This is a genomic window from Enterobacter sp. 120016 (genome assembly GCF_018383635.1).
Lineage (GTDB): Bacteria > Pseudomonadota > Gammaproteobacteria > Enterobacterales > Enterobacteriaceae > Enterobacter > Enterobacter asburiae_D.
Genome location: NZ_JAHAWC010000003.1, coordinates 114124 through 340897 on the forward strand (window position 1 = coordinate 114124; position 226774 = coordinate 340897).

Annotated in this window: 214 protein-coding genes, 2 tRNA genes and 2 riboswitches (2 of these 218 running past the window's edge); of the genes, 88 read left to right on the forward strand and 128 right to left on the reverse strand. The window is 57.3% G+C overall.

Annotation, left to right across the window (positions count from 1 at the left end):
* Positions 1-302 carry the 3' portion of a pyrimidine utilization transport protein G gene (rutG, locus tag KIF87_RS06875; RefSeq protein WP_213328293.1) on the forward strand. 1021 nt of this gene lie to the left of the window's left edge, so 302 of the gene's 1323 nt are visible here — the last part of the coding sequence; its start codon lies beyond the left edge, outside the window; the stop codon is at positions 300-302.
* On the opposite strand, the gene KIF87_RS06880 is transcribed toward rutG, so the two are convergent.
* Entirely contained in the window at positions 290-1213 is a 924-nt protein-coding gene (locus KIF87_RS06880) for a DMT family transporter (protein ID WP_213328294.1), read from the reverse strand. The two genes, rutG and KIF87_RS06880, sit on opposite strands and share 13 nt — an antisense overlap.
* Positions 1214-1329: 116 nt before the next feature.
* Positions 1330-1503, reverse strand: coding sequence for a con-10 family general stress protein (locus KIF87_RS06885; protein WP_024909630.1), 174 nt, complete (start codon positions 1501-1503; stop codon positions 1330-1332).
* A 390-nt stretch (positions 1504-1893) separates the two neighbouring features.
* Here KIF87_RS06885 and wrbA point away from each other — a divergent pair, with 390 nt between their 5' ends.
* The gene (wrbA, locus tag KIF87_RS06890) at positions 1894-2490 is read left to right on the forward strand and encodes an NAD(P)H:quinone oxidoreductase (RefSeq protein ID WP_198885131.1); all 597 of its coding nucleotides are present in this window, start codon (positions 1894-1896) and stop codon (positions 2488-2490) included.
* Positions 2491-2510: 20 nt separating this feature from the next.
* Positions 2511-2738 carry a YccJ family protein gene (locus KIF87_RS06895; protein WP_008499832.1) on the forward strand — a complete coding sequence of 76 codons (228 nt, stop codon included), beginning with the start codon at positions 2511-2513 and terminating at the stop codon, positions 2736-2738.
* Between the two features lie 33 nt (positions 2739-2771).
* Here KIF87_RS06895 and agp read toward each other — a convergent pair whose 3' ends face one another.
* Positions 2772-4013, reverse strand: a complete 1242-nt coding sequence (agp, locus tag KIF87_RS06900) for a bifunctional glucose-1-phosphatase/inositol phosphatase (protein WP_213328295.1) — start codon at positions 4011-4013, stop codon at positions 2772-2774.
* 152 nt (positions 4014-4165) lie between these two features.
* Between agp and KIF87_RS06905 the strand changes: the two genes are divergently transcribed.
* Positions 4166-4609 (forward strand): winged helix-turn-helix transcriptional regulator, encoded by a 444-nt coding sequence (locus KIF87_RS06905; RefSeq protein ID WP_213328296.1) that lies wholly within the window; start codon positions 4166-4168, stop codon positions 4607-4609.
* A gap of 125 nt (positions 4610-4734) precedes the next feature.
* The gene (locus tag KIF87_RS06910) at positions 4735-5529 is read left to right on the forward strand and encodes an SDR family NAD(P)-dependent oxidoreductase (protein WP_213328297.1); all 795 of its coding nucleotides are present in this window, start codon (positions 4735-4737) and stop codon (positions 5527-5529) included.
* Position 5530: 1 nt separating this feature from the next.
* Here KIF87_RS06910 and KIF87_RS06915 read toward each other — a convergent pair whose 3' ends face one another.
* Complete coding sequence (locus KIF87_RS06915) at positions 5531-5890, reverse strand: winged helix-turn-helix transcriptional regulator (protein WP_202774956.1); 360 nt, start codon at positions 5888-5890, stop codon at positions 5531-5533.
* 100 nt (positions 5891-5990) lie between these two features.
* Between KIF87_RS06915 and KIF87_RS06920 the strand changes: the two genes are divergently transcribed.
* Entirely contained in the window at positions 5991-6740 is a 750-nt protein-coding gene (locus tag KIF87_RS06920; RefSeq protein WP_213328298.1) for an SDR family oxidoreductase, read from the forward strand.
* 1 nt (position 6741) lies between these two features.
* Here the strand turns inward: KIF87_RS06920 and KIF87_RS06925 are convergent, their stop codons facing one another.
* On the reverse strand, positions 6742-7245 hold the full coding sequence (locus tag KIF87_RS06925) for a DedA family protein (RefSeq protein ID WP_213328299.1): 504 nt from the start codon (positions 7243-7245) through the stop codon (positions 6742-6744).
* Positions 7246-7404: 159 nt separating this feature from the next.
* Positions 7405-7574: riboswitch (M-box (ykoK) riboswitch) on the forward strand.
* 60 nt (positions 7575-7634) lie between these two features.
* Between KIF87_RS06925 and KIF87_RS06930 the strand changes: the two genes are divergently transcribed.
* A complete protein-coding gene (locus KIF87_RS06930; protein ID WP_213328300.1) occupies positions 7635-8636 on the forward strand; it encodes a magnesium transporter in 1002 nt (333 codons plus the stop codon).
* A 43-nt stretch (positions 8637-8679) separates the two neighbouring features.
* On the opposite strand, the gene hpxK is transcribed toward KIF87_RS06930, so the two are convergent.
* The 7 genes from hpxK to hpxU form a co-directional block, all read right to left on the reverse strand.
* Entirely contained in the window at positions 8680-9918 is a 1239-nt protein-coding gene (gene hpxK / locus KIF87_RS06935) for an allantoate amidohydrolase (RefSeq protein WP_213328301.1), read from the reverse strand.
* Complete coding sequence (locus tag KIF87_RS06940) at positions 9915-11156, reverse strand: pyridoxal-phosphate-dependent aminotransferase family protein (protein WP_213328302.1); 1242 nt, start codon at positions 11154-11156, stop codon at positions 9915-9917. Before KIF87_RS06940 ends, hpxK begins: the two co-directional genes overlap by 4 nt.
* Positions 11157-11169: 13 nt before the next feature.
* Positions 11170-11907 carry an amino acid ABC transporter ATP-binding protein gene (locus KIF87_RS06945; RefSeq protein WP_023327069.1) on the reverse strand — a complete coding sequence of 246 codons (738 nt, stop codon included), beginning with the start codon at positions 11905-11907 and terminating at the stop codon, positions 11170-11172.
* On the reverse strand, positions 11888-12544 hold the full coding sequence (locus tag KIF87_RS06950; RefSeq protein ID WP_213328423.1) for an amino acid ABC transporter permease: 657 nt from the start codon (positions 12542-12544) through the stop codon (positions 11888-11890). The genes KIF87_RS06945 and KIF87_RS06950 overlap by 20 nt, the downstream gene beginning before the upstream one ends.
* Positions 12544-13209, reverse strand: a complete 666-nt coding sequence (locus KIF87_RS06955; RefSeq protein WP_029741842.1) for an amino acid ABC transporter permease — start codon at positions 13207-13209, stop codon at positions 12544-12546. Before KIF87_RS06955 ends, KIF87_RS06950 begins: the two co-directional genes overlap by 1 nt.
* A 4-nt stretch (positions 13210-13213) precedes the next feature.
* A complete protein-coding gene (locus tag KIF87_RS06960; RefSeq protein ID WP_023311064.1) occupies positions 13214-13996 on the reverse strand; it encodes a transporter substrate-binding domain-containing protein in 783 nt (260 codons plus the stop codon).
* Between the two features lie 191 nt (positions 13997-14187).
* On the reverse strand, positions 14188-15027 hold the full coding sequence (hpxU, locus tag KIF87_RS06965) for a MurR/RpiR family transcriptional regulator HpxU (RefSeq protein WP_213328303.1): 840 nt from the start codon (positions 15025-15027) through the stop codon (positions 14188-14190).
* A 142-nt stretch (positions 15028-15169) separates the two neighbouring features.
* Between hpxU and hpxW the strand changes: the two genes are divergently transcribed.
* From hpxW to KIF87_RS23580, 5 genes are read left to right on the forward strand one after another with little or no spacing between them, the layout of a single operon-like run.
* The gene (gene hpxW / locus KIF87_RS06970; RefSeq protein ID WP_213328304.1) at positions 15170-16753 is read left to right on the forward strand and encodes an oxamate amidohydrolase; all 1584 of its coding nucleotides are present in this window, start codon (positions 15170-15172) and stop codon (positions 16751-16753) included.
* Between the two features lie 9 nt (positions 16754-16762).
* On the forward strand, positions 16763-16951 hold the full coding sequence (hpxX, locus tag KIF87_RS06975) for an oxalurate catabolism protein HpxX (protein ID WP_126794766.1): 189 nt from the start codon (positions 16763-16765) through the stop codon (positions 16949-16951).
* Positions 16948-18345: an AtzE family amidohydrolase gene (locus KIF87_RS06980; RefSeq protein ID WP_213328305.1), complete on the forward strand. Its 1398-nt coding sequence runs from the start codon at positions 16948-16950 to the stop codon at positions 18343-18345. Before hpxX ends, KIF87_RS06980 begins: the two co-directional genes overlap by 4 nt.
* Positions 18342-18728 (forward strand): oxalurate catabolism protein HpxZ, encoded by a 387-nt coding sequence (gene hpxZ / locus KIF87_RS06985; protein ID WP_063143946.1) that lies wholly within the window; start codon positions 18342-18344, stop codon positions 18726-18728. Before KIF87_RS06980 ends, hpxZ begins: the two co-directional genes overlap by 4 nt.
* A gap of 60 nt (positions 18729-18788) precedes the next feature.
* Positions 18789-19022 carry a hypothetical protein gene (locus KIF87_RS23580; protein ID WP_502757625.1) on the forward strand — a complete coding sequence of 78 codons (234 nt, stop codon included), beginning with the start codon at positions 18789-18791 and terminating at the stop codon, positions 19020-19022.
* Positions 19023-19064: 42 nt separating this feature from the next.
* On the opposite strand, the gene puuE is transcribed toward KIF87_RS23580, so the two are convergent.
* The 3 genes from puuE to KIF87_RS07005 are packed head-to-tail and all read right to left on the reverse strand — an operon-like array spanning position 19065 to position 21470.
* Positions 19065-19997, reverse strand: a complete 933-nt coding sequence (gene puuE, locus KIF87_RS06995; RefSeq protein WP_213328306.1) for an allantoinase PuuE — start codon at positions 19995-19997, stop codon at positions 19065-19067.
* A 16-nt stretch (positions 19998-20013) separates the two neighbouring features.
* Positions 20014-20754 carry an allantoin racemase gene (gene hpxA, locus KIF87_RS07000; RefSeq protein ID WP_213328307.1) on the reverse strand — a complete coding sequence of 247 codons (741 nt, stop codon included), beginning with the start codon at positions 20752-20754 and terminating at the stop codon, positions 20014-20016.
* Complete coding sequence (locus tag KIF87_RS07005) at positions 20754-21470, reverse strand: GntR family transcriptional regulator (protein ID WP_010429412.1); 717 nt, start codon at positions 21468-21470, stop codon at positions 20754-20756. Before KIF87_RS07005 ends, hpxA begins: the two co-directional genes overlap by 1 nt.
* A 144-nt stretch (positions 21471-21614) precedes the next feature.
* On the opposite strand from KIF87_RS07005, the gene KIF87_RS07010 reads away from it, so the two are divergent.
* Together KIF87_RS07010 and guaD are read left to right on the forward strand one after the other, a co-directional pair.
* On the forward strand, positions 21615-23111 hold the full coding sequence (locus KIF87_RS07010; protein ID WP_213328308.1) for an NCS1 family nucleobase:cation symporter-1: 1497 nt from the start codon (positions 21615-21617) through the stop codon (positions 23109-23111).
* A gap of 99 nt (positions 23112-23210) precedes the next feature.
* On the forward strand, positions 23211-24530 hold the full coding sequence (gene guaD / locus KIF87_RS07015; protein ID WP_213328309.1) for a guanine deaminase: 1320 nt from the start codon (positions 23211-23213) through the stop codon (positions 24528-24530).
* Here the strand turns inward: guaD and uraH are convergent.
* Together uraH and uraD are read right to left on the reverse strand one after the other, a co-directional pair.
* Positions 24510-24833, reverse strand: coding sequence for a hydroxyisourate hydrolase (gene uraH / locus KIF87_RS07020; protein WP_198885116.1), 324 nt, complete (start codon positions 24831-24833; stop codon positions 24510-24512). The two genes, guaD and uraH, sit on opposite strands and share 21 nt — an antisense overlap.
* The gene (gene uraD / locus KIF87_RS07025) at positions 24830-25330 is read right to left on the reverse strand and encodes a 2-oxo-4-hydroxy-4-carboxy-5-ureidoimidazoline decarboxylase (protein WP_213328310.1); all 501 of its coding nucleotides are present in this window, start codon (positions 25328-25330) and stop codon (positions 24830-24832) included. The genes uraH and uraD overlap by 4 nt, the downstream gene beginning before the upstream one ends.
* 239 nt (positions 25331-25569) lie before the next feature.
* Here uraD and hpxO point away from each other — a divergent pair, with 239 nt between their 5' ends.
* The 3 genes from hpxO to KIF87_RS07040 are packed head-to-tail and all read left to right on the forward strand — an operon-like array spanning position 25570 to position 28723.
* Positions 25570-26724 carry an FAD-dependent urate hydroxylase HpxO gene (hpxO, locus tag KIF87_RS07030; RefSeq protein ID WP_213328311.1) on the forward strand — a complete coding sequence of 385 codons (1155 nt, stop codon included), beginning with the start codon at positions 25570-25572 and terminating at the stop codon, positions 26722-26724.
* 17 nt (positions 26725-26741) lie between these two features.
* Positions 26742-27776 carry a molybdenum cofactor-independent xanthine hydroxylase subunit HpxD gene (gene hpxD, locus KIF87_RS07035; protein WP_213328312.1) on the forward strand — a complete coding sequence of 345 codons (1035 nt, stop codon included), beginning with the start codon at positions 26742-26744 and terminating at the stop codon, positions 27774-27776.
* 11 nt (positions 27777-27787) lie between these two features.
* Positions 27788-28723, forward strand: coding sequence for a PDR/VanB family oxidoreductase (locus tag KIF87_RS07040; protein WP_249665836.1), 936 nt, complete (start codon positions 27788-27790; stop codon positions 28721-28723).
* Between the two features lie 100 nt (positions 28724-28823).
* Here KIF87_RS07040 and KIF87_RS07045 read toward each other — a convergent pair whose 3' ends face one another.
* Genes KIF87_RS07045 through KIF87_RS07060 form a run of 4 tightly spaced genes read right to left on the reverse strand, consistent with a single transcriptional unit; the run spans position 28824 to position 33765 of the window.
* Positions 28824-29423, reverse strand: a complete 600-nt coding sequence (locus KIF87_RS07045) for a DJ-1/PfpI family protein (protein ID WP_213328314.1) — start codon at positions 29421-29423, stop codon at positions 28824-28826.
* A 22-nt stretch (positions 29424-29445) separates the two neighbouring features.
* A complete protein-coding gene (locus tag KIF87_RS07050; RefSeq protein ID WP_213328315.1) occupies positions 29446-30636 on the reverse strand; it encodes a glycoside hydrolase family 88 protein in 1191 nt (396 codons plus the stop codon).
* A 13-nt stretch (positions 30637-30649) separates the two neighbouring features.
* A complete protein-coding gene (locus tag KIF87_RS07055; RefSeq protein ID WP_213328316.1) occupies positions 30650-31930 on the reverse strand; it encodes an oligosaccharide MFS transporter in 1281 nt (426 codons plus the stop codon).
* Positions 31927-33765 carry a DUF2264 domain-containing protein gene (locus KIF87_RS07060; RefSeq protein ID WP_213328317.1) on the reverse strand — a complete coding sequence of 613 codons (1839 nt, stop codon included), beginning with the start codon at positions 33763-33765 and terminating at the stop codon, positions 31927-31929. The genes KIF87_RS07055 and KIF87_RS07060 overlap by 4 nt, the downstream gene beginning before the upstream one ends.
* Positions 33766-33993: 228 nt before the next feature.
* On the opposite strand from KIF87_RS07060, the gene KIF87_RS07065 reads away from it, so the two are divergent.
* Positions 33994-34851: an AraC family transcriptional regulator gene (locus KIF87_RS07065; protein WP_213328318.1), complete on the forward strand. Its 858-nt coding sequence runs from the start codon at positions 33994-33996 to the stop codon at positions 34849-34851.
* 39 nt (positions 34852-34890) lie between these two features.
* Here the strand turns inward: KIF87_RS07065 and cobT are convergent, their stop codons facing one another.
* From cobT to KIF87_RS07170, 21 genes are read right to left on the reverse strand one after another with little or no spacing between them, the layout of a single operon-like run.
* Positions 34891-35946 carry a nicotinate-nucleotide--dimethylbenzimidazole phosphoribosyltransferase gene (gene cobT / locus KIF87_RS07070; RefSeq protein ID WP_213328424.1) on the reverse strand — a complete coding sequence of 352 codons (1056 nt, stop codon included), beginning with the start codon at positions 35944-35946 and terminating at the stop codon, positions 34891-34893.
* 17 nt (positions 35947-35963) lie between these two features.
* Positions 35964-36572, reverse strand: coding sequence for an adenosylcobalamin/alpha-ribazole phosphatase (locus KIF87_RS07075; RefSeq protein ID WP_213328319.1), 609 nt, complete (start codon positions 36570-36572; stop codon positions 35964-35966).
* Positions 36573-36575: 3 nt separating this feature from the next.
* Positions 36576-37334, reverse strand: a complete 759-nt coding sequence (cobS, locus tag KIF87_RS07080; protein WP_121425812.1) for an adenosylcobinamide-GDP ribazoletransferase — start codon at positions 37332-37334, stop codon at positions 36576-36578.
* On the reverse strand, positions 37325-37876 hold the full coding sequence (gene cobU / locus KIF87_RS07085; protein ID WP_213328320.1) for a bifunctional adenosylcobinamide kinase/adenosylcobinamide-phosphate guanylyltransferase: 552 nt from the start codon (positions 37874-37876) through the stop codon (positions 37325-37327). The genes cobS and cobU overlap by 10 nt, the downstream gene beginning before the upstream one ends.
* On the reverse strand, positions 37873-39396 hold the full coding sequence (locus KIF87_RS07090; RefSeq protein ID WP_213328321.1) for a cobyric acid synthase: 1524 nt from the start codon (positions 39394-39396) through the stop codon (positions 37873-37875). The genes cobU and KIF87_RS07090 overlap by 4 nt, the downstream gene beginning before the upstream one ends.
* Complete coding sequence (locus KIF87_RS07095) at positions 39393-40211, reverse strand: energy-coupling factor ABC transporter ATP-binding protein (protein WP_121425809.1); 819 nt, start codon at positions 40209-40211, stop codon at positions 39393-39395. The genes KIF87_RS07090 and KIF87_RS07095 overlap by 4 nt, the downstream gene beginning before the upstream one ends.
* A gap of 11 nt (positions 40212-40222) precedes the next feature.
* Positions 40223-40900 (reverse strand): energy-coupling factor ABC transporter transmembrane protein, encoded by a 678-nt coding sequence (locus tag KIF87_RS07100; protein WP_159515610.1) that lies wholly within the window; start codon positions 40898-40900, stop codon positions 40223-40225.
* On the reverse strand, positions 40887-41168 hold the full coding sequence (locus tag KIF87_RS07105) for an energy-coupling factor ABC transporter substrate-binding protein (protein ID WP_148242572.1): 282 nt from the start codon (positions 41166-41168) through the stop codon (positions 40887-40889). The genes KIF87_RS07100 and KIF87_RS07105 overlap by 14 nt, the downstream gene beginning before the upstream one ends.
* Position 41169: 1 nt before the next feature.
* Positions 41170-41907 (reverse strand): cobalt ECF transporter S component CbiM, encoded by a 738-nt coding sequence (cbiM, locus tag KIF87_RS07110; RefSeq protein WP_159513820.1) that lies wholly within the window; start codon positions 41905-41907, stop codon positions 41170-41172.
* Entirely contained in the window at positions 41904-42617 is a 714-nt protein-coding gene (locus KIF87_RS07115; protein WP_213328322.1) for a cobalt-factor II C(20)-methyltransferase, read from the reverse strand. The genes cbiM and KIF87_RS07115 overlap by 4 nt, the downstream gene beginning before the upstream one ends.
* Positions 42614-43408: a sirohydrochlorin cobaltochelatase gene (gene cbiK, locus KIF87_RS07120; RefSeq protein WP_213328323.1), complete on the reverse strand. Its 795-nt coding sequence runs from the start codon at positions 43406-43408 to the stop codon at positions 42614-42616. Before cbiK ends, KIF87_RS07115 begins: the two co-directional genes overlap by 4 nt.
* A 10-nt stretch (positions 43409-43418) precedes the next feature.
* Entirely contained in the window at positions 43419-44204 is a 786-nt protein-coding gene (locus KIF87_RS07125) for a cobalt-precorrin-6A reductase (RefSeq protein WP_213328324.1), read from the reverse strand.
* Positions 44201-44926: a precorrin-3B C(17)-methyltransferase gene (locus KIF87_RS07130; protein WP_213328325.1), complete on the reverse strand. Its 726-nt coding sequence runs from the start codon at positions 44924-44926 to the stop codon at positions 44201-44203. Before KIF87_RS07130 ends, KIF87_RS07125 begins: the two co-directional genes overlap by 4 nt.
* A complete protein-coding gene (cbiG, locus tag KIF87_RS07135; RefSeq protein WP_213328326.1) occupies positions 44926-45981 on the reverse strand; it encodes a cobalt-precorrin 5A hydrolase in 1056 nt (351 codons plus the stop codon). Before cbiG ends, KIF87_RS07130 begins: the two co-directional genes overlap by 1 nt.
* Positions 45962-46735 carry a cobalt-precorrin-4 methyltransferase gene (locus KIF87_RS07140; RefSeq protein WP_213328327.1) on the reverse strand — a complete coding sequence of 258 codons (774 nt, stop codon included), beginning with the start codon at positions 46733-46735 and terminating at the stop codon, positions 45962-45964. Before KIF87_RS07140 ends, cbiG begins: the two co-directional genes overlap by 20 nt.
* Positions 46728-47297 (reverse strand): decarboxylating cobalt-precorrin-6B (C(15))-methyltransferase, encoded by a 570-nt coding sequence (locus tag KIF87_RS07145; protein WP_213328328.1) that lies wholly within the window; start codon positions 47295-47297, stop codon positions 46728-46730. Before KIF87_RS07145 ends, KIF87_RS07140 begins: the two co-directional genes overlap by 8 nt.
* Positions 47287-47892 carry a cobalt-precorrin-7 (C(5))-methyltransferase gene (locus KIF87_RS07150; RefSeq protein WP_213328329.1) on the reverse strand — a complete coding sequence of 202 codons (606 nt, stop codon included), beginning with the start codon at positions 47890-47892 and terminating at the stop codon, positions 47287-47289. Before KIF87_RS07150 ends, KIF87_RS07145 begins: the two co-directional genes overlap by 11 nt.
* Positions 47886-49025 (reverse strand): cobalt-precorrin-5B (C(1))-methyltransferase CbiD, encoded by a 1140-nt coding sequence (gene cbiD, locus KIF87_RS07155; protein ID WP_213328330.1) that lies wholly within the window; start codon positions 49023-49025, stop codon positions 47886-47888. Before cbiD ends, KIF87_RS07150 begins: the two co-directional genes overlap by 7 nt.
* Complete coding sequence (locus tag KIF87_RS07160; protein ID WP_213328331.1) at positions 49022-49654, reverse strand: cobalt-precorrin-8 methylmutase; 633 nt, start codon at positions 49652-49654, stop codon at positions 49022-49024. Before KIF87_RS07160 ends, cbiD begins: the two co-directional genes overlap by 4 nt.
* Before the next feature lie 12 nt (positions 49655-49666).
* The gene (gene cbiB, locus KIF87_RS07165) at positions 49667-50626 is read right to left on the reverse strand and encodes an adenosylcobinamide-phosphate synthase CbiB (RefSeq protein WP_213328332.1); all 960 of its coding nucleotides are present in this window, start codon (positions 50624-50626) and stop codon (positions 49667-49669) included.
* Positions 50623-52002, reverse strand: a complete 1380-nt coding sequence (locus tag KIF87_RS07170; protein WP_213328333.1) for a cobyrinic acid a,c-diamide synthase CobB — start codon at positions 52000-52002, stop codon at positions 50623-50625. Before KIF87_RS07170 ends, cbiB begins: the two co-directional genes overlap by 4 nt.
* Before the next feature lie 100 nt (positions 52003-52102).
* A riboswitch (cobalamin riboswitch) is annotated at positions 52103-52277 on the reverse strand.
* A 453-nt stretch (positions 52278-52730) separates the two neighbouring features.
* Here KIF87_RS07170 and KIF87_RS07175 point away from each other — a divergent pair.
* Positions 52731-53597, forward strand: coding sequence for a GHMP family kinase ATP-binding protein (locus tag KIF87_RS07175; protein ID WP_213328334.1), 867 nt, complete (start codon positions 52731-52733; stop codon positions 53595-53597).
* Here KIF87_RS07175 and KIF87_RS07180 read toward each other — a convergent pair.
* Genes KIF87_RS07180 through cobA form a run of 3 tightly spaced genes read right to left on the reverse strand, consistent with a single transcriptional unit; the run spans position 53589 to position 56119 of the window.
* Positions 53589-54236: a precorrin-2 dehydrogenase/sirohydrochlorin ferrochelatase family protein gene (locus KIF87_RS07180; protein ID WP_213328335.1), complete on the reverse strand. Its 648-nt coding sequence runs from the start codon at positions 54234-54236 to the stop codon at positions 53589-53591. The genes KIF87_RS07175 and KIF87_RS07180 overlap by 9 nt on opposite strands.
* 4 nt (positions 54237-54240) lie before the next feature.
* Complete coding sequence (gene cobD, locus KIF87_RS07185; RefSeq protein WP_213328336.1) at positions 54241-55311, reverse strand: threonine-phosphate decarboxylase CobD; 1071 nt, start codon at positions 55309-55311, stop codon at positions 54241-54243.
* A 37-nt stretch (positions 55312-55348) separates the two neighbouring features.
* Positions 55349-56119: a uroporphyrinogen-III C-methyltransferase gene (gene cobA, locus KIF87_RS07190; protein WP_213328337.1), complete on the reverse strand. Its 771-nt coding sequence runs from the start codon at positions 56117-56119 to the stop codon at positions 55349-55351.
* A gap of 518 nt (positions 56120-56637) precedes the next feature.
* Here cobA and glmS point away from each other — a divergent pair.
* The 10 genes from glmS to cobO all read left to right on the forward strand — a co-directional run bounded on the left by glmS (position 56638) and on the right by cobO (position 67728).
* Positions 56638-57087 carry a methylaspartate mutase subunit S gene (gene glmS, locus KIF87_RS07195; RefSeq protein WP_121425791.1) on the forward strand — a complete coding sequence of 150 codons (450 nt, stop codon included), beginning with the start codon at positions 56638-56640 and terminating at the stop codon, positions 57085-57087.
* Positions 57087-58475, forward strand: coding sequence for a methylaspartate mutase accessory protein GlmL (gene glmL / locus KIF87_RS07200; protein WP_213328338.1), 1389 nt, complete (start codon positions 57087-57089; stop codon positions 58473-58475). The genes glmS and glmL overlap by 1 nt, the downstream gene beginning before the upstream one ends.
* A gap of 18 nt (positions 58476-58493) precedes the next feature.
* A complete protein-coding gene (locus KIF87_RS07205) occupies positions 58494-59939 on the forward strand; it encodes a methylaspartate mutase subunit E (protein WP_028019186.1) in 1446 nt (481 codons plus the stop codon).
* Positions 59939-61180 (forward strand): methylaspartate ammonia-lyase, encoded by a 1242-nt coding sequence (locus KIF87_RS07210; protein WP_213328339.1) that lies wholly within the window; start codon positions 59939-59941, stop codon positions 61178-61180. Before KIF87_RS07205 ends, KIF87_RS07210 begins: the two co-directional genes overlap by 1 nt.
* A gap of 3 nt (positions 61181-61183) precedes the next feature.
* Positions 61184-62554 (forward strand): acyclic terpene utilization AtuA family protein, encoded by a 1371-nt coding sequence (locus KIF87_RS07215; protein WP_213328340.1) that lies wholly within the window; start codon positions 61184-61186, stop codon positions 62552-62554.
* Positions 62551-62868: a DUF4387 domain-containing protein gene (locus tag KIF87_RS07220; RefSeq protein ID WP_121425786.1), complete on the forward strand. Its 318-nt coding sequence runs from the start codon at positions 62551-62553 to the stop codon at positions 62866-62868. Before KIF87_RS07215 ends, KIF87_RS07220 begins: the two co-directional genes overlap by 4 nt.
* A gap of 165 nt (positions 62869-63033) precedes the next feature.
* Positions 63034-64326, forward strand: coding sequence for a dicarboxylate/amino acid:cation symporter (locus tag KIF87_RS07225; protein WP_213328341.1), 1293 nt, complete (start codon positions 63034-63036; stop codon positions 64324-64326).
* Between the two features lie 53 nt (positions 64327-64379).
* Entirely contained in the window at positions 64380-65381 is a 1002-nt protein-coding gene (gene glsA, locus KIF87_RS07230; protein ID WP_213328342.1) for a glutaminase A, read from the forward strand.
* An 82-nt stretch (positions 65382-65463) separates the two neighbouring features.
* The gene (locus KIF87_RS07235; protein ID WP_213328343.1) at positions 65464-67116 is read left to right on the forward strand and encodes a class I fumarate hydratase; all 1653 of its coding nucleotides are present in this window, start codon (positions 65464-65466) and stop codon (positions 67114-67116) included.
* Between the two features lie 9 nt (positions 67117-67125).
* Positions 67126-67728, forward strand: a complete 603-nt coding sequence (gene cobO / locus KIF87_RS07240) for a cob(I)yrinic acid a,c-diamide adenosyltransferase (protein WP_213328344.1) — start codon at positions 67126-67128, stop codon at positions 67726-67728.
* A gap of 47 nt (positions 67729-67775) precedes the next feature.
* On the opposite strand, the gene KIF87_RS07245 is transcribed toward cobO, so the two are convergent.
* Positions 67776-68681, reverse strand: a complete 906-nt coding sequence (locus KIF87_RS07245) for a LysR substrate-binding domain-containing protein (protein ID WP_213328425.1) — start codon at positions 68679-68681, stop codon at positions 67776-67778.
* A 162-nt stretch (positions 68682-68843) separates the two neighbouring features.
* On the opposite strand from KIF87_RS07245, the gene KIF87_RS07250 reads away from it, so the two are divergent.
* Positions 68844-69086 carry a hypothetical protein gene (locus KIF87_RS07250; RefSeq protein WP_213328345.1) on the forward strand — a complete coding sequence of 81 codons (243 nt, stop codon included), beginning with the start codon at positions 68844-68846 and terminating at the stop codon, positions 69084-69086.
* Between the two features lie 18 nt (positions 69087-69104).
* Here the strand turns inward: KIF87_RS07250 and KIF87_RS07255 are convergent.
* Positions 69105-69192: transfer RNA gene (locus KIF87_RS07255), tRNA-Ser, on the reverse strand.
* Positions 69193-69469: 277 nt separating this feature from the next.
* On the opposite strand from KIF87_RS07255, the gene KIF87_RS07260 reads away from it, so the two are divergent.
* The 7 genes from KIF87_RS07260 (at position 69470) to KIF87_RS07285 (ending at position 75718) form a co-directional block, all read left to right on the forward strand.
* A complete protein-coding gene (locus KIF87_RS07260; RefSeq protein ID WP_213328426.1) occupies positions 69470-70606 on the forward strand; it encodes a D-alanyl-lipoteichoic acid biosynthesis protein DltD in 1137 nt (378 codons plus the stop codon).
* On the forward strand, positions 70603-70725 hold the full coding sequence (locus KIF87_RS23395; RefSeq protein ID WP_023335174.1) for a hypothetical protein: 123 nt from the start codon (positions 70603-70605) through the stop codon (positions 70723-70725). The genes KIF87_RS07260 and KIF87_RS23395 overlap by 4 nt, the downstream gene beginning before the upstream one ends.
* A 9-nt stretch (positions 70726-70734) precedes the next feature.
* Positions 70735-71853 carry an MBOAT family O-acyltransferase gene (locus tag KIF87_RS07265; RefSeq protein ID WP_121425779.1) on the forward strand — a complete coding sequence of 373 codons (1119 nt, stop codon included), beginning with the start codon at positions 70735-70737 and terminating at the stop codon, positions 71851-71853.
* A complete protein-coding gene (locus KIF87_RS07270; RefSeq protein ID WP_213328346.1) occupies positions 71850-73283 on the forward strand; it encodes an AMP-binding protein in 1434 nt (477 codons plus the stop codon). Before KIF87_RS07265 ends, KIF87_RS07270 begins: the two co-directional genes overlap by 4 nt.
* Before the next feature lie 17 nt (positions 73284-73300).
* A complete protein-coding gene (locus KIF87_RS07275) occupies positions 73301-73519 on the forward strand; it encodes an acyl carrier protein (RefSeq protein ID WP_008499867.1) in 219 nt (72 codons plus the stop codon).
* A gap of 155 nt (positions 73520-73674) precedes the next feature.
* Positions 73675-74703 (forward strand): diguanylate cyclase domain-containing protein, encoded by a 1029-nt coding sequence (locus KIF87_RS07280; protein ID WP_213328347.1) that lies wholly within the window; start codon positions 73675-73677, stop codon positions 74701-74703.
* A 178-nt stretch (positions 74704-74881) separates the two neighbouring features.
* Positions 74882-75718 carry an alpha/beta fold hydrolase gene (locus tag KIF87_RS07285; protein ID WP_063439613.1) on the forward strand — a complete coding sequence of 279 codons (837 nt, stop codon included), beginning with the start codon at positions 74882-74884 and terminating at the stop codon, positions 75716-75718.
* Between the two features lie 99 nt (positions 75719-75817).
* On the opposite strand, the gene KIF87_RS07290 is transcribed toward KIF87_RS07285, so the two are convergent.
* The 4 genes from KIF87_RS07290 to KIF87_RS07305 all read right to left on the reverse strand — a co-directional run bounded on the left by KIF87_RS07290 (position 75818) and on the right by KIF87_RS07305 (position 78929).
* Entirely contained in the window at positions 75818-76525 is a 708-nt protein-coding gene (locus KIF87_RS07290) for an SAM-dependent methyltransferase (protein WP_213328348.1), read from the reverse strand.
* Between the two features lie 9 nt (positions 76526-76534).
* Positions 76535-76792 (reverse strand): YjhX family toxin, encoded by a 258-nt coding sequence (locus KIF87_RS07295; protein ID WP_213328349.1) that lies wholly within the window; start codon positions 76790-76792, stop codon positions 76535-76537.
* Between the two features lie 290 nt (positions 76793-77082).
* Positions 77083-77170 (reverse strand) — tRNA-Ser (locus tag KIF87_RS07300).
* Positions 77171-77300: 130 nt separating this feature from the next.
* Positions 77301-78929 (reverse strand): ABC transporter substrate-binding protein, encoded by a 1629-nt coding sequence (locus tag KIF87_RS07305; protein ID WP_213328350.1) that lies wholly within the window; start codon positions 78927-78929, stop codon positions 77301-77303.
* A 269-nt stretch (positions 78930-79198) separates the two neighbouring features.
* Here KIF87_RS07305 and yccA point away from each other — a divergent pair, with 269 nt between their 5' ends.
* Both yccA and tusE read left to right on the forward strand, forming a co-directional pair.
* Positions 79199-79858, forward strand: a complete 660-nt coding sequence (yccA, locus tag KIF87_RS07310; protein ID WP_023335168.1) for an FtsH protease modulator YccA — start codon at positions 79199-79201, stop codon at positions 79856-79858.
* An 87-nt stretch (positions 79859-79945) separates the two neighbouring features.
* Positions 79946-80275 (forward strand): sulfurtransferase TusE, encoded by a 330-nt coding sequence (tusE, locus tag KIF87_RS07315; RefSeq protein WP_213328351.1) that lies wholly within the window; start codon positions 79946-79948, stop codon positions 80273-80275.
* Here tusE and yccX read toward each other — a convergent pair.
* Positions 80272-80553, reverse strand: coding sequence for an acylphosphatase (gene yccX / locus KIF87_RS07320; RefSeq protein WP_213328352.1), 282 nt, complete (start codon positions 80551-80553; stop codon positions 80272-80274). The two genes, tusE and yccX, sit on opposite strands and share 4 nt — an antisense overlap.
* Before the next feature lie 91 nt (positions 80554-80644).
* Between yccX and rlmI the strand changes: the two genes are divergently transcribed.
* Both rlmI and hspQ read left to right on the forward strand, forming a co-directional pair.
* On the forward strand, positions 80645-81835 hold the full coding sequence (gene rlmI / locus KIF87_RS07325) for a 23S rRNA (cytosine(1962)-C(5))-methyltransferase RlmI (protein WP_061715623.1): 1191 nt from the start codon (positions 80645-80647) through the stop codon (positions 81833-81835).
* 60 nt (positions 81836-81895) lie between these two features.
* Entirely contained in the window at positions 81896-82213 is a 318-nt protein-coding gene (gene hspQ / locus KIF87_RS07330; RefSeq protein WP_008499919.1) for a heat shock protein HspQ, read from the forward strand.
* A gap of 37 nt (positions 82214-82250) precedes the next feature.
* On the opposite strand, the gene KIF87_RS07335 is transcribed toward hspQ, so the two are convergent.
* Entirely contained in the window at positions 82251-82664 is a 414-nt protein-coding gene (locus KIF87_RS07335) for a CoA-binding protein (RefSeq protein WP_028012609.1), read from the reverse strand.
* A gap of 173 nt (positions 82665-82837) precedes the next feature.
* Between KIF87_RS07335 and csgI the strand changes: the two genes are divergently transcribed.
* Positions 82838-83500: a curli synthesis inhibitor gene (gene csgI, locus KIF87_RS07340; protein WP_121425765.1), complete on the forward strand. Its 663-nt coding sequence runs from the start codon at positions 82838-82840 to the stop codon at positions 83498-83500.
* Positions 83501-83580: 80 nt separating this feature from the next.
* Entirely contained in the window at positions 83581-84039 is a 459-nt protein-coding gene (gene mgsA, locus KIF87_RS07345) for a methylglyoxal synthase (RefSeq protein ID WP_023311034.1), read from the forward strand.
* Between the two features lie 58 nt (positions 84040-84097).
* Here the strand turns inward: mgsA and helD are convergent, their stop codons facing one another.
* A complete protein-coding gene (gene helD, locus KIF87_RS07350; protein ID WP_213328353.1) occupies positions 84098-86152 on the reverse strand; it encodes a DNA helicase IV in 2055 nt (684 codons plus the stop codon).
* Positions 86153-86275: 123 nt separating this feature from the next.
* Here helD and KIF87_RS07355 point away from each other — a divergent pair, with 123 nt between their 5' ends.
* Positions 86276-86722 carry a YccF domain-containing protein gene (locus KIF87_RS07355; protein ID WP_023311032.1) on the forward strand — a complete coding sequence of 149 codons (447 nt, stop codon included), beginning with the start codon at positions 86276-86278 and terminating at the stop codon, positions 86720-86722.
* Positions 86723-86741: 19 nt separating this feature from the next.
* Complete coding sequence (gene yccS, locus KIF87_RS07360; protein WP_213328354.1) at positions 86742-88904, forward strand: YccS family putative transporter; 2163 nt, start codon at positions 86742-86744, stop codon at positions 88902-88904.
* Here the strand turns inward: yccS and KIF87_RS07365 are convergent.
* Positions 88861-89487 (reverse strand): TfoX/Sxy family DNA transformation protein, encoded by a 627-nt coding sequence (locus KIF87_RS07365; protein WP_213328355.1) that lies wholly within the window; start codon positions 89485-89487, stop codon positions 88861-88863. The genes yccS and KIF87_RS07365 overlap by 44 nt on opposite strands.
* Before the next feature lie 217 nt (positions 89488-89704).
* On the opposite strand from KIF87_RS07365, the gene sulA reads away from it, so the two are divergent.
* Positions 89705-90214, forward strand: a complete 510-nt coding sequence (sulA, locus tag KIF87_RS07370; RefSeq protein WP_213328356.1) for an SOS-induced cell division inhibitor SulA — start codon at positions 89705-89707, stop codon at positions 90212-90214.
* A gap of 354 nt (positions 90215-90568) precedes the next feature.
* On the forward strand, positions 90569-91624 hold the full coding sequence (gene ompA, locus KIF87_RS07375; protein WP_148242612.1) for a porin OmpA: 1056 nt from the start codon (positions 90569-90571) through the stop codon (positions 91622-91624).
* Between the two features lie 63 nt (positions 91625-91687).
* Here the strand turns inward: ompA and matP are convergent, their stop codons facing one another.
* A complete protein-coding gene (gene matP / locus KIF87_RS07380) occupies positions 91688-92140 on the reverse strand; it encodes a macrodomain Ter protein MatP (RefSeq protein ID WP_063143983.1) in 453 nt (150 codons plus the stop codon).
* A 186-nt stretch (positions 92141-92326) separates the two neighbouring features.
* Here matP and KIF87_RS07385 point away from each other — a divergent pair, with 186 nt between their 5' ends.
* Positions 92327-94087 (forward strand): AAA family ATPase, encoded by a 1761-nt coding sequence (locus KIF87_RS07385; RefSeq protein ID WP_213328357.1) that lies wholly within the window; start codon positions 92327-92329, stop codon positions 94085-94087.
* 68 nt (positions 94088-94155) lie between these two features.
* Positions 94156-94674, forward strand: a complete 519-nt coding sequence (fabA, locus tag KIF87_RS07390; protein WP_008499931.1) for a 3-hydroxyacyl-[acyl-carrier-protein] dehydratase FabA — start codon at positions 94156-94158, stop codon at positions 94672-94674.
* A gap of 71 nt (positions 94675-94745) precedes the next feature.
* Here fabA and rmf read toward each other — a convergent pair whose 3' ends face one another.
* From rmf to rlmKL, 6 genes are all read right to left on the reverse strand, one after another.
* Positions 94746-94913, reverse strand: a complete 168-nt coding sequence (rmf, locus tag KIF87_RS07395; protein ID WP_013097261.1) for a ribosome modulation factor — start codon at positions 94911-94913, stop codon at positions 94746-94748.
* Positions 94914-95169: 256 nt separating this feature from the next.
* Positions 95170-95736 (reverse strand): membrane integrity-associated transporter subunit PqiC, encoded by a 567-nt coding sequence (gene pqiC, locus KIF87_RS07400; protein ID WP_213328358.1) that lies wholly within the window; start codon positions 95734-95736, stop codon positions 95170-95172.
* Complete coding sequence (pqiB, locus tag KIF87_RS07405) at positions 95733-97373, reverse strand: intermembrane transport protein PqiB (protein WP_213328359.1); 1641 nt, start codon at positions 97371-97373, stop codon at positions 95733-95735. The genes pqiC and pqiB overlap by 4 nt, the downstream gene beginning before the upstream one ends.
* Positions 97374-97377: 4 nt before the next feature.
* Positions 97378-98631 (reverse strand): membrane integrity-associated transporter subunit PqiA, encoded by a 1254-nt coding sequence (gene pqiA, locus KIF87_RS07410; protein ID WP_213328360.1) that lies wholly within the window; start codon positions 98629-98631, stop codon positions 97378-97380.
* A gap of 13 nt (positions 98632-98644) precedes the next feature.
* Complete coding sequence (locus tag KIF87_RS07415) at positions 98645-100552, reverse strand: ABC transporter ATP-binding protein (RefSeq protein ID WP_213328361.1); 1908 nt, start codon at positions 100550-100552, stop codon at positions 98645-98647.
* 12 nt (positions 100553-100564) lie between these two features.
* Positions 100565-102673, reverse strand: a complete 2109-nt coding sequence (gene rlmKL, locus KIF87_RS07420; protein ID WP_059346432.1) for a bifunctional 23S rRNA (guanine(2069)-N(7))-methyltransferase RlmK/23S rRNA (guanine(2445)-N(2))-methyltransferase RlmL — start codon at positions 102671-102673, stop codon at positions 100565-100567.
* A gap of 98 nt (positions 102674-102771) precedes the next feature.
* Here rlmKL and KIF87_RS07425 point away from each other — a divergent pair, with 98 nt between their 5' ends.
* On the forward strand, positions 102772-103881 hold the full coding sequence (locus KIF87_RS07425) for a YcbX family protein (protein ID WP_213328362.1): 1110 nt from the start codon (positions 102772-102774) through the stop codon (positions 103879-103881).
* Here the strand turns inward: KIF87_RS07425 and zapC are convergent.
* On the reverse strand, positions 103878-104420 hold the full coding sequence (gene zapC / locus KIF87_RS07430; RefSeq protein ID WP_023311020.1) for a cell division protein ZapC: 543 nt from the start codon (positions 104418-104420) through the stop codon (positions 103878-103880). The genes KIF87_RS07425 and zapC overlap by 4 nt on opposite strands.
* Positions 104421-104585: 165 nt before the next feature.
* Positions 104586-105596: a quinone-dependent dihydroorotate dehydrogenase gene (gene pyrD / locus KIF87_RS07435; protein WP_213328363.1), complete on the reverse strand. Its 1011-nt coding sequence runs from the start codon at positions 105594-105596 to the stop codon at positions 104586-104588.
* Positions 105597-105844: 248 nt separating this feature from the next.
* On the opposite strand from pyrD, the gene ssuE reads away from it, so the two are divergent.
* From ssuE to ssuB, 5 genes are read left to right on the forward strand one after another with little or no spacing between them, the layout of a single operon-like run.
* The gene (ssuE, locus tag KIF87_RS07440) at positions 105845-106420 is read left to right on the forward strand and encodes an NADPH-dependent FMN reductase (RefSeq protein ID WP_023335146.1); all 576 of its coding nucleotides are present in this window, start codon (positions 105845-105847) and stop codon (positions 106418-106420) included.
* Positions 106413-107375 (forward strand): sulfonate ABC transporter substrate-binding protein, encoded by a 963-nt coding sequence (locus tag KIF87_RS07445; protein ID WP_032638812.1) that lies wholly within the window; start codon positions 106413-106415, stop codon positions 107373-107375. Before ssuE ends, KIF87_RS07445 begins: the two co-directional genes overlap by 8 nt.
* Positions 107372-108517: an FMNH2-dependent alkanesulfonate monooxygenase gene (gene ssuD, locus KIF87_RS07450; protein ID WP_032658175.1), complete on the forward strand. Its 1146-nt coding sequence runs from the start codon at positions 107372-107374 to the stop codon at positions 108515-108517. The genes KIF87_RS07445 and ssuD overlap by 4 nt, the downstream gene beginning before the upstream one ends.
* Before the next feature lie 9 nt (positions 108518-108526).
* On the forward strand, positions 108527-109318 hold the full coding sequence (gene ssuC, locus KIF87_RS07455; protein ID WP_023311016.1) for an aliphatic sulfonate ABC transporter permease SsuC: 792 nt from the start codon (positions 108527-108529) through the stop codon (positions 109316-109318).
* Complete coding sequence (gene ssuB, locus KIF87_RS07460; RefSeq protein WP_213328364.1) at positions 109315-110085, forward strand: aliphatic sulfonates ABC transporter ATP-binding protein; 771 nt, start codon at positions 109315-109317, stop codon at positions 110083-110085. The genes ssuC and ssuB overlap by 4 nt, the downstream gene beginning before the upstream one ends.
* A gap of 51 nt (positions 110086-110136) precedes the next feature.
* Here ssuB and pepN read toward each other — a convergent pair whose 3' ends face one another.
* Positions 110137-112749 (reverse strand): aminopeptidase N, encoded by a 2613-nt coding sequence (gene pepN / locus KIF87_RS07465; RefSeq protein WP_213328365.1) that lies wholly within the window; start codon positions 112747-112749, stop codon positions 110137-110139.
* A gap of 254 nt (positions 112750-113003) precedes the next feature.
* Between pepN and pncB the strand changes: the two genes are divergently transcribed.
* The 4 genes from pncB to KIF87_RS07485 all read left to right on the forward strand — a co-directional run bounded on the left by pncB (position 113004) and on the right by KIF87_RS07485 (position 118834).
* Entirely contained in the window at positions 113004-114206 is a 1203-nt protein-coding gene (gene pncB / locus KIF87_RS07470; protein WP_213328366.1) for a nicotinate phosphoribosyltransferase, read from the forward strand.
* Positions 114207-114372: 166 nt separating this feature from the next.
* Positions 114373-115773, forward strand: coding sequence for an asparagine--tRNA ligase (gene asnS, locus KIF87_RS07475; protein WP_029739509.1), 1401 nt, complete (start codon positions 114373-114375; stop codon positions 115771-115773).
* 606 nt (positions 115774-116379) lie between these two features.
* The gene (locus tag KIF87_RS07480) at positions 116380-117459 is read left to right on the forward strand and encodes a porin (protein ID WP_159513782.1); all 1080 of its coding nucleotides are present in this window, start codon (positions 116380-116382) and stop codon (positions 117457-117459) included.
* 184 nt (positions 117460-117643) lie between these two features.
* Positions 117644-118834, forward strand: a complete 1191-nt coding sequence (locus KIF87_RS07485) for an amino acid aminotransferase (protein ID WP_213328367.1) — start codon at positions 117644-117646, stop codon at positions 118832-118834.
* A gap of 48 nt (positions 118835-118882) precedes the next feature.
* Here the strand turns inward: KIF87_RS07485 and KIF87_RS07490 are convergent, their stop codons facing one another.
* From KIF87_RS07490 to cmoM, 7 genes are all read right to left on the reverse strand, one after another.
* Entirely contained in the window at positions 118883-119530 is a 648-nt protein-coding gene (locus tag KIF87_RS07490) for an MBL fold metallo-hydrolase (RefSeq protein ID WP_023311009.1), read from the reverse strand.
* A gap of 20 nt (positions 119531-119550) precedes the next feature.
* On the reverse strand, positions 119551-120102 hold the full coding sequence (gene mepK, locus KIF87_RS07495; protein ID WP_023335137.1) for a peptidoglycan L,D-endopeptidase MepK: 552 nt from the start codon (positions 120100-120102) through the stop codon (positions 119551-119553).
* A 174-nt stretch (positions 120103-120276) separates the two neighbouring features.
* Positions 120277-122100, reverse strand: coding sequence for a L,D-transpeptidase (gene ldtD, locus KIF87_RS07500; RefSeq protein WP_213328368.1), 1824 nt, complete (start codon positions 122098-122100; stop codon positions 120277-120279).
* A 178-nt stretch (positions 122101-122278) separates the two neighbouring features.
* A complete protein-coding gene (gene mukB, locus KIF87_RS07505) occupies positions 122279-126730 on the reverse strand; it encodes a chromosome partition protein MukB (protein ID WP_213328369.1) in 4452 nt (1483 codons plus the stop codon).
* Positions 126730-127434, reverse strand: coding sequence for a chromosome partition protein MukE (gene mukE, locus KIF87_RS07510; RefSeq protein ID WP_008499954.1), 705 nt, complete (start codon positions 127432-127434; stop codon positions 126730-126732). Before mukE ends, mukB begins: the two co-directional genes overlap by 1 nt.
* Entirely contained in the window at positions 127415-128737 is a 1323-nt protein-coding gene (gene mukF / locus KIF87_RS07515) for a chromosome partition protein MukF (protein ID WP_023335133.1), read from the reverse strand. The genes mukE and mukF overlap by 20 nt, the downstream gene beginning before the upstream one ends.
* Before the next feature lie 3 nt (positions 128738-128740).
* Positions 128741-129520, reverse strand: coding sequence for a tRNA uridine 5-oxyacetic acid(34) methyltransferase CmoM (gene cmoM / locus KIF87_RS07520; RefSeq protein WP_023311004.1), 780 nt, complete (start codon positions 129518-129520; stop codon positions 128741-128743).
* Positions 129521-129644: 124 nt separating this feature from the next.
* Here cmoM and elyC point away from each other — a divergent pair, with 124 nt between their 5' ends.
* Positions 129645-130424, forward strand: coding sequence for an envelope biogenesis factor ElyC (gene elyC, locus KIF87_RS07525; RefSeq protein WP_213328370.1), 780 nt, complete (start codon positions 129645-129647; stop codon positions 130422-130424).
* Here elyC and KIF87_RS07530 read toward each other — a convergent pair.
* From KIF87_RS07530 to KIF87_RS07590, 13 genes are all read right to left on the reverse strand, one after another.
* Positions 130401-131294, reverse strand: a complete 894-nt coding sequence (locus KIF87_RS07530) for a YcbJ family phosphotransferase (protein WP_023311002.1) — start codon at positions 131292-131294, stop codon at positions 130401-130403. The genes elyC and KIF87_RS07530 overlap by 24 nt on opposite strands.
* 141 nt (positions 131295-131435) lie before the next feature.
* Positions 131436-132182, reverse strand: a complete 747-nt coding sequence (gene kdsB, locus KIF87_RS07535; protein ID WP_023311001.1) for a 3-deoxy-manno-octulosonate cytidylyltransferase — start codon at positions 132180-132182, stop codon at positions 131436-131438.
* Positions 132179-132361 (reverse strand): protein YcaR, encoded by a 183-nt coding sequence (ycaR, locus tag KIF87_RS07540; RefSeq protein WP_006174474.1) that lies wholly within the window; start codon positions 132359-132361, stop codon positions 132179-132181. The genes kdsB and ycaR overlap by 4 nt, the downstream gene beginning before the upstream one ends.
* A 45-nt stretch (positions 132362-132406) precedes the next feature.
* Entirely contained in the window at positions 132407-133636 is a 1230-nt protein-coding gene (locus tag KIF87_RS07545; RefSeq protein WP_213328371.1) for a winged helix-turn-helix domain-containing protein, read from the reverse strand.
* Positions 133637-133680: 44 nt separating this feature from the next.
* Positions 133681-134658, reverse strand: coding sequence for a tetraacyldisaccharide 4'-kinase (gene lpxK / locus KIF87_RS07550; RefSeq protein WP_213328372.1), 978 nt, complete (start codon positions 134656-134658; stop codon positions 133681-133683).
* Positions 134655-136406: a lipid A ABC transporter ATP-binding protein/permease MsbA gene (gene msbA, locus KIF87_RS07555; protein WP_213328373.1), complete on the reverse strand. Its 1752-nt coding sequence runs from the start codon at positions 136404-136406 to the stop codon at positions 134655-134657. Before msbA ends, lpxK begins: the two co-directional genes overlap by 4 nt.
* A gap of 36 nt (positions 136407-136442) precedes the next feature.
* Complete coding sequence (locus KIF87_RS07560; protein WP_213328374.1) at positions 136443-138707, reverse strand: ComEC family protein; 2265 nt, start codon at positions 138705-138707, stop codon at positions 136443-136445.
* Between the two features lie 214 nt (positions 138708-138921).
* The gene (gene ihfB / locus KIF87_RS07565) at positions 138922-139209 is read right to left on the reverse strand and encodes an integration host factor subunit beta (RefSeq protein WP_003858233.1); all 288 of its coding nucleotides are present in this window, start codon (positions 139207-139209) and stop codon (positions 138922-138924) included.
* 170 nt (positions 139210-139379) lie between these two features.
* The gene (rpsA, locus tag KIF87_RS07570) at positions 139380-141053 is read right to left on the reverse strand and encodes a 30S ribosomal protein S1 (RefSeq protein ID WP_014169387.1); all 1674 of its coding nucleotides are present in this window, start codon (positions 141051-141053) and stop codon (positions 139380-139382) included.
* 111 nt (positions 141054-141164) lie between these two features.
* Positions 141165-141848 (reverse strand): (d)CMP kinase, encoded by a 684-nt coding sequence (cmk, locus tag KIF87_RS07575; protein ID WP_013097305.1) that lies wholly within the window; start codon positions 141846-141848, stop codon positions 141165-141167.
* A 185-nt stretch (positions 141849-142033) separates the two neighbouring features.
* Complete coding sequence (gene aroA, locus KIF87_RS07580) at positions 142034-143317, reverse strand: 3-phosphoshikimate 1-carboxyvinyltransferase (protein WP_213328375.1); 1284 nt, start codon at positions 143315-143317, stop codon at positions 142034-142036.
* A 69-nt stretch (positions 143318-143386) separates the two neighbouring features.
* Positions 143387-144475, reverse strand: a complete 1089-nt coding sequence (serC, locus tag KIF87_RS07585) for a 3-phosphoserine/phosphohydroxythreonine transaminase (RefSeq protein WP_213328376.1) — start codon at positions 144473-144475, stop codon at positions 143387-143389.
* A gap of 162 nt (positions 144476-144637) precedes the next feature.
* A complete protein-coding gene (locus tag KIF87_RS07590) occupies positions 144638-145330 on the reverse strand; it encodes a DUF421 domain-containing protein (protein ID WP_023310994.1) in 693 nt (230 codons plus the stop codon).
* A 127-nt stretch (positions 145331-145457) separates the two neighbouring features.
* On the opposite strand from KIF87_RS07590, the gene ycaO reads away from it, so the two are divergent.
* From ycaO to pflA, 4 genes are all read left to right on the forward strand, one after another.
* Positions 145458-147218 (forward strand): 30S ribosomal protein S12 methylthiotransferase accessory factor YcaO, encoded by a 1761-nt coding sequence (ycaO, locus tag KIF87_RS07595; RefSeq protein ID WP_213328377.1) that lies wholly within the window; start codon positions 145458-145460, stop codon positions 147216-147218.
* A gap of 406 nt (positions 147219-147624) precedes the next feature.
* On the forward strand, positions 147625-148482 hold the full coding sequence (gene focA / locus KIF87_RS07600; protein WP_008499974.1) for a formate transporter FocA: 858 nt from the start codon (positions 147625-147627) through the stop codon (positions 148480-148482).
* Between the two features lie 51 nt (positions 148483-148533).
* Complete coding sequence (gene pflB, locus KIF87_RS07605) at positions 148534-150816, forward strand: formate C-acetyltransferase (RefSeq protein ID WP_211446639.1); 2283 nt, start codon at positions 148534-148536, stop codon at positions 150814-150816.
* A gap of 203 nt (positions 150817-151019) precedes the next feature.
* Entirely contained in the window at positions 151020-151760 is a 741-nt protein-coding gene (gene pflA / locus KIF87_RS07610; RefSeq protein WP_213328378.1) for a pyruvate formate lyase 1-activating protein, read from the forward strand.
* A gap of 36 nt (positions 151761-151796) precedes the next feature.
* On the opposite strand, the gene KIF87_RS07615 is transcribed toward pflA, so the two are convergent.
* From KIF87_RS07615 to lrp, 10 genes are all read right to left on the reverse strand, one after another.
* Positions 151797-152318 (reverse strand): anti-virulence regulator CigR family protein, encoded by a 522-nt coding sequence (locus KIF87_RS07615; RefSeq protein WP_213328379.1) that lies wholly within the window; start codon positions 152316-152318, stop codon positions 151797-151799.
* A gap of 123 nt (positions 152319-152441) precedes the next feature.
* Positions 152442-153590 carry an MFS transporter gene (locus KIF87_RS07620; protein WP_023335120.1) on the reverse strand — a complete coding sequence of 383 codons (1149 nt, stop codon included), beginning with the start codon at positions 153588-153590 and terminating at the stop codon, positions 152442-152444.
* 275 nt (positions 153591-153865) lie between these two features.
* The gene (locus KIF87_RS07625; protein WP_213328380.1) at positions 153866-154729 is read right to left on the reverse strand and encodes a dimethyl sulfoxide reductase anchor subunit family protein; all 864 of its coding nucleotides are present in this window, start codon (positions 154727-154729) and stop codon (positions 153866-153868) included.
* A gap of 1 nt (position 154730) precedes the next feature.
* A complete protein-coding gene (locus KIF87_RS07630; protein ID WP_032658209.1) occupies positions 154731-155348 on the reverse strand; it encodes a DMSO/selenate family reductase complex B subunit in 618 nt (205 codons plus the stop codon).
* A gap of 10 nt (positions 155349-155358) precedes the next feature.
* Positions 155359-157803, reverse strand: coding sequence for a dimethylsulfoxide reductase subunit A (gene dmsA / locus KIF87_RS07635; protein ID WP_213328381.1), 2445 nt, complete (start codon positions 157801-157803; stop codon positions 155359-155361).
* 211 nt (positions 157804-158014) lie between these two features.
* Positions 158015-159307: a serine--tRNA ligase gene (gene serS / locus KIF87_RS07640; RefSeq protein ID WP_008499983.1), complete on the reverse strand. Its 1293-nt coding sequence runs from the start codon at positions 159305-159307 to the stop codon at positions 158015-158017.
* A 217-nt stretch (positions 159308-159524) separates the two neighbouring features.
* The gene (gene rarA / locus KIF87_RS07645; RefSeq protein ID WP_024907805.1) at positions 159525-160868 is read right to left on the reverse strand and encodes a replication-associated recombination protein RarA; all 1344 of its coding nucleotides are present in this window, start codon (positions 160866-160868) and stop codon (positions 159525-159527) included.
* A gap of 9 nt (positions 160869-160877) precedes the next feature.
* Positions 160878-161492: an outer membrane lipoprotein periplasmic chaperone LolA gene (lolA, locus tag KIF87_RS07650; protein WP_023310983.1), complete on the reverse strand. Its 615-nt coding sequence runs from the start codon at positions 161490-161492 to the stop codon at positions 160878-160880.
* Between the two features lie 128 nt (positions 161493-161620).
* On the reverse strand, positions 161621-165331 hold the full coding sequence (locus KIF87_RS07655) for a DNA translocase FtsK 4TM domain-containing protein (protein ID WP_213328382.1): 3711 nt from the start codon (positions 165329-165331) through the stop codon (positions 161621-161623).
* A gap of 135 nt (positions 165332-165466) precedes the next feature.
* Positions 165467-165961, reverse strand: a complete 495-nt coding sequence (gene lrp, locus KIF87_RS07660; RefSeq protein ID WP_002439523.1) for a leucine-responsive transcriptional regulator Lrp — start codon at positions 165959-165961, stop codon at positions 165467-165469.
* Between the two features lie 544 nt (positions 165962-166505).
* Here lrp and trxB point away from each other — a divergent pair.
* The 5 genes from trxB (at position 166506) to infA (ending at position 172329) form a co-directional block, all read left to right on the forward strand.
* Positions 166506-167474 carry a thioredoxin-disulfide reductase gene (gene trxB, locus KIF87_RS07665; protein WP_023616696.1) on the forward strand — a complete coding sequence of 323 codons (969 nt, stop codon included), beginning with the start codon at positions 166506-166508 and terminating at the stop codon, positions 167472-167474.
* Between the two features lie 114 nt (positions 167475-167588).
* The gene (gene cydD, locus KIF87_RS07670; RefSeq protein ID WP_213328383.1) at positions 167589-169355 is read left to right on the forward strand and encodes a heme ABC transporter permease/ATP-binding protein CydD; all 1767 of its coding nucleotides are present in this window, start codon (positions 167589-167591) and stop codon (positions 169353-169355) included.
* Positions 169355-171076: a heme ABC transporter ATP-binding protein/permease CydC gene (gene cydC, locus KIF87_RS07675; protein WP_213328384.1), complete on the forward strand. Its 1722-nt coding sequence runs from the start codon at positions 169355-169357 to the stop codon at positions 171074-171076. Before cydD ends, cydC begins: the two co-directional genes overlap by 1 nt.
* A gap of 45 nt (positions 171077-171121) precedes the next feature.
* Entirely contained in the window at positions 171122-171826 is a 705-nt protein-coding gene (aat, locus tag KIF87_RS07680) for a leucyl/phenylalanyl-tRNA--protein transferase (protein ID WP_213328385.1), read from the forward strand.
* A 284-nt stretch (positions 171827-172110) separates the two neighbouring features.
* Positions 172111-172329, forward strand: a complete 219-nt coding sequence (gene infA, locus KIF87_RS07685; protein ID WP_002211347.1) for a translation initiation factor IF-1 — start codon at positions 172111-172113, stop codon at positions 172327-172329.
* Between the two features lie 71 nt (positions 172330-172400).
* Here infA and KIF87_RS07690 read toward each other — a convergent pair whose 3' ends face one another.
* The 3 genes from KIF87_RS07690 to clpS form a co-directional block, all read right to left on the reverse strand.
* Positions 172401-172850, reverse strand: a complete 450-nt coding sequence (locus KIF87_RS07690; RefSeq protein WP_213328386.1) for a hypothetical protein — start codon at positions 172848-172850, stop codon at positions 172401-172403.
* A 251-nt stretch (positions 172851-173101) separates the two neighbouring features.
* A complete protein-coding gene (gene clpA, locus KIF87_RS07695; RefSeq protein WP_023335109.1) occupies positions 173102-175381 on the reverse strand; it encodes an ATP-dependent Clp protease ATP-binding subunit ClpA in 2280 nt (759 codons plus the stop codon).
* 27 nt (positions 175382-175408) lie between these two features.
* Positions 175409-175729: an ATP-dependent Clp protease adapter ClpS gene (clpS, locus tag KIF87_RS07700; protein ID WP_006174393.1), complete on the reverse strand. Its 321-nt coding sequence runs from the start codon at positions 175727-175729 to the stop codon at positions 175409-175411.
* 267 nt (positions 175730-175996) lie between these two features.
* On the opposite strand from clpS, the gene cspD reads away from it, so the two are divergent.
* The gene (cspD, locus tag KIF87_RS07705; RefSeq protein WP_063144440.1) at positions 175997-176218 is read left to right on the forward strand and encodes a cold shock-like protein CspD; all 222 of its coding nucleotides are present in this window, start codon (positions 175997-175999) and stop codon (positions 176216-176218) included.
* Positions 176219-176288: 70 nt separating this feature from the next.
* Here cspD and macB read toward each other — a convergent pair whose 3' ends face one another.
* Complete coding sequence (gene macB / locus KIF87_RS07710; RefSeq protein ID WP_063144441.1) at positions 176289-178229, reverse strand: macrolide ABC transporter ATP-binding protein/permease MacB; 1941 nt, start codon at positions 178227-178229, stop codon at positions 176289-176291.
* Complete coding sequence (macA, locus tag KIF87_RS07715; RefSeq protein ID WP_213328387.1) at positions 178226-179341, reverse strand: macrolide transporter subunit MacA; 1116 nt, start codon at positions 179339-179341, stop codon at positions 178226-178228. Before macA ends, macB begins: the two co-directional genes overlap by 4 nt.
* A 159-nt stretch (positions 179342-179500) precedes the next feature.
* On the opposite strand from macA, the gene KIF87_RS07720 reads away from it, so the two are divergent.
* On the forward strand, positions 179501-180457 hold the full coding sequence (locus KIF87_RS07720; RefSeq protein ID WP_213328388.1) for a VirK/YbjX family protein: 957 nt from the start codon (positions 179501-179503) through the stop codon (positions 180455-180457).
* On the opposite strand, the gene KIF87_RS07725 is transcribed toward KIF87_RS07720, so the two are convergent.
* The gene (locus KIF87_RS07725) at positions 180454-182112 is read right to left on the reverse strand and encodes an ATP-dependent endonuclease (RefSeq protein ID WP_121425730.1); all 1659 of its coding nucleotides are present in this window, start codon (positions 182110-182112) and stop codon (positions 180454-180456) included. The genes KIF87_RS07720 and KIF87_RS07725 overlap by 4 nt on opposite strands.
* A 290-nt stretch (positions 182113-182402) precedes the next feature.
* Here KIF87_RS07725 and aqpZ point away from each other — a divergent pair, with 290 nt between their 5' ends.
* The 4 genes from aqpZ to hcr all read left to right on the forward strand — a co-directional run bounded on the left by aqpZ (position 182403) and on the right by hcr (position 186954).
* On the forward strand, positions 182403-183098 hold the full coding sequence (gene aqpZ, locus KIF87_RS07730) for an aquaporin Z (protein WP_014883193.1): 696 nt from the start codon (positions 182403-182405) through the stop codon (positions 183096-183098).
* 180 nt (positions 183099-183278) lie between these two features.
* Positions 183279-184178, forward strand: a complete 900-nt coding sequence (locus KIF87_RS07735) for a LysO family transporter (RefSeq protein WP_213328389.1) — start codon at positions 183279-183281, stop codon at positions 184176-184178.
* Between the two features lie 144 nt (positions 184179-184322).
* Positions 184323-185975 carry a hydroxylamine reductase gene (gene hcp, locus KIF87_RS07740; RefSeq protein WP_213328390.1) on the forward strand — a complete coding sequence of 551 codons (1653 nt, stop codon included), beginning with the start codon at positions 184323-184325 and terminating at the stop codon, positions 185973-185975.
* 10 nt (positions 185976-185985) lie between these two features.
* On the forward strand, positions 185986-186954 hold the full coding sequence (hcr, locus tag KIF87_RS07745) for an NADH oxidoreductase (protein WP_213328391.1): 969 nt from the start codon (positions 185986-185988) through the stop codon (positions 186952-186954).
* Between the two features lie 90 nt (positions 186955-187044).
* Here the strand turns inward: hcr and KIF87_RS07750 are convergent, their stop codons facing one another.
* Positions 187045-187479 (reverse strand): DoxX family protein, encoded by a 435-nt coding sequence (locus KIF87_RS07750; protein ID WP_063144446.1) that lies wholly within the window; start codon positions 187477-187479, stop codon positions 187045-187047.
* A 151-nt stretch (positions 187480-187630) separates the two neighbouring features.
* Between KIF87_RS07750 and poxB the strand changes: the two genes are divergently transcribed.
* From poxB to KIF87_RS07770, 4 genes are all read left to right on the forward strand, one after another.
* Positions 187631-189349, forward strand: coding sequence for a ubiquinone-dependent pyruvate dehydrogenase (gene poxB, locus KIF87_RS07755; RefSeq protein ID WP_047346936.1), 1719 nt, complete (start codon positions 187631-187633; stop codon positions 189347-189349).
* Between the two features lie 38 nt (positions 189350-189387).
* The gene (ltaE, locus tag KIF87_RS07760) at positions 189388-190389 is read left to right on the forward strand and encodes a low-specificity L-threonine aldolase (RefSeq protein ID WP_213328392.1); all 1002 of its coding nucleotides are present in this window, start codon (positions 189388-189390) and stop codon (positions 190387-190389) included.
* Positions 190390-190399: 10 nt separating this feature from the next.
* Positions 190400-191836, forward strand: coding sequence for an SDR family oxidoreductase (locus tag KIF87_RS07765; RefSeq protein ID WP_213328393.1), 1437 nt, complete (start codon positions 190400-190402; stop codon positions 191834-191836).
* 91 nt (positions 191837-191927) lie between these two features.
* Positions 191928-192941: a 3-beta-hydroxysteroid dehydrogenase gene (locus KIF87_RS07770; protein ID WP_213328394.1), complete on the forward strand. Its 1014-nt coding sequence runs from the start codon at positions 191928-191930 to the stop codon at positions 192939-192941.
* 144 nt (positions 192942-193085) lie between these two features.
* Here KIF87_RS07770 and KIF87_RS07775 read toward each other — a convergent pair whose 3' ends face one another.
* The 15 genes from KIF87_RS07775 to gspC form a co-directional block, all read right to left on the reverse strand.
* Positions 193086-194906, reverse strand: a complete 1821-nt coding sequence (locus KIF87_RS07775) for a chitinase (RefSeq protein WP_213328395.1) — start codon at positions 194904-194906, stop codon at positions 193086-193088.
* 133 nt (positions 194907-195039) lie between these two features.
* Entirely contained in the window at positions 195040-195480 is a 441-nt protein-coding gene (gene iagB, locus KIF87_RS07780) for a type III secretion system invasion protein IagB (RefSeq protein ID WP_193940135.1), read from the reverse strand.
* 110 nt (positions 195481-195590) lie between these two features.
* The gene (locus tag KIF87_RS07785) at positions 195591-198239 is read right to left on the reverse strand and encodes a glycosyl hydrolase family 18 protein (protein ID WP_213328396.1); all 2649 of its coding nucleotides are present in this window, start codon (positions 198237-198239) and stop codon (positions 195591-195593) included.
* Positions 198240-198481: 242 nt separating this feature from the next.
* Positions 198482-199279, reverse strand: a complete 798-nt coding sequence (locus tag KIF87_RS07790; protein ID WP_213328397.1) for a prepilin peptidase — start codon at positions 199277-199279, stop codon at positions 198482-198484.
* Positions 199276-199761, reverse strand: a complete 486-nt coding sequence (locus tag KIF87_RS07795; protein WP_213328398.1) for a type II secretion system protein M — start codon at positions 199759-199761, stop codon at positions 199276-199278. The genes KIF87_RS07790 and KIF87_RS07795 overlap by 4 nt, the downstream gene beginning before the upstream one ends.
* Complete coding sequence (gene gspL / locus KIF87_RS07800) at positions 199758-200891, reverse strand: type II secretion system protein GspL (protein ID WP_213328399.1); 1134 nt, start codon at positions 200889-200891, stop codon at positions 199758-199760. Before gspL ends, KIF87_RS07795 begins: the two co-directional genes overlap by 4 nt.
* A 15-nt stretch (positions 200892-200906) precedes the next feature.
* Positions 200907-201917 carry a type II secretion system minor pseudopilin GspK gene (gspK, locus tag KIF87_RS07805; protein ID WP_213328400.1) on the reverse strand — a complete coding sequence of 337 codons (1011 nt, stop codon included), beginning with the start codon at positions 201915-201917 and terminating at the stop codon, positions 200907-200909.
* Positions 201914-202519: a type II secretion system minor pseudopilin GspJ gene (gene gspJ / locus KIF87_RS07810; RefSeq protein WP_213328401.1), complete on the reverse strand. Its 606-nt coding sequence runs from the start codon at positions 202517-202519 to the stop codon at positions 201914-201916. Before gspJ ends, gspK begins: the two co-directional genes overlap by 4 nt.
* Positions 202516-202896: a type II secretion system minor pseudopilin GspI gene (gspI, locus tag KIF87_RS07815; protein WP_213328402.1), complete on the reverse strand. Its 381-nt coding sequence runs from the start codon at positions 202894-202896 to the stop codon at positions 202516-202518. Before gspI ends, gspJ begins: the two co-directional genes overlap by 4 nt.
* Positions 202889-203374 (reverse strand): type II secretion system minor pseudopilin GspH, encoded by a 486-nt coding sequence (gene gspH, locus KIF87_RS07820; protein ID WP_213328403.1) that lies wholly within the window; start codon positions 203372-203374, stop codon positions 202889-202891. The genes gspI and gspH overlap by 8 nt, the downstream gene beginning before the upstream one ends.
* A complete protein-coding gene (gene gspG / locus KIF87_RS07825; RefSeq protein ID WP_213328404.1) occupies positions 203374-203823 on the reverse strand; it encodes a type II secretion system major pseudopilin GspG in 450 nt (149 codons plus the stop codon). Before gspG ends, gspH begins: the two co-directional genes overlap by 1 nt.
* Positions 203824-203826: 3 nt before the next feature.
* Positions 203827-205035, reverse strand: coding sequence for a type II secretion system inner membrane protein GspF (gene gspF, locus KIF87_RS07830; protein ID WP_213328405.1), 1209 nt, complete (start codon positions 205033-205035; stop codon positions 203827-203829).
* The gene (gspE, locus tag KIF87_RS07835; RefSeq protein WP_213328406.1) at positions 205035-206513 is read right to left on the reverse strand and encodes a type II secretion system ATPase GspE; all 1479 of its coding nucleotides are present in this window, start codon (positions 206511-206513) and stop codon (positions 205035-205037) included. The genes gspF and gspE overlap by 1 nt, the downstream gene beginning before the upstream one ends.
* A 15-nt stretch (positions 206514-206528) precedes the next feature.
* Positions 206529-208454 carry a type II secretion system secretin GspD gene (gene gspD / locus KIF87_RS07840; protein ID WP_213328407.1) on the reverse strand — a complete coding sequence of 642 codons (1926 nt, stop codon included), beginning with the start codon at positions 208452-208454 and terminating at the stop codon, positions 206529-206531.
* A gap of 13 nt (positions 208455-208467) precedes the next feature.
* Complete coding sequence (gene gspC / locus KIF87_RS07845; protein WP_213328408.1) at positions 208468-209199, reverse strand: type II secretion system protein GspC; 732 nt, start codon at positions 209197-209199, stop codon at positions 208468-208470.
* Positions 209200-209499: 300 nt separating this feature from the next.
* On the opposite strand from gspC, the gene KIF87_RS07850 reads away from it, so the two are divergent.
* Both KIF87_RS07850 and KIF87_RS07855 read left to right on the forward strand, forming a co-directional pair.
* Positions 209500-211065 (forward strand): ExeA family protein, encoded by a 1566-nt coding sequence (locus KIF87_RS07850; protein ID WP_213328409.1) that lies wholly within the window; start codon positions 209500-209502, stop codon positions 211063-211065.
* Complete coding sequence (locus KIF87_RS07855) at positions 211065-211694, forward strand: type II secretion system protein GspB, cryptic system variant (protein ID WP_213328410.1); 630 nt, start codon at positions 211065-211067, stop codon at positions 211692-211694. Before KIF87_RS07850 ends, KIF87_RS07855 begins: the two co-directional genes overlap by 1 nt.
* Here KIF87_RS07855 and KIF87_RS07860 read toward each other — a convergent pair whose 3' ends face one another.
* The 3 genes from KIF87_RS07860 to KIF87_RS07870 form a co-directional block, all read right to left on the reverse strand.
* Complete coding sequence (locus tag KIF87_RS07860) at positions 211695-212318, reverse strand: helix-turn-helix domain-containing protein (RefSeq protein WP_213328411.1); 624 nt, start codon at positions 212316-212318, stop codon at positions 211695-211697.
* A 272-nt stretch (positions 212319-212590) separates the two neighbouring features.
* Positions 212591-213421 (reverse strand): N-acetylmuramoyl-L-alanine amidase, encoded by an 831-nt coding sequence (locus KIF87_RS07865; protein ID WP_213328412.1) that lies wholly within the window; start codon positions 213419-213421, stop codon positions 212591-212593.
* Positions 213418-213741, reverse strand: coding sequence for a heavy metal-binding domain-containing protein (locus tag KIF87_RS07870; RefSeq protein ID WP_023310944.1), 324 nt, complete (start codon positions 213739-213741; stop codon positions 213418-213420). Before KIF87_RS07870 ends, KIF87_RS07865 begins: the two co-directional genes overlap by 4 nt.
* A 97-nt stretch (positions 213742-213838) precedes the next feature.
* Here KIF87_RS07870 and KIF87_RS07875 point away from each other — a divergent pair, with 97 nt between their 5' ends.
* The 6 genes from KIF87_RS07875 (at position 213839) to artJ (ending at position 218359) form a co-directional block, all read left to right on the forward strand.
* The gene (locus KIF87_RS07875) at positions 213839-214357 is read left to right on the forward strand and encodes a lipoprotein (protein WP_213328413.1); all 519 of its coding nucleotides are present in this window, start codon (positions 213839-213841) and stop codon (positions 214355-214357) included.
* A 226-nt stretch (positions 214358-214583) separates the two neighbouring features.
* On the forward strand, positions 214584-215312 hold the full coding sequence (gene artP, locus KIF87_RS07880; protein ID WP_023335075.1) for an arginine ABC transporter ATP-binding protein ArtP: 729 nt from the start codon (positions 214584-214586) through the stop codon (positions 215310-215312).
* 19 nt (positions 215313-215331) lie between these two features.
* The gene (gene artI, locus KIF87_RS07885; protein ID WP_008500032.1) at positions 215332-216063 is read left to right on the forward strand and encodes an arginine ABC transporter substrate-binding protein ArtI; all 732 of its coding nucleotides are present in this window, start codon (positions 215332-215334) and stop codon (positions 216061-216063) included.
* 6 nt (positions 216064-216069) lie between these two features.
* Positions 216070-216786 carry an arginine ABC transporter permease ArtQ gene (artQ, locus tag KIF87_RS07890; RefSeq protein ID WP_025756069.1) on the forward strand — a complete coding sequence of 239 codons (717 nt, stop codon included), beginning with the start codon at positions 216070-216072 and terminating at the stop codon, positions 216784-216786.
* On the forward strand, positions 216786-217454 hold the full coding sequence (artM, locus tag KIF87_RS07895; RefSeq protein ID WP_029739452.1) for an arginine ABC transporter permease ArtM: 669 nt from the start codon (positions 216786-216788) through the stop codon (positions 217452-217454). The genes artQ and artM overlap by 1 nt, the downstream gene beginning before the upstream one ends.
* Before the next feature lie 173 nt (positions 217455-217627).
* Entirely contained in the window at positions 217628-218359 is a 732-nt protein-coding gene (gene artJ, locus KIF87_RS07900; RefSeq protein ID WP_213328414.1) for an arginine ABC transporter substrate-binding protein ArtJ, read from the forward strand.
* Between the two features lie 78 nt (positions 218360-218437).
* Here the strand turns inward: artJ and KIF87_RS07905 are convergent, their stop codons facing one another.
* Together KIF87_RS07905 and KIF87_RS07910 are read right to left on the reverse strand one after the other, a co-directional pair.
* Positions 218438-219907: a sensor histidine kinase gene (locus KIF87_RS07905; protein WP_213328415.1), complete on the reverse strand. Its 1470-nt coding sequence runs from the start codon at positions 219905-219907 to the stop codon at positions 218438-218440.
* Complete coding sequence (locus tag KIF87_RS07910) at positions 219891-220598, reverse strand: response regulator transcription factor (protein WP_063144471.1); 708 nt, start codon at positions 220596-220598, stop codon at positions 219891-219893. Before KIF87_RS07910 ends, KIF87_RS07905 begins: the two co-directional genes overlap by 17 nt.
* 430 nt (positions 220599-221028) lie before the next feature.
* On the opposite strand from KIF87_RS07910, the gene KIF87_RS07915 reads away from it, so the two are divergent.
* Positions 221029-221478, forward strand: a complete 450-nt coding sequence (locus tag KIF87_RS07915; protein ID WP_213328427.1) for a hypothetical protein — start codon at positions 221029-221031, stop codon at positions 221476-221478.
* 90 nt (positions 221479-221568) lie between these two features.
* Here the strand turns inward: KIF87_RS07915 and rlmC are convergent, their stop codons facing one another.
* The 6 genes from rlmC to potF all read right to left on the reverse strand — a co-directional run.
* The gene (rlmC, locus tag KIF87_RS07920) at positions 221569-222699 is read right to left on the reverse strand and encodes a 23S rRNA (uracil(747)-C(5))-methyltransferase RlmC (RefSeq protein WP_213328416.1); all 1131 of its coding nucleotides are present in this window, start codon (positions 222697-222699) and stop codon (positions 221569-221571) included.
* A 40-nt stretch (positions 222700-222739) separates the two neighbouring features.
* A complete protein-coding gene (locus tag KIF87_RS07925; protein WP_029739448.1) occupies positions 222740-223213 on the reverse strand; it encodes a YbjO family protein in 474 nt (157 codons plus the stop codon).
* A 65-nt stretch (positions 223214-223278) separates the two neighbouring features.
* Positions 223279-224124, reverse strand: a complete 846-nt coding sequence (gene potI, locus KIF87_RS07930) for a putrescine ABC transporter permease PotI (RefSeq protein ID WP_047648224.1) — start codon at positions 224122-224124, stop codon at positions 223279-223281.
* Positions 224121-225074 (reverse strand): putrescine ABC transporter permease PotH, encoded by a 954-nt coding sequence (potH, locus tag KIF87_RS07935; RefSeq protein WP_213328417.1) that lies wholly within the window; start codon positions 225072-225074, stop codon positions 224121-224123. Before potH ends, potI begins: the two co-directional genes overlap by 4 nt.
* 9 nt (positions 225075-225083) lie before the next feature.
* Positions 225084-226217 (reverse strand): putrescine ABC transporter ATP-binding subunit PotG, encoded by a 1134-nt coding sequence (potG, locus tag KIF87_RS07940; RefSeq protein ID WP_024907855.1) that lies wholly within the window; start codon positions 226215-226217, stop codon positions 225084-225086.
* 143 nt (positions 226218-226360) lie between these two features.
* Positions 226361-226774, reverse strand: the 3' end of a protein-coding gene (potF, locus tag KIF87_RS07945; RefSeq protein ID WP_213328418.1) for a spermidine/putrescine ABC transporter substrate-binding protein PotF. 699 nt of this gene lie beyond the right edge of the window; the window shows 414 of its 1113 coding nt (coding positions 700-1113); the start codon falls outside the window, past its right edge — the gene reads right to left on this strand; it ends in the stop codon at positions 226361-226363.

Here is a 226774-nt window from a genome sequence, read left to right on the forward strand (position 1 = left end):
CGCTGATCCACACCATTCCGTCACCGGTCATCGGTGGGGCATCGATTGTGGTGTTTGGGCTGATCGCCGTGGCCGGGGCGCGCATCTGGGTGCAGCATCGGGTCGATCTCAGCCAGAACGGCAACCTGATTATGGTGGCGGTCACGCTGGTGCTGGGCGCGGGCGATTTTGCCCTGACGCTGGGCGGGTTTACGATTGGCGGGATTGGCACGGCGACCTTCGGCGCGATCCTGCTTAACGCCCTGCTGAGCAGCCGAATGGCCGCCGCGCCGCAGGGCGCCGTCGTGCATCAGGATTCCTGATTTAACGCCGCGCTGTCATTTTCTGGCAGCGTGTTTTTCTTCCGTTTGAGCTTTAACTCGCTCACCAGCACCCCGGCAACAATAAATGCCGCGCCCACCAGGGCCAGCAGCGGCAGACGCTCCCCGGCCAGTCGCCCGAAAATGCCCGCCCAGACCGGTTCACCGGTATAAATCACCGTCGCGCGGGTTGGCGATACGCTGCGCTGCGCCCAGTTCATGGTGACCTGAATAATGGCGCTGAAGATACCCAGCCCCAGTGCGACCACCACCAGACCGGTGGACATCGGCGGTACGGACTCGCCTGCCGGCACCATCGTCGCAAACGCCACCAGCGACGCGGTGGCAAGCTGCACCACCGTCACCCGCTTGACGTCGACCTTGCCCGCCCAGGCGCTAATCAGAATAATTTCCGCCGCAATGGCAATCGCCCCAATCAGGGTGATGATTTCGCCCGGCCCCAGCGCCAGCAGGTTATTTTCCGGCCCGGCCAGCAGGATCAGGCCGATAAACGCCAGCACGATGCCAATGCAGGACATCAGGCCCGGAATTCTGCCGAGACAGAGCCACTGCAATAGCGGCACCAGCGGTACGTACATCGCAGTGATAAACGCGGATTTGCTGCTGGAAATGGTCTGCAATCCCCACGTCTGCAGGCTGTAGCCCATCGCAATAGCTACGCCAATCGCTACCCCAGCCTTCAGCTCTTTGAGCGTTAACCCGCGCAGGGTTTTCAGGGAGATGAGCGCTACGGCAAGCGCCGCCGTCGCGAAGCGCAGGCCAACAAAAAAGAATGGATCGCTGAGGGTCACCGCGTACTGAACGGCCAGGAACGTCCCGCCCCAGAACATGGTGATGAGAATGAGGATGGCTTCCTGCGGTTTTATGGAGAATTTGAAGCGTGAGACAGACATGCGGCACTCGCGGTTAAGATCAATTCCCTAGTGTGCGTTGCCTTTGGTTACAGTTCAATGTTGCAGAAATAAAAAAACCGCCGGGAGATCCCGGCGGCAGGGTTCAACCCGGCGTGTTACTTACTGCTGCTGCCGTGGCTGTTTTTGCCCCCTTTCTTGCCAGCTTCAGATGCGCGTTGCGGGTCATTCTTGAAGTTGCCCCCGCTATGCTGGCCACCTTTACGGCCTGCTTCTGATGCTCTTTCACGGTCTTCTGCGAAATTACCTGAACCACCACGATGGTTTGCCATCTCTAACCTCCAGAATGTGAAACATTAGACATCATATTGCATTCAGTAAAAGAGGAATCTTTCACCTCGCAACACAAGGACAGTGCCTTTATCTGTGCCGCGTGAAACTAAGCTTAGTGGAATGCCGCTATCCGGCAAGCCGCAGGTAATATTCTGCAACATGAACTCAGCCTTTCGGGTGAGATGACGCGACGGGGATGCATAAGCCTTTCTTATCATTTCAAAAATCCATCGCCTAAAAGTTGTTTCATTTTGCTACAAAGCCCTCTTGTCATCATATTGTTATAAATCAAAGAAATGCCGTTCATTTTTGCAGTCTGGCTGTGATGGCATATCTTTAAAAGAACGCAGCGATCCGCTGTCAGAAAAACCAACGAGGAGTGATGCAAAATGGCAAAAGTTCTGGTGCTCTATTATTCCATGTATGGACACATTGAAACCATGGCTCACGCGGTAGCAGAAGGTGCAAACAGGGTTGATGGCGTTGAGGTTGTGGTGAAACGCGTACCGGAAACCATGCAGGCGGAAGCCTTCCTGAAAGCCGGGGGGAAAACACAAAACGCCCCGGTCGCCACCCCGCAGGAGCTGGCGGATTATGATGCCATTATCTTCGGCACCCCGACCCGCTTCGGCAATATGTCGGGCCAGATGCGCACCTTCCTCGATCAAACCGGCGGGCTTTGGGCATCCGGGGCGCTCTACGGCAAACTCGCCAGCGTATTCAGCTCTACCGGGACCGGCGGCGGTCAGGAGCAGACGATTACCTCAACCTGGACTACCCTTGCTCATCACGGGATGGTGATTGTGCCGATTGGCTACGGCGCGCAGGAGCTGTTTGACGTTTCCCAGGTGCGCGGCGGTACGCCGTACGGCGCAACCACCATTGCCGGTGGGGATGGCTCACGTCAGCCAAGCAATGAAGAACTGGCTATCGCCCGCTATCAGGGTGAATACGTCGCGGGTCTGGCCAAAAAACTGAACGGCTAACACCCAACAGGAGGACAAGCATGCCAACTCAAGAATCCAAAGCTCACCACGTGGGCGAATGGGCAAGTTTACGCAACACCTCTCCGGAGATTGCCGAAGCTATCTTTGAAGTCGCAAAATACGACGAGAAGCTGGCCGAGCAGATTTGGGAGGAAGGTAACGATGAGGTGCTGGTGCGCGCCTTCGAAAAAACGGATAAAGACTCGCTCTTCTGGGGCGAGCAAACCATCGAACGTAAAAACGTCTAAGCGTTTCCCCCCGCCGCAGCGGGGGGTTCTCCTTTACTTCGCCGCGTTATTCATGACCGCATTGAATTTATCGACAGGACAGAAGCCGTTCGCATCCACCGGGCAGCCTTTCAGCTCCAGCGTCACGCGCTGCGCAGGGGACTGCAGCGACAGCACGCTGGCGTTACGCAGCTGCTCTGCGCTCTGGTAGACATACTCAATTTTCATCAGCTCCTGGTTGGCGTTTTTGTCATGCCAGCGCTGGAAGACAATTTTGCCGCCAATCGGGGTGCGCTCCTGCTGGTCGTGCAGCTGATACGGTTTGAAATCCAGGGCAGTCAGCAGGGAAGCAATGTTCGAGTCATGCCCCACCAACAGGGTGATTTTCGGCGCTTTCGCCTGTTCGGTGACCAGGGTTTTATCGATATATTTCACCAGCGGCTTCGCCACGTTTTGCGCCACCTCGGTAGAGGTAAACAGCGAGTCCTGATAGCCGTTCTTCAGCTTCGACAGCACGCGCCACTGCTGGTCGGTTTTGATTTCGCCCCAGGCCACCTGGTCGGCCGGGAAGCCTTCGTAATACTGCAGCGTAAACGCGTCCACCAGCGAGTTGCCCACCTTCAGCGGCCCGGATACGCCAGGCTCTTTTTCATAGTCGGCGCTGAAGGAATCTTTCGCGTCTGCCAGCGAGCAGACCTTTTTCTCCTTGCAGGACGGGGAATCCGCGTAGTTCGTCAGCTGCTCCAGCAGCTTATAGCTTTCACCAAGCTGCATTTTCTGCCGCTCGGACTCCATCGCCTTGAGCGCTTTTTCGCGGAATTCCGGCGAGTTATCGGTAATCACCGGATTGAAGGTCGGATCCATGGTGCCCATTTTTTCCTGATGGTGCACGGGAACGTCGCAGCCCGGGAACGCGCCGATGATAAAGAACTGCGCGGTGGCAACGGTACGCTGCAGGCTGTTAGCGTAAGCGTAAACGCTATCCGCCGCTGGACACTCTCCCGTCTTCACCATCCCCTGCTGCGCCAGCCACTCTCGCATGTAATGGCCCATATAGACTTCCAGCACGCCACCCTTGGTAGTGAGCTGACCGCCCGGCACCTCCCACTCCGGCCACTGCTTCGGCGTGGACTGCTCCAGCACGCTGCCGTTATTGGCCAGCGGCGCGCGCAGGTTATGGCGACTCATGATTAAAACTTGCTCCAGCTGATACCCTTCCGGCGTCTCTTGCGCCTGCACGCCAAACGTTGCTGAAATGGAACCGGCGACTGCCAGCGCGAGTAGTGCTTTTCTCATCCCTAATTCCTCACTCGTTTTAAAATGTCGCGCTCAGTGTGACAGATTGGTGACAATTTTCCGGGAAGCATTTCTCAAACTGATGATTAACGTGCTTACGGTGCGTGCCAATTAGTTTTATAATAAAACCACACCCTACCGGAGAATTGACCGTGAAACGTACCCGCCTCGAAGAGAGCACCTGCCCCGTCGCCCGTTCGCTGGATATCATCGGCGACTGGTGGTCGCTGCTGATCGTACGCGACGCGCTGCGCGGGGTTAAACGCTTCGGCGAGTTCCAGAAAAGCCTCGGCATCGCGAAAAACATGCTGACCACGCGGCTCAAGCTGCTGGTCGACGAAGGCATTCTCCGGCTTCAGCCCGCGTCCGACGGCAGCGCCTGGCAGGAGTATGTCCTGACCGAGAAAGGGCGCGCCCTGCAAACGGTGCTGGTTGCATTGTCCCAGTGGGGCAATGAATTTTTGTTTGCTGAAAACGAATGCGGCACCGTGCTGGTCGATGCTGAACAGCGCAAACCCCTGCGCAAGCTGGCGCTTATCGCCGACGATGGGCGCGAACTGACGCCTGAAGAGATCGTGGCTAAACTCCCCTCCTGATCGTTCCCGACGGCAAAAGCACAAAACGATCGCCAAAATGGTTGCATTATAAAACCAAATAGCCGAGAGTTAATTCAGTTTCATCTTGAAACCAAACAACCCACTTTGCCTTGAGGTAACACACGATGACTACGCAAATCACCACCGCCCTGATTACGGGCGCCTCTTCCGGGATCGGTGCCGTCTATGCCGATCGTCTTGCCGCGCGCGGTGCCAACCTGGTGCTGGTTGCCCGCCGCGAGGATCGCCTGAAAACCCTCGCTGCAGACCTGCGCGCGCGCTATGGCGTAGCCGTCGATATTCTGGTCGCCGATCTTACCGATGAAGCCGGGATCCGCGCCGTGGAAGAGGAGCTGCGCAGCAATACCGCCATTGATACGCTCGTTAACAACGCGGGCACCGCGCAGATGGCACCGTTCCTTGCGGGCGAGGTGGCGCAGCATCAGGCCATTAACACCCTGAACACCACGGCGCTGATGCGTCTGACCTACGCCATCCTGCCCCGCCTGGCGCAGAACAATCGCGGCACGCTGATCAATATCGCGTCCGTGCTGGCCCTGCACGTACGGGCGGGCAGCGCGCTCTACAGCGCCACCAAGGCGTGGGTACTGAGCTTTACCCGTGGGTTACAGGAAGATTTTGCCGACAGCAGCGTGCGCATTCAGGCCGTACTGCCCGCCGCCACGGCGACAGAAATCTGGAGCCATTCAGGCGTCACGGTGAACGATCTGCCGGAAGGATCGGTAATGACCACCGACGATATGGTGGATGCCTCGCTGGCGGGTCTGGATCAGGGTGAACCGATCACCATCCCGCCGATGCATGACGCAGGCCTGTGGGACCGCTACGAAGCGGCGCGCCTTGAGCTGTTCAACAGCGCGCGCACCGGCATTCCGGCACCGCGCTACGTAAAACAGTAGCCTAACGCTCAAGCTGGTCGCCGTACTCGCTCATCCAGGCGGCCAGCGGCGAGAGCGCGTCCTGCAGGGTTAACCCCAGCCCGGTGATCTGATACTCCACGCGCGGCGGGATCTCCGGGTAGACCGTCCGCGTCACCAGCCCGCGCTGCTCGAACAGCCTAAGCTGCTTCGTCAGCTCTTTCTGCGTGATGGGGGCAGCGGCACGCAGCAGATCGCCAAAGCGTACGGGCGTGTTGAACACAATCAGGCGGTAGAGAATGGGGATTGCCCACTTACCGGATATCAGGTTGACAAACTGCGTCATCGGGCAGGTATACGCCTCAGATTTTTTTTCGCAGCACACCTCCAGCCTTTCTGCCATAGCACACCTCTTGCCTCGTTAGTATCCATTTGGTACCTGGTTTCCTTTCGATACTAACGTTTCTATAGTGCTTTCTCCAGTGACATTTCAGGAGAAGAACATGGGTCGTTTAACAGATAAATATACGCTGATCACCGGCGGCACCAGCGGCATCGGTCTTGCCACCGCGCAGGCGTTTATCGCCGAAGGCGCGCACGTCGCCGTGACCGGACGTAACCCGGAAACGCTCGCCGAAGCAAAACGTATTCTGGGCGATAAGGCCTGGGTGATCCCGACCGATGCGGGAGATATCTCGTCGCAAAAAGCGCTGGCGGACACCCTCGCCGCCCGCTGGCCGCGCCTGGACGCGGTGTTTCTCAACGCGGGCGACGTGACGCACGCGCCGCTGGAAGCCTGGCAGGAGGATGCCTGGGACCGCCTGATGGGCATCAACCTGAAGGGACCGTTCTTTTTAATTCAGGCGCTGCTGCCGCTGCTGAATAACCCATCGTCGGTGATCCTCTGCGGCTCCGTAAGCGCACGCATCGGCCTGCCCACCAGCAGCGCGTATGCCGCAAGCAAGGCCGCCCTGCTGTCGCTGGCGCGCACGCTGTCGGCGGAGCTGCTGCCGCGCGGGATCCGCGTCAACGGTCTGAGCCCCGGCCCGGTAGAAACCCCGGCGTTTACGAAGACGGGCCTAAGCGATGAGGCGCTTAACGCAATGATGGCAGAGGTCATTAAGCTGGTGCCGCTCGGCAGAATGGGCTCGACGACGGAGCTGGCAAAAGCCGCGCTCTATCTGGCGTCCGACGAGTCGAGCTACACAGTGGGAACGGAGCTGCTGGTCGACGGCGGAATGGGGAGTTTGTAACTCAAAAGGCGCTGATGCCGGTGACGATGCCGACATACAGCGCCGCCCATACGCAGGCGGAAATCAGGCTGACGGCGTAGACCTTTGCTGCATTCAGCCTGAGCATCCCCGCCGCCAGCGGGACGATGTAGCGCAACACCGCCAGAAAGCGCGACGTAAACAGCACGACGACACCGTTCTTTTGCAGCTGATGCTGTACCCGCAAAAACTTATCGGCATGCTTTGAGGTAAAACGCGTGACCAGCCGGGTGTGCCCCATCAGCTGGCCAATATGGTAGTTCAGCACCGAACCCGCCGCTGCTCCCATTACCACGGCGAGCCACGCCAGCGAAGGAGGCATGCTCGCCTGGCTGACGGTTATGCCCGCCAGCAGCATCACCGAGGCGGGCGGCAGCACGGAGGAGATCAGCACCGTCGATTTACTCAGCGCCATCATAAATAACAGCGCGAAAAGATGTGCCGGATACAGCGCAAAATGATTCAGCAGATTATCAAACCACGCCATTTTCCTCTCCTCCGTTGATTATATAATCCTCCATTAGAAATGAATTACCTTAAATAAACCCTCAACGCTTTATTAATAAGATTCTCCTAAACCGTTCTTAAACATTATTTAATTTCCCGAGCGGCAATATCAAATAAGCGTATTATTTCTCACGTTTTACAACGATCTCGTTATGGCGAGGCTCCTGTACAAATACACGTTATCGCTCTGGTAGGTTCGAGAGAACCGGCACAGGGTAAAACAGGCACTGTCGAATCAAGGCTTTGTCAGTATAACTTCCCTCACGGGATACGGTGTACAGTGCTGAACCCAGGACGTGGGGATCTCCTCTTCGACATGCCCTGTCTTGCTCGCCCCTGAGAGATGTTATTATTCAAAGGGAATTCACTATGTCTTACGCTATTCACAACCAAAACCTGGCATTCAATGACAGCGCGATCGCGCAATATATGAATACCGACTTTATTGTCCTCGATATTTCATTATGCGTGGCGCTGGCGCGCGAGCAATTCTTCGAAAAATTAAAAGACGACGATATTCCGTCTCATATTTTTATTGAAGACAATGGCCGCCTGGCGGGTATGATTGCCGTGCGTAAATTGCTGCAGACCCCCGACACGGTACAGCCGGTGAAATCGCTGATGATTTCGCAGTTTTTGCAGGTAAAACCGGAGGATGAACGTGCTGACGTTGCCGGGCTGCTGGCGCACGGCGGCGCGGACGTGGTGCCCGTGGTCACCCACGGCAAGCTGGTCGGCTGCCTGACCGAGCGCGAAATCGCCCATCTGCTGGAAGATGACGTCACCGAAGATGCTCAGCTTCAGGGGGCGACGCTGCCGCTGGAGAAGCCCTATCTGGACACTAGCCCGTACAGCCTGTGGAAGAAACGCTCCGTCTGGCTGCTGCTGCTGTTTGTCGCGGAGGCCTATACCAGCTCGGTGATCCAGCATTTTGAAGAGGCGCTGGAGTCCGCCATCGCGCTGGCGTTCTTTATTCCGCTGCTGATCGGCACGGGCGGCAACAGCGGGACGCAGATCACTTCCACGCTGGTGCGCGCCATGGCGCTGGGGGAAGTCCGTCTGCGCGACGTTGGCCGCGTGCTGCGTAAAGAGATGACCACCTCGCTGATGATTGCCGCCACGCTCGGTATCGCCGGGTGTATCCGCGCCTGGATGATGGGGATTGGGCTGGAAATCACGCTTATCGTCAGCCTGACGCTGGTGTGCATTACGCTGTGGAGTGCGATTGTGTCATCCGTCATCCCGATGGTGCTCAAGCGCTGCGGCATTGACCCGGCGGTCGTCTCCGCGCCGTTTATCGCGACGCTTATCGACGGCACCGGGCTGATTATCTACTTTAAGATCGCGCAATATACGCTGGGGCTGGAGTAACGCTGACCTTGCCGGGTGGCGCTACGCTTACCCGGCCTACCATTTAACACGGGCCACCGTCGGCCAGCGCTCTCACCGCCCGCCCAAACGCCTCAATCGCCAGGGCAACATCCTCAGCCATCACCGATTCCGCCGGATGGTGGCTGACGCCCCCCTTGCAGCGCACAAACAGCATGCCGACCGGCCAGCGTTCTGCCAGCGCGATGGTGTCATGCCCGGCACCGCTCGGCAGCGATAATGAGCGCCCCTGCACCGATTCAACGGCCTGTCCCAGCAGATCCTGCAAGCGCGCATCGCACGGCGTGGCGGCGATACGGTAAAACTCCTCGGCGCTGAAGCTCAGCCCGCGACGAGCGGCAATGGCCTGCGCCTGCGCCAGCAGTTCCGCGAGCAGCGCGTCAAGCGGGCCGTCCTGCGGGCCGCGAATATCCAGAGAGAGCGCAACCTCGCCCGGAATAACGTTGACCGCGCCGGGCAGGCAGCGCAGCTCCCCGACCGTCGCCACCCGATTACCGCCCTGCTGTCGGGTGGTGTTTTCGATCAGCACCATCCATTCGGCGGCGGCGGCCAGGGCATCCTTACGGTGATTCATCGGCACAGTTCCCGCGTGTCCGGCCTCCCCGGTGAAGCGGCAGTTGAGGCGGCGCGCGCCGTTAATGGCTTCCACCACGCCCAGCGCCAGACCTTCCTGCTCCAGACACGGCCCCTGTTCGATGTGCAGCTCCAGACAGGCGCTGAAATCGTCCTGATGGCGCGCCGCAAGCGCCACGCGGGCGGGGTCGAGCCCCGCCTGCACCATCGCCTGCGCTACGCTGATGCCGCTGGCATCGCAGGTCTCCAGCCAGCCCTGCGGCCAGGTGCCCGTGATGCCCCGGCTGCCTAGCAGGGTGATGCCAAAACGGGTCCCCTCTTCGTCGCCAAACCCGACAATCTCGATGGCCTGCGCCAGATGCACACCCTGCTGGTGCAGGCTGTCCACCACCTCAATGGCGGTGAGCACCCCGAGCATGCCGTCGTAGCGCCCGGCGTTGCGTACGGTGTCCAGATGCGAGCCGAGCAGCACCGCCTGCGCCCCTTCCTGCGCGCCCTCATAGCGTCCACAGATATTGCCCACGCTGTCCTGCCAGACGGTCATTCCCGCCTGGCGCATCCACTCTCCGACCAGCTGGTTGGCCTGCAGATGCTGGGTGGAAAGATAGACCCTGGTCAGCGCATCCGGGGTTTCGCTGATGACGGCCAGCGCGTCGGCGCGCGCCATCACCCGTTCTGCCGCCGGGCTCATTGCGGCGTCTCGCGGCGATAGTGGTCCCACGCGGCCTGCATGGCGGCACCCTGCGTGGTGGTGAATTTCAGGTAGTTCAGCACCGACTCCAGCGCGCTCAGGGTGGTCATCACGCAGTCTTTGCGCGCGTTGTAGCCCATGGTGCCAATGCGCCACACTTTGCCGTGCAGCGGGCCAAACGAGGTGCCGATTTCAATCCCGAAATCCTCCAGCATCAGCTTACGCACCTGGTCGCCGTTGACGCCCTGCGGAATGACCACGCCCAGCACGTTGTTCATCTTGTGCTTCAGATCGCCGAAGGTCTCCAGCCCCATCGCCTGAATGCCCTTCAGCAGCGCATCGCCGTGCAGCTTATGGCGGGCGATGCCGTTATCCAGCCCTTCCTGCAGGATCAGCCGCGCGCATTCGCGAGCGCCAAACAGCGCGGTGGTCGCTTCGGTGTGGTGGTTCAGCCGCTCCGGTCCCCAGTAGTCCATCACCATGCCGAGATCGAAGTAGTTGGAGTAGATCATCTCCTCGTCGCCGTCGCGGTGGGCGTCGGTGCGAATGCCCTCCTCAACGCATTTGCGGCGGCGGATCTCCTCCTCCATGCGCGCGCTCAGGGTGATCGGCGACGTGCCCGACGGGCCGCCGAGGCATTTCTGCATCCCGGCCGAGACGGCATCCAGCCCCCAGGCGTCGGTCTCCAGCGCGTTGCCGCCGAGCGACGCGGTGGCATCGGTGTAAAACAGCACGTTGTAGCGGCGGCAGATGGCACCCAGCTCGGCGAGCGGCTGCAGCATGGTGGTGGAGGTGTCGCCCTGCACGGTCAGCAGCAGGCGCGGGCGAATACGCTTAATCGCATCCTCGACCTGGTCCGGGGTAAACACCTCGCCCCACGGCACCTCAATGGTATGCACCTCCGCGCGGCAGCGGCGGGCAATTTCGCACAGCAAATGACCAAAGCGGCCAAAGACCGGCACCAGCACCTTATCTCCCGGGCGAATGGCGGAGACCAGAATGGCTTCAATTCCCGCGCGGGAGGTGCCGTCCACCAGCATCGTCCAGCGGTTCTCGGTGCGGAACACGCCGCGATAGAGCGCCATCACCTCGTTCATGTAGTGGGTCATGGCCGGATCGTACTGGCCGATCAGCTGGCTCGACATGGCGCGCAGCACGCGCGGGTCGGCGTTGATCGGGCCCGGCCCCATCAGCAGGCGCTGGGGCGGGTTGATTTGCGGAAAGCGTGCGATATCCATTTTTCAGTCCTTATCAGTTGAGGCCGCGCACGGAGGAGATGAACTGCTTCAGTTCCGTGGTCTGCGGGTTGGCGAACAGCGTTTTGCTGTCGCCCTGCTCCCAGACTTTCCCCTGGTGCATAAACACCACGCGGTCGCCCACTTCGCGGGCAAAATTCATTTCATGGGTAACCAGTATGAGCGTCATCCCCTCGGCCGCCAACTGCTCCAGCACCTTGAGCACTTCGCCCACCAGCTCCGGGTCGAGCGCGGAGGTGATCTCGTCACAGAGTAAAACTTTAGGCGACATGGCCAGCGCCCGGGCAATGGCCACGCGCTGCTGCTGGCCGCCGGAGAGGCTCGACGGGTAGTAATCCAGACGATCGCCTAAGCCCACTTTCTCCAGCATCTGCTGCGCCAGCGCCCGGCATTCGGCGGCGCTTTTCTTCAGCACCCGACGCGGGGCGAGCATTACGTTTTCCAGCGCCGTCATGTGCGGGAACAGGTTGAAGCTCTGGAACACCATCCCGACCGAGCGGCTGATTTCACGCGCCTGAGAATCCCGGTCGGTAATGGTCATGCCGCCCAGCTTGATGCTGCCGTCCTGATAGCCTTCCAGTCCGTTGATGCAGCGCAGCAGCGTGCTTTTGCCCGATCCGCTGCGCCCGATGATGGAGATCACCTGGCCCATGTCGATATCCAGATCGACGCCCTTGAGCACGTGGTTATCGCCGTAGTACTTCTGCACCTGATTAATGGTGATGAGAGGCATTGAATTTCGTCTCCAGATAGCGGCTGTAGCGCGACAGCGGATAACACAGAATAAAGTAGCCGAGCGCCACCAGCGCAAAGACCTTAAACGGCTGATACGTCACGTTGGTCAGCATGGTCCCGGCCTTGGTCAGCTCGATAAAGCCGATAATCGACGCCAGCGCGGTGCCCTTGATCACCTGCACGGCAAAGCCGACCGTCGGGGCGATGCCGATGCGCAGCGCCTGCGGGGCGACGACGCGAAACAGGGTCTGGCCAAAGGTCAGCCCCAGGCAGCGCGAGGCTTCCCACTGCCCTTTCGGCAGCGCGCGAATGCTACCGAACCAGATGTCGAGCAGAAACGCGCTGGTGTAGAAGGTGAGCGCCAGCGACGCGGCGGTCCACGGCGAGACGTCGATGCCGAATAGCGCCACGCCGAAGAAGGCCAGGAACAGCTGCATAAGCAGCGGCGTGCCCTGAAACAGCTCAATATAGCCGCGGATGATGCGCTTCACCGTGCGCCCGCCGGTGAGGCGCAGCAGCAGGAGCGGCAGCGTCACCGCCGCCCCGCCAACAAACGCCACCAGCGACAGCAGCACCGTCCAGCGTCCGGCCAGCAGCAGGTTGCGAATAATGTCCCAGTCGGTAAAGGTGGTCATCATGCCTGCACCCCCAGCCATTTCCGTCCTGCCGCCATCATCAGCTGGCGCAGGGTAATCGACAGCGCTAAGTAAATGCCAGTTGTCACCAGATAGACCTCAAAGCTCAGAAACGTCCTGGACTGGATCAGGTTGGCGGCGAAGGTCAGCTCTTCATACGAGACCTGCGACACCACCGACGAGCCGAGCATCACAATAATGCACTGGCTAACCAGCGCCGGGTAAATGCGCTGCAGCGCGGGCGGCAGCACCACGCGAATAAAGGTCTGCAGGCGGGTCAGCCCCAGCACGCGTCCGGCTTCCCACTGCCCTTTTGGCGTGACCTGAATGCCCGCGCGGATAATCTCGGTGCTGTAGGCACCGAGGTTCACCACCATGGCCAGCAGCGCCGCTTCCCCCGCCGTCATCTTCAGTCCCAGATTCGGCAGGCCGAATACGATGAAAAACAGCTGCACGACAAACGGCGTGTTGCGGATGATTTCCACGTACGCGCCCCAGATCCGGCTGAACCAGGTGGTGCGTCCGCTGCGGATCGCCGCCCCGAAAATCCCTATCGCCAGCCCGCCGACGGTCGCCATCACCGTCAGCTGAACGGTGACCCACAGCCCCGCCAGCAGCTCCGGCCAGTGCGGCCAGAGCGCGGAGAAATCAAGTTGCTCCGTCATCGGCTCAGGCGCCAAGGTTTGCCGGCAGCGGGGCCTTCAGCCATTGCTCAGACAGGCCGTTCAGCGTGCCGTCCTTGATGCCCTGCTCAATCAGCGCATCCACTTTTGCCTTCAGGGCCGGTTCGTTTTTCTTCAGCCCAATAAAGCACGGCGAATCTTTCAGCATAAAGCTCGGCACGGGGGCTTTATCCGCGTTCTGGCGCGAAATAGCCGCCACCACGAGGTTGCCGGTTGCCACGTACTGCACCTGTCCGGAGAGGTAGGCGGAGAGCGTGGTGTTGTTATCTTCGTAGCGCTTCACGTCCGCGTCTTTCGGCGCCAGGCCGGTCAGCACCATGTCCTCCACCGCTCCGCGCGTCACGCCGATGGTTTTTCCGCTCAGCGCGGCGGCGTCCTTCAGCTCGGCCCCTTTCGGCCCAAACACGCCGAGGAAGAACGGCGCGTAGGCGCGGCTGAAGTCGATCACCTTCTCGCGCTCCGGGTTTTTACCGAGGCTTGAAATGACCAGATCCACCTTATCGGTTTGCAGGTAAGGCACGCGGTTGGCGCTGGTCACCGGCACCAGCTGCAGCTTGAGCTTCATCTGTTTGGCCAGATAGCGCGCCATGTCGATGTCATAGCCCTGCGGCTGCAGATCGGTCCCCACCGAGCCAAACGGCGGGAAGTCCTGCGGAACGGCAATGCGAATGGTGCCGCGCTTCTCGATATCCTGAAGCTGGTCAGCCTTTGCCGGCAGCTGTGTGAAGAGGCATGCGGCCCCGGCCAGTGCAATCAACAATTTTTTCATGGTGCTTCCCCGTAACGTTAACATGAAACAAAAGATTCTTTGAATGTGATTTTGCAACTAATGTGCCAGATAAGGCGAAGCGGGAAATATTCTTGTAACGCCTGATAAAACGCGGACGGGTCGAAAAAACCTGCGTTTTTTCGACCCGCCATATGCACCATTTTAATGCAAAGCACCAGCCTGATGCCCCATTATCGCTGTTCGAGTTCGTCCAGCTGCTGGTAGAGGGAGGCAATGTCGTGAATGCGCGGACGGCCTTTATCGAGAATTTCATGCAGGAAGGCATTCGCCAGCAGGTTGATCAGGCTGTTGACCGAGGAATAGCTGTCATAGGCCGAGACGCTGTCCAGCGGGGCGCAGAGCTGCCAGCTCGCCAGCGGAAACAGGCTGTGCGCCTGCGGCTCGCACATCAGCAGCACCGGAATACCGCTGCTCTGAAGCTGCTGCATCAGCGGGCGGATAATGCGCGGGCGGCGGCGAAAGGCCATCATGACCACCAGATCGTCCGGCGTTAAGTCCACCAGCTCTTCGCCCAAGCTCTGCCCCGGCTGCGGCAGGACCAGCACCTGACCGCGCGCCTGCAGCAGCTGCTGGCGCAGGTGCAGCGCCGCCGGATAGGCGTTACGCATGCCGATAATGACGATGCGCCGCGCCTTCACCATGCAGGCCATGGCGTCGGCAAACTGCTGCGCGTTGAGGGCATTGACCCACTGGGTCAGGTTCGCCATCTCCTGCTTATAGTGGCGCGCCAGCAGCGTGTTCCCCTGCACCGCGTCGCGGTTATCGGTGAGCGGCATCCCGCTCTGGCGCAGGGTGCGCAACTCGTCGCGCATGTCCTTATATTTCTCATAGCCCAGACGCTTAAACAGACGGCTGACCGTGGCTTTCGACACCCCGCTCAGCTGCGCCAACTCGGCGCTGTTGTAGCTAATCAGATCGTCAAAATGATCGAAAATAAAATCCGCCACCCGCTGCTCCTGCGGCGACAGCGACGGGTACTGTGCTTTCAGACGTTCATCCAGTTGTTCCATAGCGCCTCTGTAACTTTTGTTTCATCACATTTTGCCTTTCATTCTACCTTTCATTATACGTGCCAGTTTACTGAAACTTTTCTTTCAGAACTGGAACAGCTTTTGCAGCACCTTGTGACTTTCAGGGTTACGAGGACGCTTCATGCAAAGTAATGTCTCCACGCACGGCATGGCCGTTGCGCCCCACCATCTTGCCAGCCAGAGCGCGCTGGCGGTGCTGCGCGAAGGCGGCAGCGCGATAGAGGCGATGGTCGCCGCGGCGGCCACCATTGCCGTGGTTTATCCGCACATGAACGGGCTGGGCGGCGACGGCTTCTGGCTTATCGTGCCGCCGGACGGCGAACCTGTCGCCATTGACGCCAGCGGCGCGGCGGGATCGCGCGCGACGCTCGCCGCCTACGACGGGCTGGCGCATATCCCCCATCGAGGCCCCCGCGCGGCGCTGACCGTCGCCGGCACGGTGAGCGGCTGGGACGAGGCGCTGAAGGTCTCGCGCGAGATGACCGGCAAGGCGCTGCCGCTGGCCCGCCTGCTGGCCGACGCCATTGACTATGCGCAGAACGGCACCCCGGTCACGGCCTCACAGGCCCATGCCACCGCCAGCAAATTCGACGAGCTGAAATCCATCCCCGGCTTCGCGGAAACCTGGCTGGTGGACGGTAAGCCGCCGCAGGTCGGGAGCCGCTTTTACCAGCCCGCCATGGCCACGACCCTGACGCGCCTGGCGGAAGACGGTCTGGACAGCTTTTACCGCGGCCCGCTGGCGGACGTGCTGGCGCACGGCATGGAGACGCTGGGCCTGCCCGTAACGCTGGCCGATTTACACGCCCACGCTGCCCGGCGCACCGCGCCGCTGAGGCTGCAGCATCAGCAGGGGGAGATCTTTAACCACGCCCCGCCGACGCAGGGGCTGGTCTCGCTGGCGATACTCGGCATCACCGACCGCCTGAACATGGCGGAGGCCGACGACGCCGACACCGTTCACCGCATCGTTGAAGCCACCAAGCTGGCCTTTGGCCTGCGCGACGCCCACATCACCGACCCGCGCGAGCTGAAAACCGATATTCAGGGTCTGCTGGATCACGCCGCTCTGCAGGCGCTTGCCGACAGGGTTGACGACGGCCGCGCCGCGCCGTGGGGCACCGGAAAAGGCCCCGGCGATACGGTGTGGATGGGGGTAATGGACAACAGCGGGCTTGCCGTGTCGTTTATCCAGAGTATCTATCACGAGTTCGGCAGCGGCGTGGTCCTGCCCGACACCGGCATCGTCTGGCAGAACCGGGGCGCATCGTTCAGCCTCGATCCGGCTCATCTTCTGGCCCTCGCGCCGGGCAAGCAGCCTTTCCATACCCTGAACCCGGCGGCGGCGCGCCTCAGGGACGGGCGCGTAATGGTCTACGGCTCCATGGGCGGCGACGGCCAGCCGCAAACCCAGGCCGCGATCTTTACCCGCTACGCGATTCAGGGCGTGCCATTACAGGAAAGCATTTCCCGCCCGCGCTGGCTGCTGGGACGTACCTGGGGACAAACCTCGGACACGTTAAAGCTGGAAGGACGCTTTAGCGCTGAGACGGTCTCGCAGCTCCGCGCGCGGGGACACGAGGTGGAAATATTCCCTGACTTCAGCGAAGCGATGGGCCACGCGGGCGCGATTGTTCGCCACCCCAACGGGCTGTTCGAAGGGGCATTTGACCCGCGCAGCAACGGCGCGGCCGCCGGATTCTGAGGAGAAAAAATGACGACACCACAACCCGACTGGCAGGCGTATCTTGCGCAAATGGAGTCCGTGCTCGGCGTAGAGCTGGACGATGCCCGCCGCGCCGAGCTGCAATTGCAGTTCAGCCGCATTGCCACCCTGGCCGCCCCGCTGATGGCGCTGCCGCTCGACGACCGTCTGGAGATCGCAGGAGTATACAAAGCATGAGGCTACACGAGATGAGTATCAGCGCGATCCAGCATGCGCTGAGCGCAGGCGAGCTGAGCGCTCGCGAGGTTGCCCGCCAGACGCTGGAGGCGATTGCGCGCGTGAACCCGCAGATTAACGCCTGGACCGCCGTGACGGAAGAACGCATGCTCGCCGAAGCCAAGAGCATCGACACCCTTCGCCGCGAGAAGCGCCCCCTGCCGCCGCTGGCGGGCGTGCCCTACGCGGTAAAAAACCTGTTCGACGTTGCCGGCCACACCACCCTTGCCGGGGCCGAGCTGTTCAGCCAGCGCCCCGCCGCCGCCGCTGACAGCTTCGCGGTGCGCCAGCTGCGCAGCGCGGGCGGGCTGCTGACCGGAATGGTGAATATGGACGCCTACGCCTACGGCTTCACAACCGAAAACAGCCACTACGGCACCACGCGTAACCCGCACGATCTAGCGCGCATTGCGGGCGGGTCCTCCGGCGGTTCAGCCGCCGCCGTGGCCGCCGGGCTGGTGCATTTTTCGCTCGGCACCGACACCAACGGCTCGATTCGCGTTCCGGCCTCCCTGTGCGGCATCTACGGCCTGAAGCCCACCTTTGGCCGCCTGTCGCGATCCGGCAGCCATCCGTTCGTCGCGAGCCTGGATCATATCGGCCCCTTTGCCCGCCGCGTGTGCGACCTGGCGTCCGTATACGACGCGCTGCAGGGGCGGGACACCAGCGACGGTTTTCAGGCAGAGAGCTCGCGCGAGCAGACGCGTCCCCTGCTCGACCGGGGGCTTGACGGCCTGCGCTGCGCGGTGCTCGGCGGCTACTTCACCACCTGGTGCGACGCGGATGCCAGAGACGCCGTGGCGCGGGTGGCGAAGGCGCTCGACGTGCAGGATGAGCTGCAGTTCCCGGACGCCGAGCTGGCGCGCTCCGCGGCGTTTATCATCAGCGCCTCCGAAGGGGGAAACCAGTACCTGCCCGCGCTTCGCCGCGAGCCCGAGCGTTTTGAGCCGCATTCCCGCGAACGCCTGCTGGCCGGGGCGATGATACCCTCCGCCTGGTACATTCAGGCCCAGCGGTTTCGCGCGCACGCCCGGCAGGCGTTTAAAACCCTGTTCGCGCAGGCCGACGTGCTGATCGCCCCGGCGACGCCGCGCAGCGCGACGCTCGCGGGTGAGCAGACCATGGAGATTAACGGCCAGCCGCTCCCCGTCCGCGCCAGCATGGGGATGCTGACCCAGCCGATTTCGTTTTTGGGCCTGCCCGTGACCACCGTTCCGCTGCGCACCGCCCAGGGTGCGCCGATTGGCCTGCAGCTGATTGCCGCGCCGTTTAACGAGCAGGCCTGCCTTCGCGTCGCGCGCGTGCTGGAGGAGAGTGGCATCACCGATGCCCGCCCGGCGGAGGTGGCCGCATGATGAATCACGATGACATTAACCTGCCGTGGGTGGTTGCCGAGGTAACCGCCGCGTTTTACCGCTATGAAGACGCGCTGGTCAGCAACAACGTTGCGGTGCTGGACGAGCTGTTCTGGCACGACAAAAACACGGTGCGTCTGGGGGCAGGTGAAAACCTGTACGGGATTGATGAAATCCGCGCCTTTCGCGCGGCGCGCCCGTCCGCCGGTTTACAGCGGACGTTGCGCCACACCGTTATCACCACCTTCGGTGAGGATTATGCCGTATGCAGCACCGAGTTTACCCGGGAGGGCACGGAACGCATTGGCCGCCAGCAGCAGACGTGGGTGCGGTTTGCCTACGGGTGGCGGATCGTGGCGGCGCAGGTGAGTTTGATGGTGTAACGCTGAAAAACCTGCCCGGTGGCGCTGCGCTTACCGGGCCTACAATGTCCCGTATGCCCTGTGGGTTCTGTAGGCCGGGTAAGGCGCAGCCGCCACCCGGCTAAATACGGCACGCTTACTTCTGAAACGGATGCACCTGCCGCCCCGGTCGCCCCAGCAGCAGACGTGGGTGCGGTTTGCCTGCGGGTGGCGGATCGTGGCGGCGCAGGTGAGTTTGATGGTGTAACGCTGAAAAACCTGCCCGGTGGCGCTTACCGGGCCTACAATGTCCCGTATGCCCTGTGGGTTCTGTAGGCCGGGTAAGGCGCAGCCGCCACCCGGCTAAACACGGCACACTTACTTCTGAAACGGATGCTCCTCCCGCCAGTGGTCGGCAATCTGCTGACGGGTACAGACCCACACCCGCTCGTGCTGCTGAATATAATCCAGGAACCGCTGCAGCGCGCGAAAACGCCCCGGCCGCCCCAGCAGGCGGCAGTGCATGCCGATGGACATCATCTTCGGCGCGCATTCCCCCTCTTCGTACAGCACGTCAAAACTGTCCTTCAGGTACGTATAAAACTGCTCGGCGGTGTTAAACCCCTGCGCGGTCGCGAAGCGCATGTCGTTCGCATCCAGCGTATAGGGCACAATCAGGTGTGGTTTTTGGGTGCCGTCGCCGCAGGCCACTTCCGTCCAGAAGGGCAGGTCGTCGCCATAGTAGTCGCTGTCATAGTCGAAGCCGCCGTGCTCCACCACCAGCTGGCGGGTGTTGGGGCTGTCGCGCCCGGTGTACCAGCCCGTCGGCGGCTTGCCGAACAGGTCGGTCAGTACCTGCACCGCCCTGTGCAGATGTTCGCGCTCCTGTTGGATATCCATGTGCTGATAGTGGATCCAGCGCCAGCCGTGGCTCACCACGTCGTAATCCGCCGCCCTGATTGCCTCGACGATCTCCGGGTGACGCGCCAGCGCCATCGCCACGCCAAAGACCGTCAGCGGCAGGCCGCGCTTTTGAAATTCATTGTGGATCCGCCAGAACCCGGCGCGGCTGCCGTATTCGTAGAGGGAGTCCATCGACATGTGTTTATCCGGGTAGCTGGCCGCGCCGATGATGTCCGACAGAAATTGCTCGGATCCGGCATCGCCGTGCAGAACGTGGTTTTCCGCCCCTTCCTCATAATTAAGCACAAACTGCACGGCGACGCGCGCCTGATTCGGCCACCGCGCGTGCGGCGGGTTGCCCGCGTAGCCGCGCAGATCCCGCGGGTAATTCTGTTCAAAAAGCGCCATTACGTCTCCCCTCAACTTAAAATGGATTCAATGCCTGAAACTGTCCGCTTAACGCTTTTTTCTCCGGGAAGGCCAGATCCCCGTGCTTACTGGTCGACAGCCCCAGCGCCACCAGCGATTCCACCATCTTCACCGCCGCGCTGACGCCGTCGATGACCGGCACGCGCAGCTCGCGGGTCAGCTCCTGCGCCAGCGTCGCCATGCCGCCGCAGCCGAGCACGATTGCGCCGCACCCATCCTCTTTCAGCGCCTGTATACAGCGCGCGCGCACCTTCTCCTGCGCCAGGCCGCTGCCGTCTTCCAGCGCCAGCACCGGAAGGTCGATAGCGTGCAGCGCCGCGCACCTGTCCTGAAAGCCATACTGGTGCAGCAGATGACGGGCAATGATCAGCGTGCGCGGCAGCGTGGTCACCACCGAAAAACGCGTCGCCACCAGCGTCGCCATATGCATGGCGGCTTCCGCAATACCCACCACCGGCCCCTGCGCCAGCTCGCGCGCCGCCAGCAGGCCGGGATCGCCAAAGCAGGCGATGACGTGACCGTCCACGCCCTGCTCTCTGCCGAGCTTGACCTGTTCGAGAACCCCCACGGCGGCGATGGCCTCATCAAAGTGGCCCTCGATAGACGGCACGCCCGCGCTCGGGCAGACCGCGAGGATCTCCGTCCCCGGAGCCGCCACCGCCCGGGCCGCCGCGCCGATGGTTTCCGTCATCGCGAGGCTGGTGTTGGGGTTGATCACTTGTATACAGACAGACATTACGACTCCTTGTGGCCGGCAAACAGCCGGGCAAAATCAGGCAGGCACTCGCCCGCCCGCTCGAAGCAGAGGCTGGCGACGATATGTTCAAAATGGTGCATTAAGGCATCGCTGAGCGGCTGGAGCGCCTTCTGGCGCAGCAGATCCACAAGCTGTTCGTGATCGTTGCAGCGGCAGCCCTGACGCCACGGCGCGCCCCAGGTGGCAATCACCAGCGACGAGCGCTGGCTCAGGCCGGTCACCATTTCCGTCAGCACCTGGTTGCCGGAGATGGCCTGCAGTTGTATGTGGAAATTGGCGGAGTGGCGGATCGCCGCAGGGCCGTCGTACGCCTCGTGCGCCTGCTGCTCCTGGCGAATGATCGCCTCCAGCGCGGCAAGGTGCGGCGGCTGGCAGCGGGCCAGCACGTCCGGCAGGTTGGCGACCTCCAGCAGGGCGCGGGTGCGAAAGATGTGCTGCGCCTCTTCCACCGTCGGGCTGGCGACGTGTGCACCACGCTTGGGCGTTAAGGTGACCATTTGCACAGCCGCGAGTCGCTGCAGCACCTTACGGATGCCCGTGCGGCTTACGCCAAACACCTCGGCCAGCGCCTCTTCCGGCAGTTTGCTGCCCGGCAGCAGCTGATGTTCGACAATCGCGGTCATCAGCGCCTGAAAGATCGATTCATCTTTGTCATGCAGGTCTGGCGCGGTCTGCAGGGCGTTTATGTTGTTCATTCACCACTCCGTCTTTTACTCTTCGTTATCGAATCGTATACATAAAAATAAAATATTGCATACAGGATTTATTATTTTGGCCTGGATCCTGCAACACCGTCTGCACTCCCACTCAACGGGTTTTCATTCACAGGAGCAGGTTTCATGCCAAACAGTCAAAACGCGCAGCAGGGTACGGCCGCTGATTCCGGTGCGGTTTACAGCCCACGTCTTTGCAATGAGGATCTGGCACCGACGCGTGACCAGAACTGGAGCTGGTACAACATCTTTTCGTTCTGGATGTCGGACGTTCACAGCATGGGGGGTTATGTTGTCGCCGCGAGCTTCTTTACGCTCGGGCTGGCAAGCTGGCAGGTGCTGCTTTGCCTGCTGGTGGGGATTTGCATCGTGCAGCTGTGCGCCAACCTGGTGGCCAAACCGAGCCAGATGGCGGGCGTGCCCTACGCGGTGATCAGCCGTCAGGCGTTTGGCGTCTTCGGGGCCAATATTCCGGCGGTGATCCGCGGGCTGATTGCCTTCGCGTGGTACGGCATTCAGACCTATCTGGCCGCCAACGCCCTGATGCTGGTGGCGCTGAAGTTCTGGCCGTCGCTCTCTTCGCTCACCACCGGCGCGTTCCTGGGCCTGTCGCATCTGGGCTGGATCTGCTTTGCCATCATGTGGGTACTGCAGGCGATGGTCTTCTGGCACGGCATGAGCGCCATCAAGCGCTTTATTGATATCGCCGGTCCGGCGGTCTACGTGGTGATGCTGGCCCTCGCAGGCTGGATTGTATACAAGACCGGTTTTGACGGCATTTCCTTCACCCTCGCCAGCAAATCCCTGAGCGCGGGCGAGCAGACCTGGCAGATGATCACCGCGACCGCGCTGGTGGTGTCTTACTTCTCCGGCCCGCTGCTCAACTTTGGCGACTTCTCCCGCTACGGCAAAAGCATGGGCGAGATCCGCCGCGGCAACCGCTGGGGCCTGCCGTTTAACTTCCTGCTGTTCTCCATCGTCACCGTGGTGATTGTCTCCGGCACCCAGTCGCTGTTTGGCCGCATGATTACCGACCCGATTGAAACCGTCAGCCGCGTGGGCAACGATCTGGCCGTGGCGATTGGCCTGCTGACGATGATCACCGCCACCATCGGGATCAACATCGTCGCGAACTTCGTCTCCCCGGCGTTTGATTTCTCTAACTGCTCGCCGCAGAAAATCAGCTTCCGCACCGGGGGCATGATTGCCGCCGTCGGCTCGATCCTGCTCACCCCGTGGAACCTGTTCAACTCGCCGGAGCTTATCCACTACACCCTGGACGTGCTCGGGGCGTTTATCGGCCCGCTGTTCGGCATTCTGATTGCCGACTTCTACCTGATTAAGCGCGGCAAGGTGTCGGTCGACGATCTGTTCGACGACACGCCAAAGGGCAAATACTGGTACCGCAACGGCTTTAACCCGAAAGCCATTGGCGCGCTGATCCCGTCCGTTGCCGTGGGCCTGGTGATTAGCTTTATCCCGTCCCTGCATGAGGTGGCGAACTTCAGCTGGTTCATCGGCGTCTTCCTCGGCGGCGTGACCTACCGCTGGCTGGCGCGGGAAGATCGCGAGACGGCGGGCGCGACGTCGTTCAGCTCCCGCGTGGCGACGCAAAAAGAGTAACCCCCGCCCTCCGGCCGCAGCGTGTCTGCGGCCCGTTCATTCTGGCACCGTTCTTGCTGCGCCTTGTCACCCCGCTACGCAAACACTAAGGCAGGAACCATGATGGATTACCAGACAGCGATCCGCGGTGCATTTTTTGATATTGCCCAGGTCTGCGACAGCGCAGACGCGATTGCCCAACACGCACGCTACCTTGAGGACGGGCTGCTGTTTATACAGAGCGGGAAAATTCTGGCGCAGATTCCGTGGCAGGAGGGCGAGCAGTATCTTGACCCTCATAAAGGCTACACCGACCTGCGCGGCAGGCTGCTGCTGCCCGGTTTTGTCGACACCCACGTCCATTATCCGCAAACGGAGATGATCGGCGCCTTTGGCGAACAGCTGCTGGAGTGGCTGACCACCTACACCTTCCCGGTGGAGAGCCAGTTTGCCGATGAAGCCTACGCGAAAGAGATCGCCGAATTTTTCATGCAGCAGCTGGTGAGCAACGGCACCACCACCGCGCTGGTGTTTTGCACGCTGCATCCGGAATCGGTCGAGGCGCTGTTTACCGAAGCCCTGCGCCTCAACATGCGCCTTATCGCCGGAAAGGTGATGATGGACAGACACGCGCCGGACTACCTGAGCGAAGACGCGAAGCAGAGCTACCGGCAGACGCGGGCGCTGATCCAGCGCTGGCATCATCGGGGACGCCTGGGCTACGCCATTACGCCGCGCTTTGCCCCGACCTCATCCCCCGAGCTGCTTGCCGCGGTCAGCCTGCTCAGAGAGGAGTTCCCGGATACCTGGATGCAGACCCACCTGAGCGAAAACCCCAACGAAGTGGCCTGGGTGAGCGATCTCTGGCCGGAGCACGAGCGCTATCTGGACGTGTATCACCACTACGGCCTGACCGGCGAGCGCAGCGTGTTTGCCCACGCGATTCATCTTCACCACAGCGAGTGGCAGTGCCTGCACGACACCGGTTCGGCGGTGGCGTTTTGCCCCACCTCAAACCTGTTTCTCGGCAGCGGGCTGTTTCGCCTGCCCGCCTGCTGGCAGCACGGGGTGCGGATGGGCATCGGCACCGACGTCGGTGCGGGCACCACCTTCAGCATGCTGCGCACCCTGGGGGAAGCCTACAAGGTCGGCCAGCTTCAGAGCTACCGCCTGCGCGCCAGCGAGGCCTTTTACCACGCCACGCTGGGCGGCGCGCACGCCCTCCGGCTGGACGATAAGATTGGCAACTTCGCGCCCGGCAAAGAGGCGGATTTCGTGGTTATCGACCCTGACGTAACGCCGCTGCAGCGCCTGCGCAATCGCCGCTGTCAGGATATCTACGAGCAGCTTTTCGTGCTGATGACGCTCGGCGACGAGCGCAACATCAGCGAGACATGGGTCAACGGCGAGCGGGTATGGTCAACTGCCCCGGTAGGTTGACCACCCGCCGGGCGCAATCACAAACGGCAGGTGGAAGTGCTCGCCTGCCGCTTCTCCCGTCACAAAATCAATTTGCGCGCAGGGGTAGAGCGTGTCGCGACCGGTTTCGCTAAACCACGCGCCGATCTCCGCCACCAGCCGATAGCGGCCTTTTGGCAGGAAAGGGACAAATTCGGTGATGCGACCGTTTACGTTGGTCACGCCCGTCGCCATGATTTCGCCCTCCCGTTCGAGATGAACCGTCACGCCCGCTGCGGGTTTGCCCGTCGAGATATCCAGAATATGGGTGCTGAGTGTGCTCATTCGCTAATGACTCCTTCCAGCCGTAGCAGCGTAATTTCCCGCAGCTGTTCCAGCGCGGCACGGGCTTCCTGCGCGTCGCTGTTCTCAAGCCGCGCGTGCAGCGCCTGTAAAATATCCTCGCCGCTGCGGCCCTTCGCGCGGATCAGAAAGACGCGTCCGAAGCGGGCCTCGTAGCGGGCGTTGCCCTCGCGCAGCGCCCGGGCAAGGTCAGCATCACCTTCATTCACCGCGGCCTGCTCCTGGCGCGACAGCGCCGCCTCCCCCTGTGAACCCGCAGGCTTTTCCCCGATGCGCGGATGGGCGCTCAATGCCTGCGTTAATGCCGCTTCGCCCCAGGCTTGCGTCAGCGCTTTTGCCGTACTGAACAATTCCTCCCGGCTGGCGTAGGGCCTCCCCTGAGCCAGCGCGTCGGCCCAGCCGGGGAGCGCCACGCAGGGGTGAATCAGCGCTATCGCCTTTTCGTGGGGAAGATGGTTGAACTCGTGCAGTGCGATCATAGCGTCTCCTTTGTTGTCTTCCTCCAGGTTATTGCACAAACCACGCCACTCTGAGCGCGGGCGTGAAACAGTCGATTCCGCATAGCTCAACTGGAAATTTTTGATTCAAAAAAAGGCACGCTCACCGCGTTTGCGCACCTTAGCAGTGCACACTCACCTCTCACAACGCCGTTTTCGCCACTCTGCAGCCTGGTACGCAAATTGCTGAATGCCTTTACACCCTGCAAAAGGAGAGAAGCATGAGAGCAATCGTCATTGGCGCGGGTATTGGCGGCCTGAGCGCCGCCGTCGCGCTGAAGAAAGCGGGCATCGACTGTACCGTATTTGAAGCCGTAAAGGAGATCAGGCCCGTCGGGGCGGCCATCTCCATCTGGCCTAACGGCGTGAAATGCATGCAGCACCTCGGCATGGGCGACATCATCGAGACCTACGGCGGGCCGATGCGTTTTATGGCCTACAAGGATTACCGGCGCGGCGAGACCCTGACCCGCTTTAGCCTGGCCCCGCTGGTTGAGCGTACCGGAGGGCGTCCCTGCCCCGTCTCGCGCGCCGAACTCCAGCGCGAAATGCTGGACTTCTGGGGGCGCGACAGGGTGCAGTTCGGCAAGCGCGTCGAACGCGTAAGTGAAGACGACGCGGGCGTGAGCGTGACCTTCACCGACGGCACCACGGCATCCGGTGATTTTCTGATTGCCGCCGACGGCAGCCATTCGGCGGTTCGCCCGTACGTGCTGGGCTATACGCCGGAGCGCCGCTACGCCGGGTACGTGAACTGTAACGGGCTGGTAAAGATTGATGAAGAGATCGCCCCGGCGCACCAGTGGACCACCTTCGTTGGCGAAGGCAAACGCGTGTCGCTGATGCCCGTCTCCGGCGGTCGTTTCTACTTCTTTTTTGACGTGCCGCTGCCCGCGGGCCTGGCGGAGGATCGCACCACCCTGCGCGCCGATCTCACGGGCTACTTCCGCGGCTGGGCGCCGCCGGTGCAGAAGCTTATCGCGGCGCTGGATCCTGAAACCACCAACCGCATTGAAATCCACGACATTGAGCCGTTCGACAGCCTGGTGCGCGGCAACGTCGCGCTGCTCGGCGACGCCGCGCACAGCACCACGCCGGATATCGGCCAGGGCGGCTGCGCGGCGATGGAAGACGCCGTCGTGCTGGGGGAGTGCCTGCGAGAAAACCACAGCATTACGCTGGCGCTGCGGCAGTACGAAGCGCTGCGCTGCGACCGGGTGCGCGACCTGGTGCTGAAGGCGCGTAAACGCTGCGACGTCACCCACGGGAAAGACATGGCGTTGACGCAGGCCTGGTATCAGGAGCTCAAAGAGGAGACCGGCGAGCGCATCATCAACGGTCTGTGCGAGACCATTCAGGGCGGCCCGTTAGGCTGAACGCAAGAGGGACAACGATGAAAAGAGAACCGACTCCACCCGCCCGCTGCACGTTTGAGCCAGAGGACTGGCTGCGCCTGGCGAAATGCTGGCATCCGGTCGCGCGCGCCTGCGACGTCGGCCCGGCGCCGGTCAAGGCGACCCTGCTGGATGAACAGCTGGTGATTTACCGGATTAACGACCAGGTCGTGGTCGCCCGTGACGTCTGCCCGCACCGCGGCGTGCCGCTGACGCTGGGCTTTCACGACGAGCACGGGATTATCTGCCCCTATCACGGCCTCCGCTTTGGGGAGGACGGGCGCTGCAACCGTATTCCGTCCAGCCCCGACCAGCCCGTTCCGGCGAAGCTGAACCTGATTAACTACGCCGTGGAGGAGCGCTTCGGCCTGATCTGGACCTGCCTGGCGTTTGAGCCGGACAATCCCGCGCCGCTGCCCACCATGCCGCACTGGGATGACGACGGATTTCAGCAGATCAACTGCCCGGCGTTTGAGGTGAACGGCTTCGCCGGGCGTCAGGTGGAGGGGTTTCTGGACGTGGCGCACTTTGCGTGGATCCACACCGATACCTTTGCCGATCCCAATAATCAGCTTGTGCCCGCCTATCAGCCGCAGGAGACCGAATTTGGCTTTGTTGCCGATTACTGGAGCTCCGTGAGCAACTATCCCGCCGGTTCACCCGTGCAGGCGCCAGAAGGGTTCCAGTGGCTGCGCCATTTTGAAATGCATCTGCCGTTTACCGCCACCCTGACGATCCATTTTCCGGGAGAGTCGAGGCTGGTCATCATGAACGCCGCGTCGCCGGTGTCATCGCGCGTGACCCGCATGTTCGCCCCTATTGCGCGTAACCTTGACCTGCATATTGCGGTGGAAGACGTGCATGCCTTTAACCTGCGCATCTTCGAAGAAGATCGCCTGATGGTGGAAACCCAGCGCCCGGAAAGCCTGCCGCTGGATCTGACGCTGGAAGCCCATATTCCCGCCGATAAAAGCTCAATTGCCTACCGTCGGGGACTGAAAAAAATGGGCTTTGGCGAATTTTTCCTGGTATGACGGAGGCCGATATGCTGAGCGTAATTGTTGACGGGCTGTGGCGCGAGGGTGACAAAAGCCTCGCCGTCAGGCTGGTGGCTGAAGACGGTGAAGCGCTGCCGCCGTGGCAGCCCGGCGCGCATATTGATGTGCACCTGCCCTGCGGCGTGGTGCGCCCGTATTCCCTGACCGGGGCATGTCAGGACGAGAGCTATCTTATCTGCGTGGGATGGGAAACCGCCTCGCGCGGCGGGTCGCGCTACGTTCACGAGACGCTGCGGCCCGGGCAGAAATTAGCGATCTCCACCCCGCGCAACCTGTTTCCGCTTGGTCAGGCAGAGCGGGTTTTGCTGCTGGCGGCGGGTATTGGCATTACGCCGCTGTATGCGATGGCCCTGCAGCTGAAGGCGGCCGGGACGCCGTTTACGCTGCACTATTACGTCAGAAACCGCGAAAGCGCGGCGTTTGCGCGCGAACTCTCGCAGTGCGATGGGTGCATCATTCATACAATAAGCCCGCGCACGGCGCTGGCAGAGCATCTTCCGGCGGCCGAGGCGGGGCTTCACGCCTGGATCTGCGGTCCGGCAGGGTTTATGGAAAAAGTGCGTGAGGTCGCCACGGCGAAGGGCTGGGAGGACGCCCATCTTCACAGCGAGGCGTTTCAGCCCGCAGCCCCTGCCGCAGGCGGTGAATCCGGCGAGATCTTTACGGTCAAGCTGGCCTCCACCGGCGAGCACTGGCCGGTGCCTGCGGATAAGACCATCGCCCAGGTGCTGCAGGCAAACGGCGTGGACGTGCCGCTGTCCTGCGAAATGGGGATCTGCGGCGCCTGCCTGACGCCGGTGATTGACGGCGTGGTGGATCACCGGGATAGCGTGCAGTCGGAGGCGGAAAAAGGCGCGCCGGAGCAGCAGGTGGCGCTGTGCTGCTCGCGGAGCCATTCGGGGGAGCTGGTGATCGGGCTGTAAACCACCTGCACAGTCTTTCTTGCCGGGTGGCGCTGCGCTTACCCGGCCTACATTGCTATTCATTGTTGGCCCGTGCAAGCGTAGCGCCGCCGGGCGAAACTCACAAATCGCACTTTGCCAGCCCGTAAACGGGCTCGCTATCCTGCCATGCGTACTCAATATGGCTGGCCTGCTCTTGCGCCAGTGCCCCATCGCCCTGCAATCGCGCCGCCAGGGTAAAGGCGAAATCAAACACGTTGCCCAGCCCGCGGCCGCTTAGCAGATTGCCGTCCTCCACCACGTCGGCATTGACGTAAATGCCATCGCTGACCGTTTTCCACAACTCGCCGGAACAGACATAGCGGCGCCCTTTGAGCAGTCCGTTGCCGCCCAGCACGCGGGCGGCGGCGGAGCAGATCGGGCAGATATATTTGCCCGCTTCATCATGGCGGCGAACGAAGGCAATCACCTCCGCGCTTTTCGCCAGGTTGACGCTGCCTTCCGGGCCGCCGGGCAGCACCACGGCGTCAAAGGTCCGATCGAGGCTGGCCTTCAGGGTACTATCCGCCACCATTGGGATGGCGTGATAGCTCACCACTTCGCGACTCTCGCCGCAGGCAATTGTCTGCACCCTAATATTCAGGCGGCGCAGGATATCGATAGTGACAATCGCTTCCCCCTCTTCAAAACCGGGGGCTAATAGCACGGCTACGCTTTTCATCTTGCTCTCCATTGCTTAAGGGTTACCAGTACGGATGCCAAATCTGTCGCAGCCGCGCCAGCAGCTCAAGATAGAAATAGTCACCCCAGCTACAGCACTGATCGACGCCTTTCCCGCTGCCCATATGATAAACCGAGTGCTGCAGCAGCCCTTCGGTCGGATCGTCGTCATGAGCCAGGTAGTTATCGGTCAGCGACTGCGCAATACGCAGCGCCATCTCTTCATAATACGCGCGGTGTGCGTCGAGCGTCGGCAGCGCCTTGACCAGCTCCAGCAGGCCACAGGCGGCAATCGCCGCCGCTGAGCTGTCGCGCACGGCGTCGGTACCGAGCAGGGCCAGATCCCAGTGGCAAACGTCATCTTCCGGCAGACGGTTGAGGAAGTAATGCGCCAGGCTGCGCGACAGCTCAACCATCTGCTTATCGCCGGTGTGCTGATAGCTGAGCAGAAAGCCGTAAATGCCCCACGCCTGGCCGCGCGACCAGCACGAGGTATCGCTGTAGCCCTGATGGGTATTGCCAAAGCGCGGCTCACCCGTCTGCACATCCATATAGTAAGTGTGATAGGTCGAGGCATCCTCACGCACGATATAGTTCGCTGCCTGTCCTGCGTGAGCCGTCGCCGCCTGCGCATAGCGCGGATCCCCGGTCTGTTCGCTGGCCCAGTACAGCAGCGGCAGGTTCATATTGCAGTCGATGATCATTCGCCCCTGCTGCTCCGGGTCGTTTAAATCACCCCACGCCTGAATAATGTTGGCCGTCGGATTAAAACGCTCCATCAGGCGCTCGGCTGCCAGCAGCGCCGACCGGCGAGCGACTTCGTTGCCGGTGAGCCGCCAGGCGCTGATGCAGGAGAGCGAATAGAGGAACCCGAGATCGTGCGTTGCGGTGTCGATACGCTGCTCAATACGCCGGGCGAACGACGGTAAATAGCGCTCGGCGGCTTCGCGATAATGCGCTTTGCCGGTCATCTCCCACGCCAGCCACAGCTGGCCAGGCCAAAAGCTGGTGGTCCACTCCACGTTATCGGTGCGCGGCCAGACGCCCTTCTCACAGGCTTCGCCGGGGAACTTATCGCCGAAGGCGACAATATTTTTGTCGAGCTTGCGCGTTACGCGGGTTAAGGCCGCTTCCAGCTTCTGGCTCAGCGCCAGGCGATCGACCTGATGCAGTTCGATCGGCCGCAGCGCTTCGGTGATAACAGATTTGGTCATAACAACTCCTGAATTAATGTTTGGCCGGTTCAACCGGGGCGGTATCTAAAGCCGGAGCAAAGGGTCGTGAGGCATCGCGCGTCGACTGGCAGCGCGACAGCGTAAAGGCGGAAATCAGCGTAAATATCAGGGCGCAGCAGCCCATCAGCAGATAGGTATGTTCAAAACCTATCCTGTCGTACAGGTAGCCGGCAGGCGGGGCGACCACAATCGAGCCAACGTAAATCATCGCCTGGTAGCCCAGCAGGTACATCGTGGCGTTAACCCGACGATGGAAATGTTCGGCGATGTATTTGAAGACCGAAATCAGCAGCAGCGCGATCTCGACGCCATAAAACGGTTTGATGATGGAGATAACAATCGGGTCGCTGGTCAGTCCGGAGGCGATCAGCCGTGCGCCGACCACGCAGCCGCAGAACAGCAGGCCGCGCTTAGCGCCGTAGTGGTTCACCAGCCACGGGATAAACATCATCATCACGAACTCCATCCCCGACTGGACGGTGCTCAGGTAGCCGTACCAGGCATTTCCCTGCTCTTTGGTAGCGAAGAACGACACGAAGTAGCGCGGGAACTGCTGCTCGGCGATAAACATCATCCACGCCACCCCGGCAACGTAGAGGCTGAACATCCAGAATTTGCGGTTTTTCAGCAGCATCAGCACGTCGGCAAAAACGATCTTATTGGCGGAGATGACGCTGTTGTTGCGCAGCTGCTCGTCGCCGATCTTGAGGCTGATCAGCACCAGCAGCATCAGTACCGAGGTACCGCTGCTGAGCAGAAAGTTGGCCAGCGGCGTGAAGTTAAACAACAGCCCGGAGACCGAAGCCGCCATCGCCCAGCCCAGCGAACCCCACATTCTGATGCGGCCAAACTCCAGCCCGTACAGGCGGCTAAAGCGGTCGGCGTAAGATTCTGACGCCGCCACGCCGGCGTACCAGCCCAGGCTCAGATACAGCGCGCCGATGATAATCCCCACCATCGCATGGCTTTGCAGCAGCGGCTGATACACCAGCGCGAAGAACGGCGCCATCAGCGCAGAAATGGCGCAGACAAAATAGAGCAGCCACTTGCTCATGCCGATTTTGTCCATGATGTAGCCGTACACCGGCTTCAGGACCACCGCGAAGACGCCGTTGATGGCGAACACGCTGCCGATGGTGATGCTATCGAGGCCCACTTTCTGGCTCAGCCATAGGGCGTACAGGCCAAAGCTGGATGACCAGGTGAAGAAGTAAAGAAAAATAAAGGTACTCATTTTGTACTGTGCGGCGCGTACGGACGATGATGTGCTCATAGCGATGCCTCCGGGGCCAGGACGAGCGTCGTTTCCTGTCGTGCCGTCACGAAGCGTACCGCGTCATCGCTAATGATGGCCTGTGGGCAGCGTTGCGGATCGAAGTCGGCGGCATTTCCCGCCCACACCGCGCATATCAACAGATGCTTGCCGGGGTCGAGTTCACCGCGCAGCAGCGGCACCGCCGCGCGCTCGGCGAACAACAGATTGCTGTTTGGCGGCGTCAACACCGTCTCGCCGCGTCGGGCGTTCGGGTGTAGACAGAAAATGGCTGATACATCCCGGGCATTGCGTAACCAGCAGGCGCGGTCGCTCTCGTGTGCCTGCGGCTGCGGGCGGTTTGCCAGGCTAAAGCCACCCTCCGCGCAGTCCAGAGAGCGCCGGGTATTGATACGATGGACGCGCAGCTGCCAGTCGCCCAGCGCCAGCAGCCAGCTCTCAATCACCACATCGCGCCACGGCAGCCAGAGGCTGTAAATGGTGCCCTCTGCGGTGACCACGCGCTGGCATTCGCGGCGGCCACGCCAGTAGTTATCCTTTTCGGCCAGCAGCAGCATCGAATCGGGCGCGGCATGGTTCAGGCCGTAGCGCCCGCGTTCGATGGTGAAGCCAAAGCGGGTGGAATAGGCAAATTTGCAGTATTTCGCTTCGGTATTGACGAAGTTGTTCAGCTCCAGCTGGCCGGACGTCAGCATCCACAGGTGATCGGCCTGATGCACCACCACCTGATCCGCGTGGGCTATCGTGTGCCGGGCGGGCAACGACGGCAGCGGCAGCTCGGCCGCCTGCCAGAAGGCATCGGCCTCATCTAATGCCAGCACCAGCAGGGTCTTCAGGCCCCAGTACGGCGAACCCGGCGCGTTGTAGTCTTCCGCCATCGCCAGATTCGGGTAGCTGTAGCCGACGCTAAGTACGCCGTCGCGGTCGAACATCGGCTGCTTCAGCCACCAGCGCAGATGGCGCAGAACGATGCCCTTAATCACGCCGGGCGAAAAGACTTCCAGCCCGGCGAAGGCCGCCGCACTCCAGAACGCCGCCTCGGCAAAGCGGTAGGTCAGGCTACGGCCAAACGGGATCGCCGCGCCGTCTTCGGCAAAGAAATGGATGAAGTCAGAGGAGAAACGCGCGGCGCGGTGACGCAGCGTTGCACAACGCTCTGGATCGACCTCGACCATGAGCTTCGCGTAAATCAGGCCATAGAAATGAAAGCCCATCGAGATGTAATAGTCGCGCGGCCGCCCCGGACCATCGGAGTACCAGCCATCGCCGAGATAGTAGTGCTCCATGGCAGCAAAATGATTTTCCAGCACCTGCGGGTTGGTCGGCATGCCGCAATAATGGAAGCCGACCTGCACCAGGATCGGAAAGAAGTGCCAGTTGTTATCGGGGATCTCCTGGGTCTCGCACTGCTTTAGCCAGCGCCATAAATTCGCTTTCTCCGTCTCGGTGAAGTGCGCCAGCACGGTATCGCCCGCCAGCGCCAGCAGCAGCCCGTAGGCCGCCATCTCGACGATTCGCTGATCGTACGGTTCGACGTCGCCCCAGTAGTCGGCATGCTGCGGATTGGTGCCGTTTTTTATCGCCTGTAAATAGAAGGAGAAGCGCTGCGGCTCGCTGCCGCCGGCCAGCAGCGGCGTCACGCCCCACAGCAGGCGGGAAAACGTTTCCATGCTTGCGACCTGCTGGCCGTAGTGAGCGGTAAAGTTCGCTAAATCAATGCGGCTGGCGTCGTTTTTAAACCAGGGCGCCACCGCGTTCAGCATGTCGTTGACCAGCCGTTGCACCTCTTCCCGGCTTGTCAGTGGATTATCCAGATGAATATTATCAGGTTGCACAGGGTCCTCCCGCATTACACGAGGGTAGAGATAAGTTATTGTTATTTGGCTTTTTAAAGCCACGAGTGCGACGTCTGGATGAAGAGTAACTGCTTTTATTCCCGGCGCTGAGTGAGCAGACTCACAAATTTGAACCGCTATTTCATTTTTTCTGGATTTTGTCGGTCGCGAAGGGGATAAATTACAAATGATGGCCTAAAAATTTAAATCTGTTGTCCTGGAGGTAAAATGGGTGAAACGCAGCTGCTGGAACGCATCACGCTCGATCGGCAGGCCATTTCTTTTAACCGCATGTACACCACCAGCGCGATTTACTACCACTGGCATCAGTGCGTTGAATTGCTCTATATTTCCAGCGGCTACGGCATCGTGGTGGTGGATAACCAGCACTACACCGCCCGTCCGGGGCGATTATTTATCTTCCCGCCCTTCCGTTTGCACAAAGTGCAGGTCGATCATAGCGATAAGAACCCCTATCACCGCACCACGATGCACATTGAGCAAGCGGTCGTCGAAAGCGCGCTCAGCGCCTTCCCGCGTCATCAGGCCCGGTTCGCCGCGCTGGCCGCCAGCAATCTGCCCGCGCAAATCTACGATCTCAGCGAGCACGCGGCGTTTATCGAGAGGATCCTTGAGCAGTTTAAGCGCCTGGAGGGCAACGAGCAGACCGAGGCCTGCGAGGTGGCATTTCTGGTGATGCAGCTCATGACATTTCTCCCCGAACAGCCGCAGCCCTACCCGCCGCGCCAGCAGACCGTCGCCTCGCGGATTATGAGCTGGATCGAAGCCCACTATGCCAGCAAGTTTTCGCTCGACCAGCTAGCGCACGACCTGGGGCTTTCGCGCAGCTATACCTCACGCATTTTCCGCCAGCAGACCGGGGGCAGCATCCACGAATATTTGCTAACCCGGCGGATAAAAAGCAGCTGCGATCGGTTACGGTACAGCGATGAGACGATTGACGCGATTGCCCTGGCCGTCGGGTTTAGCGAGGTGACCTACTTCATCACCTGCTTTAAAAAGATGATGCGTCAGACGCCGCTGCAGTATCGACGTCGTATCCTCAGCACCAGAATGCCCCGTTAACGGGGTTTTGATGACTGGCCCAAAGCTGAACGCTTTCCGTCATGCAGGAACCGGCAACTCAATGCCGCTTTGCGCCAGCTGCCCCATCTCGCAGTACATTGCGCAGGCCGCACTGACGATAGACATAGCCAGCGCGGCGCCGCTCCCTTCGCCAAGACGCATATCAAGATGGATAAACGGCGCCAGCCCAAGGTGCTCCAGCGCGCGCCGGGCCCCCTTTTCGGCGGAAAAATGAGAGGGAATACAGTAGTTTTTAACCTCTGGCGCGATCTGACAGGCGGCGATGGCGGCGGCATACGAGAGAAAACCGTCTAACACAACGGGTAGCCCGCATGCGCCAGCGCCCAATATCACCCCGGTCATGCCCACCAGATCATAGCCGCCGACCTTGGCCAGAACATCAACCGCATCGCGCGCATCCGGCTGGTTAATGCGTATCGCCTGCCGAACAATGTTTTCCTTATGCTGTACCCGGTCCTGCGGCAAATTGGCCCCAATCCCCACCACATCATGCGGATCGCTGTCGGTCAGCACGCTGATGATTGCCGAGGCCGGCGTCGTATTGGCAATACCCAGCTCACCAACGCCAAAGACGGAGATCCCCTCCTGAGCGCGTTTTTTAACGAGGCTGGCACTCGCCAGCAGCAGGTGCTCGGCATCCTGACGGCTCATCGCCGGACCCTGAGCAATATTACCGCTGCCGCGCGAGAGTTTAAGGCTGAGCATATTGTCGATAGGCTCGCCGTCAATACCGATGTCAACGGGCAGTACCGACGTCTGGCTATTGCGGGCCAGCACGCACACCCCGGTCAACCCCTTTTGCATATTGACGGCCTGAAGCCAGGTCACCACTTTCGGCGTCACGGCCACGCCTTCATCAAACACGCCGTGGTCGGCGCACATGACGATAATCTCTTTTTGCAGATTATCGAGCCTGTCGATGCCCCGCATTCCCGAAAGCTGTATTGCCAGACTCTCCAGCCGACCGAGGCTGTTTGTCGGCTTTATTAAACCATCGACATGCCGCGAGGCCGCCTGAATCTTCTGTCTATCAAGCGGTCTGATGGCCGCCGCCAGCGCCTTCACTGTCCCCATCCTCATCCTCATCACCCTCACTCTTCTGTTTGCCAAACGCTTTTGCCATTAAATACCCGTAACACCCAATACCCGGCCCGATTTTCAACGACCGTGTAGGCATCGTGACTGAACGGGAAATGCCACATCGCCGCCACGGGCATCCCTAACCAGGTTGCCAGCAGCAGGCTCAGCACGCCCTGATGCGCCACAATCAGCGTATCTTCGCGCTGCTGAAGCTGACTCATCTCATCCGCCGCCGCCCTGACGCGCGCGGCGAAATGCGGGAAGGCCTCGCCGCCGTCGGGCGTGGCGTTTTGCCAGTCATCCATCCAGCGCTGCCACGACGCGGGACTTTCTTTTTCGATATCGCTGAAGTGCCGCATCTCCCACTCGCCAAAATCCAGCTCGTTAAGTCGCGCATCAACATGGACATCATCGGCTGTCGGCACGATAAGCCGCGCCGTTTGCTGCGAACGCTGGAGCGCGCTGGCGCGCGCGTGCCCGAACGCGACGCCGGACAGGTACCCGGCAACACGCTGGCTTTGCGCAATACCCTGCGGCGAGAGCGACAGATCGGTACTCCCGTAAAATACGCCGCTGACGTTAGCGGCTGTTTGTCCGTGCCGGACCAGAAATAGGCGCATACATCAGACCCACAGAAGCGACAGCAGGAAGACCATTTCGCCGATCTCTTCCATCGCGCCCAGGGTATCCCCCGTCAGCCCGTTCAGTCGGCGGCTTAAAAAGGTCTTTACGGCGTTGACGACAATCCAGGTGATGACGCTGGCGACCAGCCCCTGCATCCCAGCCAGCAGCCCCACGAGCGCCACGCCGATGCAGAGGGTGATGACCGTCTCTTTGCCGCTGATATGGCCGAGATAGGCGTTTGCCATTCCTGCACCTTCGCGCGCATAGTGCTGCCGGTACATGACCAACACCATTCCCGTTCGCCCGACGATCGGCGCACACACCAGCAGCGCAAACAGGGTATTAACCGGAAGGTGAGCCAGGGAAATCACCGCTGCGACCTTGATAAGGATGCAGAATACGATAGCCAGGCCGCCGTAGGTCCCCAGCCGGCTATCGCGCATAATCTCCAGCATCCGTTCGCGGGTGCGGGCAGAAAAAACGCCATCGCAGGTGTCCGCCAGGCCGTCCAGATGAAACCCTCCGGTCAGCAGCACCAGCGCCAGTACCCAGGCGACCGCGCCGATATAGATGCCCCCGCCGGTCTGGCTCACCGCCAGATAGCCTAAGGCGGCCAGGACGCCAACGATCAGGCCCACCACGGGAAACCAGGGAACGCCACGGCCATACTGCGAAAATTCAACGCCGTCGCTCCATTTTTGCGGCACCGGAATGCGGGTAATAAATCCCAGCGTCGCCCACAGCATTTTTAACGGCATTTAATCTTTACTCCAATTCCCGAGACCACCAGCCACACTTCCTGCGCCGCCCGCGCCAGCCTTTGGTTCGCGCGCCCGGCAATATCAACAAAATGACGCGCCAGACGATTCTCCGGCGTGATGCTCATGCCCAGCTCGTTGGTCACAATATAAATCGGTGTCGCCGACTGCTGGCAGGCCGCAATCAGGTCGTCCACCTGCTGTTGCAGCACCGCCTCAAGCGCGGAAAAATCGAGGGTTTCCGGCGAAGCGCCGCCGCTGGCGTCATAGAGCAGGTTCGACAGCAGGGTGGTGACGCATTCCAGAACCACGCCTTCGCCCGGCTGCACCTGATGGCGAATCACGTCGCCCAGATCGCGATACCCTTCCCAGGTTCGCCAGTGCGCAGGACGCTGGGCGCGGTGCCTGTCAACGCGCAGCGCCATCTCTTCATCGGTAATCACCGACGTCGCGATATACAGCACGCGCTCGCACTGCTGCGCCGCCAGCTGTTCGACGTGCGCACTTTTCCCGCTGCGCGCGCCTCCGGTGACCAAAATCATGCGCCTTCCTCCTGATGCTCCCGCATTATTTGATAGATCTTTTTAATATCAATATGTTCTCTCATCGCGCTCGCCAGGATATCAAACTGTTGCGCTTTGTAGCCCGCGTAATCTACCGCAACGTCTAAGGGTGCCAGCCCTTTGCGCTGGCGTAGGCCGTCCACCATCGCGCGCGTGAAGGCATCGTTATCGAATAGCCCGTGGAGATACGTCCCTATCACCTGCCCGTCAGCGCTGATGGCGCCGTCCGCTATGCGCTCGCCCTCTTTTTCGAGAAACAGCGCCGGACTATCGTCGGATGTCAGTTGGGTCTGTCCCATATGAATTTCATAGCCCTGCACCTTAATGCCCGCCGCCGACTTAAGCCACGCCGGGAGCGCCGACGCCATCTGCGCCGAGACCTGCGTCGTGGTTTTTCGCTGCGCGAAGCGGGTCACGGTATGGAGCAGCCCCAGCCCCGGCTGGGTTCCCAGCCCCGACTCCACCTCATCAATGATGGTGTCGCCAAGCATCTGGTAGCCGCCGCAAATGCCCATGACGGGCACGTTCTGCTGGTGGGACTGCAGCACCGCGTGCGCCATGCCGCTTTCCCGCAGCCAGGCCAGATCGCCCAGCGTATTTTTACTGCCGGGTAGAATCACGAGGTCAGCCCCCGCCAGCTCCTGGGGATAGCGGACATAGCGCACGCGAACATCGGGCTGCGCCGCCAGCGCGTTAAAATCGGTGAAGTTGGAGATATGCGGTACCTGCACCACGGCAATGTCGATATCGCGCCGGGCGGTTCGCAGGTATTTTCCCTTTTGCAGCGCCACGCCGTCTTCGTCTTCCAGATCCACCTCCAGCCACGGCATAACGCCCAGCACCGGCACGCCGGTCAGGTTTTCTATCTGCTCAATACCCGAGTAAAGCAGCGCAACATCGCCTCGAAATTTATTGATGATGACCCCTTTCACCCGAGCCCGCTCGCGATCGTGCAAAAGCGCCAGCGTGCCGTAGATGGCGGCAAAGACGCCGCCTCTGTCAATGTCCGCCACGAGGATCACCGGGCACTGCGCCATTTCGGCCATTCCCATGTTGACGATATCGCGATCGCGCAGGTTAATCTCCGCCGGGCTGCCCGCGCCTTCCAGCACCAGCACGTCATACTCCCCGGCCAGGCTGTTATAGACGTCGCGGACCTGCTCCCGCAGGCGCGGTTTATACTCGTGGTAGCTGACCGCGTCCATATCGGTTGCCACCTGCCCCATCAGCACCACCTGCGCTTTACGGTCGCTGGTCGGTTTTAACAGCACCGGATTCATTCGTACGTCCGGCTTAATCCCCGCCGCCTCAGCCTGAAATATCTGCGCGCGGCCCATCTCTTTTCCCTCCGGCGTGATACCGGAGTTGAGCGCCATATTCTGCGACTTAAACGGCGCGGTACGCAGGCCATCCTGATAGAAAATCCGGCACAGCCCCGCCACCAGAACGCTCTTGCCCACGTCAGAAGCGGTACCCTGCAACATAATTGCCTGCGTCATGAGGCCTCCTTCATTACGTTTTTTTGTCGCATACGGCTGAAAAATTCATCTTCGGTTTTACATAACGGCAGGCCAAGCTGCGCGTGCAGCTTGACGAGCCAGGGCTGCGTTAATCCGGCCCGTTCAATCAGTTCGCCGCGGGCAAAGACCTCACCCGGCGCGCCGTGCGCCAGCACTTCTCCCTGGCGCAGCACGTAGACGGCATCGCTGACTTCGTAAATCAGGTCAATATCATGACTGGAGATCACCACGTGGTTCCCCTGCGCCACAATGCGCCTGATAATCTCGATCATCTGCGTGCGCCCTGACGGATCGAGCCCGGCCGTGGGCTCGTCCAGCAGAAGATAGCGCGCCCCCAGCACCAGCGCCCCGGCAATGGCGACCCGCTTCTTTTGCCCGTGGCTCAGGCACTGGATCGGCTGCTGGCGAAAACGCTGCGCGTCGACCAGCGTCAGCGCATCGTCGACGCGCCGCGCAATCTCCGGTTCCGCCACGCCCAGGTTGCGCAGGCTGAAGGCGATGTCGCTATCAATATCGGTATAAAAGATCTGCTGATCGGGATCCTGAAACACCGTTGCAACCTGCTGACGGAGCGCCAGCAGTCCGCGCTTGCTGTAGTCCAGCGGCTTCCCCTGCCACAGCACCGCACCCTGCTGCGGCCTCAGCAGGCCGCTCAGGTTCATAAATAACGTCGACTTTCCGCAGCCGTTAGCCCCGACCAGCCCGGTGACAGGATGGGTCGAAAAATCCAGCGTCAGCCCTTTGAGTACCTGCGCCTCCTGATAGCGAAACCAGAGATCGGCGGTGGTCAGCATGGTGCGATTCCTTACAGGGGAAAATCACCCTGGTAGAGTTTAATATCCAGCGTGGTCGCCATCTGCTGATAGCGGATCAGCACCCGGGTGAACAGCAAACCGACCAGCATCGCCAGAGAGCGATAGCCTTTTGGCAGGCTACGATAGCCAAAACGCAGCGTCTGCGCGCGGTGAATCGCCAGCGCTTCGTCTAACAGAATAAAAATAAAGCGCCAGGTCAGCAGGATCTGCTCGGTGAGCAGGCGCGGCACGCGCGCCCGCTTAAGCAGCACTATCAGCTGCGGAAACGGCAGGTTCAGCACCAGCCAGAAGGTCGCCGCTAGCGCGGCAAGGCTGCGCCAGAAGGTTTCATTGGCGACGGTCAGCCCGGACGCGGTTATCCCCAGCCAGTAGTGCCCCACCGGGACGCCTGCCGCCAGCGTGTGCGGGTCACGGGTGACGCTAAAGAGGATCGTCAGCACGCCGACCAGCAGAAAACCAAACGGCAGCGCCATCCAGCGGCACCAGCGCCAGAAGGTCATCCGCAGCAGCCAGCAGGTCAGTCCCGCCGTCAACGCCAGGACGATCCCCTGCCCCAGCGGCGGTAGCGCAAACGCCAGCATCATCAGCGCCAGCCAGAGCAGAAACTTGCGTTCCGGCGCAACGTGAGCCCAGCGGCTCTGGTAGCTAAGCCTGTCAAGCCCGGTCATCACGGCGCTGTCTGCCTTTGGTGTAGCCCAAAATATAGAAAATCACCGCTGCGCCAATGGACCCCTGAAGCGTAAACAGCAGGCTTTCAATTTCGCCGCTGGCGGGCTCATAGAGCGGCGTGAACCACGGCGTGTAATCAGGCGCCACAACCTGAATCTGGTTTTCGGCTTCGCCATCCGAGCCGCCGAATTCCCCCCCGTGATCGATAAAAAATGGCAGTACGATCAGAGCAAGCACCATCGCCAACAGCATCAGCGTCTTTTTCATCTCAGTGTCCTTGTGCGGTAATCAGCTGACGTTTGGTCAACTGGTCATAAATCATGACGGTTAACAGCCCCTCCGCGATGGCGATGGGGATCTGCGTCAGGCAGAAAATGCCCATGAATTTCACCATCGAGCCCGCGGCACCCGTCGCCGGGTCCGGGAACGCCGCGCCAAGCTGGACCGAGGTGACAAAATAGGTCACCAGATCCGCCAGCATCGCGCACAAAAATACCCCGACATCACGACGGAGCCCGGCGCGGCAGGCCATTTTCCACACCATGTACCCGACAACCGGCCCAATCACCGCCATCGACATGCCGTTCGCGCCAAGGGTGGTTAACCCGCCGTGCGCCAGCAGCAGCGCCTGAAAAAGCAGCACGATGGCGCCGAGAATGGCGACGACGCCCGGCCCGAACAGAATCACGGCGAGCCCCACGCCGGTCGGGTGCGAGCAACTGCCGGTCACAGAGGGGATCTTCAGCGCCGACAGCACGAAAATAAACGCCCCGCACAGCGCCAGCAGAACTTTCTGGTGGCTATCCTCCTGCACGATACGGCGCAGGCGTACCAGCCCGTACCACAGGCACGGTAAGAAGATCAGCCACCACGCCAGCGCCCACATCGGCGGTAAAAATCCTTCCATGATGTGCATCGCGAACGCCTGCTCCGGCACCACCATCAGCAATAGCGCCGCCGCCAGGCCGCTGAGTGACAGCTGTTTAAGCTGTTGTTCGAGTTTCATTGGGCATACTCCCACTGTTTGTTGACCAGAATGGTCGAGAAATAGGGTAACGGCTGGTCATCAGCTACCTCATCCAGATGCCGCCAGCACTGCTCGCCGGGGAGCGTGGCCTCTGACATCATCAGCGCGCAGTTCAGCAGCCCGGCCTGCCTCAGCAGCGCTTTGATACGCGCAAACCGGCCATAGACCTTCATCAGCACCAGGCTGTCGTGCTGCTGCAGCGCCTGCGCAATTTCCGCTTCCGGCGCGGTACAGGCGATCACCGCCAGCGACTGCTGTTCCATCGCCAGCGGCGTTTTGGACCGCGCGGCAATCGCGGCAAACGACGTCACGCCGGGCACAATTTCCAGCCAGTCCGGGCTGCCGATGCGCTGAAGTAAGAACACCCAGGTGCTGAACAGCATGGCGTCGCCCAGGGTGATAAAGCCAACCTGTTTTCCGTCGTTCACCTCCCTCACTAACGCGTCGGCCACCGCATCCCACACCGCCTCCTTTTCGGCGCTGTCGGCGCTCATGGGAAAGTGGCAGCAGCGGATTTCGGTCTGCTCGCCGACATATTCACGAACGATAGAAAGCGCCAGACTGTCGCCCCCTTTTCGTCCCGCCGGGGCGTAGAGAATATCCAGCGAACCGAGGATCCGTGAGGCGCGCACGGTGATGAGGTCCGGCGCGCCCGGCCCGGTACTCAGGGCGTACAGTTTGCCGCTCATGCTGCCTCCTCCATCGCCACGCTCAGCGCCTGCTGGAGATGGGCAACGAACATCGCGCGCACCGCCGGGTTTTCTCCCAGCCCGCTCAGCCACGGCGTTGCCGGGATCCCGGCGGCGTTAAACAACGTCTTCCAGGAGTCCTCGTCGTCAGAGGCCATATCGTTAATGGCGTGATCGCCCGCCACCAGCATCAGCGGCATCAGATGCACGGCGGTAACGCCTTCTCTACCGAGGCTCTCAATCAGGATGTCGACTTCCGGATAGCTCTCCACCGCGCCGACGCGGGCCGGGAAGCCCTGGGCCATCATCATGTGGTCGAGACAGGCATAGGCCGCAAAGGCGTGATGGCTGGCGCCGTGGCCCATAAACACCACTTTTTCCGTGGCCCCAAGCGTCGGCATCTGCTGTTGCAACGCGCGCATCAGCCGCGCGTAATCGTCGTGGCTGCTCAGCAGCGGTACCCCCAGCGTCAGGCGGGTAAACAGCGGGCGCAGGCTCTGCACTTCACGGACGATTTTCTCGTACTCATCGCCGTTGATGATGTGCAGGGACTGGATCGCCACGTCCTGATATCCCTGAGCCGCAAGCTTTTTCAGCGCCTGCAGCGGCGTATCGATCTCAATGCCGTCACGCTGTTTGAGCTTGCGAATAATCATCCCGGAGGTGAATGCCCGAAACGGCTCGCGGTCAGGGCAGCTTTCCGCCAGCGCACGTTCGCAGGCCACAATGTTTTTCTCGCAGGTATCGTGGTAGCTGGTACCAAAGCTGACCACCAGAAGCGCCTTTTTCATCTCTAACTCCTTAAGCAGCGGCCAGCCAGCGGGCTAAACGCCCGGCGAATGCGGCCTGACTTTCCAGTAACTCGTCTCCCGTCACCAGCGGCGCCGGGCGTGTAATCACGATGCAGGGGATGCCCGCATCCAGACAGGGTTGAACCTTTTCCCGATAGCCGCCTTCCGCACCGGACGCTTTGGTGATCATCACGTCAGCCCGGCACTGGCGATAAAAAGCCGCGTTAAACTCAGCGCTGAAGGGCCCGCACATAGCGAAGATCTCGGTAACGCCAAAGCCAAGCCCGGCGCATTGCTCAACGACCTCCGGCACCGGCAGCACCCGAGCCAGCAGCGTTTTCTCCGGCAGCCCTGCGCGCCAGCGCGCCAGATCTTTACTGCCGGTGGTCAACAGCACGCGTTCGCCCAGCCGCCGCGCGATGTCGCAGGCCTCGTCAATTCCCGGCACGCTGTAGAGCAGCGGATGCGTCAGCTCGCTGAGCTGTTCGGGGCGCTGATAGCGGCTAAGCAGCACGCCCACCGCTTCACAGGCCGTCACGATGTTGCGGCTGACCACCTCGGCGTAGGGATGCGAGGCGTCAATCACCCAGCGGGTCCCGTTTTCCGCAAGCCAGTCAACCATCTGCTGCGGCTCCAGGCGGCCACAGCGCACCCGGCCGTTAATGTCGCCCGCCAGCCGCTGCCCGGTGGGCGTCGCCACCGACAGGGTGTAGGCCACGCCCGCCGCATCCAGCTGCTGACAGATCGCGCGGGCGTCGCTGGTGCCGCCCATGACCAGCACGTCGCCATAGTTCACAGCACATAGCCCCGGGGCGTGATCATCAGCCCCTCCTGCACATAGGTGGCCTTATTTCCGACGATCACCAGGCTTGTCATATCGACCGGCTCAAAGTCCATGTCGCCCAGCGTGGTCAGCCACTTCTCCTGCTTTTTACGCCCGGCAGACTTCACTACCCCTACCGGCGTTTGCGGGCTTTTGCTGGCGGACAGCAGCTCAAACGCCCGCGCCAGATGGCCCTCGCGACCCCGGCTGCGCGGGTTATAGAAGCAGATGACAAAGTCCGCCTCTCCTGCGGCGACAATGCGTTTTTCGATGACCGGCCACGGCGTCAGCAGATCGCTCAGGCTGATGTGGCAAAAATCGTGCATCAGCGGCGCGCCAAGCAGAGACGCAGCGGCGATACTGGCCGTCATCCCGGGGATCAGGCGAACCTCAACGTCCAGCTTCTGCCTGCTGACCAGCTCCAGCACCAGCCCCGCCATCCCATAAATACCGGCGTCGCCGCTGCTGATAAGCGCGACGTTATGCCCGGCCTGCGCCAGCTCGATCGCCACCTGACAGCGTTCAATCTCTTTGCACATGCCGGTTTTGATCACCTGTTTGTCGCCGGTGAAGGCCTTCACCAGATGGGTGTAGGTTTTGTAGCCAACGATGATTTCTGCCGCCTGCAGCGCGTCTACGGCTTCCATGGTCATCATGGCCTGCGAGCCAGGGCCGATTCCAATTACGGTTAACATCAGTGTGAAACTCCCAAAGTGATAGTGACGCCCTGTTCGCGCAGGGTTTCTCCTCGTAGCTGCCCATGGCTCAGCAGCCACGCTGCCGGTCCCGAGACGCTCCCCACCCCAACCGTCTGGCGTACAAACGGTGAAGCCGGAAAGCGATGTTCGTGCTCACGCAGCGCGTCAGCGGTAAAGGTTTCAAACGGCACGCCCCAGCAGGCGGCAAGCTGAAGCAGGCCCGCCTCGTCTTTTTTAAGGGAGACGCTGCCAATCGCTTTCAGCGCCAGCGGATCGAACTGCTGCGCTTCAAGCTGACGCGCCAGGAGGGTCGCCAGCAGCGGAAACGGCGTGTCGCGTCGACAGCCGATGCCCGCCACGACCCGCTGAGGGACCAGCTTCCAGTGCGGCAGCGGCAGTTCCGGCAGCGCGTTGCGCAGCGTGATACACACCAGCACATCCAGTTCCGGGCGGTGCTGCAGGTCGCTCACGGTAATAAACCCGCGCCGATCGCACCGGCTGACGTCGTCGTCGAGTTCCGCATCCCACCACAGCCCTACCCGCTGGTGGCTCACCAGCATCTGGTTGACGATTTTTACCGACGTTCGGAAATCGCTCATTCGGGCACCCAGCTGGAAGGCAAGGGTATCCAGCGCGGCCATCTCGTTGACGTCCGTGGCGGTGGTAATCACCGGGTCCGCCCCCAGCATCCCCGCCAGATAGCGGGTCAGCGCATTCGCTCCGCCAGCATGGCCGGAAAGCAGGCTAATCACGTGCTGCCCGCGCTCGTCGATCACCACCACCGCCGGGTCGCTCAGCTTGTCGTGGATGAGCGGTGCCAGGACGCGCACCGCAATGCCGGTGGCGCCGATAAAAACCAGCGCCGAATAGTGCGTGAACGCCTCGCGAACCGCCGCGGCAAAGCCGCCGTCGAAGGAGACAAAACCCTCTTCCTGCAGGCGCTCGCTGGTAAAGCAGGTGACCGGCAGCATCGCCGCCAGGCGCTTCGCCAGCCGCACGCCGCCCGGCGTCAGGCAAAACAGCGCGATGGACTCAGGCTTTACGGTATTCATGGCTAAAATCCGCGGCATAGAGTTTCGAGTAGTGATACTCCTCGCCCAGGAACTTCCCGACCAGAATGAGCGCCGTTTTGCGGATCCCCGCCTCGCGTACTTTGTCGGCGATATCCGCCAGCGTGCCGCGTACGGTGTGGCTTTCCGGCCAGGTCGCTTTATAAATGACGGCAACGGGCGTGGTGGCCGGATAACCGCCCTCAATCAGGCGTTCCGCCACCCGGTGAATACGCTGGACCGAGAGATAAATCGCCATTGAGGTCTGATGGCTGGCAAATGACTCCAGCTGTTCACGCTCCGGCACCGGCGTGCGGCCTTCGAGGCGGGTAATAATCAGGCTCTGTGAGACTTCAGGCACGGTGTATTCCACCCCAAGCTCCGCCGCGGCGCCGAGGAAGGCGCTGACGCCGGGCACCACCTGCCAGGCGATGCCGCGTTTGTTCAACTCTTCGCCCTGCTCGCGGACGGAGCCGTAGAGCGAGACATCCCCGGTCTGCAAACGTACCACCGTTTTTCCGGCCTTCACGCCCGCCGCCATCAGGTCAATTATCTGTTCTAAATGGAGTTCCGCGCTGTCGTGGCATTCGGCCCCCTGCGGGCAATACGCCAGCAGTTCGGTATTGATCAGCGAACCGGCATAGATAACCACCTGCGCCTGCTGCAGCAGCCGGTAGCCCTTAAGCGTGATGAGCTCACGGTCGCCGGGACCTGCTCCGACAAACCACACGCAACGGGAATCAAACGTCTCAGACATGGTGTTCTTCCTTCTGACAGGCGATAACAAAAACGGGATTATTCGGTTTGAAATAGTGGCCGCTGCCGAGCGGGGTCAGCGCGGAGACCTGCATTTGCAGGCAATCAATGCCCTGGACGCCGACCTGCTGCAGATGGGCCAGCGCGGTATGGAGGTTTTCCTGCAGGATAAACGTCATCACCAGACGTCCGCCCGGATGTAGCTGGCGCAGGGACCAGTCAATAAGCGAGGTCAGATGGCCGCCGCTGCCGCCCATGAATACCGCATCGGCCTTATCCGCCACCGGCAACGGCGCGACGCCGGGCAAAATAGCGATATTGCGACAGGCAAAATGCTGGCGATTTTCCGCAAGCAGCTGCAGAGCCGCAGGGTTACGCTCAATGGCCGTCACCCGCAGCGAGGGAAACAGCAGCGCCGCCTCTATCGACACGCTCCCGGTCCCCGCGCCGACGTCAATCAGGTGGCTGGCGCGGTGCAGCTCGAGCTTCGTGAGGGCCAGCGCGCGTACCGCCTCTTTGGTCATCGGCACCGTTTCGCCGCGCAGAAACAGTTCATCTTTCATCGAGGATCACCACCGCATTCATCTCATAGTCGGCACTGACCTCGCTGACGGGCAGCCAGTGGATCCGTTCGTTTTCCATCGCCAGGTTTTCACCAATCACCATCCAGCGATGGCCCTTACCGCGTGCCGCCAGCTGCGCGGCAATCTCTTTCGGCCCGCACCGGCTGTCGGTGACCATCGCCACTTTGCGATGCCGCGCCAGCTCGTCCACATTAACGCTGCGGCCATGGCTGCTGGTGAGCCACATCTCATTCATATCAATACCCGCCTGCGCGCACAGGTACTGCACCGCGCTGATGCCGGGAATAATGCGCACGCGCGCAATACCGAAATGCGCCACCATCCGCGATCCGATGCCGTAAAAGAGCGGATCGCCGGAGGCCACAATCACCACCTTGTTCTCCTGACGCGCCTCAACCCAGGCCAGCAGCGCCGGAATGTTGGCGCCCAGGACAAACGTCTCGCCGCAAAACCCCGGGAACTGCAGCAGATGGCGTTTTCCGCCGACCAGCGCATCGGCGCGATCGATGGCTTCACGCGCAGCGGGCGTCATCAGGCGCAATCCCGCAGGCCCCATTCCCACGACCGTTAACATTGCAGCTCCCGGGCAATCGCTTCGACCGGGCGGTTGCTGCCCAGCACCTGGTTATCAAAGGAAAACAGAATGGCGTCGCAGGTCGGCGGATTTTTGGTAAAGCGCAGCCTCTGCATTACGCGCATGCAGATCCGTTCGGCAAGGTGGCAGTAAAGCGCCTGAAAACCGTAGATTTCGATGTGCTCCATCGCCGCTTCGGTGGTATCGCACTCGCTGACGACGGTGAGTAATTCCAACGGCGCGCCGAGCAGCGCCAGATGCGCCACCAGCGTTTCCATGCGCGCATCGGCGATATGGCTGTGGGTGTGGAAAATCCCGGCGGCAATTTTGATGAGCTTGCCGGGATGGCCGACCAGCACTATCTGGCGAAACCCCAGCCGCACCGCCTCTTCGATCATGTAGCCGACAAAGTTGCTCATGGTGACCACGACATCTTCATCGATGCCCATCTGCTCGCGCACAAAGCGTTCGCCATGATTGCCCGGCACCAGCACGACCCGCTCCAGCCCGGCCGCGCGTTTAATCTCCAGCTCCAGAGAAAGCGAGCGTTTCCAGCTCTCCTCTGACATCGGCGTGACAATCCCGGTGGTGCCGATGATTGAAATACCGCCCAGGATGCCGAGGCGTGAGTTGTAGGTTTTCTGCGCCCGCTCTTCACCTTCAGGCGCGAAGATTTCAACGTCGGCCCCGCGCGTCGGGCCAATCGCCTCGCGCACGGCGGACTCAATGGTGTGACGCGGCGTGCGGTTGATCGCCGCGCTGCCGATGGGCAGGCCAATGCCTTTGCGCGTCACGGTCCCCACGCCCTCGCCGCCCGCCAGCGTAATCTCGCCGCTGTCGTTGAGCGTCACGCGGGCGAAAATCAGCATGCCGTGGGTGGCGTCGACGTCATCACCGCCGTCTTTGCGGATGGCTGCAATCGCCTGCTGCCCTTCGATGTGCGGCGATTCCACGTTCAGACACAGCGTGACGCCGGAGGGGGTCACAATGGAGACCTGATGAATGAGGTGCTGGCGCAGCACCATCAGCGCGGCGACTTTCGCCGCCGCGGTCGCGCAGGAACCGGTGGTGTAGCCTTTACGTAATGCCTTCCCGTTATGCCATACCGGGGCATCGAAGGTGGACTCGCTCATCGCGCCCCCTGCAGGTAGTAGAGCATGGCGTTCACAATCGCCGCCGCCACATTGCTGCCGCCTTTGCGCCCGAGTGCCGCAATCGCGGGCAGATGGCTGTGCGTCAGCGCCTCTTTCGATTCCGCCGCCCCCACAAACCCCACCGGAACGCCCACCACGCCGCTGACGGCAACGTCATGCTCAAGCAGGCGAAACAGCGCCGTGGGCGCGTTGCCAAAGACAAAGATCTTCTCGCTCTCTTCCGTCACCGCGATATCAACGGCCGCCATCGAGCGGGTGATTCCCTGGGCTTTTGCCTGCGCCACTACCCGCGGGTCGCTGATATAGCAGCGACACTCGCCCCCGAACGTGGCCAGCAGCGTTTTGTTGATCCCGGAGAGCGCCATCGTGGTATCGGTGTAGATAACGGACGGGCGACGGAGCGCCGCGCAAAGCTGCTCCAGCGCGTCATCTGAAAACCAGAGAATATCCAGCCAGTCGAAATCTGCGGTGGTATGGATCACCCGTTTGACGATCGCCTCGTGCAGCGGGCTGGCGAACCGGTATGCTGGCCGCGTTTCGCGAATGATTTCGCCAATGATGTCGAAACTTTTGGCTTCAATCGCCTGGGGTTGCTGGATGTATTGCATTGTCTTTTGTCCTCAGGCCGCGCCAGCCATCAGCCAGCGTGCTGCGATAAACAGCGCCAGCGCCAGGGTGGAGGAAACCCACATCAGTCGAATGGTTCGGGAAATGTCGTCTACCGCAATCGGGCGCAGCGCGTCGCCGATCCACGGCTTTTCCACGCGCTGGCCAAAATAGGTGTTAGGTCCGCCAAGCCGGATGCCCAGCGCACCGGCAACCGTCGCTTCTGCCCACGCGCAGTTGGGGCTGCTGTGGTTGTAGCGGTCGCGCCAGCCGACGCGCAGCGCGCGGGAGGGTTCCTCGCGGCATAGCCACGCCGCAGCGCTCAGCAAGAGCCAGCTCAGGCGCGCGGGGATAGAGTTCGCCACGTCATCCATACGGGCGCTGACCATGCCGATTGCGCGGTATTTTTCGTGCCTGTAGCCCACCATTGAATCGAGGGTATTTACCGCCTTATAGGCCATCGCCAGCGGCGCGCCGCCCAGCAGGAGGAAGAACAGCGGAGCGATAACGCCGTCGACCGTGTTCTCCGCGACGGTCTCCACCACCGCCCGGTTGATCTGTTCCGGCTGAAGCTGAGAGGTATCGCGCCCCACTATCCATGAGAGCTTTTCGCGGCTTTCATCAAGGTCGCCCGCCCGCAGAGGGCGTTCAACGTCCCGCGCGGCGTTGGCCAGGCTGCGCCCGGCCAGCACGGTAAACATCATCCACACCTCAATCGCCCAGCCCAGCCAGGGATGAACCCACCGTCCGAGCGCCAGCACGCCCCAGGCCATGCCCCAGGTCAGCCCCACTACCGCCAGCCACATGACGCCGCCGCCAACGCGTAACGCCGCGTCGCTATGGCAGCAGCGGCGAATACCCCGCTGCACCGTATCGATCAGGCTGCCAATCCAGCGCACCGGATGCGGCCAGCGCTGCGGGTCGCCGATAATGACATCGAGCAGCCACGCGACGCACCATGCCAGCAGGGTCATAACGCCCCCCTCGCCGCCGTCAGCCAGCGGCTGAGCATCAGGGGCCGTTGGGCAAAGTGGAGGTGCAGGTAACTCGCGAACGTGTTGCCAACCTGCCAGCCGCCCGCCCATTCCTGCATCGTCACGCCATCGCGCACTTTGCGGCACGCCAGCACCGCGGGGGTTTGCGGGGTGAAGTCGGAATAGTGAAATTCATGCCCGCGCAGCACCTCCCCGCTATCGGCCAGCAGCGTGGGCTGGCGCGCCTGCGCCTCACAGTAGCCAAAACGGGTCAGCCGTTTACCCATTCTGCTGTGGCCGGGGATAATATTGGCCATCCGGTGGGTAACCCCTTCGCTATCCTCCAGCGTGCTGCCGAGGTACATCAGCCCACCACATTCGGCGTAGATCGCCACGCCGCGCCGGTGCGCCTCCCGCAGGCTGGCGAGCATCGATGTATTTTCCGCAAGCCGTGCCGCATGCAGCTCCGGGTAACCGCCCCCGAGCCAGACCATCTGGCAGTCAGGTAAACGACTATCGCGCAGCGGGCTAAAGCGGACAATGTCGACCCCGGTACGTTCGAGCAGCGTGATGTTATCCGGGTAATAGAAGCTGAAGGCGTCGTCATCGGCCATCGCGAGCGTTAACCCGCGCCCGGCGTCCCCGTCAGGAAGCGCGGGCCAGCCGCCCTGCGGCAGCGACGCCATCTGGCTGAGCGCGAGAAGTTGCCCGATATCCAGCGTACGTTCGAGAATGGCGGCAAAATTTTGCCAGGTCTGCGGGTCCGAGACCGACTCCCGGGCGGTGACCAACCCAAGATGGCGCTCGGGCAAACCGACGCCCTCAACGTGCGGCACATAGCCCAGCACGGGTACCGCGCAGTAGTGTTCAATGGCCGTTTTGAGCAGCTGATAATGCGATTCGCTGTTGACGCGATTAACAATCACCCCGGCAATATTGAGGGTGGGATCGAATCGCTGAAAGCCCATTACGGTAGCGGCAATCGACGTAGAAACCGCCTTGCCGTCCACCAGCAGAATCACCGGACAGCCCAGCTGTTTCGCCATCGCGGCGGTGCTGCAATAGTTCGGATCGGTGCCGTAGCCGTCGTACAGCCCCATCACGCCTTCAATAACCGCGATATCCGCCTGCTGCATATGCTCGCAAAACAGCGCGTTGAGTATCGGTTCAGGAAGCATGAAGCTGTCGAGGTTGCGGGAGGAGGTACCGCTGACGTTGGTATGCCAGCCGGTATCAAGATAGTCAGGGCCCACTTTGTACGGCTGGACGCGAAGCCCATGCTGTTTTAACAGGCTCAACAGGCCCAGCGTCACCGTGGTTTTACCACAACCGCTTCCGGTACCTGCCAGAACAAACGCGTGCTGCATTGCCGCCATGACCCCGATCCTGTCCAGGGTGGTAGGGAGGTATAGATACACGTCGTCCCAGTCTTTCGACTGTATGATGCATCAGTACAACCCACTTCCCACCGAAGTTGTTGAACGTTCCCGACAGGCAGGTCTTCTGGCTTAGCGTCCTCCTCGCCCGTCCTTCCCAATCTTGCGATCAGTGGTCATTACGGGGTCGTCAGCATCACAGCAGCGGGGGCTGCGGGGGATTGTCACCCCCTTCCCTACCACAAATGTGGCAAACCTGTCGGCTTACATTATGAGAAAGAGTATGTTCTCAAAACAGCAATGCTATTTACGGCGTTTCAATTCACCTTAGGCAAATACTTAACCGCAAATGAAAACCATGCTGAGTAAAACGTGGCGTCAGAATAATTGGCGCCCTTCTCAATAACTCAACGTTTTATCACAAAAAATAAAAAGCAAAGATAATTACGCTTAAAATCTCAATATTTATTGCGCTACGACAAGTTATTGCACCACTTGATATTTTTTCATTTTATCGTGATAAAAATTCATCAGGATATTAAAGTCTGGCAATAACATAATATTGCCATTCATCGCAGGGCCGTGTGGTTTAATTGATGCATTACGCGTTCAGCAGGATCGCAGAATAATATGTAGGGTATCCAGGGAGGAATTTGCGGTATATCAAGGTAAGAGGAATATCCTCATGACACTATGCTCCAGAAATTGCTGACCAGAAAGGTGGAAAGGTGGCTGTTGCGCAATGCCCCGCGTCGTGCGGTGAGCTTATCCAGGGCTGGATTTTGGGCAGTGAGAAGCTGGTCTCCTGCCCTGTCGAATGGTACAGCACCGTTGAGGTGAGCCACGGCTCACCCGTGGCGGATGAACGCCCGCTGTCGCGCGCGATGGTCGAGCGGTTACTGCAGCACTGGCACTATCCGGCGCAGCTAGGCCAGGATATCCGCATTGACGTGCATTCAACCATCCCGGTTGCCAAAGGGATGGCCAGCAGCACCGCAGATATTGCCGCCACCGCCGTCGCTACCGCCCGTCATCTGGGGCGTCAGCTCGACGAAAGCACGCTGGCAGCGCTCTGCGTTTCGCTCGAACCCACCGACAGTACCGTGTTTCGCCAGTTGACCCTTTTCGATCATAACGACGCCTCCACGCAGATTGCCTGCGACGCCCAGCCCGATCTCGACCTGCTTGTTCTCGAAAGTCCGCAAACGCTGCGCACGGCAGACTACCACCGCATTCCGCGTCAGGCGGGGCTACAGGCCGGTGCGCCAGCGCTGAAACGCGCGTGGGAAAAAGTCCAGGAGTCCTGTATCACGCAAAACCCTTACCGGCTGGGCGAAGCGGCAACCCTCAGCGCCATCGCCAGCCAAAGGCTGTTGCCTAAACCGGATTTTGACGCACTGCTCGCACTGGTGGAGGAGTGCGGTATTTACGGGGTGAACGTAGCGCACAGCGGCAGCGTCGTGGGGCTGATGCTCGACAGAAATAAAGACGATGTCGATTATGTGAAATGGCTGCTGGCGAAAAAACAGCTCACCCGCCACTGGCCTCAACAACACCTGCTGCGGATGGTAAAAGGTGGCGTGACGCTACTCTGACAGCAGCCTGTGCTGAATGAGCCACTCGACCTGCTGCTTAACCTCCTGCTCGTGCTCCTGCGCTAGAGCCTGCTGCAGCGGAACATGCCGGAAGAACGCGTCCCAAAATGCACGCTTGCGCTCCCGGTCACCGCATGCGCCATTAATCCTTTCACGAAGCGCCCCCGCCAGCCGCACGCTTTCCCGCATGCCCGCAGGAAGATGGTCTGCGACATGCGCTTTGAGGATCTTGCTGTAGACCGGCGCGTTGCCCCCGCAGCTCAGCGCAATAATGACCGGCGAACGGTCAATGACGGCCGGTGAGATAAAGGTGGCAGCCGAAGGGTCGTCGGTGACATTGCAAAAGATACGCTCCGCGCTGGCGGCCCCTGCGACCTGACGGTTCACCTGCCGATCGCTGGTTGCAGCAATGACCAGCCAGCATGACTGCAGATACTGCGGCGAAAACGTTGCCGGGAACCACTCGATGTCACCGCTCGCGTGCAGGCTGGCGAGTTCCGGCGTCAGGCTGGGCGCAACCAGGCGCAGCACCGCCCCGGCGGCCAGCAGCCCCTTTGCCTTATGCGTCGCCACCTGCCCGCCACCGACGATCAGGCAGCGTTTCCCCTTCAGGTTGCAAAATATCGGGAAATAGTCCATCGCCCTAGCCTTGTAAAACGTGAGTCAGCGCGTCAATAAACCGGCGGTTCTCCGCTTCGGTACGCACGGCAATCCGGTAGTAGTCGCCATCGAGCCCCGGATAGTTTTCGCAGTGGCGAATAAGGATGTGATGGCCGAGCAGCGCCGCCTTCAGGTCGAAACCCTGACGCAGGCAGCGGAAGAAAATAAAGTTGGCCTGCGGCTCCCAGACCGCCAGCGAGGAAAAGCGCGTCATCGCCTGCCACAGGAAATCCCGCTCCCGGGCGATAAAGGCGTGGCTGCGCGCAATATAGTCCTCATCCAGCAGCAAATGTTGCCCCACAAGCGCCGAGAAGGCATTCACGGACCAGGGCTCGCGGGTGCGTTTCAGCTGGCGAATAGTTTGCGTATTTCCGCTCAGCAGATACCCGAGGCGCAGCCCGGGAATAGCAAAAAACTTGGTCAGGGAACGCAGCAGATAAAGATAGCGTGACTCCGCCAGCCGCGGTGCCAGCGTGGAGCCCTGCGGCAGAAAATCGATGAACGCTTCATCCACAATCAGCGCAATCTGCAGCGCTTCGCACAGCGAGGCCAGCCGGTCGAGAAGATCGGCATCAGGCATGAGTCCGGTAGGGTTGTTTGGCGTCGCGATGAACAGGCAATCGGGCCTGTGCGCGCCAACGGCGTCCAGTAAAGAAGCATCCACCTGGAACCCGTTCTGCTCGCTCAGCGCATAGTCGATTATCTCGCAACCCTGCTGCTGTAATGCCCGGCGATATTCGGCAAACCCCGGCACCAGCAGCATCGCCCGGCGAGGGGCAAGCGTTCGCACCAGGCCGTAGATCAGCTCCGTTTCGCCATTCCCGGCAATCGTCTGGTCATAGTCACACCGGCTGGCGCTGGCCAGCGCCTGATGAAGATGGCGGTATTCAACGTCCGGGTACTGCATGATGATATCCAGATGGGACACAATGAGCGACCTGACGCGCTCGGGCAGCCCTAGCGGATTGATGTTCGCGCTAAAGTCCAACAGCAGCTCGGGATCGATCCCCAACTGCAGCCCCGTTTCCAGAACGTTACCACCATGCTCACTCATTCGTTTCACTCGTCCATTTCAAAATGTCAGGATAACATCAGACCACAACCTGATTCAGCGCGAGATGTGATGCGGTAAACGCCAGTATCTCCTGCAGGTTGACGACCTCACCGATGACGATAAGCGCCGGAGCATGCAGTTTTTGACGTTCAACCTCGAGGTGGATATCGGTCAGCGTGCCTTTGGCGATCTGCTGACGAGGCTGGCTGGCATACATCACCACCGCCACCGGCGTCCCGGCGGACATGCCTCCCTCGATAAGCTGCTGGCAGATTTCCGCCAGCCGGGTCATACCCATCAGAACGATCAGCGTTCCGTTGATTTGCGCCAGAGCATGCCAGTTTTGCGGGTCGTTTCCCTGGCACATATGGCCGGTCACAATATGAAAGCTGGAGGCGTAATGACGGTGCGTGACCGGGATCCCGGCATAGGCCAGTCCGCCAATCGCGGAACTGATCCCCGGCACAATTTCGAACGTCAGGCCGTCTTTCGCCAGCTGCTCGGCCTCTTCGCCCCCGCGGCCAAAAACGTAGGGGTCTCCGCCTTTCAGACGCACCACCTGTCGCCCTTCCCCGACATGCTTGACCAGCAGGGCATTGATTTGTTCCTGAGGGACCGGATGATGGCTTGGGGTTTTACCGACATCAATAATCAGACAGCCTGCCGGAGCCTGGGCCAGTAGTTCAGGGTTAACCAGGCGATCGTGAACAATCACCTCCGCATGGCGGATACAGTGCAGACCTTTTACCGTAATTAAAGACGCATCGCCAGGCCCTGCCCCTACAAGCCAAACCTTCCCTTTACTCATCGTTATATCCTCAGATTAAATATTTTAAGACGCAAGAAAGCGGATAATTAAAATTAGCGCTGAATTATACATCCCCTCCACGCGTCAAAAATTTGATGTATTTATCACTCTTTCTTAATTTTACGAATGGCGTTTATGACCAATATCAATAAAACAGTGAATACCGCCTTTCCTCTGCCATTACGCCATTATTGCTTTGGTCATTATGCTTAAAAAAACATATTAACCACTATCAACAATAAAACAGGCGCGCGATCACAAATATTACAATGGTTTTGTCAGCGACGTTTACAGATAAATATCAAGCCTAAAATGAATAGCTCACAACCAATTGATATAAAACACTTTTAAATGTTACGCCATTACCATCGTCATTTTTGGAAGGATTTTTTGAAAATAGATCAATTGCTTCCCTTTCGTCTTCAAAACACACTCCAACACCATTGACCGACCCAATGTACATTAACCGTTTTTAATACCCTTTTTATTTTCACTATCAGCCCTACAGAGGATTACCCATGAAGAAATCAACACTTGTTATTGGCGTCATTGGTGCTGACTGCCATGCGGTAGGCAATAAAGTTCTGGACCGCGTTTTTACTTCCCATGATTTTCACGTCATCAATCTTGGCGTGATGGTGAGCCAGGATGAATATATTGATGCGGCCATCGAAACGGGTGCTGATGCTATTGTCGTTTCATCCATCTACGGCCATGGCGACATCGACTGCCTGGGGCTGCGCGAGCGCTGCATCGAACGCGGTATCGGCGACATTCTGCTTTATGTTGGCGGTAATCTGGTCGTAGGCAAGCACGACTTCGCCGATGTCGAAGCCAAATTCAAAGAGATGGGTTTCAACCGCGTGTTCGCCCCGAGCCACGACCTGGAAGACGTCTGTCAGCTGATGGCGAACGATATACAGCAGCGTCAGCGCGTTGAAGAGCTCTGTCTTGAAGAGGGCTTCTGATGCAAATCGTCTCAGTCGACATTGGCTCGACGTGGACCAAAGCCGCGCTCTTCACGCCGGAGGGTGATGCGCTAACGCTGGTCAACCACGTTCTGACCCCGACGACGACCCACCATCTGGCGGAGGGCTTCTTTACCAGCCTGAACCAGGTGCTAAACGTTGCCGATGCGCGACCGCTGCTTAACAGCGGGGACGTTACGCTGAAATACTCGTCGTCGGCAAAAGGCGGGCTCGCCGTTGCCGCAATGGGTCTGGTGCCGTCGATAACCCTGGAATCAGCCAAAGTCACCGCCCATTCAGCGGGCGCCAAAATCGCCCAGTACTACTCCTACAAGCTGAACCGTCACGATATCCAGGCTCTGGAGGACTCCCCGCCGGACATTCTGCTGTTCACGGGCGGTACGGACGGCGGCGAAGAGAGCCACGGACTGGCCAATGCCCGCGCGCTGGCAGCGTCAAACCTGGATTGCGCCATTATCTACGCGGGAAATCGCGATATTCAGGACGACGTGCAGGCCATTCTTGGTCACAAGGATCTGATCGTGGTCGACAACGTTTTGCCTGACCTCGATCACCCGAATCCCTATGCCGCCCGCAAAGCCATCTGCGATGTTTTTCTCTCCCGCATCGTGAAGGGGAAAGGACTGGACGTTATCGTCGGGGAAACCGGCGAAGAGCCGATGCCCACGCCGTGGACCGTCTACGAGCTGGTGAAGGCGATCAGCGATGTCGACAGCGCGTGGAAAGAATTCATGCTGATCGACATGGGCGGTGCCACCACCGACGTCTACTCCGCCAGCGCCAATATGCTCTCCCCGGATACCGTTCTGCACGGCGTGCCCGAGCCGTTTGTGAAACGCACCGTAGAGGGCGACCTCGGCATGCGCGTCTCGGCGGTGGTGGTCGGCGAAAGTACGCAGGAACTGGTGAACGCGGTGTTTGCCCATCAGCCCCAGCGCAGGGACGCGTTTTATGGCTATCTGCGCCATCTGGTCGCGCATCCGGACTATCTCCCTGTTACCGAAGAAGAAAAGCATTTCGACACGCTGCTGGCCGGGCTGTGCGTGGGGTACGCCAGCGAGCGCCATGCCGGCACCAAAAAACAGGTCTGCACCTGCGTAGGCAACGTCGATTTGCAGATGGGGCGCGATCTGACCACCGTGCGCAAGGTGGTGGGCTCCGGGGGATGGCTCTCCCGCGCCAGCCAGTTCGATATTCACCGCTGGCTGAAGTACCGCGAGCTGGACGACAGCAGCAGGCGCGTGCTTTTACCCGGGCAGTTTGACTATTACCGCGATGCAAAAGGTCTGCTTCCTCTGCTGGCGAACGTTGCCAGGCTGGACCCGCAGGCGGCGGCTCGCACCAGTATTCATTGTTTAACCCTATAAAACCTAAGGCAGCAACGAATGGAACTTCGAAATAAAAAGCTAACCCATGACGAATTCATGACTGAGCGGCAACAGGTCTTGCAGACCTGGCACACCGGCAAGGACGTTGAGAACTTCGAAGATGGCGTGAAGTACCAGCAAACCATTCCTGAACAAAAACGCTTTTCTCACGCCCTGCTGAAGGCGGACCAGGAAGGTAAAACCCTGAGCCAGCCGCGCGCAGGCGTAGCGCTGATGGATGAACATATCGCCCTGCTCAAAACGCTGCAGGAAGATTGTGATTTGCTGCCCAGCACCATCGATGCCTATACCCGTCTGAATCGCTATGAAGAGGCGGCGGTAGGGATCCAAAAATCCATCGAAGCGGGCACCTCCAAGCTTAACGGCTTACCGGTCGTCAACCACGGCGTCGCCGCCTGCCGCCGCATGACGGAAGCGCTGGAGAAACCGATTCAGGTACGTCACGGCACGCCGGATGCGCGCCTGCTGGCGGAGATCGCGATGGCCAGCGGCTTTACCAGCTATGAGGGCGGCGGTATCTCCTACAACATTCCGTACGCTAAGCGCGTCACTCTGGAAAAATCCATCCGCGACTGGCAGTACTGCGACCGCCTGATGGGCCTGTACGAAGAGAACGGCATTCGCATTAACCGTGAACCGTTTGGCCCGCTGACCGGCACCCTGATCCCGCCGTTTGTGTCCCACTCGGTGGCGATTATCGAAGGCCTGCTGGCGCTGGAACAGGGCGTGAAGTCAATTACCGTTGGCTACGGCCAGGTCGGTAGCCTGACGCAGGATATCGCCGCGATTCAGGCCCTGCGCGAGCTGTCCCACGAATATTTCCATAACCACGGCTTTGACGATTACGAGCTGAGTACCGTCTTCCACCAGTGGATGGGCGGCTTCCCGGAAGATGAGTCGAAAGCGTTTGCCATTATCTCCTGGGGCGCAGCGGTTGCCGGTATGTCCGGGGCGACCAAAGTGATCACCAAGAGCCCGCACGAAGCGTTCGGCATTCCGACCGCCGCCGCAAATGCCCAGGGGCTGAAGGCCTCGCGTCAGATGCTCAACATGGTCAGCGATCAGAAATTCCCGCCGTGCGCCGCCGTCGAGCAGGAAGTCGAGCTCATTAAGAGCGAAGTCCGCGCCGTGCTGAAGAAAGTCTTCGAGCTGGGCAACGGCGACGTCGCGCGCGGGACGGTGCTGGCGTTTGAAGCCGGCGTGCTGGACGTACCGTTCGCCCCCGCCTCCTGCAACGCGGGCAAAATCCTGCCGGTTCGTGATAACGCCGGCGCCATTCGCGTGCTGGAAGCCGGTGCGGTTCCGCTGCCGAAAGATATTCTCGCCCTGCATCACGATTACGTCGCCGAGCGCGCGCGTTTTGAAGGCCGTAAACCCTCATTCCAGATGGTTGTTGATGACATCAACGCGGTATCCCACAGTAAATTAATAGGAAGACCATAATGAAAATTAAGCAGGCCCTTTTCACCGCAGGCTACTCCTCATTCTATTTCGACGATCAGCAGGCCATCAAAAACGGTGCTGGGCATGACGGGTTCATCTATACCGGCAATCCGGTAACGCCCGGGTTTACGTCCGTTCGTCAGGCGGGTGAATGCGTCTCCGTACAGCTGATTCTGGAAAACGGCGCGGTGGCGGTGGGCGATTGTGCAGCCGTGCAATATTCAGGCGCGGGCGGTCGCGATCCGCTGTTCCTGGCTGAACACTTCATTCCGTTCCTCAACGATCACATCAAGCCGCTGCTGGAAGGCCGTGAGGTTGACCGGTTCCTGACGAACGCCCGCTTCTTTGACGAACTGCGTATAGACGGCCATCTGCTGCATACCGCCGTACGCTATGGCCTGTCGCAGGCGCTGCTCGACGCGGCGGCGCTGGCGACCGGCCGTCTGAAAACGGAAGTGGTGTGTGATGAATGGCAGCTGCCGTGCGTCCCGGAGGCCATTCCGTTATTTGGGCAGAGCGGCGACGACCGCTATATCGCCGTCGACAAGATGATCCTCAAAGGCGTTGACGTGCTGCCGCACGCGCTTATCAACAACGTGGAGGAGAAGCTGGGCCTGAAGGGGGAAAAACTGCGTGAGTATGTGCGCTGGTTATCCGACCGCATCTTAAGCCTGCGCACCAGCCCGCGCTATCGCCCGACGCTGCACATCGACGTGTACGGCACCATCGGTTTGATTTTCGATATGGACCCGGTACGCTGCGCCGCCTATATCGCCAGCCTCGAAAAAGAGGCCCAGGGCCTGCCGCTGTACATCGAGGGGCCGGTGGATGCGGGCAACAAGCCGGATCAGATCCGCCTGCTGACCGCCATCACCCACGAGCTGATGCGTCTGGGTTCCGGCGTGAAAATCGTTGCCGATGAGTGGTGTAACACCTATCAGGACATTGTGGACTTCACCGATGCGGGAAGCTGCCACATGGTGCAGATTAAAACCCCGGATCTGGGCGGTATTCACAACATCGTTGATGCGGTGCTGTATTGCAACAAACACGGCATGGAAGCCTATCAGGGCGGGACCTGTAACGAGACGGAAATCAGCGCCCGCACCTGCGTGCACGTGGCCCTCGCCGCTCGCCCGATGCGCATGCTGATCAAACCGGGCATGGGCTTCGATGAAGGTCTTAATATCGTGTTTAACGAAATGAACCGCACCATCGCACTGTTGCAGACTAAGGATTAACAGATGGCACGTACATTTAAGATCTTATCGCCAACGGCTATCCTGGGCTATGGCTTCCCGGAAGAGAGCTTTCGTAAGGCCATGGAAGCGTCGCCGGATCTTATTGCTGTCGACGCGGGCTCTTCCGACCCTGGCCCCCACTACCTGGGGGCAGGTAAGCCTTTCACCGACCGGGCGGGGGTAAAACGCGATCTGCGCTATATGATCGTGGCCGGCGTTAAGCACAACATTCCGGTGGTGATCGGTACCGCCGGTGGGTCCGGCGCCGCGCCGCATCTGGAGTGGTGCCGACAGATAATCCTTGAGATTGCTCAGGAAGAGAAGCTCTCGTTCTCTATGGCGCTGATCCCGTCGGATGTTGATAAAGCCACCGTGCATCAGGCGCTGGATAACGGGAAAATCACCGCCCTGGATTTCGTCCCGGCGCTGACCCACGAGGCCATCGAAGAGAGCACCTATATCGTGGCGCAGATGGGTATCGAACCTTTCCAGCGGGCGCTGGCGGCCGGGGCGCAGGTGGTGCTGGGCGGACGAGCGTACGATCCGGCCTGCTTTGCCGCGCTGCCCATCATGCAGGGCTTCGATGAAGGCCTGGCGCTGCACTGCGGTAAGATCCTGGAGTGCGCGGCGATTGCCGCTACGCCGGGGTCCGGCTCCGACTGCGCGATGGGCATCATTGACGATAACGGCTTTACGCTGAAAACGTTTAATCCGAAGCGTAAATTCACCGAAACGTCGGCCGCGGCGCACACTCTGTATGAGAAATCCGACCCGTACTTCCTGCCGGGGCCGGGCGGCGTGCTGAACCTGAAAGGGTGCAGCTTCAAAGCGGTCAACGAGGGCGAAGTGTACGTCAGCGGTTCCCGCCACGAAGAAACGCCGTATGCGCTGAAGCTGGAAGGCGCCCGCCGGGTCGGCTTCCGCTGCCTGACCATTGCCGGTACGCGCGACCCGATCATGATTGCCGGGATCGATAATATCCTCGAAGAAGTGCAGGCCAGCGTGAAGCGCAACCTCTCGCTGAATGACGACAGCATCCGCATGACGTTCCACCTGTACGGAAAGAATGGCGTGATGGGCAACCATGAGCCGATGCAGTCCGCCGGGCACGAGCTGGGGATTTTGCTGGATGTCGTAGCCCCCACCCAGGATATCGCCAACAGCGTCTGTTCGCTGGTGCGCTCTACCCTGCTGCACTACGGCTATGAAAACCGGATCGCAACGGCGGGCAACCTCGCGTTCCCGTTCTCCCCTTCCGACATTCAGAGCGGCCCGGTGTATGAGTTCTCAATCTACCACCTGATCGAAGCGAGCGACGCGCTGCGTTTTGATTTCCACCTCGAGCAGGTCACGCCAGAAGGAGTTCAGCTATGAAACACGGTATTTGCTCACTGGCGCAGGTCATTCGTTCTAAAAACGCCGGACCGTATGAGCTGGTTCTGGATATTTTATTTAAAACGCGTGAAGACTATCAGCGGGTAAAAGCCTCGGAGCAATTAACGCCGCAGCTTATTGCCCGTTTATATAACGTTAAGCCTGACTTTATTCATCGCATTATCTGGTTCGACCCGGCCAATGCGGTCAAAATCGTCATGCCTCGCGATATTATCTCCGGCAACGTCGGCGACAATGATGTCTATGGTGCCCAGCAGCATGCACCGTTATTAAGTATCGAGTTCGATCTGTAACACTACAAATACAACAACGTCCATTGGGATATAGATATTTGCTGTATCACTGTATTCCAGATAATTCATGCGGTTGGTCACAACAAACGTGCGTCTGAGCGGTTCGCCAGGGCTCAGGCGCACGCGACCCTACACATTAACCAACCTTTATCCGATGGAGTAAACATGAAAAAAATAAGCTTAACGAAAATGATCATATTAGGTTTGATACTCGGCATGATAGCCGGGGTGGTCATTAATAATATGGCATCAGCAGATACAGCAAAATCGTACGCACAGGATATTTCTATTTTCACCACCATATTCTTACGCATGGTGAAAATGATTATCGCCCCGCTGGTGATTTCCACCCTGGTGGTTGGCATAGCCAAAATGGGTGATGCTAAAACGCTTGGGCGTATATTCTCCAAAACCTTTTTCCTCTTTATTTGCGCCTCGCTGCTGTCCATCGCGCTGGGGCTGGTTATCGTCAACATCTTCCAGCCTGGCGCAGGCATTAACTTTGTTCCCCATGACGCCGGGGCCGTTGCGGCCGTTCAGTCCGAGCCGTTCACGCTGAAAGTGTTTATCTCTCACGCGGTACCGACCAGCATCGTTGATGCCATGGCCCGCAACGAGATTTTGCAAATCGTGGTGTTCTCGATTTTCCTCGGCTGCAGCCTGGCGGCCATTGGCGAGAAAGCCGAACCCATCATTAAGGTGCTCGACTCTCTGGTGCACGTGATGCTGAAGCTGACGGGCTACGTCATGCTGTTTGCACCGCTGACCGTCTTTGCCGCGATCTCCGGGCTGATTGCCGAACGGGGTCTGGGCGTGATGGTCAGCGCCGGTATTTTCATGGGCGAGTTCTACATGACGCTCGGCCTGCTTTGGGCGATTCTGATTGGCCTCTCCACGCTGATTGTCGGTCCGTGCATCAGTCGTCTGACAAAAGCGATTTTCGAACCTGCGCTGCTGGCCTTTACGACCTCAAGTTCAGAAGCGGCTTTCCCGGGCACGCTTAACAAACTGGAAAAATTCGGCGTCTCCTCAAGAATTGCCAGCTTTGTCCTGCCCATCGGCTACTCCTTTAACCTGGTCGGCTCAATGGCCTACTGCTCGTTTGCGACCGTGTTTATCGCCCAGGCGTGCAACATCGAGCTGAGCATTGGCGAGCAGATCACCATGCTGCTGATCCTGATGCTGACCTCTAAAGGAATGGCGGGCGTGCCGCGCGCATCGATGGTGGTTATTGCCGCCACGCTCAACCAGTTCAACATTCCGGAAGCGGGCCTGATTCTGCTGATGGGCGTCGATCCGTTCCTCGACATGGGCCGCTCCGCCACCAATGTAATGAGTAACGCGATGGGTGCCGCTATCGTCGGTCGCTGGGAAGGCGAGCACTTCGGCGTCGGCTGCCGCGGCAAGGTTCCGGCCAAAGAGAGCACCGCTTCAGAAACTGAAATCGCCATGTATTGATTACAAAGGCCAACCGTCGTTGGCCTTTCGTCTTCCGATGACAGGATAGCCCCATGAAGATAAACATTTTCGGCGTCAGCCTCTTATCCGTGAGCCTGTTGTTTAGCGCCGCCGCGCTGGCGCAACCCGCGCCGGACTACGCGCAGCTGCTTGAGCAGGCTCACCAAAAATTCAAAGGTAATCATGAGGGGAAGGTCGCCGACTACATCCCTGCCCTGGCGACCTATAGCCCCGACAATTTCGCCATCACTCTCGCCACGGTCGACGGCAACATTTACCAGGTTGGCGACGTGAAAAAAGCGTTTCCAATGGAGTCGCTGAGCAAAGTTTTCACCCTGGCGCTGGCGATGGAGCAGCGCGGTCCGCAGGAGGTGCTGGATAAACTCGGCGCCAGCGCAACCGGTCTGCCCTTCAACTCCGGCTTAGCCATTGAGCTGACCAAAGGTGCGCCGGAAAACCCGCTGGTGAACGCGGGGGCGATGAGCACGGTAAGCCTGATTGAGGCGAAAGATAAGACCGACCGCTGGAACACGATCCTCAATAACCTGAACGCGTGGGCCGATGCCTCGCTGACCGTCAACGAGCCGGTGTTCAAATCAGAAATGGAGACCAATCAGCATAACCAGGCGCTGGCGATGCTGATGGCGTCCTACAACAGCTTTTATGGCGATACCCGGGAAGCTGTTGAAATCTACACCCGCCAGTGTTCCGTAGACATCACCGTTGAGCAGCTCGCCAAAATGGGCGCGGTGCTGGCGAACAAGGGCAAATCGCCTTTCAACGGTAAGCAGCTGCTGAATGAACGCTACGTGCCGCAGGTTCTGGCGGAAATGGCGATTGCCGGGCTGTACGACGGCAGCGGCAAATGGCTGTACACCGTTGGGATCCCGGCGAAGAGCGGCGTCGGCGGCGGCATGGTTGCCATCGTGCCCGGTCAATACGCCATCGCGGTCTACTCGCCGCCGCTGGACGCCGCCGGGAATAGCGTTCGCGCCCAGCAGACGATTGCGTATGTCGCCGGGGCGACGCAGGCCAACCTCTTTTTAGCCCATTGATCCTAATAGCCTGTGATTTTGTCAGCCGGGCGCGGCAGCTGCGCCAGCGCCCGGCAAAAACAACCACAAAGTGAGAAGTACTATGTCTAAACCATTTGTCTGGCAGGACCTGTTTGTTCAGAGTAACGATACGACGGAATATGAACTCCTCAGCACGCAGCACGTTACGGTGACGGAGCTAGAGGGCGAGGAGGTCATTAAGGTGGCGCCTGAGGCATTGACCCTGCTGGCCCAGCAGGCCTTTTATGAAGCCTCATTTTTCCTGCGCGCCGGACATTTAACGCAGATAGCCAGCATCCTGCACGACCCGCAGGCCAGCAGTAACGATAAATATGTCGCCCTGCAGCTGCTGCGCAACGCCGAAGTATCGGCAAAAGGCGTCCTGCCAAACTGTCAGGATACCGGCACGGCCACCGTTGTGGCGAGCAAAGGCCAGCACGTCTGGACCGGCGGGGATGACGCCGAAGCGCTGAGCAGGGGGATTTACGCCACCTTTAGCGAGTGTAACCTGCGCTACTCGCAAAACGCACCGCTGGACATGTACACCGAGGTCAACACCCAAACCAACCTGCCGGCGCAGATAGACATCAGCGCCACGCCGGGGAGCGAATATCGCTTCCTGTTTGTCAATAAAGGCGGCGGATCGGCTAACAAAGCCGCGCTGTTCCAGGAAACGAAATCTATTCTGCAGCCGGATAAACTTACCGCGTTCCTGATCGAGAAGATGAAGTCGCTCGGTACGGCGGCCTGTCCACCGTATCACATTGCCTTTGTGGTCGGCGGCCTCTCTGCCGACCAGGCGCTGAAGGTGGCGAAGCTGGCCTCCACAAAATATTATGACAACCTGCCCACCAGCGGGAACGAGCTGGGCCAGGCGTTCCGCGATACGGCGCTGGAAGCCACGCTGCTCAACGCCAGCCGCGAATTCGGCATCGGCGCCCAGTTCGGCGGCAAGTACTTCGCGCACGATATTCGCGTCATCCGCCTGCCGCGTCACGGCGGCTCCTGCCCTGTCGCCATGGCGCTCTCCTGCTCAGCCGACCGCAATATCAAAGCGAAAATCAACAGGCACGGTATCTGGCTGGAGAAGCTGGAGCATAACCCAGGGAAATATATCCCGGAGGCCAGCCGTGATGCAAACGACGCCCGAGCCGTACAGATCAACCTGAACCGCCCGCTGCGCGAGATCCTGCGCGATATGTCCGCCCTGCCGATCGGCACCCGGCTGTCGTTAAGCGGCCCGATCGTGGTCGCCCGCGATATTGTCCACGCAAAAATCAAAGCGCGGCTGGATAACGGTGAACCGATGCCGGAGTACATGAAAAACCATATCGTCTATTACGCCGGTCCGGCGAAAACGCCGGAGAATCAGGCCTGCGGCTCCCTCGGTCCAACCACCGGCGGGCGCATGGACGGCTACGTCGATGCTTTCCAGGCCGCGGGCGGAAGCCTGATCATGCTTTCCAAAGGCAACCGCAGCCAGCAGGTCACCGATGCCTGCCATAAGCACGGCGGCTTCAACCTCGGCAGCATCGGCGGTGCGGCGGCGCTGCTGGCGCAGCAGTATGTGAAAAGCCTGCGCTGCCTTGAGTATCCCGAACTGGGCATGGAGGCGGTGTGGATGATGGAGGTCGAAAATCTGCCCGCCTTTGTGCTGGTGGACGACAAAGGGAATAATTTCTTCAGCCAGTTTGAGCAGCAGCATCGCTGCGCATCCTGCCCTGCCGGACATTAAGGAGCGACTATGGAAGCGCGAGCTAACGCAGACAAACACCGCCAACGACAGCAAAAGCGCAAAGAGCAGGTTGATATCCGCGTGGCGGCGGCAACAGAGAAGAGAGGCATTCTGATCGTCTTCACCGGCAACGGAAAAGGCAAGTCCACCGCCGCCTTCGGCACGGCGACGCGTGCCGTCGGCCACGGTAAAACCGTTGGCGTCGCGCAGTTTATTAAAGGCCAGTGGGATAATGGTGAATACAACACCCTGCATCCGCTCGGCGTCGAGTTTCACATTATGGGCACCGGCTTTACCTGGGAGACACAAAACCGGGAGACGGATATTCAGGCCGCAACGGCGGTGTGGCAGGAGAGCAAACGCATGCTGGCTGACCCGAGCTACGACCTGGTGGTTCTGGATGAGCTCACCTATATGCTGGCGTATCACTATCTGGATACCCAGGAGGTGATCGCGGCGGTTGAGAACCGTCCGGTGCAGCAGACCGTGATCGTCACCGGGCGCGGCTGCCACTCGCAGTTACTGGCGCTTGCCGACACGGTTAGCGAAATGCGTCCGGTAAAACACGCATTTGACAGCGGTATTCAGGCGCAGGAGGGCATTGACTGGTAAGCGTGTCTGTACCGGATGGCGCGCCGCGCTGCCGCCATCCGGTGTTATTACTCTACCGGCGAGACCACTGATTTTTGTAATAGCCACTCGCGGAAGGTCTGTAACGGCAGGGACTGAGCCTTTTCCTCCCGCCACGTCATGATGAAGCGGTTGCCGGTGCGGATAGGAACATCGCAGGGGATAACCATCTCGCCGCAGTCCAGGTCATGCTGGATGGCGAAGCGGGGAAGCAGCGCGACCCCAAGATTCGATCGTACTGCGGCAATCAGCATTGAGAGGAGGTCAAAGCGCGGGCCAAGGTTCACGTCCGGGCTGGTGGTACCGGACAGCGCAAACCACTCCTGCCAGCCATTGATGCGAGTGCTTTGGTGTAACAGCGGAAACTCCCTTAGCAGCTCCTCCACCCCCAGCTTCTGCTCCGCGCTGGGGAGCAAGCTTCGGCTGCAGACCGGCAGGATCTCCTCTTCAAATAAATAATCGACTTCCGACCACGGGGGACAAAAATCGGCGCGCATAATAGCCGCATCGTATTCACGATTTAAAAAATCGCCGATATTGGCCAGCGAGTGAATGTTAACAATAATATCAGGATTTAATTTATTAAACTCCCATAAATTAGGGATCAGCCAATGCGTACTGAAGGTGGGATTTACCGCCAACTCCACAACCTGAACGGCAGGCTGCCAGGACATTATCATATTTGTATCGCGTTCCAGCTTATTAAGCGTCTCTTTGACGATATTCAGATAATGCTTTCCCGCTGCATTCAGAAAAATCCGCTTTTTGGCATGATTGAATAATGAGGTGTGTAAAAACTCCTCCAGGGCCGTCACCTGTCTGAACACTGCACTCTGCGTTAACGCCAGCTCTTCTGCGGCGCGGGTATAGCTTTCGTGACGCGCCACAACTTCGAACGTCACCAGCAGCTCGCTCTTGGGGATTTTTCCTCTCATCATGTCTTCCATTCATGGTGGGTAACAGTAATTTTTTGAAGCGAATAAACCCTGCTTCAGAACGATACCGCCATTATATTTTAGTTATGCTCCGTCGGCAGTGATCCACACCATGATTTAATCAGTTTTGCGCGTCAGGCCAGAGTACTTGCTGAAAATGAAATGAAACATGAAAAATTATTAAGACCTGTTCAATTTGTGCCTTACATAATGGCGGCAGCGCCTTATTATACGAAAAACCGTATGGGCATTAAAAACAGGAATAGTGCAGGACAGGACGTTAAAAAATATAAAACAAAACGTTGTGCTAAAAATAGCGCGGGGTTTTGTGTACGTCCTTTCGATAACCGGCGCTCCAGCGCGCATGCTGAAACCGGATCAAAACAAAAAACCCAGGTCGCATAACGACCTGGGTTTCGAATTTGGCGGAAGCGTAGAGATTCGAACTCTAGAACCCTTTCGGGTCGCCGGTTTTCAAGACCGGTGCCTTCAACCGCTCGGCCACGCTTCCAAAGTGAGGCGCACTATAAACATCTATTAGCGCCTTGTAAAGCAGGAATTTTTCTAATTTTACCCACCGGCGTTTGACTGCGCAAAAATCACCCAGACGCTGACGGCGCATCGGTCTCTGCTCGCTTGTACATACCGTAACACAGCAACGCTCATCCTTTTAAATCGCTCTGGTATAGAATGCCACAAAAATAAACGGTCATTTGTTGTGTAATTGTTATAAATCTGAGCAGTCACAGATTTTAGAAATTACTGCCATGCAGTGTTACTGGTTGATGATGAAAATCAAAAATACGTTTTGCTTACATATCCTGATGGCGACCCTGGCCATTCTGTTTCTGTGCGTTCACCCACTGGTGACGAGCTTCGATCCGCCCCTCACCTTCCAGCCGCTGATTAAATCAATGGACGGCACGCCGAAAGAACAAGCGGAAAAAATTGCGACTATTTCTCACGCCTTAGAAGGGAATGCTATTTTCTTCATTGGCGCGTCTGAGGTGGCAACCTCAGAAGATGAACATTACGCTGTATATAATTACTTTAATAAGCAATTACACACGCCCGTCGTGGCGTATGGCGATGCATTTGTCGATGACGAAACGCAATTTTTACTGTTCTCACGTTTTAAAAATAGCCTTAACGCAAACAGTAAAGTGGTTTTGCTTCTGGCACCTGACAGCTTTTACTCAAAAGGTCTGCCACCGGCTATCTATGCCGATAATTTCCCCGGTTCTATTTTTAATCCGCTGATGAAGGATCCGCAGGCGCGCCCGCTGCTGGTTAATTATTTAAAGCATATTGATAGTAAAGACATAAGCCATTTAACCTTTGGCCAAATGCGCGTCTTTGGCTGGCACCCCGATCTGATGTGGGACGAGCTGAGCTTCCAGTTTGCGAACCTCTGCACCCTAATAAAAAACGACTGGCTGGCGCTGCTCAACGTCACGCCCCAGACGGTACAGCCCTGGCCGCAGCAGCCAACCACCCACATCGCCCCAGACTGGGATAAAGAGCTGGCGAACGCGCGCGAGTTAAATAAAAAACGCCAGCAGAGCGCGGCCACGCTGTGGATGGACAAAACGATTTACGAAGAGGACGGTAAGCCACAGCAGTGGGATGACACGCCGGTCGTGCCTGCGCAAATCGCCGCATTCAGTAAAACCGTTCAGCTGCTGAAAGAACGTCACGTGCAGGTGATTGCTATCGTCGACCCGGTTAACCCCTGGGCGCTTTACAATACCGATACCTTCCGCCCGGTTGATAAGCAAATTAAAACCATTCTGGAAAAGAACCAGATCCCTTATTTAGATATGTACGCCATGCCTTATCAGAATGGCTGGAACTGGGATCGTTTGCACCCTTCCGAACTGGCCTGGGTTCCTATGATTCGCTTTATTGCACAGAGTTTTAAATGATGAAAATCGCGATCCGTCTTTTTTTCCTTTATCTCCTGCTGGCGATCACCATCGTCGCGTGGACCTCTGTCGATGACAGCATGAGTATGCAGCTGCATTTTGAATATCAAAAGTTCTGAGGCCGAATGATGTATAGCTCAGGCATGTTTTTTGTTTATTTGTTTTCCTCCGCCCTGGCGTTTGCGCTGGTCAATCGCGTATTACGCCATCGCCTGACCTGGCTGTCGGCGCTGTCGGTGCTGACGGCAGTCGGCTGGGGGTACATATTTCAGGGGGATTATATTGTCCCGGCGGCCGTATTTATCACCTTTTATGTGCTCGCGACCTTTAAAGAAAAAGGCTGGTTAAAAACCTGGCAGGCAATCATTTTAACGTTGCTGCCCTTATTTTTAGTGAAGCTGCATTTAAATAACCACTGGGGCATGATCGGCCTCTCTTTTATGACGTTCCGCGCGGTGGACGTGCTGCTCTATCGCAGTAAAAAAGAAGGTCAGAATTTCCTGCACTATTTCTGCTATCTGTTTATGCCTTTTATTATTCTGGCCGGCCCCATGTACCGCTGGCGGACATGGATGAGCGATGTCAGCAAGCCCGTATTTGCCCTTAACCGTGAACAGTTTTTAGTCGCGTTAGAGCAAATCATTACCGGCATTGTCCAGAAGTTCCTGTTTGCCATGCTGATCGATTCGCTTGTCGTGCAGCCCTGGAGCCATAAGCCGTTTACGCTGACCGTGGGCGTGGTGATGTCGATTGCCTATAGCACCTACCTGTACTTTGATTTTGCGGGTTACAGCAATATGGCCATCGGCGCGGGCCGCCTGTTTGGGCTCAACATTCCGGCAAACTTCAACATGCCGCTTCTGGCAAAGAACCCGCAGGATTTCTGGCGCCGCTTCCACATCAGTTTGTCTGAATGGCTGCGCGATGTGGTCTTTATGCCCGTTTACATGAACCTGATGAAGTTCAACTTTTTCCGTCAGAACAAAACGCTGGCGCAAAATATCGGTATTTTTTGCACCCTGTTCTGCATGGGGGCATGGAATGGCCTGGAGCGCCATTACGTTATCAGCGGCGCGCTGTTTGGCGCGATTTCCGTCACCCATAACATGCTGCTGTGGTCAGCCAAACGCAGCCCGGCATTGCACCGCGGTTTGCAGTATCCGGCCGTTGCGTTTTTAGGGCGAATTCTGACGCTGGGAAGCGCCGCGGGATCCCTTTACATCTTTAGTGGAATGTCACCTCTATGAAAAATCACTCCGATCTTCAGGAACTGCAGGATTTCTTACGTGCGGCATTATGCGATCCCGCCTCTCCGCAGCAGCTGGCCATCAGCGGCAGCGACGAAGCCTTAAGCTGGCTACAGCTTTCTGCTGCCGTGACTGACTGGACGCAGCGCTATCAGCGTTACCAGCCTGTTGCCGGTACGCCAGTCGTCCTGTACGGACACCAGCAGGCCGAGTTCGCCGTGGCGATTTATAGCTGCCTGCTGCACAACATTCCGTACATCCCGGTGGACTGCATCTACCCGCAGGAGCGCCTGCGCGAGATCTGCCATCTGGCCAATGCCCCTTACTATTACGATGTCGCGACCCGGCAGTTCATCGCCACCGGTGAACCGGGCAAGGTGCTGGAGGAGCAGGATCTGGCCTACATCATGTTTACCTCTGGCAGCACCGGTAAACCTAAAGGCGTGCAGATTGGGCGTGAAAGCGTATGGCACTTCATGAAATGGGTCAGCCAGGAATTTTCACTGCCGGAAAAACCGGTCCTGATGAACCACGCGGTATTCAGCTTTGACCTCTCCCTGATCCCTTTGCTCGCGAATCTGGCGATGGGCGGACACATCGTGCTGAACGCTAAAGAGGATATTCAGAAAGAGAACTGGCTGGAGCGACTGAAAAGCAACGCGGTCTCCGCCTGGGTTTCCACCCCCTCTTTTGCGTACCAGCAGCTGCTTTCCCCGCAGTTCAACAGCGAGTATTTGCCTGCGCTGAGCGTCTTTATCTTCATTGGTGAAGTGTTAAATAAGGCGCTGGTTAAACAGCTCCGCCGCCGTTTCCCGCAGGCCAAAATCATCAACTCCTATGGTCCAACGGAAGCGACCATCGCGACGACCGTGGTTGAAATCACGGATGAGATCCTGAACAGCGACAGCGCCGTGCTGCCGGTGGGGGTCATGATGCCTGAGAGCAAAATGGAAATTTCCGCCGACGGCGAGCTGATTATCTGGGGTAAAAACGTCATGCGCGGCTACCTCGGCCTGCCGCAGGAGAACGCGGAAAAATTACTCCGTCGGGAAAATGAAGCGTTTCGCGGCTACCGGACCGGCGATCTGGGCTATAAAGCGGGGCTTATCTATTGCCAGGGTCGCAACGATAGCCAGGTCAAACTGAATGGCTACCGTATTGAAATCAATGAGATTGAAAACCGCCTGCTGGCCATGTCCGGCATCAACGAAGCGGTGGTTCTGCCGCTGATGAAATCCTGCGGCAGCGTGCTGCGCATTGCCGCATTCTGCGTGACGGATATGGCGCCGGATACCATCAAAACGTCGCTGTCGAAGGTGGTTCCGCACTATATGGTGCCTTCACAAATTATCGTAAAAGACGCTTTGCCGCTGAATCCTAACGGCAAAATTGACCGCAAGCTGCTGGACGCTTACGCCCGCACAAATTAATGACTCCAGGAAAAATTATGGAACAAGAAATTCTCGCCCTGTTCGAAAAAGTGTTATCCCGTAAGGTGGGCTTTCACGATGAACTGATTGAATCCGACATTCTCGACTCCATCCTGGCAGTCGATATGGTGCTGGAAGTGCAGGACGTTTACGGCTGTATGATCCCGCCAACTGACGTGGCGACGGTGCTGAAAACCCCTGCGGACCTGGCCCGCTATATTGAAGAAAACCGCTAATCCGGAAGGCTCTGGGGGCATGCTCCAGAGCCTCTTTTATTGCTGCTGTCCAGAATACCTGCAAGCCCCCTACCGCCGTCCTGCCCCCCCGATACAAAAAGTTATCTAAAGCGCCATAATTGATAGGTACTTAACCCTTTTGCCAGGAATTCAGTATGCCGCCACGTACCGCCAGCGATCTCTATTCAGAAATGAAAAATATGTCCGTTGAAGAGCGGATCCGCTTCTTCTCCCTTTCGCTGGCGGAAATGCACAGCGAGCTGCAGGAGAGCATCAGCCAGATAGAGTCGATGAAGCAGGCGCTGGAAGAGAGTGAAGAGTACCATCGTCAGCTGGTTGAAACCGCGCAGGATGCGGTGATTACCATCGATCATGCCGGTAACGTTGTGAACTGGAACCAGGCGGCAGAGCGAATGTTCGGCTGGTCAGCGGAAGAAGCGACAGGCAACAGCCTTGGCAAGATGATCGTACCGGAAGCGTTTCGCGAGCAGCACGCACGCGGCCTGATGCGCTTCCAGGCCGGGCAACCGTCGAATATTCTCAACCGCACTATCGAGATCGCTGCGCTGCATCGCACCAAGGGCGAGTTCCCTATTGAGCTCTCGATATGGCCGCATCAGCAAGCGGGTAAGCAAATATTTTCGGCCTTTATTCGCGATATTACCGATCGCAAACAGCGTGAACATATCGCGTGGCTGCATGCTAACTTTGATGCCCTGACGGGGTTACCGAACCGGAGATTACTGGTTAACCGTCTGGAGCTGGCGATCGCCCAGGCTATCGCCCACGATAAAGAAGTGGCGCTGCTGTTTATCGACCTCGACCGGTTTAAACCGGTGAACGATCTCCATGGTCATGCCGTCGGCGACGAGCTGCTGCGGCTGGTGGCATTTCGCCTGCAAAGCGTACTGCGCGAAGGTGACACGGTGGCCCGCCTCGGCGGCGATGAGTTTGTCGCCCTGCTCCCCGATCTAACAACCAATGATCCCTTACCCACACAAACGGCGGAAAAGGTCAGCGCCGCGCTGGCACAGTCTTTTTTGATTAACGAGCAGGTGATTACCATCTCCGGCAGTATTGGCATTGCCCGCTTTCCTCATGACGCGGGTGATGCCGATACGTTGCTCAATAGCGCAGACAAGGCGATGTATATCCGCAAGCGGGTAACGCCGGGTGAACGATGATGGGGCTGGCAATGGATGCCTTTAACAGCAATGAAACCAACCGCTTTTACTATTTCTCCTACACTTTAGGAGTACTGTCGGTACGGGAAACAGAAAAAAGCCAACTTAATTAAGGCATTAATGATTCGCTGTGCGTTCAGCCGGGGATCGTTTTGCCTTTAACAGAGGAGTCTGCGGTATGGCATTCGTAACAACGAAAGACGGCGTCAATATTTACTACAAAGACTGGGGCCCAAAAGAGGCTCAACCCATTGTTTTCCACCACGGCTGGCCGCTGAGTGCCGATGACTGGGATAACCAGATGCTCTTCTTCCTCGCAGAAGGCTATCGCGTTATCGCTATCGATCGCCGTGGTCACGGGCGTTCGGACCAGGTGAGCGAAGGCCACGACATGGATCATTATGCGTCCGACGCGTCAGCCGTGGTTGAAAGCCTGGATCTGCGCAATGCCGTGCACGTCGGTCACTCCACCGGCGGCGGCCAGGTCGCCCGCTATGTTGCCCGGTATGGACAGCCGCAGGGGCGCGTCGCCAAAGCGGTGCTAGTCAGCGCCGTGCCGCCGCTGATGGTCAAAACGGACGCTAACCCAGGCGGAACGCCTATTGAGGTTTTCGACGGCTTCCGCAAAGCGCTGGCGGCTAACCGCGCCCAGTTTTACCTCGACGTCGCCAGCGGTCCATTCTACGGCTTTAATCGGGAGGGCGCGGACGTTTCACAGGGCACGATCCAGAACTGGTGGCGTCAGGGGATGATCGGAAGCGCTAAGGCCCACTACGAGGGGATTAAGGCGTTTTCAGAGACCGACCAGACGGAAGATTTAAAAACCATCACGGTTCCCGTTCTGGTGTTGCAGGGCGACGACGATCAGGTCGTGCCGTATAAAAACGCTGCCCTGCTGCAGGACAAGCTGCTGGCGAACAGCGTACTGAAAATTTATCCGGGCTTCCCGCACGGGATGCATACCACCCATGCGGACACCATCAACGCGGACATTCTGGCCTTTATTCGCTCATAACGCCGCGTTTCTTGCCGGGTGGCGCTGCGCTTACTCGGCCTACATTTGCACAATTCAATGCATGAACGCCACCCAGGAGGTGGCGTTGTTTATGACCTTTTAGCGCTTCTGCGCAACCAGTTGGATCATGTTGAAATAAGCCCCGGCGCCCGCGTCCATAATGGGTACCATCATCTCCTGGGCGATCTCGCATTGCATAAACTCATCCCACGCCTGCTGGCAGGTATCCATCTCCCGCACGGTGGTCAGAACCGAATCAGGCTCTTTTTCCCACAGCGCTTTCCACCAGGAGAGCGGATAGAAATACCACTCTGGGGTCCAGAAAGGCTTAACCACCTCCGGAAGATGCGTTTCGCTGTATTCCCCGATAAACCCGGGAACGGCAACCGCAATATGTCCTCCGGGTTTCAGGAAAGGTAGCAGCGTGCCCAGCATGGCGTCATTGTTGCCAAAGTATTGATACGCATCCACGCTCACGATCAGGTCGAAGTAATCATGCGCGAACGGGATCGCTTTCGTGGCATCAACCCGTAGCGGAAAAATTTTTCCGTCCAGACCCCGCTCGCTGAAACGCGCTGCGTTTTCGCTCGGCGTAATCCACAGATCGGCGGCAAAAACCGTGGCGTCATATTTTTCGGCGAGCAGGATAGAAGAGATCCCTTTCCCGCAGCCGAGATCGAGTATGCGCATCCCTGGATCAATCTGCAGTTGAGCAACCAGCTCCTCGGTAAGCCGCATGGCATTTGGGCCCATCATGGTGTCGAGCAAAAAAGCGCGTTCATAGCTATCTGTATAAGGTGTATTCATCACTTCTCCTTAGCGATTATCCAGCTGGGCGCGAACGTTGTTCAGCCCGGTGGTGTTGATGCGGTAAGGCTGCCCGTTCACGGATCGGATCAGCTTTTTGGTGCGGAGTTTTTTAAAGACGCTGAGCGTGCAGTCGCTCAGCACCAGCCCTTCACGGGTGTAGCACTCAACGGACGTGACGCGGCCAGAACTGTCGCGGACGTGCGCAATACGTCCACCTTTGGCGAGAACGTGTAAGGTTCGTTGTTCCTGACGGGATAAATTCATACTGGAAAACCTGTGTAATCATCATGCGTAAAAACGAGCCCACACCCGCAGGTGCGTGCGTAAGGTTTAAGCGCAGCGATAACCAGTCCGTCCTGAAAAGGGCGGGAAACTGATTATCTGATGAAAACATTCTCCAGCATCAAAGCCTCGGTGAGAGATGAAAAGATATTTACGGGGTGAATGATAACGCCTGGTTTTTGCAGGGGAATAGCGGGGTTTTAAAAGTGTGAGGCGGATCGGTCAATCCAAAAGAAAAACCCCAGGTTAACGAGTAACCTGGGGTTTATATTTGGCGGAAGCGTAGAGATTCGAACTCTAGAACCCTTTCGGGTCGCCGGTTTTCAAGACCGGTGCCTTCAACCGCTCGGCCACGCTTCCTAAGTGAGGCGAACTATAAACACCTCACCGCGTGCTGTAAAGAGTGGCTGCACTCGTTCGCTGTAAAAATAGTCAAAACGTGTTTAATCGGTTGAACTGACGACACATCGACGATTTTATCAGCACAGGCTCAGTGTTTTTTGATGTACATGTCTTTCGTGAAATAGTACCCCAGCTTATCTGGCGTAAATCCACCGACCCACGGTTTCACCAGGTGCGTGCGGACGTAGTGATAAACCGGAATGGCCGGCACGTCACGCCCCAGCAGATCTTCCGCCTGCTGGTAGAACTTACCCCGCTCTTCCGCCGTTTTGGCTTTTGCAGCGTTCACCAGCGCCCCATCGTAGTCCGGATTGCTGTACTGGCTGGTGTTTTCGCTGTCGCCCGTGCGGAAGTTGTTCAGGAAGGTCGCCGCATCGTCGTAATCGGCAATCCACGCGTAGCGCACCGCGTCAAAGTTGTGGGTGTGCATGGTATCCAGCATGGTTTTCCACTCCTGGTTTTGCAGCTTTACCTCCACGCCGAGGTTTTTCTTCCACATGGAGCTGGCCGCAATCGCGATGCGCTGGTGCGATTCAGAGGTGTTGTAGAGCAGGTTGAAGCTCAGAGGATGGCTGGCGTTATATCCGGCCTCGTTCAGCAGCTTTTTCGCCTCCGCGATGCGCTTGTCCAGCGGCCAGCTGGCGTAATCCGGGTTCTGTAGCTTAACGCCGCCGATATCCGGCTGGCTGATGAGCCACGCCGGGCGCTGCCCCTGCCCTAATACTTTTCCGGCAATGATGTCTTTATCCAGCGCCATGTTCAGCGCCTTACGCACGCGCGCGTCGTTGAACGGCGGACGGGTGGTATTGAATTCGTAGTAATAGGTCGCAAGCTGAGGTGAAACGTCCAGCTGGCTGCCCAGGGTTTTCTTGAGCTGGGCAAACTGGTTAATCGGCACCGTGTACACAATGTCAATTTCGCCCGCTTTGTAGCGGTTCACATCCGAGGCCTCCGACGTGATGGGCAGGTAGGTGACCTTGTTAATCACGGTGTGCGCGTTGTCCCAGTAGCGCGGGTTGCGCTCCGCCACGATGCGTTCGTTGACCACCCACTGCGACAGCTTGTACGCCCCGCTGCTGACGAAATGCTCCGGCTTGGTCCACTTATCGCCAAAACGGCCAATCAGCACCTTATCCACCGGCACCAGCGACGGGTGCGCCAGCATCGCGAGGAAGGCCGCGTTTGGCTGCGTGAGCGTCACTTCCAGCGTGGTGTCGTTAATCGCTTTTACACCCAGCGTATCGGGCGCTTTTTTCCCCTGGGCGATATCGGCCGCGTTGGCGATATGCATGTTGCCCGGATAGCTCGCATAAGGCGAAGCCGTTTTCGGGTCGATCAGGCGCTGCCAGCTCCAGACCACATCCTCTACGGTAATCGCCGTGCCGTCGCTCCAGGTGATGCCCGGACGCAAATGGAACGTCCAGACGGTGTTGTCCTTATTCTCCCATTTTTCCGCCAGTCGGGGCTGGACTTCTCCTGCCGGAGAGACGCTGACCAGCCCTTCGAATAAATCACTGATAATATTGAATTCGACATCGCTTTCGACTTTATGCGGGTCGAGCGAAGCCGGTTCACTGCCATTATTCCTGACCAGTTCCTGTTTATCGGCCAGCGCGGTTCCTGCCGGCACGTTAGCCGCCCAGGCTACCGTGCTGGCGCACAGGATCCCGGCGGTTAACAAAGAGAGCGTAAAGTTCGTGCGTGTTTGTGGTTTCATTTCCTTCGCCTTATTGTCTGTTTTATGACGATCCGGAAATAACTCTTAGCGCTCGAATGGTAATAACGCAATATTTTTCAGTAACCTATAAGAGCTTGATCTGGTAAATTGTTGCAAACCGCTGTTCATACTGGTGAAACGCGCTTCTGCAGAAGAAATAACCACCTCCAGCGCTAACGTGCTGAGTAAAGATGGGTAAAACCACTTTGAGACTGGCGTGCCGTTTCCTATTCTTTCCGCTAATTACATCTGTCATAAGAGAGTGACTCATGGATCGTATAATTACTTCTTCACGCGACCGCACATCGCTACTCAGTACCCACAAGGTGCTGCGCAATACCTATTTCATGCTCAGCCTGACGCTGGCATTCTCAGCGATCACCGCCACCGCCAGCACCGTGCTGATGCTGCCGTCTCCGGGGCTGATCCTGACGCTGGTGGGTATGTATGGTCTGATGTTCCTGACCTACAAAACAGCTGACAAACCGGTCGGTATTCTTTCTGCGTTTGCCTTCACCGGCTTCCTGGGCTATATCCTGGGGCCGATGCTGAACGCGTATCTTTCTGCCGGTATGGGCGACCTTATCGGCATGGCGCTGGGCGGTACCGCGCTGGTGTTCTTCTGCTGCTCGGCCTACGTGCTGACCACCCGTAAGGACATGTCCTTCCTCGGTGGTATGCTGATGGCGGGTGTCGTGGTCGTGCTGGTGGGTATGGTGGCAAACATCTTCCTGCAGCTGCCTGCCCTGCATCTGGCGATCAGCGCCGTGTTTATTCTGATTTCTTCAGGCGCGATCCTGTTTGAAACCAGCAACATCATTCGCGGCGGTGAGACGAACTATATCCGCGCTACCGTGAGCCTGTACGTGTCGCTGTACAACATCTTCGTCAGCCTGTTGAGCATCCTGGGCTTCGCCAGCCGCGATTAAGCCATAGCGCTGTGAACCTGGCCCCGCTTATGCGGGGCTTTGTTTTTTGGTACACTGCTGCGGTTTTTGACTGACGCGTGAATGACTATGTTGAGTTTTGAAGGCAAAGAGATCGAGACCGATAACGACGGTTATCTGAAAGAGAGTGGCCAGTGGAGCGAAGCGCTGGCAGAAGTAATTGCTGAGAAAGAAGGGATTACCCTCTCTCCCGAACACTGGGAAGTGGTGCGTTTTGTGCGCGAGTTCTATCTTGAATTCAACACCTCTCCGGCCATCCGCATGCTGGTCAAAGCCATGGCCAATAAGTTCGGCGAAGAGAAAGGCAACAGCCGCTATCTGTATCGTCTGTTCCCGAAAGGCCCGGCAAAACAGGCTACAAAGGTTGCTGGCCTGCCGAAGCCGGTGAAGTGTATTTAATAGCGGATACCGAAGTTAACGTACTCCCGGCCGGGTTGATGCGGTTCCGTTAAGACCTTATCGACCCGTGCGCTGCGCGGCCCACCCGCTTTCAGCCACGCCACCAGCTTGTCGACCTGCTCCGCTTCGCCGCAGGCGACCACCTCAACGCTGCCGTCGTCCATGTTTCGCGCGTATCCCGTTAGCCCAAGCTCAACCGCTTCGCGCTGGGTGCTGTAGCGGAACCCGACGCCCTGAACAACGCCGTGAACCCAGGCAATGGTGCAGATTTTTGACATCTTCCTTCTCCTTATCGTCTGGCGCGTTGCATTTCCCCAGCGAACTCGGGAAAATGGCGGCCATTTTCTTGAATCGACAGAACAGCAAATTATGAGTGTACGTTTAGTGTTAGCCAAAGGGCGCGAAAAATCATTACTGCGCCGTCATCCCTGGGTCTTTTCCGGCGCGGTTGCCCGTATGGAAGGCAAAGCCAGCCTCGGTGAAACCATTGATATCGTTGACCATCAGGGGAAATGGTTAGCGCGAGGCGCCTACTCGCCAGCGTCCCAGATCCGCGCTCGCGTCTGGACGTTTGATAAAGATGAAACCATCGACATCGACTTCTTCGTCCGCCGCCTGCAGCAGGCGCAGCAGTGGCGCGACTGGCTGGCAAAACGCGACGGGCTGGACAGCTACCGCCTGATTGCCGGTGAGTCCGACGGTCTGCCGGGCGTGACCATCGATCGCTTCGGTAACTTCCTGGTGCTGCAGCTCCTGAGCGCCGGAGCGGAATACCAGCGCGCCGCGCTGATTAGCGCGCTGCAAACGCTGTTCCCGCAGTGCGCCATCTATGACCGCAGCGACGTTGCTGTGCGCAAAAAAGAAGGTATGGAGCTGACTCAGGGGCCTGTAACGGGCGAACTGCCACCTGCCCTGCTGCCGATTGAAGAGCACGGCATGAAGCTGCTGGTGGATATTCAGGGCGGGCACAAAACCGGTTACTACCTCGACCAGCGCGACAGCCGTCTGGCTACGCGTCAGTACGTTGCCGACAAACGCGTGCTGAACTGCTTCTCCTATACCGGCGGTTTTGCCGTTTCGGCGCTGATGGGCGGCTGTGCCCAGGTGGTGAGCGTGGACACCTCCCAGGAAGCGCTGGACGTGGCAAAACAGAACGTCGAGCTCAACAAGCTGGACTTGAGCAAAGCGGAGTTTGTGCGCGATGACGTCTTCAAGCTGCTGCGTAAATATCGCGACCAGGGCGAGAAGTTCGACGTCATCGTGATGGATCCACCAAAGTTTGTGGAAAACAAAAGCCAGCTGATGGGCGCGTGCCGTGGGTATAAAGATATCAACATGCTGGCTATCCAGCTGCTGAACCCGGGCGGGGTTTTGCTCACCTTCTCCTGCTCCGGCCTGATGACCACAGATTTATTTCAGAAAATCATCGCCGATGCCGCAATAGATGCTGGCCGTGATGTACAATTTATAGAGCAGTTCCGTCAGGCAGCCGATCACCCCGTGATTGCTACCTACCCGGAAGGACTGTATCTGAAAGGGTTTGCCTGTCGCGTCATGTAACTTGAAAAGAGAAATATTGCCCGCACATTGAGTGTAAGTAGTGTTTCCCGGGAGGTGACTATGATTGCCAGCAAATTCGGTATCGGCCAGCAGGTCCGCCACACTTTGCTAGGGTATTTGGGTGTGGTCGTGGATATCGACCCGGAGTATTCCCTTGACGAACCGTCAGCAGACGAGCTGGCGGTGAACGCAGAGCTTCGCGCTGCGCCCTGGTACCATGTGGTGATGGAAGGTGATGATGGACAGCCTGTTCACACCTATCTTGCCGAAGCGCAGCTGAGTAGCGAGCTGCAGGAAGAGCATCCGGAGCAACCCACAATGGATGAGCTTGCTCAGACTATCCGCAAACAGTTACAGGCTCCGCGCCTGCGGAACTAAGCGTGTAAAAAAAGCCCGATGAACGGGCTTTTTTTTATTACTTCGCCAGCCCCAGACGGGGAATGTCAATCGCCGGACAGCGGTCCATGACGACCTTCAACCCCGCGTCCCGCGCCAGCACGGCGGCCTGCTCGTTAATCACACCCAGCTGCATCCACAGCGTTTTCGCGCCGACGGCGATAGCGTCCTGCGCCACTTCCCACGCCGCCTCGGAATTACGGAAGACATCGACCATATCAATTTTTTCCGGCACGTCAGCGAGCGTGGCATAGCCCTGCTGGCCCAGCAATGTTTTCCCCGCCACTTTTGGCGAGACCGGGATGACGTGATAACCCTGATCGAGAAGGTATTTCATCACCCGATAGCTTGGACGATCGGGTTTATCGCTCGCGCCCACCAGCGCAATGGTACGCGTGGATGTCAGAATCTCGGCAATATCGTTCTCTTTCATGGTTTTCCTCCTGGCTTTTTTAAAAGTGTACGCCAAACCGCACTTCTCAACCATCCATCCCATACAGATGCATGAGGGCAAAACGGCGAAATATGTCTATATGTTAGTAAACGTGATTCTCGAAAAATCTAGATACATTAATGCGGCGAAAGGATTTCTGACGGGAGCCTTCTATGAAAACCGGTATTGCCACTGCTCTGATTGCGTTAGTGATGCCGGTCTGCGTTTTTGCTACCACGCTCCGGCTTTCTACCGACATTGACCTCCTGGTACTGGACGGGAAAAAGGTCTCCAGTTCGTTATTGCGGGGTGCAGACAGCATAGAGTTAGATAACGGACCGCATCAGCTGGTCTTCCGGGTAGAAAAATCGATCGGTCTGGCTAATCACGAGCAACGGATGTACATCTCCCCGCCGCTGATCGTCAGCTTTAATACCCGACAAATCAGTCAGGTGAACATCACCCTCCCTCGCCTTGAAACGGAGAAGGAATCCGCGGCCTTCGACGCCTCACCCCGCATTGAACTGCTGGACGGGGATGCGATGCCGATTCCGGTGAAGCTGGATATTCTGGCGCTGACGGCCTCACCGAAAGGTCCGGATTACGAGGCCGCAACCCAGACCTATAACAAAGCGGGTAAACGCGCCTCGCTTCCGCAGTTTGCCACCATGATGGCGGACGACAGTACGCTGCTATCCGGCGTCTCGGAACTGGACGTTATTCCTCCCCAGTCCCAGACCCTGACGGAACAGCGCCTTAAATTCTGGTTCCAGCAGGCCGATCCCGACACGCGGGCCCGGTTTTTACAGTGGGCAAAACAACAACCTTCATCATAAGCCACATTTTTTACGCCTTTCTCTTGCAGCGTCAGACGGTTCCCGTCATCGTGTAGTCAGTTAACCTGATGGATATGATTATGGAACTGACAACACGCACGCTGCCTGAACGCAAACACATTGCTCTGGTGGCGCACGATCACTGTAAACAAATGCTGCTTAACTGGGTTCGCCGCCATCAGTCTTCGCTGGAAAAGCACGCCCTGTCGGCGACCGGCACAACCGGTAACCTGATCCAGCGCGAAACGGGTCTGCAGGTGAATGCCATGCTGAGCGGCCCGATGGGCGGCGATCAGCAGGTCGGCGCGCAGATTTCCGAAGGGAAAATTGATGTGCTGATCTTCTTCTGGGATCCGCTGAACGCGGTTCCGCACGATCCGGATGTCAAAGCGCTGCTGCGTCTGGCAACGGTATGGAATATTCCGGTGGCGACGAACCTCTCCACGGCGGATTTCATCATCGAATCGCCGCAGTTTAACTCGCCGGTTGATATCCTTATTCCGGACTATCAGCGTTATCTTTCCGACAGACTGAAGTAGTTTTTTTGCCGGGTGGCGGCTACGCCTTACCCGGCCTACAAAATCTTGCCTGACATCGTTATGGTTTACGCGCCACCGGCACATCAATACTCTTCAGGATATCGACAAACACGGATGGCTCCTCTTTATTGAACAGCAGCCACACGCGATGCCGCGCGCGGGTGATGGCCACATACAGCAAACGCCGCTCTTCGGCATCCGGGAAGTCTTCCGGCACCGGCAGTAAGGCCTCTTCCATTACCGACTCGCGGGCCGGGGCCGGGAAACCGTCGCTACCCTCTTTCAGCCCCACCACAATCACATAATCGGCCTGCTGCCCTTTGCTGGCGTGAATGGTCATAAATTCAAGCTGCAGTTTCGGCCAGCGGGTGGCGGCTTTTTCCAGCGCCGCGGGTTTAAGGTGATGGTAGCGCGCAAGCACCAGAATACGTTCATCGGGCTTTGCATAGCCGCTGAGCTTGTCCAGCAGCGGTTCCAGCTGGTCATCCGCCAGCAGGGTGACCGCTTTTTTATCTCCTGGGCGCAGGCTGTTGAGCGGCTTTGCCAGCTGATGCGGGTTCTGCTGGATAAAGCGGTTGGCGATCTCACCAATTCGTGAATTGAAGCGGTAGGTGGTGTCCAGATCGCTGCGGTCTCCTTCGCCAAAATAGTGGTGGAACGCGGTCGTCAGGGAGAGCTGCGCCCCGCTGAAGCGATAGATGGCCTGCCAGTCGTCCCCCACCGCAAACAGCGACGTATGTTTATTTTGCGCCCGTAGCGCCGAGAGCAGTGCAGCACGCTGCGGTGAGATGTCCTGGAACTCATCCACCAGAATATGTTTCCACGGGCTGACAAAACGTCCCTTCTCAAGAATGATGATGGCCTGATGGATCAAACCGGAGAAATCAACGGCGTTTTCCTCTTTCAGCGCGGTTTTCCAGGCTTTCAGCATTGGAGCCATCAGCTTGACCCTCTTCGAAAACAGATCGCGGATCGCCTCCGGCGCGCTTTCGATCATCTCTGCCTGCGATCCACCGTGCATTCGCATCAGGCTGACCCAGCGGTCAAGTCGCGAACCCAGCCGACGCGCCAGCTTATCGTCCTGCCAGAAGCTGCCCTCTGGCACCTCCCAGTTGAGCTCCTCCTCCAGCCACTGACGCCACCCTTTCGCCTGCGCTTTTTTCTCACTGCACTGCTGGCGCCACGTTTTAATGAACAGCGCCTGACGCGCCTGCGCGTCGTTTTCCAGCTTACTGATGGAAGGCACTTTTTTACTGCCCTGCTGAATAATATGCAGCGCAAGGGCATGGAAGGTTCTGGCCGTGATATCCCGGGAGTGCAGGCGCTCCTGGATACGTTCGTCCATCTCCTGGGCAGCCTTGCGGCCAAAGGCCAGAAGCAGAATTTGATCGGCGACCGCTTCTCCGGTCGTCAGCAGCCAGCCGGCACGCGCCACCAGCACCGACGTTTTACCGCTACCGGCCCCCGCCAGCACCAGCAACGACTGCTCGCCGTTGACCACCGCGCGCGCCTGGGCCGGATTGAGCGGTGAAGATTCCACCGTACTGAAAAAGTCGGCGTATTGGGTGAGCATGGCGTCCGTCCACGCCTGGTTATGGGCAAGGCGGCTTTTATCCTTATCATTCAGCCAGGCCTGACACTGGCGCCAGGCGTCGCGACAGTTGTCAAACTCGTCGAGACGCGTCACGGAGAGCGGCAGCGCCGAAAGTGCCTGTCGGATCTTTTGCTGCAGCCCGGCGGTCTGCTGACGGGTCAGCCACGCGTGTTGCGCGTTGCTTTGCGCGATATCGTCCAGCACCTGCTGGAGCACCTGGGCGGCAATCACGCTCATATCCTGGCTCCACTGCTGCCAGAGCGCGTTCAGGTGATGATGGAAACGCTGAGTTTCCGCCCACTCGGTGCCGTGAAGACGCACGACTTTATCGTCAGGCAGAACGAACTCCAGCTCGCCCCACACCAGCCCGCGTTTGCAGTGGATAGCCAGAAGCTGATTAAACGGAATAAGGTATTCGTGGCGTTCCCCGGAGACTTTCACCCCGGCATTAAGGAGAACAACCCTGTCGTAAGGGTGTTGCGCCAGGCGTTTGCCTAACGACGTTGCTTTCAGTTCCATGTTCCGCCAAATCCACGAAGAGATAATTTACCTGACAGTTTAACTGCCAGTTTTAAGGTGCTCCAGCCTAAAAAAACGTTACAATCATTGGGCGTTAATTTTATCGAAAGGAAGTGAGGGTTTATGCGTACCGTTCTGAATGTGTTGAATTTTGTGCTGGGCGGTTTTGCCACCACCCTTTCCTGGCTTTTTGCCACGCTGGTGAGCATCGTCCTGATTTTCACGCTTCCCCTGACCCGGTCCTGCTGGGAAATCACAAAACTCTCCTTAATCCCCTACGGGAATGAAGCCATCCACGTTGACGAGCTGAATCCGGAGAGCAAAAACGCCCTGATGAATACGGGCGGAACCCTGCTGAACATTCTGTGGCTGATTTTCTTCGGCTGGTGGCTGTGCATCATGCATATTTTTGCCGGTATTGCGCAGTGCATCACGATTATTGGCATTCCGGTGGGGATCGCAAACTTTAAGATCGCCGCCATCGCCCTTTGGCCCGTCGGTCGCAGGGTTGTTCCGGTAGAAGTGGCCCAGGCGGCGCGTGAAGCAAACGCTCGTCGTCGTTTTCAGTAAATAAGGACCGGCCGCGTTTATGCTAAGCCCACTGCTTCGCCGTTATACCTGGAACAGCACCTGGCTATACAACGTCAGGATATTTATCGCGCTTTGCGGCACGGTTGCCCTGCCCTGGTGGCTGAATGATGTCAAGCTCACCATTCCACTCACGCTGGGGGTGGTGGCCGGGGCGCTGGCGGACCTGGACGATCGTCTGGCCGGGCGTTTACGTAACCTGGTCATTACGCTTGTCTGCTTTTTCATTGCGTCAGCGTCCGTTGAGCTGCTTTTCCCGTGGCCCTGGCTGTTTGCCCTGGGCCTTACGCTCTCAACCAGCGGGTTTATTTTGCTGGGCGGCCTTGGGCAGCGCTATGCCACCATCGCTTTTGGTGCATTGCTGATCGCCATCTACACCATGCTGGGCGTTTCCCTGTACGACCAGTGGTACCAGCAGCCGGTTCTGCTGTTGCTGGGCGCCATCTGGTATAACCTGCTGACGCTAACCGGTCATCTGATCTTCCCGGTTCGCCCTCTGCAGGATAACCTTGCCCGCAGCTTTGAGCAGTTAGCCCACTATCTGGAACTGAAGTCCAGGCTGTTCGACCCGGATATCGAGGAAGAAAGCCAGGCTCCGCTCTACGATCTGGCGCTGGCAAACGGCCAGCTGGTCGCTACCCTTAACCAGACAAAAGCCTCTCTGCTTACCCGTCTGCGCGGCGATCGCGGTCAGCGCGGAACCCGAAGGACCTTACACTACTATTTTGCCGCCCAGGATATTCATGAACGCGCCAGCTCCTCGCACGTTCAGTATGCTGCCCTGCGCGAGAAGTTCCGCTACAGCGACGTCATGTTCCGCTTCCAGCGCCTGCTGTCCATGCAGTCCCAGGCGTGTCAGCAGCTCTCGCGCTCCATTCTGCTGCGCACGCCCTATCAGCATGATCCCCGCTTTGAACGCGTATTCAGCCATCTTGATGCGGCGCTTGACCGCGTTCAGGCCAGCGGAACGTCACCGGAGCACATCAAAGCGCTGGGCTTTCTGCTGAACAACCTGCGGGCGATTGATGCTCAGCTGGCGACAATTGAGTCCGAACAGGCGATGGCGCTGCCGGGCAGTGAGGTGGAAAATCAGCTTGCTGATGACAGCGTGCACAGCGCTAGCGATATGTGGCTACGGCTGAGCCGCAACTTTACGCCGGAGTCGGCGCTCTTTCGCCACGCGGTGAGAATGTCGCTGGTCCTGTGCGTGGGTTATGCCTTTATTCAGATAACCGGGCTGCACCACGGCTACTGGATCCTGCTGACCAGCCTGTTCGTCTGCCAGCCGAACTATAACGCCACCCGACACCGTCTTGCGCTGCGTATTATCGGCACGCTGGTTGGCGTCGCGATCGGCCTTCCGGTGCTCTATTTTGTGCCCTCCGTTGAAGGTCAATTGATTCTGATCGTGATCACCGGCGTGCTGTTCTTTGCGTTTCGCAACGTGCAGTATGCCCATGCCACCATGTTCATCACGCTGCTGGTGCTGCTCTGCTTTAACCTGCTGGGTGAAGGGTTTGAAGTCGCCCTGCCCCGCGTGATCGATACCCTGATTGGCTGCGCGATTGCCTGGGCCGCGGTCAGCTTTATCTGGCCGGACTGGCGTTTCCGCAATTTGCCGCGCGTGGTAGACAGGGCGATGAACGCCAACTGTCGATACCTTGACGCTATCCTGGAGCAGTACCACCAGGGGCGCGATAACCGCCTGGCTTACCGGATAGCACGTCGCGACGCGCACAACAGTGATGCAGAACTGGCCTCCGTTGTCTCTAACATGTCAACGGAGCCTCGCGCCACGGCGGAAATCCGTGAGACCGCGTTCCGCCTGCTCTGCCTGAACCATACGTTCACCAGCTATATTTCGACGCTGGGTGCCCACCGTGAGAAACTCACCAACCCGGGTATTCTCAACCTGCTCGATGACGCCGTCTGCTATGTCGATGACGCGCTTCATCACCGGCCGGCCGATGAGCCCCGCGTTGAACAGGCGCTGGATGAACTGGCTCAACGCATTGCGCATCTTGACCCAGGAAACGACAGCAAAGCGCCGCTGGTTCTTCAGCAGATAGGCCTGCTTATCGCTCTGCTGCCTGAAATTTGCCGGCTGCAACAGCAAATCGCTACCTGGAGGAGTGATTCTCCTGTGGCTCAGGCAGCGCATTAAACCACTCCGTCAGCTCCCGGCGAATGCCTGCCGGGAGTGCCGCCTCATGCAGCCCTTCGATAGCCCCTTCCAGCGCGAAGAGAACTTTAATACCGAGCGCTTTGTTTTTTGCCCGCATCTTTAGCCAGCTCGCTCTGGCACCGAGCTCCCGGAGCGTTTCCTCGTTAGTGATGCCTGCTTCAAAGAGTAAGACCTCAAGCTGAAAGGTCAGGTTTGGCAGATCCTTCAGGCGGTTTCGCTGATGGCGCTGATAGCGCTCTTTTCTTGCCGCGCTAAGCGCAAACGAGGAGAGCTGAAGCAACCGGTCCCTGTCCTGCCATAATCCGTCATCCACACGGTAATAGTTGAGCAGCACCGGGCGGCCACGCTTCATCAACGTCAAAAATGAAGAGGCATTCTTTACACAGTATTTCGCACTCTCCTCACAGGCCCGAAGATAAAGCTCGCCATCAGACACCATGGCAAAAACTGCATCATCTACCGCCAGGGTGTAGCCTCCAAACAGTGCGCGATGATGTATCTCGCCCAGCGGGGAGAGGTATTCCTGGGATTTATAAATCCGTTCATAAGATATCTTTTTCATGATATTTCCCTTAAAAATCATAACGTAACAACGAAATTTCTTACTAGCGGATCCGTTAGCAGGAAAATAGGCAACTTATCGCCGTTGAGCAAGATGATTTTACGAGGGGCATCAAGATTGAATGAATTTTGCGAGTCGCTTTCCGAAAATGAGGTTGATCTTTATGCATACAGGGGTTACTGTATATCCATACAGTAACTACAGGGCTGGAATGAATATGCACACTTCAGGCTATGCAAATCGCTCAACCTCTCTCTCTTCTACCGCAGGCAATGTCGCGCAGAATTCCGTCGAGCGTGTTTCCACGGGGCTTATCAGTGAAGTGGTTTATCGTGAAGACCAGCCCCTGTTGACGCAACTTCTGCTGTTGCCGTTATTGCAACAGCTTGGTCAGCAATCACGCTGGCAGCTTTGGCTCACGCCTCAGCAAAAACTGAGCCGTGAGTGGGTTCAGTCCGCAGGCCTTCCGCTAACTAAGGTCATGCAAATTAACCAGCTCTCGCCGTGCGATACAGTGGAGTCGATGATTCGCGCGTTACGCACCGGAAATTACAGCGTGGTGATTGGATGGTTACCGGAAGAATTGACGGAAGAGGAACATTTCCGTCTGACTGAAGCAGCTGAAGAAGGGAGTGCGATCGGGTTCATTATGCGTCCGGTTCGATCGGATTCTTACCGCAGAGGACAACTTTCTGGGCTAAAAATTCACTCGAATTTGTATCATTGAGTGAAATTAAGATTTTTCCTGGAATTTTTTTTGACTACAAGATGGCATTAAAGTTCCCTGACTGAAAATTGCGGCAAGGCTTGTCTGGTGCGGTTCTCCTTAATTTTATTGCACAAAATTCGTTCGAAAAATGTTAAATAATCGGTATACGGAACTTTTTTTTTCATATGCCTGACGGACTTCACACTTGTAAGTTTTCAGCTACGTTGTAGACTTTACATCGCCAGGGGTGCTCGGCCTAAGCCGAAGATATCGGTAGATTTATATTTGACCACGCCCCCCGGTGAAGGATTTAACCGTGATTCTCTCCTGAGACTTTCATGGCGAATTTTGGATGATAACGAGGCGCAAAAAATGAAAAAGACAGCTATCGCGATTGCAGTGGCACTGGCTGGCTTCGCTACCGTAGCGCAGGCCGCTCCGAAAGATAATACCTGGTATGCAGGTGGTAAACTGGGCTGGTCTCAGTTCCACGACACCGGCTGGTACAACAGCAGCCTGAACAATGATGGCCCAACTCACGAGAGCCAGCTTGGTGCAGGTGCGTTCGGTGGCTATCAGGTTAACCCGTATGTTGGTTTTGAAATGGGTTACGACTGGTTAGGTCGTATGCCATACAAAGGCGACACCATCAACGGCGCTTTCAAAGCACAGGGCGTTCAGCTGACCGCTAAACTGGGCTACCCAATCACTGACGATCTGGACGTGTACACCCGTCTGGGCGGCATGGTATGGCGCGCAGACTCCAGCAACAACATCGCTGGTGACAACCATGATACCGGTGTTTCCCCAGTATTCGCTGGTGGCGTTGAGTGGGCTATGACCCGTGACATCGCTACCCGTCTGGAATACCAGTGGGTTAACAACATCGGCGACGGCAACACCGTTGGTGTTCGTCCAGACAACGGCATGCTGAGCGTAGGTGTTTCCTACCGTTTCGGCCAGCAGGAAGAAGCAGCACCAGTTGTTGCTCCAGCGCCGGCTCCAGCTCCAGAAGTACAGACCAAGCACTTCACTCTGAAGTCTGACGTTCTGTTCAACTTCAACAAAGCGACTCTGAAGCCAGAAGGTCAGCAGGCACTGGATCAGCTGTACTCTCAGCTGAGCAACCTGGATCCTAAAGACGGTTCAGTAGTGGTTCTGGGCTTCACCGACCGTATCGGTTCTGACGCTTACAACCAGAAACTGTCTGAGAAACGTGCTCAGTCTGTTGTTGATTACCTGATCTCTAAAGGTATCCCAGCTAACAAGATCTCCCCACGTGGTATGGGCGAATCTAACCCAGTTACTGGCAACACCTGTGACAACGTGAAAGCTCGCGCTGCACTGATCGACTGCCTGGCTCCAGATCGTCGCGTAGAGATCGAAGTTAAAGGCATCAAAGACGTTGTAACTCAGCCAGCGGCATAAGTTATCGTCTTTTAAAAAAACCCCGCCATGCGGGGTTTTTTATTGTCTGCAGAAAAGAAAAATCTACTTTTTACCCAACAGAGCCTGAAGGTCGTTCTTCAGCGTCGACATCTGATTGGCGTACTTCTCTTTATGTTCGGCATCCTCAATCAACTGCACGATGGTTTCCGAAAGCGTTTTGCCCCGTCGTTGTGCCAGCCCAGCCAGGCGTTGCCAGACAACGAACTCCAGGTCGATTGATTTTTTGCGAGTGTGCTGATGCTCAGCATTAAAATGCCGTTTGCGTCGCGCGCGGATAGTTTGCTTCATCCGGTTTAACAACGCGGGATTGATGTGTTTCTCAATCCAGCTGTTAACCTGTACCGGTTCATTTTCGAGGGTCAGCAAAATATCCACGGCTTCTTGCGCAGCGCTGGCTTCGATGTAGCAGGTGATCAGCTCCCCTTCTCGGTGCTTTTTGACCAGGTACTTCCATTTCCAGCCGCTTTCGAGATTTTCCAGTTGTTGATATTTCATTGCGATCTCAGTGTTACCACGTAACTCTGTTCAGAATATCAGTTTTTTAGCAATCTGCTGAAAAGAAATCATATCCTGTGAGTGAATGCAGCCAATCGCCCTGTCGAAATACCCAATCCTGCTTGGGTACAGCCCCCCGCTTACGGTATACTCCACGCTTTTACATCTGACTAAAAAACATCAACTTTGACCATTACGAAACTTGCATGGCGTGACCTTGTTCCGGATACCGAAAGTTACCAGGAACTGTTTGCACAGCCCGAACTCGCAAAAGAACACGAATTCACCCTTAGCGATACGCAGCCTCGTTTGCATTATGCGCTGGAGCAGGTGTTAAGCCCATGGGCAACTGCGCCCTTCATGCTGCTCAAGGCCCCGGAAGAAGCGGAATACCTGACGCTGCTCGGAGATGCCGTGCGCCAGCTGAAGCCGGAAGCGAACGCAGTTTTTGGCGGCCAGTATCGTATTGCGGGACATGATGTCACTTTCGAACCGGCGGCGCAGGCCGATGGTCGTTTTGCCGCTAAGGGCGAAGTGATTACCGCTAACTGGGCCGAGGCGGAACAGCTCTTTGGTTGTCTGCGCCAGTTTAACGGTGAACTTTCGCTGCAGCCGGGGCTGGTACATCGCGCAAATGGCGGTGTTCTCATCATCTCACTGCGTACCCTGCTCTCGCAGCCGCTGCTGTGGATGCGTCTGAAAACCATCGTGCACCAGCAGCGTTTCGACTGGGTCGGCTACGATGAGTCTCGTCCTCTGCCTGTCTCCGTTCCGTCTATGCCGCTGTCGCTAACCGTCGTGCTGACGGGCGACCGTGAATCGCTGGCGGACTTCCAGGAAATGGAGCCGGAACTCGCAGAGCAGGCGGTGTATAGCGAATACGAAGACAACATCCAGATTGCTGACGCCGACGATATGGCACAGTGGTGCCAGTGGGTGATGGACGTTGCTGAACGTTTTACGCTGCCAACCCCTGCGGCTGACGCATGGCCGGGCTTAATCCGCGAAGCGGTGCGCTACACCGGTGACCAGGAAACGCTGCCGCTTTGCCCGCTCTGGATCGGTAAACAGCTGCGTGAAGTGGGTGCGATCAGCGGTGACGGAGCGTTCACCGGCGAACAGCTCACTCAGATGCTGGCTCAGCGTGAGTGGCGAGAAGGCTATCTTGCCGACCGTATGCAGGATGAAATTCTGCTGGAACAAATTCTGGTGGAGACCGAAGGCGAGCGCGTCGGGCAGATCAACGCCCTGTCGGTGATTGAATTTCCCGGCCATCCGCGCGCATTCGGGGAACCGTCTCGTATCAGCTGCGTTGTGCACATTGGCGATGGCGAGTTCACCGATATCGAACGGAAAGCCGAGCTGGGCGGCAACATTCACGCGAAAGGCATGATGATCATGCAGGCGTTTTTGATGTCAGAGCTGCAGCTTGAGCAACAGATCCCCTTCTCCGCCTCGCTGACGTTTGAGCAGTCCTACAGCGAAGTGGATGGCGACAGCGCCTCTATGGCCGAGCTGTGCGCCTTAATCAGCGCCCTGGCGGAAGTGCCCATCAATCAGAACATCGCGATCACCGGTTCGGTGGACCAGTTCGGCCGTGCCCAGCCTGTGGGAGGCCTCAACGAAAAGATTGAAGGCTTCTTCTCTATCTGTCAGCAGCGCGGTTTAAACGGCAAACAGGGTGTGATTATTCCTGCTCCCAACGCACGCCATTTGAGCCTCAGTCAGGACATTCTTGATGCGGTTGAGCAAGAGCAGTTCACCATCTGGGCCATCGAAGGGATTGAGGATGCGCTACCCTTACTGACAAATCTGGTTTGGGATGGCGAAGGGCAAACCACCCTGATGCAGACCATCCAGGAGCGCATTGCTCAGGCGACGCAGCAGGATGCTCGTCATCGTTATCCATGGCCGTTACGCTGGCTGGGCTGGTTTAGTTCGAACTGATCGGACTTGTTCAGCGTACACGTGTTAGCTATCCTGCGTCCTTCACTAAAATAAGGCTTACTGAGAACATGGTAGATAAACGCGAATCCTATACAAAAGAAGATCTTCTTGCCTCTGGTCGCGGCGAACTGTTTGGCGCAAAAGGCCCACAGTTGCCGGCCCCGAACATGCTGATGATGGACCGTGTCGTGAAAATGACCGAAACCGGCGGCAACTTCGATAAGGGTTACGTAGAAGCAGAACTCGATATCAACCCGGACCTGTGGTTCTTCGGTTGCCACTTTATTGGCGATCCAGTAATGCCTGGCTGTCTGGGCCTGGATGCCATGTGGCAGCTGGTTGGTTTCTATCTGGGCTGGCTGGGCGGCGAAGGTAAAGGCCGCGCGCTGGGCGTGGGCGAAGTAAAATTCACTGGCCAGGTTCTGCCTACAGCGAAGAAAGTGACCTATCGTATTCACTTCAAGCGCATCGTTAACCGCCGTCTGATTATGGGCCTGGCTGATGGCGAAGTGCTGGTAGACGGCCGTCTGATCTATAGCGCAAGCGACCTGAAAGTTGGCCTGTTCCAGGACACTTCCGCGTTCTGATTGTGCTTTTCGCACCTCCAGAAAGGCGAAACCTCCGCAATGCGGAGGTTTCTTTTTTGAAAGAGACGTTATCAGGCTATGAGTGCCCTGTCGCCGATGGCTTCTCGCCAGCCTCCAAGCCATTGTGACCTTTGATTTATCGTCTGATAAGGACACATTTCTTTAGAACGTCCAGCGATGCCGGCCTGATAACCACGTTGATGAGCCCGTTCCAGGCGATCTCGTTTCTGTCTCTTCATGCCTCGTTTCCCTCATTCTTTTGTCTGGTGGAAAGAAAACAGTGTCTGCACTAAATGCACAGGCACAGATAACGAATACCCCGAATTAGTCGCATCGTCAATGTTCAAAATTCATACGGGTGTCATATTTGTGAGCTACCTGGAAGTTCATTTGTACAAAAATTGTGACGTGGCACAAGTAACAACCTGAAGTGAAAACGAAAAAAAAACCGCAATCAGCGACAGGCCAACTGCGGTTTTTGATGATGAATTTTACTTATGGCAGCCGGGAAATTTCTCTCGCGATGCTGGCCGACTCCTGTGCCCAACCCTGAGCCAGGACTTTCACCATTTCGTCATAGCCATCTTTCTGCTGCTTCAGCTCCAGATGGAAAGGACGCTTAATTAGCTGCCCCTGGTGATTCAGCAACCACTCCCCGCTGATCACCACCGCACCGTCGTAACGGCCGTGGAAGGCCGTTACCGTGACGTTCAGCGTATCCTGGTCGTTACCCAGCGGCTGCGACGCGACAACCCAACCCGGAAGCTGGCTGTCCAGATTGGCCACCAGCGTGTTGCGCAGCTGCTGATCCAGCGGGCTGGCCCACAGGTTGTTCGTCGCAATCACGTATTTAACGTCGCTGGTCTGATAGACCACGCCGTTTCCTGCCAGATAATCCGGCACCGCAACCTGCTCAACCCACAGCTGACGGTTTCCCTGGCTGGCCGTGCTTTGCCCACCGGTGTGGGTAGCCACAGGCAGCTGATAGTAGCTTTTATTATCTACCCCTGAACTGCACGCCGTTAACAGCAGAGCGCCAACCATCAATAGCCACTTTTTCATTCTTTTGCCCTCTTCGGCTCAGGATCCTTTTTATCTTTCGCTTCGAACACCAGCGCATTGCTCTTCTCGTTGAGCGTTTTCAGCACCGGCTGCAGTTCACGTAAGACCTGATCAAGACGCTGCATATCTGCCACCATCTTGTTGTAGGCCGCTGAACCCGGCTGGAAGCCCTGCATACTGCGGTTCAGCTCACGCAGCGTTTTCTGCATGTCCTGCGGCAGCTGCTGCATACTCTGGCTCGCCGTGATCTTGTTGATGTTATCCAGCGTGGTTTGCAGACGACGCATCGTTGCCTGGCTTTCGCTCAGAGAGTTCGTCGCCGCTTCAATCATCGGATTCAGCGGCAGATTGTTGATCTTATCCAGCGTCTCCATCAGGCGCTGCTGGATCTGAGCCAGACCGCTGCTCACCGTTGGGATGATCTTGTAGCCACCGAATTCACGAATACCGGTAATCGGCGGTGCTTTCGGGTAGAAGTCCATATCCACATACAGCGCACCGGTCACCAGGTTACCCGTCTTCAGCGATCCGCGCAGACCGCGTTCCATCAGTTGACTGATATGGGCAGCAATATCCTGATTCTCACCAATCTGATTAAGCAAACGTTCCGGCTCGATGCGGATCAGCACCGGAATACGATAATCATCGTCCAGCATCTGGCTCAGGCCAGGTACAAAGAACGGAACTTGCCCCACCGTACCGAGACGAATACCGCGGAACTCAACAGGTGCTCCCGGCTGCAGACCGCGGACGGAATCTTTGAAGAACATCAGGAAGTCAATGTGATCCGTATAGAGCGCGTCCTGAATGCTTCGCTGATCGTCAAAGAGTCTGAACGCCGTTTTCTCGGCAACCGGCTGCCCCAGATCCTGCCCTTCCGGCACATCAAAGCTCACCCCGCCGCCAAACAGCGTGGTTAATGAACCCATTTCTACGCGCATCCCCGCCGAGGTCAGATCCACCGCGATCCCGCTGTCCTTCCAGAAGCGAACGTTGCTGGTCACCAGTCGATCGTTTGGCGCATTGATGAACAGCTGATAGCTGATGGTACGCTTTTGCGCGTCGAAGGTGCTGGTCTCTACGGAACCGACGCGGTAGCCGCGGAACAGTACCGGGTCACCCGCCGTAAGCTGGCCCGCTTTTTTGCTGTCGAGGATCACGCGGATACCCTTGGCATCAGGCGGCGCAAGCGGCGGTGAGTCGAGAAGCTGATATTGCCCAGGCTGGCTGCCCTTCGTGCCGGGCTGCAGTTCAATGTAGGCCCCAGAGAGCAGCGTCCCTAAGCCGCTGATCCCTTCGCGCCCCACCTGCGGTTTAACCACCCAGAAAACGGAATCGCCATGCAGCAGTTTTTCCATGCCGGCATTAAGGCGCGCCTTAATCTCCACATGGGTTAAATCGTCGGTCAGGGTTGCGCTTTCGACCACGCCCACGTCCACGCTACGGCTTTTGATGGTCGTTTTACCGCCCTCAATCCCCTCGGCATTGGTGGTTATCAGCGTGACTTCCGGTCCCTGATGGCTGTAATGATAAAACAGGATCCATGCACCGATCAGCGCGGTCACGATGGGAAAAATCCACACCGGAGACCAGTTTTTGACCTTCTGCACTTTCGCCTCTCCACTCTTATTTTCCATGCTCTTACTCTTCCTCATGGCTTGATTCAGGCTCACGATCCCACGATAAACGAGGGTCGAAGGTCATGGCCGCAAACATGGTCATAATCACAACCAGTGCAAACATTAAAGCCCCCATCGCGGGATAAATACTCATCAAACCGCCCATCCGCACCAGCGCAGAGAGAACGGCGATGACAAACACGTCAATCATTGACCAGCGTCCGACAAACTCGACCACTTCATAAATCAGGTGCATACGCTCGCTGTCGCGTTTCCCATGACCTTTCGCATCCCAGCAGAGCCAGGCGATGGCGATCATTTTTAGGGTTGGCACCATAATACTGGCGATAAAGATGACGCCGGCGACCGGATAAGAACCTTCGCCCCACAGCAATACCACCCCGGCCAGGATCGTCGAGGGCATTTTGTCGCCGAGCAAATCGGTGATCATGATCGGCAGAATATTGGCGGGCAGATACAGCATGATGGACGTGACCAGCAGCGCCATCGTCCACTGCAGGCTATTTTTACGGCGTACGTGACCTTTCGTTTCGCAGCGCGGACAAACGTCGAGATCGGCGGGCAGCACGGCGGTGCAGCATGGGCAAGAGCGCAGCCCCTGACGAATACCGGGCATGCCGACCTTCACCTTCTGCGCAAGCGTCGGTGCCGGAGCGATATCATCCCACGCCCAGCGCCTGTCCACGCACTGGAACGCGCGCAGCTGCAGGACGCAGTACAGGCACCACGGAACAAAGCTGCTGCCGATCCCTACATCGCCATACGCCATCAGCTTCACGAAACTGACCAGAATGCCCGCCAGAAAGATTTCGGCCATGCCCCAGCTTTTAAGCTGAAAAAGGATACGCGCAAGCCGGATTTTCAGTGATACCGGCATCCTCACGCGGTTCACCAGCAAAAGGATGGCGACCAGGCACAACGCCGGGACTATCTGGACAAACAGGAGAAAAAAGGTGCCGAGGCTGGCGTAATCTTCCGAGAACATCACGCCCGGGATTTCAAGCAAATCCACCTGGCTGGTTATCCCCCCCACCTTCATATAGATAAAGGGGAAGAGATTGGAGAGCAGCAGCATGAACAGTGCTGCCAGAGCGTAAGCAGTGGGACGCTGCCGCGGCGCGTCCCACTCGGTTGTCAACGTCGCACCGCAACGTGGACACAGGGCTTTATGTCCGTGACCAAGCTCTGGCAACGCCACGAGCATATCGCATTGCGAGCATAAAATATGCCTGTCGGCATGGTGCTGGTCACACATATGTTATCCCTGTTTATGCGCCGTTCTTCAGAGACTCAAGGTACTCCCAGCGCTCAAATGCTTCTTCCAGGGCTTTTTCAGCCGCGGACAGTTCAGACAGTACTTTCTGAGTATAGTCATGCGATTGGCTAAAGAATGACGCATCAGCAACCTGTTTTTGCAGATCCTCAAGCGCGGTCTCCAGCTCTTCCAGACGCTGAGGTAGCCCCTCCAGTTCGCGCTGCAGGTTATAACTTAGTTTAGCCGAGGTTTTCTTGACAGTTTCTGCTTTTGTTACAGCAGGTTCAGAACTTGTTTTGGACTTTGACTGTTTCTGCGCCAGAGACTGCGATTGCTGCCCTTTTGCATCATGATAACCGCCTACGTATTGTCCAATTCGCCCTTCACCTTCGAAGATCCAGCACTCGGTTACGGTGTTATCAACGAACTGACGATCGTGGCTGACCAGCATCACGGTGCCCTGATAGCCGTCGATCAGCTCTTCGAGCAGTTCCAGCGTTTCGACATCCAGGTCGTTCGTTGGTTCATCGAGAATCAACAGGTTACTTGGTTTCAGGAACAAACGCGCCAGCAGCAGACGATTACGCTCTCCGCCAGATAACGCACGCACCGGGGTCATTGCACGTTTAGGATGGAACAGGAAGTCCTGCAGATAGCCCAGCACGTGGCGCGGTTTACCGTTAACCATCACCTCTTGCTTACCTTCAGCAAGGTTATCCATTACCGTTCTGTCTGGGTCCAGCTCTGCACGGTGCTGGTCAAAATAGGCGACTTCCAGCTTTGTCCCGCAGTGAACACGGCCGCTGTCAGCCTGCAGCTGACCGAGCATCAGCTTGAGCAGCGTGGTTTTACCACAGCCGTTCGGGCCAATGAGGGCAATTTTATCGCCACGCTGCACCTGAGCGGAGAAGTCTTTCACCAGAACTTTTCCATCGACCTGGTAATCGACATTTTCCATTTCAAAGACAATCTTACCGGAGCGGGATGCCTCTTCGACCTGCATCTTCGCACTTCCCATAACTTCACGACGAGCGCTACGCTCGTTACGCATCGCCTTCAGGGCACGCACGCGGCCTTCGTTACGGGTACGGCGGGCTTTGATACCCTGACGGATCCAGACCTCTTCCTGTGCCAGCTTGCGGTCAAACTCCGCATTTTGCAGCTCTTCCACGCGCAGGTTTTCTTCTTTTTCCAGCAGATAGGTATCGTAATCGCCAGGATAGGTCACCAGCTTGCCGCGATCGAGATCGACAATACGCGTTGCCATATTGCGGATAAACGAACGGTCGTGTGAAATGAAAATAATGGTGCCGTTAAAGGTCTTCAGGAACCCTTCCAGCCAGTCAATCGCTTCGATATCCAGGTGGTTGGTCGGTTCGTCCAGCAACAGCACCTTCGGGCCGCTGACCAGCGCGCGCCCAAGCGCCGCTTTACGCAGCCAGCCGCCGGAAAGCGCCGACAGCTCCATATCCGCATCCAGACCTAACTGATCCAGCACTTCGGTGATACGGCTTTCAAGCTGCCACAGACCGTGATGATCCAGAAGCTCCTGCAGGCGTGCCATCTCATTGAGATTTTTTTCACTTGGGTCGGTCATCACCAGATGTGAAATTTCGTGATAGCCCTTCAGGTATTCAGCCTGCTCAGAAATCCCTTCTGCAACGAAATCATAAACGGTACCCGCCACGTTACGAGGAGGGTCCTGCTGCAGACGGGAAACAATCAGATCCTGTTCGTAAACAATGCGCCCGTCATCCAGGCCCTGTTCACGGTTGAGGATTTTCATCAGCGTGGATTTACCCGCGCCGTTACGGCCTACAAGACAGACGCGTTCGTTATCTTCAATATGCAGTTCAGTATCATCGAGAAGTGGCGCATCGCTAAAAGAGAGCCACGCGCCGTGCATGCTAATTAATGACATTTATTTTTCCTTTCAGACCGCGGTAATCAACCAGCAGTTATGAATTTGACGGTTACGGGCAAAGTCCTGAGACAGCGTTTTTTGGCTGATTTCTTGTGCTTTCAGGCCCAGGGCTGCTAAACCGTCATGGTCCATACGGAAGCCGCGTTTGTTGTTCGAGAACATAATGGTGCCGCCCTTGCGCAGCAGGCGCTTCAGGTCGGTCATCAGGCGCAGGTGATCGCGCTGTACGTCAAAGCTATCTTCCATACGCTTGGAGTTGGAGAAGGTCGGCGGATCGATAAAGATCAGATCGAACTGCTCGTCGGTTTCACGCAGCCAGCCCAGCACGTCGGCCTGCATCAGGCGGTGCTGACGTCCGGTTAAACCGTTAAGACGCAGGTTGCGCTCCGCCCATTCCAGATAGGTACGGGACATATCCACCGTGGTGGTGCTCCGCGCGCCGCCCAGACCCGCATGCACGCTCGCGCTGCCGGTATAGGAGAACAGGTTGAGGAAATCTTTGCCCTTGCTCATCTGGCCCAGCATGCGACGGGCGATACGGTGGTCAAGGAACAGGCCGGTATCCAGATAGTCGGTCAGGTTTACCCACAGGCGGGCGTTGTATTCGCCCACTTCGATGAAGTCGCCCTTCTCATTCATCTTCTGGTACTGGTTTTTCCCTTTCTGGCGCTCGCGGGTTTTCAGCACCAGCTTGTTTGGCGTGATGCCGAGCACGGCGATGGTCGCCGCAATGACGTCCAGCATGCGCTGACGCGCTTTTTGCGCATCGATGGTTTTCGGTGGAGCATATTCCTGAATCACCACCCAGTCCGCGTAGCGGTCAACCGCCACGTTGTACTCCGGCAGGTCGGCGTCGTACAGGCGGTAGCATTCAATCCCTTCCTGCTTCGCCCACTTCTCATATTTCTTCAGGTTCTTGCGCAGGCGGTTGGCGTAATCTTCCGCCACGCCGGATGGCTTGCTGTCCGCCGCTTTCTCCGCCAGATGGTAGTTCTTCTGCACGCAGTCCAGCGGGCCGTTTTTCGCCTTAAACTGGCGATCGGCACGCAGCTGCAGGCAGCTCAGCAGCTCCGGCGAGGCGCTAAACAGAGACAAGTTCCAGCCGCCGAAGTAGTCCTTCATATTGCGGCCCAGCAGGCTGTGCAGGGCAATCAGCGCCGGCTCGCTGTCCAGACGCTCGCCGTATGGCGGGTTGCTGATCACGGTACCGTACGGGCCTTTTGGCAGCGGGTTGGTCAGGTTCGCCACGTCCTTCACCTCGAAGGTGACCAGCTCGCCGATACCGGCGCGACGGGCGTTGCTGCGCGCGCGTTCAATGACGCGCGGGTCGCTGTCCGAACCGTAGAAGTGCGAGGTGTACTCTGCCAGACCTTTGCGCGCGCGGGTCTGCGCGTCGTCTTTGACCTCTTTCCAGATCGCTTCGTCGTGCTGTGCCCAGCCTTTGAAGCCCCAGTGGCCGCGATGCAGGCCCGGCGCGCGGTCGGTTGCCAGCATGGCCGCTTCAATCAGCAACGTACCGGAACCACACATCGGATCGAGCAGCGGCGTGCCCGGCTGCCAGCCGGAGCGCATGACGATGGCGGCAGCCAGCGTTTCTTTAATTGGCGCCATACCGGTGCGATCGCGGTAGCCGCGCAGGTGGAGGCCCGCGCCGCTCAGATCGAGAGAAATACTCGCCGTATCGCCGTTCAGCCAGACGTTAATACGCAGATCCGGATTTTCGCGATCGACGTTCGGACGTTCCTTATTTTTACGCGTGAAGCAGTCCACAATGGCGTCTTTTACGCGCAGGGCACCGTACTGGCTGTTGCGGATCTCGTCGTTCACGCCGTTGAAATGCACCGCAAAGGTGGCATTTGGCGTGAAGATCTCTGTCCAGTCGATCATCTGTACGCCGGTATAGAGGTCCAGGTCACTATAGACCTTGCACTCCTTCATCGGCAGCATGATGCGCGACGCCAGACGGCTCCACATCAGGCTCTGGTAAATAAGCCGCGTGTCGCCCTCAAAATGGACACCACCCTGAACCACCTGACACTCTTGTGCGCCCAGGCTTTCCAGTTCAGTTTTTAACAGCTCTTCCAGCCCACGGGCCGTACTGGCAAACAGAGAATTCATATCGTCACTTTTACTCTTAGAAAATTGTCGCGCATTATAGCTAATATGGCGTGTATGTCATAAAGTTGAAGGCTTATTTTCATTTGTGGGAGTGTGCAGTGGCGACGTTATCCAGGCTTTTTATTCATCCGGTGAAATCCATGCGCGGCATCGGCGTCTCTCACGCGCTGGCCGACATGAGCGGATTCGCCTTCGATCGTATTTTTATGGTCACCGAGCCTGACGGCACGTTCATTACCGCACGCCAGTTCCCGCAGATGGTTCGCTTTACCCCTTCCCCGCTTCATGACGGTTTGCATCTGACCGCGCCGGACGGTTCCAGCGCGGTCATTCGCTTTGCTGATTTTGCGCCTGTCGATGCGCCAACGGAAGTGTGGGGCAATCATTTTACCGCACGCATCGCCCCGGATGAAATTAACCGCTGGCTAAGCGGTTTCTTCTCCCGCGACGTGCAGCTGCGCTGGGTTGGGCCTGAACCGACGCGTCGCGTGAAGCGCCATGACGCCGTTCCCCTCTCCTTCGCCGATGGCTTCCCGTTCCTGCTAACCAACGAAGCCTCGCTGCGTGATTTACAAGGCCGCTGCAAAGCGAGCGTTCAGATGGAACAGTTCCGTCCGAACCTGGTGGTGACGGGTGTCGACGCCTGGGACGAAGACACCTGGAAGGTGATCCGCATCGGCAGCGTGATTTTCGACGTAGTGAAGCCATGCAGCCGCTGCATTTTCACCACGGTGAGTCCTGAGAAAGGCCAGAAGCACCCTTCCGGTGAACCGCTGAAGACGCTGCAGTCGTTTCGCACCGCGCAGGACAACGGCGACGTGGATTTTGGCCAGAACCTGATCCCGCGCTCCAGCGGCGCAATCCGCGTCGGTGATGAGGTAGAGATCCTTGCCCGAGGGCCTGCAAGAGTGTACGGCTCAGGTCAGGAAGAAGAAATGGTCGACGTTGTGACGAATGTCGCTTCAGCGGTAGATATTCACTGGCAGGGCAGCGTCATCCGTGGCAACAACCAGCAGGTATTACTGGAGCAACTGGAGCAGGCAGGTATTCGCGTACCCTATTCCTGTCGCGCAGGCATTTGCGGATGCTGCCGCATCAAGCTGGTGGATGGAGAGGTCAGTGCGCTGAAAAAATCGGCAATTGGAAATGACGGCACAATTCTGTGCTGTAGCTGCATACCGAAAACGGCCGTACAGTTGGAAGCTTAAACCGCCTGTTCGAGGCTGAAGGAATCTACGCGCAGCTGTGGCTTCAGCCTGTCGTTCATCACTTTAATGGCATCGCCAAGCTGCATCGTCCGCCCGGCAATGGTTACGCCGGGCTGTGCCAGCAGGCAGAGCGCAGCATTTTCGCCGGGCTCAACCACCAGCAAGCTCACCTCTTCTGCGGTATCGCTCAGATTTACGCTGGCCGCGTCACCCGTTGCCGGGGTCCAGCTCATACCGTGCGCAAGAAAATGCCAGCTTTTTGGCATTTGCGGTTTCAGGAAGCGGATAGCCACCAGCGCATTTAATACCAGCTCGGCACGCTGCTCTTTAGAGAGCACCAGATCGCGGCATTTTTCTTCAAAAGAGAAATAAAGCGCCGCGTCGTCAACGCAAAAGCCCGACGGGGAAAACGCGTCCGGGGTTAACATTCGGCGGGCAAAACGAGAACGAAACAACATGCCATTGGCTAAATCGAGCATCATGCGATCGTGCTCGTCGCAAAAATACCAGCGCCAGTTATCGTCAGGTTTAATTCGCATGTGTCTCTCCCGTCCCCAAACATCCTGTACTAAAATTGTCCTGATCGCCGCTTCGTTTATAACATCATTAATAAAAGACTATAATGTCTAAATAAGCAACAGTGACGGAATATAAAACAACCAGGGCTGGAAATAAAGCCCTGGTTGTCTGATTAAGAGAAAAGATTAGATATGAGTAACGATTTCTTTAATCAGCGGTGGTCCTTTAAAAATAAAGCCGGAATAGATTTGCACCAGTGACGCACCCGCCGCCATCTTCTCGCGTGCAGCAATCACTGAGTCAATGCCGCCGACGCCAATAATCGGCAGACGTCCTTTTAATTCCGCAGAAAGGGCGCGAATAATTTCGGTGCTTTTTAATTGTACCGGACGTCCACTTAACCCACCCGCTTCGTCACAGTTTTTCATTCCTTGCACGAGGGAGCGATCGAGGGTGGTATTGGTTGCAATCACACCATCAATATTATGGCGAACTAAACTGTCGGCAACCTGGATCAATTCTTCGACAGAAAGATCCGGGGCGATCTTAACCGCGACCGGAACATATTTATGGTGGATCGTCTGGAGTTCATTTTGCTTATTTTTAATGGCACTCAGAAGATCGTCCAGCGCTTCGCCATATTGTAAGGAACGCAGCCCCGGGGTATTGGGTGAAGAAATATTCACCGCAATATAACCGGCATAGGCGTAGACTTTTTCCATACAAATCAGATAGTCATCTTTACCCTGCTCTACCGGCGTGTCTTTATTTTTGCCGATATTGATGCCTAATATCCCGTCAAAATGGGCTTTTTTTACGTTCTCAACAAGGTGATCAACACCGAGGTTATTAAAGCCCATGCGGTTGATCAGCCCTTCGGCTTCAACCAGGCGGAACAGGCGCGGCTTGTCATTTCCCGGCTGCGGGCGCGGCGTGACGGTACCGATTTCAATGGAGCCAAAGCCCATCGCGCCCAGGGCATCAATGCACTCGCCATTTTTGTCCAGACCCGCCGCCAGACCCAGCGGATTTTTAAAGGTCAGACCCATGCACTGCACAGGTTTTTCCGGCACATTCTGACGCACCAGAGCGGCCAGAGGCGTTCCGGTAATACGACGTAATTGCTGGAATGTAAATTCATGAGCGCGCTCAGGGTCGAGCTGGAAAAGGGCTTTACGAACGAAGGGGTAGTACATGAACTCTCCTGGATTCCCGGTGTGCAAACCGGGAGGGGATTATGGGCGATCCACGCGCGAAAGGGAATTGACCTGCGGCAAAAAATCAGCGTAAAACGCAATCGTTTACCTCCCTGTCTATTTCTTATGCACTTTTTCGCATTTTAATTGCAGATAAATCATTTAGTGGAATAACCGCGCGGTGTCACACTCCTGAAAATTGTTATGAATGTTAGATAAAAGCAAACAATTAGTTATAAGGAGGAAGTATGCGCGTCATTACCCTGGCCGGAAGTCCACGATTCCCTTCGCGCTCCAGCGCCCTGCTGGAATATGCCCGCGAAAAACTCAATGCTCTGGATGTGGAAGTGTGCCACTGGAACCTGCATAACTTCGAACCTGAAGATCTGCTCTATGCCCGTTTCGACAGCCCTGCCCTTAAAACGCTCATCGAGCAGCTTAACGGCGCTGACGGCTTAATTGTGGCAACGCCCATTTATAAAGCCTCTTTTTCCGGGGCGCTGAAAACCCTGCTCGATCTGCTTCCGGAACGCGCGCTGGACGGCAAAGTCGTGCTGCCGCTGGCAACGGGCGGTACGGTGGCCCATTTACTGGCCGTGGATTATGCCCTGAAGCCGGTGCTGAACGCGCTGAAAGCGCAGGAGATCCTCCACGGCGTTTTCGCAGATGACTCCCAGGTTATCGATTATCAACATAAACCTCATTTTACGCCGAACCTGCAAACCCGCCTCGATACTGCCCTGGAAACCTTCTGGCATGCTCTGCACCGCAGGGATATCCAGGCGCCGGCGTTTGGTCAGCCTCAAGGAGTCGCACATGTTTAAAACGTTAACCCGCATCGGCCTGGCAGGTCTGATGGCGCTTACCTCGCTGGCCCATGCAGCAGAAACGGCTCCGGAAAGTTTACGCATTGGCTATCAGAAAGGCAGCGTCAGCATGGTGCTGGCGAAAAGCCACCAGCTTCTGGAAAAACGCTTCCCGGACACCAAATTCTCCTGGGTGGAGTTCCCGGCTGGCCCGCAGATGCTGGAGGCCCTGAACGTGGGCAGTATCGATCTCGGCAGCACGGGTGATATTCCGCCGATATTCGCCCAGGCGGCGGGAGCGGACCTCGTCTATGTTGGCGTTGAGCCGCCCAAACCGAAGGCCGAAGTGATTCTGGTGCCTGAAAACAGCGACATTAAAAGCGTCGCCGATCTTAAAGGGCATAAAGTTGCTTTCCAGAAAGGTTCCAGCTCACACAACCTGCTGCTGCGTGCCCTGCAAGAAGCCGGGCTCAAGTTCACTGACATTCAGCCTGTTTACCTGACGCCTGCCGACGCGCGCGCCGCGTTCCAGCAGAAGAATGTTGATGCCTGGGCCATCTGGGATCCGTACTACTCCGCCGCATTACTGCAGGGCGGCGTTCGCGTGCTGAAAGACGGCACCACGCTGAAGCAGACCGGCTCGTTCTACCTGGCCGCGCGTCCTTATGCGGAAAAGAACGGCGCATTTATTCAGGGCGTACTGGATACCTTTACCCAGGCCGATGCGCTGACCCAGACCCAGCGTCAGGAGAGTATTGCCCTGCTGGCGAAAACCATGGGCTTACCTGAGCCGGTGATCGCGAGCTATCTCAACCACCGTCCGCCGACCACCATTACGCCCGTGGACGCGCACGTCGCCGCGCTTCAGCAACAAACGGCTGACCTTTTCTATCAAAACCACCTGGTGCCAAAACAGGTCACTATTCGCGAACGCATCTGGCAGCCCGCAGGCAAAGAAGGAGCTAAATCATGAGTCTGAATCTTTTCTGGTTTTTACCCACCCACGGTGATGGACACTATCTTGGTACAGAAGAGGGCTCGCGCCCGGTTGACCACGGCTACCTGCAGCAGATTGCGCAGGCGGCGGACCGAATCGGTTTCACCGGGGTGCTGATCCCGACCGGACGTTCATGCGAAGATGCCTGGCTGGTCGCCGCGTCGATGATCCCGGTCACCCAGCGCCTGAAGTTCCTGGTTGCGCTACGCCCGAGCGTTGTCTCCCCCACCGTGGCGGCACGTCAGGCGGCAACGCTGGACAGGCTGTCCAACGGACGCGCCCTGTTTAACCTGGTGACGGGTAGCGATCCGCAGGAGCTGGCGGGCGATGGGGTATTCCTCGACCATACCGAGCGCTATGAAGCTTCCGCCGAGTTCACCCGCGTCTGGCGACGTCTGCTGGAAGGTGAAACCGTCACCTTTGAAGGCAAACATATTCACGTTCGCGACGCGAAACTCTACTTCCCGCCGGTGCAACAGCCGCGCCCGCCGCTCTATTTTGGCGGATCGTCGGATGTGGCCCAGGATCTGGCGGCAGAGCAGGTCGATCTCTATCTGACCTGGGGCGAACCGCCTGAGCTGGTGAAAGAAAAAATTGCCCAGGTCCGCGCTAAAGCGGCCGCCCATGGCCGCAAGGTGCGCTTCGGCATTCGCCTGCACGTGATTGTGCGCGAAACCAATGAAGAAGCCTGGCAGGCCGCCGACCGACTGATTTCCCATCTGGACGATGAGACCATCGCCAGGGCTCAGGCCGCGTTTGCCAAAACCGACTCCGTCGGACAGCACCGAATGGCGTCCCTGCACAACGGCAAGCGCGAAAACCTGGAGATCAGCCCGAACCTGTGGGCGGGCGTCGGTCTGGTGCGCGGCGGTGCGGGCACGGCGCTGGTCGGCGACGGTCCGACCGTAGCCGCGCGTATCAATGAATACGCCGAGCTGGGTATCGACAGCTTTATTCTCTCCGGTTATCCGCATCTGGAAGAGGCGTACAAGGTGGGCGAGCTGTTATTCCCGCATCTGGATGTTGCCATTCCGGAAATTCCGCAGCCGCAGCGGCTTCAGCTTCAGGGCGAAGCCGTGGCGAACGAGTTTATTCCACGCAAAGCCGCGCAGAGCTAAGGAGTGACAATGTCTGCCACCTCACAAAAATGGCTGCTGCGCGCCGCGCCGTGGTTTTTACCCGTCGGCATTGTGGCTCTCTGGCAGCTCGCGTCGTCCACCGGCTGGCTGTCGAGCCGCATTCTGCCCTCTCCGGAGGGCGTCGTAGAAGCGTTCTGGTCGCTGAGCGTGAGCGGTGAGCTGTGGCAGCATCTGGCGATCAGCTCCTGGCGCGCCGTGATTGGGTTTTCCATCGGCGGCAGCATCGGTCTGGTTCTGGGCTTGATCAGCGGCCTTTCCCGCTGGGGCGAGCGGCTGCTGGATACCTCCATTCAGATGCTGCGCAACGTGCCGCATCTGGCGCTGATCCCGCTGGTTATCCTGTGGTTTGGTATTGATGAGAGCGCCAAGATCTTCCTCGTGGCGCTGGGCACATTGTTCCCGATCTACATCAATACCTGGCACGGCATCCGCAATATCGATCGCGGTCTGGTCGAGATGGCGCGCAGCTACGGCCTATCGGGTTTTTCTCTCTTTATCCACGTGATCCTGCCGGGCGCCCTGCCCTCCATTATGGTCGGGGTGCGTTTTGCGCTTGGCCTGATGTGGCTGACGCTGATTGTGGCGGAGACCATCTCGGCCAATTCAGGCATTGGCTACCTGGCGATGAACGCCCGTGAATTCCTGCAAACGGACGTGGTGGTGGTAGCCATCATTCTGTATGCCCTGCTCGGCAAACTCGCCGACGTTAGCGCCCAGTGGCTGGAGCGCAGCTGGCTGCGCTGGAACCCGGCCTACACCCTTCAGGAGGCGAAAGCATGAATACTGCACGACTGAACCAGGGAACACCGTTACTGCTGAACGGCGTGACCAAACGCTACGGCGAAAACACCATTCTTAACGGGCTGGATCTGCATATTCCCGCCGGGCAATTTGTGGCCGTTGTTGGTCGCAGCGGCGGCGGCAAGAGTACCCTGCTACGCCTTCTGGCCGGACTGGAAGCCCCCAACGGCGGTGACATTCTGGCAGGAACGACGCCGCTTTCGAATATTCAGGACGATACCCGCATGATGTTTCAGGACGCGCGCCTGCTGCCGTGGAAAACGGTTATCGACAACGTTGGGCTCGGTCTGAAGGGAAACTGGCGGGATGAAGCCCGCCAGGCGCTGGCCGCCGTTGGGCTGGAAAATCGTGCGGGTGAATGGCCCGCGGCCCTCTCGGGTGGACAGAAGCAGCGCGTGGCGCTGGCGCGTGCGTTGATTCACCGTCCGGGCCTGCTGTTGCTTGATGAACCGCTCGGCGCGCTCGATGCCCTGACGCGAATCGAAATGCAGGATTTGATTGGATCCCTGTGGCAGGCGCACGGCTTTACGGTACTGCTGGTGACGCATGACGTGAGCGAAGCTGTGGCGATGGCTGACCGGGTGCTGCTGATAGAAGACGGGAAGATTGGCCTGGATTTGACGGTGGATATCCCGCGCCCTCGCCGCGTGGGGTCGGCAAGACTGGCGGAGCTGGAAGCTGAGGTGTTGGATCGGGTGATGAAGCGTGGGGGTACGGAGTTAGAACGAGTTAAAGCTAATGCCTGATGCCCTCACCCCGGCCCTCTCCCACAGGGAGAGGGAGGGTTAAGCTTTCTATCAGGCCAGTGCCTTAGCAATCTTCTCGTACAGATCGCCAGACAGGTTCTCCAGCCCTTTCAGCTGCTCAAGCGCGGCACGCATCTTCGCCTGACGCTTCGCATCGTAGCGTTTCAGACGGATCAGCGGCTCAATCAGACGGGACGCCACCTGCGGGTTACGGCTGTTCAGCTCGGTCAGCATTTCCACCATGAACTGATAACCGCTGCCGTCTTCGGCGTGGAACGCCGCAGGGTTGCTGCTGGCAAACGCGCCAATCAGAGAGCGCACGCGGTTTGGGTTGCTCAGGGTAAAGGAGCGATGCTTCAACAGGCTGCGCACTTTGCTGAGCGCATCGGCCGCCGGGCTGGTCGCCTGCAGGATGAACCACTTGTCCATCACCAGACCATCCTGATGCCACTTGTCGTCGTACTCCTGCATTAGCGCATCACGGCACGGCAGTTCGGCGGCAACGCTTGCACCCAGCGCGGCCAGCGCGTCGGTCATGTTATCCGCTTCGTGATACTGCTTGCTCACCAGGGTGTTCGCCAGCCCGGTTTCACCAAACGCAAGATAGCGCAGGCAGGTATTGCGCAGAGAACGTTTACCAATGTCCGCGTGCTCAACGCGATACGCGTCAAGCTTATTGGCGTTATAAATGGCCAGGAACTCATCGGCCAGTTCTGCAGCCAGCGTACGGGTCAGCGCTTCACGCACCGCCACGATGGCAATCGGATCGATGATCTCAAACAACTCGGCGATTTCAGTCGCTGACGGCAGGGTCAGAATTTCAGCGGCCAGCGCCGGGTCAATCTTCTCATCCAGCAGGATCGCGCGGAACGCGTCAGCCACATGGACAGGCAGCGACAGCGGCTGGCCCTGCTGATGACGGTTTACGTTGATCTTAATGTAGGTCGCCAGCAGGCTTTGCGCTGCATCCCAGCGGGAGAAGTCGTTACGCGCGTGACGCATCAGGAACGTCAGCTGCTGATCGCTCCACTTGTACTCCAGCTTCACCGGCGCGGAGAATTCGCACAGCAGCGCAGGCACCGGCTGGAAGTAGACGTTATCGAAGATAAAGGTCTGCTCGGCCTGGGTCACGTTCAGCACGTGGTGTACCGGGTGGCCGCCCTTCTGGAGCGGGATAACTTTGCCTTCGTTATCGTACAGCTCAATGCTGAACGGAATATGCAGCGGATATTTCTCTTCCTGCTCCGCCGTCGGCGGCGTGCGCTGGCTGATGGTCAGGGTGTACTGCTCGGTTTCCGGATTGTAGTCGTCTTTGACGGTAACAATCGGCGTACCGGCCTGGCTGTACCAGCGGCGGAAGTGAGAGAGATCGACATTAGAGGCATCCTCCATCGCCTGCACAAAATCGTCGCAGGTGGCCGCGCTGCCGTCATGACGCTCGAAGTACAGCTGCATCCCTTTCTGGAAGTTCTCCTCACCCAGCAGGGTGTGGATCATGCGGATAATTTCAGCGCCCTTCTCGTACACCGTCAGGGTGTAGAAGTTGTTCATCTCGATGACTTTATCCGGGCGGATCGGGTGCGCCATTGGGCTGGCATCTTCCGCAAACTGCAGACCACGCATGGTGCGCACGTTGTTGATGCGGTTCACCGCGCGTGAACCCAGGTCGGAGCTGAACTCCTGATCGCGGAAGACGGTCAGGCCCTCTTTCAGGCTCAGCTGGAACCAGTCGCGGCAGGTAACGCGGTTACCGGTCCAGTTGTGGAAATATTCGTGGCCGATGACGCGCTCGATATCGAGGTAGTCTTTGTCCGTTGCGGTATCGGTACGCGCCAGCACGTATTTGGAGTTAAAGACGTTAAGGCCTTTGTTCTCCATTGCGCCCATGTTGAAGAAATCGACGGCGACGATCATATAGATGTCGAGGTCATATTCGAGGCCAAAGCGCTCCTCGTCCCACTTCATGGAGTTGATGAGGGAGGTCATTGCCCACGGCGCACGGTCAAGGTTGCCGCGGTCAACAAACAGCTCCAGCGCCACTTCGCGGCCTGAGCGCGTTTTGAAGGTGTCGCGCAGCACGTCGAAATCCCCCGCCACCAGCGCAAACAGGTAGCACGGTTTCGGGAAGGGATCCTGCCACTGCACCCAGTGACGGCCATTCTCCAGCTCGCCTTCGCCTACGCGGTTACCGTTGGAGAGCAGGAAGGGATACAGGGTTTTATCGGCGATGATTTTGGTGGTGAAGCGCGCCAGGACGTCCGGACGGTCGAGATACCACGTAATGTGGCGGAACCCTTCCGCTTCACACTGGGTACACAGCGCCACGCCTGACTGGTAAAGCCCTTCCAGCGCGGTGTTGGCGGCAGGGCTGATTTCATTCACGATGCGCAGCGTAAACTGTTCCGGCAGGTTGTCGATGACCAACTGGTTGTTTTCTTCTTTATAGTCTGACCAGGCTTCATCATTAATGTGCAGGGAGACCAGCGTCAGGTCTTCACCATCCAGACGCAGCGGCACCGCAGTTGCGCTGTGGCGCGTCACCTGGCTCACCGCCGTGACAACGGTTTTAGTGGCATCCAGGTCAAAAGTCAGATCGATTTCGCTAATCAGGTAATCCGGCGCACGGTAGTCGTGGCGGTATTTGGCTTGTGGCTGTTGTGTCATAGAAAACCTTATGCATCGTTTGTCGAGTAACGTTTCAATATATTCCTGTTGCGCAAAACGCGCTATGCAGAATGTTCATCTTTTCAGGGTCAAAACCTTTTTTTGCTACATTTGTATAACACGGGGCACAAAATGCCCTCGACCATAAAACGCGCTTATGTTGTGATCGGGGTTCAATAAATCACTAAACAAGGTATACTCCGGAGTTGTTTATTGTACTAAACGCTCCTGTGAGAGGATGCTACTGCGCACCTATGACTCAATTCGCTTCTCCAGTTCTGCATACGTTGCTGGATACCGACGCGTATAAACTGCATATGCAGCAAGCCGTTTTCCACCATTACTATGACGTTCATGTCGCGGCGGAATTCCGCTGTCGTGGCGACGACTTGCTTGGTATCTACGCAGACGCCATTCGTGAACAGGTCAATGCTATGCAGCATCTGACGCTGCAGGACGAGGAATATCAGTGGCTTTCTGGCCTGCCTTTCTTCAAAGCCGACTACCTGAACTGGCTGCGCGATTTCCGCTATAAGCCGGAGCAGGTCACCGTGCTTAACGATAACGGCAAGCTTGATATTCGCCTTGAAGGTCCGTGGCGGGAAGTGATCATGTGGGAAGTGCCGCTTCTGGCAGTGATCAGTGAACTGGCTCACCGCTACCGTTCGCCGGAAACGGGCGTCGAGCAGGCGGTCGCCGCGCTGGAAAATAAACTCGCTGCCTTCTCCACGCTGACCGAAGGGCTGGACATGTCCCGCTTCCGCCTGATGGACTTTGGCACCCGTCGCCGTTTCTCGCGTGACGTTCAGGAAGCCATCGTTAAACGTCTGCAGCAGGAGCCGTGGTTCGTGGGCACCAGTAACTACGATCTGGCACGCCGCCTCGGCCTGACGCCGATGGGCACCCAGGCGCACGAGTGGTTCCAGGCGCATCAGCAGATCAGCCCCGACCTGGCTAACAGCCAGCGCGCGGCACTGGCCGCATGGCTTGAGGAGTACCCGAATCAGCTCGGGATCGCCCTCACCGACTGTATTACGATGGATGCCTTCCTGCGCGACTTTGGTCCCGAGTTCGCTGAACGTTACCAGGGGTTACGCCACGACTCCGGGGATCCGGTTGAATGGGGCGAGAAGGCCATTGCCCATTACGAGAAGCTCGGCATCGATCCGATGAGCAAGGTGCTGGTCTTCTCGGATAATCTCGACCTGGCGAAAGCGGTCGAACTCTATCGCCATTTCAACACCCGGGTGAACCTGAGTTTCGGAATTGGTACCCGTCTGACCTGCGATATTCCTCAGGTAAAACCTCTGAATATCGTCATCAAACTGGTGGAATGTAACGGCAAGCCGGTGGCAAAACTCTCCGACAGCCCGGGTAAAACCATCTGCCATGACAAAGCGTTTGTCCGCGCATTGCGCAAAGCGTTCGATCTTCCCCAGATCAAAAAAGCCAGTTAAGCGCTTACGGGAGCCTTCATGGCTCCCTTCTCCTTATTTATTTCTCAATTCTTCTCTTTTGACTGCGAAATTTACTTGTCTGATAGCAGATGGCAGGTAACATAGATATCCCCCCATAAGGGTGGACAAGTGTTTATTTTTTCCGACTATTAACAGAGAGAATATTATGAGCGTTGTGCCTGTAGCCGACGTACTCCAGGGCCGTGTCGCCGTTGACCAGGAAGTCACCGTGCGCGGATGGGTGCGTACCCGCCGAGATTCTAAAGCTGGCATCTCCTTCCTTGCCGTCTATGACGGTTCCTGCTTTGATCCTGTACAGGCCGTCATTAATAATTCTCTGCCCAATTACAATGATGACGTTCTGCGCCTGACAACCGGTTGCTCCGTCATTGTTACCGGCGTGGTTGTGGCATCACCGGGCCAGGGCCAGAGCTTCGAAATTCAGGCCTCTGCGATTGAAGTCACCGGCTGGGTTGAAGATCCGGACACCTATCCGATGGCGGCAAAACGTCACAGCATCGAATATCTGCGTGAAGTCGCCCACCTGCGTCCGCGTACCAACCTGATTGGTGCGGTGGCGCGCGTACGTCATACGCTGGCGCAGGCGCTGCATCGTTTCTTCGATGAGCAGGGCTACTTCTGGGTGTCTACCCCGCTGATCACCGCGTCCGATACGGAAGGTGCGGGTGAGATGTTCCGCGTCTCGACGCTGGACATGGAAAACCTGCCGCGCACGCCTGAAGGTAAAGTGGACTATGACAAAGACTTCTTTGGTAAAGAAGCTTTCCTGACGGTATCCGGTCAGCTCAATGGCGAAACGTACGCCTGTGCGCTGTCTAAGATCTACACCTTTGGCCCAACCTTCCGTGCCGAAAACTCCAACACCAGCCGTCACCTGGCGGAATTCTGGATGCTGGAGCCTGAAGTGGCGTTCGCCGACCTGGACGATGTTGCGGGTCTGGCGGAAGCGATGCTGAAGTATGTGTTCAAAGCGGTGCTGGAAGAGCGTCCTGACGACATGAAATTCTTCGCAGAACGCGTAGACAGCGATGCTGTGGCCCGTCTGGAGCGTTTCGTGTCCGCCGACTTTGCACAGGTGGACTATACCGACGCGGTGGCGATCCTCGAGAAATGCGGTGAGACGTTCGAGAACCCGGTTTACTGGGGCGTTGACCTGGCGTCTGAGCACGAACGCTATCTGGCCGAGAAACATTTCAAAGCGCCGGTTGTCGTTAAAAACTACCCGAAAGACATTAAGGCCTTCTATATGCGCCTTAACGAAGACGGTAAGACCGTGGCAGCGATGGACGTTCTGGCGCCGGGCATTGGTGAAATCATCGGTGGCTCTCAGCGTGAAGAGCGTCTTGACGTGCTGGACGCGCGTATGGAAGAGATGGGGCTCAACCCAGCTGATTACAGCTGGTACCGCGATCTGCGTCGTTACGGTACCGTACCGCACGCCGGTTTTGGTCTGGGCTTCGAGCGTCTGATTGCCTACGTTACCGGTGTTCAGAACGTACGCGACGTGATTCCTTTCCCACGTACTCCACGTAACGCCAGCTTCTAATCGGTACAAGAGTAAAATGGCCAGCTTATGCTGGCCATTATTTTATTCTGTATTGTCAGTTTTCGTCAGCGCAAAGTCAGCGTCTTTAAACCTTCACCCCGTCACAACCACTACCTGTTACGTTTTGTTTCCGCGAAATATCCAGCCACAAAAAATAAACCCCATTCTTATTGCGATTATTGCTTCCTCAAGCGATAGCACAAATTTCAACCACTTTTACAGCCATCCAGAAGTCTTTTTGGGGTCATAAGAAAAACAGAGTCGTTTAACGTCTGTTTATACGAATCACCTTTATCTCAATTAATCATAAGCAATTCATATATATAGGATAGGTTTTGCCGTTTAATTCGCCAGGCGGGTCTGAAGTTTGAGGTGGTTCACAAAGTTCCCAAAAATACATATTTAGTTACACATAATTGCTTTTGGTTACTTAATCTTGAGAATTGTAGCACTTTCAGGCTAGCGAAACGCTTCGCCGAATGGAAAGATGCCTGTCAGATACATAAAGACACCAAACTCTCATCAATAGTTCCGGAAATATTTATTGACAGAATTTATTGACGGCAGTGGCGAGTGTCATAAAAAAACCAATGAGGGTAATAAATAATGATGAAGCGCAATATTCTGGCAGTGGTAATCCCTGCCCTGCTGGTAGCCGGTGCAGCTAACGCTGCAGAAATCTATAACAAGAACGGCAACAAACTGGACTTCTACGGTAAAGTTGTGGGTGAACACGGCTTCACCACTTCTGGCGAACATAAAAACGCTGACTCCTCTTACGGCCAGATCGGCTTTAAAGGCGAAACTCAGATCAATGATCAACTGATCGGTTACGGTCAGTGGGAATACCGTGCGAAAGCTGGTGCAGCCGAAGGCGACCAGACTAACGTAACTCGTCTGGCATTCGCGGGTATCAAAGTTTCTGAAGCAGGTTCTCTGGACTACGGTCGTAACTACGGTATCGTTTACGACGTAGAATCCTACACGGATATGGCTCCGTCCTTCTCTGGCGAAACCTGGGGTGGCGGCTATGTTGATAACTACATGACCAGCCGTTCTACTGGCCTGCTGACCTACCGTAACAACAACTTCTTCGGTCTGGTTGATGGTCTGAACTTTGGCGTTCAGTACCAGGGTAAAAACGAACGTAGCGATCTGCGTAAAGCGAACGGTGACGGCGTTGGTCTGTCCCTGGGCTACGAGTTCGGCGAAGGGTTCGGTCTGATCGGTGCATACAGCACTGCAAACCGTACTCTGGATCAGAAAGCAGATGGTAAAGGCGATAAAGCTGAGTCCTGGGCAGTTGGCGCGAAATATGACGCGAACAATATCTACCTGGCGACCGTTTACGCTGAAACCCGCAACATGAGCATCCTGGGCGATAGCACAGAGACTGTGTACGACGTTGCTAACAAGACCCAGAACTTCGAAGTTATCGCACAGTACCAGTTCGACTTCGGTCTGCGTCCTTCCGTTTCCTACGTTCAGTCCAAAGGTAAAGACCTGAACGGCATCGGCGACCGTGACCTGGCGAAATACATCACCACTGGTGCGACTTACTACTTCAACAAGAACTTCAACGTGTACGGTGACTACCGCTTCAACCTGCTGGACGACAAAGATGCGTCCACCAGCTGGGTTGGCTCTGACAACCAGGCTACCGTTGGCGTAACCTACCAGTTCTAATCAGTACACCACTTTGTTATATGCTTAATGAACAGGGCTTCGGCCCTGTTTTTTTATGCGTGACAGAAAATAATGGCGACTTTTGAAAAGCCGCACGCTTTTCGTCGCAAACGGTTGGCATTTTGTAAATCTACCGTTAACCTGATAGCGGATTTCACTTCTGTAATCACAATGGAACTTCGTCATGTTTGAGAACATTACCGCCGCTCCTGCCGACCCTATTCTGGGCCTGGCCGATCTGTTTCGTGCCGACGACCGCCCTGGCAAAATCAACCTGGGTATTGGTGTATATAAAGATGAAACCGGCAAAACTCCGGTACTGACCAGCGTTAAGAAAGCTGAGCAGTATCTGCTGGAAAACGAAACCACCAAAAACTACCTCGGTATTGATGGTATCCCTGAATTTGGTCGCTGCACCCAGGAGCTGCTGTTCGGTAAAGGCAGCGCAATTGTGAGTGGCAAACGTGCCCGTACAGCACAGACCCCAGGCGGTACCGGTGCGCTGCGCGTGGCGGCGGATTTCCTGGCGAAAAACACCTCTGTTAAGCGCGTATGGGTAAGCAACCCAAGCTGGCCGAACCACAAAAGCGTGTTTAACTCTGCGGGTCTGGAAGTGCGTGAATATGCCTACTACGACGCGGCAAACCACTCTCTCGACTTTGACGGCCTGCTGGCGAGCCTCGCCGAAGCGCAGGCAGGTGACGTGGTGCTGTTCCACGGCTGCTGCCACAACCCAACCGGTATCGATCCGACGCTTGAGCAGTGGGAGCACCTGGCGAAGCTGTCCGTAGAAAAAGGCTGGCTGCCGCTGTTTGACTTCGCCTATCAGGGCTTTGCACGTGGTCTGGAAGAAGATGCTGAAGGCCTGCGCGCGTTCGCCGCGGTGCATCAGGAACTGATCGTAGCGAGTTCTTATTCCAAGAACTTCGGTCTGTACAATGAGCGCGTAGGCGCCTGTACGCTGGTTGCAGCTAACGAAGAGACCGTCGATCGTGCGTTCAGCCAGATGAAATCGGTTATCCGCGCTAACTACTCTAACCCACCGGCACACGGTGCGTCTGTTGTTGCCACCATCCTGAGCAACGATGCGCTGCGCGCTATCTGGGAACAAGAGCTGAACGATATGCGCCAGCGCATTCAGCGCATGCGCCTGCTGTTTGTGAACACCCTGGCTGAAAAAGGCGCGGACCGCGACTTCAGCTTTATCATCAAACAGAACGGCATGTTCTCGTTCAGCGGCCTGACCAAAGAGCAGGTTCTGCGTCTGCGTGAAGAGTTTGGCGTGTACGCCGTAGCGTCTGGCCGCGTGAACGTTGCAGGCATGACGCCTGACAACATGGCGCCACTGTGCGAAGCGATTGTCGCCGTACTGTAATTTGCGCCCATAAAAAAAGCCTGCGTTATGCAGGCTTTTTTTTATTGGTTACCAGACAGGCATTTCATCCTGAAGGAACGGGTTATGGAGCCGTTCATAGCCCAGCGTCGACATCGGACCGTGCCCAGGGATAAACGTAACGTCGTCACCCAGCGGCAATAACTTTTGTTTAATCGACTGAATCAGCTGCCCGTGGTCGCCGCGCGGAAAATCGCTGCGTCCTACGCCACCTTTGAAAATCACATCGCCGGAAATCAGCAGACGGGACTGGTCATCAAAGAAGACGATATGGCCTGGCGTATGCCCAGGACAATGCAACACCTGTAAAGTCACATTCCCTACGTTAACGCGCTCTCCCTCATTTAGCCAGCGATCGGGCGTCAGGGGCTGACACTCATCAAGGCCAAACATGCGGCTTTGGGCGGGTAACCCCTGCAGCCAGAACTCATCTTCTTTTTCCGGGCCGATCACCGGCACACCGTAGTGTTCAGCCAGTTCAGCGGCAGCACCTACATGGTCAAGATGACCATGCGTGAGCAAAATCTGCATCAGCGTGACGCCGCTTGCTGCGACTTCCTGCTTGATTTTCTCAGCGTCACCGCCGGGATCGACAAGCGCGGCCAGTTTAGTCTGTTCGCACCAGATCAATGAACAATTCTGGGAGAACGCGGTAACCGGAATAATACGATAGTTCATACTGCTCCTGTGTTTCGTTATTACCAGTGCCGAACCGGACCGGTATCAATATGCACAAAGTTGCTGCTGGGGTAATATCCTACACCACCTGCGCGCATAGATAACGCGGCTTTGCGAATATTGGCTAACGAAACGCCTTCAATATGGAAATCCATTGCCTGTCCCTTCGTGTGATAGCTTTTTTTCGCTACCCCGCGGCTGTGGGCGCGCAGTTCATTGTTGGTATCAATCGAGCGATAGCCAGAGATGAGCTGAACCGGCTTGCTGGTGCCCAGCAGGCCCTGAAGGCGGAAAATCTGATCAAACAGTCCTGGATCGATGGCTTTTATTTTATTCGCGCGGAAATCACGGAAAAAATGGTTAAGTCTTGCTAATTCATCCTGAATATAGCCTCTGCCATCGAAAAACTCCGCTTTTAGCGACTCACCGGTATGAAGATTGTTGAGCGTTAAAACTCGCGGACGAGGTGTCGAGAGGGTGGCAAATGCTGGCGTCGGCAGGATGGCCGCTGCGCCGAGCGCAACGCCACCTAACGCCAGCAGTTTGCGGCGATTAGCGTCAAATTTGTCCATGATAATCAGGTCTACAGGTAAAAGAAATCGTAATATGCTTAGCGCACGAAGGGCACCATAACTGGCAAAACCAGGTACGTCAAGGCGCCCAACCCCAGTGAATATGCGGCTTGCAGCGATATAGCCCCCTATTCACCATAACTTACGACAATCATTTTTCCCGAACTACTTCATTTACCTGATTAATTGTTCCGCTTTTGGCAAAATTTGTGCGCCGGATCGCGCGGTGAGATCATAATTGTAAATATCTGTACGATACTGAGTACGCCCGTCTTCGCCCACAAACGCCGTCAGATAGTAAAGATTGACCGGAATATTGTGGCGAATATTAACATAACGCGTATCCCCCTGTTTCAGGGCATCCGAGATGCGCGTATCGTTCCAGCCCGCATCCTGCAGCAGCATATTGGCCAGCTCCGAGGCTTTGTTCACGCGCACGCAGCCAGAACTCAGCGCGCGAGTATCTTTCTGGAACAGGTTGTGGTTCGGCGTATCGTGCAGATAGATAGCTTCTGAACTCGGCATATTGAATTTGTAGCGCCCTAAAGAGTTGTGCGCCCCGGGAGCCTGCTGGAAACGGAACGGCAGATTCGACGCGGTGATCGTCGACCAGTCGACCATATAAGGATCGATGGCCTCTTTGCTGTTCCAGCCACGCATCACCGTATAGCCATGACGTTCCAGATAGCCCGGATCGTTCCAGACCTTCGGCAGAATATCTTTTCGCGCCAGGGTCGGCGGTACGTTCCACGGCGGGTTAACCACCACGTTATTCAGCGCGCTGCTCATCATCGGCGTTTTACGATCCGGACGCCCGACAATCACGCGCGACGCCAGCTTTTCGCTACCATCCTGATAATAGACCAGGGAATACGCCGGGATGTTAACCATAATCCCGGTAGAGAGCGTTCCCGGCAGCAAGCGCAAACGCTGGATATTGAGCGCCAGCACCCCTGCCCGCTGCGCAGGCGATACGTTCAGCCAGTCGCGCGTCGTCTGGCCAATGACGCCATCGGCCCCCAGCCCCTGAGCGGACTGGAATTGCTTAACGGCCGCAACCAGCTCGCGATCGTAAGCCGCAGGTTTGCTGCTCAGGACATCGGCTTTCTTCTCTTTCACGGGAGCTGACGGGCTGACGGCGACGCTTTGTAGATCATCACCCGGAAGTGCAATCTTTGGCCCGCCTTCCAGAATACCGGATCGCACCAGGATCTCACGCAGGGCGGGCACATCGCTGCTCCACTGCCCCGGACGCAGCGTCGCGGTACCGCGCATTTGCGGCCATGGACGCGAGTCCCCCACCAGCGCGAGGAGCGACTGGTGCAGAGTGGCATATTGTGGGTGCGCCGGTGCGAGGCTGGCGATAAAGCGCGGCAGTTCTCCGTTATCCAGCGCTAACTGCCATTGGTTAATCACCGACAGCGCCGGCGTCGCCAGCTTGTACGGCTTATCGCTGTAGAGCCAACGGCTGCCATTGACCGGAATACCCGCCACGAACTGCAGGTAGCCCATCATGGCATCGGAAAGGACCACGTCCCGCGCCTGCCCGGTGACGGCAGGATCGGTTAACAGCTCAACCCACTTTGTAAACTGCGGCTGAAATCCTGCAATCGCGACCTCCGCCAGCTGCTGCTGGAAGGCGCGCACCGCATCGCGGTTTTCCCACATCGGTTTCATATCGCGGGCAGCATAGAGGAGCGTGAGCTGATTGATATAGACAGGCGTGTAGCCTGACGGCAGCTCCGACTGCAGCTGCTGACTGAGCGATTCGGCGTCGATGCCTTCCGGCAGCGGTTTAATACCGGCCATGATAGCCGTTGCCGGAGACTGGTCCACCGGCTGGGACAACGACGTTGGCTGCGCGCCTGTCGTTGCCGAGCTGTCAGTCGGCACAATTTCAGGCTCGTCGGCCTGGGCGGTTAACAGCGGAGCAAACATCACTGCCAGGCATAAACTCAGCGCAGACAGCTGACGACCACATTCTTTCTTAAGCAACATCCCTTGCCCCCTGTTTTCACGACATGCCCATCACGTTGGGGCTTTCTTTCATTATAGGTAGACGGCTAAGCTGTTGCCTTACCTTATGTAAAGAAGTTTAAAGATAACGCAGCCCTAAGCACAAGTTAAGTTTAAAAAAAAAGCGGCGCCAGTGCGCCGCTTCGGGTCAGAAGACGCGTCAGGAAGCGTCCGCCGTGGTTTCCGGCAATGACTCCGGCGGCTGCGGCGCAAAGCCACGCAGCCCCACAACGTGAACGTGTTCGCTGTTCTGGAACACTTTACGCACCAGTTTGTAGGTAGTGCCCTTCTCGGGGCTGATGTTCTCCGGCGCCGCGATAATGAGCTGCATATCGAGACGTTCGCAAAGCTCGAACAGCGTGGCAATTGAGCGGGCATCAAGACGCGCCGCCTCATCCAGGAACAGCAGTCGGCATGGCGAGATGTCTTTGCCGCGCAGGCGGCGCGCTTCATCTTCCCAGCTCTGTACGACCATCACCAGAATTGACATCCCGGTGCCGATCGCTTCACCGGTAGAGAGCGCCCCGGATTCCGCACGCAGCCAGCCGTCGGAGCCACGGTTTACCTCAACTTCCATTTCCAGGTAGTTACGGTAGTCCAGCAGCTCTTCACCGATGGTTTGCGGCGTACGTTGCCCCATATCAATCTGCGGGTTCAGGCGCTGATACAGCTTCGCCAGCGCTTCGGAGAAGGTCAGACGATTGCTGTTGAACAGATCCTGGTGCTGCTCGTGCTGCTCAGACAGCACTTCCAGCAGCGTCGCGTGGGCTTCACGCACGTTGACGTTGAGGCGCACGCTGTTCACCTGGCCAAACGACACGCTCTGCAGACCCTGGTTCAGCTGGCGAATACGGTTCTGTTCGCGCTGAATGGTTTTACGAATGATGTTCGCCACGCTGCGGGAGCTGATCGCCAGCTTCTGCTCGCGGGAGGTCAGCTCTTCCGTCAGGCGACCCAGCTCGATTTCCATCTGTTCGATGGCTTCAACCGGATCGTCGGTACGGATGATGTCCTGACGAATACGCTCGCGCAGGTGCTGGTAAACCGCCACGAAGAACTGGATTTTACGTTCCGGACGTTTGGGATCTTCCGACATACGCAGCACGTCGCGCAGGTGTTCGTTATCCGCTACCGCCAGACGCAGCGCACCCAACGCCTTATCCGACATGGAACGCAGCTCATCGGCAGAGAGGTACGCCAGCTCGCGACGGTGCAGACGACGCTCAACGTTATTGTCTTTCACCATGCGCATCACCGCGCACCAGCCCGCCTTGGCGGTCACGACCTGCTCGCGCATCTCAAAGTAGTCGCGCTCCAGCTTGCGCAGGCGACGGGTCAGGTTATCCATTTCCGCTTCGCAGAAGGTCAGCGCTTTTTCCAGCTGATTACGACGTGCGCGGTTATTGCTGAGCTGAGAATGCAGCTCGTCACGACGAATACGCGCGCGCTCCTCTGCCCCGCTGTCGGCACGCACGCCGATGTCCTGAAGCTCTTTCTGCAGATCGTTTAACAGCTCTTTCTTGGTATCGAAGGAGCTTTTCAGCGAGGCCAACACCTGGTTGTACTGGTTCAGCTGAGCGGAGTGGCTGCGCATTGCTTCGCGGGCGCGAGTACGTTCCGCTTCCGCCTGCTCAAGGCGCTGACGCAGTTTTTCGTTCAGGTCGCTGTTGCCGCTCAGCATTTCAGCCGAATCGGAGTAGCCAAAGTGGGCCCGACGCTGCACCACTTCCGTCAGGGCAAACGCCTGCTGACGCGCTTCGCGCTGCACCTGCTGCGACCAGGCATAATCTTCTTTTAACTGCTCGAACTGTTCCGGGTCGCTCTGCAGTACAGACACGACGGGCTCCAGCTTCGCCAGCTGATTGCCGTGCTGCTGAACGAAACGCGCGGCTTCCTGCGCTTCATCCAGACGCTCCTGGATCTCATCCACACGGTCAGCCAGCGTGTCGTCCGCCAGCAGGTTCAGGCGCGGCAGGATGCGGTTAAGGGCAGCGACGCCCTCTTTCGCCTGTTCAAACTGAACGCGACTCTGCTGGTTATCACTTTCATGGCTGGCAATGGCACGTTCCAGCTCGCCGCGGCGGGTATTGAGCTTGCGGATTTCGGCTTCCGGATCCGCGTCAAACGCCACGGCAAGATGGCTGCCGATAAAGCGGCTGAACGCCTGGTGCAGACGCTGGGTTTTCTGCACGTCAAACGACAGGGTCGCAAAACGTTCAGACAGCGTCTCACGCTCGGCGTGGAGGCTTTCGATGCGGCTTTCGCGCGCGGCGCGGCCAAACAGCGGTAGCTCAGGGAAGCGGGAATAACGCCACTGACGGTCGGCGATTTTCACCACGACCGCTTTTTCCAGCTCGTCGACGCTGAATACGCTGTCATCGAACGACTGCGGATCCCCTTCGATCAGGTAGAGATCTTCCGGACAATCTTCCAGTCCGGCAAGCTGTTCAGAAATCAGCGACAGATCAGGGACCACAATCGCGTTGCGGGATGGACCGTACAGCGCGGAGAAGTACGGGGCATCGTCAAGGCCAACGTCGTCATAAATCTCGGACAGCAGCACGCCGCCAAAACGCTCGGCTAGCGCATTCAGGCGCGGATCTTCTGACCCGCCCGGCTGGCTTAGGCGCTCAATTTCTTCATCGACGTCGCGCTTGCGGGCGCCCACTTCGTCACGCTCAACAATGGCTTCGCGCTCGCGCTCCAGCAGCTGCTGCAGGTATTCGGTCACTTCCTGGCCGGATTCGAACTGCTCGCCGCACTGCTCGCTGAGCTGATTCAGGCTGCTTTGGGCCGCCAGCCAGATCGGCGCTCGCTGCAGGAGCGTCTTCGAACGGGACTGAATCTGCTCCAGCTCCTGACGCAGCGTCATACGCTGTTCGCTGGCGTTTGATACGGTATCGGACAGGGCCGCAATACGCGCTTCCAGCTCCTGATGCAGGGCCTCAAGCTCGTCGAAATCGTAATTTTTTCCCTGACGCTTGCAGAATTCCGCCAGCAGACGCTCGGCTTCCTGCTGCTCGCGCAGGCGCTGCTCCAGCTCGTTCAGACGCATACGCAGCGGCTGAACCTGCGCGGACAGATGGCGCTGGTTCACACCGTCGCGCAGCAGTTCACGGGCAACGTCCCAGGCTTCGTTACGCGCCAGCGGGCCGTTAATTGCGACCACCAGCTGATAAGCCTGCTCAAACTGGCTGTGCGCCGTTTGCGCAACGCTCATTTTCTGTTCGAGGGAGAGCAGTTTCTCGGTGGCTTCCTGCTCTTTGGCCTGGAAGGTATCCAGCCACTCGTCGGCGCTGTCCGGCGTCAGGTCAGGCAGATGGCACAGCTCTTTCGCACGCTGTAATGCCTGCAATGCCTGGGTGTACTGAATCGCTCGCGTCTGCTGCACGTCAAGTGCCTGCTGGTAATCGGCAAGCTGGCTTTTCAGCTCATCCACTTCCAGCTCGGCCGCTTCGGCGCGGGCTTCGTTCTCTTCCTGCATGTCGGCGGCTTCAGCCACCACTTCGTTCTGCTCTTCGAGGCGAATCTGCAGCTCATCGAGATCCGCTTCATAGCGCTCGATTTTTTCCTGCTGACGCAGCGCGGTCTGCACCAGGTTCAGGTGATCGCTGGCGGCCTGGTAATCGGCTTCCAGGTCGCCTTCAGCACCGTTGTGCTCGCCCAGCTCGCGCGCCATTTCGACGTGCTTGTACTGCTCGGCCACCAGCTGTTTACGGGAGGTAAACAGCTCGCGACGGTATTCTAATGCCTGATCGAGATGCACCCGGCGCTCGTTAGCGTGGCGCATGTAATCCGCCGCCACGTAGTTGGTGGCTTCGCTGATCAGGTGTTTAAACAGGTCGCGGTCAGACTGGGTAACGCGAATCGCTTCCAGCGTCATGCGGTTTTCACGCAGCGCCGCTTCCATATCCTGGAAGGCCTTACGCACGCCGCTGTTTTCTGGCAGCAGGTAGTCGCGCAGGGAGCGGGTAATCGCGCTGGAGATACCGCCGTACAGAGACGCTTCGATCAGGCGGTAGTATTTGCTACGGTCTGATGCCGTGCGCAGACGACGCGCCACCACGCCCAGATCGAACATCAGCGAGTGGTAGTCGGTAATGGAGTTGAACTGCTTGAACTGCACGCCTTCGATGGCTTCGAGCTTGTCCTTCAGCTCCTGCAGCGTCAGCACGCGCGCCTGACGTTCGTTCAGGGTTTCCGTCAGCAGCGACGTCGGCTGCACGGACGTTGGCAGACCCTGGATCGCAAACGGTTTGATATCCACTTTACGGTCGCGGCCGGCGACCTGCTGCAGGCGCACGCCCACCACCACGCGCTGATGACGGGAGTTAATGACGTCCAGAACCGAATAACAGACGCCGGCCTTCAGCTTACCGTGCAGACCTTTATCGCGGGAGCCGCTTGTTGCCCCTGCTTCGGTGGTGTTACGGAAATGGAGCAGCGTCAGATCGGGGATCAGCGCCGTAACAAAGGCCGCCATGGTGGTGGATTTACCCGCACCGTTACCGCCGGAGAGCGTCGTGACCAGCTCATCCAGATCGAACGTTCGGGCAAAGAAGCCGTTCCAGTTAATCAGCGTCAGTGAGCGAAATTTACCGCGTTCAATCATTACTCTTCCTCCCCGCTATCCGGCAGATTCTCTTCATGCTCGTCATTGAGCTGCAAATGGTTTTCCACCGGCATCGCTTCACCGTCGCGGATCATGCGAAGCTGCGCTTCACGCGCGTCATCGCCCGCACGCACGTCGGCGCCGAAGCGGAAGACAGATTCCGTGATGCGGAATTTGCTGCTGTCGTGGCCCATAAACCAGACCATCCCCAGACGACGCAGACGGTTCAGGGAAGAGCGAACCTTTTCCTGTAATTTCTGACGGTCAAGATCTGACCCCGTAGAGCGGTTGTTCACCAGCTTGAGCAGCTTGCTCTCATCAGCCAGCGTCAACAGCTCGTCGTAAAGTTCCTGCTGGGTGAAGATCCCTTCATTCGCCAGACGTTCCGGGCTGAGGTAGAGGTAGCAAAGAATTTTGCCGACCATCATATCCAGCTCGGAGAGCACGGAACGCGGAATCAGCGTCGTGGAGCGCGGGCGCAGGTAGAAAAACCCTTCCGGCGCGCGGATAAGCTCCACGTTGTAGCGCGCGTAAAACTCTTCCAGGTACTCCTGAAAGTCCATCAAAAAGGCGTGATTATCCAGCTCGTCTAAGCCAATGTGACGACCGGCACGCAGCTGGCTGTCCAGCGCCGGAAATAACGGATTCGCCAGCGCCTGTGCCAGCTTAACCGGCATCACTTGTTCAATATTTGTCAATGACATGCGCCTGTACCTTGGCTCCGTAATCGTTAATTGGCTGCCACTTCGGCGGCAGTCCGGTGAAATCTGCTTGCGCGACGCCCAGGCGCACCGCCTGGTCTACCACAATGCGGGCAATGTCGAAGTGGCGCGCGCGTGGATATTGCGCCAGATAGTCGCGCACCACGAGACCAAGATCCAGCGGCACTTGTCTGGTTTTGTAGACAGCAAGCTGTTCTTCGATCATCGCCGCAAGCTGCTCGCGAATTTCGTTAAATTCTTCGTATTCCAGATCCGGCGGCAGTTCACCGGTCACCTCTTCATCGCGCAGCGCCATCTCTTCGTCGCGCATATCCAGCAGACGATCGGCACTGGCGTAGGTCAGCGCCCACGGCGCATCGAAATAGGTCTGCACCGACTGACGCAGACGCTGAGCAAAGACGCGGTTTTTATCCATATCAATCGCGGTACGGATAAATTTATGCACGTGTCGGTCGTAGCCGATCCACAGGTCGATCGACTGCTGGCCCCAGCTGATAATGCGGTCGAGTTTGCTCTGCAGATCGAATACCAGACGGTCGATAAAATGCAGATCGTCATGCGCCAGCGTCGCGTCCTGGATGCGCAGCAGGTTAGCCTGCAGCTTGTCCCCTGCGGCTTCCAGCGTATCCTGGAGCTCGCGCAGCGTGCCGGAGGTTTCTGACAGCAGAAGTTCACAGCTGGAGATGGCCGCTCGCCAGTCTTTATTCAGCAGCTGCGCGATATCGTCTTTCACCTGCTGCTGCTGTTCGTCCATCAGGCGCTGGGTGAGATCAATACTGTCGAAAATCTCTGCCACCGAATATTTCAGCGGCGCGTAGACGTTACGGTGCCAGTGGAATTCGTCACCGTTTTCATCCGCCGCGTCGGCGGCGCGCTTAAGCTCACCCGCCACGATCGAGAGCTGCATGGAAAGGCGCAGCGTGGAAAATTCACGCTGGCGGATGTAGTAATCGGTGATGCCGATGCCCAGCGGCGTCAGGCGATAGATGGCGTTTCCTTCCGCCTGCTCGCTGGTAAAGCGGTTCAGCAGACGTTGACGCACCATATCGTTGATCGCGTTGTTGGCACGCACGCTAATGGTTTCGCTGGTTTGCTCAAACGCATCACTGACATGGCGGAACGCATCCACCAGTTCACCCTCGCTCATTTCACCGTCCAGCCGTTCGCCGTTAAGCGTGGCAACCGCCAGCAGGAAAGAGAGTCTGTCTACCGGCAGCGAGATGGAGAAATCGTTTTTCCTGGCCCAGGCAACCAGTTCGGGGACTGTCTGGGAAAATTCACTCATAGGTTATCCTTGCATCTGCGGCTTGTGCGCGGTGACGTGAATATAGCGGCCAAGGCTGATAAAAGGCTCCTGACGGCAATACCGCGTTTCTAATTCTGTTAAGGTGTCAAAACAGTCACGCTGTTTGTGTTTTTCACGCAGATAATCATGAAACACCCTGACGCCCGTCTTCCCGACGATCTGCCAGCCAATCGCTTCCAGCCAGCCATAAACCTGCTGTGGATCGCGCGGATAGTCCGGGGAAAGCGTGCGCTTTTTCTTTTTGGGCATCCCGACCTGAACATAGTCGAAGTTTCCTGCAACCATGTTGTGCATCAGGAAGCCGTTAGCATTGTAGAACATCAGCGACAGCGTGCCGCCCGGGCGTAACATCGACCACAGGGTTTGTAACACGCTTTGCGGATCGGCAACCCACTCCAGCACCGCATGAAACAATATCAGATCAACCTGGGTTTCCAAATGCTGCGCGATGTCCTGAGCGGCGCATTGTATAAAATGCATGTTGTCGCTCACACCTTTCTCTTCAGCAGCACGCGTCGCGCGGGCGACCATTTCAGCAGAAAGATCGCAAAGTGTGACGTGATGACCGCGCTCGGCCATTTTTATCGCCGTCTGCCCTTCACCGCCACCGGCGTCCAGCACGCGCAACGTTTGACCACCAAAGGTGGCCAGAATGGTGTCCAGATCCTGCCAGAGGATCGTCTGACGAAGCTGCCCTTTCGTGGTGCCATAAATGTTGCGCGAAAACTTTTCCGCGATGTCATCAAAATTGCGATCCCGCATTGGGAGAGTTCCACTCGCTAACTGCAAAACCGCTATTTTGTCACACCCGCGCGGAGAATGAACCTCTCTGGTGTAATATCACGGGTAATCACCTGCTATATGGTCAAAAAAGGAACCAAAAAGGATGCTTTTTACCCTTAAGAAATACATTGGAGGGATGATGCTTCCCCTTCCGCTGCTGCTCATCATCATCGCGCTGGGGCTGGCGCTGGTGTGGTTCAGTCGCTTTCAGAAGAGTGGCAAAACGCTTATCACGCTCGGCTGGTTTGTCCTGCTGCTGTTGAGCCTGCAGCCGGTCGCGGATGGTCTGCTACGCCCCATAGAAAACAAGTACCCAACGTGGCAGGGAAATCAGAAAGCGGCTTACATCGTGGTGCTGGGCGGCGGATATACCTGGGATCCTGACTGGGCCCCCAGTTCAAACCTGATCAACAACAGCCTGCCACGGCTAAACGAAGGCATTCGCCTCTGGCTGGCGAATCCGGGATCAAAAATGATCTTCACCGGCGCGGCGGCCAAAACGAACCCGGTGAGTACGGCTGAGGCAGGTGCCAGAGTCGCGGAATCACTCGGCGTGCCGCGCTCCTCAATTATCACTCTGGACAGCCCAAAAGATACCGAAGAAGAGGCTGCCGCAGTGAAGCAGGCGATTGGCGATGTTCCGTTCTTACTGGTGACCTCCGCTTCACACCTGCCGCGCGCGATGATTTTCTTTGAGAAGCAAGGCCTGCACCCGCTTCCCGCACCGGCAAACCAGATGGCCATCGACGCGCCGCTTAACCCGTGGGAACGGGCTATCCCCTCCCCGGCGTGGCTGATGCATAGCGATCGCGTCGGTTATGAGACGCTCGGACGCCTCTGGCAGTGGCTGAAAGGATCGTCAGGCGAGCCAGGGCAGGAGTGATTTGGTTGCCAGATCGAAGTTTGCGCGATTAAAACGTCCGGTATTCACCAGCTGCGCGACTTCGTCCCAGAGCAGATAAAGCCAGCGCCGCCAGAGAAACGCCTCTGCAACGGGCGCGCGTTGAAGGTAGTGCCACAGCAAACCTTCCGCCGCCCCGCTGTCGCTGAGCCTGAACAGCTCGTATTCGCGCGGAGCCCAGAGCATGATCCCCGGCCCCAACATCGCCAGAAGCTGATCGCTGCGGGAGTCTTTGAGCATGCTGCGCAGGGTGAAATTACCGTGGATCAGCACGCAGTTGTCGTTAAAACCGTCGAACAGCGCCGGTAAGCACTCGCGGGTGCGAAACAGAATACGCTTATCCTGCATGGTTAAACCGGTATTGTTGAACTGGTTAAGCGTCCCCCACAGGACCTCAACCCGCTGGCGATACCACAGCGGCCACAGGTTTTCCTGGGTGCTGTCGACCGGCCCGACAAGCCCGCGGCTATCCTGACGGTGCCAGGCCAGCAGCGCCTCGACAATCTGGTCTTTTAACTGCTCCCAGCGTTCCGGCGTGCGCGCGGGCGCTTCAACGGGCACGCCGCGCAAGCGCTCAATCAGCAGCACGTCCGGGCCGGGGTGTTCCTCGTGCGTCATTACGCCATACACCGTCGGCATACGGACGGTTCCCTCCCGCGCCAGCATCGACATTTTCCATGCAAGCTGCCTGGCAACGCCCGGCGAGGTGAAACTTCTGGCCATCAGCGGCATAGGGTTGCCCTGACTGTCATACAACGACCAAAGCGCGGTATCGGCCTTTTCACTCACGCATTCGACCCGGCTTAATTTCTCACCCAGCAGATGGCTAAGTTCGGCACGCAGCTGTTCCATATGAGATTACCCCCATTAAGACTACTGCTTTTATAATGAGCGTCCTGAAGGAAGATGTCACCCGGAAGAGATCAATTAGGGAAAAGAAAGGGGAATTAACGGGGAGAGGACATCCCCCCGTCAGGAGGGATGCAGGCGGTATTAGCGCAGCTCGGCGCGGACGCGCTCAAGATCTTCAGGCGTATCAACGCCCGTTCCAGGCACTTCGCTGGCAACGGCAACGTGAATTTTTTCGCCGTACCAGAGCACGCGAAGCTGCTCCAGCATTTCGATATGCTCCAGCGGACTTGGCGCCCAGGTAACATATCGACGAATAAAACCTGCCCGATAGCCGTAAATCCCAATATGACGCAGGAAGGTATCACCGATGGTCTCTTTAGAGAGAGCAAAGCGATCGCGATCCCAGGGGATCGTGGCGCGGGAGAAATAGAGCGCATAGCCTTCGGCATCCATGACCACCTTCACCGCATTCGGATTGAATGCCTCTTCAGCGTGGTGAATGGGCACCGCGAGCGTCGCCATACCAACCTGACGCTGAGCCAGGTTTTCTGCCACCTGACGGATAATCACCGCCGGGATCATCGGCTCGTCACCCTGCACGTTAACGATGACCGTATCATCACTGAAACCACATTTCTCAACCACTTCCGCCAGACGCTCGGTGCCGGACTGGTGATCGGCGCGGGTCATGCACACCTCACCGCCTGCCGCCTCAACCGCACGGGCGACGTCAGGATGATCGGTAGCAACAATCACGCGATCGGCACCGGATTCACGCGCACGCTCAAGAACATGCACAATCATCGGCTTGCCGTTGATATCCACCAGCGGTTTACCCGGCAGGCGCGTTGAGGCATAACGCGCAGGAATAATGACAACAAAACTCATGGTTTGCTCTCTTCTGCCACCAGGGAACGAGCTTCATTTTCCAGCAGTACCGGAATGCCGTCACGCAGCGGGAAAGCCAGGCTGTCCAGCTTGCAGATCAGCTCCTGTTTGTCCTGGCTGTAGTAGAGTTTGCCGTTGCATACCGGGCAGGCAATAATTTCAAGTAAACGGTGATCCATAGTTCCTCCGTATGGGTAATCGCTAAAGCTTAACACATTCCCTTTTCAGGGAGTGCCTGTTTCCCAGCCACTTCGACAGGTTGTAAACAGTCCGTCGGGTACCCGGCCCAGCGTCACGTCGCGGGCGCCCTGCCAGCGCGCGAATTCGCTAATGGCGAACGTTAACCCTTTTTCCAGGCTCACCGTCACCCTGACGCCCTCTTCCAGATAAAGCGCAATGATTTCAAGCGTGCCGGTCTTGCGGTGCATTTTGGCGTCCATGCGCCCGACCAGTTGCCCCTTATGCAGCAGCGGGAGAACAAAGTAACCATACTGGCGCTTTGGGGCCGGGGTATAACATTCCAGCCGATAGCTAAAATCGAACAGCTGCTCGGCGCGTTTTCTGTCCCAGACGACCGGGTCGAAAGGCGACAACACCGCACTGTGGGTTGCCTGAAGTTTCCCCTCCTGGGCCTGAGGCAGTAGCGGGAGGAGATCCGCATGCAGCCACATTTCGCCCAGCGTTTCCACCGTGACGGGAATGATGCGCTGTTCGCGTTGCCATATGTCCAGCAGCGGTTTCAGCGCGGGCTGGCGAAGGCGATAATAATCTGCCAGCCATTGCGTGCGAAAAATCCCCAGGCTGCGGGCGCTGTTCTCCAGCATGATGGCCTCGGCCGCCTCCTGGGTAAGCAGGTCACGCTCGTCGTCCCAGTGCGGCATCACGCGATGCGTCAGGTCGTAGACGCGCTGAAAATTACGCCGCTCAATCACCATGACTTTGCCAGAGGTAAACAGCCCTTCGAGATGACGTTTATGCGGCTTCCACTCCCACCAGCCGCTGGTGCCTTTGCGCGGGTGTTCAAAATCGGCGGAGCGTACGGGACCGTTATCCTGAATATGCGCGATTAGCTGCTCAATTTCGGCCGCATGTTCCAGCATCCACGCCTGTCGGTATTTCCAGCCCATCTTTTCCGGGGCAAGCATACGGTGGCGAACCAGGGCAAAATCGCTGCGGGGCAGGAAGCAGGCTTCGTGCGCCCAATACTCCATTAACGCCCCCTTGCTGAGCGCCTCATCCAGCCACTGCGAAGGATAATTTCCGAGGCGGCTAAACAGGACCAGGTAGGGGCTACGGGCCACAATGTTAATGGTGTCGATTTGAAGCAGCGACATGCGCTGGACGGTAGAGAGAATATCGGCAGGCTGCGCGCGGCGGCGGGGCTTTTTAAGCAGCCCCTGCGCGGCAAGGTGTAAATGACGTGCGGCTGAAAGCGAGAGTTGCGGTAAAGACATGCGTTTTCCTGTCAGTCAAAGCGCCACCAGAACCGCGTAAGCCTTTACTGCACCAACGCAATCAGTTCCTGGAGCAAGTGTTCCGGCTGCTCGCCGCTGAGTTCAGCGTCAACCGGCAGATACCACCAGTTATCTTTCGCAAAGGCACGGCATTTCACCGCATCTTTTTCGGTCATGATCAGAGACTGCCCGGGTACGGTCAGGGCGTCTACCTGCCCTTCCACCAGCGCCTGATGGTCGGCCAGCGGAACGCGTTTTTCCAGCCGGGCACCACACTGTTCCAGCGTCGCGAAGAAGCGCGGCGGATGGCCAATCCCCGCCATCGCCACCAGTGAAGGCAGCTCAGCAACCGACCGGCGTTCCCCCGTCACCAGGTTGACCGCAAGACCCGGCTGCAGGTGCATCGGGATTTCACCCGCGCTTGCTTTACCACCGTTAACAATCACCGCATCAACGGACTTAAGACGCGAAGCGCGTTCGCGCATGGGTCCGGCCGGCAGCCACCAGCCGTTACCGAAACGGCGAACGCCGTCGATGACCACAATCTCTTTATCACGCGCCAGGGCGTAATGCTGCAGGCCATCGTCAGTGATAATGATTTGTACCGCGTGTTCGGCAAGCAGTGCCTGAACGGCGTCGCTGCGCACCGGGGAGACCGCAACCGGTGCGCCGGTACGCTGGAAAATCAATACCGGTTCATCACCCGCTTCGGCGGTCGTGGTTTCCGCCGTCAGCAGCAGCGGATAACGCGCCGCTTTACCACCATATCCGCGCGATACCACCCCCGGGCGGATACCGCGTTTTTGCAATTGCTCCACCAGCCAGATCACCACCGGCGTTTTACCGTTGCCGCCCGCCGTAAGATTACCGACAACCACAACCGGAACCGGCGCGCGCCAGGCACGCTTCAGCCCCAGGCGGTATAGCAGACGGATAGTGCCGCTCACCAGGCCATATAGCCAGGAGAGCGGCAAAAGCAGCAGCCACAGCAGAGATTCACCGGACCAGATGCGTGCAATCATTGTTGGCCAAACTGCATCTTATGAAGCTGGGCGTAAACGCCGCGGTGTTCCAGCAAATCGGCATGGCTTCCGCGTTCAACAATGACGCCATCCTCAACCACGACGATTTCATCAGCCTGCTCGATAGTCGACAGACGGTGCGCAATCACCAGCGAGGTACGGTTCTTTTGCAGCTCATCCAGCGCAGACTGAATAGCGCGTTCAGATTCCGTATCCAGCGCAGAGGTCGCTTCGTCGAGAATCAGAATCGGGCTGTCGCGCAGCAGCGCACGCGCAATGGCGATACGCTGACGCTGACCACCGGAGAGCAGTACCCCGTTCTCACCGATTATGGTATCCAGACCGTTATCCATCTTGTTGATAAAGTCCATTGCGTAGGCCATACGCGCGGCGTTCTCAATCTGCTCGCGGCTGTACTCATCCGTGCGCGCATACGCAATGTTGTTAGCCACAGTATCGTTGAACAGGTGCACGTTCTGGGAAACCAGCGCCACCTGGTTACGCAGCGACTGCAGGGTATACTCCCGCAGGTCATGACCGTCTAACAGGATCTCACCTTCGTTAATATCGTAGAAACGGGTCATCAGGCTGGCAATAGTCGATTTACCCGAACCAGAACGGCCCACCAGCGCAACGGTTTTACCCGCCGGAATGGACAGGTTGATATTACGCAGCGCCGGCGTTTCACGTCCAGGATAGGCGAAAGTGACATTGCGGAACTCAACGTCGCCGCGGGCGCGCTCAATCTCGCGTGTACCTTCGTCTTTTTCCTGTTCGGAATCCAGAATGCTGAACAGCGTCTGACAGGCGGCCATCCCGCGCTGGAACTGGGCATTCACGTTAGTCAATGACTTCAGCGGACGCATCAGTGCAATCATAGAGGAGAAGACCACGGTAATGGTACCCGCCGTCAGCGTCTCCATGACGCTCGGGAAGCTTGCCGCATACAGGACGAATGCCAGTGCCAGGGAGGCAATCAGCTGAATAATCGGATCAGAGATGGAAGAGGCCGAGACCATTTTCATCCCCTGAAGACGCATTTTGTTGCTGACTTTATCAAAACGTTTGGTTTCGACGTCCTGACCGCCAAAAATCAGAACTTCTTTATGCCCTTTCAGCATCTGTTCCGCGCTGGTCGTCACCTGCCCCATCGTATTCTGCATCGTCTTACTGATATTGCGGAAGCGTTTTGAGACGACGCGGATGGCAATAGAAACTATCGGCGCCAGAACGATAAGGATGATCGACAGCTGCCAGCTGTAATAGAACATCATCGCGAACAGGCCAATGATTGACGCACCCTCACGCACAACGGTGATCAGCGCGCTTGAGGACGAGGAGGCAACCTGCTCTGAGTCGTAGGTAATACGGGACAGCAGCGTCCCGGTAGACTGCTTGTCAAAGAACGAGACCGGCATGCCCATCATGTGGCTGAACAGGCGACGGCGCATGGTCATCACCACTTTCCCTGATACCCAGGAAATACAGTAGCTTGAGATATAGCTGGTGATGCCGCGTAAGATCATCAGTCCGATAACCACCAGAGGCATCCATAGCAACACTGAGCGATCCGTTTTACCAAAACCGTCGTCCAGTAACGGTTTGAGAAGCGATAGCATAAAAGTATCGCTGGCTGCGTTGAGGATTAACGCTACTCCCGCCACGATCAGGCCTGTTTTAAAGGGCGCAATCATCGGCCAGAGTCGGCGGAAGGTTTGCCACGTGGAGAGATCTTTGTCGTTATGCATTCAAAAAACCAGCATTCGTTGAAATAGCCGCATATTCTACCCGTTATCGACGGGCGCGCCAAACCACTGATGATACCAAACGGGTAAAAATTGCTCTCGCAAGCGCCGGATTTGCCAGTGATGTTGCGAGAATGTCACCGATATTTGTCCAGAATGGGGGGTATCGTGCCAGATGACCCCCTCTTTTCGATAACGTCGGACAACTTTTGCCGACGGGAATCGCCAGGCGTTATACCGGGCCGCTGAATCCAGGGCGAGCTGACCTTCCACCCGCTGCACCAGCGGCAATGAAGACGACGTATTGCTGCCATGATGGGGCACCTGTATGAGCGTGGACGCCAGATAACGCCAGTAATGGCTAAGCATAGCCTGTTCCGCTTGCGCTTCAATGTCCCCTGTTAGCAGCACACTCTGCTCGCCGTCGTCCACCTTTACCACGCAGGAACGGTTGTTTCCCTGAGCCGGATAATTTTCAGGGGGCCAGTGGACGGTGAAGATGAGTCCCTGCCATCGCCATCTCTGCCCGCGAAAACAGGGACGATGTCCCGCCTGGCGCAAGGGGCTTCTTACCCATACGTCAGGCCACGCTTTTTGCAACGATACGAGGCCTCCCGCATGGTCGAGGTGCTCATGACTGAGAATCACGCCTTCAGGCCTCAGGTGATGCCAGCGAAGCCACGGGATAATTAACCGCTGCGCGCTATCCCCGCCCGGCCAGGCGAGACCGGTATCATAGAGAATAGCTTTCCCCTGCCGTTCAATGACCATCGCCAGCCCCTGCCCTACATCCAGCATATGCAGCGTCCAGCTCTCGCTTTTTGCCGTTCGCCAGAGAGGAAATGTCAGTAAGACACTTCCTGCCAGACACACGGCTGGAAGGGTTTTCCAGGCACGAAAGCGCCAGCCAATGATGATAAGCCAGGGCAGTAGCGTCATGTACTGCCAGCGTTGATCGACACTCTGCCAACCGTCAGGCAGGCGCATGAGGAGCCAGAACAACCCCGCAAGTGACCTATCGGCTGCGAACCAGACGACGCTTTCCAGAGCCGCCAGCGGTAACAGGTGAAGGAGCATGCCGAGCAGGATCAGCGGCACGGAGACAAACGTCACCAGGGGAACGGCAAAGAGATTCGCGACCAGGGAGGAGATGCTGAAGCCGTGGAAAATCAGAACCTGTAACGGCATGAGCAGCATCAGCATGCCGAGCTGCAGATAGAGCAGGTTCAGTAGCGGCCGAATACGTCGTGCCCGGTGCCAGTCAGGAAGAGGCAGCCACTGAAACCAGAAAATCAGGGCGGCGACGGCAAATGCGGACAGGGCCAGACTCTGCGAAAGTACGGCTAAGGGATCGCTTATCAGGATCGCCGCGATACAGCATACCCATACCTGCCAGGGAGACCACTGGCGGGCAGCGATCCGCAACATGGCAAGCACAGCAAGCGCGATGACCGTTCGTAGCGCAGGAGGCTGCAGACCGGTAAGCCAAGCGTAGAAAGCGGCAAAGCATAACCCGGCCAGGAGAGGCATTTGCCAGTGGACCCGGTGGCTGGGTAATAAAAACTGGAGTCCACGTGCGAGTAACCAGACGAGGGATGCCGCCAGCGCGATATGCAGACCCGAAATCGCCATCAAATGCAGCGTCCCGGTTTCACGCATCAGGTCTTTTATTTCCCGGGGCACATCCAGACGTTCTCCCATTCCCAGTCCCAGGATAACCGTCCCCCAGCGGTAAGCCGAAAGTCGGTTTTGCAGTGACGTCAGGTATTGTGCCCGCAGGCTGCAGCGTCCATCGACGAGTTCAGCACGGGTGAAGCGCCCGCTTAGCGTTTGATGTCGGGCAAAAGCGCTGCGCTGAGAATCATATCCGCCGTCGTTCAGTTCGCCGTGGGCAGGCCTGAGCCTGAGCGTCATGCTCCAGCGCTGACCGGCACACGCTTTCTGGGGCAGATAATTGCCATACAGCGTTACGCCGGTGGAGGCCCACCAGCGCCTGCCATCTACGCTGAGAATGTTTCCCTGATGCAGCGTTGCGCCATCTGTGGCGGTGAGCTCCACCTCAGCCTGCACAGCACCCGTGGTTAAATGCTGCATCGGCCAGACGCTCTCCTGCGCGGCAAGCATACCCCATGCACAAAATAACAACGCGATCCCGACATACTTCAGTCGTACGCTGTGCGTTGCGGCCAGCGCTATCCCGCCAACAATCATTAGCCAAACGGTATGACGTGATGGCAGTTCAGGTAACCAGAGTAACGGGGCTATTGCCAGAATGACGCAGACGCTAAGAGCGGGAATTCCCATTGCTACCTCCCTGTTTCAGGGGGGCAGTATGCAAGCAGGCAGAGCGAGTTGTCAGGTGAGAAGTATGTGTTTTACAGCGCGCGCTGTGCTGTTTTTATCGGTTTGCAGAAAATGAAACGAAAAATGCGGGGCACCTTCAGAATGAAAGCGACAGAGGCAAAAAAAGCACCCGCAGGTGCTTTCTTTCGAACCCAGTTTAACCGGCTGGCTAAACTCAGTTGCCGTAAATATTGGCGCGATCGCGCAGTTCTTTACCCGGCTTAAAGTGTGGAACGTACTTACCTTCCAGCTCGACTTTATCGCCAGTTTTCGGGTTACGCCCGGTACGTGGAGCACGATAGTGCAGAGAAAAACTACCGAAACCGCGGATTTCAATGCGCTCGCCCTGGGCAAGAGTGGTGGCCATATGCTCCAGCATCTCTTTTACGGCATCTTCCACTGCCTTGGCAGGGATATGCGGTTGCTGACTGGCAAGTCTTTCAATCAATTCTGACTTGGTCATGATTCCTCCGGTTCCTTTCAAACCAATTAGCTGAACAGCTCATTAAACAAGGGCGGCCGTAGCCGCCCTTTGTTATTGATTACAGGACGAATCCTGCAATCTGTCAAGTTTGCTCCTCATCCTTCGCGCTGTAAATGCGTTACAGCGCAAATGATGCTGAGAACCTGATATTACTCGCCTTTAGCTGCTTTGAAAGCTTCAGCCATTGCGTTGTTAGAGAAGTTTGCATCTTCCTGTTTGTTAACAGTTGCGATTGCATCTTTCTCATCAGCTTCGTCTTTAGCACGAACAGACAGGCTGATTGCACGGTTCTTACGGTCAACACCGGTGAACTTAGCTTCAACGTCGTCGCCTACGTTCAGAACCAGAGTGGCATCTTCAACGCGGTCACGTGAAGCTTCAGAAGCGCGCAGGTAACCTTCAACGCCGTCAGCCAGTTCTACGGTTGCGCCTTTAGCGTCAACTGCAGTCACTTTACCGTTTACGATTGCGCCTTTCTTGTTCAGTGCAACCCAGTTGTTGAACGGATCTTCTGCGAGCTGTTTAACGCCCAGGGAGATACGCTCACGCTCTGCGTCAACCTGCAGAACAACTGCAGCGATTTCGTCGCCTTTTTTGTATTCACGAACTGCTTCTTCGCCTGCAACGTTCCAGGAGATGTCAGACAGGTGAACCAGGCCATCGATGCCGCCGTCCAGGCCGATGAAGATACCGAAGTCAGTGATAGACTTGATTTTACCTTCAACACGGTCGCCCTTGTTGTGGGTTTCCGCGAACTGCTGCCATGGGTTGTTTTTGCACTGTTTCAGGCCCAGGGAGATACGACGACGTTCTTCGTCGATATCCAGAACCATCACTTCCACTACATCACCAACGTTAACAACTTTGGATGGGTGGATGTTTTTGTTGGTCCAGTCCATTTCGGAAACGTGCACCAGACCTTCAACGCCTTCTTCGATTTCAACGAAGCAGCCGTAGTCAGTCAGGTTGGTTACGCGACCAGTCAGTTTAGTACCTTCTGGGTAACGCTTAGCGATAGCTACCCATGGATCTTCGCCCAGCTGTTTCAGGCCGAGGGATACACGAGTACGCTCGCGGTCGAACTTCAGCACTTTAACAGTGATTTCGTCGCCCACGTTCACGATTTCGCTTGGGTGCTTAACGCGTTTCCACGCCATGTCGGTGATGTGCAGCAGGCCATCAACGCCGCCCAGGTCAACGAATGCGCCGTAGTCAGTGAGGTTCTTAACGATACCTTTGACTTCCATGCCTTCCTGGAGGTTTTCCAGCAGCTGATCGCGTTCTGCGCTGTTTTCGGATTCGATAACGGCACGACGGGATACAACAACGTTGTTACGCTTCTGGTCCAGCTTGATTACTTTGAACTCAAGCTCTTTGCCTTCCAGGTGCAGAGTGTCACGAACTGGACGAACGTCTACCAGAGAACCTGGCAGGAACGCACGAATACCATTCAGCTCAACAGTGAAGCCACCTTTAACTTTGCCGTTGATAACACCGACCACAGTTTCAGCTTCTTCGTAAGCTTTTTCCAGCGTGATCCATGCTTCGTGACGTTTAGCTTTCTCACGAGAAAGCAGGGTTTCACCGAAGCCGTCTTCTACTGCGTCCAGAGCAACGTCAACTTCGTCACCTACCTGGATTTCCAGCTCGCCCTGGGCGTTTTTGAACTGCTCTGCCGGAATGGCGGACTCAGATTTCAGACCGGCGTCAACCAGTACTACGTCTTTGTCGATAGCAACAACAACACCGCGAACGATGGAACCCGGGCGGGTTTCGATTGTTTTTAAGGATTCTTCAAACAGTTGAGCAAAAGATTCAGTCATGTTTAATCTTCAGGTTAATATTAACGTCCACCTGGCTCCGTGCCGGATGGGGTTGTTTCACATACCCGCCGTCAATCCATTGCAGCGGGGGTACTACTAAATCGGTCGCGATTAGGCGAGTGCCAGTTTTTGGCGCGCATATTGTAGCGCTTTTTCAATCACTTGCTCAATAGTTAAACTGGTTGAATCCAGAACTAATGCATCTTCTGCAGGAACAAGTGGGGCGACGGCGCGGTTACGATCGCGGTCATCGCGCTCTTTTATCTCGGATAAAAGGCGATCAAAGTTAACACTAAACCCCTTTTCCTGCAACTGAAGCATGCGGCGTTGAGCACGTTCTTCCGAAGAGGCGTCAAGGAAAATTTTCACAGGCGCATCAGGGAATACCACGGTTCCCATATCGCGTCCGTCAGCGATCAGACCTGGGGCTTCACGGAACGCGCGCTGACGACGCAGCAGCGCCTCACGAACGCGCGGGAAGGCCGCAACCTGGGAGGCCGCATTCGCCACTTCCTGCGTACGGATTTCGCCGCTCACGTCTTCCCCTTCAAGGATGACTTCCAGGTTGCCATCAGTCGACACGAAACGCACATCCAGATGCGCAGCCAGCGGAACCAGCGCCTCCTCAGACGCGACATCCACGTGATGATGCAGCGCGGCCAGCGCCAGCACGCGATAGATTGCTCCCGAATCTAAAAGATGCCATTGCAATGCTTCCGCCATCGCTTTGCACAGAGTACCTTTCCCTGCGCCACTCGGCCCATCAATGGTGATTACCGGGGCAACTGCCGTCATCTTTTTCTCCTTAAATAAGGCATACCGTTTACATGAACGCCGCGCATTATACGCGCCAACGTGCGCAACTGTTACCTTTGCGTGCAAATTACGGAATGATTGAAGCAGAGTGTAGAAGAAATGAGCGGAGGTGTTCGTAATGAAGCGTAAGCAAATGCCGCATCGGACGATGCGGCAAGGCGTTATCAGGCCAGCGTGCTAATGCGTGCCAGCTGTTCGAAGTAGTCCGGGAAGGTTTTCGCGGTACATTTCGGATCAAGAATGGTGACAGGCGTGTCTGACAGCGCCACCAGCGAGAAGCACATCGCCATACGGTGATCGTTGTAGGTTCCGATTTCCGCAAACTGCAGTTTTGCCGAAGGGGTCACGCGAATGTAGTCTTCGCCCTCTTCCACCTCGGCGCCGACTTTTCGCAGCTCTGTCGCCATTGCGAACAGGCGGTCCGTCTCTTTTACGCGCCAGTTGTAGATATTACGCAGCGTGGTCGTGCCTTTGGCAAACAGCGCCGCCGTGGCAATGGTCATCGCCGCATCCGGGATATGGTTCATGTCCATGTCGATGGCGTTCAGCTCGCCGTGGGTACAGGAGATGAAGTCATCGCCCCAGGTGACAGTAGCGCCCATTTTTTCCAGCACGTCCGCAAAACGGATGTCGCCCTGCACGCTGTTACGGCCAATACCGGTCACTTTTACCGTGCCGCCTTTAATCGCCCCCGCGGCCAGGAAGTAGGACGCGGATGACGCATCCCCTTCAACCAGGTAGTTGCCCGGAGACTGGTACTGCTGCGCCCCGCGCACCACGAAGCGCTGATAAGACTGGTTTTCCACCTCAACGCCGAAGGTTTTCATCAGGTGCAGGGTGATATCAATGTACGGTTTGGAGACCAGCTCACCTTTAATCGTGATAACCGTATCCTGCGGTGCCAGCGGCGCGGTCATCAGCAGTGCCGTCAGGAACTGGCTGGAAACGCTGCCGTCAACCTCGACGTGACCGCCGGTAAAACCGCCGCGCAGACGCAGTGGCGGATAGTTTTCCTGCTCCAGATACTCAATCTGCGCGCCGCCCTGACGCAGGGCATCCACCAGATGACCAATTGGACGCTCTTTCATGCGCGGCTCGCCGGTCAGCACGATGTTGTTGTTCCCCAGGCACAGAGCCGCCGCCAGCGGGCGCATCGCGGTACCCGCGTTGCCCAGAAACAGTTCAAGCTCTTCGCCCGAACGCAGCGCGCCGCCGTTGCCGGTCACTTCGCAGCGGGTACGATCGTCGGAGAGAGTGTAATGAACGCCCAACGCTTTCAGCGCATTGAGCATATGGCGCACGTCATCGCTGTCCAGCAGGTTTGTGAGGACGGTGGTGCCGTTTGCCAGAGCTGCCAGCAGCAGAGCGCGGTTCGAGACACTTTTTGAACCAGGCAGATTAATGGTGCCATCTACCCGCGCGATAGGTTGTAACGTCAGGGATTCCATGAAAACTAAACTCTCAACTCAACATAATAAAAACCCCGCAGGGACGCTGCGGGGGTGAAAAACAGCAAATTAACCGTGACGACGTTCGAAGTCGATCATGAAATCCGTCAGGGCTTTAACGCCTTCCAGCGGCATCGCGTTATAGATGGAGGCACGCATGCCGCCAACGACACGGTGACCTTTGAGCGCATGCAGACCTGCCGCGAAGGACTCTTCCAGGAACACTTTGTCCAGGCTGCTGTCCGCCAGCTGGAACGGTACGTTCATGCGGGAACGGTTAGCGTTCGCCACATCGTTGCGGTAGAAATCGCTCTTGTCGATCGCGCCATACAGCAGTTCGGCTTTCTGCTGATTCACCTTGTCCATCTGCGCCACGCCGCCGTTTTGCTTCAGCCATTTGAAGACCAGGCCGGAGAGATACCAGGCAAACGTTGGTGGGGTGTTGAACATAGAGTCGTTATCGTTCAGCACGGTGTAATCGAGAATCGACGGGCAGGATTTATGCGCTTTACCCAGCAGGTCTTCACGCACGACGACGATAGTCAAACCGGCCGGACCGATATTTTTCTGCGCGCCCGCATAGATAACGCCGTAGCGGCTGACATCAATTGGCGCAGACAGAATGGTGGAGGAAAAGTCGGCGGCAACCACGACATCGCTGCCGAAGTTTGGCGTCTCGTCGATGGCAATCCCGTCAATGGTTTCGTTCGGGCAGTAGTGCAGATACGCTGCGTTATCAGAAAGCTGCCACTCGCTCATTGGCTTCACGGCGCGCAGACCGTCAACGGTCACTTTGGCGTCGATAACATTCGGCGTGCAGTATTTATGCGCTTCTTTAACGGCGCTTGCCGCCCAGTAACCCGCGTCAACGTAGTCAGCCGTCGTTTTGTCACCGAGGATATTCAGCGGAATGCCCGCAAACTGGCCGCGTCCACCGCCGTGACAGAACAATACTTTGTAGTTCGAGGGAATATTCAGCAGATCGCGAAAATCCTTTTCTGCCTCTTCCGCCACCTGAATAAACTCTTTACCACGGTGGCTGATTTCCATCACCGACGTACCGAGACCGTTCCAGTCACAAAGTTCCTGTTGAGCCTGTTTAAGCACGTCTGCCGGTAACATTGCCGGACCTGAACTGAAATTAAAGACTTGAGCCATTTCCCCTCACCACGCTAAAAGCCATAAGTTATAACTGTGGATATCGGTTTTATCATTCAGTGACACGCGCCGCAATGTCTAAAACTTATGACCCGTGAAATGTGCCCCGCGTCACACAAAACAATCTTCCGCCTCGCTAAGACAAAACCGACAAAATGGCTGTCAGGTGATGCGTTTGGCCCGGCTAACCTTCGTCCATTCCGGATTTGCACAGCGGGGGCATAATTGGCGATCCCCCGGCTGCATCGCGACTACATGGCTACATCTTACGCAAGCATACTCGCCCGATTCCGGTACCGTTCTGAAACGCTCAATGAGCATATCCGGCAGGATACACAGTCCCGGCTTCACCTCGTCGTCAGAATAGTAATAGACGCTGATCTGCCCGTTGGTTTCCATGATCGCCAGACGCACCTGCCCGAGCTGTTCAACGCTGTTCAGGCGTAGCTCCATAAAGAACTCAAACTCGGTCATATTGGCGCTTTGTACATTTTCCCAGGCCAGCTGTCCGTCCTCGACGATAACGACCGGCTTGCCTTCAAGCAGATCTTCCAGCTTTTCGCTTTTCGACATCAGCCACATGACAAGACGGTAAAGTAGCGCCAGTGAGACAAAAACGATAAACACCGGCACCATCGGCACGTCGTCATAAAAGGCGACGTCCCCCGCCGCTGAGCCCAGCGTCAGGATGATCAACACCTCAAAGAGGGACATCTGCCGCACGCCGCGACGGCCGGTGATTTTAAGAAACAGGAAGACAAGTACGAAGGTATACAGGCTGCGCAGCGCCACTTCGCCCAGAAATTCAGGAGGAACTTTATCAAACGCCATCCGCTGGAGATCAAATGCTTTCATTTTTCTATGCCTTAACAGTCAGTTACTGCCACTAAGCATAGCCCAGCCTTTTATTTTCGCCGAAGATAGCACCCGCAACGCAAAACCCGTATCATTGCGCGCTTTACGTACGATAAAAGTGAACGCCATGACTCAAACGTTTATCCCCGGCAAAGACGCCGCTCTGGAAGATTCCATCGCTCGCTTCCAGCAGAAACTGACCGACCTGGGTTTTAACATCGAAGAAGCCTCCTGGCTCAATCCGGTGCCTCATGTCTGGTCCGTGCATATTCGCGATAAAGACTGTGCCCTGTGCTTTACCAACGGTAAAGGCGCGACAAAAAAAGCGGCACTGGCCTCTGCGCTGGGTGAGTATTTTGAGCGTCTGTCCACCAACTATTTCTTCGCTGACTTCTGGCTGGGCGAGACCATCGCTAACGGTCCGTTCGTTCACTATCCAAATGAAAAATGGTTCCCGCTGACCGAAGATGACGAACTGCCGGAAGGTATTCTCGACGCGCGCCTGCGTGCCTTCTACGATCCAGACAGCGAACTGACCGCCAGCATGCTGATCGATCTGCAGTCCGGTAACGAGGATCGCGGTATCTGCGCCCTGCCGTTTACCCGTCAGTCAGACGAGCAGACCGTTTATATCCCGATGAACATCGTCGGCAACCTGTATGTGTCCAACGGTATGTCCGCCGGTAACACCCGCAATGAAGCGCGCGTGCAGGGTCTGTCTGAAGTCTTTGAGCGTCACATCAAAAACCGCATCATCGCCGAATCCATCAGCCTGCCTGAAATTCCGGCCGACGTGCTGGCGCGCTACCCGGGCGTAGTGGAGTCCATCGCTAAGCTCGAAGCCGAAGGTTTCCCAATCTTTGCCTATGACGGCTCGCTGGGCGGTAAGTACCCGGTTATCTGCGTCGTGCTGTTTAACCCGGCCAACGGCACCTGCTTCGCCTCCTTCGGCGCGCACCCTGACTTCGGCGTGGCGCTGGAGCGTACCGTTACCGAGCTGCTGCAGGGCCGTAGCCTGAAAGATCTCGACGTCTTCACCCCGCCAACGTTTGACGACGAAGAAGTGGCCGAGCATACCAACCTTGAAACCCACTTCATCGACTCCAGCGGTTTAATTTCCTGGGATATGTTCAAGCAGGACGCCGACTATCCGTTCGTGGACTGGAGCTTTGCCGGTACCACGGAAGAAGAGTTCGCCACGCTGATGGCGATCTTCAACGCGGAAGATCAGGAAGTTTATATTGCCGACTACGAACACCTTGGCGTCTACGCGTGCCGCATTATTGTTCCAGGCATGTCCGACATCTACCCGGCTGAAGATCTGTGGCTGGCGAATAACAGCATGGGCGCGCACCTGCGCGAAACGCTGCTGGCTCTGCCGGGCAGCGAATGGGAGAAAGAAGATTATCTGAACCTGATCGCCCAGCTGGACGAAGAAGGCCACGATGACTTCACCCGCGTACGCGAACTGCTGGGTCTGGCGACCGGTAAAGACAACGGCTGGTATACCCTGCGTATCGGTGAGCTGAAAGCGATGCTGGCCCTGGCGGGTGGCGATTTGGATCAGGCTCTGGCCTGGACCGAGTGGACCATGGAATTCAACCAGTCTGTCTTCTCTGCCGAGCGCACCAATTATTACCGCTGCCTGCAAACCCTGTTGCTGCTGGCACAGGAAGACGATCGCGAGCCGCTGCAATACCTGAACGCTTTCGTGCGTATGTACGGTGCTGAGGCCGTAGAAGCAGCCAGCGCGGCCCTGAGCGGCGAAGCGCCGTTCTATGGCCTGCAGGCTGTTGATAGCGATCTGAAAGCCTTCCCGGCGCACCAGTCGCTGCTGAAGGCCTATGAAAAGCTGCTGAAAGCAAAAGCCGCTTACTGGTCAAAATAAGCGCACATAACATTACCAGCAGTAGGCGTATTCAATCGTCTGGGCTATATTACGGGGCAATTTCATTGCCCCGTTTTTTATTTTCTTCGGCAATGACTGTTGATTGTAATAATAAAGTTAAACCTGGGTAAATATAATAATATTTACCTGGGCTTTACTGTTACTTTTTATGGTAAATACTCCATACTAATTAACTGTCTCAGAGGTGGCTGAACGAAAAAATTCAACTCTTTTCATAACTTTTAAAATTTATTTTTATACGGATAATCAAATACTTACTCCGCATTTGTCGTAAAACCATACACACTGCGGGCCTATAAGCCAGGCGAGATATGATCTATATCAATTTCTCTTCTATAATGCTTTGTTAGTATCTCGTCGCCGACTTAATAAAGAGAGAGTTAGTGTGAAAGCTGACAACCCTTTTGATCTTTTACTCCCTGCTGCGATGGCCAAAGTTGCCGAAGAAGCAGGTGTCTATAAAGCAACGAAACACCCGATGAAGACGTTCTATCTGGCGATCACGGCTGGTGTGTTCATCTCTATCGCTTTCGTCTTCTACATCACCGCCACCACCGGTACTGCCGGAATGCCTTTCGGCATGGCCAAACTGATTGGCGGCATTTGCTTCTCACTGGGTCTGATTCTCTGCGTCATCTGCGGCGCCGACCTCTTCACCTCAACGGTGCTGATTGTCGTGGCAAAGGCCAGCGGAAGAATTACCTGGGGTCAGCTGGCACGTAACTGGCTTAACGTCTACGTGGGAAACCTGGTTGGCTGTCTGCTCTTTGTTTTGTTGATGTGGCTTTCTGGCGAGTACATGACCGCCAACGGTGGCTGGGGCCTTAACGTCCTGCAAACCGCCGACCACAAAATGCACCACACATTTATCGAAGCCGTTGCTCTCGGCATCCTCGCTAACCTGATGGTCTGCCTGGCTGTATGGATGAGCTACTCGGGTCGTAGCCTGATGGACAAAGCCTTAATTATGGTTCTGCCGGTTGCGATGTTTGTTGCCAGCGGCTTTGAGCACAGTATCGCGAATATGTTCATGATCCCAATGGGCATAGTCATCCGCGACTTTGCGAGCCCGGAGTTCTGGACCGCAGTTGGTTCATCCCCGGAAAGTTTCTCTCACCTGACTATTATGAATTTCATTACTGATAACCTGATCCCTGTCACTATCGGGAACATTATCGGTGGGGGTCTGTTAGTTGGGTTGACATACTGGGTCATTTACCTGCGTGGCGACGATCATCATTGATGGTTTTCTCAGGCAGTAAATAAAAAATCCACTTAAGAAGGTAGGTGTTACATGTCCGAGCTTAATGAAAAGTTAGCCACAGCCTGGGAAGGTTTTGCGAAAGGTGACTGGCAGAATGAAGTAAACGTACGTGACTTCATTCAGAAAAACTATACCCCGTATGAAGGTGACGAATCCTTCCTGGCTGGCGCAACTGACGCGACCACCAAGCTGTGGGACAGCGTAATGGAAGGCGTTAAACTGGAAAACCGCACTCACGCGCCAGTTGATTTTGACACCTCCGTTGCTTCCACCATCACTTCTCACGATGCTGGCTACATCAACAAAGCCCTTGAGAAAATCGTTGGTCTGCAGACTGAAGCACCACTGAAACGCGCAATCATCCCGTTCGGTGGTATTAAAATGGTTGAAGGTTCCTGCAAAGCGTATAACCGCGAGCTGGACCCAATGCTGAAAAAAATCTTCACCGAATACCGTAAAACCCACAACCAGGGCGTATTCGATGTTTACACCAAAGACATTCTGAACTGCCGTAAATCTGGCGTTCTGACTGGTCTGCCAGATGCATATGGCCGTGGCCGTATCATCGGTGACTACCGTCGCGTTGCGCTGTACGGTATCGACTTCCTGCTGAAAGACAAATACGCACAGTTCGTTTCCCTGCAGTCTGACCTGGAAAACGGCGTAAACCTGGAAGCGACTATCCGTCTGCGTGAAGAAATCGCTGAACAGCACCGCGCGCTGGGTCAGATCAAAGAGATGGCTGCTAAATATGGCTGCGATATCTCTGGTCCTGCGACCAACGCTCAGGAAGCTATCCAGTGGACCTACTTCGGCTACCTGGCCGCTGTTAAGTCTCAGAATGGTGCAGCAATGTCCTTCGGTCGCGTATCCACCTTCCTGGATGCGTACATCGAACGCGACATCAAAGCAGGCAAAATCACCGAGCAAGACGCTCAGGAAATGATTGACCACCTGGTCATGAAACTGCGTATGGTTCGCTTCCTGCGTACCCCTGAATACGATGAGCTGTTCTCTGGTGACCCAATCTGGGCAACAGAATCCATCGGTGGTATGGGCGTTGACGGCCGTACTCTGGTAACCAAAAACAGCTTCCGCTTCCTGAATACCCTGTACACCATGGGGCCTTCTCCGGAGCCGAACATCACCGTTCTGTGGTCTGAAAAACTGCCTCTGAACTTCAAGAAATTCGCCGCTAAAGTGTCTATCGATACCTCTTCTCTGCAGTACGAGAACGATGACCTGATGCGTCCGGACTTCAACAACGACGATTACGCTATCGCTTGCTGCGTAAGCCCAATGGTTGTTGGTAAACAAATGCAGTTCTTCGGTGCGCGTGCAAACCTGGCGAAAACCATGCTGTACGCAATCAACGGCGGCGTTGATGAAAAACTGAAAATGCAGGTTGGTCCTAAGTCTGAGCCGATCAAAGGCGACGTTCTGAACTTCGACGAAGTGATGGAGCGTATGGATCACTTCATGGACTGGCTGGCTAAACAGTACGTCACTGCGCTGAACGTTATCCACTACATGCACGACAAGTACAGCTACGAAGCTTCTCTGATGGCGCTGCACGACCGTGACGTTGTCCGCACCATGGCGTGTGGTATCGCTGGTCTGTCCGTTGCTGCTGACTCCCTGTCTGCAATCAAATATGCGAAAGTTAAACCAATTCGTGACGAAGACGGCCTGGCTGTAGACTTCGAAATCGAAGGCGAATACCCGCAGTTTGGTAACAACGACTCTCGCGTTGATGACATGGCGGTTGACCTGGTAGAACGTTTCATGAAGAAAATTCAGAAACTGACGACTTACCGTAACGCTATCCCGACTCAGTCTGTTCTGACCATCACCTCTAACGTTGTGTATGGTAAGAAAACCGGTAACACCCCAGACGGTCGTCGTGCTGGCGCGCCATTCGGCCCAGGTGCTAACCCAATGCACGGTCGTGACCAGAAAGGTGCAGTTGCCTCTCTGACCTCCGTTGCTAAACTGCCGTTTGCCTACGCGAAAGATGGTATCTCTTATACCTTCTCTATCGTGCCAAACGCGCTGGGTAAAGACGACGAAGTGCGTAAAACTAACCTCGCGGGTCTGATGGATGGTTACTTCCACCACGAAGCGTCCATCGAAGGTGGTCAGCACCTGAACGTGAACGTCATGAACCGTGAAATGCTGCTCGACGCGATGGAACACCCTGAGAAATATCCTCAGCTGACCATCCGCGTATCTGGCTACGCAGTACGTTTTAACTCCCTGACTAAAGAACAGCAGCAGGACGTTATCACCCGTACTTTCACTCAGTCCATTTAACTGGAATTGACTGAAATCACGCGTTAAAAAGCGTACAATAAAGGCTCCACGTCAGTGGGGCCTTTTTAGCACCCTCTCCACCTCAGTCTCTTTTGTCCGCTATCTATACTTAATGGATAACAGCCAAAACAGACTTAACACAGCCGGTTTTGAGCTGTGCATACACAGGCCCCGGACGGGCCGATGCTGGAGATATCACCGCAATGTCAATTATTGGTCGCATTCACTCCTTTGAATCCTGTGGCACCGTCGATGGCCCGGGCATCCGCTTTATCACCTTTTTCCAGGGCTGCCTGATGCGCTGCCTGTACTGCCATAACCGTGACACCTGGGATACGCACGGCGGTAAAGAAGTGACCGTTGAAGAATTGATGAAAGAGGTGGTGACCTACCGCCACTTTATGAACGCGTCCGGCGGCGGCGTCACCGCATCCGGCGGTGAAGCCATTCTGCAGGCTGAATTTGTCCGCGACTGGTTCCGTGCCTGCCGCAAAGAAGGCATTCATACCTGTCTCGACACCAACGGCTTTGTACGCCGCTACGATCCGGTTATCGACGAGCTGCTCGAAGTGACCGATCTGGTGATGCTCGATATCAAACAGATGAACGATGAGATCCACCAGAACCTCGTTGGCGTCTCAAACCACCGCACGCTGGAATTTGCTAAATACATTGCCGATAAAGGCATTAAAACCTGGATCCGCTACGTGGTTGTGCCTGGCTGGTCAGATGACGATGACTCCGCGCACCGCCTCGGGGAATTTACCCGCGACATGGGCAACGTCGAGAAAATCGAGCTTCTGCCCTATCACGAGCTGGGTAAACATAAATGGGTGGCAATGGGCGAAGAGTACAAACTCGATGGCGTGAAGCCGCCGAAGAAAGAGACGATGGAACGCGTCAAAGGTATTCTTGAACAGTACGGCCACAAGGTGATGTATTAAAGAAAAGGCCCGGTGAGAACCGGGCCTTTTTATATTCTATTTAAAGACGCCGTTAATAACGGACGTCACAATCGCAGTGCTCAGCGCAATTAAGACCAGGTCGTCACCCACTACCCGCCACTCATAGCCTGGATAGGAAGGAAGCTGACCCAGCATAGAGGCCGGCACGGTTTTCTTCGCAATGCCCGGAGGCAACGGCTTACCGCGCGCCAGGTTTTTTGCGATACCCGGAGGCAGAGACTTATAGCCCGTTAGGCCATAATTCAGCGCCAGATGGCGGGCATGATCGAAACTCACGCGAGCGTCGACATCGTTACCGACATCCTTACTGTTTTTAACGCTCTTATCCGATTTCCCAGGGTTATCCTGACCGTTATTTTGCTTATTGCCATGGTTACCAGAATTCCCGTTACCATGACTGCCGCTGTTACCCTGTCCGCCACCGTTTCCGTGACCATTGCCATTCCCGTTTCCAGGATTAGCCATGACCGGAGCCGTTGCAAACGTTAAAGACAACACTACGGCAAGCGCGGTAGTGGAAAAACGACGAATAGACATGATTGATGCCTTATAGTGGTAGGACTCACATGAATTATCGTCTGACGCAATAAACAAACAATAAGTAAAATTCTTAGTTGTGACAGGGACAAAAAAGCCTGTCATCGACAGGCTTTTAATTAATCAGGCATGAGCCACAGGCGTTGGGTGCTCGCCCACTTTGCGCAGCAGCATTAAGAGATAAATAAACGATACGCTGGCGATCATGATAAACAATAGATTATCAGAGTAATTCTGCATCAGCATCGCGGTAAACGTCGGCCCTAATAAACTGCCGATGGTATAGCTCAGTAACAGCGCCTGGTTCATTGCCACCAGCTGGTGATGTTCCACTTTCTCACAGGCCCAGGCCATCGCAACCGGATAGAGCGTAAAGCCGGCGGCCCCGAGAATAAACAGCGCAGGCGCCATAGCGGCGTTGCTGAGCATGGCAAGGCACCCCATGATAACCACGAAGACCTGAACGCGCAGCACCAGCAGACGACCGAAACGGTCCGCCAGTCGACCAATCGGCCACTGCCCGACGATGCCCGCACTCACCATAACCGCCATCCAGAAGCCAATTCCGGAATCGCTGACGCCCTGATGATTCAGATAGAGCGGCATCAGGCCGTAGAGCGAGCCCAGTACAATCCCCGAGATAATGCAGCCGTTAACGCCCAGACGCGCCTGGCGCAGTCTGAGCATTGGCCACACGTGGGTCGCTTCCTGATGCTCGCTGTTCTGGTTCACAATGCGCGTGAAGAGCAGCGGCAGGATTGCGGCCAGCACCATGCCCGTTACCCACGGCAGAACGCTCATCAGGTCGGTTGGCAGCTTGCTGACCATCAGTTGCCCCAGCACGGTGCCGACGTAGTAAACCATCATATAGGCCGCCAGCAGGCGTCCGCGGTTGCGGGAGGTGCCGCTGCACATCAGCGCACTTTCAACCACCACCCAAATCATCGCGCAGCCTACGCCAGCGATAAAGCGCCATGCCATCCAGCTCCAGAAGCCGACCATCAGGCCCAGCCCGGCACACCCGGCGGCGAAAATCAGCGAGGCCAGATAATAGCTGCGATTAAAGCCAAAGCGCTTGATCAGGCTCCCGGTGACCAACGTACCCAGCAGGTTGCCGGTAAAAAAGGACGAGCTGACCATACCCACCTGCCAGGTCGGTAAGTTTTCATGGGCGAGCCACAGCGGGACGAGCGTATTTAACACTGCGATCGCCAGGGTCAACAGAAGCAGGCCACAGAGCAACAGAAGCACTGGGCGGGTATAGGTGGTCATGGATTAAAAACCGTGAGGAAGTTCAGATTTCGTGCGCATCATGCCACTGGCAAAAACAAAGTCAATCCACTGATTTAGCCGCCTCGCACAATATGTTCCCTGTCGATTTAAAAAACTTATCCTGCTAATGCCACGCCTGCTATAGATATTAATTATGTATCTGTTTTTATTTATTAATGGGCGAAATTAAAACAAAACGACAGTCGAAAAATTTCATGATCGAAAAAAGAAAAAGCCGGGCACTCGGGCCCGGCTTGATATAACGAAATACAACGCTAGCTGGCGATAGCCATACCAACGGTCATATGCAACCCGTAGAACACGCCGCGGCCAATCAGTTCGCCTGCCAGTACCAGCACAAAGGCCAGTGACAGCAGCGGCAGCGCGGGCTGATAACCTTTAAGCTGAGGCGCGATCCAGAGTACCAACGCCGCGACCAGCAGAACGATGCGCCAGGCCATCAGAGAACCGTAGTCCGGCACAAGGGCAGAAGCCTGCTGGATAGAGCTGTGAATGGTTGCCAGTTCGGCACCCTGCATCAGGGCGACCACCGCACTCACCACCAGCGCCAGCAGCGAAACAGCGGGCAGCAAACGCATTGCCCACCCGTCTACGCCCGCCACGCGCAGCAGCAGGTAGCCCAGCAGCGGCCCGCCGATAAACATCGTCAGGAAGAAGCTCATCGGCGTCCAGACGCTGTACCAGGTTGGAACGGTATCGATAGTGTTATAGACGCGCACCATCATCCACACGAACACCACGCCCAGCACCATGGTCACGATCAGCCACAGGCTGCGCAGACCCGCAGGCAATTTCTTCATCGCGGCCAGCAGCCAGCCCAGCCCACCGACGGCAAAGAAAATTGCCCCGCTGGCAATCTCGTTACTGAGGGATGAGGCCCCCACGCGGTTCAGAGAGTTAAACGCGCGCATCGGTGAACCCAGGTGCAGCGTGGAGGCGATAAAGCCAATTCCCATCAAAACCCACAGGCCAAACATGCTCAACACCAGACGCTGCTGCTGTTCGGCATTGAGGTTCCCTTTTAACAACGCCAGCGCGAGCACAATGAAACCACCCGCCACGCACTGACCAAAGACCGTGAAGATCATCAGCGGCCATTCATGCCATCCACTTCCCATCTCACACCTCCTTCGGATTTGCCAGGTAGCCGGTGGTGTCACCTGTAGGACGGCTGTTGGCGTTAGGTTTAATCACAATGCTCGGCTTCGTGAAGTGCGCAGACGGCAGCGGCGCAACGGCAGCAAGCTGACCGTGTTTTTTACGCAGCTCTTCAATAGGGCCGAAGTCCAGCGCGCGCAGCGGACAGGACTCAACGCAAATCGGCTTTTTGCCATCCGCCACGCGGGTGTGGCAACCGTCGCATTTGGTCATATGACCTTTGGCGGCGTTGTACTGAGGCGCACCGTACGGGCACGCCATATGGCAGTACCGACAGCCGATGCAGACATCTTCGTCCACCACCACAAAACCGTCTTCACGCTTGTGCATCGCCCCGCTCGGGCAGACCTTGGTACAGGCCGGATCTTCACAGTGGTTACAGGCAATCGACAGGTAATAGGCAAAGACGTTCTGATGCCAGACGCCGTTATCTTCCTGCCAGTCGCCACCGGCGTATTCGTAAATACGGCGGAAGCTGACGTCCGGAGTCAGGTCTTTGTAATCTTTACAGGCCAGCTCGCAGGTTTTGCACCCGGTGCAACGGCTGGAATCAATAAAAAATCCATACTGGGTTGTCATCGGCTACTCCTTAAACCTTTTCAACCTGGACAAGGTTTGTGTGGGATGGGTTGCCCTTCGCCAGCGGCGACGGACGCTGCGTGGTCAGCACGTTAATACTGCCCGCCTGGTCGATGCGGCTGGCATCGGGGCTGTACCAGGCCCCTTCCCCCAGCGCCACCACGCCTGGCATCATGCGCGGCGTTACTTTGGCTTCAATGTGCACCTCGCCGCGACCGTTGAAGATACGCACGCGATCGCCATTGCCGATGCCGCGCGCTTTGGCATCCATCGGGTTGATCCACATCTCCTGACGGCAGGCGGCTTTCAGTACGTCGACGTTGCCGTAGGTAGAGTGCACGCGCGCTTTGTAGTGGAAACCGGTCAGCTGCAGCGGGAATTTCGCCGTCAGCGGATCGTTGTAGTTTTCGAAACCTGGCGTGTAGATCGGCAGCGGATCGATAACGTCCCCTTCCGGCAGCTCCCAGGTCGACGCGATTTTTGCCAGATCTTCGGAGTAGATTTCGATTTTGCCCGACGGCGTGGTCAGCGGGTTCGCCTGCGGATCTTCACGGAACGCTTTGTACGCCACGTGGTGCCCTTCCGGATCGCGCTGTTTGTACATACCCTGCTTGCGGAAGGTATCGAAATCCGGCAGGTCAGGGATCGCCTTACGGGAAAGTTCATGCAGATGGCGCATCCACCCTTCCTGAGTACGTCCCTCGGTAAACTGTTGCTCAACGCCAAGACGTTTCGCCAGCTCAGAGGTCATCTCATAGATGGTTTTGCACTCGAAGCGCGGTTTGATGGCCTGGTCGGTGAAGATCACGTAGGACATGTTGCCGCAGGAGGCGTCCAGCGCGAAATCCATCTGCTCAGAAGCGGTGCAGTCCGGCAGCAGGATATCGGCATATTTCGCCGAGGAGGTCATGTGGCAGTCAATCACCACTATCATCTCGCACTTCTTGTCATCCTGCAGGATTTCATGGGTGCGGTTGATTTCAGAGTGCTGGTTGATGAGACAGTTACCGGCATAGTTCCAGATCATCTTGATCGGCACGTCCAGCTTGTCCTTGCCGCGCACGCCGTCGCGCAGGGCGGTCATTTCCGGGCCGCGTTCGATCGCATCCGTCCACATAAACATGGAGATGCTGGTCTGAACAGGGTTATCCAGCGTCGGCATACGTTCAAACGGCACTTCATACGAGCCTTCACGCGCGCCGGTGTTACCGCCGTGAATGCCCACGTTACCCGTCAGAATAGAAAGCATTGAGATCGCGCGGGTCGCGATTTCGCCGTTCGCATGACGCTGCGGGCCCCAGCCCTGGCTGATATAGGCCGGTTTGGCTGAGCCAATCTCACGCGCCAGCTGAACGATACGCTCCACCGGAATACCGGTGATGGTGGACGCCCACTCGGGCGTTTTCGCCACGCCGTCGCTGCCCTGACCGAGAATGTAGGCTTTGTAATGCCCGTTAGCCGGCGCGCTGGCTGGCAGGGTTTTCTCGTCATAGCCGACGCAGTATTTATCCAGGAAAGGCTGATCGACGAGGTTTTCGGTGATCATCACCCACGCCAGCGCTGAGACCAGCGCCGCATCGGTACCCGGACGGATTGGGATCCACTCGTCTTCACGTCCGGCACCGGTGTCGGTGTAGCGCGGATCGATGATGATCATGCGGGCATTGGATTTGGCGCGGGCCTGTTCGAGGTAGTAGGTTACCCCACCGCCGCTCATGCGGGTTTCACCCGGATTGTTACCGAACAGGACGACCAGCTTACTGTTTTCGATATCAGACGGGCTGTTGCCGTCCGCCCAGCCGCCGTAGGTGTAGTTCAGGCCAGCAGCGATCTGCGCCGAGGAATAGTCGCCGTAGTGGTTGAGATAACCGCCACAGCAGTTCATCAGGCGCGCCACCAGCGTTTTACCCGGCGGCCAGGAGCGGGTCAGCGTGCCGCCAAGCGTCCCGGTGCCGTAGTTCAGGTAGAGGGATTCGTTGCCGTACTCTTTGATAAGACGCTGCATATTGGTGGCGATGATGTCGTAGGCTTCATCCCAGCTAATGCGCTCGAACTTCCCTTCCCCACGCTTACCAACGCGCTTCATCGGGTATTTCAGGCGGTCCGGGTTGTACACGCGACGACGCATGGAGCGACCGCGCAGACAGGCACGAACCTGATGTAACCCTTCGTAGTTATCGTCCCCGGTATTGTCGGTTTCGACATATTTAATTTCACCATCCACCACATGCATGCGCAGTGGACAACGGCTACCGCAGTTTACGGTACAGGCACTCCACACCACTTTTTCCGGCGTGGTGGCCGGGGACAGTGCATCTGCCGCCGACGCCAGTCGGGTAAAAGGGAGCGTGAAGGCACTACTGGCTACGGCCAGGCCGCCAATTGCCGTGGTTTTCATCAACCCACGGCGAGTGACCTCGGCAGCCATTAATGCTTCAGGCGCGTTGATTTTCATAGAGACTCACTTTGGTTGCTCACAAAGAAAAGAGAGGCGGCGCAAACCGCTATGTAGTTTTATATATAACGAATTTCTTCGTTATCAGCTTTTTATGCTGACTTTCATTCGGAGGAGTATTACTACTTTAGAGGGAGAGGTTATTGCTTCGTATCAAATCAAAGGCATAAAAAAAGCGCCCTGAGGCGCTTTTTTGTTTTAAGACAAATTATTAGCCGATGTACTGCTGGCCTTTCATGTACGGACGCAGCACTTCAGGGATCTCAATACGACCGTCCGCCTGCTGGTAGTTTTCCAGCACGGCAACCAGCGTACGGCCCACGGCCAGACCAGAACCGTTCAGGGTATGCACCAGACGGGTTTTCTTGTCAGATTTGCTGCGGCAGCGAGCCTGCATGCGGCGCGCCTGGAAATCCCAGACGTTAGAGCAGGAGGAGATCTCACGGTAGGTGTTCTGCGCAGGCACCCACACTTCCAGATCGAAAGTCTTGCAGGCGCCAAAGCCCATATCACCGGTACACAGGGCCATACGACGGTACGGCAGACCCAGCAGCTCCAGCACTTTCTCAGCGTGGCCGGTCATCTCTTCCAGCGCGTCCATGGACTCTTCAGGACGGACGATCTGCACCATCTCAACTTTGTCGAACTGGTGCATACGGATCAGACCGCGCGTGTCGCGACCGTAAGATCCTGCTTCAGAACGGAAGCACGGAGAGTGTGCAGTCAGCTTAATTGGCAGGTCGTCTTCATCGATGATCTCATCACGCACGAGGTTAGTCAGCGGCACTTCAGCGGTTGGGATCAGCGCGTAGTTGCTGCTGTCTGCTTCCTCGTCCAGCGGACGGGTATGGAACAGATCGCCGGCAAATTTCGGCAGCTGGCCCGTACCGTACAGCGTATCGTGGTTGACCAGATACGGCACGTAGGTTTCGCTGTAGCCGTGCTGCTCGGTGTGCAGATCCAGCATGAACTGCGCCAGCGCGCGGTGCAGATGGGCGATCTGGCCTTTCATCACTACGAAGCGAGAGCCGGTCAGCTTAACCGCCGCAGCAAAGTCCAGGCCCGCGTGCATTTCGCCCAGCGTTACGTGATCGCGCACTTCGAAGTCAAACTCACGAGGCGTACCCCAGCGTTTCACTTCAACGTTGTCGTTTTCGTCTTTGCCGACAGGCACGCTGTCGTCAGGAATATTCGGGATAGCCAGGGCAATATCACGAATTTCGGCCTGAAGAACGTCCAGCTCAGCTTTCGCCTGATCCAGTTCTTCACCCAGTTTGTTCACTTCCAGGCGTAATGGCTCAATATCTTCCCCGCGCGCTTTCGCCTGGCCGATGGATTTCGATCGAGAGTTACGCTCTGCCTGCAGATTTTCAGTTTGTACCTGCAGTACTTTACGACGCTCTTCAAGAGCGCGCAGCTTATCTACATCCAGCTTAAAGCCCCGGCGTGCCAGTTTTTCAGCGACTGCGTCTGGCTCATTACGCAGCAGATTGGGATCGAGCATGCTTATCCTGTGCTTATCGAATTAAAATAGGAAAATGTGACCACAGCCTGCGGCCACAAGGTTATACCCTAAATAATTCGAGTTGCAGGAAGGCGGCAAGCGAGCGAATCCCCAGAAGCATAGAAAACTATGTGACTGGGGTGAGCGAGCGCAGCCAACGCACATGCAACTTGAAGTATAACGGGTATACATTGCCAACATTACCGCAACGATTGAACTAACGGTAGCGTTTTATAGGGCTATTTTGATCCTGTCCGGCGAGCCAGGTGAGCTTTTCACCAATCTTGCCTTCAAGACCTCTGTTTGTGGGGTGATAATAGCGCGTTTGTGCCATCTCCTGCGGGAAATATTCCTCTCCGGCAGCGTAGGCATTGGGTTCGTCGTGAGCGTAGCGATACTCCTGCCCGTAACCCATCTCTTTCATCAGCCTGGTCGGCGCGTTACGCAGATGAACCGGAACATCGTAGTCCGGGCGTTCGCGCGCGTCGGACATCGCCGCTTTGAAGGCGGTATAAACCGCATTGCTTTTCGGCGCGCAGGCCAGGTAGACAATCGCCTGCGCAATGGCTCGTTCGCCTTCCGCAGGTCCAACGCGGGTGAAGCAGTCCCAGGCCGACAGCGCGACCTGCATGGCGCGAGGATCGGCATTGCCGACATCTTCTGACGCAATCGCCAGACAGCGACGCGCGACATATAACGGATCGCCACCCGCAGTGATAATGCGCGCGTACCAGTAAAGCGCCGCATCCGGCGCGCTGCCGCGCACGGACTTATGCAGCGCCGAGATCAGGTCGTAAAAACGATCGCCTTTGTTATCGAAACGCGCGCTGCGTTCACCGGCAATTTCGGTGAGCAGCTCCTGCTTCAGCACCCGCTTACCGGCATCGTCGACTTCGGCCATATCGGCCATCATTTCCAGCGTATTCAGCGCCCGACGCGCATCGCCGTTGACCAGCTCGGCAATCGCACGACGCGTGTCGTCAGGCAGAACGATATCCTGCCCGCCGTAGCCCCGCGCTTTATCGTCCATCGCCTGGGTGAGAACCTTTTCGATATCCTCGGTAGTCAGCGATTTGAGCAGGTAAACGCGCGCGCGGGACAGCAGCGCCGAATTCAGTTCAAACGACGGGTTTTCGGTGGTCGCGCCGATGAAGAAGATCGTGCCGTCTTCAATGTGCGGCAGGAAGGCATCCTGCTGACTCTTGTTGAAGCGGTGAACTTCGTCCACGAAGAGGATGGTGCGCCGCCCGGCGTTGCGGTTCTGCCGCGCACGCTCGATTGCCTCACGGATCTCCTTCACGCCGGAGGTGACCGCCGAGATGCGTTCAACATCCGCGTTGGCATAGCGGGCGATCACTTCTGCAAGCGTGGTCTTGCCGGTGCCAGGGGGTCCCCAGAGGATCATGGAGTGAAGATGCCCGGCCTCAATGGCGCGCGGCAATGGCTTACCGGCAGCCAGCAGGTGCTGCTGGCCGATGTACTGCGCTAAATTTTCTGGCCGCATGCGAGCGGCCAGAGGTTGAAACGCGTTATCTGAAAAATCGAGCGACAGATTGCCCACTCACGCCTCTTACTTATTGCGTTGGTCGTCCACCGTTACGCCCTGCGGCGGGGTAAAGGTGAATTTCGATGCATCAACGGCGCCGTTCTGCTGAGATTTAAGCTGGTAGCTGCTGCGCTGATCGTCCTGCTCAACCGCGCCGAACTGATTAATGGTACCGTTGGTGCTTACGTTAATGGTGAACTGCTTCAGGTTGCCGTTGCTGCCTTTCGGCGTCAGGACAAACTCGTCACCCGTCTGTTTAATATTATACTGCTGCCAGTCGCTGGACTGGTTACGGGCAATCAGCATAAACGGCGTATTGCTGGTGGCATCTTTCAGCCAGGTCGCCGTTGCCTGCTCAACGAACGGGTTGAAGAACCATAAGGTTTTGCCGTCAGACACCAGGATGCTCTCATCCGGCTGGGTCATGTGCCAGTTGAACAGATTTGGGCGTTTTACCCACAAATCTCCCTGGCCTTCCTGCACCGCGTTGCCGCTGCCGTCAGTCACTTTTTGCGTGAAGCTGGCGTGGAAGCTGCTTACTTTATCCAGTCGGCTTTTAAGGTCGCTGGCCGCATCAGCCCAGACGCTGCTGGCGACAAAACTGGTGAGTAATGCACAGGCGATGGCGATTTTTTTCATTGTTATTCCTTAAAATACGTCTTCCCGATATGGGGTTTCCGTCTTCTATTCTGGACCTGCCCGAAGGCAGGCGACAGAAGAAAATGCTTAATTTTGGCTGATTTACCCTTCTTTGCAATCGCTGAAGGTTAATCAAACGGCGGCGGTGCCAGCACCTCGCGGTTACCGTTATGCCCCTGCTCGCTCACAATGCCCTGCGCTTCCATCTGCTCGATGATACGCGCTGCGCGGTTATAGCCGATGCGGAACTGGCGCTGCACGCCAGAGATGGACGCTTTGCGTTTTTCAGTAACGAAGTTAACCGCCTGATCGAATAACGGATCCAGCTCTTCGCCGCCGTCGAAGCCACCGCCGCCGCCTTCGCTTTCCGTATCGCTGGTGATGCCGTCAACATATTGTGGACGACCGCGCGCTTTCCAGTCCTGCACGACGGCGTGTACTTCCTCATCGCGGACGAACGCACCGTGGACACGCACCGGAGAGGTGGAGTTCGGGCCGGAATAGAGCATGTCACCCATACCCAGCAGCGACTCTGCGCCGCCCTGATCAAGAATGGTACGGGAGTCAATTTTACTGGATACGGTAAAGGCGATACGCGTCGGGATGTTCGCTTTGATAAGACCGGTGATAACGTCCACGGAAGGACGCTGGGTCGCCAGCACAAGGTGAATACCGGCCGCACGCGCTTTCTGCGCCAGACGGGCAATCAGCTCTTCCACTTTCTTACCGACGGTCATCATCAGGTCAGCGAACTCATCGACCAGCACGACGATATAAGGCAGCTTTTCCAGGACCGGATGCTGGGCATCCATGCTGTCACCCGGCTTCCAGTAAGGATCCGGGATCGGACGTCCCATACGCACCGCCTGGGCGATTTTCTCGTTATAACCGGCCAGGTTACGCACGCCCAGCGCAGACATCAGCTTGTAGCGACGTTCCATCTCATTGACGCTCCAGCGCAGGGCGTTGGCGGCGTCCTTCATGTCGGTGACCACTTCGGTCAGCAGATGCGGGATGCCTTCGTAGACCGACAGTTCGAGCATTTTCGGGTCGATCATGATGAAACGCACATCTTCCGGCTGCGCTTTATAAAGCATGCTGAGGATCATGGCGTTCACGCCGACAGACTTACCGGAGCCGGTAGTACCCGCGACCAGCAGGTGAGGCATTTTCGCGAGATCAGCCACCACCGGATCGCCCGCAATATCTTTACCCAGCACCACGGTCAGCGGGGATGGGTTATCGCGGAACTTGGTGTTATCCAGAACTTCACGCAGGTAGACGGTCTGACGTTTCTTGTTCGGCAGCTCAAGGCCAACGTAAGGCTTGCCCGGAATCACTTCCACCACACGTACCGCCACGGTCGACAGAGAACGCGCCAGGTCACGGGACAGGTTCGAAATACGCGCGGCTTTAACACCTGGTGCCAGGTTCAGTTCAAAACGGGTGATAACAGGACCCGGTGAGTAGTTCACCACGTCCGCCTTGATGCGGAAGTCAGCCAGACGGGCTTCCACCAGACGCGCCATTTGTTCAAGCGCGAAGGTATCGACCGGCTCCACTTCTGACGGCGGCGGCGTTAACAGATCCAGAGACGGCAGCGGCGTGCTTGGACGCTGCAGCGGACGGCTGTCACCGTTACGCATCAGCAGTGGGTGAATCAGGCTCTCCTGCGGCTGAGGCGCAGGCTGCTGGAACTGCGGCGGCTGTGGTGCCTGCTGCGGTTGCTGAACAGGTTGATGCGGCTGCGCATACGGCTGCTGAACGGGTTGTTGCGGCTGCGCGTAGGCCTGCGATGCTGGCTGCTGGCGCACGGGCTCTGCTTCCGGCATCACGCTCGGGGTAAATAAAGGCTCGCTCGGGCCATCATCCACCAGATCCTTCATCGGCGAGAATTCAAAATCTGACAGCGAGAACGGATTTGCACCAGCCGGTTGTTCACCGGAATAGCGCTGCTGCTGGGTGGCGGCAAACTGGCGCGCCAGTTCTGCTTCAGCCGCGTCCTCTTCGTCTTCCAGCACCGGTTCATCGTGCTGGTATTCTTCACCGTAGCGCTGATTCTGCTGCGCAGCGAACTGGCGGGCCAGCTCGTCCTGCTGCATTTCATCGGCGTCATCTTCGTACTCAGGCTCGCGCGCTTTCTCTTCGGCCATACGCTGGGAAGGCAGCTTGATACCATAAGAGGCAAGCTCACGGCGGGTTGGAACGCGAACGCGGTTAGGGCGAGGCAGTTGCGGACCAATCCCCTCCTTCACCTGAGGACGTGGCGCGCCCCCTGTTGCCAGACTAAAGACTGGTGCCGCTACGGCAGCGGCCACGGTAGCCTGCTTCACGCTTTCCGCTACGGGTGCAGCTGCTGGCATCGGGTCGATCGGTGGAACCGAAACAGCAGGCGCTTTCGTCACCGGCTCCTGGACCGGTTCAGGCACAGGCTGGTACCAGGCCGCCAGCTGCTCGCGTTCACGCGCACGACGCTCTTCAACTTCTTCAAAATAGTACATAGGTGGACGAGAGGGTTTTACCTCTTCCACGATTTCCGGTTCAGGCTGCGGCTCAACATAAGGCTGCGCAGGTTCAACCGGTTCAGGCACATACTCCTGATAAGGTTGGGCCACAGGCTGTTCATAGTGCGGGTAATCTTGCGGTTCATACGCAGGCTGCGGCGGCTGATAAGGCTGCTGCCACTGCTCCTGCTGTACAGGGATGTAGCTTTCAGGTTCAGGCGCGATAACGGGCTCCGGCGTGTGAACGCCAGGCGCAGTCTGCCAGTCAACCTGCGGCTGCTGAATAACGGATTCCGGCGGCGAAACCGGCGCGGATGGCATCACGGCATCGACAGGCGCGGCATACGCCTGCGCTGCGGTCGTCGCGGCGGCGGCGGCCGCAACCGGCTCGGTAACCGAGTGGCCATTTAACAGCGGATCGTATTCGTCGAAGTCACCCGGCGTGGCCCGGCTGCCGGAGAAGAGCACATCGTCAGGATCGACGGCGACACCGGCCGCGCGATACGCCACCTGCTCGTCTTCATCCATCCGTTTACCTGAGAAGAGCGCCGCATCGGTTTTACGGCCAAGCGGGTTGGCAAATTTCTCAGCAACACGCTGGCGACGCGCCAGCGCGCCGCGCAGAATACGCGCGCGACGAGACTCGCGACGCTGCACAGGCGCGTCATCTTCCTCTTCATCTTCGTACTCGTCTTCATCAACCCACGTATCGTCGCGGCGGGTACGGTTGCTGGCGAAGGTCAGAATGGTAAGGATAAAACTGCCGATTTTCTCGGCAATGCTCACCCAGGACCAGCCGGTAAACAACGTCAGCCCGGCCGCCCAGATGCAGAGCAGCGCCAGCGTGCCGCCGCTGCTGTGCAGCATCGGCTGTAGCGCAGAACTGAGTAAGCTGCCAATCACCCCGCCCGAGGCGAAGTACCAGATATCATCCGCATTTATCGCTGCCAGCCCGCACGAGGTGAGGATCAGCGCCAGCGCGCCAATCAGGCGCAGCGACACGGCGAAATAGTCGATGTAATCATCGTTCTGACGATGACGCCACGCAAACCAGCATCCGCCAATGATAATGACGGGAAGGGTGTAGGCCATCACACCGAAAATGAAAAACAGCGTGTCCGCAAGCCAGGCACCGGGAACACCGCCTAAATTATGGATAGGCTCATGCCATGCAGTTTGTGACCAACTGGGATCTGAGGGGTTGAAACTGAGTAAGGCTGCCATCAGCCAGACGGCAAAAAGGGCAATAACAATCAGCAAAGCCTCGAGGAGACGACGTCCGCTGCTTAGCTTCGATAGTGTGACTTCTTTGTCTTCAGTGTATTCCTGGCTCAAGAAAGGCTCTCCAGGTATCAGGCATATCCTGCCTGTTTGCTAAAACGGACAACAGCGCCGGGACTCCCCGGCACTGTTGCTGTATGGATTAACAGGAGTGTAATCAAACTACGCTGATTTTGCACCTGTTCCGTGTTAGCGCGTCTTAATAACCAGACGATTGCTCTGTTTGACCTCTTCCATCACCACATATGTACGGGTGTCGTTCACGCCCGGCAGACGCAGCAGGGTTTCCCCCAGCAGCTTACGGTAGGCGGACATATCAGGCACACGGGTTTTCAACAGGTAGTCGAAATCACCGGATACCAGGTGACACTCTTGAATTTCTTCAAGTTTTTGTACAGCGGAGTTAAATTGCTCAAACACATCCGGCGCACCACGATTCAGAGTAATCTCAACAAATACCAGAAGTGAGGCATCCAGATAATGCGGGTTCAGCAGAGCCGTATAGCCCTGAATAAAACCCTGTCTTTCCAGTCGGCGCACACGCTCAAGGCACGGCGTCGGGGAAAGTCCCACACGTTTTGAAAGCTCGACGTTGGAAATACGCCCATCCTTTTGCAATTCATTAAGAATGTTACGATCGATACGGTCGAGATCTTTGCCAGGGCGCTTCTTGCTATCTACCATTATTATTGTCTCTCTGTATTCCTTCCCTACTCCTGCCTGGACCCTGTGCACATCACTGTTCAGAGCCTGTACCCGTTAGTCATCACATCGCCTGATTATGTATTAGACGCGATGCGGATTCGGGTTCTGTTGGTAAGAAGACCGTTGCCCGAAGGCAGTCACCGACATCACGTATGGCGTCTGTCCACGCCATGCGTAGATTTCACTGACCCGGTAAAAATGGCATTTACGTGCATGCCTATGCGGCATACGGTTAACGCGGTTTTTTTTCTTCCTTGAATGTTTTCGCAAAAGCGCAGGGGATTGTCAAAGCAAAACATCGTTTTTTAGTACAACATGCCGGATATTCATTACGGCAGGGTATTAATCCTCATTTTATTGCCTTACAAACGAGCGATTTTCAGGAGAAAGCGTGATGTTATAGCGCCTCATTCATCGTCCGTGGCTATTACACAGATTGATATCAAAATTGCTGCGCTCTTTTTTTACGACAACAAATTCCCTACAATCCAGCCAAATGTCTGCCAACAACAATGGGGATCTCATGGGCACGGCCAAACACAGTAAGCTGCTAATCCTTGGTTCTGGACCTGCGGGATATACCGCAGCGGTCTATGCTGCACGCGCTAACCTGCACCCGGTACTCATCACCGGTATGGAAAAAGGCGGTCAGCTGACCACCACCACCGAAGTGGAAAACTGGCCAGGGGACCCGAACGACCTGACCGGGCCGCTGCTGATGGAACGTATGCACGAGCATGCCGCCAAATTCGAAACCGAAATTCTGTTCGACCACATCAATAAGGTCGATCTGCAGAACCGTCCGTTCCGCCTGACGGGCGATAGCGGCGAATACACCTGTGACGCGCTGATCGTCGCCACCGGTGCCTCTGCCCGTTACCTCGGTCTGCCATCCGAAGAAGCGTTCAAAGGCCGCGGCGTCTCTGCCTGCGCAACCTGCGACGGTTTCTTCTACCGCAACCAGAAAGTCGCGGTCATCGGCGGCGGCAACACCGCAGTGGAAGAAGCGCTCTACCTGGCGAACATTGCCTCTGAGGTGCACCTGATCCACCGTCGCGAAACCTTCCGCGCGGAGAAGATCCTGATCAAACGTCTGATGGATAAAGTGGCAAGCGGCAACATCGTGCTGCACACCAACCGTACCCTCGAAGAGGTGACGGGCGACCAGATGGGCGTTGCTGGCCTGCGTATCCGTGATACCCAGAACACCGATAACGTCGAAACGCTTGAAGTGGCGGGTCTGTTTGTGGCGATCGGTCACAGCCCGAACACCGCGATCTTCGACGGTCAGCTGGAGCTGGAAAACGGCTACATTAAAGTGCAGTCCGGCATTCACGGTAACGCGACCCAGACCAGCATCCCGGGCGTGTTCGCGGCTGGCGACGTGATGGACCACATTTATCGTCAGGCGATTACCTCTGCGGGCACCGGCTGTATGGCCGCGCTGGACGCTGAACGCTACCTCGATGGACTGGCTGAACAAGGTAAATAATCTTTACAAGTCAGTAACAAACGTAAATAAAGGCGGCGATAAGTCGCCTTTATTGTCTCCCCGTTGTAACATTGCGCTGCCCAATTTCTAATAACGTCACCTGCAAAGTACGCAATGGAAAAAACCCGTCAACAAGAGTTAACACGCTGGCTGAAACAGCAAAGCGTTATTTCCCGCCGCTGGCTTACGATTTCCCGTCTCCTGGGGTTCGTTAGCGGTCTGTTGATTGTTGCCCAGGCATGGCTGCTGGCTCGCATTCTTAATCATATGATCATGGAGAACATCCCGCGCGAGGCACTCCTGCTGCCCTTTATTGTCCTGATCCTGATTTTTATCCTGCGCGCCTGGGTGGTGTGGCTGCGTGAGCGCGTCGGTTTTCACGCCGGACAGCACATCCGCTACGAGATCCGCCGTCAGGTGCTCGATCGCCTTCAGGAAGCCGGACCCGCGTGGGTCCAGGGTAAACCGGCCGGTAGCTGGGCGACGCTGATCCTTGAGCAGATTGACGATATGCACGACTACTATGCGCGCTATCTGCCGCAGATGGCCCTTGCCGTCTTCGTTCCGCTGCTGATCGTGATCGCCATCTTCCCGGTGAACTGGATGGCTGCGCTGATTCTGATGGGCACTGCCCCGCTGATCCCGCTGTTTATGGCGCTGGTCGGCATGGGGGCAGCGGATGCCAACCGCCGTAACTTCCTGGCATTGGGTCGCCTGAGCGGCCATTTCCTCGACCGTCTGCGCGGCATGGAGACGTTACGCATTTTTGGCCGCGGTGAAGCGGAAACCGAAAACATTCGCCAGGCATCACAGGACTTCCGTCAGCGCACCATGGAAGTGTTACGCCTCGCCTTCTTGTCTTCCGGGGTACTGGAATTCTTTACCTCACTGTCGATTGCCCTCGTGGCGGTCTACTTCGGCTTCTCCTATCTCGGCGCGCTGGATTTCGGCCATTACGGCACGGCGGTGACCCTTTCCGCCGGGTTCCTGGCGCTGATCCTGGCCCCGGAGTTTTTCCAGCCGCTTCGCGATCTGGGGACCTTCTATCACGCCAAAGCGCAGGCGGTTGGCGCAGCCGATAGCCTGAAAACGTTCCTGGAAACGCCGCTGGCACACCCGGAGCGCGGTGACGTGACGCTGAATGCTAAAGACCCCGTAACCATTGAAGCGCAGGACTTTTCCATTCTGTCACCGGAAGGCAAAGTGCTCGCGGGTCCGCTGAACTTTACCCTGCCTGCCGGACAACGCGTGGTGCTCGTCGGCACCAGCGGTTCCGGGAAAAGTTCTCTGCTGAATGCGCTATCCGGTTTTATGGCCTACACGGGTTCACTGCGGATCAACAAAACCGAACTGCGCAACCTCGATCCTGACGCCTGGCGCAAACAGCTCAGCTGGGTGGGCCAAAACCCGCAGCTTCCAGCCTCAACGCTGCGTGAAAACGTCCTGCTGGCGCGCCCGGATGCGCGTGAAGATGAACTGCAATCGGTTCTCGACCGCGCCTGGGTCAGCGAGTTTCTGCCCCTGCTCCCGAAAGGAGTAGATACCGTGGTCGGCGACCAGTCCGCCGGGCTGTCAGTCGGACAGGCGCAGCGTGTGGCGGTTGCCCGCGCGTTGTTGAATCCTTGTCAGCTGATGCTGCTGGATGAGCCTGCCGCCAGCCTGGATGCCCACAGCGAACAGCGCGTAATGGAGGCCCTGAACGCCGCCTCCCGGCAGCAAACCACCCTGATGGTCACCCATCAGCTGGAAGGCATTGCCGACTGGGACCAGATCTGGGTCATGGAGAACGGCCGTCTTGTTGAGCAAGGCGATTACGCCTCTCTCGTTGCCGCGCAGGGGCCGTTTGCCGCCCTGCTGGCGAACCGTCAGGAGGACATCTGATGCGTGCTCTGCTGCCTTATCTTGCGCTCTATAAACGCCACAAATGGATGCTGACGCTGGGGATTGTGCTGGCGATTGTCACGCTGCTCGCCAGCATCGGCCTGCTCACGCTTTCCGGCTGGTTCCTGTCGGCCTCGGCCGTCGCGGGCGTTGCCGGGTTATACAGCTTCAACTATATGCTCCCTGCTGCCGGCGTTCGCGGTACCGCCATCACCCGTACTGCCGGACGCTATTTCGAACGGCTGGTCAGCCACGACGCCACTTTCCGCGTGCTGCAGCACCTGCGCATCTACACCTTCAGCAAGCTGCTGCCCCTCTCCCCTGCCGGGCTGGCGCGTTTTCGTCAGGGTGAGCTACTCAACCGTGTCGTTGCGGATGTCGACACGCTGGATCACCTGTACCTGCGCGTGATCTCCCCAATCGTGGGCGCGTTTGTGGTGATTGTGGTGGTCACGCTGGGGTTGTCTGTTCTGGATGTTCCCGTTGCGCTGACGCTGGGCGGGATCATGCTGCTGACGCTGATCATTCTGCCGCCGCTGTTTTACCGTGCCGGAAAATCCACCGGGGAAAACCTGACGCGTCTGCGCGGGGACTACCGACAGCAGCTAACCTCCTGGCTTCAGGGGCAGGCAGAGCTGACCATTTTTGGCGCCAGCAAGCGCTACCGTGCCCGGATGGAAAGTACGGAGCTGAACTGGCATGAGGCCCAGCGCCGCCAGTCGGAGCTGACGGCCTTCTCTCAGGCGCTGATGATGTTAATCGGCGGCGTGGCGGTGATTGCCATGCTGTGGCTGGCCTCCGGCGATGTTGGGGGAAATTCACAGCCGGGTCCTCTTATTGCCCTTTTCGTCTTCTGCGCGCTTGCGGCGTTTGAAGCGCTGGCCCCGGTGACGGGCGCCTTCCAGCATCTGGGTCAGGTCATCGCCTCTGCCCTGCGCATCACCCAGATTGCGGAGCAGGAGCCCGAAGTTACGTTCAGTGCCGGGCAAACCGCTGTACCAGAGCAGGTTGCGCTAACGCTTGAAGATGTCACCTTCGCCTACGACAAGCAGGCGCAGAACGCGCTGGACGGTATCAACCTTTCTGTTGAGGCAGGACAGCGGATTGCGATCCTCGGCCGTACCGGCTGCGGTAAATCGACGCTGCTGCAGTTGCTGACCCGCGCCTGGGATCCGCAGCGCGGTCAGATTCGTTTTAATAATACGTTGCTGACTGATTTCAGCGAGCAGGCCCTGCGCAAGACCGTGAGCGTGGTTCCACAGCGCGTGCATCTGTTTAGCGCCACGCTGCGCGATAACCTGCTGCTGGCCGCGCCAGAGGCCTCTGATGATGCGCTTCGCGCCGTGCTGGAGCAGGTAGGACTGCAAAAGCTGCTTGAGGACGAGGGGTTGAACAGCTGGCTGGGCGAAGGTGGCCGTCAGCTCTCCGGCGGCGAGCTGCGCCGTCTGGCCATTGCGCGCGCGCTGCTACACGATGCGCCGCTGATGCTGCTCGACGAGCCCACCGAAGGACTGGACGCCACGACCGAGAGCCAAATTCTTGATTTGCTTGCGAATGTCATGACCGGCAAAACCGTGCTGATGGTCACGCACCGCCTGCGCGGACTGGCGAGCTTTGATCGGATAATTGTGATGGACAACGGGCACATTATTGAGCAAGGTAATCATACAGAACTGTTGGCAAAACAGGGTCGCTACTACCAGTTTAAGCAGCGTCTGTAGACTATATTTGTAGCGTCCTCACTCGCGTACTGGAGTTTTGCTGTCATGCGCCTGGTCCAGCTTTCTCGTCATAACATCGCGTTCCCTTCTCCGGAAGGGGCGCTGCGTGAGCCCAACGGGCTGCTGGCCCTTGGCGGTGACCTCAGTCCCGCTCGACTGTTAATGGCGTACCAGCGCGGTATCTTCCCCTGGTTTTCCCCAGGCGATCCGATTTTATGGTGGTCCCCCGATCCGCGTGCCGTGATGTGGCCAGCGCAGTTTCACGTGAGCCGCAGCATGAAGCGTTTCCATGCGAAATCACCGTACCGCGTCACCCTCAACCACGCCTTTGGTCAGGTCATTGAAGGCTGTGCCGAAGACCGCTATGAAGGGACATGGATCACCCGCGATATCATTACCGCCTACCACCAGCTCCATGAGCTTGGCTACGCCCACTCCATCGAGGTGTGGGAAGGCGGAGCGCTCGTCGGCGGCATGTACGGCGTGGCGCAGGGGACGCTGTTTTGCGGCGAGTCGATGTTCTCTCGTGCGGTTAACGCCTCGAAAACCGCGCTGCTGGTCTTCTGCGAGGCGTTTGCCCAGCGCGGCGGACGCCTGATCGATTGTCAGGTGCTCAACGAGCATACCGCCTCCCTGGGTGCCGTTGAAATTCCGCGACGCCAGTACATCGAACAGCTGGACGCCAGCCGTCAGGAGAAGCTCCCGCGCGACTTCTGGATACCGAGAACGCTCTTTATGCCCAATGCCTAAATGTTTTCCGCATATTTTTTGTGAGGGTGTTATAATTATGCCGCAGAGTAGCTTCTGCCTGTTGCCCCGCCGCCGTTTGGGACCCTCGCTTCAGATAACGTCCTGACGTTTATCCTGTCGTCTCCCCTTTACGAATGCGCTTCCTGTTCGGTTGTACCGTGACGCTTGGGCAATGCGCCGAAACTGTTTTGCTGCGTTTTAATCGCGCAATTCTTTACTTAATTGATGAATTTCGGCATTATCTTGCCGGTTCAAAACTTGGTAGTGATACCCCAGAGGATTAGATGGCCAAAGAAGACAATATTGAAATGCAGGGTACCGTACTTGATACGTTGCCTAATACCATGTTTCGCGTAGAGCTGGAAAACGGTCACGTGGTAACTGCGCACATCTCCGGTAAAATGCGCAAAAACTACATCCGCATTTTAACGGGCGACAAAGTGACTGTTGAACTGACCCCGTACGACCTGAGCAAAGGCCGCATTGTCTTCCGTAGTCGCTAATTGTTTTCGCCTGTAATGGCAGATGAATATTTAAAAGGTCGGGATAATCCCGGCCTTTTTTATTTATGGCTTTAGTGTTGCTGCATCGGAAGATGTATTGTCATCCATGGTTGGACAGGAGCGATTAAATCCCCCGCCATAGAATGAGCCATGTCATGGAGTAATCCCGTAAGGTGCGGCAACATATCGCGGTCAAAATGCGACACCAGCAGCACATGGTTTAACGCCCGGCAGTAGTCGCATTTCGTTTCTGTATCTTCAAGCAACCACTCTTTTTGTCGCGGCTGTTCCGCTTCATCCTCAAATTCCACCACCTGAAAATCACGCATTGATTCTGTAAGGCCAGTTTTCACCTCTTCCAGGTAAGTTCCGAGACAGCGGCAAACGGGCTGCGTTTGCGGGAGTGATTTGCAGTCGAGGAGGATTTCGGTGAGCAGTTTGCAGCGCTCGGCCAGGGTTGGGAGATCGGGGTTGAGGGAGAGTTCGCTGTAAAGTTGGGCGAAATTATTAATATCAGTCATATGTGATCCTTTATGCACGTAAGATTGTTTGTGCACACTTTCAGGACGCCAATCCCGGCACCTGATTTTGCAGGTGCGCCGCCATTTTATTACTGTGGATTTATCCAGCAACTGACTTCGAAAGAAACTGGAAAGCGCCTCGCAAAATTCCTCTGCGGTCTGTTGCCCTCACCCCAATCCTCTCCCACAGGGAGAGGGAGAAAACAAAAAAAACGGCAACCGAAGTTGCCGTTTTGCTTTTACCTTACAACTCAGTGAGCCGCTTCCGGCTTGTGCTTCGCCGCACTCTGGAAATCGTACGTCAGTTCGTTCTTCGCCTGGTCCAGCGCCACGGTCACCTGGCCGCCGTCCACCAGCGAGCCAAACAGCAGCTCGTTCGCCAGCGGTTTCTTCAGGTTGTCCTGAATCACGCGCGCCATCGGACGGGCACCCATCGCACGGTCATAGCCTTTCTCGGCCAGCCAGTTGCGGGCCTCCTGGCTCACTTCCAGCGACACGCCTTTCTGATCCAGCTGAACCTGCAGTTCGACGATAAACTTGTCCACTACCTGATGGATCACGTCGGTAGAGAGGTGATCGAACCAGATAATGTTGTCCAGACGGTTACGGAACTCCGGCGTGAAGATCTTCTTGATCTCCTCCATCGCATCGGTGCTGTTATCCTGGTGGATCAGGCCGATGGATTTACGCTCGGTTTCACGCACACCGGCGTTGGTGGTCATCACCAGCACCACGTTGCGGAAGTCCGCCTTGCGCCCGTTGTTGTCGGTCAGCGTCCCGTTGTCCATCACCTGCAGCAGGATATTGAACACGTCCGGGTGCGCTTTCTCGATTTCATCGAGCAGCAGGACCGCGTGCGGATGCTTGATCACCGCGTCGGTGAGCAGGCCGCCCTGGTCAAAGCCCACGTAGCCCGGAGGCGCACCAATCAAACGGCTGACGGTATGACGCTCCATATACTCGGACATATCAAAGCGCAGCAGCTCAATGCCCAGCGCTTTGGAGAGCTGAACCGTCACCTCGGTTTTCCCCACGCCGGTCGGGCCAGCGAACAGGAAGGAACCGACAGGCTTGTGGTCATGCCCCAACCCGGCGCGGGCCATCTTGATCGCCTCGGTTAAGGCCTCAATGGCTTTATCCTGACCAAAGACCAGCATTTTCAGGCGATTGCCGAGGGTCCGCAGCGTGTCGCGGTCGCTCTGAGAAACGCTCTTCTCAGGGATACGCGCGATACGGGCCACCACGGACTCGATATCCGCCACGTTAACGGTTTTCTTACGCTTGCTGGCCGGCATCAGACGCGCACGCGCCCCTGCCTCGTCAATCACGTCAATCGCCTTATCCGGCAGGTGACGGTCGTTGATGTATTTCACCGCCAGCTCCACCGCCGCACGGACCGCTTTCGCGGTGTAACGCACGTCGTGGTGCGCTTCGTACTTCGGCTTCAGGCCGTTGATGATCTGCACCGTTTCCTCGACGGACGGCTCGGTCACGTCGATTTTCTGGAAGCGGCGCGCCAGCGCACGGTCTTTCTCAAAGATGTTACTGAACTCCTGGTAGGTCGTGGAGCCAATCACGCGGATCTTGCCGCTGGAGAGCAGCGGTTTGATCAGGTTCGCGGCATCCACCTGGCCACCGGAGGCCGCTCCTGCGCCGATGATGGTGTGGATCTCATCGATAAACAGGATGCTGTTGGTGTCCTGCTCCAGCTGTTTTAACAGCGCCTTGAAGCGTTTTTCAAAATCGCCGCGGTATTTGGTGCCCGCCAGCAATGAGCCGATATCCAGCGAGTAGATGGTGCAGTCGGCAATCACTTCCGGCACGTCGCCCTGCACAATGCGCCAGGCAAGACCTTCGGCAATCGCGGTTTTACCCACGCCTGACTCACCCACCAGCAGCGGGTTGTTCTTGCGGCGACGGCACAGCACCTGGATCGCGCGCTCCAGCTCTTTATCGCGACCAATCAGCGGGTCGATACCGCCAACGCGAGCAAGCTGGTTGAGATTGGTGGTGAAGTTTTCCATACGATCCTCCCCGCCTGCTTGCTCTTCATTGTTATTGACCTGATTGCTGGAATCCGATGCCTGGTTAGGCTCGTCTTTGCGCGTTCCGTGAGAAATAAAGTTAACCACGTCGAGGCGGCTGACTTCGTGTTTGCGCAGCAGGTAGGCAGCCTGTGACTCCTGCTCGCTGAAGATGGCGACTAAGACGTTTGCGCCAGTCACTTCGCTACGTCCGGAAGACTGGACGTGGAATACCGCGCGCTGCAGCACGCGCTGGAAGCTGAGCGTCGGCTGCGTGTCGCGCTCTTCTTCACTGGCTGGCAGCACCGGTGTGGTTTGTTCGATGAAGGCTTCGAGTTCCTGACGTAGCGCCACCAGATCCACGGAGCAGGCTTCCAGCGCTTCGCGGGCAGATGGGTTGCTAAGCAGTGCGAGCAGTAAATGCTCGACGGTCATAAACTCATGTCGGTGCTCACGCGCTCTGGCGAAAGCCATGTTTAAACTGAGTTCCAGTTCTTGATTGAGCATAGGCACCTCCCCCAATTTTATGCCTTATCAGGCCTTTTCCAGCGTACACAGCAACGGATGCTCGTTCTCCCTCGCATAGTCGTTCACCATCGCCACTTTGGTTTCCGCCACTTCGGCTGTGAAGATGCCGCAGATAGCTTTGCCTCGATAATGAACGGTAAGCATCAGTTGCGTTGCACGTTCTACATCATAAGAAAAGAACTTTTGTAGCACGTCAATAACAAATTCCATCGGCGTGTAATCATCGTTCATTAACATAACTTTATACATAGATGGCGGTTTTAGCGCGTCGCGCACTTTATCTTCCGCCAGCTGGTCAAAATCCAGCCAATCGTTGGTCTTACCCATTATGCATAACCACTTTGAATCTACCTCAGATGTTAGATAACAATCATCTATTACTGTCATCCGCGATGTCTGTCACAAACTGTTGCAATAGCGTTAACTGCTTCAAACTTTGGTTGATTATTGTCCCATCTCCAGCGCCAAACGCTTGACGACTTCTTTCGTTTCTCTAAATTGTACAAGCGTGAGATGGCGAGGTTTTGAACAGCCCCCACTCCACCACCGGTTCATTCCATCTTAACTTATAAGATTTACGAAGGATGTCGAAGCATGGAAATGGGTACTGTTAAGTGGTTCAACAACGCCAAAGGGTTTGGCTTCATCTGCCCCGAAGGCGGCGGCGAGGATATCTTCGCTCACTATTCCACCATTCAGATGGATGGTTACAGAACGCTCAAAGCCGGGCAGTCCGTCCGGTTCGATGTACATCAGGGTCCAAAAGGCAATCATGCAAGCCTAATCGTACCCCTTGAAGCAGAGACGGTTGCATAGCTCTCTGTTTTATTGTGTACATCCCGCAGTCAAAATGCCAGCCCGATCGGCTGGCATTTTTATTTTCGGGTTATTCCCGAGCCAGCGCGTCCACCGGATCCAGCCGCGCCGCGTTGCGGGCGGGCAGCCAGCCAAACAAAATGCCGGTAAAGGTCGAACACAAAAATGCGGTAATAATGGCAACCGGCGAGAAGCCAATCTCCCAGCCGGGTAAAAAGAGCTGGAGCGCAAACGCGATCATCATCGAGAGCGCAATGCCCATCGCCCCGCCGACCAGACACACCAGTACCGCTTCAATCAAAAACTGCTGCAGCACGTCGCTGGCCCTGGCCCCGACCGCCATGCGGATGCCGATCTCCCGGGTGCGCTCGGTTACCGACACCAGCATGATGTTCATCACCCCGATGCCGCCGACGACCAGCGAGATCACCGCCACCAGCGTGAGGAACAGCTGAAGAGTACGTGTGGTCTTTTCCGCCGTTTTCAAGAGGCCGTCCATATTCCAGGTGAAGAAATCTTTCTTCCCGTGGCGCAGGGTTAGCAGCCGCTCAAGCTGCTGTTCGGCGAGCGCGCTGTCGTAGCCCTCCTTCACGCGCACGGTGATGGAGTTGAGCCAGGACTGCCCCATAATCCGCCCTGAGATGGTGGTATAGGGCAGCCAGACGCGCAGGATCTTGCTGCTGCCGAACATCGACTGCTTCTCTTCCGCCACGCCGATGACCGTGGCAGGCATGTTGCCGACCAGAATCACTTCGCCCACCACGCTGGCTTTATTGGGGAAAAGCTGCCTGCGCGAGTTCGCGTCGAGCACCACCACCTGCGCCCTGCCCGCCAGCTGCTCGGCGTTGAAGGTAGCGCCTTCGCTGAAGGTCATGCCGTAGACGTTGAAATAGTCTCCGCTCACGCCGTTAGCGCTGGCGGCCACGTCAACATTGCCCACGCGCAGACGCAGGTTCTGCGAAACCGCAGGCGTGGCGGAGTTCACCCACGGCTGCTTCTGAATCGCCGCCAGATCGTCGTATTTCAGCGCCTGCTGATACTGCGGCTCGTCGTCGCCAAAGTCTTTGCCGGGATAAACGTCAATGGTATTAGTGCCGATGGCGCGGATATCTGCCAGCACCAGCTGCTTGGCCGCGTCGCCCACCACCACGATCGACACCACCGAGGCGATACCGATAATGATGCCGAGCATCGTCAACAGGGTACGCATTTTGTTGGCCGCCATCGCCAGCCAGGCCATGGTCAGCGCTTCACGAAAGCCGCTGGAGAACTGTCCCCAGCCGGTTGATGCCGGCAGCACTTCTTTCGGCGCCGCGGCCCTGGACTCACGCGGCGGCGGATTGCTGACCAGCTCGCCGTCGTGGATCTCAATAATGCGTTCCGCCTGCGCCGCCACCTGCGGATCGTGGGTAACGATAATCACCGTGTGCCCCTGATCGCGAAGCTGATGGAGGATCGCCATCACCTCTTCGCCGGAATGGCTGTCGAGCGCGCCGGTCGGTTCATCCGCGAGGATAACCTGCCCGCCGTTCATCAGGGCGCGGGCAATACTCACGCGCTGCTGCTGGCCGCCGGACAGCTGCGAGGGCTGGTACTCCACCCGCTCCGCCAGCCCCAGACGCGTCAGCAGCATCTTCGCGCGCTCAAGGCGCTTTTTACGCTCGACGCCCGCATACACCGCGGGCACTTCCACGTTCTGGGCCGCATTCAGGTGAGAAAGCAGATGGTAACGCTGGAAGATAAAGCCGAAATGCTCCCGGCGCAGCTTCGCCAGCGCGTCGCCGTCCAGCGTGGAGACATCCGTCCCGGCCACCCGATAGGTCCCGCTGGTCGGTTTATCCAGGCAGCCGAGAATGTTCATCAGCGTCGATTTACCGGAACCCGATGCCCCGACAATGGCCACCATCTCGCCCGCCTCCACGCGCAGGGAGATGCCCTTCAGCACCTCCACCGGGCCGTCGCCGGACGGATAGCTACGACGAATGTTATTCAGCTCAAGCAGCGCCGTCATTTGGCGGCTCCGGGCAGGCTTTCGCTGACAACAACCTCCTCGCCCTCTTCCAGCCCTTTCACCACCACCACGTCGGTGTCGTTGCGCGCGCCGATCGCGACCTCGCGCTCGCGCGTTTCGCCGTTGCGCAGCACTTTCACTTTATAACGGCTCTCCCCGGCGGATTCGCCGAGCGCAGAGAGCGGAATGGTCAGCACGTTCTTCACGCCGGTCAGCTGGATATGCACCTGCGCGGTCATATCCAGACGCAGCACGCCCTGCGGGTTTGGCACCTCAAAGCGGGCATAGTAGAAGATAGCGTCGTTCACTTTTTCCGGCGTCGGCAGAATGTCTTTCAGCACGCCTTCGTAGCGCGTCTGCGGGTCGCCCAGCACCGTAAACCAGGCGTTCTGCCCCGGCTTAAGATGGATCACATCCGCCTCTGAGACCTGGGCTTTAACCAGCATGGTGCTCATGTCCGCCAGCGTCAGAATGTTTGGCGCCTGCTGCGCGGCAATTACCGTCTGGCCCTGCAGCGTGGTGATCTGGGTCACTTCGCCCGCCATCGGCGCGACGATTTTGGTGTAGTCGAGGTTGGTTTTCGCCGTATCCAGCGAGGCCTGATTGCGTTTGATCTGCGCGTCAATCGTGCCAATCTGCGCCTGTTTCACCGCCAGTTCAGTGGTGGCAGTATCGAGATCTTGTTTCGAAATAGCCTGGGTTTTGGCCAGCGCCTGCTGACGGGTCAGCGTTACCTGGGCCAGGTTACGTTCTGCCAGCGCCTGCGCACGCTGCGCGCGCAGCTCCATCAGCGTGGCTTCCACCTCGCGGATCTGGTTCTCAGCCTGCTCAGGATCGATAACGCCGAGCAGCTGGCCTTTTTTCACCTTGTCGCCAATCTCAACCGACAGCGTTTTCAGCTGGCCGCTGACCTGAGCGCCGACGTCAACCTTGCGCAGCGCGTCAAGCTTGCCCGTCGCGAGGACGTTTTGCTGCAGTTCGCCCGGGCGAACAATCAGCGTCTGATACTGTGGCACCGGCGCATTCAGCACCTGCCATAGCCAGTACCCACCGGCTAAAACCACGACCGCCAGCAGCAGAAACAGCGTTCTGCGTTTTCCCTTGAGGTTCATAAATATTCCAAATAAATGTTCTGGCAATGATAAGTGTTGATTCTAACTAAACGACTCTTCAACGAAAGCCCTGTTATCCGAAATCGTCCTAATTTGTTTACGAGATGTTGACATTTCTCCTGTTGAAATAGCGATATTCCAAAAGGATCAGGATCTACCATGTCTTCTATCGTCGATACATCACTTTCAAACCTGCCGCAGCCAAAATCCGGCTGGCAGCTCTTCAAAAACCTGGCTTTCGGTGAGATCGCACCCGGGCTGGCATGGGAAAAAACCGCCTACCGACGTAAGTTCATGCTGCGTTCACTGGCGACACCGCTCAGCACCGCGCGTCTGCTGTCCGAGCTTGCAAAAAATCCTCACCTGATGCAAATGCTCCAGGTTCAGCCGGGGCTGCCCTGCCGCCTTCATCGTCCGTGGTTGACGGTCAATATGGATCGACAGCGTGCGCTGGAATCGCTGTCCTGGCACTATCAGATCATGTGTCGTCAGCTGCCGGCGACGCTGGCTCATGGTTACCTTTCAGAGCAGGGCGTGACTCTGCTGACCTTAACCGGAAAAGATGAACAGCAATTTACCGTTCGCCTGTGTGCCGACGCGTTTATGGATAAAGAGGGAGAAGCTACCCTCGTTTTCTGTGACGGTCAAAATACGGCGCTGGCGGAGATGACCTTTACGCTATGCCCGTTTGAGGGAAAACAGACGCTGTTCATTGGCGGTTTGCAGGGCGCAAAAGCGCATGTTCCCCATGAGCTGATCCAGGGGGCGACGAAAGCCTGCCACGGTCTGTTCCCGAAACGCCTGCTGGTCGAGGCCGCAATGACGCTTGGCGCCGCGTTCCCGGTAGAGCAGATTGTCGCCGTCAGTAACGATACCCATATTTATCGCAGCTGGCGCTACCGCAAGAAAAAAGAGGGCAAACTGTTGGCCGATTACGACAGTTTCTGGCTCTCCATCGGCGGTGAAAAGCAGGATAACGGTAACTTTATGCTGCCGCTCGTCATGCCGCGTAAACCGATGGAAGAGATCGCCAGCAAAAAACGCTCCGAATATCGCCGCCGCTACGAGCTGCTGGATAGCCTGATTCAGCAGGTGAAACAGGCGACCCAACGCTAATCCGCTTTCCCGCGTGCCAGCCACAGCACGCGGGAGAACATCTTCCGCAGCAGGGTCGGTACCGCCTCCACGCCCCGCCTCCCCGCTTCCGTCGCCACTTCAATGGCTAAATCCGGTTTTGACGAACGATGAATGGCTTTGGCGATCACGCGCCGCATGTTCATCGGGACATCGACCGGCACCATGGCAATGCGGTGGAAGACGTCGTCGAACCCCTGACGATACATAAAGTGTTCCATGTCCATCGCAGGGAGCATGGTTAAATGGTCGCGCTCTTCCTCTCGCTCGTTATTCAGCAGGCTCCGCACGGTCGAGGCATATTTTTTACCCGCCTCATCACCGTCTACCAGCACGTGCCACTCGATCCCCATCCGGCGGGCAAATTTTATCAGCGGCTTTAATCCCGACTGGGCGAATTCAATCACCTTAATGCCTTCCGCATCAAAATGGTGGCCGCACTGGCGCGCCAGCTCGTTGATGACCCAGGTTTCCGTCTCCCCCTCCACCAGCAGCCAGCAGCGGGCAAAGAGCGACGACGCGCGGTTAAAGCGAATATGAAACGCGATGCGCCGTCCGTCTTCCGCGTTCAAACCGCCCGGCCCAAGGCGGAAAGCGGAGACGCGGGAGGATTCACGCACCAGGCGACAGACGTGTTCTACCGGCGTCAGCGATAATAGCTCCCCGGAATTGGTGGTCGTAATGCGCTGGAGCGGCAGCAGATTCAGCAGATGCCATGCAACTGAGAGCATGATGGGATGCAGGCGCGTTTCCGGGTCTTCCACCAGCAGCAGCGGCCGGGCGTCCCGATCAAGACGAACGGTGCCTTTGGCCTGCAGAAGCGTTGAAAACAGCCCCAGCAAAATCACCCGATGGGTACGACCGCCGGGCCGGTCGATCATCCGGTTAATGATGTCGAGGTATCGCCAGCTTCGCTGCTCATCATGAGAGCGGCGGCGCATCAGACGATGGCGCGACGCCGAGGTTCCCTGCTCGGAAAAATAGTGTTCCAGGAGTTGCACCATTGCGGACAACCCCTGACGGATTTGACCATCAGTCAGATTCTGCGGACGCGACACCAGCTCTCTTGCCAGAAAATCCAGCTCGCGGGCGGTGACCTCCACTTCCGGCATATTCGGTACGGTCCCGTTACGAATACGCCGCATAAAGCGCGCATCGCGCAGGCGTAACACCGGCGTCAGGCGGATCAGGTGACGGGCCAGATCGTCGATATTGTCCAGCGGGATCGGGTTGGCTTTCTCATCGAGAAAATCACGCAGGGTGAGTACCCCCTCGTTCTCCGCCATCTCCCCTTCCAGCCGATAGAAAATCCGGTGGAAACCGTCATCGCACGGCACCCAGCAGGGTGACAGCGGGCGGAAGCGACGCACGCGATGCCGTCCGGGCTCGGATTCGCGGAACGTCAGGATGATATGCAGGTGCTTCTCGCGCCCCGTCACGTCGCCGGGCGGGAACCAGAAATCGTCGCGGACGAAGTGATACAGATCGTCTTCGGGCGAAAGCAGTAGCGTCAATGCATCCAGCAGGCTGGACTTACCCCAGGCGTTCTCGCCGATCAGGACGTTGTTCTGCTCCAGCTGCAGCGACAGACGGTTAATACCGCGAAACCCGACAATTTCCACACGTTCGAGAAGCATAAATCCCCCGACAAATGATCACTTTTTCCTTCAAGTTATCAGCAGTATAGCGGGAGGCGTTCTGTCACGACAGCACAACATTCACCCTTGCGAGAATTGGTCTATGCTCTATTTACCGCTGATTTGAACAAGGATTGACATCGCATTGCCCAAAATCAAACCAACAGAATTTATTTAAGTGGCGAAGGGGTGTTGTTATTTTTTAGAATAGAGGCTCTTTGAGTCGTCATCCCTTTATGACGATATATCCCGCGCGCGGGAAAGCGTGCGGATAATTATTTGAGGTGGTTATGTTTAGAAAATTAGCGGCAGAATGCTTTGGTACATTCTGGCTGGTATTTGGTGGCTGCGGTAGCGCCGTTCTGGCAGCAGCATTCCCGGAATTAGGCATTGGTTTTGTCGGCGTCGCGCTGGCGTTTGGTTTAACCGTATTAACCATGGCGTTTGCCGTGGGACATATTTCCGGCGGTCATTTTAACCCGGCAGTGACATTAGGTTTATGGGCGGGCGGTCGTTTCCCGGCTAAAGACGTGATTGGCTACATTGTGGCGCAGGTAGTTGGCGGTATTATTGCAGCGGGCGTTCTGTACGTCATTGCCAGCGGTAAAGCCGGGTTCGACGCGGCGGCAAGCGGCTTTGCCTCTAACGGCTTCGGCGAGCATTCTCCGGGCGGCTACTCCATGCTGTCTGCCATCGTGATTGAAATTGTGCTGACCGCGGGCTTCCTGCTGGTGATCCACGGCGCAACGGACAAACACGCGCCAGCCGGTTTTGCCCCGATTGCCATTGGTCTGGCGCTGACGCTGATTCACCTGATTTCGATTCCGGTCACCAACACCTCCGTTAACCCGGCACGCAGCACCGCCGTCGCCATCTTCCAGGGCGGCTGGGCGCTTGAACAGCTGTGGCTGTTCTGGGTGATGCCAATTATCGGCGGTATCCTGGGCGGCGTGCTGTACCGCACCCTGCTGGAAAAACGCGATTAATCTTCCCCTCCCTCTCCCCGTGGGAGAGGGCCGGGGTGAGGGCAACAGGCCGCACACCCCACATAGACACAAGCCGGGTAAGCGTTAGCGCCACCCGGCTTTCTTTTGCCGCTTTACTGAACAGCCTTTATTGGGTAGTGTCTCTGGCGCTCAACAGATACTCAAAAGGACCGGCTGTTCATGTTTTCAGGACTCCTCATTATTCTGCTGCCCCTGATTGCGGGCTACCTTATCCCGCTGCATCAGGAATCCGCATTACGGCTTATCAACCGTTTTCTCAGCTGGATTGTTTACGTCATTCTTTTCTTTATGGGGATCAGCCTGGCCTTCCTGGATAACCTGTCGGCGAATTTACTCTCCATCCTCCATTATTCTGTCATCACCGTGGTGGTTATTTTGCTGTGCAATATTGCCGCGCTGCTGTGGCTGGAACGCACTATTCCATGGAAAAATCACCACCATCAGGAAAAACTCCCTTCACGAATTGCAATGGCGCTTGAATCATTAAAATTATGCGGCGTCGTGGTGCTCGGTTTTCTTCTTGGGCTGACCGGTTGGGCATTTTTACAGCACGCAACAGAGGCCAGCGAATATACGCTGATCTTCCTGCTGTTCCTGATTGGTATTCAGCTGCGAAATAATGGCATGACGCTGAAACAAATTGTCCTCAACCGTCGGGGAATGATGGTTGCGGTGATTGTTGTCGCCAGTTCAATGGTGGCGGGCGTCATTAATGCCCTTATTCTCGATCTGCCGCTGAAAACCGGCCTGGCGATGGCGTCAGGTTTTGGCTGGTACTCCCTCTCCGGTATTCTGCTGACCGAATCATTCGGCCCGGTGATCGGCAGCGCCGCCTTCTTTAACGATCTGGCACGCGAGCTGATTGCCATCATGCTGATCCCAAGCCTGGTTCGCCGCAGTCGTTCTACCGCGCTGGGCCTGTGCGGCGCGACGTCGATGGACTTTACCCTGCCGGTACTACAACGCTCCGGAGGGCTGGAGATGGTGCCCGCGGCTATCGTGCACGGCTTTATTTTAAGCCTGCTGGTTCCGGTCATGATGGCCTTCTTCTCTGCCTGATACTTCTTTGGCGGTAGGTTTCCTGCCGCCAAAATTGCGCTAAATCAATCTCCCTCTATTTTGTAGCAGAAAGCCCTTTTCTCCGTTCTGGCACAGGCATAACCTTAAACATGTATATCAAATATAACTTTAACAGGTGTGATTATGTTTTGTGTGCAATGTGAACAAACCATCCGAACCCCGGCAGGCAATGGCTGCTCTTACGCACAGGGTATGTGCGGCAAAACCGCAGAAACATCTGACCTGCAGGACCTGCTGATTGCCGCCCTGCAAGGCCTTTCCGCATGGGCGTTCAAAGCCCGCGAATACGGCATTGTCGACCACTACGTCGACAGCTTCGCCCCGCGCGCGTTTTTCTCCACGCTGACCAACGTTAACTTCGATTCCCCGCGCATTGTCGGCTATGCCCGCGAAGCGATTGCCCTGCGTGAAGCGCTGAAAGCACAGTGCCTGAAGGCAGACGCCAGCGCCCGCGTGGAAAACCCGATGTCAGAACTTCAGCTCGTCAGCGACGATCTGGGCGACCTCCAGCGTCAGGCGGCAGAATTCACCCCGAATAAAGATAAAGCGGCGATTGGCGAGAACATTCTCGGCCTGCGCCTGCTGTGCCTGTACGGCCTGAAAGGCGCTGCGGCCTATATGGAGCACGCGCACGTGCTCGGTCAGTACGACAACGAGATTTACGCCCAGTACCACAAAATCATGGCGTGGCTGGGCACCTGGCCTGCCGATATGAATGCCCTGCTTGAGTGCTCAATGGAAATCGGCCAGATGAACTTCCGCGTGATGAGCATTCTGGATGCCGGTGAAACCAGCACCTACGGCCACCCGACGCCGACTCAGGTCAACGTGAAAGCGACCGAAGGCAAGTGCATCCTGATTTCCGGTCACGACCTGAAAGATCTCTACAACCTGCTGAAGCAAACCGAAGGTACCGGCGTTAACGTCTATACCCACGGCGAAATGCTCCCGGCGCACGGCTACCCGGAGCTGCGTAAATTTAAGCATCTGATCGGCAACTACGGCAGCGGCTGGCAGAACCAGCAGGTGGAGTTCGCCCGCTTCCCTGGCCCTATCGTGATGACCTCTAACTGCATCATCGACCCTACCGTGGGCGCGTATGACGACCGCATCTGGACCCGCAGCATCGTCGGCTGGCCGGGCGTGAGCCATCTTGAAGGTGACGATTTCGGTCCGATTATCGCCCAGGCGCAGCAGATGGCGGGCTTCCCGTACAGCGAAATCCCGCACCTCATTACCGTCGGCTTTGGTCGTGAAACCCTGCTGGGTGCCGCTGATTCGCTGATCGATCTCGTCAGCCGTGAAAAGCTGCGCCACATCTTCCTCGTCGGCGGCTGCGACGGCGCGCGCGGCGAGCGTAACTACTTCACCGATTTCGCCACCAGCGTGCCGGAAGACTGCCTGATCCTGACCCTGGCGTGCGGCAAATACCGTTTCAACAAGCTGGACTTCGGCGACATCGAAGGTCTGCCGCGCCTGATCGATGCGGGCCAGTGTAACGATGCTTACTCGGCCATCATTCTGGCGGTCACGCTGGCGGAGAAACTGGGCTGCGGCGTGAACGACCTGCCGCTGTCTCTGGTGCTGTCCTGGTTTGAGCAGAAAGCGATCGTCATCCTGCTGACCCTGCTCTCATTGGGCGTGACCAACATCGTGACCGGCCCGACCGCGCCTGGCTTCCTGACGCCGGACCTGCTGGCGGTGCTGAACGAGAAATTCGGTCTGCGTTCCGTGACCAACGTTGAAGATGATATGAAGCAGCTGCTGAGCGCGTAAGGAGTTATTCATGACCATGCCAACCTCACAATGTCCGTGGCGGATGCAGGTTCATCACATCCATCAGGAGACGCCGGATGTGTGGACGCTGTCGCTGCTGTGCCATGACTACTATCCGTATCGTGCAGGTCAGTATGCGCTGGTCAGCGTTCGCAACTCGGCGGACACCCTGCGCGCCTACACGATCTCCTCAACGCCGGGGGTGAGCGAGTACATTACGCTCACCGTCCGCCGCATTGACGACGGCGCGGGCTCGCAGTGGCTGACGCGGGACGTGAAGCGCGGGGATTATATCTGGCTGTCTGACGCGCAGGGGGAATTCACCTGTGACGACAAGGCAGACGACAAATTCCTGCTGCTGGCGGCGGGCTGTGGCGTAACGCCGATCATGTCGATGCGCCGCTGGCTGGCGAAAAATCGCCCGCAGACCGACGTGCAGGTGATTTTCAGCGTACGCTCTCCGGAAGATGTGATTTTTGCCGGGGAATGGCGTGATTATCCGGTGACGCTGGTGGCGGAGCACAACGCAACCCACGGCTTTGTGCCCGGTCGCCTGAGCCGCGAGCTGCTACAAAGCGTGCCGGATATGGCGAACCGCACCGTGATGACCTGCGGCCCGGCGCCTTACATGGATATCGTCGAGAAAGAGGTGAAAGCGCTTGGCGTGACCCGCTTCTTCAAAGAGCAGTTCTTCACGCCGGTGGCGGAAGCGGCAACCAGCGGCGTTAAGTTCACCAGGCTGCAGCCTGCGCAGACCTTCTTTGGTCGCGTGGGTACCACGCTGCTGGAGGCGCTGGAAAGCAACAAGGTGCCGGTAGTGGCTGCCTGCCGCGCGGGCGTGTGCGGCTGCTGTAAGACGAAGGTCGTTTCCGGGGAGTATACCGTCACCAGCACCATGACGCTGTCCGACGCGGAAATTGCCGAGGGTTACGTGCTGGCGTGCTCATGTCATCCGCAGGGAGATCTCGTCCTCGCATAAGCGTTAAACGTTCGATCGTAGGCCCGGTAAGCGTCAGCGCCACCGGGCTTTTTGTCGGGTGGCACTACGTTTACCCGACCTACAACAACCCTACCGCCATGCGGGCGCTTTCCCTACCGCAAACCGCCCTGCGCCTAAAAACGCGACAGCCAGCGAGCCGATAAAGAAGTACACCAGGCTTTCAATCGCCCATGCGCCTACCTTGTCGAGGGCGAGCGTTTCCCCCACTCCCACCATCAGCCACGCCACGATCATCGTAAACGCCAGCACCAGCGCGGCCGGGCGCGTAAAGAGCCCAACAATAATCAGGATCGGTGCCACCACTTCGCCAACCAACACGCCGTAGGCGATAAACCCCGGCAACCCTTTCTCCACCAGCATGCCGCTGATAAAGCCCACGCCGCCGAAAAGCTTGTGCAAACCGTGAAAGAGCATCAGCCCGCCGACGGCAAGTCGTAACAAGAGTTTGCCAAGATCGTCGCACGATAGCTTTTCATTTACAGCAATTAACAATGATTTAACCATTTGAAGTTATTCCTGTTTTCACCGAGGTATTGCCAGATTATGCCGAATAATTGCGCGTGAAAAGCACCTTTTAATTAGGGGGAGATGACGGGCAATACGGAGACTTTCTTCTAAGCTTGTAAGCGATATCACAAAAAGGAGACGGACAACCATGAAACAAACCGTGGCTGCATATATTGCGAAAACGCTCGAACAGGCTGGCGTGAAACGTATCTGGGGCGTAACCGGCGATTCCCTGAACGGACTCAGCGACAGCCTCAACAAGATGAAGACCATCGAATGGATGCCCACCCGCCATGAAGAGGTTGCCGCCTTCGCCGCAGGCGCGGAAGCACAGCTCACGGGGGAACTGGCCGTGTGTGCGGGCTCGTGCGGTCCCGGCAACCTGCATCTGATCAACGGGCTGTTCGACTGCCACCGTAACCACGTGCCGGTGCTGGCCATTGCCGCCCATATCCCCTCTTCCGAAATCGGCAGCGGCTATTTTCAGGAGACGCATCCGCAGGAGCTGTTCCGTGAATGCAGCCACTATTGCGAGCTGGTTTCATCCCCGGAGCAGATCCCGCAGGTGCTGGCGATCGCCATGCGCAAGGCCGTGCTGAACCGCGGCGTTTCTGTGGTCGTTATCCCGGGCGATGTGGCCCTCAAGGCAGCGCCGGAAGGGGCTAGCACCCACTGGTATCATGCCCCACAGCCCGTGGTAACGCCTGCGGAAGAAGAGCTGAAAAAGCTGGCGCAGCTGCTGCGGTACTCCAGCAATATCGCCCTGATGTGCGGCAGCGGCTGCGCGGGCGCGCATAAGGAGCTGCTTGAATTTGCCGGTAAGCTGAAATCGCCGATTGTCCACGCCCTGCGCGGCAAAGAGCACGTCGAGTACGACAATCCTTACGACGTGGGGATGACCGGGCTGATCGGTTTTTCTTCCGGCTTCCACACCATGATGAACGCCGACACGCTGATCCTGCTCGGCACCCAGTTCCCGTATCGTCCGTTCTACCCGGCGGATGCCAAAATCATTCAGATTGATATCAACCCGGCCAGCATCGGCGCGCACAGCAAGGTCGATATGGCGCTGGTGGGCGACATCAAATCTACCCTTGCCGCCCTGCTGCCGTTGCTGGAAGAAAAAACGGACCGCAAGTTCCTTGATAAGGCGTTGAGCGACTATCGCGATGCCCGCAAGGGGCTGGACGACCTCGCCAAACCGAGCGACAAAGCCATTCACCCGCAGTATCTGGCGCAGCAGATCAGCCATTTCGCCGACGACGATGCCATCTTTACCTGCGACGTGGGCACGCCAACCGTCTGGGCCGCGCGCTATCTGAAGATGAACGGCAAACGCCGCCTGCTCGGCTCGTTCAACCACGGCTCGATGGCCAACGCCATGCCGCAGGCGCTGGGCGCAAAAGCGACAGCCCCGGAGCGTCAGGTGGTGGCGATGTGCGGCGACGGCGGGTTCAGCATGCTGATGGGGGATTTCCTGTCGGTGGTGCAGATGAAGCTCCCGCTGAAAATCGTGGTCTTTAACAACAGCGTGCTGGGCTTCGTGGCGATGGAGATGAAGGCCGGAGGCTACCTGACGGACGGCACCGAGCTGCACGACACCAACTTCGCGCGCATCGCCGAGGCCTGCGGCATCACCGGCATTCGCGTGGAGAAAGCCTCAGAGGTGGATGAAGCCCTGCAGCGCGCCTTCTCCATCGACGGTCCGGTGCTGGTGGATGTCGTCGTCGCCAAAGAGGAACTGGCGATCCCGCCGCAGATCAAGCTGGAACAGGCCAAAGGCTTTAGCCTGTATATGCTGCGCGCCATCATCAGCGGGCGCGGCGATGAGGTGATCGAACTGGCAAAAACCAACTGGCTCAGGTAAAACATCTGGCATCGCCTTTTTAATAATAAGGACATGCCATGATCGATTTACGCAGTGATACCGTAACCCGCCCGAGCCGCGCCATGCTCGAAGAGATGATGGCCGCTCCGGTCGGGGACGACGTCTACGGCGATGACCCGACGGTCAACGAACTGCAGCGCTACGCGGCTGAACTGAGCGGCAAGGAGGCCGCCCTGTTCCTGCCAACCGGTACGCAGGCTAACCTGGTGGCGCTGCTCAGCCACTGCGAGCGCGGGGAAGAGTATATCGTCGGCCAGGGCGCGCATAACTATCTGTATGAAGCAGGCGGTGCCGCCGTGCTCGGCAGCATTCAGCCGCAGCCGATTGACGCCGCGCCGGACGGCTCCCTGCCGCTCGATAAGGTCGCGGCGAAAATCAAAGCCGACGATATCCACTTCGCCCGCACCAGGCTGCTCAGCCTCGAAAACACCCACAACGGCAAAGTGCTGCCGCGCGAGTACCTGAAAGCAGCGTGGGAATTCACCCGCGAGCGCGAGCTCGGCCTGCACGTGGACGGCGCGCGTATCTTCAACGCCGTGGTGGAGTACGGCTGCGAGCTGAAAGAAATTGCGCAATACTGCGACTCGTTCACCATTTGCCTCTCTAAAGGGCTGGGCACGCCGGTGGGCTCTCTGCTGGTCGGTAACGCAGACTACATCAAGCGCGCCAACCGCTGGCGCAAAATGACCGGCGGCGGCATGCGTCAGGCGGGTATTCTGGCGGCTGCCGGGCTGTTTGCCCTGAAAAACAACGTGGCGCGCCTGAAGGACGACCACGACAACGCCGCGTGGATGGCTACGCAGCTGCGCGAGATTGGCGCCGACGTGATGCGTCACGACACCAACATGCTGTTTGTTCGCGTAGGCGATGACCGCGCCGCCGCGCTGGGTGAATTTATGAAATCACGTGGCGTGCTGATCAACGCCTCACCTGTCGTCCGACTGGTCATGCATCTTGACGTGAGCCGCGAACAGCTGGCGGACGTGGTGAAACACTGGCAGGCGTTTTTACAGCGATAAGGAGCATCACGTGCCGCAACGCATTCTGGTGCTCGGCGCCAGCGGGTATATCGGTCAGCATCTTACCGCGGCGTTAAGCCAGCAGGGACACCGGGTGCTGGCAGCGGCACGCAACACCGAACGGCTGCAAAAACTCAGTTTGCCCGGCGTCACCTGCCACAGCGTTGACCTCAACTGGCCGAAGGAGCTTCCCGCGCTGCTCGAAGGAGTCGACACGCTTTACTACCTGGTGCACAGCATGGGCGAAGGCGGGGATTTTATCGCCCACGAGCGACAGGTGGCGATGAACGTCCGCGATGCCCTGCTGCAAACGCCGGTGAAGCAGGTGATTTTTTTAAGCTCGCTCCAGGCGCCCGAACACGAGCAGTCCGATCACCTGCGCGCCCGCCAGCTGACGGCTGACACCCTGCGCGGCGCGGCTATCCCTGTTACCGAACTGCGCGCCGGCATCATCGTCGGCGCAGGCTCCGCCGCCTTCGAAGTGATGCGCGATATGGTCTACAACCTGCCGGTACTCACGCCGCCGCGCTGGGTTCGTTCGCGCACCACGCCGATTGCGCTGGAGAATTTACTGCATTATCTGGTGGCGCTGCTGGATCATCCGGCCGAGCAACACCGCGTGCTGGAAGCTGCGGGCCCTGAAGTCCTGAGCTATCAGGAGCAGTTCGAACATTTCATGCGCGTCAGCGGCCGCCGCCGCTGGCTGATCCCCATCCCCTTTCCAACCCGCTGGATTTCGGTGTGGTTTTTGAATGTGATCACCTCGGTGCCGCCGACGACCGCCAAAGCGCTGATCCAGGGGCTGAAGCACGATTTGCTGGCGGACGATCGCGCGCTGCGGGCACTCATTCCCCAGGACCTGATCCGCTTTGATGATGCCGTGCGCAATACGCTGAAAGAGGAAGAGCAGCTGGTGAACTCCAGCGACTGGGGCTACGACGCCCAGGCGTTTGCCCGCTGGCGGCCGGAGTACGGCTATTACCCAAAACAGGCGGGCTGCACGGTGAGGACTTCCGCCAGCCTCGCAGATCTGTGGGAGGTCGTGAACCAGATTGGCGGCAAAGACGGTTATTTCTTCGGCAATATCCTCTGGCAAACGCGCGGGGCAATGGATCTACTGGTAGGGCACAGGCTGGCAAAAGGCCGCCCGGCACGCCCGTATCTTGAGGTGGGCGATGCGGTCGACAGCTGGAAGGTGATCATCGTCGAGCCGGAAAAACAGCTGGCGCTGCTGTTCGGCATGAAAGCGCCGGGGCTGGGGCGACTCTGCTTTACCCTCAAAGACAAAGGCGATCATCGTGAACTGGACGTCCGCGCCTGGTGGCATCCGCACGGAATGCCGGGTCTTTTCTACTGGCTGCTGATGATCCCCGCCCACCTGTTTATCTTCCGGGGGATGGCGAAACGCATTACGCAACGGGCAGAACAAAAGATGAAAATTAGTTAATAAAACCCTTTTTCTTTCACCTTTCCCATTGCATAGCGTCGTAATTCACGAAAGAATGCGCACGAAATTCTTTTCAACACAGTGGATAGATATGAAGGTACTGGTTACCGGGGCGACCAGCGGCTTAGGCCGAAATGCGGTCGAATTTCTGCGCAAAAAAGGCATCAGCGTCAGGGCTACCGGTCGCAACGAAGCGATGGGTAAGCTGCTGCAAAAAATGGGCGCAGAGTTCGTCCATGCTGACCTGACGGAGCTGGTCTCCTCTCAGGCAAAAGTGATGCTCGCCGGTATCGACACGCTGTGGCACTGCTCCAGTTTCACCTCCCCGTGGGGTACCCAGGAAGCCTTCGATCTCGCCAACGTGCGGGCAACCCGCCGTCTGGGCGAATGGGCCGTCGCCTGGGGCGTGCGTAACTTTATTCATATCTCGTCACCGTCACTCTATTTCGACTATCACCACCATCGTGACGTGCAGGAAGATTTCCGCCCGGCTCGTTTTGCCTGTGAATTTGCCCGCAGCAAGGCGGCCAGCGAAGAGGTGATTGACCTGCTGGCACAGTCGAACCCGCATACCCGCTTTACCGTGCTGCGCCCCCAGAGCCTGTTCGGGCCGCACGACAAAGTCTTTATTCCGCGTCTGGCGCAGATGATGCACCACTACGGCAGCGTGCTGCTGCCGCGCGGCGGTGATGCGCTGGTGGATATGACCTATTACGAAAACGCCGTCCACGCCATGTGGCTGGCAAGTCAGACGGACTGCGATAAGCTCATTTCCGGTCGCGCCTACAACATCACTAACGGCGAACCGTGCACGCTGCGCAGCATTGTGCAGCGGCTGATCGACGAGCTGCAGATCGACTGTCGTATCCGTTCCGTGCCCTACCCGATGCTGGATATGATTGCCCGCAGCATGGAGCGTTTTGGCAGTAAATCGGCCAAAGAGCCAGCGCTGACGCACTACGGCGTATCGAAGCTTAACTTTGATTTCACGCTGGATATTTCGCGGGCGGAGAACGAGCTGGGGTATAAACCGGTTGTGACGCTGGATGAAGGGATTGTGCGCACGGCGGCGTGGTTACGGGATCACGGGAAGTTGCACCGGTAAGCGTCCAGCCTCATGTAGGCCGGGTAAGCGCAGCGCCACCCGGCAAAAGACAGAGTGTACGGCCTGATGCCCTCACCCCGGCCCTCTCCCACCGGGAGAGGGTGCAAACACTAAAACGGCAACCTTTCGGTTGCCGTTTGCTGTTTATAATGCCGTCCAGGCGTCAGCCCATGCCAGGCCTGCACCCGGTTCATAGTATGCCGGGGCGCTGTTACACCAGCCGCTGTACGGGAACGGTTTGCACTGGAACAGTTTACCGTGGTTATTCACGATATCACCTGCGTTGTACTTGCTGTTCGCGCTCCACGCCGCGTAAGACGCGTCGTCTTGAGATGGCGTAGCCGCTTTCGCCTTCACGTTCAGCAGGTAAGAGGTGGTGCTGCTCAGTTCACCATCGCTAACGGTCAGACTCACTTCAATCTGCTGAGCCGTCGCCGCTTCTGGCGCCTTGAAGGTTACAACCGCTTTATCCTGACCGGTGACGGTCTGACCATCCTGTGAACGCCAGGTGTAGGTCAGCTTGTTGCCATCTGCGTCCGTAGACCCTTCCGCGCTCAGAGAAACCTGCGCACCGGCGTCAACCGCACCGATTGGACCCGCGATATGCGCAACCGGTGCGTGGTTCACCGCCGCTGGCTCAGCCGGGGTTTCATCCGGTGTTGGCGCTGGTGCCGGAGTCTGATCTTCCGATGGCGTCGGCGCTGGCGTTACCGGCGTTTCGTCCGGGGTGGTGGCAGAGCCGTCGTCGTTTACGATGTTAACTTTGAAGAACTTCTGCACGCACTTGCTATAGTCACCGTCTTTAAAGGCGCTGAACGGCGTCTGGTAGCCCACCAGCTGGCAAGAGTAGGTTTCGCCGCTTGGCGTATCCGCGCTCCATCCCCAGTCCTGCTCCCAGTAAATCTTCAGCGCGCCTGCTCCGCCTTCGTCGAACTGCTTCATGTTGGCGCAGCCCAGCACTTCATTCGCCGGAACAGGCACTTTCAGGTAGTTCGCAAACTCTTTGTAGTACTTGATACGGTTCTGCGACTGGGCAATTTCAGTCGGACCGCCGCACTCTACGCCGCCGTTGATGATCTGGGTGGTCACGCCAAAACCCGGTACCAGACCGTTGGCCTTATCATGATCGTTTGGCTGCCACGTGCCGTCGATAACCTGCAGCATGCTTGGTTTTGGCGGCTGCGGGTAGGCGAAGAAGAAGATCGCGCTCGCCAGGTTCAGCCAGGTGTCCGCCACCAGCTCAGGTTTGTCGAGCAGAGTACGCACGTCGCCGTACATCGCTTCAGAGAACGGACCGTAGTTGTAGTTGTAGGACAACTGCTTCGCACCGCGACCGAAGTAGCTCAGGAAGTCACCGTCTTTATCTTTACCGCACGGCCAGGTCTGCCCCTGCCAGACGTCCGGGTTACATTCGCCGTTATAGCCGCCCTTCTGACCTTCGGTCCAGCCCATTTCACGCACGTGAACCAGCGCCTGACGCCATTCGGCTTCCGGACGCCAGCTTTCGTGGCCGCCGGTTTCCTGGGCAAAGTGGGCAAACATGGTTGCCAGCTCTTTACGGCAGATGGCGTCGCTGTCGCGACCGTCGTTGTAGGTCTTACAAAGCGCCGGGAATTTACCCACCGCTTTCAGGAAGTTGCTGTAGGTGTAGGCCTGCGCGCGCATCGGGAACAGGTATTCCCAGTCGCTGGCCTTCACGATCCCTTCTACGCGCTTCACGTTGTCCGGGTTCGCCGCACGGCCTGGCTCAATCATTTCAACCTGAGCATTGTCCAGCGTCTGGATGGTCTCTTTTACGGAGGCCATCAGCGGGAAGCTGGTCAGCTCCTTTTCCTTCTTCGCCAGATCGCTGGCTTTCATGGTGTACGGCTCACTGGTGGTCGCTTGCAGCGACGCAGCCTGTGCCATAAAGGGGGCTACGCACGCGCCGGCAACCAGTACACTCAGTAACGTCCTTTTGTTCATTTCAGTATTCCTGTTAATTGAAGTTAAATTTAAAATCCCGGCTTATGTATTAATCCGTTAATAAATAAACCACAGACAGCGGTTTTCACTTTTCGAAGAACACCCTTGGGGAATTCTTCAAAAATAAAAAACCTTAATAACGTGCCTCTAATTTCAACTGCTGATATTTTTTCCAGACCTTGTGCGCATACACCATTCGCTGCGGATAATTCTCTTTTTTTAATCCGGCGTTATAGGCGCCTACTGCCTCCCAGTTATAGCCATAGACTTTAATCATTCCGGACAGGATGGACGCACCGACCATAATGGAGGTACAGGGCTCGGTCATCAGCCGGTACTCATCAATCCCCCTGCTCTCCAGCTCCGTAAAATGAGAGCTGTTTATCTGCATCAGCCCGACATCGCGCGTGCCGTCGTGGTTTTGCCCAACCGCATACGGGTTCATCCCGGATTCAACGTTAGCAATGGCATACAGTAAATAGGGATCGACATGATAATAATGCGCCGCTTTATCCCAACAGTTGGCCAGCGCGCTTTGGCTTATTATCAATAACAACAACATTAATTTTTTCATTTTTACCTGCTGACAGTTTCGGTTATTTCTCCTTGCCCACATCCTGTAAAATGAATTTTTGAAACGCTCACCACCCTCGCAAGAGAGCGGTGAGCGTTTATCGGGTTAGATTATTTGCAGTCTGTTGCTGCGCCTTCTTTCACCCATACGTCGCTGTTAGCCGGGTTATCACCGCGGGTCCACCATTTGGCACGGTAAACGTTGCCCTGGTAAGTGGTGGTTTCGCCGCCGTTGTAAACCAGGTCAGAGCGCCAGTTCATCTTCACGTTGCTCACCATTTCCCATGCTTCGGCACCGAAGCCAGGCTGGTTACCCTGCGTCCAGTACTTCGCTTTCCACACCAGATGGTCGAAGCTTACGGTATCGCCACTGTTGTAGACTTTGCTGGAATCCCACGCAGCGTATTTGCTGGCGTTAGCATCGACAGGCGCGTCGCAGCTGCCGGTTGCCGTGCCTTCGTCAGATGGCGGCGTAACCTCGTCAGACGGAGGAGTCACTTCATCAGATGGTGGGGTCACCTCATCAGCAGGCGGTGTTACGTCTGCTGGTTTCGGATTAACCGTCACCTGCACGTTTGACTGCACGCTGGTTTTGCCGTCGGTCACGACAACGCTCAGGGTGTAGGATGAGGCGTTGTTGACCTCTGGTGCAGTGATGCGAACGTTAGCGGTATCGGTACCCGTTGCGTTCATATCCGCCGGTACGCTCCAGCTATAGGTCAGCGCGTCGCCGTCTGGATCGGTTGCCTGTGCATGCAGGGAAATCGCTTCACCGGATTCAACGGTGACGGCTTCCATGGCATTGATCACCGGAGCCTGGTTCGCTTTCGGCGCTTTGTTCACAACCTGAACATCAATCGCGTTGCTCAGACCCTTCGCGTCAGTCACGGTCAGACGGAAGACCAGATTCTGGTCGCTGGTGACGGCCGGTACGCTGAAGCTGGCTTTCGCCTTGGTGCTGTTTGCCAGCGTCACGGTTGCGCCGGATACCTGCGTCCATTTGTAGGTCAGCGCGTCGCCGTCCTGGTCGCTGGAGGCAGAGCCGTCCAGGGTGACGGTTGCCGGGCCGGTTACCGTCATATCGGTAGCAGAAGCCACTGGCGCATGGTTGGTCACAACAGGCTCAACAGGCGTTGAACTGCCGCCCAGCAGGCTTTCGTTCATCGCGTTCAGGATATCGCCGTTGTCGGATTCGATAGACCATGCGAACAGACCACCGAGGTTTTTGTTCTGTACGTATTTGCCTTTCGCCATCACGGAACGGGCGTTGTCGTAGGTCACCAGTTCGCCGGTAGACTTGTTAAACACGTACGGCGCTTCTGCCGCTTCATCGTATTTGTATTCCCAGCCTGGTTTGCCCAGCATCTGGTTCACAATCTGACGATAGTCGACAATGCCGTTTTCCCATGTGCCTTTGATTGGGCCCGTTGCCGTACCGGTAAACGGATTATCGCCGGTATAGCCGTGAACGCCCTGCTCCAGCATCGCTTTCACGGCGTTATCGGTGGTGTAGTTGGTATCCGGTTTCCAGGACGCACCGTACAGCGCGGTCTGGTGGCCGAGATCGGTATTGCTCCACGCGCCGTAGAAGTCATAGCTCATCAGGAAGATATGGTCGATGTACTGCTGCGCGGTGTTGTAATCCACGTCTTCGATCTTATCTTTGCCCGCACCGATTGCGGTGGTCAGCTCGTAGGTACGGCCCGTTTCGGCAGAGAGTTCGTTCAGCATCTGACGCAGGTCGTGCATCAGCGCGGTGTAGGTCGCTTTATCGGTCTGAGGGTTACCCAGTTTGGCGTTCTCACCGCCGCCGCCCGGGAATTCCCAGTCGATATCCACGCCGTCGAACACCTTCCAGGTCGTCAGGAAGTCTTTCACGGAGGCCACGAAGCGATCGCGCAGCACTTTGTTATCCATCTGATAGAACGGATCGGACAGCGTCCAGCCGCCTACGGATGGCAGAATTTTCAGGTCAGGATGGGCTTTTTTCATCGCCATCAGCTGGCCGTAGTTGCCTTTGTACGGGTCGTCCCAGCCGGTCACGCCCTGCTGCGGTTTCTGCAGCGCAGCCCACGGGTCGTGGATCGCCACGGTGTAGTCCGGACGGCCCTCGCAGGCGCGCTTCAGGGATTCCAGCGCGCCGGAAGATTTAGCGCTGTCGTTAATGCCGTCGCCGCCGCAGATTGGAATGAAGCCGTACAGCAGGTGGTTAATGTTCGCCACCGGGATTTTGTCCGCCGAGAAGTTACGGTCATACACGCCCCACTCAGGGAAATAAGCACCGACCACTTTGTCGGTGTGCTGCGCAAAGGCTTTGTTGTTTTCCAGCAGCGGGGTATTCAGCGGCAGCAGGTGGCTACCGTCGGTATCCGCAACGATGATCAGCTTGCTGGCGCTTTTGGTGCAGCCGCTGTCGTTACAAAGTTCAACCTGCTCCTGATAACGGCCCCCTTTTTTCACTTTAAAGGTCGCAGAGCCTGCGGCGCTGCCCGCGCCGGTCCAGACGGTCTGGCCGTCCAGCAGCACTTTTGCAGACGTTGGTGCGTCGCCGCTCCAGACGTTCCACTCAACCTTCACATCCACGCCATCTTTGTGCACTTTGATGAGGTTGTTATAGTCTTGTGCCGCCTGGTCTACTTCTACCAGCGCAAATTTATCATTGCCTGACGTAATAGAAGGCGTACCCGGTGCCGCTGCAAATACTGAGCTTGTTGCAGCTGCAACAAAAAGCGCCAGATATTTAGGCTTCATAAATTTCATTTTTATTTCCTGATAAATTTATTCGTAACGTTAATAATCCATGCCTTCCGTGAGAACATGGATGCGTATTTAACCAACCTGAAAACCGTGACAAAAAAACGTATTGCTGCGTTGTATTCCTCCATAAAAAGATACAAGCCCAAATTCCGTGTAGCTTATATCCTTTACGATACACTGAGCGCAAAGAGACGTCCTTCTCTTCCACCGTCGAAAAAATTGATAAAAAATCTTGACCTGAATATTTAAAACATGAAGGCAAACTGCTGCGCAATAAACACCACTATTCCAGCAAATGAGAGATACGGTCCGAAAGAAATAGTGAGGTTATTTTTATTTAAATTATTTAGCGTGAAATAGCCGATAATACCGCTCAACGCGGCGATTAATTCCAGCGAGGGCAACGCCTGCCAGCCGCACCAGGCACCTAAGGCCGCCAGCAGCTTAAAATCGCCATATCCCAACCCTTCCCTTCCGGTGGTCAGGCGAAACGCCCAGTAGAGCAGCCAGAGAGACAGATAGCCCGCCACGGCACCGAACAGCGCATCGCACAGCGGCAGCCGGTGGTCAACCGCGTGAAGCAGTAATCCCGCCCACAGCAGGGGTTGCGTCAGGCAGTCCGGCAGCAGCTGGTGCCGCCAGTCGATCGTTGCAAGGGGCAACAAAAACGCCGCCAGCAGCCACAGTGAGAACAGTGCCTGCACGTCGGGCATGCACCAGGCGGTGATACCAAAAAACAGGGCGGAAAAAAGTTCGATTAAAAATATCCGCAGCGGAATAGCGGTGCCGCAGCGGCTGCAGCGTCCGCGTAAAATAAGCCAGCTAATGAGCGGGATATTCTCCCAGGCGGCCAGCGCGTGCTGGCACACCGGGCAGTGCGAGGCCGGGAACAGCAAATTGCCGCCGCCCTCTTCGTTCATCACCATGCCCGGTACGCGCTCGGCGACGACGCCCAGAAAGCTCCCCACAATGCCGCCTAAGATCGCACTCATTATCGGGAACCCGACCGGGTAAACCTCCCGCATCAGCGCGAAGGTGTTCATGCGGTTTTGCTCCAGGTAAGCTGCACCTCTGCCTTGACGTCGCTGAGGTGATCGACCGGCGTGAGGTTCATTTTTTGCAGCCTGACGCCGGAGGTCTGGTTAATTTCCCGCAGCCAGCTCTTTAATTCATATACGTTTACGCGATTCACGACGAACGATAGGGTTTGTCCATCCTGACGCACATCCGTCAGCGCAAGATTAATTTCCTGCGCGCTGCTCTCGACTACCGTGCGCGGGTTATTCGTTTTGATAATCTGGACCTGGAGATGGTTTTTATCTATTTCACTGCGCATCCAGTTCAGCGTCTCTTTTTGTCTGCTCAGCGTGGCTTTACTGTTTTGAATCATATTATCCAGCGGGATCACGCCTGCGTAATAGATGGCTGCCCCCGCCAGGGCCACGGCACATATTTTTATAATGACTTTTTCCCTGGCGCTGTAATTCTGATAACGAGACTTAAGCTGCGCGATTCGCTCTTTCATTTATATTTCCCTGCGATCATGGCGGTATAAGGTGCAGCGGTGGAAACAGGCTGCAGGGTGAAGTCAAAATTCTCCCCGGCCTGATTCACAAACGTCTGCAACGCGGTTGGGTTTTGCGCACTGACGCTCAGCGTCAGCGTGTTCTGTTGGGCGTCATATTCCAGCAGATCGATTTCCATTGCCGGCACGGCCTGTCTGGCTTTCTCCAGCTCTTCAAGCTGCAAAAAGACCCCTTTGGTCTGCTTCTTCATGTTTTGACCAAAGTGATATTTGATGTTGGTCTGCTGGCGCATGCTGGGGAAATGGTGCTGATAAACCTGAAGGATCTCCTGCTGAACCTGGTTTTCCTGCTGCACCAGCATCCAGGCCATGGCGACGCGCGGCCCCAGCAACAGGCCGAGAGAGAGCAGCCCCGCCGCGGCTATTGCCGCTTTGATGCCCTTAGACGCTTTACCCGAGCCCGCTTTCGCGCTGAATTCACCGTGCAGGAGCGTGACGCGGCAGGCGTGCCACTGCGGCTGGATCAGGACCAGCGGATGCTGCCAGGGGTGCCCGACGTCAACGTCGACGCCAGCGGGCGCGTCGCCGTAGCAGCACACGTCCCCCTCTCCGGCTTTTTGCATCAGCAGCGGCAGCAGGCTCGCCTCCATTTCGCCAGCGACATGCGGCGATAAACGCAGCCAGTAGCCGTCGTCCAGGGCGACAAGCGTGCTTCCGCCCGCCGTCACGGGCAGCAGCCACGCATCCGGCAGCGCCTGAATGACCTTTAATCCGGCCTCCTGACAGCGGGTTAACCACCCGCGCAGGCAATCGGCGTCGATGGCCACCGCGTCAACCTCGGCGCCCTTTTTGTTGAGCACCGTCCAGTGGAGATTATCCACCTCGCCAATCAGCGTCTCTTCCGCCATCCACGAGAACGCCGTCGCCTGCGAGGCAATTTTCTTCGGCAGCGTAAAGTGGCGGAAGATCATGCTGCTGGCGGGCAGCAGCAGGCAAACGCGGGCGGCCAGAGGATGGTCCGCCAGCGCGTCCAGGCTCTCCAGCACCTCAACCTGCTCGCTGCCGGAGACACACCACATTATTTTCCCGCCCTCGCGGCTGTCGGGACGAACAAAAAGGACCTGTTTCATAGCGTTCTACTTTTCTTATTCAATCATTCGGTAACGACGTTGCCACGTCACGATCTCACCGGCTTCGTTATTCACCTGAAGCTGGCTTACCACGCGAAGCGTTAATTCATCGGTATTGCCGGTATAGTTCACGCGGAAATACCGGCTATTAATGGAGAGATAGTCGGCCACCTGCGGGAGGTCGTCTTTTAACTGCGGGAAGGTCTGCTCCAGCGCTTTGCTGAAGGTTTCCATATTTTCCCAGCCGGTTTCAGGACGCGATTCAATCAGGCGAGCGGCATCATCTTCATTGAGTTTTCCGGGGAACAGGGCGGCCAGTAAGGCGGCCTGCTCCGGTTTCAGGGTGTTCACATCCACCCTGCTGGCGGAGTCCGGCAGCGCGCACAGCAGCTTGCTCACCTTCGGATAAGCGGCGGCCGGGAAGGCAGGCAGCAGCTTGATCTCGGCAATAGTGCGCATCATCTGGTTCGCCGGCTGGCGAGCGGGCACCGCGCCTGCCCAGGCATCGGTCTCTGCGCCCTCTTTGGCCGTTGTCGTGTCGCCATCGAGATAGTCCACCAGCTGCTGATACACCTCTTCCGCGTTGGTCTGGCTCACGCCGCTCTCCGTCAGAAGCTGTTCAACAATCTGCTCTCTGCGGGGCTTTTCCGGCACCGCCGGGGCGGTTTGCCCCTGGGCAATTTTTTCGACCGCCAGCAGGTTGTTGACGTTAAAGCAGTCCTGCGCGTCCTCCACCTGGCTGACCACCGTGTAGTTTTCGCCCCGGGTTTCCAGCGGCTGATGCCAGTCGCCGTCGAGGGAGAGCGCTTTGCTTTCCCCGCTGGCGTCGGTCTGGAGCCGGTCTTTCACCACCTTTTCCTGGGCCTGCATCGTCCAGCGCAGCTGCTGCTGGCTCACCTGGTAATGCGTTTTTTGCAGGTTGCGGCAGAACTGCTGGCTGATTTTGGCGGCCAGCGCCGACATCATCACCAGCAGGATCAGCACCACCAGCAGGGCAACGCCTTTCTGTTTCTGTAATCGGCTCATGGCTTCACTTCCGGTGCAGGCTGCGGCGCTGGCGCAGCGGCCTCAGGCAGATCGCCCGGGGTCGTAAAGACCCAGCGCCAGGTATCGCCGTTTTCCATGGTCAGCGTCAGCTCCACGCCGTCCGGCAGATGCGCCGGGTCGCTCCAGCTTTTCTGCCAGCCCTGACGGTAAAAACGCCACTGCAGCGATTTCACCTCGCTGACAATCGGCACCTCGTCGGGTTTGGCGTCCGCCGGGCCGTCAATCACCGGCCAGACGTCGCGATACAGACGCCCCTCTTCCAGCCGCCAGCGCACGCGCTCCAGCTGGACCGTTCCGCTCACGCCGTTCAGCGTGGTCAGCTCAAGCGCATCGTCTGTCTGGCGGAACAGATCCGGCTCGTTGCGCGGCGCGCGCGCCTGCAGCTGGTAGAAATCGCGCTCCATCAGGTTCCAGGCACGCTGGAGCTGATTGAGCTTCGCCGCGCTGGCGTCGGTGGCCGAACTGGTACGCATCGCGCCGTCCAGAATTTGCCAGGCCAGGGTGCTGATCACCGCAAAGATGGTCAGCGCAATCATGATCTCCAGCAGGGTAAAACCGCGCTGGCTTCGGGTGTTCTTCACTTGCTCTCTCCCGGCGGAGCGATCTGCAGCGAAATAACCGGCTGGCTGTCGTCGCCTTCCGCATACACGCGGATCGCGTTAGCCCAGCCGCTGTCGGCGGTTTTGACCCGCTGCTTGCGCCAGTTCCAGCTGCGCCCGCCCATGATTTCCGTTCCCTGCTGCTCAGCATCCGGGAAGTCGGTTTTCGCGAGCTGCGCTTCTGCCAGCTGATTCTCCGCCACCCAGCTCGCCTGCAGCGTGTCGGCCAGCCCGTGGGTGAAACGCACGTTCAGGGAGACCGAGTTCATCAGCGCCAGCGCGGCGGTGGAGAAGATCACCAGCGCGACCATCACCTCCAGCAGGGTCATACCCTTTTGCTTAGCGTTGCCTTTAGTCATCGTTTTCTACCGATACCGGGGCCGCGCCTTGCGACACCACGCGGAAATGGTGCTGTTTGTCATAGCTTTGCAGCGTCAGGGTGAAGCGGCTGATTTCGCCGTCCGGCAAAAAGAGCACCTGCGGGTCGGACGTTACCGTGGCGGCCAGACGCTGGGGAGAGAGCGAAACGTGCATCTCTTCCGGGAAACCGCCTTTGGTGGTAATACGCCCCGCGGATAACGGCACCCAGCGGCGCTCGCCGTTTTTATCTTCAAGCGTCACCAGCTGATAGCTATCCGTGGAAATCACCAGCCCCACAATATTTCCGTCCATCACCGCGCGGTCCGAACCATAATCAACGAGGGCTTTTAATTGCTGGCCAAATATATCCGCACCGCTGCGCGAGGGTATTGTTGACACCACCATCATGGCGCAGCTGGCAAATATCACCAGCGCCAGAATAATTTCCAGCAACGTAAAGCCGCGTTGACGTTTCATTATTTCTCTTTCTTATCCAGAGACCAGTTCGTAATATCATCGGCGGTATTGGCTTCGCCGTCCGGACCGGCCGAGAAGACGTCAACCGCGCCGTGTTCGCCCGGGCTCACCAGGATATAATCCCCGCCCCACGGATCCTGCGGCAGGCGGCGAATATAGCCGTCGGCGCGGTAACCGTTCGGGATGGGCGCGATTTCAGGCTTGGTCACCAGCGCCTGCATGCCTTGTTCAGTGGTTGGGTAGCGGTGGTTATCCAGCTTGTACATATCCAGCGAACCTTCGAGCGCGACAATATCGCTGGTCGCTTTTTGCGTATCCGCTTTTTCTTTATTGCCCATTAAGTTTGGCACCACCATACTCGCTAAAACGCCGAGAATAACGATTACCACCATTAATTCGAGCAACGTGAAGCCCGCCTGGCGAGCCAGGTGTTTTCTTTTTATAGCCATGATTTAACCTACCATATTATTAAGTTGCAGAAGCGGTTGTAATATTGACAGCACGATGAATAAAACAATCGTCGCCATGGATACCACCAGCGCCGGTTCAAATACCGACAGCGTTAACGTAATGCGGTGCTGTAATGCCGATTCCTGGTTTTCCGCCGCGCGGTCCATTAAATTGCCCAATTCCCCGCTCTCTTCGCCGGAAGCAATCATGTACAGCATGGTTGGGGGGAATAATTTCGCCTGCTCCAGCGCGGCATATAACGAGGCCCCCTGGCGCACGGTATCCGCGGCCTGCTCCAGCACCTGCCGGGCGTAGAGGTTTTCGATACCGTCCATGGCGATATACATCCCCTCCAGCAGCGGCACGCTGCTGGCCTGCAGAATGCTCAGGGTGCGGATGTAGCGGGCGCTGTTGATGGCGCACACCAGCTTTTTAATCGGCGAGCCGTTCACCAGCCAGCGGTTCCAGCGAAAGCGGTTTTTGGCATTTCTGAGCCAGGTTTTAAAACCGACAAACCCACCGCCCAGGATCCCGACGATATAGATACCGTAGGCCTGCAGGAAATCGCTCACCGCAATCAGCGTGCGGGTGGTGATCGGCAGCTGCTGCTTCATGTGGGTGAACTGCTCGATCACCTGCGGCACCACCGCCACCAGCAGAATGCTGATGACCGCGATGGCCACCACCGTCAGGGTGATCGGGTAGACCATCGCCTGCGTCAGCTTGCTTTTCATCTTCTGGCGCTGCTCGTTGTACTCCGCCAGCTTCTCCAGCACGTCGCCCAGGTGGCCGGTCTTTTCACCGGCCATCACCAGCGTGCAGTAGAGCTTGTCGAAGGTGCGCGGAAACTGGCTGAAGGCGTCAAACAGCGTGTGCCCTTCCACCACCTTTTCACGAATTTCCACCACCATCGCCGCCAGCTTTTTGTCTTCCGTCTGCTTCGAGATGGCCTTCAGCGCGCTCTCCAGCGGCAGCGCGGCGTTGACCAGCGTGGAGAGCTGGCGGGTAAACATCGACAGCACCGGCGTGGAGAGCTTAGCCCCGGTTTTTGCTTTCCCGGACGCCGCCGCCTCGCGGGTTTCGGTGATGCTGACGGGCATCAGCTTTTGCTCGCGCAGCATCTGGCGAACCTGCTTTTGCCCCTCGGCCTGCAGGGTGCCGCGCCGGGTTTTGCCCGCCGCATCCGTCGCCGTCCAGGCGTAGAAGGCCATTACGCATCCCCCCCGCGCTCGGCGGTGACGCGCATCACCTCTTCCAGAGAGGTTACGCCGCTAATCACCTTCAGCAGCCCGTTTTCGCGCAGGCTGTAGGCCTGCTTAAAGAGCTGCGTTTCGATGGACATTTCGTCCTTATCTTCATGGATGGCGCGGCGCATGGTGCTGTCCACGACGAGGAATTCATGAATACCGGCGCGGCCCTGGTAGCCGCTCTGGCGGCAGTGCTCGCAGCCCACCGCGCGGTAAATCGCTTTGGGCGGCGCGTCCATAAAGCTGAACAGCGCTTTTTCATTGGCGTCCAGCGGACTGGTGGTCCGGCAGTGGGTACACAGCCGACGCACCAAACGCTGGGCAATGACACCGAGCAACGATGAACCGATTAAAAACGACTCCAGCCCCATATCCCGCAGGCGCGTAATCGCCCCTGCGGCGCTGTTGGTGTGCAGCGTAGACATGACCAGGTGACCGGTGAGCGACGCCTGCACCGCAATTTGCGCGGTTTCGCCGTCGCGAATTTCCCCGATCATCACCACGTCCGGGTCCTGACGCAGAATGGCGCGCAGCCCGCGGGCAAAGGTCATGTCCACGCGCGGGTTAACCTGCGTCTGCCCCACCCCTTCCAGCTCGTATTCAATCGGGTCTTCAACGGTCAGGATGTTGCGTTCATGGCCGTTCAGCGCCGAGAGAATGGCATACAGGGTGGTACTTTTGCCGGAACCCGTTGGCCCGGTGACCAGGATAATGCCGTGCGGGCGGTCAATCAGCCCTTTTAACTTATCCAGCTCTTCATCAATCAGGCCCAGCTTGTTGATGTCGGGCTTCAGGTTGCTTTTGTCGAGCAGGCGCATGACCACGCGCTCGCCGTATTGGGATGGAATGGTCGACACGCGCACGTCGATCGCCTTGCGGCCAATGCGCAGGGAGATACGACCATCCTGCGGCAGGCGCTTCTCGGCAATGTCGAGTTTCGACATGACCTTGATGCGCGACACCAGCAGCGGCGCGAGCTTACGCGCTGGCTGCAGCACCGGGCGCAGCACGCCGTCGACGCGAAAGCGGATGCTCAGCGTGCGCTCGAAGGTTTCGATATGAATATCCGACGCGCCGTCTTTCACCGCCTCGCCGAGAATGGCGTTGATCAGGCGGATCACCGGGGAGTTTTCGTCGTTATCGAGCAGATCCTCGTTGTCCGGGATCTCCTCGGTTAACGCCATCAGGTCGATATCGGCGTCCATATCGTCCACCAGCTGCTGCGACACGCCGCTGCTCTGCTGCCAGATTTTGGCCAGCAGCTCGTCAAAGGCTTCCGGCGTCAGGGTCACCGGAACGAACGCTCGTCCCAGCACCCGGCGTACCTCCAGCAGTGCAAACGCCGGGGTGTCTTCACGGATATAGACGTCGTTGTTATAAAACAGAACGCCGTTATCTTTTGCGTAGCTGCTGCTACACAGGGTTTTAGTCAGTTCGTCCACGGTGCCCTCTCCGCCCTAGTGCTTAAACGGATTGCGCGGTGCGCTGGCGCTGGTTTTTACCGGTGCGGCGCTGGCGTCAACGGGAAACGCAGGCAGTACCGCGTTATCCGCTGGTTCGATAATGCCGAGCTTTTTCTCTTCCACGCGCTGCTGCTGGCGGGCGCGGATCTGGTCATATTTCTCTTTCGACGCCGCGCTGTAGTTGTCGTCGTCGCGCAGGACGGTGGTATGGATAAACACCATCAGGTTGCGCTTCGACGTATCCTGCGAGGTGTAGCGGAACAGCTGGCCGACCAGCGGGATATCGCCCAGCAGCGGCACTTTGGAGACCGACTGCTTGGTGACGTTTTCCATCAGGCCGCCGAGCACCACCGTCTGCCCGCTGTGCACCATCACTTCGTTGTTGATGGTGCGGGTGTTAAAGGTTGGGCCGAGGCTGGCGTCTTCCGTCGCGCTGTTGTCGACGCTGGAGACTTCCTGCTCAATCTTCAGGTGGATCATGTCGCCGTCGTTGATTTGCGGCACAATTTTCAGCTTGGTACCGACCGTCTTACGCTCAACGGAGTTAAAGACGTTGTCGCCGCTGGTGGTCTGGGAGCCGGAGAGCACCGGCACGTCCTGACCGACGTTGAACGACGCTTCTTTGTTATCCAGCGTGACCACGCTTGGCGTGGAGAGAATGTCGTTTTTCGCCCCGGTGGAGAGCGCGGTCATCAGCGCGCCGAAATCGCCGTTAAAGAAACCGGTGGCCATCCCCGTGAAGCTAGCGCCTTTAATTACGCCATTCTTCACCTGGCTGATAGGCAGTCCGGTGGAGCCGAACTGCACGCCGCCGTGTTTGCCGGTCCACTGCACGCCGAGATCCAGGCCGTTACCGTCCTGCACTTCAGCAATGATCGCTTCCACCAGCACCTGCGGACGGCGGATGTCGAGCTTGTCGATCACCTTCTCCAGAGAGTTCATCACGTTAGGCTGGGCGGTGATCACCAGAGAGTTGGTTGCCTCATCAGCGGTAATGTTCAGATCGCTGGACGCGGTGGCGGTTTTCGCCTTCGGCGTGCCGGCCTTGTCTTTCAGCTGTTCGCCAATCCCGGTCAGTACCGGCACCACCTTCGTGGCGCTGGCATATTTGAGGTAGAAGACGCGGGTATTCCCCTCGTTGTTCTGCTCGCGATCCAGCTGATGGATCAGGGAGCGGGTACGCATGCGCGCATCTTCCGAGCCGCTGATCACCAGGCTGTTGGTTTCGTCATCCGCCACCACTTTGGTCGCCAGCTGCGGCGCGTTCTGCCCCTTCTGCTCTTCATTGTTGAGGTTGTTCAACATGTCCGAGAGCTCTTTGGCGGAGGCAAAGCGCAACGGCACGATCTCGCGGCGCTGAATACCGTCTTTATCGACGCGCTGCACCAGATCCACCAGGCGGTTCACCACCGAGGCTTTACCGGTTAACAGCAGCACGTTGGAGGGCTCGAAGTGCACCACGTTGCCGATGCCGGTGGCATCGTTGAGCTGGCGCAGCAGCGGGGCAAGTTCGCGTACCGGCACGTTTTCCATGCGCACCACGCGGGTGATGATCTCATCGCCTTTGCCCGGATTTTTGCTGTCGGCCAGCGGCGCGCCGGCGGTGCGGGCGACGCTTGAGCGCACCACTTTCACCATGCCGTTGTCCATCGGGATCACCGACAGGCCGTACAGGTCCAGCACGCTCAGGAAGAACTGGTAATACTCATCTTCCGTCAGCACGTTGTAGGTTCGCACCGACACCGAGCCCTGAACGGACGGGTCGACGAGAATGGTTTTATTCAGATTGCGGCCTACCGTATCGATAAACTCGCGGATATCGGTATTTTTAAAGCTCGCGCTAAAGTTGGCTGCAAGCAGCGAACTCGAATATAACGACAATGCGGTCAGCGCCACGCACGCCCAAGGAAATTTCTTCATGTCTGTACACTTGTTAATTGTTTAGAACATTAACCCGAATATTTTCAAGGTGAGCGTGACGTCTGACGACGACCTCCGCTTCTTTCATTTTCGACCAGTTGGCAATAATGCTTTTTGCCTTTGCTTCGTCGGTCATATCGACAGCATTCACTTTTACTGCCACGTCACCCTTTTTCAGCCCTGAATGGCTGTAGAAGGAGGAGGCATTCCTTGGATTAATGTTGTAACCTTCCAGCTGGCCCTTTTCGATTAACGGCTTTAACACCAGATAATCATTCAGATGCACGCTTTCCGCGCCTGCATCTTTCGTCGATTTGGTTACCGGGCCGCTGTCAGCGCCGCCCTTAAAATAATCAGGTTTATTTAACGCCAGTACCTGCGTAGCACCTTCGTAATTAACCACTACATTGTCTTTGTTTATTTCCTGAATAAAGGCATCGTTAAAACCGGTCAGCGGCTCGCCTTCACGGTAGCTCTTCTGGCCGCCAGGCGTTTTGATTACCGCGAAGGAAAGCCAGGCGTCATCGCTGCGCACGATCCCTTCGATCTCCACTGCCAGCGGGGCTTTAACCGCCGTCGGAACGTTATCCTGGCGAACTGCTGCGGTAAAAAGCGTGAATGTTTTTTCGTTACGACGCGTTTTCAGCGGCTGCGCATCAGAATTAGCCAACTTATTCGTAACTTTTTTATAATCTTTAAACGTCAGATACCCTTGCTGGCCGCAAAAAATTAACAGCACGAACATAATGCAAGGTGTTATCCACCGTGACAGAAATGAGAACCTCATTTTTCATCTGGCCTTTAACAAAGCGAAAATAAGCAGCGTCGTGCTGCGCCAATATGTGAGCAAAGAGTAATTTCCCGCTGTAAAAACAACCACTGACTTTGCCGCTAACTTTCATACAGAAAAATATTGACCGTATAAAATCCAGATGTTAGGCCTCACCGGCAGGATATTTTTACCCTGTGCGCAAATTGACCTCCCTATAGCGTTGCTTTACTTTCTCGTCCTGTTGCTATTCCTAATCAGAGACGGTAAGTCGTTATGTATCAGAGCCACTTTAATTTTAAAAATCCGCCCTTTCGGAAAATAACCCGGTTATCCGGGGATTTTCTGGTGCCTTATCATCAGGACGTGTTCAACCTGCTGAAAGAGAAAACCCAACGGGCGGGGATTACCGGGCTCTTTGCTGACGATGCTCCGCTGCTGGGCCAGTTCAGCGATGCTCTGAAGTCCGCGAGTCCTGGCGTACTTGCCATCAACGCGTTTCCAAAACTGAGTGCCAGTAGCCTGCTGTACAAACTCAACCCGGGAACGAAAGAGAGCAAGAACCGGCTTCAGGCGGTGGATGCCGTTCTGCACCAGTGGCAAGGGGGAAAAACCCGGTCAAAAGTGCTGGTGATTAGCCATACCGAAGCCATGAAGGACACCTGTCGGGAGGTGCTGGCGATGCTGCTGACGCGCGCGCAGGAGCTGGAGTTTCGCCTGTCCATCGTGCTGATGGGGGCTGCGGATCAGGATGCCGTCCTGATGCAGCAACCTGAGCTGCGTGAATATGCTCATACCCGTCACACCCTGCGTCCCCTTACCTGCCGGGAGTTTCTCAGCTACGTTCAGGCGCAGTGTGAAGAGCACGGGTGCGAGAACGCGCCGCTCACCCCGGCGCGCGTGCGCAAGATGCACGCGCTGACCAGGGGGAATATCAGCAAGCTGAACGAGCTGGCGCACCTGTCGATGCTGGCCGCCTGGACCGAACGCGCAGCCCAGGTCAGCCCGCGTCATTTACGGCTGGCGGCGGGCGAGACGCTGCCCGCGAAAAAACACGGCAAGCGCCTGGCTACCGTCGGTTTATTCGCGTCCGTGCTGTTTGCCGCCTGCGGCTGGTATTTCACCTCTTCGATCGGTGCAAGACTTCCGGTTCAGCTCCCGGTACCGGTGAGCTGGAAACAGCAGACGCCACGCGTTCAGGCCCCGGTGGTGCCGGTTATCGACAACGAGGTGGTGAATCAGCCGGATGCGATGCATCAGCTCTATCTGATGTGGGGGTATGACGCCTCGGCGGACGATGCCCTGTGTCAAAACGCCGCGAAGGTGAACCTGATGTGTAAGCAGGGGAACGCCTCACCGGACGCGCTGGCGCAGGAAGGCTATCCGTGGGTGAGTGAGCTGAAAACCGGTAACCACCTCAACTATGCCGTTGTCGCCCGCGTCGGAGATAACTCTCTCGACCTGCTGATGAACAACCGCACCTGGCAGGTAAGCCGCAGCTGGTTTAACCAGCATGCCACCGGGAACTACACCCAGCTGCACCGCCTGACGCCGGATGGCAAAGACGCCATCAGCGCCGCCAGCGATGCGAAAGACATGGCCTGGCTTGACCAGCAGCTGAGCGTGGCCCTTAACCAGCCGGAAACCCATGCCCAGACCTGGACGGCGGAGATGATGAAACGCACCCGTGAGTTCCAGCAACAAATGCATCTGCACGTGGATGGCATTCCAGGGGAAGATACGCTGATGCAGTTAATGCGTGAAACCCATTCCACGCCGAGCGTATTAATACAGGCCTCGCGTTCCACACCGGACGCGAAAAAGCAGGAGAAGCATTCCTGATGTCTACCATCTGTCTTGCTGCCCAGCGCAGCTACACTAACGGGGAGGCGGTCTGGTTTTCGTACCGCCTCCCCAGCCTGAGAAAAGTTTTCGGCAACGCCTTTTTATGGACGTTGGGCCTGTGCGCCATGCTGATGGCGGGCATGTACGCGCATACTTACTGGAGCCTGCGTCATCCTGCGCCGGAACCGGTAAAAAAAGCGAGCGTCGCGAAACCCGAAACGCAGCTTTCCGATATGCACTATGTGTATGTGAGCAAGCCGTTCCCGCATCCTCATCCGAAACCGGCCCCGGTGCAGGCCGAGGTCCCCGCCATGCAGGATCTGCCGATTAACAGCGACGATGCCGACTGGCAGCAGGCGCCCGACGGCGCAGAACCGCACGATACGTCGCGGGATACGTTACCCGGCACCGAAGCGCATGATGTCGCTCCCGCCAGCGCAGGCAGTGAGGATGCCTCGTTAACCGAGCTGTTTAAGCAGGCGTTAAAAGAACAGGAGCAAGATTATTCGCAAGGCAAAATTCCCGCGCCGCCGGTGGACGAAACGCAGGATAATTCACAGTCGAGGGTGCTACATAAGGTAGATAACCGATCGCCTTTGAGTCAGAAAGGCGACCGGCTGGAGTAATTAATATTTTTCAGGCAACGTTGTCAGGTTAAGGAGTCGTCCTTTTTCCACAACAATATATTGACCTTTTTTCAGGTCGGAGAGGATTTTAATAATGGTACTGCGCGCCAGGTTGGTGTATTCCTGAATATAATCGTAAATATTAATATCGCGCTGATGATGAACAATCAGTTCATTAATCTCGTACAAGAATTCACGCACAACGGCGTAAGCGCTGCGGGCAACCAGCACATCGTCACGTTTGCTCAGCATGCAGATGTACCAGGAGAGCACTTTAGTCAGCTCAGGCCATAAGTTTTTATCGGTCATCAGCTGGGCGAAGACCTCTTTCTTAATCGAGCGCACCACGGTGTTGGCGCGAACGAGGCCGTACATATGGGTTGCGCTGTAGTACATAGACGAGAGACCAAAAATGCACTGGCCCGTGACCGTGAACATGCACAGTTCGTCGGATTCGCGTCGGAATTCAACTTCGCCGCTGACGATAATATGAATGTATTGTGAATCAGACGTGGATATTTTCTGCCATTTCTTTAAGGTTTTTTCTTCAAAGCCTGAGGTTGCCGAAATAATGGCTTCCATTTCATGTTGCGGACGTAATTTTTTTGCATAGATGCTTAACATTGTTATACCCGATTTAAGATGTGAATTTTAAAAAATGCAGGCGCAAGGCAAAAATAAGCCTCACCCCTCGAATATTTTCCTGATGGCGTTCTCAAGGAGAAAAATAAAGAGTAAATGCGATATATTTATTTGCTGCATTACTTAGCAAGCTATGTGTCTATCTTAAATCCGGATAATTTTAAGTCAATTAACTAAAAATGAATTGAGTTTGTACTTAAGATTAATCTGAAGAGGGTCAGGATGAACTAAGGCATTCGGGGGCGTCCGAAGGATCACCCCTGCCCGTACTTCTCTAGTAGCGCTTCGGCAATGGCCATCGTTTCGACGTCCGCGACGCCGTTCCACAGGTCAGGCCGGAAATGCATCTGGAACGCCGTGATAACGCGCTTTTGCTGCGCCGGGGTGCTGTCAGCCGGCACCTCATAGCCATACCGCGCGAGGAGATCGAGTAATGCTCCGGTATCCACCTGCTGATAGCGCGGACGACCGTTTATATAGAACGCGACGCGCGCCTGATCGGGCCACGCGCCAATGCCCTGCAGAGCAAGCTGGTGCCACGGGAACAGCGGGCCGGGGTCGTCTTTGCGCTGCGGAGCGATGTCCGAATGGGCCACCACGTTTTCAGGCCTGATGTTGTAGCGGGTAATAATGTCTCTGGCGAGCGGCACCAGCGCCGCAATTTGCGCAGGCTCAAACGGGGTAAAGTGCTTAACGCCGGAGGTTTTTTGCCAGCCGCGGTTCTCCAGCTCAATGCCGACAGACGTATCGTTGATGCGGTTGGTGCCGCGCCAGAAGCTGATGCCCGCATGCCAGGCCAGTTCGCTTTCAGGCACCAGCTGCCAGATGCGCGGCTTACCGTCCGGGGCCGGGGGTTTAGCCGGGATCAAATAGTGAGAGCTGACGTTCTTATCCGTCAGCGTGGCCAGCGAGCTGTCAAAATCATCCGCGGTGTAGTGGATAACCAGTACCTTGATGCGCGGGTAAGCCGCCTGCGCCTGATGACGCGTATCCAGCTCGTAGGCGCCTTTGTCGATGATCCCTTTTTCGGTGGCACACCCTGCCAGCAGCAGCGCCAGCAGGAGTGTCGCAAGCGAACGCCTCATCGGAGGGTTTTCACCGCCGTACCGCTTACGCTCACCATCAGCATGCTGGCGTCTTTCCCGACCGTTTCGTAGTCGATATCAATCCCCACGACCGCATCGGCGCCGAGGGCTTCCGCCTGCTCGCCAAGCTCTTTAAAGGCGATTTCGCGCGCTTTACGCAGCTCTTTTTCGTATGCGCCCGAGCGGCCGCCAACGATGTCGCGGATACCGGCAAAAAAGTCACGGAAGATATTGGCGCCGAGGATCGCTTCGCCGGTAACCACACCGCAATACTCGGTTATTGTCTGCCCTTCCAGGGTTGGCGTTGTTGAAAACTGCATGGTTTCTCTCCTTCTTTAGCGTTCAATGCCTTAGGCACAGCATTATCGGTTCGTTACGCTATGATTGAAAGGATAGTTAATAAATAAGGAAATCAACATGCGCTATTCTGCTTTAACACTTTTCGTGCCCTGCGCGCTGGTGCTCAGCGCCTGTACCACCACGGTCACGCCAGCCTTTAAGGATATCGGTACCCGCAGCGGCCCCTGCATCGAGGGCGGCCCGGACGCCGTGGCGCAGCAGTTCTATAATTATCGCATTCAGCACCGCAGCAACGATCTCACCGGCCTGCGCCCGTATCTGAGCGACGGCCTGGCAAAACTGCTTAACGACGCCACCCGCGATGCGCAGCACAACGCCCTGCTGAAATCCGATCCGTTCTCCAGCCGCGCCACGCTGCCGGACAGCGCCGAAGTAGCCAGCGCGTCAACCATCCCGAATACCGATGCCCGCAATATTCCGCTGCGCGTGAAGCTGACGCAGGGAACCCAAACCTGGCAGGATGAAGTGCTGATGATCCGTGAAGGACAGTGCTGGGCGGTAGACGACGTGCGCTACGTTGGCGGCAGCGTTCATGCCCCGGCAGGCACGCTTCGCCAGTCGATTGAGAATCGCTAAACCCGCCAATACAATCTTGTTACCCCCGTAAAATGTGCGGCATTTCATGCGGAATGCCGACATTTATACTCGCCGACCTTACCGTTCGCTATTTTGTGCTATGTTTAAGAGGAAACGCGGGTTATATTTAACTTTTAACGCATAAATATTGCATAACTATTCTGTCAACGGTACTATCTGCGGCCTCAATTGCTATAGATTGCCTGGATGAGTAAAGACTGCCCCGATGAGTATTAAACTAAACGGCATTAACTGCTTCTACGGCGCACACCAGGCGCTGTTTGACATCACGCTGAACTGCCCGGAAGGCGAAACGCTGGTTTTGCTTGGCCCAAGCGGTGCAGGCAAAAGCTCCCTTCTGCGTGTCCTTAATCTGCTTGAAATGCCCCGTTCAGGTACGCTGGCGATTGCCGGTAACCATTTTGATTTCGCGAAAACGCCGTCTGATAAAGCGATTCGCGAACTGCGTCAAAACGTCGGCATGGTCTTCCAGCAATACAATCTCTGGCCGCATCTGACCGTCCTGCAAAACCTGATTGAAGCGCCGTGCCGCGTGCTGGGGTTAAGCAAGGATCAGGCGATCGCCCGTGCCGAAAAGCTGCTGGATCGTCTGCGTCTCAAGCCTTACAGCGACCGCTATCCGCTGCACCTTTCCGGCGGTCAGCAGCAGCGCGTGGCCATTGCCCGCGCGCTGATGATGGAGCCTGCGGTACTGCTGTTTGATGAACCCACCGCGGCGCTGGATCCGGAAATCACCGCCCAGATCGTCAGCATCATTCGCGAGCTGGCGGAAACCAATATTACGCAGGTTATCGTCACCCACGAAGTGGAAGTGGCGCGTAAAACCGCCAGCCGTGTGGTCTACATGGAAAACGGTTATATCGTTGAGCAAGGTGATGCGGGCTGCTTCGCGAACCCGCAAACCGATGCCTTCAAAAACTATTTATCTCATTGATTGTGTCAGGGGAAATATAATGAAAAAAGTATTACTTGCCGTGCTGCTTGCTGGCGTTACCCTTTCTGCTACCGCAGCCCAGACCATTCGTTTCGCCACGGAAGCCTCTTACCCTCCGTTTGAGTCGATTGATGCGAACAATAAAATTGTTGGCTTCGACGTGGACCTGGCTAACGCCCTGTGTAAAGAGATCGACGCGACCTGTACCTTCAGCAACCAGGCGTTCGACAGCCTGATCCCAAGCCTGAAGTTCCGCCGTATCGACGCCGTGATGGCCGGTATGGACATCACCCCGGAGCGTGAAAAGCAGGTGCTGTTCACCACCCCTTACTACGACAACTCCGCCCTGTTCATTGGTCAGAAAGGTAAATTCACCTCTGTCGATCAGCTGAAAGGCAAAAAAGTCGGCGTGCAGAACGGCACCACGCACCAGAAATTCATCATGGATAAACATCCGGAAATCACCACCGTTCCGTATGACAGCTACCAGAACGCGAAGCTGGATCTGCAAAATGGCCGTATCGACGGCGTATTTGGTGATACCGCTGTCGTGACCGAATGGCTGAAAGCCAACGACAAGCTGGCGCCAGTGGGCGACAAAGTGACCGATAAGGATTACTTCGGTACCGGTCTGGGGATTGCCGTTCGTCAGGGCAACACTGAGCTGCAGCAGAAATTCAACGCTGCGCTGGAAAAAGTGAAGAAAGACGGCACCTACGAAACCATCTACAAAAAATGGTTCCAGAAGTAATTCCTGATGAATGAAATTTTTCCTTTAGCAAGCGCCGCCGGGATGACCGTCGGCCTTGCCGTTTGCGCACTGATTATCGGCCTTGTGCTGGCGATGTTCTTTGCGGTGTGGGAATCCGCGAAATGGTTCCCCGTCGCCTGGACAGGCTCCGCGCTGGTCACCGTGCTGCGTGGGCTACCGGAAATTCTGGTGGTCCTGTTTATCTATTTCGGCTCTTCACAGCTGCTGCTCACGCTGTCTGACGGCTTCACCCTCAATCTCGGCTTTGCGCAGATCCCGGTGCAGATGCAGATTGAAAACTTCGACGTCAGCCCGTTCCTGTGCGGCGTGATTGCCCTCTCCCTGCTCTACTCCGCATACGCGTCGCAAACGCTGCGCGGTGCGCTGAAAGCCGTGCCGCAGGGTCAGTGGGAGTCGGGTCAGGCGTTAGGCCTGTCGAAGTCAGCCATCTTCTTCCGTCTGGTTATGCCGCAGATGTGGCGCCATGCCCTGCCGGGCCTCGGCAACCAGTGGCTGGTGCTGCTGAAAGATACCGCGCTGGTGAGCCTGATAAGCGTTAACGATCTGATGCTGCAAACCAAAAGCATCGCCACCCGTACCCAGGAGCCTTTTACCTGGTACATTGTGGCGGCGGCTATCTACCTGGTGATCACGTTGCTCAGTCAGTACATCCTCAAGCGTATTGACCTGCGTGCGACGCGCTTTGAACGGAGACCAGGCTGATGCTTGAATATTTCCCCGAGTTGATGAAAGGGCTGCACACCAGCCTGACGCTGACCGTGGCGTCCATTATCGTGGCGCTGATCCTGGCCCTTATCTTCACCATCATCCTGACGCTGAAAACGCCGGTGCTGGTGTGGATTGTGCGCGGTTACATCACCCTGTTTACCGGTACGCCGCTGCTGGTGCAGATCTTCCTGATTTACTACGGCCCAGGCCAGTTCCCGTCGCTGCAGGAGTATCCGGTTATCTGGCATCTGCTCTCTGAACCGTGGCTGTGTGCCCTGATTGCCCTTTCGCTTAACAGTGCGGCCTATACCACCCAGCTGTTCTACGGGGCGATCCGCGCCATTCCTGAAGGTCAATGGCAGTCCTGTGGGGCGCTGGGCATGAGCAAGAAAGATACGCTGGCGATCCTGCTGCCGTACGCCTTTAAGCGCGCGCTCTCCTCTTACTCCAACGAAGTGGTGCTGGTGTTCAAGAGTACCTCTCTGGCCTACACCATCACCCTGATGGAGGTGATGGGTCACGGACAGCTGCTCTATGGACGCACCTATGACGTGATGGTGTTCGGTGCGGCAGGCGTGGTTTACCTGGTGGTTAACGGTCTGTTGACGCTGATGATGCGCCTGATCGAGCGCAGAGCGCTGGCGTTTGAGCGCAGAAATTAACTACGCGAGTGCATAAAACGGTATTTATGGAGCGGGTAACCTGATGGGTTATCCGCTTTTTTTTTGCCATACAACAATACTTAATCATTTTTATTGCATATAAATTCATTAACTGGCATTGTACATCCATGCCGCAGACACGGCGCATAAATAAGACAGACGGGAGCATTACAATGAAAAAGTTAGTTCTGGCCGCATTACTCGCCACCTTCGCCGCTGGCGCATCCGCAGCAGATAAAATCAATTTTGGCGTGTCCGCCACCTATCCGCCGTTTGAATCGCTGGATGCCAGCAACCAGATCGTGGGTTTCGATATCGATCTGGCGAAAGCGCTGTGCAAACAAATGCAGGCCGACTGCACCTTTACCAACCATGCCTTCGACAGCCTGATCCCGTCGCTGAAATTTAAAAAATACGATGCGGTGATCTCCGGGATGGACATCACGCCTGAGCGCAGCAAGCAGGTCGCGTTTACCGACCCGTACTACGCCAACTCTGCGGTCGTGATTGCGAAGAAAGGCGCTTATACCTCTTTCGATCAGCTGAAAGGCAAACGCATCGGAATGGAAAACGGCACCACGCACCAGAAGTATCTCCAGGACAAGCATCCTGAAGTGAAAACCGTAGCCTATGACAGCTATCAGAACGCGATTATCGACCTGAAAAATGGCCGCATCGACGGCGTGTTCGGCGATACCGCGGTGGTGAATGAATGGCTGAAGACCAACCCACAGCTGGGCACCGCGACCGAGAAAGTGACCGATCCACAGTACTTTGGTACAGGCCTCGGCATCGCGGTACGTCCGGATAACAAAGCCCTGCTGGAAAAACTGAACGGCGCGCTGAAAGCGATTAAAGCAGACGGTACGTACCATAAAATTAGCGAGCAGTGGTTCCCGCAGTAACGTTTTTGCCGGGTGACTCGGCCTACGGGGGTGGTAGTCTGTAGGCCGGGTAAGGCGAAGCCGCCACCCGGCACTCTCTCACAGCGGCACAAAGAACCTGAACCGCGCCCCGCTCGCCGACTCCATCAGCCTGATCCCTCCGCCGTGCAGCTCCAGCATGCGTTTCACGATTAACAGCCCCAACCCGCCGCGATTCTCCCGCGATGCCTGGGTATTCAACGCCGATGGCCGCTGGAACAGATCGTCGCGCAGCGAGGCGTCCACGCCCGTTCCGCTGTCCGCCACTTCGACCTGAAGCCGTTCATTCTCCTGCCAGACAGCCAGACGAATTTCCCCGCCGCCTGGCGTATGGCGCATCGCGTTATCGAGCAGGTTGGTCACCACGCGTTCGATCATCGACACATCGGCGTTAATCAGCGGCAGCGGTCCCGGCACGTCAATATGCAGATTCACTTCCCGCGTGCGGGCGGTGAGCTCAAACTTCTGCGCCACGTCGGAAATCAGCTCCCCCATCGCGAAACGCTCGCGCTGCGGCTTAATGCCGCCGTGCTCAAGGCGCGCCAGCTCAAACAGCTGCTGCGAAAGATGGCGGACTTTTTGCCCCTGACGCAGCGCGGTGGCGAGATACTGCTGGTGCTCCTGCGGCGTCAGCGTGGCGGATTTTAGCGAAAGGGTTTCCAGATAGCCCAGCAGCGAGGTCAGCGGCGTACGGAGATCGTGCGAAATGTTGGCGATAAACTCCCGGCGCTGGCGATCGCTGTCGGCCAGCTGGTCCCACTGGCGGGTGATTTTGCGCGCCAGCTCGATAAAGCTGTTGCGCAGGATAGCCACTTCATCCTTTGCCGCCGCGTCCGACGGCTGAGCGGCCAACTGCCTGATAGCACTTATGCTGTCCTGCTCCAGCCCGGCGACTTCTACCGTCAACTGTTTTACCGGGCGCGTGACCCAGTACCAGACCAGTAAACCTGCCAGCAGGCCAAATAGCGCAACCCACAGCAATGACCACAGCACCGTGCTCCACAGCGCCTTATGCCAGGCCATCTCCGCCAGCGCGTTGGACTCCTCGCCCTGCAAAATAATGTACAGGTAGCCTTTTAGCTCGCCGTCCTGCCGCAGCGGCGTGGCGCTAAAGACCTTTTTATTTTGACTGCGCGGGTCGTCGCCCAGGACCGGTATGGCGGTACCGCTCAGGAAGGTCTGAACCGGCGCCAGGTCGATTTTTTGCCGCTGAATATGTCCCGGCGGTGCGGCATCGGCCAGGATATCGCCGTCAGGAGAAACGACGTACAGCTCAACGCTCGGATTAAAGGTCATCAGCCGGTCAAACAGCGGCTTGAGAGCCGTTCGATCGACCCTGCCCTGCGCGTCCAGAATCGCTTCACGCTGAACGATCTGCTGCGCCAGCCCGCCCGACAGCCGCTGCACCATCGCGTTACCGTACTGCGTACTGGTGTAGAGCTGTACCGCACAGGCGACGGTGGCGCAGAGCATCATCAGCAGGATGAACAGCAGCGTCAGGCGCTGGCTCAGGCTAAAGCGGCGCATCATGATTTGGCTCCGCAAATTTATAGCCCTTGCCCCAGACGGTGCGAATAATCTCTGGCTCGGCGGCGTCTTTCTCAATCTTAATGCGCAGGCGGTTAATATGGGTGTTAACGGTGTGCTCATAGCCTTCGTGCTGGTAGCCCCAGACCTGCTCCAGCAGCGCCAGACGGGAAAACACCTCGCCCGGATGACGGGCAAAAAAATAGAGCAGCTCGAATTCGCGCGGGGTGAGATCCACCACCTGGCCGTGAAGCAGCACGCTGCGCGCCAGCGGATCGATGGTCAGACCGTGGGCCTGAATTTGACCGTCGGTTTGCGCCTGCCCCATCGCCTGCTGGCGGCGGAACAGCGCCTTGATGCGCGCAATTAATTCCTGCACCGAAAACGGCTTAGCCAGATAATCATCGGCGCCGGTTTCCAGCCCGGTGATGCGGTCGGTTTCGCTGCTGCGGGCGCTGATGATGATCACCGGCAGGTAGCGCGTCATCTGACGGATGCGGCGGCAAATCTCCAGACCGTCAACGTTGGGCAGCATCAGGTCGAGGATCACCGCATCCCACGGCTGTTTTTCAAGGCGCAGTAAGGCGTTGCCCCCGTCGGGCTCGTGGGTGATGGCGTAGCCTTCGTCTTCTAAATTGAGTCGCAGAAGCGCCGCGATATCGTGGTCGTCTTCCACCAGCAGGATCTGCTTCATGGGTAAGCCTTTATTCATGTCTTATGACGTAAGCTTACCTGATTTCGAGCGGGGGAAGAGTTCACATTTTGTTGAACTTTTGAAGGCTAACAAACCATTCAAACCGGTCCCCTCTGTATTTTCTGAATCAGCCTCGCAGGATTTAACTTATCCTTGCTACCCCTCTTTTTATTAAGGTTTTACAGGCGTATGTTCACCTCACACCAGCAAAATCTGGTGCCGGGATTGGCATCCTGCATAACATACTGACGGCGTGATACTTTTTTTACGCTGTGCGTCCGGTTACACTTCAATGGTGAGTCGGACGAGGGCGCTGAAAAGCGCGCCGGTTCTCAGTATGTCCGGTTATGCCAACCTCGTCCGACTCCGCCACCAAAGAAAATTGGCATTTTCAGTGGCGGTGACAAACCAACATACTGAGGATGTTTATATGTCTATTGTCTCGTCTTTTTCAGACACACTTCTCACACTTCCTGTTCATCACAATACCGATTTCACCGATCTGGCCGACAACTGCCAGCGCTACTGCGAAGCGCTGGTTGAAGAAACCGATCCTGCCAGAAAAATCGCGCTCTGTGGCCGCCTCACAGCCTGTCTTGCCTTGCTCCGCCCGATGCTGCTGGAGCCTGTGCCGGAGCATTTGTATGAACGATTAACGGTGGATGTTTTCCCGGAAAGCGAACCTGCATTCAACGCAGAGCCTGATCAATTGTGCCGTTACTGTGAGGAGATTACGCAACTCTTAATTGGGGGAGTACTTGCGCCGGAGTCAGCCCGCGTGATGGGTGATCTGCTCTTTGAGCTGACGGGCTATTTTGCCGACCAGCTGAAAGCGCCACGCTGGCTAAATACAGAGGCGGGAGTCGCATTACTGGGCTGAGCAAACAAAGCCGGGTGGCGGCTACGCCTTACCCGGCCTACCCGAACTCGTAGGCCCGGTAAGCGCAGCGCCACCGGGCGATGTTTAGGATTAGCGCGTTTTCACCAACAACGTCAACACTTCATAATGCGCGGTATGCGGGAACATATCGAAAAGCTGCACGCGTTCAATGCGGTAGCCCGGCAGGCTGGCGATATCTTTCGCCATGGTCTGTGCGTTACAGCTGGAATAGACGATGTACTCCGGTGCCATCTGGCTCAGGTAGTCGCACAGCGCGTTCCCGATGCCGCGGCGCGGCGGGTTGACCAGCACCAGTTCCGGCACGTTGCCCTGGCCGGTCGCAAACTGCGTGGAGTCCAGCGCCTGGAAGTGCAGATTCGTTAACCCCAGCTCGGCGGCGGACTGTTTCGCGCAGGCAATCGCTTCGGCAGAGATCTCTATTCCGGTGAGCTGCATTTCTGGGGTGGCGCAGTGCAGGCCAAAGCCGCCCACGCCGCAGAAGAGATCCCACATATGCTGGATGTTTAACGCACGAACCCAGTCGCGGGCGGTAGCGTACAGGCTGCTTGCCACGGTCGGGTTAGTCTGGAAGAAACTTTGCGGACGGATCCACAGCGGCACGCCGTTGAAGCTTTCGGCCAGCGCATGCTGCTCGGAGAAGAAAATCTCTTTCTCCCCTTCCATGATCGCCATATGCACCGGCTGAATATTCGCCGTAATGACCTTAAGCTGTGGCAGCTGCTCCTGAAGCCACGGCAGCGCCGCGCGCAGCTGCTCAAGCTTGGCTTCCGAACGCAGCACGAAGCGCAGCATCATGCCGCCGTCTTTCTGGCTTTCGGTCAGCAGAAGGTATTTCAGCTCGCCGCGCCTGCGGGCGACGTTGTAAGGCGTTAACCCTGCACGCGCAATAAACGGTTTCAGTGCGGCAAAGACGGGCTCAAACGAGGCGGGATACAGCGGGCAGTCGGTTAAGTCTTCCGGCGTGCCGTCGCGGTGCAGCATCCCCAGCAGCGGTTTTTCAACGCTGCCGCTGACCACCATTTTGGCTTTATTACGGAAACCCTGCTCCGGGCCGCTGACGGGTGCGCACCACTCGCCCACCGCGTGCGCTGCCAGCAGCTGTCGCAGGTCGGCCATTTTGGCGGTGAGTTGTTGAGAGACCGGCTGTTCTATCCACTGACAGGAGCGGCAGCGTCCGGCGTCATAGAGTGCGCACTGCATATGAAAACCTTAAGGATCACGAGGGCTGCGATTATACACATTATTGCAGGCGGAAGAACCGCCGACTGGAGGCGGGGATAAAAAGCAGAAACAGAACCAGCATGTCCGGGAGTTTTTGCATAAACAGCGCGCGCAGGATCTCGCGTTTGGATTCACCGGCAATGCTGAACAGCTCCGGGTAGCCGTATCCCAGCGAGGCGGCCCACAGATAGCTGGCGGCGGTAATTTGCGTCAGCAGATAGACCCAGCGCGCCCAGTTGCGCCCTTTGACCAGCGAAAACGCGCAGTAGATCTCGATAAACACCAGCACCAGGCTGCTCAAAAAGACCAGCGTCAGATTCCACGTCTGCACGCTGCGGTGAATGAATTCACCGATGCCGCGCACGCCCAGGGTGTTCAGAATCATCAGCACGTCCAGGCAGCGGATCATAATAATGGCGAGCGCCGCCACCTGAACCAGTGCAGGTACGTTAGGCCGCGCGTGCGTAGTACGTGATTTTTTTAATAATCCCAATGTTTTACTTCCCTGAAAAACAGTGCCGCGTCATGCGCGGCACATCACTGGAAATTTTAAATCCTTCAGCCGCGTCTTGCACGCTGGATATCGCGCACGCGCTGCTTTTCCGCGCGCGCCATCAAATACCAGGCGATAAATCCGACAATTCCGACCACGCCGAGGATGATAGAGGCCAGGGCGTTGATCTCCGGGTTGACCCCCATGCGCACGCTGGAGAAGACCAGCATCGGCAGCGTCGTCGCGCCCGGTCCGGAGACAAAGCTGGCGATAACCAGATCGTCCAGCGATAGCGTAAACGCCAGCAGCCAGCCGGAGATCACCGCCGGCATAATCATCGGCAGGGTGATGATGAAAAAGACCTTCAGCGGCGTCGCGCCAAGATCCATCGCCGCCTCCTCAATGGATCGATCCAGCTCGCGCAGGCGCGAGGAGATCACCACCGCCACGTAGGCCGTACAGAAGGTGACGTGCGCCAGCCAGATGGTGAGCATGCCGCGATCCGCCGGCCAGCCGATGGCGTGCGCCAGGGCCACAAACAGCAGCAGCAGCGCGAGACCGGTGATCACGTCCGGCATGACCAGCGGCGCGGTGATCATAAAGGCGAACCCGTTCGAGCCGCGAAAACGGCCGAAGCGCACCATCACCAGCGCGGCGATCGTGCCCAGCACCGACGCCATTGTCGCCGCCAGGGCGGCAATGGTCAGGCTCAGCCCTACCGCGCTCATCATCGCATCATCGTGGAACAGCTCGCTGTACCAGCGCGTCGACCAGCCCGCCCAGACCGTCACCAGCTTGGAGCTGTTGAAGGAGTAGATCACCAGCATCAGCATCGGCGCATACAGGAAGGTAAAGCCGACAACGAGGATCGCAATTCGCCACGGGGAGCGCACTACCGGTAAGTTGTTCATCCGTGATCTCCCATCTGTTTCTGCTGATGCTTGTGGAACCACATGATCGGCACGATCAGCAGCAGTAACATCACAATCGCCACCGCCGAGGCCACCGGCCAGTCGCGGTTATTGAAGAACTCCTGCCACAGCACGCGGCCAATCATGATGCTGTCCGGGCCGCCGAGCAGTTCCGGGATCACAAACTCCCCGACCGCCGGGATAAAGACCAGCATTGACCCGGCGATAATGCCGCCTTTGGTCAGCGGGACAATGACGCTGAAGAAGGTTTTTAACGGGCGGGCACCGAGATCGAGCGACGCTTCCACCAGCGAGTAATCAATGCGCGTCAGCGCCGTGTAGATCGGCAGCACCATAAACGGCAGATAGGCGTACACAATGCCGATATAGACCGCGAGGTTGGTGTGCAGGATCGTCAGCGGCTGATCGATAACCCCGAGCCACATGAGAAAGTTATTCAGCACGCCGTTGTTTTTTAGGATCCCCATCCAGGCGTAAACGCGGATCAGGAACGAGGTCCACGACGGCAGGATAACCAGCAGCAGCAGGATGTTACGCGTCGACGGCTTGCTGTGCGCCACCGCCCACGCCAGCGGGTAGCCCATTACCAGGCAGCAGAGCGTCGAAATCGCCGCCACCTGCAGCGACTGCAGATACGCTTCGAAATAGAGCGGATCGTCGGTGAGCTGCAGGAAGTTGCCGAGATTGAGCGTCAGCGTCAGCTGCCCGTCGGCCCAGTCCAGCAGGTTGGTATAGGGCGGGATCGCCCGCGCCATTTCCGCCAGGCTTATCTTGAAAACAATCAGGAACGGCAGCAGGAACAGCAGGATCAGCCACACGTACGGCATGGCGATCACCAGCTTGCGGCCGTGTTTCATCTGCATGCGCGTCAGTAAACCGGCAAAGCCGCCCGACTTTTCTACGCGAGCTGAAGGTTCAAGTGTGCTCATGATCGCTCCTTATACCGTCAGCACGACGCAGCTGTCAGCGTCCCAGCACAGGCGCACTTCGTCACCCCAGGTCGGCTGCCCCTTGCGATAGCGATGTTCGTTCTGTAGCTGCGCGCTGAGCATCTGCCCGCTTTTCAGGCGCACGTGATAGATGGACAGATCGCCCAGATAGGCAATGTGCACCACTTCGCCCACGGCAAAGTTATAGCCATCGGCAGGCGGATCCTCGCAGAGCATGATCTTTTCCGGACGCAGCGCGACGTAGACCGGCACGTTATCCACCACCGAGTTATCAGGATCGACCTTAAGCGGATGCTGCAGCCCCGGCGATTCGATGACCAGCCCATCCTCCTGACGATCTTTCAGCAGCCCTTCGAAAACGTTAACCGAGCCAATGAACTCCGCGCTGTAGCGGGTGGTCGGGTGCTCATAAATCTCTTCCGGCTCGCCAATCTGCACGAACTTCCCGCGGTTCATGATCGCAATACGCCCGGCCATGGTCATCGCTTCTTCCTGGTCGTGGGTCACCATCACGCAGGTCACCCCCACGCGCTCGAGGATATCCACCACTTCGAGCTGCATACGGTCGCGCAGTTTTTTATCCAGCGCACCCATCGGCTCATCGAGCAGCAATAATTTCGGCCGTTTTGCCAGACTGCGGGCCAGGGCCACGCGCTGGCGCTGGCCGCCGGAGAGCTGGTGCGGCTTACGCTTCGCGAACTCCTGCATGTGCACCAGGCTCAGCATTTCGGCCACGCGCGCGGTAATTTCGGCCTTCGGCAGCTTGTCCTGCTTCAGGCCAAAGGCGATGTTCTGCTCCACCGTCATGTGGGGAAACAGCGCGTAGGACTGGAACATCATGTTAATCGGGCGCTGATACGGCGGCACGCTGGAGAGATCCACACCATCGAGCATGATTTGCCCGGCGGTGGGCTGTTCAAAACCGGCCAGCATACGCAGCAGGGTCGATTTACCGCAGCCAGAAGCCCCCAGAAGGGCAAAAATTTCGCCTTTATAGATAGTCAGGCTGACGTCGTCCACGGCATGCTGGCCATCGAAAGATTTGGTGAGGTTACGAATTTCAAGAAGCGGGGTCAGCGCTTTACGGACTTTCGCCTGCGGGCGGGGGATCGCGTCATTCACGGGGTGTTCTCCGGCATAGATCAATACTGGTGCAAACGCACCGTCAGGGTGCGCATCGCCGGGCGGCGCTAACGCTTGCCCGGCCTACGGGTTGTAGAGGCCCGGTAAGCGTTAGCGCCACCGGGCAACAATACCCAACGCCGTTATTTACCGCTTTTCACCTTGGTCCACGCGCGGGTACGCACGCGGTCAATTTTTGGATCCTGAACTTTCAGGGTGAAGAGCTTGGCGAACACATCCGCCGGCGGATAGATAGCCGGGTTGTTACGGATTTCTTCGCTTACCAGCGGCACGGAGGCCTTGTTACCGTTCGCGTAGTAAACATGGTCGCTGATGTGGGCGATCACGTCAGGGCGCATCAGGTAGTTGAGGAACTGATAGGCTTCGTCTTTGTTTTTCGCATCAGCCGGCATTGCGAAGACGTCGAAGAAAGCCAGCGCCCCCTCTTTCGGAATGAAGTAAGAGACGTTCACGCCGTTCTTCGCCTCTTTCGCGCGGTTAGCCGCCTGCCACACGTCCCCTGCCCAGCCGATCGCGACGCAGATGTCGCCGTTCGC

What these genes read in the sequence shown, in the direction of transcription:
- hpxD (WP_213328312.1), top strand. Translation starts at nt 26,742, where the DNA reads ATGAAAAGAGAACCGACTCCACCCGCCCGCTGCACGTTTGAGCCAGAG.
- cmk (WP_013097305.1), bottom strand. Translation starts at nt 141,848, where the DNA reads ATGACGGCAGTTGCCCCGGTAATCACCATTGATGGGCCGAGTGGCGCA.
- KIF87_RS07785 (WP_213328396.1), bottom strand. Translation starts at nt 198,239, where the DNA reads ATGAAATTTATGAAGCCTAAATATCTGGCGCTTTTTGTTGCAGCTGCA.
- aroA (WP_213328375.1), bottom strand. Translation starts at nt 143,317, where the DNA reads ATGGAATCCCTGACGTTACAACCTATCGCGCGGGTAGATGGCACCATT.
- yccS (WP_213328354.1), top strand. Translation starts at nt 86,742, where the DNA reads ATGCTAAGCCCACTGCTTCGCCGTTATACCTGGAACAGCACCTGGCTA.
- ihfB (WP_003858233.1), bottom strand. Translation starts at nt 139,209, where the DNA reads ATGACCAAGTCAGAATTGATTGAAAGACTTGCCAGTCAGCAACCGCAT.
- KIF87_RS07140 (WP_213328327.1), bottom strand. Translation starts at nt 46,735, where the DNA reads ATGTCTGAGACGTTTGATTCCCGTTGCGTGTGGTTTGTCGGAGCAGGT.
- KIF87_RS07795 (WP_213328398.1), bottom strand. Translation starts at nt 199,761, where the DNA reads ATGAAAGAGCGAATCGCGCAGCTTAAGTCTCGTTATCAGAATTACAGC.
- ssuB (WP_213328364.1), top strand. Translation starts at nt 109,315, where the DNA reads ATGAATACTGCACGACTGAACCAGGGAACACCGTTACTGCTGAACGGC.
- infA (WP_002211347.1), top strand. Translation starts at nt 172,111, where the DNA reads ATGGCCAAAGAAGACAATATTGAAATGCAGGGTACCGTACTTGATACG.
- KIF87_RS07625 (WP_213328380.1), bottom strand. Translation starts at nt 154,729, where the DNA reads ATGGGAAGTGGATGGCATGAATGGCCGCTGATGATCTTCACGGTCTTT.
- trxB (WP_023616696.1), top strand. Translation starts at nt 166,506, where the DNA reads ATGGGCACGGCCAAACACAGTAAGCTGCTAATCCTTGGTTCTGGACCT.
- glmS (WP_121425791.1), top strand. Translation starts at nt 56,638, where the DNA reads ATGAAGAAATCAACACTTGTTATTGGCGTCATTGGTGCTGACTGCCAT.
- cobD (WP_213328336.1), bottom strand. Translation starts at nt 55,311, where the DNA reads ATGAGTGAGCATGGTGGTAACGTTCTGGAAACGGGGCTGCAGTTGGGG.
- KIF87_RS07280 (WP_213328347.1), top strand. Translation starts at nt 73,675, where the DNA reads ATGCCGCCACGTACCGCCAGCGATCTCTATTCAGAAATGAAAAATATG.
- KIF87_RS07270 (WP_213328346.1), top strand. Translation starts at nt 71,850, where the DNA reads ATGAAAAATCACTCCGATCTTCAGGAACTGCAGGATTTCTTACGTGCG.
- ltaE (WP_213328392.1), top strand. Translation starts at nt 189,388, where the DNA reads ATGATCGATTTACGCAGTGATACCGTAACCCGCCCGAGCCGCGCCATG.
- agp (WP_213328295.1), bottom strand. Translation starts at nt 4,013, where the DNA reads ATGAGAAAAGCACTACTCGCGCTGGCAGTCGCCGGTTCCATTTCAGCA.
- mukB (WP_213328369.1), bottom strand. Translation starts at nt 126,730, where the DNA reads ATGATTGAACGCGGTAAATTTCGCTCACTGACGCTGATTAACTGGAAC.
- KIF87_RS23395 (WP_023335174.1), top strand. Translation starts at nt 70,603, where the DNA reads ATGATGAAAATCGCGATCCGTCTTTTTTTCCTTTATCTCCTGCTGGCG.
- macA (WP_213328387.1), bottom strand. Translation starts at nt 179,341, where the DNA reads ATGAACCTCAAGGGAAAACGCAGAACGCTGTTTCTGCTGCTGGCGGTC.
- rlmI (WP_061715623.1), top strand. Translation starts at nt 80,645, where the DNA reads ATGAGTGTACGTTTAGTGTTAGCCAAAGGGCGCGAAAAATCATTACTG.
- helD (WP_213328353.1), bottom strand. Translation starts at nt 86,152, where the DNA reads ATGGAACTGAAAGCAACGTCGTTAGGCAAACGCCTGGCGCAACACCCT.
- KIF87_RS06955 (WP_029741842.1), bottom strand. Translation starts at nt 13,209, where the DNA reads ATGACGGAGCAACTTGATTTCTCCGCGCTCTGGCCGCACTGGCCGGAG.
- KIF87_RS07210 (WP_213328339.1), top strand. Translation starts at nt 59,939, where the DNA reads ATGAAAATTAAGCAGGCCCTTTTCACCGCAGGCTACTCCTCATTCTAT.
- KIF87_RS07095 (WP_121425809.1), bottom strand. Translation starts at nt 40,211, where the DNA reads ATGCTGACCACCGCCGATCTCTGGTTTCGCTATCAGGAGGCGCAGGTA.
- gspC (WP_213328408.1), bottom strand. Translation starts at nt 209,199, where the DNA reads ATGTTCGTGCTGTTAATTTTTTGCGGCCAGCAAGGGTATCTGACGTTT.
- KIF87_RS07065 (WP_213328318.1), top strand. Translation starts at nt 33,994, where the DNA reads ATGGGTGAAACGCAGCTGCTGGAACGCATCACGCTCGATCGGCAGGCC.
- pqiC (WP_213328358.1), bottom strand. Translation starts at nt 95,736, where the DNA reads ATGAAAAAGTGGCTATTGATGGTTGGCGCTCTGCTGTTAACGGCGTGC.
- KIF87_RS07170 (WP_213328333.1), bottom strand. Translation starts at nt 52,002, where the DNA reads ATGGCGGCAATGCAGCACGCGTTTGTTCTGGCAGGTACCGGAAGCGGT.
- KIF87_RS07285 (WP_063439613.1), top strand. Translation starts at nt 74,882, where the DNA reads ATGGCATTCGTAACAACGAAAGACGGCGTCAATATTTACTACAAAGAC.
- gspD (WP_213328407.1), bottom strand. Translation starts at nt 208,454, where the DNA reads ATGAAGAAATTTCCTTGGGCGTGCGTGGCGCTGACCGCATTGTCGTTA.
- ssuD (WP_032658175.1), top strand. Translation starts at nt 107,372, where the DNA reads ATGAGTCTGAATCTTTTCTGGTTTTTACCCACCCACGGTGATGGACAC.
- KIF87_RS06930 (WP_213328300.1), top strand. Translation starts at nt 7,635, where the DNA reads ATGTCTTACGCTATTCACAACCAAAACCTGGCATTCAATGACAGCGCG.
- lpxK (WP_213328372.1), bottom strand. Translation starts at nt 134,658, where the DNA reads ATGATTGCACGCATCTGGTCCGGTGAATCTCTGCTGTGGCTGCTGCTT.
- clpA (WP_023335109.1), bottom strand. Translation starts at nt 175,381, where the DNA reads ATGCTCAATCAAGAACTGGAACTCAGTTTAAACATGGCTTTCGCCAGA.
- artQ (WP_025756069.1), top strand. Translation starts at nt 216,070, where the DNA reads ATGAATGAAATTTTTCCTTTAGCAAGCGCCGCCGGGATGACCGTCGGC.
- KIF87_RS07630 (WP_032658209.1), bottom strand. Translation starts at nt 155,348, where the DNA reads ATGACAACCCAGTATGGATTTTTTATTGATTCCAGCCGTTGCACCGGG.
- KIF87_RS07770 (WP_213328394.1), top strand. Translation starts at nt 191,928, where the DNA reads ATGAAGGTACTGGTTACCGGGGCGACCAGCGGCTTAGGCCGAAATGCG.
- KIF87_RS07090 (WP_213328321.1), bottom strand. Translation starts at nt 39,396, where the DNA reads ATGACGCAGGCAATTATGTTGCAGGGTACCGCTTCTGACGTGGGCAAG.
- KIF87_RS07220 (WP_121425786.1), top strand. Translation starts at nt 62,551, where the DNA reads ATGAAACACGGTATTTGCTCACTGGCGCAGGTCATTCGTTCTAAAAAC.
- KIF87_RS07560 (WP_213328374.1), bottom strand. Translation starts at nt 138,707, where the DNA reads ATGGGAATTCCCGCTCTTAGCGTCTGCGTCATTCTGGCAATAGCCCCG.
- KIF87_RS07245 (WP_213328425.1), bottom strand. Translation starts at nt 68,681, where the DNA reads ATGAGAGGAAAAATCCCCAAGAGCGAGCTGCTGGTGACGTTCGAAGTT.
- KIF87_RS07055 (WP_213328316.1), bottom strand. Translation starts at nt 31,930, where the DNA reads ATGAGCACATCATCGTCCGTACGCGCCGCACAGTACAAAATGAGTACC.
- KIF87_RS07215 (WP_213328340.1), top strand. Translation starts at nt 61,184, where the DNA reads ATGGCACGTACATTTAAGATCTTATCGCCAACGGCTATCCTGGGCTAT.
- tusE (WP_213328351.1), top strand. Translation starts at nt 79,946, where the DNA reads ATGTTGAGTTTTGAAGGCAAAGAGATCGAGACCGATAACGACGGTTAT.
- KIF87_RS07775 (WP_213328395.1), bottom strand. Translation starts at nt 194,906, where the DNA reads ATGAACAAAAGGACGTTACTGAGTGTACTGGTTGCCGGCGCGTGCGTA.
- KIF87_RS06940 (WP_213328302.1), bottom strand. Translation starts at nt 11,156, where the DNA reads ATGGATATCGCACGCTTTCCGCAAATCAACCCGCCCCAGCGCCTGCTG.
- fabA (WP_008499931.1), top strand. Translation starts at nt 94,156, where the DNA reads ATGGTAGATAAACGCGAATCCTATACAAAAGAAGATCTTCTTGCCTCT.
- cbiM (WP_159513820.1), bottom strand. Translation starts at nt 41,907, where the DNA reads ATGAAACTCGAACAACAGCTTAAACAGCTGTCACTCAGCGGCCTGGCG.
- artJ (WP_213328414.1), top strand. Translation starts at nt 217,628, where the DNA reads ATGAAAAAGTTAGTTCTGGCCGCATTACTCGCCACCTTCGCCGCTGGC.
- KIF87_RS06915 (WP_202774956.1), bottom strand. Translation starts at nt 5,890, where the DNA reads ATGGCAGAAAGGCTGGAGGTGTGCTGCGAAAAAAAATCTGAGGCGTAT.
- cobS (WP_121425812.1), bottom strand. Translation starts at nt 37,334, where the DNA reads ATGCCGTTAAAAATGCTGTGGGCGACGCTGGGATTTATTACCCGCATT.
- KIF87_RS07355 (WP_023311032.1), top strand. Translation starts at nt 86,276, where the DNA reads ATGCGTACCGTTCTGAATGTGTTGAATTTTGTGCTGGGCGGTTTTGCC.
- KIF87_RS07790 (WP_213328397.1), bottom strand. Translation starts at nt 199,279, where the DNA reads ATGAACACCTTCGCGCTGATGCGGGAGGTTTACCCGGTCGGGTTCCCG.
- KIF87_RS06895 (WP_008499832.1), top strand. Translation starts at nt 2,511, where the DNA reads ATGCCAACTCAAGAATCCAAAGCTCACCACGTGGGCGAATGGGCAAGT.
- gspI (WP_213328402.1), bottom strand. Translation starts at nt 202,896, where the DNA reads ATGACTAAAGGCAACGCTAAGCAAAAGGGTATGACCCTGCTGGAGGTG.
- pflA (WP_213328378.1), top strand. Translation starts at nt 151,020, where the DNA reads ATGTCAATTATTGGTCGCATTCACTCCTTTGAATCCTGTGGCACCGTC.
- KIF87_RS07260 (WP_213328426.1), top strand. Translation starts at nt 69,470, where the DNA reads ATGAAAATCAAAAATACGTTTTGCTTACATATCCTGATGGCGACCCTG.
- KIF87_RS07490 (WP_023311009.1), bottom strand. Translation starts at nt 119,530, where the DNA reads ATGAACTATCGTATTATTCCGGTTACCGCGTTCTCCCAGAATTGTTCA.
- artP (WP_023335075.1), top strand. Translation starts at nt 214,584, where the DNA reads ATGAGTATTAAACTAAACGGCATTAACTGCTTCTACGGCGCACACCAG.
- mukE (WP_008499954.1), bottom strand. Translation starts at nt 127,434, where the DNA reads ATGTCATTGACAAATATTGAACAAGTGATGCCGGTTAAGCTGGCACAG.
- pqiA (WP_213328360.1), bottom strand. Translation starts at nt 98,631, where the DNA reads ATGTGTGACCAGCACCATGCCGACAGGCATATTTTATGCTCGCAATGC.
- glsA (WP_213328342.1), top strand. Translation starts at nt 64,380, where the DNA reads ATGAAGATAAACATTTTCGGCGTCAGCCTCTTATCCGTGAGCCTGTTG.
- KIF87_RS07115 (WP_213328322.1), bottom strand. Translation starts at nt 42,617, where the DNA reads ATGAGCGGCAAACTGTACGCCCTGAGTACCGGGCCGGGCGCGCCGGAC.
- uraH (WP_198885116.1), bottom strand. Translation starts at nt 24,833, where the DNA reads ATGAGCACACTCAGCACCCATATTCTGGATATCTCGACGGGCAAACCC.
- KIF87_RS07040 (WP_249665836.1), top strand. Translation starts at nt 27,788, where the DNA reads ATGCTGAGCGTAATTGTTGACGGGCTGTGGCGCGAGGGTGACAAAAGC.
- KIF87_RS07750 (WP_063144446.1), bottom strand. Translation starts at nt 187,479, where the DNA reads ATGGTTAAATCATTGTTAATTGCTGTAAATGAAAAGCTATCGTGCGAC.
- KIF87_RS07005 (WP_010429412.1), bottom strand. Translation starts at nt 21,470, where the DNA reads ATGAACAACATAAACGCCCTGCAGACCGCGCCAGACCTGCATGACAAA.
- mgsA (WP_023311034.1), top strand. Translation starts at nt 83,581, where the DNA reads ATGGAACTGACAACACGCACGCTGCCTGAACGCAAACACATTGCTCTG.
- mukF (WP_023335133.1), bottom strand. Translation starts at nt 128,737, where the DNA reads ATGAGTGAATTTTCCCAGACAGTCCCCGAACTGGTTGCCTGGGCCAGG.
- rlmKL (WP_059346432.1), bottom strand. Translation starts at nt 102,673, where the DNA reads ATGAATTCTCTGTTTGCCAGTACGGCCCGTGGGCTGGAAGAGCTGTTA.
- potH (WP_213328417.1), bottom strand. Translation starts at nt 225,074, where the DNA reads ATGAGCACACTTGAACCTTCAGCTCGCGTAGAAAAGTCGGGCGGCTTT.
- KIF87_RS07910 (WP_063144471.1), bottom strand. Translation starts at nt 220,598, where the DNA reads ATGAAGCAGATCCTGCTGGTGGAAGACGACCACGATATCGCGGCGCTT.
- hpxZ (WP_063143946.1), top strand. Translation starts at nt 18,342, where the DNA reads ATGATGAATCACGATGACATTAACCTGCCGTGGGTGGTTGCCGAGGTA.
- mepK (WP_023335137.1), bottom strand. Translation starts at nt 120,102, where the DNA reads ATGGACAAATTTGACGCTAATCGCCGCAAACTGCTGGCGTTAGGTGGC.
- hpxX (WP_126794766.1), top strand. Translation starts at nt 16,763, where the DNA reads ATGACGACACCACAACCCGACTGGCAGGCGTATCTTGCGCAAATGGAG.
- poxB (WP_047346936.1), top strand. Translation starts at nt 187,631, where the DNA reads ATGAAACAAACCGTGGCTGCATATATTGCGAAAACGCTCGAACAGGCT.
- elyC (WP_213328370.1), top strand. Translation starts at nt 129,645, where the DNA reads ATGCTTTTTACCCTTAAGAAATACATTGGAGGGATGATGCTTCCCCTT.
- pncB (WP_213328366.1), top strand. Translation starts at nt 113,004, where the DNA reads ATGACTCAATTCGCTTCTCCAGTTCTGCATACGTTGCTGGATACCGAC.
- KIF87_RS07290 (WP_213328348.1), bottom strand. Translation starts at nt 76,525, where the DNA reads ATGAATACACCTTATACAGATAGCTATGAACGCGCTTTTTTGCTCGAC.
- KIF87_RS06945 (WP_023327069.1), bottom strand. Translation starts at nt 11,907, where the DNA reads ATGCCTCTCATCACCATTAATCAGGTGCAGAAGTACTACGGCGATAAC.
- KIF87_RS06910 (WP_213328297.1), top strand. Translation starts at nt 4,735, where the DNA reads ATGACTACGCAAATCACCACCGCCCTGATTACGGGCGCCTCTTCCGGG.
- cbiD (WP_213328330.1), bottom strand. Translation starts at nt 49,025, where the DNA reads ATGAGCGAGTCCACCTTCGATGCCCCGGTATGGCATAACGGGAAGGCA.
- KIF87_RS07335 (WP_028012609.1), bottom strand. Translation starts at nt 82,664, where the DNA reads ATGAAAGAGAACGATATTGCCGAGATTCTGACATCCACGCGTACCATT.
- rlmC (WP_213328416.1), bottom strand. Translation starts at nt 222,699, where the DNA reads ATGCAGTGCGCACTCTATGACGCCGGACGCTGCCGCTCCTGTCAGTGG.
- KIF87_RS07225 (WP_213328341.1), top strand. Translation starts at nt 63,034, where the DNA reads ATGAAAAAAATAAGCTTAACGAAAATGATCATATTAGGTTTGATACTC.
- cydC (WP_213328384.1), top strand. Translation starts at nt 169,355, where the DNA reads ATGCGTGCTCTGCTGCCTTATCTTGCGCTCTATAAACGCCACAAATGG.
- cobU (WP_213328320.1), bottom strand. Translation starts at nt 37,876, where the DNA reads ATGATTTTGGTCACCGGAGGCGCGCGCAGCGGGAAAAGTGCGCACGTC.
- wrbA (WP_198885131.1), top strand. Translation starts at nt 1,894, where the DNA reads ATGGCAAAAGTTCTGGTGCTCTATTATTCCATGTATGGACACATTGAA.
- KIF87_RS07275 (WP_008499867.1), top strand. Translation starts at nt 73,301, where the DNA reads ATGGAACAAGAAATTCTCGCCCTGTTCGAAAAAGTGTTATCCCGTAAG.
- cydD (WP_213328383.1), top strand. Translation starts at nt 167,589, where the DNA reads ATGGAAAAAACCCGTCAACAAGAGTTAACACGCTGGCTGAAACAGCAA.
- KIF87_RS06885 (WP_024909630.1), bottom strand. Translation starts at nt 1,503, where the DNA reads ATGGCAAACCATCGTGGTGGTTCAGGTAATTTCGCAGAAGACCGTGAA.
- KIF87_RS06960 (WP_023311064.1), bottom strand. Translation starts at nt 13,996, where the DNA reads ATGAAAAAATTGTTGATTGCACTGGCCGGGGCCGCATGCCTCTTCACA.
- cspD (WP_063144440.1), top strand. Translation starts at nt 175,997, where the DNA reads ATGGAAATGGGTACTGTTAAGTGGTTCAACAACGCCAAAGGGTTTGGC.
- KIF87_RS07875 (WP_213328413.1), top strand. Translation starts at nt 213,839, where the DNA reads ATGCGCTATTCTGCTTTAACACTTTTCGTGCCCTGCGCGCTGGTGCTC.
- lolA (WP_023310983.1), bottom strand. Translation starts at nt 161,492, where the DNA reads ATGAAAAAAATCGCCATCGCCTGTGCATTACTCACCAGTTTTGTCGCC.
- pyrD (WP_213328363.1), bottom strand. Translation starts at nt 105,596, where the DNA reads ATGTACTACCCCTTCGTTCGTAAAGCCCTTTTCCAGCTCGACCCTGAG.
- glmL (WP_213328338.1), top strand. Translation starts at nt 57,087, where the DNA reads ATGCAAATCGTCTCAGTCGACATTGGCTCGACGTGGACCAAAGCCGCG.
- KIF87_RS07145 (WP_213328328.1), bottom strand. Translation starts at nt 47,297, where the DNA reads ATGAAAGATGAACTGTTTCTGCGCGGCGAAACGGTGCCGATGACCAAA.
- KIF87_RS07915 (WP_213328427.1), top strand. Translation starts at nt 221,029, where the DNA reads ATGTCTATTGTCTCGTCTTTTTCAGACACACTTCTCACACTTCCTGTT.
- macB (WP_063144441.1), bottom strand. Translation starts at nt 178,229, where the DNA reads ATGACGGCGCTGCTTGAGCTGAATAACATTCGTCGTAGCTATCCGTCC.
- KIF87_RS07480 (WP_159513782.1), top strand. Translation starts at nt 116,380, where the DNA reads ATGATGAAGCGCAATATTCTGGCAGTGGTAATCCCTGCCCTGCTGGTA.
- gspF (WP_213328405.1), bottom strand. Translation starts at nt 205,035, where the DNA reads ATGGCCTTCTACGCCTGGACGGCGACGGATGCGGCGGGCAAAACCCGG.
- KIF87_RS07590 (WP_023310994.1), bottom strand. Translation starts at nt 145,330, where the DNA reads ATGAAAGCATTTGATCTCCAGCGGATGGCGTTTGATAAAGTTCCTCCT.
- KIF87_RS07250 (WP_213328345.1), top strand. Translation starts at nt 68,844, where the DNA reads ATGAAACATGAAAAATTATTAAGACCTGTTCAATTTGTGCCTTACATA.
- KIF87_RS07615 (WP_213328379.1), bottom strand. Translation starts at nt 152,318, where the DNA reads ATGTCTATTCGTCGTTTTTCCACTACCGCGCTTGCCGTAGTGTTGTCT.
- KIF87_RS07870 (WP_023310944.1), bottom strand. Translation starts at nt 213,741, where the DNA reads ATGCAGTTTTCAACAACGCCAACCCTGGAAGGGCAGACAATAACCGAG.
- artM (WP_029739452.1), top strand. Translation starts at nt 216,786, where the DNA reads ATGCTTGAATATTTCCCCGAGTTGATGAAAGGGCTGCACACCAGCCTG.
- ompA (WP_148242612.1), top strand. Translation starts at nt 90,569, where the DNA reads ATGAAAAAGACAGCTATCGCGATTGCAGTGGCACTGGCTGGCTTCGCT.
- KIF87_RS07720 (WP_213328388.1), top strand. Translation starts at nt 179,501, where the DNA reads ATGTCTTCTATCGTCGATACATCACTTTCAAACCTGCCGCAGCCAAAA.
- gspH (WP_213328403.1), bottom strand. Translation starts at nt 203,374, where the DNA reads ATGAAACGTCAACGCGGCTTTACGTTGCTGGAAATTATTCTGGCGCTG.
- KIF87_RS07735 (WP_213328389.1), top strand. Translation starts at nt 183,279, where the DNA reads ATGTTTTCAGGACTCCTCATTATTCTGCTGCCCCTGATTGCGGGCTAC.
- matP (WP_063143983.1), bottom strand. Translation starts at nt 92,140, where the DNA reads ATGAAATATCAACAACTGGAAAATCTCGAAAGCGGCTGGAAATGGAAG.
- gspL (WP_213328399.1), bottom strand. Translation starts at nt 200,891, where the DNA reads ATGAAACAGGTCCTTTTTGTTCGTCCCGACAGCCGCGAGGGCGGGAAA.
- KIF87_RS07160 (WP_213328331.1), bottom strand. Translation starts at nt 49,654, where the DNA reads ATGCAATACATCCAGCAACCCCAGGCGATTGAAGCCAAAAGTTTCGAC.
- serC (WP_213328376.1), bottom strand. Translation starts at nt 144,475, where the DNA reads ATGGCTCAAGTCTTTAATTTCAGTTCAGGTCCGGCAATGTTACCGGCA.
- msbA (WP_213328373.1), bottom strand. Translation starts at nt 136,406, where the DNA reads ATGCATAACGACAAAGATCTCTCCACGTGGCAAACCTTCCGCCGACTC.
- hcr (WP_213328391.1), top strand. Translation starts at nt 185,986, where the DNA reads ATGACCATGCCAACCTCACAATGTCCGTGGCGGATGCAGGTTCATCAC.
- KIF87_RS07865 (WP_213328412.1), bottom strand. Translation starts at nt 213,421, where the DNA reads ATGAGGCGTTCGCTTGCGACACTCCTGCTGGCGCTGCTGCTGGCAGGG.
- KIF87_RS07860 (WP_213328411.1), bottom strand. Translation starts at nt 212,318, where the DNA reads ATGTTAAGCATCTATGCAAAAAAATTACGTCCGCAACATGAAATGGAA.
- KIF87_RS07150 (WP_213328329.1), bottom strand. Translation starts at nt 47,892, where the DNA reads ATGTTAACGGTCGTGGGAATGGGGCCTGCGGGATTGCGCCTGATGACG.
- KIF87_RS06880 (WP_213328294.1), bottom strand. Translation starts at nt 1,213, where the DNA reads ATGTCTGTCTCACGCTTCAAATTCTCCATAAAACCGCAGGAAGCCATC.
- KIF87_RS07075 (WP_213328319.1), bottom strand. Translation starts at nt 36,572, where the DNA reads ATGCGCCTATTTCTGGTCCGGCACGGACAAACAGCCGCTAACGTCAGC.
- rpsA (WP_014169387.1), bottom strand. Translation starts at nt 141,053, where the DNA reads ATGACTGAATCTTTTGCTCAACTGTTTGAAGAATCCTTAAAAACAATC.
- KIF87_RS06925 (WP_213328299.1), bottom strand. Translation starts at nt 7,245, where the DNA reads ATGGCGTGGTTTGATAATCTGCTGAATCATTTTGCGCTGTATCCGGCA.
- cobA (WP_213328337.1), bottom strand. Translation starts at nt 56,119, where the DNA reads ATGAGTAAAGGGAAGGTTTGGCTTGTAGGGGCAGGGCCTGGCGATGCG.
- KIF87_RS07045 (WP_213328314.1), bottom strand. Translation starts at nt 29,423, where the DNA reads ATGAAAAGCGTAGCCGTGCTATTAGCCCCCGGTTTTGAAGAGGGGGAA.
- clpS (WP_006174393.1), bottom strand. Translation starts at nt 175,729, where the DNA reads ATGGGTAAGACCAACGATTGGCTGGATTTTGACCAGCTGGCGGAAGAT.
- KIF87_RS07905 (WP_213328415.1), bottom strand. Translation starts at nt 219,907, where the DNA reads ATGATGCGCCGCTTTAGCCTGAGCCAGCGCCTGACGCTGCTGTTCATC.
- KIF87_RS07445 (WP_032638812.1), top strand. Translation starts at nt 106,413, where the DNA reads ATGTTTAAAACGTTAACCCGCATCGGCCTGGCAGGTCTGATGGCGCTT.
- cbiG (WP_213328326.1), bottom strand. Translation starts at nt 45,981, where the DNA reads ATGAATACCGTAAAGCCTGAGTCCATCGCGCTGTTTTGCCTGACGCCG.
- pqiB (WP_213328359.1), bottom strand. Translation starts at nt 97,373, where the DNA reads ATGGAAAATAAGAGTGGAGAGGCGAAAGTGCAGAAGGTCAAAAACTGG.
- zapC (WP_023311020.1), bottom strand. Translation starts at nt 104,420, where the DNA reads ATGCGAATTAAACCTGACGATAACTGGCGCTGGTATTTTTGCGACGAG.
- hpxK (WP_213328301.1), bottom strand. Translation starts at nt 9,918, where the DNA reads ATGAGCCCGGCGGCAGAACGGGTGATGGCGCGCGCCGACGCGCTGGCC.
- KIF87_RS07850 (WP_213328409.1), top strand. Translation starts at nt 209,500, where the DNA reads ATGTATCAGAGCCACTTTAATTTTAAAAATCCGCCCTTTCGGAAAATA.
- hpxW (WP_213328304.1), top strand. Translation starts at nt 15,170, where the DNA reads ATGCAAAGTAATGTCTCCACGCACGGCATGGCCGTTGCGCCCCACCAT.
- serS (WP_008499983.1), bottom strand. Translation starts at nt 159,307, where the DNA reads ATGCTCGATCCCAATCTGCTGCGTAATGAGCCAGACGCAGTCGCTGAA.
- KIF87_RS07690 (WP_213328386.1), bottom strand. Translation starts at nt 172,850, where the DNA reads ATGACTGATATTAATAATTTCGCCCAACTTTACAGCGAACTCTCCCTC.
- hcp (WP_213328390.1), top strand. Translation starts at nt 184,323, where the DNA reads ATGTTTTGTGTGCAATGTGAACAAACCATCCGAACCCCGGCAGGCAAT.
- KIF87_RS07855 (WP_213328410.1), top strand. Translation starts at nt 211,065, where the DNA reads ATGTCTACCATCTGTCTTGCTGCCCAGCGCAGCTACACTAACGGGGAG.
- KIF87_RS07105 (WP_148242572.1), bottom strand. Translation starts at nt 41,168, where the DNA reads ATGAAAAAGACGCTGATGCTGTTGGCGATGGTGCTTGCTCTGATCGTA.
- puuE (WP_213328306.1), bottom strand. Translation starts at nt 19,997, where the DNA reads ATGGCGCTTTTTGAACAGAATTACCCGCGGGATCTGCGCGGCTACGCG.
- pflB (WP_211446639.1), top strand. Translation starts at nt 148,534, where the DNA reads ATGTCCGAGCTTAATGAAAAGTTAGCCACAGCCTGGGAAGGTTTTGCG.
- KIF87_RS06950 (WP_213328423.1), bottom strand. Translation starts at nt 12,544, where the DNA reads ATGACCACCTTTACCGACTGGGACATTATTCGCAACCTGCTGCTGGCC.
- KIF87_RS07205 (WP_028019186.1), top strand. Translation starts at nt 58,494, where the DNA reads ATGGAACTTCGAAATAAAAAGCTAACCCATGACGAATTCATGACTGAG.
- cmoM (WP_023311004.1), bottom strand. Translation starts at nt 129,520, where the DNA reads ATGCGGGATCGCAATTTTGATGACATCGCGGAAAAGTTTTCGCGCAAC.
- yccX (WP_213328352.1), bottom strand. Translation starts at nt 80,553, where the DNA reads ATGTCAAAAATCTGCACCATTGCCTGGGTTCACGGCGTTGTTCAGGGC.
- uraD (WP_213328310.1), bottom strand. Translation starts at nt 25,330, where the DNA reads ATGATCGCACTGCACGAGTTCAACCATCTTCCCCACGAAAAGGCGATA.
- pepN (WP_213328365.1), bottom strand. Translation starts at nt 112,749, where the DNA reads ATGACACAACAGCCACAAGCCAAATACCGCCACGACTACCGTGCGCCG.
- iagB (WP_193940135.1), bottom strand. Translation starts at nt 195,480, where the DNA reads ATGAAAAAATTAATGTTGTTGTTATTGATAATAAGCCAAAGCGCGCTG.
- cobO (WP_213328344.1), top strand. Translation starts at nt 67,126, where the DNA reads ATGGAAGCGCGAGCTAACGCAGACAAACACCGCCAACGACAGCAAAAG.
- KIF87_RS07295 (WP_213328349.1), bottom strand. Translation starts at nt 76,792, where the DNA reads ATGAATTTATCCCGTCAGGAACAACGAACCTTACACGTTCTCGCCAAA.
- ssuE (WP_023335146.1), top strand. Translation starts at nt 105,845, where the DNA reads ATGCGCGTCATTACCCTGGCCGGAAGTCCACGATTCCCTTCGCGCTCC.
- aqpZ (WP_014883193.1), top strand. Translation starts at nt 182,403, where the DNA reads ATGTTTAGAAAATTAGCGGCAGAATGCTTTGGTACATTCTGGCTGGTA.
- KIF87_RS07100 (WP_159515610.1), bottom strand. Translation starts at nt 40,900, where the DNA reads ATGACCGGGCTTGACAGGCTTAGCTACCAGAGCCGCTGGGCTCACGTT.
- artI (WP_008500032.1), top strand. Translation starts at nt 215,332, where the DNA reads ATGAAAAAAGTATTACTTGCCGTGCTGCTTGCTGGCGTTACCCTTTCT.
- cobT (WP_213328424.1), bottom strand. Translation starts at nt 35,946, where the DNA reads ATGGGGACAGTGAAGGCGCTGGCGGCGGCCATCAGACCGCTTGATAGA.
- hpxO (WP_213328311.1), top strand. Translation starts at nt 25,570, where the DNA reads ATGAGAGCAATCGTCATTGGCGCGGGTATTGGCGGCCTGAGCGCCGCC.
- guaD (WP_213328309.1), top strand. Translation starts at nt 23,211, where the DNA reads ATGATGGATTACCAGACAGCGATCCGCGGTGCATTTTTTGATATTGCC.
- KIF87_RS07265 (WP_121425779.1), top strand. Translation starts at nt 70,735, where the DNA reads ATGTATAGCTCAGGCATGTTTTTTGTTTATTTGTTTTCCTCCGCCCTG.
- kdsB (WP_023311001.1), bottom strand. Translation starts at nt 132,182, where the DNA reads ATGAGTTTTGTTGTCATTATTCCTGCGCGTTATGCCTCAACGCGCCTG.
- KIF87_RS07545 (WP_213328371.1), bottom strand. Translation starts at nt 133,636, where the DNA reads ATGTCTTTACCGCAACTCTCGCTTTCAGCCGCACGTCATTTACACCTT.
- lrp (WP_002439523.1), bottom strand. Translation starts at nt 165,961, where the DNA reads ATGGTAGATAGCAAGAAGCGCCCTGGCAAAGATCTCGACCGTATCGAT.
- KIF87_RS07235 (WP_213328343.1), top strand. Translation starts at nt 65,464, where the DNA reads ATGTCTAAACCATTTGTCTGGCAGGACCTGTTTGTTCAGAGTAACGAT.
- ycaO (WP_213328377.1), top strand. Translation starts at nt 145,458, where the DNA reads ATGACTCAAACGTTTATCCCCGGCAAAGACGCCGCTCTGGAAGATTCC.
- hspQ (WP_008499919.1), top strand. Translation starts at nt 81,896, where the DNA reads ATGATTGCCAGCAAATTCGGTATCGGCCAGCAGGTCCGCCACACTTTG.
- KIF87_RS07620 (WP_023335120.1), bottom strand. Translation starts at nt 153,590, where the DNA reads ATGACCACCTATACCCGCCCAGTGCTTCTGTTGCTCTGTGGCCTGCTT.
- KIF87_RS07725 (WP_121425730.1), bottom strand. Translation starts at nt 182,112, where the DNA reads ATGCTTCTCGAACGTGTGGAAATTGTCGGGTTTCGCGGTATTAACCGT.
- yccA (WP_023335168.1), top strand. Translation starts at nt 79,199, where the DNA reads ATGGATCGTATAATTACTTCTTCACGCGACCGCACATCGCTACTCAGT.
- KIF87_RS07415 (WP_213328361.1), bottom strand. Translation starts at nt 100,552, where the DNA reads ATGTCATTAATTAGCATGCACGGCGCGTGGCTCTCTTTTAGCGATGCG.
- KIF87_RS07530 (WP_023311002.1), bottom strand. Translation starts at nt 131,294, where the DNA reads ATGGAACAGCTGCGTGCCGAACTTAGCCATCTGCTGGGTGAGAAATTA.
- KIF87_RS07305 (WP_213328350.1), bottom strand. Translation starts at nt 78,929, where the DNA reads ATGAAACCACAAACACGCACGAACTTTACGCTCTCTTTGTTAACCGCC.
- KIF87_RS06980 (WP_213328305.1), top strand. Translation starts at nt 16,948, where the DNA reads ATGAGGCTACACGAGATGAGTATCAGCGCGATCCAGCATGCGCTGAGC.
- KIF87_RS06920 (WP_213328298.1), top strand. Translation starts at nt 5,991, where the DNA reads ATGGGTCGTTTAACAGATAAATATACGCTGATCACCGGCGGCACCAGC.
- potI (WP_047648224.1), bottom strand. Translation starts at nt 224,124, where the DNA reads ATGAACAACTTACCGGTAGTGCGCTCCCCGTGGCGAATTGCGATCCTC.
- KIF87_RS07365 (WP_213328355.1), bottom strand. Translation starts at nt 89,487, where the DNA reads ATGAAAAAGATATCTTATGAACGGATTTATAAATCCCAGGAATACCTC.
- KIF87_RS07130 (WP_213328325.1), bottom strand. Translation starts at nt 44,926, where the DNA reads ATGTTAACCGTAATTGGAATCGGCCCTGGCTCGCAGGCCATGATGACC.
- KIF87_RS07010 (WP_213328308.1), top strand. Translation starts at nt 21,615, where the DNA reads ATGCCAAACAGTCAAAACGCGCAGCAGGGTACGGCCGCTGATTCCGGT.
- sulA (WP_213328356.1), top strand. Translation starts at nt 89,705, where the DNA reads ATGCACACTTCAGGCTATGCAAATCGCTCAACCTCTCTCTCTTCTACC.
- KIF87_RS07180 (WP_213328335.1), bottom strand. Translation starts at nt 54,236, where the DNA reads ATGGACTATTTCCCGATATTTTGCAACCTGAAGGGGAAACGCTGCCTG.
- ldtD (WP_213328368.1), bottom strand. Translation starts at nt 122,100, where the DNA reads ATGTTGCTTAAGAAAGAATGTGGTCGTCAGCTGTCTGCGCTGAGTTTA.
- rmf (WP_013097261.1), bottom strand. Translation starts at nt 94,913, where the DNA reads ATGAAGAGACAGAAACGAGATCGCCTGGAACGGGCTCATCAACGTGGT.
- ssuC (WP_023311016.1), top strand. Translation starts at nt 108,527, where the DNA reads ATGTCTGCCACCTCACAAAAATGGCTGCTGCGCGCCGCGCCGTGGTTT.
- aat (WP_213328385.1), top strand. Translation starts at nt 171,122, where the DNA reads ATGCGCCTGGTCCAGCTTTCTCGTCATAACATCGCGTTCCCTTCTCCG.
- hpxU (WP_213328303.1), bottom strand. Translation starts at nt 15,027, where the DNA reads ATGGAACAACTGGATGAACGTCTGAAAGCACAGTACCCGTCGCTGTCG.
- KIF87_RS07485 (WP_213328367.1), top strand. Translation starts at nt 117,644, where the DNA reads ATGTTTGAGAACATTACCGCCGCTCCTGCCGACCCTATTCTGGGCCTG.
- KIF87_RS07050 (WP_213328315.1), bottom strand. Translation starts at nt 30,636, where the DNA reads ATGACCAAATCTGTTATCACCGAAGCGCTGCGGCCGATCGAACTGCAT.
- cbiB (WP_213328332.1), bottom strand. Translation starts at nt 50,626, where the DNA reads ATGACCCTGCTGGCATGGTGCGTCGCGTGGCTGCTCGATGTCATTATC.
- cbiK (WP_213328323.1), bottom strand. Translation starts at nt 43,408, where the DNA reads ATGAAAAAGGCGCTTCTGGTGGTCAGCTTTGGTACCAGCTACCACGAT.
- hpxA (WP_213328307.1), bottom strand. Translation starts at nt 20,754, where the DNA reads ATGTCTGTCTGTATACAAGTGATCAACCCCAACACCAGCCTCGCGATG.
- gspG (WP_213328404.1), bottom strand. Translation starts at nt 203,823, where the DNA reads ATGGCTATAAAAAGAAAACACCTGGCTCGCCAGGCGGGCTTCACGTTG.
- csgI (WP_121425765.1), top strand. Translation starts at nt 82,838, where the DNA reads ATGAAAACCGGTATTGCCACTGCTCTGATTGCGTTAGTGATGCCGGTC.
- gspK (WP_213328400.1), bottom strand. Translation starts at nt 201,917, where the DNA reads ATGAGCCGATTACAGAAACAGAAAGGCGTTGCCCTGCTGGTGGTGCTG.
- dmsA (WP_213328381.1), bottom strand. Translation starts at nt 157,803, where the DNA reads ATGAAAATCAACGCGCCTGAAGCATTAATGGCTGCCGAGGTCACTCGC.
- ycaR (WP_006174474.1), bottom strand. Translation starts at nt 132,361, where the DNA reads ATGGATCACCGTTTACTTGAAATTATTGCCTGCCCGGTATGCAACGGC.
- asnS (WP_029739509.1), top strand. Translation starts at nt 114,373, where the DNA reads ATGAGCGTTGTGCCTGTAGCCGACGTACTCCAGGGCCGTGTCGCCGTT.